The sequence below is a fragment of the Rhodococcus sp. IEGM 27 genome (assembly GCF_033142305.1).
GTDB lineage: Bacteria > Actinomycetota > Actinomycetes > Mycobacteriales > Mycobacteriaceae > Rhodococcus_F > Rhodococcus_F oxybenzonivorans.
Window position 1 is genome coordinate 372897 of the sequence record NZ_JAWLSG010000002.1, and the last position, 230686, is coordinate 603582.

Annotated in this window: 207 protein-coding genes, 6 tRNA genes and 7 pseudogenes (2 of these 220 only partly in view); 137 read left to right on the plus strand and 83 right to left on the minus strand. The window is 65.5% G+C overall.

Annotated features, from left to right (window positions below):
- The 3 genes from ptsP to R4P95_RS08160 all read left to right on the plus strand — a co-directional run.
- A protein-coding gene (gene ptsP / locus R4P95_RS08150; protein ID WP_213571748.1) for a phosphoenolpyruvate--protein phosphotransferase crosses the window boundary here: on the plus strand, window positions 1-1666 show its 3' portion. Its footprint begins 2 nt before the window's first position; only the last 1666 of its 1668 coding nucleotides appear in the window; its start codon straddles the left edge of the window (only 1 of its three bases is visible, at window position 1); its stop codon occupies window positions 1664-1666.
- Between the two features lie 69 nt (window positions 1667-1735).
- Complete coding sequence (locus R4P95_RS08155) at window positions 1736-3064, plus strand: uracil-xanthine permease family protein (RefSeq protein ID WP_317746569.1); 1329 nt, start codon at window positions 1736-1738, stop codon at window positions 3062-3064.
- Between the two features lie 110 nt (window positions 3065-3174).
- A complete protein-coding gene (locus tag R4P95_RS08160; RefSeq protein ID WP_213571749.1) occupies window positions 3175-4317 on the plus strand; it encodes an acyl-CoA dehydrogenase family protein in 1143 nt (380 codons plus the stop codon).
- Window positions 4318-4395: 78 nt separating this feature from the next.
- On the opposite strand, the gene lexA is transcribed toward R4P95_RS08160, so the two are convergent.
- A complete protein-coding gene (gene lexA / locus R4P95_RS08165) occupies window positions 4396-5151 on the minus strand; it encodes a transcriptional repressor LexA (RefSeq protein ID WP_159926339.1) in 756 nt (251 codons plus the stop codon).
- 311 nt (window positions 5152-5462) lie between these two features.
- Here lexA and R4P95_RS08170 point away from each other — a divergent pair, with 311 nt between their 5' ends.
- Both R4P95_RS08170 and nrdR read left to right on the plus strand, forming a co-directional pair.
- On the plus strand, window positions 5463-6035 hold the full coding sequence (locus tag R4P95_RS08170; protein ID WP_317746570.1) for a LysM peptidoglycan-binding domain-containing protein: 573 nt from the start codon (window positions 5463-5465) through the stop codon (window positions 6033-6035).
- Between the two features lie 179 nt (window positions 6036-6214).
- A complete protein-coding gene (gene nrdR / locus R4P95_RS08175; RefSeq protein WP_109335162.1) occupies window positions 6215-6679 on the plus strand; it encodes a transcriptional regulator NrdR in 465 nt (154 codons plus the stop codon).
- A 15-nt stretch (window positions 6680-6694) separates the two neighbouring features.
- On the opposite strand, the gene hrpA is transcribed toward nrdR, so the two are convergent.
- Entirely contained in the window at window positions 6695-10585 is a 3891-nt protein-coding gene (gene hrpA / locus R4P95_RS08180; RefSeq protein WP_317746571.1) for an ATP-dependent RNA helicase HrpA, read from the minus strand.
- Window positions 10586-10724: 139 nt separating this feature from the next.
- On the opposite strand from hrpA, the gene R4P95_RS08185 reads away from it, so the two are divergent.
- Window positions 10725-11789, plus strand: a complete 1065-nt coding sequence (locus tag R4P95_RS08185; protein WP_317746572.1) for an alpha/beta hydrolase — start codon at window positions 10725-10727, stop codon at window positions 11787-11789.
- A gap of 13 nt (window positions 11790-11802) precedes the next feature.
- Here the strand turns inward: R4P95_RS08185 and R4P95_RS08190 are convergent, their stop codons facing one another.
- The gene (locus tag R4P95_RS08190) at window positions 11803-12186 is read right to left on the minus strand and encodes a VOC family protein (RefSeq protein WP_213571753.1); all 384 of its coding nucleotides are present in this window, start codon (window positions 12184-12186) and stop codon (window positions 11803-11805) included.
- Window positions 12187-12340: 154 nt separating this feature from the next.
- Here R4P95_RS08190 and R4P95_RS08195 point away from each other — a divergent pair, with 154 nt between their 5' ends.
- Window positions 12341-13705, plus strand: coding sequence for an MFS transporter (locus R4P95_RS08195; protein ID WP_109330713.1), 1365 nt, complete (start codon window positions 12341-12343; stop codon window positions 13703-13705).
- A gap of 61 nt (window positions 13706-13766) precedes the next feature.
- Complete coding sequence (locus R4P95_RS08200; RefSeq protein ID WP_317746573.1) at window positions 13767-14999, plus strand: aspartate aminotransferase family protein; 1233 nt, start codon at window positions 13767-13769, stop codon at window positions 14997-14999.
- Here the strand turns inward: R4P95_RS08200 and R4P95_RS08205 are convergent.
- On the minus strand, window positions 14996-15265 hold the full coding sequence (locus tag R4P95_RS08205) for a hypothetical protein (protein ID WP_213571755.1): 270 nt from the start codon (window positions 15263-15265) through the stop codon (window positions 14996-14998). The genes R4P95_RS08200 and R4P95_RS08205 overlap by 4 nt on opposite strands.
- Window positions 15266-15283: 18 nt before the next feature.
- Here R4P95_RS08205 and R4P95_RS08210 point away from each other — a divergent pair, with 18 nt between their 5' ends.
- Window positions 15284-15997 (plus strand): hypothetical protein, encoded by a 714-nt coding sequence (locus R4P95_RS08210; protein WP_317746574.1) that lies wholly within the window; start codon window positions 15284-15286, stop codon window positions 15995-15997.
- Here the strand turns inward: R4P95_RS08210 and R4P95_RS08215 are convergent.
- The 3 genes from R4P95_RS08215 to R4P95_RS08225 form a co-directional block, all read right to left on the minus strand.
- Window positions 15983-16663, minus strand: a complete 681-nt coding sequence (locus R4P95_RS08215) for a PhzF family phenazine biosynthesis protein (RefSeq protein WP_317746575.1) — start codon at window positions 16661-16663, stop codon at window positions 15983-15985. The two genes, R4P95_RS08210 and R4P95_RS08215, sit on opposite strands and share 15 nt — an antisense overlap.
- Before the next feature lie 88 nt (window positions 16664-16751).
- On the minus strand, window positions 16752-17291 hold the full coding sequence (locus R4P95_RS08220) for a carboxymuconolactone decarboxylase family protein (RefSeq protein ID WP_109330704.1): 540 nt from the start codon (window positions 17289-17291) through the stop codon (window positions 16752-16754).
- A gap of 3 nt (window positions 17292-17294) precedes the next feature.
- On the minus strand, window positions 17295-17882 hold the full coding sequence (locus tag R4P95_RS08225) for a peroxiredoxin (protein ID WP_109330702.1): 588 nt from the start codon (window positions 17880-17882) through the stop codon (window positions 17295-17297).
- Between the two features lie 188 nt (window positions 17883-18070).
- Here R4P95_RS08225 and R4P95_RS08230 point away from each other — a divergent pair, with 188 nt between their 5' ends.
- The gene (locus R4P95_RS08230) at window positions 18071-18994 is read left to right on the plus strand and encodes a hydrogen peroxide-inducible genes activator (protein ID WP_317746576.1); all 924 of its coding nucleotides are present in this window, start codon (window positions 18071-18073) and stop codon (window positions 18992-18994) included.
- 79 nt (window positions 18995-19073) lie between these two features.
- On the opposite strand, the gene R4P95_RS08235 is transcribed toward R4P95_RS08230, so the two are convergent.
- Window positions 19074-19820, minus strand: a complete 747-nt coding sequence (locus R4P95_RS08235; RefSeq protein WP_317746577.1) for a LysR substrate-binding domain-containing protein — start codon at window positions 19818-19820, stop codon at window positions 19074-19076.
- Between the two features lie 58 nt (window positions 19821-19878).
- On the opposite strand from R4P95_RS08235, the gene R4P95_RS08240 reads away from it, so the two are divergent.
- Window positions 19879-20283: a DUF5997 family protein gene (locus R4P95_RS08240; protein WP_109330697.1), complete on the plus strand. Its 405-nt coding sequence runs from the start codon at window positions 19879-19881 to the stop codon at window positions 20281-20283.
- A gap of 4 nt (window positions 20284-20287) precedes the next feature.
- Here R4P95_RS08240 and R4P95_RS08245 read toward each other — a convergent pair whose 3' ends face one another.
- The 4 genes from R4P95_RS08245 to R4P95_RS08260 all read right to left on the minus strand — a co-directional run bounded on the left by R4P95_RS08245 (window position 20288) and on the right by R4P95_RS08260 (window position 25374).
- Window positions 20288-22792: a DEAD/DEAH box helicase gene (locus R4P95_RS08245; protein ID WP_213571758.1), complete on the minus strand. Its 2505-nt coding sequence runs from the start codon at window positions 22790-22792 to the stop codon at window positions 20288-20290.
- A 40-nt stretch (window positions 22793-22832) separates the two neighbouring features.
- The gene (locus R4P95_RS08250) at window positions 22833-23870 is read right to left on the minus strand and encodes an alpha/beta fold hydrolase (RefSeq protein ID WP_109330693.1); all 1038 of its coding nucleotides are present in this window, start codon (window positions 23868-23870) and stop codon (window positions 22833-22835) included.
- A 145-nt stretch (window positions 23871-24015) separates the two neighbouring features.
- Window positions 24016-24984, minus strand: coding sequence for a proteasome assembly chaperone family protein (locus tag R4P95_RS08255; RefSeq protein WP_213571760.1), 969 nt, complete (start codon window positions 24982-24984; stop codon window positions 24016-24018).
- 228 nt (window positions 24985-25212) lie between these two features.
- Window positions 25213-25374 (minus strand): hypothetical protein, encoded by a 162-nt coding sequence (locus R4P95_RS08260; RefSeq protein ID WP_159926358.1) that lies wholly within the window; start codon window positions 25372-25374, stop codon window positions 25213-25215.
- Between the two features lie 247 nt (window positions 25375-25621).
- Between R4P95_RS08260 and R4P95_RS08265 the strand changes: the two genes are divergently transcribed.
- Together R4P95_RS08265 and R4P95_RS08270 are read left to right on the plus strand one after the other, a co-directional pair.
- Window positions 25622-26284 carry a DUF5642 family protein gene (locus R4P95_RS08265; RefSeq protein ID WP_411567406.1) on the plus strand — a complete coding sequence of 221 codons (663 nt, stop codon included), beginning with the start codon at window positions 25622-25624 and terminating at the stop codon, window positions 26282-26284.
- Window positions 26285-26446: 162 nt separating this feature from the next.
- Window positions 26447-27580, plus strand: coding sequence for a DUF4192 domain-containing protein (locus R4P95_RS08270; RefSeq protein ID WP_213571763.1), 1134 nt, complete (start codon window positions 26447-26449; stop codon window positions 27578-27580).
- A gap of 8 nt (window positions 27581-27588) precedes the next feature.
- On the opposite strand, the gene galE is transcribed toward R4P95_RS08270, so the two are convergent.
- Window positions 27589-28581 (minus strand): UDP-glucose 4-epimerase GalE, encoded by a 993-nt coding sequence (gene galE / locus R4P95_RS08275; protein ID WP_317746579.1) that lies wholly within the window; start codon window positions 28579-28581, stop codon window positions 27589-27591.
- A 3-nt stretch (window positions 28582-28584) separates the two neighbouring features.
- Complete coding sequence (locus tag R4P95_RS08280; RefSeq protein WP_109335161.1) at window positions 28585-29274, minus strand: metal-dependent transcriptional regulator; 690 nt, start codon at window positions 29272-29274, stop codon at window positions 28585-28587.
- 167 nt (window positions 29275-29441) lie between these two features.
- Between R4P95_RS08280 and R4P95_RS08285 the strand changes: the two genes are divergently transcribed.
- Window positions 29442-30713: an acetoin utilization protein AcuC gene (locus R4P95_RS08285; protein ID WP_213571765.1), complete on the plus strand. Its 1272-nt coding sequence runs from the start codon at window positions 29442-29444 to the stop codon at window positions 30711-30713.
- Window positions 30706-33381, plus strand: coding sequence for a GNAT family N-acetyltransferase (locus R4P95_RS08290; RefSeq protein WP_317746580.1), 2676 nt, complete (start codon window positions 30706-30708; stop codon window positions 33379-33381). The genes R4P95_RS08285 and R4P95_RS08290 overlap by 8 nt, the downstream gene beginning before the upstream one ends.
- A gap of 79 nt (window positions 33382-33460) precedes the next feature.
- On the opposite strand, the gene R4P95_RS08295 is transcribed toward R4P95_RS08290, so the two are convergent.
- The 3 genes from R4P95_RS08295 to R4P95_RS08305 all read right to left on the minus strand — a co-directional run bounded on the left by R4P95_RS08295 (window position 33461) and on the right by R4P95_RS08305 (window position 36462).
- A complete protein-coding gene (locus tag R4P95_RS08295; protein ID WP_109330679.1) occupies window positions 33461-34432 on the minus strand; it encodes a sigma-70 family RNA polymerase sigma factor in 972 nt (323 codons plus the stop codon).
- Window positions 34433-34599: 167 nt separating this feature from the next.
- Complete coding sequence (locus R4P95_RS08300) at window positions 34600-36078, minus strand: methyltransferase (protein ID WP_317746581.1); 1479 nt, start codon at window positions 36076-36078, stop codon at window positions 34600-34602.
- A 30-nt stretch (window positions 36079-36108) separates the two neighbouring features.
- Window positions 36109-36462 carry a DUF3099 domain-containing protein gene (locus tag R4P95_RS08305; RefSeq protein WP_109330675.1) on the minus strand — a complete coding sequence of 118 codons (354 nt, stop codon included), beginning with the start codon at window positions 36460-36462 and terminating at the stop codon, window positions 36109-36111.
- 86 nt (window positions 36463-36548) lie between these two features.
- On the opposite strand from R4P95_RS08305, the gene R4P95_RS08310 reads away from it, so the two are divergent.
- Entirely contained in the window at window positions 36549-36785 is a 237-nt protein-coding gene (locus R4P95_RS08310) for a DUF3039 domain-containing protein (protein WP_213571768.1), read from the plus strand.
- On the opposite strand, the gene R4P95_RS08315 is transcribed toward R4P95_RS08310, so the two are convergent.
- Window positions 36758-37984 carry a YihY/virulence factor BrkB family protein gene (locus R4P95_RS08315; RefSeq protein WP_317746582.1) on the minus strand — a complete coding sequence of 409 codons (1227 nt, stop codon included), beginning with the start codon at window positions 37982-37984 and terminating at the stop codon, window positions 36758-36760. The genes R4P95_RS08310 and R4P95_RS08315 overlap by 28 nt on opposite strands.
- Window positions 37985-38200: 216 nt before the next feature.
- Between R4P95_RS08315 and R4P95_RS08320 the strand changes: the two genes are divergently transcribed.
- The gene (locus R4P95_RS08320) at window positions 38201-39976 is read left to right on the plus strand and encodes a DEAD/DEAH box helicase (RefSeq protein WP_397517640.1); all 1776 of its coding nucleotides are present in this window, start codon (window positions 38201-38203) and stop codon (window positions 39974-39976) included.
- Window positions 39977-40080: 104 nt separating this feature from the next.
- Here R4P95_RS08320 and R4P95_RS08325 read toward each other — a convergent pair whose 3' ends face one another.
- On the minus strand, window positions 40081-40275 hold the full coding sequence (locus R4P95_RS08325; protein ID WP_005240831.1) for a hypothetical protein: 195 nt from the start codon (window positions 40273-40275) through the stop codon (window positions 40081-40083).
- Between the two features lie 263 nt (window positions 40276-40538).
- Between R4P95_RS08325 and R4P95_RS08330 the strand changes: the two genes are divergently transcribed.
- The 3 genes from R4P95_RS08330 to R4P95_RS08340 all read left to right on the plus strand — a co-directional run bounded on the left by R4P95_RS08330 (window position 40539) and on the right by R4P95_RS08340 (window position 42640).
- Window positions 40539-40892, plus strand: coding sequence for a DUF952 domain-containing protein (locus R4P95_RS08330; protein ID WP_213571770.1), 354 nt, complete (start codon window positions 40539-40541; stop codon window positions 40890-40892).
- Between the two features lie 85 nt (window positions 40893-40977).
- Window positions 40978-41460 carry a cation:proton antiporter regulatory subunit gene (locus R4P95_RS08335; protein WP_109330669.1) on the plus strand — a complete coding sequence of 161 codons (483 nt, stop codon included), beginning with the start codon at window positions 40978-40980 and terminating at the stop codon, window positions 41458-41460.
- A 7-nt stretch (window positions 41461-41467) separates the two neighbouring features.
- Window positions 41468-42640 (plus strand): cation:proton antiporter, encoded by a 1173-nt coding sequence (locus R4P95_RS08340; RefSeq protein WP_213571771.1) that lies wholly within the window; start codon window positions 41468-41470, stop codon window positions 42638-42640.
- Between the two features lie 76 nt (window positions 42641-42716).
- Here the strand turns inward: R4P95_RS08340 and R4P95_RS08345 are convergent, their stop codons facing one another.
- Together R4P95_RS08345 and ppgK are read right to left on the minus strand one after the other, a co-directional pair.
- Entirely contained in the window at window positions 42717-44093 is a 1377-nt protein-coding gene (locus R4P95_RS08345; protein ID WP_109330665.1) for an RNA polymerase sigma factor, read from the minus strand.
- Between the two features lie 121 nt (window positions 44094-44214).
- Window positions 44215-44967, minus strand: coding sequence for a polyphosphate--glucose phosphotransferase (gene ppgK, locus R4P95_RS08350; RefSeq protein ID WP_317746583.1), 753 nt, complete (start codon window positions 44965-44967; stop codon window positions 44215-44217).
- Between the two features lie 154 nt (window positions 44968-45121).
- Between ppgK and R4P95_RS08355 the strand changes: the two genes are divergently transcribed.
- Window positions 45122-46021, plus strand: a complete 900-nt coding sequence (locus R4P95_RS08355; RefSeq protein ID WP_317746584.1) for an inositol monophosphatase family protein — start codon at window positions 45122-45124, stop codon at window positions 46019-46021.
- 11 nt (window positions 46022-46032) lie between these two features.
- On the opposite strand, the gene cei is transcribed toward R4P95_RS08355, so the two are convergent.
- Window positions 46033-46722 (minus strand): envelope integrity protein Cei, encoded by a 690-nt coding sequence (cei, locus tag R4P95_RS08360; protein ID WP_213571773.1) that lies wholly within the window; start codon window positions 46720-46722, stop codon window positions 46033-46035.
- Window positions 46723-47201: 479 nt separating this feature from the next.
- Between cei and R4P95_RS08365 the strand changes: the two genes are divergently transcribed.
- On the plus strand, window positions 47202-47504 hold the full coding sequence (locus R4P95_RS08365; protein ID WP_109330657.1) for a DUF4193 domain-containing protein: 303 nt from the start codon (window positions 47202-47204) through the stop codon (window positions 47502-47504).
- Window positions 47505-47623: 119 nt separating this feature from the next.
- Here the strand turns inward: R4P95_RS08365 and R4P95_RS08370 are convergent, their stop codons facing one another.
- Window positions 47624-48139: a DUF3093 domain-containing protein gene (locus tag R4P95_RS08370; RefSeq protein ID WP_213571774.1), complete on the minus strand. Its 516-nt coding sequence runs from the start codon at window positions 48137-48139 to the stop codon at window positions 47624-47626.
- Window positions 48140-48174: 35 nt separating this feature from the next.
- On the opposite strand from R4P95_RS08370, the gene dut reads away from it, so the two are divergent.
- Together dut and R4P95_RS08380 are read left to right on the plus strand one after the other, a co-directional pair.
- Entirely contained in the window at window positions 48175-48696 is a 522-nt protein-coding gene (gene dut, locus R4P95_RS08375; RefSeq protein WP_317746585.1) for a dUTP diphosphatase, read from the plus strand.
- Window positions 48697-48698: 2 nt separating this feature from the next.
- On the plus strand, window positions 48699-49550 hold the full coding sequence (locus R4P95_RS08380) for a DUF3710 domain-containing protein (protein WP_317746586.1): 852 nt from the start codon (window positions 48699-48701) through the stop codon (window positions 49548-49550).
- 5 nt (window positions 49551-49555) lie between these two features.
- Here the strand turns inward: R4P95_RS08380 and R4P95_RS08385 are convergent, their stop codons facing one another.
- Window positions 49556-50269: an alpha/beta hydrolase gene (locus tag R4P95_RS08385; RefSeq protein WP_317746587.1), complete on the minus strand. Its 714-nt coding sequence runs from the start codon at window positions 50267-50269 to the stop codon at window positions 49556-49558.
- A gap of 136 nt (window positions 50270-50405) precedes the next feature.
- On the opposite strand from R4P95_RS08385, the gene R4P95_RS08390 reads away from it, so the two are divergent.
- Window positions 50406-50783 carry an OB-fold nucleic acid binding domain-containing protein gene (locus R4P95_RS08390; RefSeq protein ID WP_109330649.1) on the plus strand — a complete coding sequence of 126 codons (378 nt, stop codon included), beginning with the start codon at window positions 50406-50408 and terminating at the stop codon, window positions 50781-50783.
- 28 nt (window positions 50784-50811) lie between these two features.
- Entirely contained in the window at window positions 50812-51519 is a 708-nt protein-coding gene (locus tag R4P95_RS08395) for a DUF3159 domain-containing protein (protein ID WP_213571778.1), read from the plus strand.
- Window positions 51520-51557: 38 nt separating this feature from the next.
- Here R4P95_RS08395 and R4P95_RS08400 read toward each other — a convergent pair whose 3' ends face one another.
- The gene (locus tag R4P95_RS08400; RefSeq protein WP_109330645.1) at window positions 51558-52217 is read right to left on the minus strand and encodes a potassium channel family protein; all 660 of its coding nucleotides are present in this window, start codon (window positions 52215-52217) and stop codon (window positions 51558-51560) included.
- A 47-nt stretch (window positions 52218-52264) separates the two neighbouring features.
- Window positions 52265-52930 carry a potassium channel family protein gene (locus R4P95_RS08405; RefSeq protein WP_109330643.1) on the minus strand — a complete coding sequence of 222 codons (666 nt, stop codon included), beginning with the start codon at window positions 52928-52930 and terminating at the stop codon, window positions 52265-52267.
- Window positions 52931-53093: 163 nt separating this feature from the next.
- Here R4P95_RS08405 and R4P95_RS08410 point away from each other — a divergent pair, with 163 nt between their 5' ends.
- From R4P95_RS08410 to R4P95_RS08420, 3 genes are all read left to right on the plus strand, one after another.
- On the plus strand, window positions 53094-55088 hold the full coding sequence (locus tag R4P95_RS08410; protein WP_213571779.1) for an APC family permease: 1995 nt from the start codon (window positions 53094-53096) through the stop codon (window positions 55086-55088).
- A 46-nt stretch (window positions 55089-55134) separates the two neighbouring features.
- The gene (locus tag R4P95_RS08415) at window positions 55135-56391 is read left to right on the plus strand and encodes a class I SAM-dependent RNA methyltransferase (RefSeq protein ID WP_317746628.1); all 1257 of its coding nucleotides are present in this window, start codon (window positions 55135-55137) and stop codon (window positions 56389-56391) included.
- Window positions 56392-56467: 76 nt separating this feature from the next.
- Entirely contained in the window at window positions 56468-56971 is a 504-nt protein-coding gene (locus R4P95_RS08420; RefSeq protein ID WP_208961401.1) for a MarR family winged helix-turn-helix transcriptional regulator, read from the plus strand.
- 27 nt (window positions 56972-56998) lie between these two features.
- Here R4P95_RS08420 and R4P95_RS08425 read toward each other — a convergent pair whose 3' ends face one another.
- From R4P95_RS08425 to glsA, 3 genes are all read right to left on the minus strand, one after another.
- Window positions 56999-57838: an ABC transporter permease gene (locus R4P95_RS08425; RefSeq protein WP_317746588.1), complete on the minus strand. Its 840-nt coding sequence runs from the start codon at window positions 57836-57838 to the stop codon at window positions 56999-57001.
- Window positions 57835-58797, minus strand: a complete 963-nt coding sequence (locus R4P95_RS08430) for an ATP-binding cassette domain-containing protein (RefSeq protein ID WP_317746589.1) — start codon at window positions 58795-58797, stop codon at window positions 57835-57837. The genes R4P95_RS08425 and R4P95_RS08430 overlap by 4 nt, the downstream gene beginning before the upstream one ends.
- A gap of 94 nt (window positions 58798-58891) precedes the next feature.
- Complete coding sequence (glsA, locus tag R4P95_RS08435) at window positions 58892-60712, minus strand: glutaminase A (protein WP_317746590.1); 1821 nt, start codon at window positions 60710-60712, stop codon at window positions 58892-58894.
- A gap of 250 nt (window positions 60713-60962) precedes the next feature.
- On the opposite strand from glsA, the gene dxs reads away from it, so the two are divergent.
- Window positions 60963-62918, plus strand: coding sequence for a 1-deoxy-D-xylulose-5-phosphate synthase (gene dxs / locus R4P95_RS08440; protein WP_213577929.1), 1956 nt, complete (start codon window positions 60963-60965; stop codon window positions 62916-62918).
- A 65-nt stretch (window positions 62919-62983) separates the two neighbouring features.
- On the opposite strand, the gene R4P95_RS08445 is transcribed toward dxs, so the two are convergent.
- Window positions 62984-64381, minus strand: coding sequence for a sugar porter family MFS transporter (locus R4P95_RS08445; protein ID WP_213571783.1), 1398 nt, complete (start codon window positions 64379-64381; stop codon window positions 62984-62986).
- Between the two features lie 93 nt (window positions 64382-64474).
- Window positions 64475-65482: an iron-siderophore ABC transporter substrate-binding protein gene (locus tag R4P95_RS08450; protein ID WP_317746591.1), complete on the minus strand. Its 1008-nt coding sequence runs from the start codon at window positions 65480-65482 to the stop codon at window positions 64475-64477.
- Between the two features lie 295 nt (window positions 65483-65777).
- Here R4P95_RS08450 and R4P95_RS08455 point away from each other — a divergent pair, with 295 nt between their 5' ends.
- From R4P95_RS08455 to R4P95_RS08480, 6 genes are read left to right on the plus strand one after another with little or no spacing between them, the layout of a single operon-like run.
- Window positions 65778-66587, plus strand: coding sequence for a GntR family transcriptional regulator (locus R4P95_RS08455; protein ID WP_317746592.1), 810 nt, complete (start codon window positions 65778-65780; stop codon window positions 66585-66587).
- On the plus strand, window positions 66584-66811 hold the full coding sequence (locus R4P95_RS08460; protein WP_109330625.1) for a ferredoxin family protein: 228 nt from the start codon (window positions 66584-66586) through the stop codon (window positions 66809-66811). The genes R4P95_RS08455 and R4P95_RS08460 overlap by 4 nt, the downstream gene beginning before the upstream one ends.
- An 18-nt stretch (window positions 66812-66829) precedes the next feature.
- Window positions 66830-68260 (plus strand): ABC transporter substrate-binding protein, encoded by a 1431-nt coding sequence (locus R4P95_RS08465; protein WP_317746593.1) that lies wholly within the window; start codon window positions 66830-66832, stop codon window positions 68258-68260.
- Window positions 68257-69117, plus strand: a complete 861-nt coding sequence (locus R4P95_RS08470; protein ID WP_213571787.1) for an ABC transporter permease — start codon at window positions 68257-68259, stop codon at window positions 69115-69117. The genes R4P95_RS08465 and R4P95_RS08470 overlap by 4 nt, the downstream gene beginning before the upstream one ends.
- Complete coding sequence (locus tag R4P95_RS08475) at window positions 69114-69911, plus strand: ABC transporter ATP-binding protein (protein ID WP_317746595.1); 798 nt, start codon at window positions 69114-69116, stop codon at window positions 69909-69911. The genes R4P95_RS08470 and R4P95_RS08475 overlap by 4 nt, the downstream gene beginning before the upstream one ends.
- Window positions 69908-72607 (plus strand): fumarate reductase/succinate dehydrogenase flavoprotein subunit, encoded by a 2700-nt coding sequence (locus tag R4P95_RS08480; RefSeq protein WP_317746596.1) that lies wholly within the window; start codon window positions 69908-69910, stop codon window positions 72605-72607. The genes R4P95_RS08475 and R4P95_RS08480 overlap by 4 nt, the downstream gene beginning before the upstream one ends.
- A gap of 50 nt (window positions 72608-72657) precedes the next feature.
- Here R4P95_RS08480 and R4P95_RS08485 read toward each other — a convergent pair whose 3' ends face one another.
- The 4 genes from R4P95_RS08485 to R4P95_RS08500 form a co-directional block, all read right to left on the minus strand.
- On the minus strand, window positions 72658-74766 hold the full coding sequence (locus R4P95_RS08485) for a 3-hydroxyacyl-CoA dehydrogenase NAD-binding domain-containing protein (protein WP_317746597.1): 2109 nt from the start codon (window positions 74764-74766) through the stop codon (window positions 72658-72660).
- On the minus strand, window positions 74767-75975 hold the full coding sequence (locus R4P95_RS08490) for a thiolase family protein (RefSeq protein ID WP_109330614.1): 1209 nt from the start codon (window positions 75973-75975) through the stop codon (window positions 74767-74769).
- A gap of 145 nt (window positions 75976-76120) precedes the next feature.
- Window positions 76121-77455 (minus strand): ribonuclease D, encoded by a 1335-nt coding sequence (locus tag R4P95_RS08495; RefSeq protein WP_317746598.1) that lies wholly within the window; start codon window positions 77453-77455, stop codon window positions 76121-76123.
- Window positions 77456-77504: 49 nt separating this feature from the next.
- A complete protein-coding gene (locus R4P95_RS08500; protein ID WP_213571792.1) occupies window positions 77505-78899 on the minus strand; it encodes a WS/DGAT/MGAT family O-acyltransferase in 1395 nt (464 codons plus the stop codon).
- Window positions 78900-79058: 159 nt separating this feature from the next.
- Here R4P95_RS08500 and R4P95_RS08505 point away from each other — a divergent pair, with 159 nt between their 5' ends.
- On the plus strand, window positions 79059-80306 hold the full coding sequence (locus R4P95_RS08505; protein ID WP_317746599.1) for an alpha/beta hydrolase: 1248 nt from the start codon (window positions 79059-79061) through the stop codon (window positions 80304-80306).
- Window positions 80307-80309: 3 nt separating this feature from the next.
- Here R4P95_RS08505 and R4P95_RS08510 read toward each other — a convergent pair whose 3' ends face one another.
- Window positions 80310-80903 carry a DUF3000 domain-containing protein gene (locus tag R4P95_RS08510; protein ID WP_317746600.1) on the minus strand — a complete coding sequence of 198 codons (594 nt, stop codon included), beginning with the start codon at window positions 80901-80903 and terminating at the stop codon, window positions 80310-80312.
- Window positions 80904-81064: 161 nt separating this feature from the next.
- On the opposite strand from R4P95_RS08510, the gene hemE reads away from it, so the two are divergent.
- The 4 genes from hemE to R4P95_RS08530 are packed head-to-tail and all read left to right on the plus strand — an operon-like array spanning window position 81065 to window position 86554.
- A complete protein-coding gene (gene hemE, locus R4P95_RS08515; protein ID WP_317746629.1) occupies window positions 81065-82132 on the plus strand; it encodes a uroporphyrinogen decarboxylase in 1068 nt (355 codons plus the stop codon).
- On the plus strand, window positions 82129-83490 hold the full coding sequence (locus tag R4P95_RS08520; protein ID WP_317746601.1) for a protoporphyrinogen oxidase: 1362 nt from the start codon (window positions 82129-82131) through the stop codon (window positions 83488-83490). Before hemE ends, R4P95_RS08520 begins: the two co-directional genes overlap by 4 nt.
- A gap of 4 nt (window positions 83491-83494) precedes the next feature.
- On the plus strand, window positions 83495-84190 hold the full coding sequence (hemQ, locus tag R4P95_RS08525) for a hydrogen peroxide-dependent heme synthase (protein WP_109330606.1): 696 nt from the start codon (window positions 83495-83497) through the stop codon (window positions 84188-84190).
- A 15-nt stretch (window positions 84191-84205) separates the two neighbouring features.
- The gene (locus R4P95_RS08530; protein ID WP_317746602.1) at window positions 84206-86554 is read left to right on the plus strand and encodes a molybdopterin-dependent oxidoreductase; all 2349 of its coding nucleotides are present in this window, start codon (window positions 84206-84208) and stop codon (window positions 86552-86554) included.
- On the opposite strand, the gene msrB is transcribed toward R4P95_RS08530, so the two are convergent.
- From msrB to R4P95_RS08550, 4 genes are all read right to left on the minus strand, one after another.
- Complete coding sequence (gene msrB, locus R4P95_RS08535) at window positions 86514-86951, minus strand: peptide-methionine (R)-S-oxide reductase MsrB (protein WP_109330604.1); 438 nt, start codon at window positions 86949-86951, stop codon at window positions 86514-86516. The genes R4P95_RS08530 and msrB overlap by 41 nt on opposite strands.
- Before the next feature lie 54 nt (window positions 86952-87005).
- Window positions 87006-88307: a glycosyltransferase family 87 protein gene (locus R4P95_RS08540; RefSeq protein WP_317746603.1), complete on the minus strand. Its 1302-nt coding sequence runs from the start codon at window positions 88305-88307 to the stop codon at window positions 87006-87008.
- Window positions 88308-88379: 72 nt separating this feature from the next.
- The gene (locus R4P95_RS08545; protein WP_213571796.1) at window positions 88380-89945 is read right to left on the minus strand and encodes an alpha/beta hydrolase; all 1566 of its coding nucleotides are present in this window, start codon (window positions 89943-89945) and stop codon (window positions 88380-88382) included.
- 23 nt (window positions 89946-89968) lie between these two features.
- Complete coding sequence (locus R4P95_RS08550) at window positions 89969-90757, minus strand: pyrimidine reductase family protein (protein ID WP_317746604.1); 789 nt, start codon at window positions 90755-90757, stop codon at window positions 89969-89971.
- A 34-nt stretch (window positions 90758-90791) separates the two neighbouring features.
- On the opposite strand from R4P95_RS08550, the gene zapE reads away from it, so the two are divergent.
- Window positions 90792-91808 (plus strand): cell division protein ZapE, encoded by a 1017-nt coding sequence (gene zapE, locus R4P95_RS08555; RefSeq protein ID WP_109330598.1) that lies wholly within the window; start codon window positions 90792-90794, stop codon window positions 91806-91808.
- A gap of 10 nt (window positions 91809-91818) precedes the next feature.
- Here the strand turns inward: zapE and R4P95_RS08560 are convergent, their stop codons facing one another.
- Window positions 91819-92349, minus strand: coding sequence for a GNAT family N-acetyltransferase (locus R4P95_RS08560; protein WP_109330596.1), 531 nt, complete (start codon window positions 92347-92349; stop codon window positions 91819-91821).
- 536 nt (window positions 92350-92885) lie between these two features.
- On the opposite strand from R4P95_RS08560, the gene R4P95_RS08565 reads away from it, so the two are divergent.
- Window positions 92886-93374 carry a 2-isopropylmalate synthase gene (locus R4P95_RS08565; protein ID WP_213571798.1) on the plus strand — a complete coding sequence of 163 codons (489 nt, stop codon included), beginning with the start codon at window positions 92886-92888 and terminating at the stop codon, window positions 93372-93374.
- A gap of 75 nt (window positions 93375-93449) precedes the next feature.
- On the opposite strand, the gene R4P95_RS08570 is transcribed toward R4P95_RS08565, so the two are convergent.
- From R4P95_RS08570 to R4P95_RS08590, 5 genes are all read right to left on the minus strand, one after another.
- Window positions 93450-93524 (minus strand) — tRNA-Val (locus R4P95_RS08570).
- 15 nt (window positions 93525-93539) lie between these two features.
- Window positions 93540-93615 (minus strand) — tRNA-Gly (locus R4P95_RS08575).
- Window positions 93616-93686: 71 nt separating this feature from the next.
- Window positions 93687-93758 (minus strand) — tRNA-Val (locus R4P95_RS08580).
- A gap of 1 nt (window position 93759) precedes the next feature.
- Window positions 93760-93830 (minus strand) — tRNA-Cys (locus tag R4P95_RS08585).
- A 24-nt stretch (window positions 93831-93854) separates the two neighbouring features.
- Window positions 93855-93927: transfer RNA gene (locus R4P95_RS08590), tRNA-Gly, on the minus strand.
- Window positions 93928-94154: 227 nt separating this feature from the next.
- Here R4P95_RS08590 and R4P95_RS08595 point away from each other — a divergent pair.
- The 10 genes from R4P95_RS08595 to pdxS all read left to right on the plus strand — a co-directional run bounded on the left by R4P95_RS08595 (window position 94155) and on the right by pdxS (window position 103829).
- Window positions 94155-94226, plus strand: a tRNA-Val gene (locus tag R4P95_RS08595).
- 162 nt (window positions 94227-94388) lie between these two features.
- The gene (locus tag R4P95_RS08600; protein ID WP_213571799.1) at window positions 94389-95591 is read left to right on the plus strand and encodes an RtcB family protein; all 1203 of its coding nucleotides are present in this window, start codon (window positions 94389-94391) and stop codon (window positions 95589-95591) included.
- 250 nt (window positions 95592-95841) lie between these two features.
- Window positions 95842-96252 carry a TIGR02611 family protein gene (locus tag R4P95_RS08605; protein ID WP_317745139.1) on the plus strand — a complete coding sequence of 137 codons (411 nt, stop codon included), beginning with the start codon at window positions 95842-95844 and terminating at the stop codon, window positions 96250-96252.
- A gap of 94 nt (window positions 96253-96346) precedes the next feature.
- A complete protein-coding gene (thrS, locus tag R4P95_RS08610) occupies window positions 96347-98404 on the plus strand; it encodes a threonine--tRNA ligase (protein WP_213571800.1) in 2058 nt (685 codons plus the stop codon).
- A gap of 5 nt (window positions 98405-98409) precedes the next feature.
- Window positions 98410-98985 carry an HIT family protein gene (locus R4P95_RS08615; protein WP_213571801.1) on the plus strand — a complete coding sequence of 192 codons (576 nt, stop codon included), beginning with the start codon at window positions 98410-98412 and terminating at the stop codon, window positions 98983-98985.
- Window positions 98986-99064: 79 nt separating this feature from the next.
- Window positions 99065-99730: a phosphatidylinositol phosphate synthase gene (gene pgsA / locus R4P95_RS08620; RefSeq protein ID WP_213571802.1), complete on the plus strand. Its 666-nt coding sequence runs from the start codon at window positions 99065-99067 to the stop codon at window positions 99728-99730.
- Window positions 99727-100632, plus strand: coding sequence for a phosphatidylinositol mannoside acyltransferase (locus R4P95_RS08625; protein ID WP_213571803.1), 906 nt, complete (start codon window positions 99727-99729; stop codon window positions 100630-100632). Before pgsA ends, R4P95_RS08625 begins: the two co-directional genes overlap by 4 nt.
- Complete coding sequence (locus R4P95_RS08630) at window positions 100629-101756, plus strand: glycosyltransferase family 4 protein (protein ID WP_213571804.1); 1128 nt, start codon at window positions 100629-100631, stop codon at window positions 101754-101756. Before R4P95_RS08625 ends, R4P95_RS08630 begins: the two co-directional genes overlap by 4 nt.
- The gene (locus R4P95_RS08635; RefSeq protein ID WP_213571805.1) at window positions 101753-102775 is read left to right on the plus strand and encodes an NUDIX hydrolase; all 1023 of its coding nucleotides are present in this window, start codon (window positions 101753-101755) and stop codon (window positions 102773-102775) included. Before R4P95_RS08630 ends, R4P95_RS08635 begins: the two co-directional genes overlap by 4 nt.
- 151 nt (window positions 102776-102926) lie before the next feature.
- Window positions 102927-103829, plus strand: a complete 903-nt coding sequence (gene pdxS, locus R4P95_RS08640; RefSeq protein WP_005565691.1) for a pyridoxal 5'-phosphate synthase lyase subunit PdxS — start codon at window positions 102927-102929, stop codon at window positions 103827-103829.
- A 60-nt stretch (window positions 103830-103889) separates the two neighbouring features.
- Here the strand turns inward: pdxS and R4P95_RS08645 are convergent, their stop codons facing one another.
- Complete coding sequence (locus R4P95_RS08645) at window positions 103890-104693, minus strand: UbiA family prenyltransferase (RefSeq protein WP_317745109.1); 804 nt, start codon at window positions 104691-104693, stop codon at window positions 103890-103892.
- On the opposite strand from R4P95_RS08645, the gene R4P95_RS08650 reads away from it, so the two are divergent.
- A complete protein-coding gene (locus R4P95_RS08650) occupies window positions 104692-104832 on the plus strand; it encodes a hypothetical protein (protein ID WP_317745108.1) in 141 nt (46 codons plus the stop codon). The genes R4P95_RS08645 and R4P95_RS08650 overlap by 2 nt on opposite strands.
- 70 nt (window positions 104833-104902) lie before the next feature.
- On the plus strand, window positions 104903-105724 hold the full coding sequence (locus tag R4P95_RS08655) for an acyl-CoA thioesterase (protein WP_213571808.1): 822 nt from the start codon (window positions 104903-104905) through the stop codon (window positions 105722-105724).
- A 10-nt stretch (window positions 105725-105734) separates the two neighbouring features.
- Here the strand turns inward: R4P95_RS08655 and R4P95_RS08660 are convergent, their stop codons facing one another.
- Window positions 105735-106358 carry a hypothetical protein gene (locus R4P95_RS08660; RefSeq protein WP_317745138.1) on the minus strand — a complete coding sequence of 208 codons (624 nt, stop codon included), beginning with the start codon at window positions 106356-106358 and terminating at the stop codon, window positions 105735-105737.
- 55 nt (window positions 106359-106413) lie between these two features.
- On the opposite strand from R4P95_RS08660, the gene R4P95_RS08665 reads away from it, so the two are divergent.
- Together R4P95_RS08665 and pdxT are read left to right on the plus strand one after the other, a co-directional pair.
- Window positions 106414-107268 (plus strand): acyl-CoA thioesterase, encoded by an 855-nt coding sequence (locus R4P95_RS08665; RefSeq protein WP_213571809.1) that lies wholly within the window; start codon window positions 106414-106416, stop codon window positions 107266-107268.
- On the plus strand, window positions 107265-107873 hold the full coding sequence (pdxT, locus tag R4P95_RS08670; protein WP_317745107.1) for a pyridoxal 5'-phosphate synthase glutaminase subunit PdxT: 609 nt from the start codon (window positions 107265-107267) through the stop codon (window positions 107871-107873). Before R4P95_RS08665 ends, pdxT begins: the two co-directional genes overlap by 4 nt.
- Here pdxT and R4P95_RS08675 read toward each other — a convergent pair.
- Window positions 107870-108796 carry a hypothetical protein gene (locus R4P95_RS08675; protein ID WP_317745106.1) on the minus strand — a complete coding sequence of 309 codons (927 nt, stop codon included), beginning with the start codon at window positions 108794-108796 and terminating at the stop codon, window positions 107870-107872. The two genes, pdxT and R4P95_RS08675, sit on opposite strands and share 4 nt — an antisense overlap.
- Complete coding sequence (locus R4P95_RS08680; RefSeq protein WP_159926459.1) at window positions 108793-109149, minus strand: GntR family transcriptional regulator; 357 nt, start codon at window positions 109147-109149, stop codon at window positions 108793-108795. The genes R4P95_RS08675 and R4P95_RS08680 overlap by 4 nt, the downstream gene beginning before the upstream one ends.
- Window positions 109150-109292: 143 nt before the next feature.
- On the opposite strand from R4P95_RS08680, the gene R4P95_RS08685 reads away from it, so the two are divergent.
- From R4P95_RS08685 to R4P95_RS08730, 10 genes are all read left to right on the plus strand, one after another.
- Window positions 109293-110045, plus strand: coding sequence for a YebC/PmpR family DNA-binding transcriptional regulator (locus R4P95_RS08685; protein ID WP_317745105.1), 753 nt, complete (start codon window positions 109293-109295; stop codon window positions 110043-110045).
- A 134-nt stretch (window positions 110046-110179) separates the two neighbouring features.
- Window positions 110180-110749 (plus strand): crossover junction endodeoxyribonuclease RuvC, encoded by a 570-nt coding sequence (gene ruvC / locus R4P95_RS08690; RefSeq protein WP_109330564.1) that lies wholly within the window; start codon window positions 110180-110182, stop codon window positions 110747-110749.
- Window positions 110746-111342 (plus strand): Holliday junction branch migration protein RuvA, encoded by a 597-nt coding sequence (gene ruvA / locus R4P95_RS08695; RefSeq protein ID WP_213571813.1) that lies wholly within the window; start codon window positions 110746-110748, stop codon window positions 111340-111342. Before ruvC ends, ruvA begins: the two co-directional genes overlap by 4 nt.
- Window positions 111339-112436 carry a Holliday junction branch migration DNA helicase RuvB gene (gene ruvB / locus R4P95_RS08700; protein ID WP_109330560.1) on the plus strand — a complete coding sequence of 366 codons (1098 nt, stop codon included), beginning with the start codon at window positions 111339-111341 and terminating at the stop codon, window positions 112434-112436. The genes ruvA and ruvB overlap by 4 nt, the downstream gene beginning before the upstream one ends.
- Window positions 112437-112573: 137 nt before the next feature.
- The gene (yajC, locus tag R4P95_RS08705) at window positions 112574-112918 is read left to right on the plus strand and encodes a preprotein translocase subunit YajC (RefSeq protein ID WP_213571814.1); all 345 of its coding nucleotides are present in this window, start codon (window positions 112574-112576) and stop codon (window positions 112916-112918) included.
- Window positions 112919-113059: 141 nt separating this feature from the next.
- Complete coding sequence (gene secD, locus R4P95_RS08710) at window positions 113060-114739, plus strand: protein translocase subunit SecD (protein WP_213571815.1); 1680 nt, start codon at window positions 113060-113062, stop codon at window positions 114737-114739.
- Entirely contained in the window at window positions 114736-115971 is a 1236-nt protein-coding gene (secF, locus tag R4P95_RS08715) for a protein translocase subunit SecF (protein WP_213571816.1), read from the plus strand. The genes secD and secF overlap by 4 nt, the downstream gene beginning before the upstream one ends.
- A 1-nt stretch (window position 115972) precedes the next feature.
- A complete protein-coding gene (locus R4P95_RS08720; RefSeq protein ID WP_317745104.1) occupies window positions 115973-117709 on the plus strand; it encodes an ABC transporter substrate-binding protein in 1737 nt (578 codons plus the stop codon).
- A complete protein-coding gene (locus tag R4P95_RS08725; protein WP_317745103.1) occupies window positions 117706-118239 on the plus strand; it encodes an adenine phosphoribosyltransferase in 534 nt (177 codons plus the stop codon). The genes R4P95_RS08720 and R4P95_RS08725 overlap by 4 nt, the downstream gene beginning before the upstream one ends.
- A 62-nt stretch (window positions 118240-118301) precedes the next feature.
- Window positions 118302-120677, plus strand: coding sequence for a RelA/SpoT family protein (locus tag R4P95_RS08730; protein ID WP_109330548.1), 2376 nt, complete (start codon window positions 118302-118304; stop codon window positions 120675-120677).
- Between the two features lie 111 nt (window positions 120678-120788).
- On the opposite strand, the gene R4P95_RS08735 is transcribed toward R4P95_RS08730, so the two are convergent.
- Window positions 120789-121583: a peptidylprolyl isomerase gene (locus R4P95_RS08735; protein ID WP_317745102.1), complete on the minus strand. Its 795-nt coding sequence runs from the start codon at window positions 121581-121583 to the stop codon at window positions 120789-120791.
- A gap of 25 nt (window positions 121584-121608) precedes the next feature.
- Window positions 121609-122484, minus strand: a complete 876-nt coding sequence (locus R4P95_RS08740) for a peptidylprolyl isomerase (RefSeq protein WP_317745101.1) — start codon at window positions 122482-122484, stop codon at window positions 121609-121611.
- Window positions 122485-122662: 178 nt separating this feature from the next.
- On the opposite strand from R4P95_RS08740, the gene R4P95_RS08745 reads away from it, so the two are divergent.
- Genes R4P95_RS08745 through R4P95_RS08755 form a run of 3 tightly spaced genes read left to right on the plus strand, consistent with a single transcriptional unit; the run spans window position 122663 to window position 125252 of the window.
- Window positions 122663-123343 carry an MBL fold metallo-hydrolase gene (locus tag R4P95_RS08745; RefSeq protein WP_208961434.1) on the plus strand — a complete coding sequence of 227 codons (681 nt, stop codon included), beginning with the start codon at window positions 122663-122665 and terminating at the stop codon, window positions 123341-123343.
- Between the two features lie 15 nt (window positions 123344-123358).
- On the plus strand, window positions 123359-124630 hold the full coding sequence (gene hisS / locus R4P95_RS08750; RefSeq protein WP_317745100.1) for a histidine--tRNA ligase: 1272 nt from the start codon (window positions 123359-123361) through the stop codon (window positions 124628-124630).
- A complete protein-coding gene (locus R4P95_RS08755; protein ID WP_317745099.1) occupies window positions 124593-125252 on the plus strand; it encodes a hypothetical protein in 660 nt (219 codons plus the stop codon). Before hisS ends, R4P95_RS08755 begins: the two co-directional genes overlap by 38 nt.
- A gap of 46 nt (window positions 125253-125298) precedes the next feature.
- Here R4P95_RS08755 and R4P95_RS08760 read toward each other — a convergent pair whose 3' ends face one another.
- Genes R4P95_RS08760 through R4P95_RS08770 form a run of 3 tightly spaced genes read right to left on the minus strand, consistent with a single transcriptional unit; the run spans window position 125299 to window position 127796 of the window.
- A complete protein-coding gene (locus tag R4P95_RS08760) occupies window positions 125299-126702 on the minus strand; it encodes a hypothetical protein (RefSeq protein ID WP_317745098.1) in 1404 nt (467 codons plus the stop codon).
- Entirely contained in the window at window positions 126699-127028 is a 330-nt protein-coding gene (locus tag R4P95_RS08765) for a type VII secretion target (RefSeq protein WP_317745097.1), read from the minus strand. Before R4P95_RS08765 ends, R4P95_RS08760 begins: the two co-directional genes overlap by 4 nt.
- A 39-nt stretch (window positions 127029-127067) precedes the next feature.
- Window positions 127068-127796 carry a TetR/AcrR family transcriptional regulator gene (locus R4P95_RS08770; RefSeq protein ID WP_317745096.1) on the minus strand — a complete coding sequence of 243 codons (729 nt, stop codon included), beginning with the start codon at window positions 127794-127796 and terminating at the stop codon, window positions 127068-127070.
- A 221-nt stretch (window positions 127797-128017) separates the two neighbouring features.
- On the opposite strand from R4P95_RS08770, the gene R4P95_RS08775 reads away from it, so the two are divergent.
- Genes R4P95_RS08775 through R4P95_RS08790 form a run of 4 tightly spaced genes read left to right on the plus strand, consistent with a single transcriptional unit; the run spans window position 128018 to window position 133044 of the window.
- A complete protein-coding gene (locus R4P95_RS08775) occupies window positions 128018-129565 on the plus strand; it encodes an amino acid permease (RefSeq protein WP_317745137.1) in 1548 nt (515 codons plus the stop codon).
- A 1-nt stretch (window position 129566) separates the two neighbouring features.
- Window positions 129567-130412: an urea amidolyase associated protein UAAP1 gene (locus R4P95_RS08780; protein ID WP_317745095.1), complete on the plus strand. Its 846-nt coding sequence runs from the start codon at window positions 129567-129569 to the stop codon at window positions 130410-130412.
- Window positions 130409-131065, plus strand: a complete 657-nt coding sequence (locus tag R4P95_RS08785; protein ID WP_317745094.1) for an urea amidolyase associated protein UAAP2 — start codon at window positions 130409-130411, stop codon at window positions 131063-131065. The genes R4P95_RS08780 and R4P95_RS08785 overlap by 4 nt, the downstream gene beginning before the upstream one ends.
- A complete protein-coding gene (locus R4P95_RS08790; RefSeq protein ID WP_317745093.1) occupies window positions 131062-133044 on the plus strand; it encodes a 5-oxoprolinase/urea amidolyase family protein in 1983 nt (660 codons plus the stop codon). Before R4P95_RS08785 ends, R4P95_RS08790 begins: the two co-directional genes overlap by 4 nt.
- A gap of 15 nt (window positions 133045-133059) precedes the next feature.
- On the opposite strand, the gene R4P95_RS08795 is transcribed toward R4P95_RS08790, so the two are convergent.
- The 3 genes from R4P95_RS08795 to R4P95_RS08805 all read right to left on the minus strand — a co-directional run bounded on the left by R4P95_RS08795 (window position 133060) and on the right by R4P95_RS08805 (window position 135255).
- Window positions 133060-133971 carry a DUF5995 family protein gene (locus R4P95_RS08795; protein ID WP_317745092.1) on the minus strand — a complete coding sequence of 304 codons (912 nt, stop codon included), beginning with the start codon at window positions 133969-133971 and terminating at the stop codon, window positions 133060-133062.
- A 61-nt stretch (window positions 133972-134032) separates the two neighbouring features.
- Complete coding sequence (locus R4P95_RS08800) at window positions 134033-134320, minus strand: YiaA/YiaB family inner membrane protein (RefSeq protein ID WP_213571830.1); 288 nt, start codon at window positions 134318-134320, stop codon at window positions 134033-134035.
- Between the two features lie 146 nt (window positions 134321-134466).
- Complete coding sequence (locus R4P95_RS08805) at window positions 134467-135255, minus strand: SDR family oxidoreductase (protein ID WP_213571831.1); 789 nt, start codon at window positions 135253-135255, stop codon at window positions 134467-134469.
- A 102-nt stretch (window positions 135256-135357) separates the two neighbouring features.
- Here R4P95_RS08805 and R4P95_RS08810 point away from each other — a divergent pair, with 102 nt between their 5' ends.
- The 8 genes from R4P95_RS08810 (at window position 135358) to R4P95_RS08845 (ending at window position 140158) form a co-directional block, all read left to right on the plus strand.
- Window positions 135358-135777 (plus strand): MarR family winged helix-turn-helix transcriptional regulator, encoded by a 420-nt coding sequence (locus R4P95_RS08810; protein ID WP_317745091.1) that lies wholly within the window; start codon window positions 135358-135360, stop codon window positions 135775-135777.
- Window positions 135778-135811: 34 nt separating this feature from the next.
- Entirely contained in the window at window positions 135812-136267 is a 456-nt protein-coding gene (locus tag R4P95_RS08815) for a hypothetical protein (protein WP_317745090.1), read from the plus strand.
- Window positions 136264-136530: a hypothetical protein gene (locus R4P95_RS08820; protein WP_317745089.1), complete on the plus strand. Its 267-nt coding sequence runs from the start codon at window positions 136264-136266 to the stop codon at window positions 136528-136530. The genes R4P95_RS08815 and R4P95_RS08820 overlap by 4 nt, the downstream gene beginning before the upstream one ends.
- Window positions 136527-136859: a rhodanese-like domain-containing protein gene (locus R4P95_RS08825; RefSeq protein ID WP_317745088.1), complete on the plus strand. Its 333-nt coding sequence runs from the start codon at window positions 136527-136529 to the stop codon at window positions 136857-136859. Before R4P95_RS08820 ends, R4P95_RS08825 begins: the two co-directional genes overlap by 4 nt.
- Before the next feature lie 482 nt (window positions 136860-137341).
- The gene (locus R4P95_RS08830) at window positions 137342-137482 is read left to right on the plus strand and encodes a hypothetical protein (protein ID WP_213571836.1); all 141 of its coding nucleotides are present in this window, start codon (window positions 137342-137344) and stop codon (window positions 137480-137482) included.
- A 162-nt stretch (window positions 137483-137644) separates the two neighbouring features.
- Window positions 137645-137932, plus strand: coding sequence for a hypothetical protein (locus tag R4P95_RS08835; RefSeq protein ID WP_213571837.1), 288 nt, complete (start codon window positions 137645-137647; stop codon window positions 137930-137932).
- 312 nt (window positions 137933-138244) lie between these two features.
- Entirely contained in the window at window positions 138245-139300 is a 1056-nt protein-coding gene (locus R4P95_RS08840; protein ID WP_213574193.1) for an IS110 family transposase, read from the plus strand.
- A 147-nt stretch (window positions 139301-139447) separates the two neighbouring features.
- Complete coding sequence (locus R4P95_RS08845) at window positions 139448-140158, plus strand: hypothetical protein (RefSeq protein ID WP_317745087.1); 711 nt, start codon at window positions 139448-139450, stop codon at window positions 140156-140158.
- Window positions 140159-140473: 315 nt separating this feature from the next.
- Here R4P95_RS08845 and R4P95_RS08850 read toward each other — a convergent pair whose 3' ends face one another.
- A complete protein-coding gene (locus R4P95_RS08850; protein WP_317745086.1) occupies window positions 140474-141064 on the minus strand; it encodes a hypothetical protein in 591 nt (196 codons plus the stop codon).
- A 57-nt stretch (window positions 141065-141121) separates the two neighbouring features.
- Between R4P95_RS08850 and R4P95_RS08855 the strand changes: the two genes are divergently transcribed.
- Window positions 141122-142057, plus strand: coding sequence for a DAPG hydrolase family protein (locus tag R4P95_RS08855; RefSeq protein WP_317745085.1), 936 nt, complete (start codon window positions 141122-141124; stop codon window positions 142055-142057).
- 472 nt (window positions 142058-142529) lie between these two features.
- On the opposite strand, the gene R4P95_RS08860 is transcribed toward R4P95_RS08855, so the two are convergent.
- Complete coding sequence (locus R4P95_RS08860) at window positions 142530-142673, minus strand: LuxR C-terminal-related transcriptional regulator (RefSeq protein ID WP_317745084.1); 144 nt, start codon at window positions 142671-142673, stop codon at window positions 142530-142532.
- 26 nt (window positions 142674-142699) lie between these two features.
- Window positions 142700-143105: pseudogene (locus tag R4P95_RS08865) on the minus strand (protein kinase); the annotation flags it as partial.
- A gap of 475 nt (window positions 143106-143580) precedes the next feature.
- On the opposite strand from R4P95_RS08865, the pseudogene R4P95_RS08870 reads away from it, so the two are divergent.
- Together R4P95_RS08870 and R4P95_RS08875 are read left to right on the plus strand one after the other, a co-directional pair.
- Window positions 143581-144137, plus strand: a pseudogene (locus tag R4P95_RS08870) (integrase core domain-containing protein); the annotation flags it as partial.
- Between the two features lie 87 nt (window positions 144138-144224).
- Window positions 144225-144767 (plus strand): NADPH-dependent FMN reductase, encoded by a 543-nt coding sequence (locus R4P95_RS08875; RefSeq protein ID WP_317745083.1) that lies wholly within the window; start codon window positions 144225-144227, stop codon window positions 144765-144767.
- 445 nt (window positions 144768-145212) lie between these two features.
- Here the strand turns inward: R4P95_RS08875 and R4P95_RS08880 are convergent, their stop codons facing one another.
- The gene (locus R4P95_RS08880; protein ID WP_317745082.1) at window positions 145213-146040 is read right to left on the minus strand and encodes a mycofactocin-coupled SDR family oxidoreductase; all 828 of its coding nucleotides are present in this window, start codon (window positions 146038-146040) and stop codon (window positions 145213-145215) included.
- 332 nt (window positions 146041-146372) lie between these two features.
- Between R4P95_RS08880 and R4P95_RS08885 the strand changes: the two genes are divergently transcribed.
- Window positions 146373-146780 (plus strand): hypothetical protein, encoded by a 408-nt coding sequence (locus R4P95_RS08885; protein ID WP_397517814.1) that lies wholly within the window; start codon window positions 146373-146375, stop codon window positions 146778-146780.
- A 129-nt stretch (window positions 146781-146909) separates the two neighbouring features.
- On the opposite strand, the gene R4P95_RS08890 is transcribed toward R4P95_RS08885, so the two are convergent.
- The 8 genes from R4P95_RS08890 to R4P95_RS08925 all read right to left on the minus strand — a co-directional run bounded on the left by R4P95_RS08890 (window position 146910) and on the right by R4P95_RS08925 (window position 154691).
- Window positions 146910-147737 (minus strand): SDR family oxidoreductase, encoded by an 828-nt coding sequence (locus R4P95_RS08890; RefSeq protein ID WP_317840473.1) that lies wholly within the window; start codon window positions 147735-147737, stop codon window positions 146910-146912.
- Window positions 147738-147769: 32 nt separating this feature from the next.
- Window positions 147770-148759 carry a PDR/VanB family oxidoreductase gene (locus tag R4P95_RS08895; RefSeq protein ID WP_317745080.1) on the minus strand — a complete coding sequence of 330 codons (990 nt, stop codon included), beginning with the start codon at window positions 148757-148759 and terminating at the stop codon, window positions 147770-147772.
- Window positions 148760-148797: 38 nt separating this feature from the next.
- Window positions 148798-150027 carry a cytochrome P450 gene (locus R4P95_RS08900; protein ID WP_317745079.1) on the minus strand — a complete coding sequence of 410 codons (1230 nt, stop codon included), beginning with the start codon at window positions 150025-150027 and terminating at the stop codon, window positions 148798-148800.
- Between the two features lie 511 nt (window positions 150028-150538).
- Entirely contained in the window at window positions 150539-151312 is a 774-nt protein-coding gene (locus R4P95_RS08905) for an SDR family NAD(P)-dependent oxidoreductase (protein WP_317745078.1), read from the minus strand.
- A gap of 33 nt (window positions 151313-151345) precedes the next feature.
- Complete coding sequence (locus R4P95_RS08910; protein WP_213571851.1) at window positions 151346-152584, minus strand: TetR/AcrR family transcriptional regulator; 1239 nt, start codon at window positions 152582-152584, stop codon at window positions 151346-151348.
- 24 nt (window positions 152585-152608) lie between these two features.
- A complete protein-coding gene (locus R4P95_RS08915; RefSeq protein ID WP_317745077.1) occupies window positions 152609-153055 on the minus strand; it encodes a MaoC/PaaZ C-terminal domain-containing protein in 447 nt (148 codons plus the stop codon).
- Complete coding sequence (locus R4P95_RS08920; RefSeq protein WP_317745075.1) at window positions 153052-153507, minus strand: MaoC family dehydratase N-terminal domain-containing protein; 456 nt, start codon at window positions 153505-153507, stop codon at window positions 153052-153054. The genes R4P95_RS08915 and R4P95_RS08920 overlap by 4 nt, the downstream gene beginning before the upstream one ends.
- A complete protein-coding gene (locus R4P95_RS08925) occupies window positions 153507-154691 on the minus strand; it encodes a lipid-transfer protein (RefSeq protein WP_317745074.1) in 1185 nt (394 codons plus the stop codon). The genes R4P95_RS08920 and R4P95_RS08925 overlap by 1 nt, the downstream gene beginning before the upstream one ends.
- 222 nt (window positions 154692-154913) lie before the next feature.
- Between R4P95_RS08925 and R4P95_RS08930 the strand changes: the two genes are divergently transcribed.
- The 15 genes and pseudogenes from R4P95_RS08930 to R4P95_RS09000 all read left to right on the plus strand — a co-directional run bounded on the left by R4P95_RS08930 (window position 154914) and on the right by R4P95_RS09000 (window position 171727).
- Complete coding sequence (locus tag R4P95_RS08930; RefSeq protein WP_213571855.1) at window positions 154914-155738, plus strand: SDR family NAD(P)-dependent oxidoreductase; 825 nt, start codon at window positions 154914-154916, stop codon at window positions 155736-155738.
- 5 nt (window positions 155739-155743) lie between these two features.
- On the plus strand, window positions 155744-156604 hold the full coding sequence (locus R4P95_RS08935; RefSeq protein ID WP_213571856.1) for an enoyl-CoA hydratase-related protein: 861 nt from the start codon (window positions 155744-155746) through the stop codon (window positions 156602-156604).
- Between the two features lie 29 nt (window positions 156605-156633).
- Complete coding sequence (locus tag R4P95_RS08940) at window positions 156634-157623, plus strand: hypothetical protein (protein WP_213571857.1); 990 nt, start codon at window positions 156634-156636, stop codon at window positions 157621-157623.
- A 51-nt stretch (window positions 157624-157674) separates the two neighbouring features.
- Window positions 157675-159243 (plus strand): AMP-binding protein, encoded by a 1569-nt coding sequence (locus R4P95_RS08945; RefSeq protein WP_317745073.1) that lies wholly within the window; start codon window positions 157675-157677, stop codon window positions 159241-159243.
- 51 nt (window positions 159244-159294) lie between these two features.
- Window positions 159295-160503, plus strand: a complete 1209-nt coding sequence (locus R4P95_RS08950) for an acetyl-CoA C-acetyltransferase (protein WP_317745072.1) — start codon at window positions 159295-159297, stop codon at window positions 160501-160503.
- 78 nt (window positions 160504-160581) lie between these two features.
- On the plus strand, window positions 160582-162732 hold the full coding sequence (locus R4P95_RS08955) for a 3-hydroxyacyl-CoA dehydrogenase NAD-binding domain-containing protein (protein WP_317745071.1): 2151 nt from the start codon (window positions 160582-160584) through the stop codon (window positions 162730-162732).
- A 3-nt stretch (window positions 162733-162735) separates the two neighbouring features.
- Window positions 162736-163878, plus strand: a complete 1143-nt coding sequence (locus tag R4P95_RS08960) for an acyl-CoA dehydrogenase family protein (protein ID WP_317745070.1) — start codon at window positions 162736-162738, stop codon at window positions 163876-163878.
- Window positions 163875-164681 carry an SDR family NAD(P)-dependent oxidoreductase gene (locus R4P95_RS08965; RefSeq protein ID WP_317745069.1) on the plus strand — a complete coding sequence of 269 codons (807 nt, stop codon included), beginning with the start codon at window positions 163875-163877 and terminating at the stop codon, window positions 164679-164681. Before R4P95_RS08960 ends, R4P95_RS08965 begins: the two co-directional genes overlap by 4 nt.
- Window positions 164682-164709: 28 nt before the next feature.
- Window positions 164710-165777: a phosphotransferase family protein gene (locus R4P95_RS08970; RefSeq protein WP_317745068.1), complete on the plus strand. Its 1068-nt coding sequence runs from the start codon at window positions 164710-164712 to the stop codon at window positions 165775-165777.
- Window position 165778: 1 nt separating this feature from the next.
- Complete coding sequence (locus R4P95_RS08975) at window positions 165779-166189, plus strand: hypothetical protein (protein WP_213571864.1); 411 nt, start codon at window positions 165779-165781, stop codon at window positions 166187-166189.
- Window positions 166190-166208: 19 nt separating this feature from the next.
- Window positions 166209-166445 (plus strand): annotated as a pseudogene (locus tag R4P95_RS33555) (AMP-binding protein); the annotation flags it as partial.
- A gap of 61 nt (window positions 166446-166506) precedes the next feature.
- Window positions 166507-166956, plus strand: coding sequence for an AMP-binding enzyme (locus R4P95_RS08985; RefSeq protein WP_317745067.1), 450 nt, complete (start codon window positions 166507-166509; stop codon window positions 166954-166956).
- A 45-nt stretch (window positions 166957-167001) separates the two neighbouring features.
- A complete protein-coding gene (locus tag R4P95_RS08990; RefSeq protein ID WP_317745066.1) occupies window positions 167002-169746 on the plus strand; it encodes an ABC transporter permease subunit in 2745 nt (914 codons plus the stop codon).
- Complete coding sequence (locus R4P95_RS08995; protein WP_317745065.1) at window positions 169743-170486, plus strand: ABC transporter ATP-binding protein; 744 nt, start codon at window positions 169743-169745, stop codon at window positions 170484-170486. The genes R4P95_RS08990 and R4P95_RS08995 overlap by 4 nt, the downstream gene beginning before the upstream one ends.
- Window positions 170486-171727 (plus strand): ABC transporter substrate-binding protein, encoded by a 1242-nt coding sequence (locus R4P95_RS09000; protein WP_317745063.1) that lies wholly within the window; start codon window positions 170486-170488, stop codon window positions 171725-171727. Before R4P95_RS08995 ends, R4P95_RS09000 begins: the two co-directional genes overlap by 1 nt.
- A gap of 83 nt (window positions 171728-171810) precedes the next feature.
- On the opposite strand, the gene R4P95_RS09005 is transcribed toward R4P95_RS09000, so the two are convergent.
- Complete coding sequence (locus R4P95_RS09005; protein WP_213571869.1) at window positions 171811-173745, minus strand: flavin-containing monooxygenase; 1935 nt, start codon at window positions 173743-173745, stop codon at window positions 171811-171813.
- Window positions 173746-173774: 29 nt separating this feature from the next.
- On the minus strand, window positions 173775-174815 hold the full coding sequence (locus R4P95_RS09010) for an LLM class F420-dependent oxidoreductase (RefSeq protein ID WP_317745062.1): 1041 nt from the start codon (window positions 174813-174815) through the stop codon (window positions 173775-173777).
- Window positions 174816-175351: 536 nt separating this feature from the next.
- Between R4P95_RS09010 and R4P95_RS09015 the strand changes: the two genes are divergently transcribed.
- Both R4P95_RS09015 and R4P95_RS09020 read left to right on the plus strand, forming a co-directional pair.
- Complete coding sequence (locus R4P95_RS09015) at window positions 175352-176554, plus strand: acyl-CoA dehydrogenase family protein (protein ID WP_317745061.1); 1203 nt, start codon at window positions 175352-175354, stop codon at window positions 176552-176554.
- 108 nt (window positions 176555-176662) lie between these two features.
- Window positions 176663-178525 carry an acyl-CoA dehydrogenase gene (locus R4P95_RS09020; RefSeq protein WP_317745060.1) on the plus strand — a complete coding sequence of 621 codons (1863 nt, stop codon included), beginning with the start codon at window positions 176663-176665 and terminating at the stop codon, window positions 178523-178525.
- Window positions 178526-178600: 75 nt separating this feature from the next.
- Here R4P95_RS09020 and R4P95_RS09025 read toward each other — a convergent pair whose 3' ends face one another.
- The 3 genes and pseudogenes from R4P95_RS09025 to R4P95_RS09035 form a co-directional block, all read right to left on the minus strand.
- Window positions 178601-178849 carry an AMP-binding enzyme gene (locus tag R4P95_RS09025; RefSeq protein WP_317745059.1) on the minus strand — a complete coding sequence of 83 codons (249 nt, stop codon included), beginning with the start codon at window positions 178847-178849 and terminating at the stop codon, window positions 178601-178603.
- Between the two features lie 167 nt (window positions 178850-179016).
- Window positions 179017-179199: pseudogene (locus R4P95_RS09030) on the minus strand (AMP-binding protein); the annotation flags it as partial.
- Window positions 179200-179286: 87 nt separating this feature from the next.
- Window positions 179287-181431 (minus strand): acetate--CoA ligase family protein, encoded by a 2145-nt coding sequence (locus tag R4P95_RS09035; RefSeq protein WP_317745058.1) that lies wholly within the window; start codon window positions 181429-181431, stop codon window positions 179287-179289.
- 343 nt (window positions 181432-181774) lie between these two features.
- Between R4P95_RS09035 and R4P95_RS09040 the strand changes: the two genes are divergently transcribed.
- The 8 genes from R4P95_RS09040 (at window position 181775) to R4P95_RS09075 (ending at window position 188459) form a co-directional block, all read left to right on the plus strand.
- Window positions 181775-182671, plus strand: coding sequence for an alpha/beta hydrolase fold domain-containing protein (locus R4P95_RS09040; RefSeq protein WP_213571874.1), 897 nt, complete (start codon window positions 181775-181777; stop codon window positions 182669-182671).
- A 100-nt stretch (window positions 182672-182771) separates the two neighbouring features.
- Complete coding sequence (locus R4P95_RS09045) at window positions 182772-183293, plus strand: flavin reductase family protein (protein WP_213571875.1); 522 nt, start codon at window positions 182772-182774, stop codon at window positions 183291-183293.
- On the plus strand, window positions 183290-184210 hold the full coding sequence (locus R4P95_RS09050; RefSeq protein WP_317745057.1) for an alpha/beta hydrolase: 921 nt from the start codon (window positions 183290-183292) through the stop codon (window positions 184208-184210). The genes R4P95_RS09045 and R4P95_RS09050 overlap by 4 nt, the downstream gene beginning before the upstream one ends.
- Window positions 184207-185004 carry an enoyl-CoA hydratase-related protein gene (locus R4P95_RS09055; protein WP_317745056.1) on the plus strand — a complete coding sequence of 266 codons (798 nt, stop codon included), beginning with the start codon at window positions 184207-184209 and terminating at the stop codon, window positions 185002-185004. The genes R4P95_RS09050 and R4P95_RS09055 overlap by 4 nt, the downstream gene beginning before the upstream one ends.
- Window positions 184991-185665: a 3,4-dihydroxy-2-butanone-4-phosphate synthase gene (locus R4P95_RS09060; protein WP_317745055.1), complete on the plus strand. Its 675-nt coding sequence runs from the start codon at window positions 184991-184993 to the stop codon at window positions 185663-185665. Before R4P95_RS09055 ends, R4P95_RS09060 begins: the two co-directional genes overlap by 14 nt.
- A gap of 15 nt (window positions 185666-185680) precedes the next feature.
- The gene (locus tag R4P95_RS09065; RefSeq protein WP_317745054.1) at window positions 185681-187381 is read left to right on the plus strand and encodes an FAD-dependent oxidoreductase; all 1701 of its coding nucleotides are present in this window, start codon (window positions 185681-185683) and stop codon (window positions 187379-187381) included.
- A 187-nt stretch (window positions 187382-187568) separates the two neighbouring features.
- A complete protein-coding gene (locus R4P95_RS09070) occupies window positions 187569-188186 on the plus strand; it encodes a transposase (protein WP_317745053.1) in 618 nt (205 codons plus the stop codon).
- Window positions 188187-188273: 87 nt separating this feature from the next.
- Window positions 188274-188459, plus strand: a complete 186-nt coding sequence (locus R4P95_RS09075) for a DUF6308 family protein (RefSeq protein WP_249354647.1) — start codon at window positions 188274-188276, stop codon at window positions 188457-188459.
- Window positions 188460-189456: 997 nt separating this feature from the next.
- On the opposite strand, the gene R4P95_RS09085 is transcribed toward R4P95_RS09075, so the two are convergent.
- Window positions 189457-189657, minus strand: a complete 201-nt coding sequence (locus R4P95_RS09085; protein ID WP_213571881.1) for a hypothetical protein — start codon at window positions 189655-189657, stop codon at window positions 189457-189459.
- A gap of 397 nt (window positions 189658-190054) precedes the next feature.
- A pseudogene (locus R4P95_RS09090) lies at window positions 190055-190554 on the minus strand (enoyl-CoA hydratase-related protein); the annotation flags it as partial.
- Between R4P95_RS09090 and R4P95_RS09095 the strand changes: the two are divergent.
- Window positions 190549-190701: pseudogene (locus tag R4P95_RS09095) on the plus strand (IS256 family transposase); the annotation flags it as partial. The pseudogenes R4P95_RS09090 and R4P95_RS09095 sit on opposite strands and share 6 nt — an antisense overlap.
- Here the strand turns inward: R4P95_RS09095 and R4P95_RS09100 are convergent.
- Window positions 190682-191483: pseudogene (locus tag R4P95_RS09100) on the minus strand (IS256 family transposase); the annotation flags it as partial. The pseudogenes R4P95_RS09095 and R4P95_RS09100 overlap by 20 nt on opposite strands.
- 63 nt (window positions 191484-191546) lie before the next feature.
- Window positions 191547-192071: a hypothetical protein gene (locus R4P95_RS09105; protein ID WP_317745052.1), complete on the minus strand. Its 525-nt coding sequence runs from the start codon at window positions 192069-192071 to the stop codon at window positions 191547-191549.
- Window positions 192072-192297: 226 nt separating this feature from the next.
- On the opposite strand from R4P95_RS09105, the gene R4P95_RS09110 reads away from it, so the two are divergent.
- The 8 genes from R4P95_RS09110 (at window position 192298) to R4P95_RS09145 (ending at window position 203924) form a co-directional block, all read left to right on the plus strand.
- The gene (locus R4P95_RS09110) at window positions 192298-192501 is read left to right on the plus strand and encodes a cold-shock protein (protein WP_109330492.1); all 204 of its coding nucleotides are present in this window, start codon (window positions 192298-192300) and stop codon (window positions 192499-192501) included.
- A 616-nt stretch (window positions 192502-193117) separates the two neighbouring features.
- Window positions 193118-194485 carry an MFS transporter gene (locus R4P95_RS09115; RefSeq protein WP_213571884.1) on the plus strand — a complete coding sequence of 456 codons (1368 nt, stop codon included), beginning with the start codon at window positions 193118-193120 and terminating at the stop codon, window positions 194483-194485.
- Window positions 194486-194560: 75 nt separating this feature from the next.
- The gene (locus tag R4P95_RS09120) at window positions 194561-195670 is read left to right on the plus strand and encodes a LuxR C-terminal-related transcriptional regulator (RefSeq protein WP_317745051.1); all 1110 of its coding nucleotides are present in this window, start codon (window positions 194561-194563) and stop codon (window positions 195668-195670) included.
- A 140-nt stretch (window positions 195671-195810) separates the two neighbouring features.
- A complete protein-coding gene (locus R4P95_RS09125) occupies window positions 195811-197877 on the plus strand; it encodes a hydantoinase/oxoprolinase family protein (protein WP_317745050.1) in 2067 nt (688 codons plus the stop codon).
- A gap of 10 nt (window positions 197878-197887) precedes the next feature.
- Complete coding sequence (locus tag R4P95_RS09130) at window positions 197888-199807, plus strand: hydantoinase B/oxoprolinase family protein (RefSeq protein ID WP_317745049.1); 1920 nt, start codon at window positions 197888-197890, stop codon at window positions 199805-199807.
- A 308-nt stretch (window positions 199808-200115) separates the two neighbouring features.
- The gene (locus R4P95_RS09135; protein ID WP_213571888.1) at window positions 200116-200880 is read left to right on the plus strand and encodes an SDR family NAD(P)-dependent oxidoreductase; all 765 of its coding nucleotides are present in this window, start codon (window positions 200116-200118) and stop codon (window positions 200878-200880) included.
- 104 nt (window positions 200881-200984) lie between these two features.
- Window positions 200985-202448, plus strand: a complete 1464-nt coding sequence (locus R4P95_RS09140; RefSeq protein WP_317745047.1) for an aldehyde dehydrogenase family protein — start codon at window positions 200985-200987, stop codon at window positions 202446-202448.
- Between the two features lie 48 nt (window positions 202449-202496).
- Complete coding sequence (locus tag R4P95_RS09145; RefSeq protein WP_213571890.1) at window positions 202497-203924, plus strand: MmgE/PrpD family protein; 1428 nt, start codon at window positions 202497-202499, stop codon at window positions 203922-203924.
- A 220-nt stretch (window positions 203925-204144) separates the two neighbouring features.
- Here the strand turns inward: R4P95_RS09145 and R4P95_RS09150 are convergent, their stop codons facing one another.
- On the minus strand, window positions 204145-205125 hold the full coding sequence (locus R4P95_RS09150; RefSeq protein ID WP_317745046.1) for an AraC family transcriptional regulator: 981 nt from the start codon (window positions 205123-205125) through the stop codon (window positions 204145-204147).
- A 365-nt stretch (window positions 205126-205490) separates the two neighbouring features.
- On the opposite strand from R4P95_RS09150, the gene R4P95_RS09155 reads away from it, so the two are divergent.
- The 5 genes from R4P95_RS09155 (at window position 205491) to R4P95_RS09175 (ending at window position 213868) form a co-directional block, all read left to right on the plus strand.
- Complete coding sequence (locus R4P95_RS09155; RefSeq protein WP_317745045.1) at window positions 205491-207605, plus strand: hydantoinase/oxoprolinase family protein; 2115 nt, start codon at window positions 205491-205493, stop codon at window positions 207603-207605.
- Between the two features lie 2 nt (window positions 207606-207607).
- Window positions 207608-209566 (plus strand): hydantoinase B/oxoprolinase family protein, encoded by a 1959-nt coding sequence (locus tag R4P95_RS09160; protein ID WP_317745044.1) that lies wholly within the window; start codon window positions 207608-207610, stop codon window positions 209564-209566.
- Entirely contained in the window at window positions 209566-210582 is a 1017-nt protein-coding gene (locus R4P95_RS09165) for a zinc-binding dehydrogenase (RefSeq protein WP_317745043.1), read from the plus strand. Before R4P95_RS09160 ends, R4P95_RS09165 begins: the two co-directional genes overlap by 1 nt.
- Before the next feature lie 63 nt (window positions 210583-210645).
- On the plus strand, window positions 210646-212136 hold the full coding sequence (locus R4P95_RS09170; RefSeq protein ID WP_213571894.1) for an aldehyde dehydrogenase family protein: 1491 nt from the start codon (window positions 210646-210648) through the stop codon (window positions 212134-212136).
- A gap of 304 nt (window positions 212137-212440) precedes the next feature.
- Window positions 212441-213868, plus strand: a complete 1428-nt coding sequence (locus R4P95_RS09175) for an aldehyde dehydrogenase (protein ID WP_397517639.1) — start codon at window positions 212441-212443, stop codon at window positions 213866-213868.
- Window positions 213869-213937: 69 nt separating this feature from the next.
- On the opposite strand, the gene R4P95_RS09180 is transcribed toward R4P95_RS09175, so the two are convergent.
- On the minus strand, window positions 213938-215002 hold the full coding sequence (locus tag R4P95_RS09180; protein WP_317745041.1) for a LuxR C-terminal-related transcriptional regulator: 1065 nt from the start codon (window positions 215000-215002) through the stop codon (window positions 213938-213940).
- A gap of 227 nt (window positions 215003-215229) precedes the next feature.
- Between R4P95_RS09180 and R4P95_RS09185 the strand changes: the two genes are divergently transcribed.
- The 9 genes from R4P95_RS09185 (at window position 215230) to R4P95_RS09225 (ending at window position 225284) form a co-directional block, all read left to right on the plus strand.
- On the plus strand, window positions 215230-215382 hold the full coding sequence (locus tag R4P95_RS09185) for a hypothetical protein (protein ID WP_213571897.1): 153 nt from the start codon (window positions 215230-215232) through the stop codon (window positions 215380-215382).
- A gap of 31 nt (window positions 215383-215413) precedes the next feature.
- Window positions 215414-216427, plus strand: coding sequence for an ABC transporter permease (locus tag R4P95_RS09190; RefSeq protein WP_317745040.1), 1014 nt, complete (start codon window positions 215414-215416; stop codon window positions 216425-216427).
- Window positions 216428-216477: 50 nt separating this feature from the next.
- On the plus strand, window positions 216478-217557 hold the full coding sequence (locus R4P95_RS09195; protein ID WP_317745039.1) for a sugar ABC transporter substrate-binding protein: 1080 nt from the start codon (window positions 216478-216480) through the stop codon (window positions 217555-217557).
- A 10-nt stretch (window positions 217558-217567) separates the two neighbouring features.
- Window positions 217568-219754 (plus strand): ABC transporter permease, encoded by a 2187-nt coding sequence (locus R4P95_RS09200; protein ID WP_317745037.1) that lies wholly within the window; start codon window positions 217568-217570, stop codon window positions 219752-219754.
- Window positions 219751-220857, plus strand: coding sequence for a hypothetical protein (locus R4P95_RS09205; protein ID WP_317745036.1), 1107 nt, complete (start codon window positions 219751-219753; stop codon window positions 220855-220857). Before R4P95_RS09200 ends, R4P95_RS09205 begins: the two co-directional genes overlap by 4 nt.
- Window positions 220854-222368 (plus strand): sugar ABC transporter ATP-binding protein, encoded by a 1515-nt coding sequence (locus R4P95_RS09210; RefSeq protein WP_213571902.1) that lies wholly within the window; start codon window positions 220854-220856, stop codon window positions 222366-222368. The genes R4P95_RS09205 and R4P95_RS09210 overlap by 4 nt, the downstream gene beginning before the upstream one ends.
- Before the next feature lie 64 nt (window positions 222369-222432).
- Window positions 222433-223482, plus strand: coding sequence for a zinc-binding dehydrogenase (locus tag R4P95_RS09215; protein ID WP_317756803.1), 1050 nt, complete (start codon window positions 222433-222435; stop codon window positions 223480-223482).
- Window positions 223483-223672: 190 nt separating this feature from the next.
- Window positions 223673-225001 (plus strand): MFS transporter, encoded by a 1329-nt coding sequence (locus tag R4P95_RS09220; protein ID WP_317745035.1) that lies wholly within the window; start codon window positions 223673-223675, stop codon window positions 224999-225001.
- Between the two features lie 151 nt (window positions 225002-225152).
- The gene (locus R4P95_RS09225; RefSeq protein ID WP_317745034.1) at window positions 225153-225284 is read left to right on the plus strand and encodes a hypothetical protein; all 132 of its coding nucleotides are present in this window, start codon (window positions 225153-225155) and stop codon (window positions 225282-225284) included.
- A gap of 111 nt (window positions 225285-225395) precedes the next feature.
- Here R4P95_RS09225 and R4P95_RS09230 read toward each other — a convergent pair whose 3' ends face one another.
- Complete coding sequence (locus tag R4P95_RS09230) at window positions 225396-225683, minus strand: WhiB family transcriptional regulator (protein WP_213571906.1); 288 nt, start codon at window positions 225681-225683, stop codon at window positions 225396-225398.
- A gap of 193 nt (window positions 225684-225876) precedes the next feature.
- Window positions 225877-227211, minus strand: a complete 1335-nt coding sequence (locus R4P95_RS09235) for an MFS transporter (protein WP_317745033.1) — start codon at window positions 227209-227211, stop codon at window positions 225877-225879.
- Window positions 227212-227421: 210 nt separating this feature from the next.
- Here R4P95_RS09235 and R4P95_RS09240 point away from each other — a divergent pair, with 210 nt between their 5' ends.
- The 3 genes in view from R4P95_RS09240 to R4P95_RS09250 are tightly spaced (at most 51 nt apart) and all read left to right on the plus strand, a layout consistent with a single transcriptional unit that may run on beyond the window.
- Window positions 227422-227886 carry a MaoC family dehydratase gene (locus R4P95_RS09240; RefSeq protein WP_317745032.1) on the plus strand — a complete coding sequence of 155 codons (465 nt, stop codon included), beginning with the start codon at window positions 227422-227424 and terminating at the stop codon, window positions 227884-227886.
- A 51-nt stretch (window positions 227887-227937) separates the two neighbouring features.
- Window positions 227938-229887: an AMP-binding protein gene (locus R4P95_RS09245; protein WP_317745031.1), complete on the plus strand. Its 1950-nt coding sequence runs from the start codon at window positions 227938-227940 to the stop codon at window positions 229885-229887.
- Window positions 229888-229897: 10 nt separating this feature from the next.
- A protein-coding gene (locus R4P95_RS09250; RefSeq protein ID WP_072944485.1) for an acyl-CoA dehydrogenase family protein crosses the window boundary here: on the plus strand, window positions 229898-230686 show its 5' portion. 378 nt of this gene lie beyond the right edge of the window; 789 of the gene's 1167 nt are visible here — the first part of the coding sequence; its start codon is at window positions 229898-229900; its stop codon lies off the right edge, out of view.

The window sequence follows — 230686 nt, forward strand, 5'->3', positions numbered from 1 at the left end:
GACCGAGAACCGTGAAATCGTGCGAGGTACCCCGGTGGTGCCGGGCATCGCCTATGCGCCGGTCATCTGGCCCGCCGCTCGACCTGAGGTCACCAGCGGGCTGCCGAGGGTCGACGAATCCGGGCGCGACCAGGAGAAAATCCGCTTCGAGGAAGCTGCAGCGGTGGTCGCTCAGCGCCTGCGCGATCGGGCAGCCACCGTGTCGGGAGCTGCTGCGGAAGTCCTTCAGGCCAACGCGGCCATGGCGGCAGACAGGGGGTGGCTGGGCGCAGCTCAGAAGCTGATCGCCGGCGGGGCGCCCGCCGAGGAAGCAGCCTCCGAAGCAACCGAGCAGTTCGCGGCGTTGTTCACCAAGATGGGTGGGCTGATGGCCGAACGCGTGACCGATCTGCGCGACATCCGCGATCGGGTCGTGTCGGAACTCCGGGGTCTACCCGAACCCGGCATTCCCGTTCCCGATGCGCCGTCGATCCTGTGCGCCCGGGATCTGGCTCCAGCAGACACCGCTGGTCTCGACCCCGCGTCGATCGTCGGACTCGTCACCCTGCTCGGGGGGCCGACCAGCCACACCGCGATCATCGCGCGGCAGCTCGGCATTCCGTGCGTGGTGGCAGTACACGATCTCGAGTCGGTTCCGGCCGGCACTCCCGTGCTGCTCGACGGTGCGGCTGGCGAAGTGGTGGTGGAGCCGGATCCAGCCGAAGCGCGGGCCGCGGTCGAGCACGGCCGAGCGGAGCGGGCGAGGATTTCGACGTGGTCGGGTCCGGGGCAGACCAGCGACGGCCGACCCGTATCGATCCTCGCCAACGTGCAGGACGGCGCCGGCGCCAGATCCGCACGGGAGACCGCCGCCGAAGGCGTCGGCCTCTTCCGCACCGAACTGTGCTTCCTCGACCGTGATGTCGAACCCGGTGTCGACGAGCAGGCGGACATCTACGCGGAGGTGCTCGAGGCGTTTTCCGGTCGGAAGGTAGTGATCCGCACCTTGGATGCCGGTTCGGACAAGCCGCTGCGCTTCGCCACTACGGCAGACGAGGCCAATCCGGCGCTCGGCGTCCGGGGAATCCGCATCGCAGTTCAGAACCCGGGCATTCTCGGTAGGCAACTCGACGCCATCGCTGCTGCGGCGAAACAGACTCAGTCACAGCCGTGGGTGATGGCGCCGATGATCGCCACCACCGCGGAGGCCGAGAACTTCGCTGCCGAGGTCCGCGCGCGGGGTCTGACCCCCGGCGTGATGATCGAGGTACCAGCGGCTGCGCTGCTCGCGGACCGCCTGCTCCGGCACGTCGACTTCCTGTCGATCGGTACGAATGACCTTGCGCAGTACACGATGGCTGCCGACCGCATGTCCTCCGAACTCGCGGCGCTCACCGATCCGTGGCAGCCTGCGGTCCTCGACCTCGTCGCGCGCACCGCTGCGGCGGGACTCGCGGCCGGGAAGCCCGTGGGAGTGTGCGGCGAGGCAGCAGCCGATCCTCTTCTCGCATGCGTGCTGGTGGGGCTCGGGGTGACGTCGCTGTCCTGCGCAGGTGCTGCGGTGTCCGGCGTTGGCGCCAAGATAGGCACGGTGTCCGAGGAACAGTGCCGTCGCGCCGCCGAGGAGGTACTGGCCACCAGCGATCCCATGGAAGCGCGGAACGTCGCGGCCCGGGTCTTGGGCTGACGACGCTTGCCGTGTCGTTTCGGGCCCCGCGGCGCGAAATTCGCAGATCGTCCCTACTATTGGCCAACTGTGACGAGAAGAGAAATCGACGCCTCCGACGGCCCTGTCGGAGAGGGTTCCGGCCAGGCCGCCCCCGCGAAGGCCTTCGGGTGGACCCTGCACGGTGACGGTAGGCGGATTGCCGACGGCGAGGTCGTTGCACCTGCCGAGCGTCTGACCTGGCCCCGTACGGTCGGGATCGGGATGCAACACGTCATCGCGATGTTCGGTGCCACCCTCTTGGTGCCGACGATTACCGGCTTCCCTGTCACCACCACGCTGCTGTTCTCCGGGATCGGAACGGCGCTCTTCCTGCTCCTGACCCGCGGCCGCATTCCCAGCTACCTCGGTTCCTCCTTCGCGTTCATCGCCCCGTTGACGGCATCCCAGGCATCAGGTCCTGCCGCCCAGCTCGGCGGGGTGGCGGCGGCGGGTGTGCTCCTCTTGCTGGTCGGCGTGGCCGTGAAACTGGCGGGCTCCCGGGTGATCGACGCGGTCATGCCGCCCGTCGTCACGGGCGCTGTCGTGGCGCTGATCGGGCTCAATCTCGCTCCGACAGCGGTCGATTCGTTCGAGTCACAACCCCTCATCGCGGGCGTGACCCTGCTCGCCATTCTTGTCGTCACCGTTCTCGGACCCGGATTGCTCGGCCGTCTCGGGATCCTGGTCGGCGTTGTCCTCGGCTGGATATTCGCGGCGATCACCGGGGGCCTCGCCGACGAACGCGTGACCGCCCTGCGCGATGCCGCCTGGTTCGGAATGCCCGAGTTGCGGGGGCCCACGTTCGAATGGTCGGTGATCGCGCTGACATTGCCCGTCGTCATCGTCCTCGTCGCCGAGAACGTCGGCCACGTGAAAGCGGTGTCCGCGATGACCGGCCGATCACTCGACGACGTTGCCGGCGACGCACTCGTCGCGGACGGACTCGCCACCACCCTGGCGGGATTCGGCGGTGGCTCCGGCACCACCACCTACGCCGAGAACATCGGGGTCATGGCCGCGACACGGGTCTATTCGACCGCGGCGTACTGGGTTGCTGCCGCCACGGCCGTGGTCCTCGCATTTTCCCCCAAGTTCGGCGCCCTGGTCTTCACCGTCCCGAGCGGTGTCATCGGCGGCGCGACTCTGGTGCTGTACGGGCTCATCGGCGTCCTGGGTGTCCGCATCTGGATGGAGGCGAAGGTCGATTTCACCGACCCGGTAAATCTGACCGTCGTTGCGGCGGCGCTGGTCGCCGGCATCGGTGACCTCACGCTGACGATGGGCTCGGTGGAGCTCGGCGGAATCGCCTGGGGTTCGATCGGCATCCTCGTCGCCTATCCCGTCATGCGGTCGCTCGCGAGGTTCCGCAGGTCGTGACCGAACCGGGTGGGTCATGAATCGCGATCACCTGGGTCATTCTCCGCTGCGCCCGCCACCTCTACCGTCGAACGAGACGTACCCGAACAAGTTTGATATGAGGAGACGGCGTGGAGCGCACCCTGTTCGAACCGGAGCACGAACTGTTCCGGGAGTCGTACCGAAAGTTTCTCGCCCAGCACGCCGAACCCAACCACGCCAAGTGGGAAGAACAGAACATTGTCGACCGCAGCGTGTGGGTCGAGGCCGGTAAGCAGGGCTTCCTCGGTATGGCGGTGCCGGAGGAGTTCGGCGGCGGCGGTGTCCGCGACTTCAGGTACAACGCGATCATCACCGAAGAGACCACGCGCGGAGGATACAGCGGCATCGGCTTCACACTGCACAACGACGTGGTGGCCCCCTACCTGCTCGAGCTCACCAACGAGGAGCAGAAGCAGCGCTGGTTGCCCGGGTTCGCCTCCGGTGAGCTGATCACGGCGATCGCCATGACCGAACCCGGTACCGGCAGTGATCTGCAGGGAATCAAGACCCGTGCGGTTCGTGACGGCGACGACTGGGTTCTCAACGGCTCCAAGACCTTCATTACCAACGGCATCAACGCAGACCTCGTGATCGTCGTCGCGTGTACCGATCCCGACAAGGGCGCGCAGGGATTCAGCCTCCTCGTCGTCGAACGGGGCATGGAGGGTTTCGAACGCGGCCGCAACCTGGACAAAATCGGCATGAAGGCCCAGGACACCGCGGAATTGAGCTTCACCGACGTGCGTGTTCCGGCGGCGAATCTGCTCGGTGAGGAGGGAATGGGCTTCCTCTACCTCATGAAGAATCTCCCGCAGGAGCGTCTGTCGATTGCCGTGGTGGCCGCGGCGGCCATGGAGTCGGCGCTGGAGATGACGATTCAGTACTGCCGCGACCGGAAGGCCTTCGGCAAGTCCATCGGCAGTTTCCAGAACACGCGCTTCGTACTCGCCGAGCTCGCTACGGAGACAACAGCTGTCCGCGTCCTCGTCGACAAGTTCATCGAACTGCTCAACGACGAGAAGCTCTCCGTCCAGGAAGCCGCCATGGCCAAGTGGTGGACCACCGAAGCCCAGGTCCGGCTCATCGACCGGTGCTTGCAGCTGCACGGTGGGTACGGGTACATGAAGGAGTACCCGATTGCCAAGGCCTACATGGATTCCCGTGTGCAGACGATCTACGGCGGAACCACGGAGATCATGAAAGAGATCATCGGTCGGGGTCTCAACCTCTGACCCGGTCAGCGCCATCTCGAGAACACGGAAGAGCCCGCAGCGTGTGTGCCGCGGGCTCTTCCGTGCGAGGATTGCCCTCTAGATCTTGCGCATCACGGTGACGACCTTGCCGAGGATCACGGCCTCGTTGCCGGGGATCGGCTCGAACAACGCGTTGTGGGGCATCAGCCACACCTCGTTTTTCGTGCGCTTGAAGGTTTTCACCGTGGCCTCGCCGTCGATCATCGCGGCGACGATGTCACCGTTCTCCGCCACGTTCTGCTGACGCACCACCACCCAGTCGCCGTCGCAGATCGCCGCGTCGATCATCGACTCACCGACCACCTTCAACAGGAACAACGACCCCTGGCCCACGAGTTCGCGGGGAAGCGGGAAGACGTCCTCGACAGCCTCCTCCGCGAGGATCGGGCCACCTGCGGCGATTCGGCCGAGAACCGGCACGAAGGTCGGCTCCGGTAGCGGTGCGCCCTCGACACCGGTAGGAACCGCGGCCAAAGGGGCGGTGGTGGCGCGGGCAGCATTGCCCGCATTGGCAGCGTTCGCGGCGGCGCCTGCGGCGACCTCGTCCACACCGCGCACGTCGACGGCGCGTGGACGATTGGGGTCGCGGCGGAGAAAGCCCTTGCGTTCGAGCGTGCGGAGCTGGTGGGCGACCGACGACGTCGAGGTGAGGCCCACCGCGTCGCCGATCTCCCTGATGCTCGGCGGGTAACCCCGTTCGTTCACGGACGTCCGAATCACCTCGAGGACGCGGCGCTGCCGATCGGTCAACCCGGCGGCGGTGCCGCCGCTCACCTGTGGAGCCGAACCGTCGGTCGAGCTGTCGTCCTTCATGGCGAGGGGCCTCCGTTTGTCGTGTCGATCTTCTGCCGTGCGGATGTGGATCGGGTGGTGTGGGTCGTGCGGATCCACTCGAAAATGGGTCGTATGTGACTGTTGTTTCGTTGCCTCGAATCTATCGCGGTTCCGCCGCAGTATCAAACACCTGTTCGACCGTGTCGTGCACGTGTTCGACCGCGAAGGGAAGACTTTGTCGGACCCGCATGGTAGAAATCGAACATGTGTTCTTTCGAACGCGTGATCGAACACCCGGCAGACTCCCACGCCTGGCGGGACGGAATCGGATTCGAGCAGCGGAGGTCCCGATGAGCAACGCAGTTCTCCATCGGCAGTCAGTTCTCCATCGGCAGTCGGTACTGAACGGCCGAAACCTGGATGGCCAGGCCGTCCTGGATCGGCACGCACTCGGCCCGCGCGCGGTTCGGGCAGGCGCCGGGTCACGCGTCGTCCGCTCGCGTGGGGGGCGGTCGTACCGGACACGGCCTCGCCGGCGTTTCGTCGAGGGTGACCTTCGCCGTCCCGCAGCCGGAACGGTCGCCTACGGCACCCGGTCACGCATGTCTCGCGCCGAGCACGCGCATCGGGGAAGCGACGTGGGTTGGAAGATGGTCCTCGCAAGCATCGCGATCACGGCCGCAGTTCTGTTGGGGCTCGTGGGAGTGGCGCAGCTTGCCACCATCGACGACATGGGGTCGTCGGGCGCCACCGAGGTCGTTCACGTTCGGGAGGGAGACAGTCTCGCTGCTGTGGCCGCGACTGTCTTCCCGGACCGTCCTGTGGCGCGGGTCGTCGAACAGATCATGGAACTCAATGCCATGTCGGACTCCGTCGTGCATCCGGGGCAGACGTTGATCGTTCCTGCGTCCGGCACCCGGTGATCGGGTGGCTCTGCATGCCTCCACCGATCGACAGACGAGTAGTCTCGAATGCTGTCAGTCCCACCACTTCGTGTGGTCGCGTCGAGATCGTGCATCCGCTGCGTGAATCCGTATTCGTCGGTTCGCCATCGGGGGAGGCGAAAAGCCGCGGCCACGACGGCTACGACGAAGGAATCGCCATGCACTGCCCGTTCTGCCGGCACCCCGATTCACGTGTGGTCGATTCCCGGGAAGCCGACGAAGGTCAGGCCATCCGCAGGCGACGCTCGTGTCCCGAGTGCGGCCGCCGGTTCACCACCGTGGAAACCGCGGTCCTCTCGGTCGTCAAGCGCAGCGGTGTCACCGAACCGTTCAGTCGGGAGAAGGTGGTGCGCGGCGTTCGGCGCGCCTGCCAGGGCCGCCAGGTCGACAACGACGCACTGAACCTTCTTGCCCAGCAAGTCGAAGATGCCGTGCGGGCCTCAGGTTCCGCGGAGATTCCCAGCAACGAGGTCGGGCTCGCCATCCTGGGTCCCCTCCGGGATCTGGACGAGGTCGCGTATCTGCGTTTCGCGTCCGTGTACCGCTCGTTCAGTTCGGCGGAAGACTTCGCGCGCGAAATCAAAGAACTACGCGCTCATCGCGAGTCCCGCGAAAGCGAATGACACCCGGTTCGGCCATCAGCGCACCTTCTGCATCGCGCTGAGAACCCGCTTTTCGGACACCGGTATCGGTGTCCCGATCGTCTGGGCGAACAAGCTGACTCGAAGTTCCTCGATCATCCAGTGGATCGCGTCGATGTCGGGCGAATGGTGCCGCTCCTCCGGCAGCGTTGCCAGCATGCGTTCATATGCTGCATATACGCGGTCGAGGACGTCCATTCCCTTCCGATCGCGGGGTGCACTGCCGGGGAGCGATTCGAGGCGTGCGGTGGCGGCGGAGAGATACCGAGGTAGCTCACGGAGCCGCGCGGATCCGGTCTCGGCAACGAAACCAGGAAAGAGCAGCGCCGCGCGCTGCTCCCGCACGTCGTCGGCAGCCTCGCCGGTGGCCCGTTCGAGAACCACTGCCAGTCGGTGATCAGATTCCAGAATCGGCAGGACAAGGCGCAGCAGAATTGCGACCTCGCGGGCCATCGCCGCTCGCGCCTCGGCGACGAGCGCGTCGAAGTCACGGGGAGTGCGGATCGGCGCCCCGTGGGCGGCGATCAACTGGTCAGCCGCGGCATTGCGGCAGTCGTCGATCAACGCGTCGAGGCTGCCGTCCGGATTCTGGCCGAGGGTCAGTCGCTGGGTATTGCTCAGCCCGGAGACGACCGTCTTGGCCTGGGTCGGTACGGCGGCCAGGAGGAGCCTGCGGGTTCCGGCGCGCATAGCCGCCCGTTGCTCGGACGGTGTGCTCAGGACACGGACGGCGACACCGTCGCCCTCGGGAACGAGGGCGGGATAGCCGGTGACTTTTTGCCCGCCCAGTTCTCGGGTCACCGTCGGCTCGAGGGAACCGAGCGTGTCCGGCGTCCAGGTGAGCGCAGGGGGCCGCTCGGAAGTGGAGGCCGCCTTCGCGACTTCCTTCTGCACGCGGGGAGCGAGGGACGTGCGGAGCGCCAACAGATCCTTGTCGCGGCCCAGAACGGTGCCCTTCTCGTCCACGGCCGCGAACGTCATGCGTAAGTGGTCGGGGAGTGCCACGACATCGAAGTCCTTCGGATCGATGCGGCATGCGCCGAGTCGCGACAACTCCCGAGCCATCGCGGTGACGAGCGGTTCGGAACGCGGTTTCACCGCCGCGAGGGCCGCTGCCGCGAAGTCGGGGGCCGGAACCACCTGCCGGCGTAAGGCTTTGGGGAGAGTCTTGATCAGGGCCGTCACCAACTCGACGCGCATGCCGGGGACGAGCCAATCGAAGCCCACCGGCCGGAGACCGGCGAGCAGGGCGATCGGGATGCGAGCGGTAACGCCGTCGTCCTCGTTTCCGGGCTCGAACTGGTAGGTGAGCGGGAACTGCATGTCGCCCTGACGCCAGGCGTCGGGGTAGTCGCCGCCCAGCACGGCGGCCGAATCGGCGTTGACGACCGTCGACTGGGTGAAGGTGAGGAGGTCCGGCGTGGCGCGGCGGGCCACTTTCCACCAGGAGTCGAAGTGGCGGGCTGACACTGCCTCGGCGCCCACACGCTGATCGTAGAATTCGTACAACGTGTCGTCGTCGACGAGGATGTCGCGGCGACGCGCGCGATGCTCGAGTTCCTCGACATCTTCGAGCAGTGCGCGGTTGGCGTGGAAGAATGTGTGCTGCGTTTGCCATTCGCCCTGGACGAGTGCATGGCGGATGAACAGTTCGCGGGACGTTTCGGGGTCGATGGCAGCGTAGTTCACCGCGCGCCGAGCGACGAGGGGGATTCCGTACAACGTCACGCGTTCGTACGCCATGGCGGATCCGCGCTTGGACGACCAGTGCGGTTCGGAGTAGGTGCGTTTCACGAGGTGCGGCGCGAGCTTCTCGGCCCACTCGGGTTCGATCCTCGCGGACATGCGTGCCCACAACCGAGAGGTTTCGACGAGTTCTGCGGCCATCACCCACCGCGGGGGCTTCTTGAACAGGCTCGAACCGGGGAAGATGGCGAATCGGCTTCCACGCGCACCGAGGAAGTCGCGCTTGTCGCCCTCGCGAAGTCCGATGTGCGACAACAGTCCCGCCAGCAGCGATTGGTGAATCGCCGCCTCCCCGGCGGTGGAGGTGCTGCTCACCTCCCAGCCCAGTCCGCGGGTGATCTGGCGGAGCTGACCATGGAGGTCCTGCCATTCGCGGATGCGGAGCCAGTGAAGAAATTCGTTGCGGCACATCTTCCGGAACTGGTTGGAGGACAGTTCGTTCCGTTGTTCGCCGAGATACTTCCACAGCTCGAGAAAGGCCAGGAAGTCCGAGTTCTCCACGGCGAAACGGGCATGTTTCTCGTCGGCCGCCTGCTGGAATTCGGCAGGACGTTCGCGCACGTCCTGGATCGACAGGGCGGAGACGATCACGAGGACTTCGGCGAGGCAGCCGTTGCGGTGCGCCTCGACGAGCATGCGGGCCATGCGAGGGTCCACCGGAATCTGGGCGAGTTCGCGTCCGACCGGGGTCAGGACGGGCTGCTCCTTCTGGGTGGACTGCTCGATCGCGCCCAGCTCTTCGAGCAGGCCGATGCCGTCCCGGATCGCGCGCGGATCGGGCGGTTGGACGAACGGAAACGCGGCGATGTCACCGAGACCGAGGGCGGTCATCTGCAAAATGACGGATGCGAGGTTGGTGCGAAGAATCTCCGGCTCGGTGAACGGGGGCCTGGACTCGAAGTCTTCTTCCGAGTACAGCCGAATGCAGATGCCGTCCGCGACGCGTCCACAGCGACCGGAGCGCTGGCGGGCGGAGGCCTGGGAGATCGGCTCGATCGGGAGACGCTGCACTTTTGTGCGCACCGAATACCGCGAGATGCGGGCAGTTCCCGGATCCACGACGTAACGGATGCCGGGCACGGTCAGGGACGTCTCGGCGACGTTCGTCGACAAGACGACCCGACGTCCCGTGTGGGGAGTGAACACCTTGTGCTGTTCCGCCGCGGAGAGTCGCGCATACAACGGAACGATGTCGGTACCCCGTAGTCGTCTGTCCCGCAGCGCGTCCGCGGTGTCGCGGATCTCCCGCTCGCCGGACAGGAAGACGAGGATGTCGCCGTCCCCTTCCGCCGACAGTTCTTCGACGGCTTCACACACCGCGTCGACGGGATCACGATCGAAGGTCTGATCGCCCACTTCGACGGTGAGAGGGCGGTAACGCATCTCGACAGGGAAGGTTCGCCCCGACACCTCCACGATCGGCGCGGGCACGCCGTCGACGGCGAAGTGCTCGGCGAACCGCTGAGGGTCGATCGTGGCCGAGGTGATGACGACCTTGAGGTCGGGTCGCCGGGGGAGTAGCTGGCGTAGGTACCCCAGGATGAAGTCGATGTTCAGGCTGCGCTCGTGAGCCTCGTCGATGATGAGGGTGTCGTACCGGCGGAGCATTTTGTCTCGCTGAATCTCGGCGAGGAGGATGCCGTCGGTCATCAGTTTGACGAGTGTGCCGTCCGACACCTGGTCGGTGAACCGCACCGTGTAGCCGACGGTCTCCCCGAGTTCGCTGTGTACCTCTTCGGCGATCCGTTCGGCTACCGTCCGGGCTGCGAGCCGGCGGGGCTGCGTATGCCCGATGAGCCCGCGTACCCCGCGGCCGAGTTCGAGGCAGATCTTCGGAATCTGCGTGGTCTTGCCCGACCCGGTCTCACCCGCGACGATTACCACTTGGTGCTCCGAGATGGCGTGCGCGATGTCGTCACGGCGCCGGCTGACCGGGAGCGCGTCGGGGTAGTCGATGCGGGGAACGCTCGCCCGTCGGCGCTCGAGCCGGGCGCGGGCGGTCGCGATCTCGTCCGAGACGCCGGCGAGCGCCTGGGGCGTGCGCGCTCGGTCCAGTCGCCTGCGGAGCCGGTGCTCGTCGCGCAAAGTGAGTTCGCCGAGGGAGTTCTTCAGATCTCGCCGGCTCGGTGCTGTGATGGACATGCTGAGCTACAGCCTAGCCAACGCGGTCGACGAGCCGACGGCTCGGGCGTAGCGGCGGGGGCAGGTCGTCGCCACGCGCTATTCTCCAGGACGACCAACGTCAGACGCGTACCCCGATATCGGCAACGGCTGGGAGACTATGTTCGACGAGTTCGCAGGTGAGAATTTCGACCTGCTCAGCCGCGACCGCGGCAGCGTCGTCGCGGCCGACGATGGCGTTCCGCTGGCCGTCCGCGAGGTCGGTCCCGAATATGCGCCGCTCACCGTGGTCTTCGTGCACGGTTTCTGCAACCGGATGACCGGCTGGCATTTCCAGCGCGTACACCTCGAAGAGGTATGGGGACCGACGATCCGCATGGTGTTCTTCGATCTGCGTGGGCACGGCAATTCGGGTGTGCCGCGACGTGAGACCTGCACGATTCCGCACCTCGCCCGGGACATCGACGCCGTGATCCGGGCACTCGTCCCTGAGGGGCCGATCGTGCTGGTCGGGCACTCCATGGGCGGAATGGCGGTGCTCTCCTATGTCGGCCGGTATCCCGACCTGATCGGTTCCCGGGTGGTGGGGGTCGGACTGATCGCGACCGCGGCGGGTGCACTGGGGGACGTCGGCCTCGCGCGGACCCTCAACACGCCGGTGGTCGCCGGATTCAGCACGGCGGCACGTGCCCTGCCTCGCGTAGTCCAGGGTGGCCGGGGCGCGAGCAAGCGCGTGCTGGCGCCGATTCTGCGGTCGGCGTCGTTCGGTGATCGTCGTATCAGCCCGGCCATCGTCTGGCACTCCGAACAGATGATCAACGACACACCCCTGAAGACGCTCGTCGATTTTCTGCCCTCGTTCAAGAACCACGACGAAACCGCCGCGGTGCCGCTCCTCGAACCGGTTCCCACTCTGGTGCTGTGCGGTGACAGGGACCTCCTGACGCCGTTCCGGTATTCGAAGGCGATCGCCGAGCAATTGCCGGAGGCAGAACTCGTCAGAGTGCCCGGCGCAGGACACATGGTGCACTTGGAACGGGCGTCACTGGTCTCGGAGGCGCTCGATCGTCTCGTCACGAGGTCGGTGGAATCGCTGCCCGCACCCAGTGCCTGGCGGGACGCCGTGCTGCTGGTCACCGAGCATCCGTGGATCGACACCGCTCGTCGCCGGGTAGTGGCTTGGGGGCGGGTGGTCCGGCAGCGGGTGTCGCGGTCTCACCGCTGACCGAAGGGCGTCGCTATCCGCCCGCATCGTCGCCCACCGGGTGTGGGGGAAGAACACAGAACTCGTTGCCCTCCGGATCGGCGAGCACCACCCACGGCACCCTCGAATCGTTGCTCAGCAGCCGGGCCCCGAGCGCGAGGAGTCGTTGCACCTCGGCGTCCTGCGTGCGCGACGACGGGGCGATGTCGAGGTGCAGTCGATTCTTGGCCGCTTTCTCTTCTGCGACGGGTTGGAAGAGCAGCGCTGGAAGTCCCGGTCGATTCGCCTCGAGGTAGGTGCGGCCGTACGCGTCGTTCCACTGGCGGGTCGACGGATAGTCCAGAGCCTCACACCAGAATTGGGCCAGTGATTGCGCGTCGTGGCAGTCGACGGCCACGGCGATGATGCGACTGTTCATCCCGGTCGACTACCCGTCGATGAGTCGGCGCACACTGCCGCTGGTCGAAGCTATCGGCGTCCGCGGACACGGTGGCAATCGGCAAAAGTGGCGACAACATCCGCCACTCGGGACACAATGGACTCACCTGACAGCGGCCTCGAGGGGGCGGAACATGGCATACGAGAATCCACCAGCCGACCAGGATGCCCTGCCGCCAGGAGTTCTTCGACGCGCAATCGCGGCTTCGGCAATGGGCAACGCCACCGAATGGTTCGACTACGGCGTGTATGCGTTCACGGTGTCGTATATTTCGGCGTCCTTCTTTCCCGGCGACACCGGCTCTGCCACGTTGTATGCCCTGCTGGTGTTCGCTGTCTCCTTCGTCGTGCGACCCCTCGGCGGGCTCGTCTGGGGCCCGCTCGGTGACCGTCTCGGCCGCCGACAGGTTCTGGCGCTCACCATCCTGCTGATGGCGGGAGCGACGTTCTGTGTGGGACTCGTTCCCGGATACGACGTCATCGGATTCTGGGCACCCTTGTTGCTGGTGCTTCTTCGCATGATCCAGGGTTTCTCCACCGGAGGTGAGTACGGCGGCGCGGCTACCTTCATGGCCGAGTATTCGCCCGACCGAAAGCGAGGATTCTGCGGTAGTTTCCTCGAATTCGGCACGCTCGGCGGATACGCGCTGGGCGCCATTGTGGTTCTGACGGTGGAGCTGGCGTCCACCGAACCGTTCATGGAGACCTGGGGATGGCGTATTCCCTTCCTGATCGCGGGCCCGATGGGTCTGATCGGCCTGTACCTGCGCACGAAACTCGAGGAAACACCCGTCTTCCGCGAACTCGACGAGGAAGGGGCGGTCGAGGAGGGGGCCGCGACGGAGTTCAAGGATCTGGTGACGGAGTACTGGCGGCCGATGTTGCTGCTCGCCGGTCTTGTCGTCGCTCTGAACGTCACCAACTACACCTTGCTCAGCTATATGCCGACGTATCTGGAAACCCAGATCGGTTTGTCGTCCACCGCGTCGTTGACCCTGTTCATCGTCGGGCAACTCGTGATGATGGCGGTGATCCCGTTCGCGGGCGGGTTGTCGGACCGATTCGGACGAAAACCGTTGTGGTACGTCTCGCTCGTCGGTCTCATCGTGCTGGCGGTGCCGATGTATCTGCTGATGCGCCAGGGATTCGCTTGGGCAATCTTCGCTTTCGCCGTCCTGGGATTGCTGTACGTGCTGCAGCTGTCGACGATCTCCGCAACGTTCCCGGCGATGTTTCCCACGCACGTGCGCTTCGCCGGATTCGCCATCGCCTACAACGTGTCCACCTCGCTGTTCGGGGGAACGGCGCCTGCCGTCAACGAACTGCTGATCGAGTGGACGGACAACACGCTGATGCCCGCGTTCTACATGATGATCGCGTGCGGGATCGGTCTCGTGGCGCTCTACTTCGTGGCCGAGACGGCAGGAGCCTCCATCCGAGGCCGGGGGCTGCCGGGAATCGACACGGAACCGCATCCCACCGCATACGCCGAGAAGTAGGCGGGCGAGATCCCTGCCCGGCGACATGGCATAGTCGCCTCGGAGTGGGGTTCACGAAGGGATGATCATGGCGTCGGCACTGTGGCACGGCTTCGCGGATATGGGCGCGGTGGAGGAGAACGGCGCGTTCGTCGTCTCCCGCGGCGACGGCGCGTACATCTGGGACGATCAGGGAAACCGCTACCTCGACGCCACCGCGGGTCTGTGGTTCACCAACGTCGGCCACGGGCGCTCGGAGATCGCGGACGCTGTGGCGGACCAACTTCGGACCGTCGCGCATTTCTCGAATTTCGGCGATTTCGTCCCCGCAACCACAGCAGCACTCGCCGACCGGCTGGCCGCGCTGGCTCCCGTGCCGGGCAGCAAGATCTTCTTCACCTCCGGTGGATCCGACTCCGTGGACACGGCAGCCAAACTGGCGCGCCGCTACTGGCACGAAATGGGCAGGCCCGACAAGACGATCGTGGTCGGCAGGCAGAAGGCGTACCACGGCATGCATGTCGCGGGTACCGCGCTGGCAGGCATCCCCGTCAACCGGGAGGGCTACGGCGAGTTGATGTCCGACGCCGCGACCGTGGCATGGGACGACGCCAAGAGTCTCCTCGAGCTCGTCGAGAAGGTCGGCGCCGACCGGATCGCGGCATTCTTCTGCGAGCCGATCATCGGCGCGGGCGGCGTGTATCTGCCGCCGGACGGTTACCTCACCGAGGTCCGGGACATCTGCCGTGAACACGACATCCTGTTCGTCGTCGACGAGGTGGTCACGGGCTTCGGGCGAATCGGCGGCGACTGGTTCGCGTCCACGCGGTTCGGTCTCGAACCCGACATGATGACCACGGCGAAGGGCTTGACCTCCGGCTACGTCCCCATGGGGGCGGTCTTCATCGCACCCCGGGTGGCGGAGCCCTTCTTCGCCGGCGGTGTCTGGTGGCGTCACGGATACACCTACGGTGGGCACGCCGGCGCGGCGGCCGCTGCACTTGCCAACCTCGACATCATCGAGCGGGAGAACCTTCTCGCGGACTCGAAGCGCCTCGAGGCCTCGTTACATCGGCACCTCGCACCGCTCGCCGACCACCCCCGGGTCGCGGAGATTCGCAGCGGCCTCGGCGCTGTCGCCGCCGTGCAACTCGCCGACCCCGCGGAGGCTTTGCCCTTGGTAAAGACTCTTCGCGAGCACGGAATTTCGAGTCGTGCCGCCGGTCAAGGTGCGATGCAGATTTCACCCGCGTTCGTCATGACGGACGAGCAGGTGGGCGCGCTCGCCGACGGATTCGGACGCGCACTCGGCTAGTGCGATCCGGGTAGCCGGCTGCGGAGTCGGTGCAGGGCGGCGGCCGAGCGAGCCCGCCAGGTCGGCGGTGTCAACGGAATCTCCTGCTTCCCATCGCGTGCTGCGTAGGCGCGCGTGTAGCGCTCGTGGAGCCGGGCGCGGACCTCGTCCGGCGTGTATGCCTTGCGTTGCCGGTCTGCGCGGGCCGCCACGACACCGGTCGCTGCCACGCCCACCACACCGGCGAGCCCGACGAGTTTCCACCACTGTCTGCCTCGGGGTCTCATCGCCTTAGGCTAGAGCGCATGCACGCGCCCTCGCACACCGACGCTCGATCGGCCGGTTCCCGTATCGACCTCGACACCGCGGTGAACATCACCCGCACCGGAGATATCTGGATCTTCCGCGGAGAATCGCCGGCGGACCGGGCCATTCAGACGCTGACCAACAGCCCCGTCAACCACGTGGGCATGTCGGTGGTGCTCGAAGATCTGCCGCCGCTGATGTGGCACGCGGAACTCGGGCATTCGTTGCAGGACATGTGGACCGGGCGGTTTCAACGCGGCGTGCAGTTGCACGATCTACGCGCCGCCGTCCAGGTGTGGGGTGCCCGTTACGGACAGCGGGGGTGGTTGCGGCAGCTCGCGGAGCCCGCAACGAGGGAACAGGAAGACGCGCTGATGCGGACCATTGCGCGACTCGACGGAACTCCGTTCCCCTCGACCGCGAAACTTGCTTCTCGCTGGTTCGGTGGACGGCTCCCTCTCGGCCGGCGTGCGAGGAGGCGTTCAGGGAGCCTCGAAAGTGCTTACTGTGCCGAGGTGGTCGCCACAACTTACGAAGAGATGGGCCTTCTCGCCGGGGATCACCGCACGAGTTGGTACGACCCCGGAAAGTTCTGGAGTGGCGACCGGCTTCCCCTGGTCCCCGGTGTCACGCTGGGCCGCGAGATCGAGGTCGTCCTCAGCGACGCCGATCTCGCCGCGGGGCGCGGCCGTCGCCTGTCAGAGGGTTCGTGACTTTTCGGCATGCACACGCCCGCCGACCTCGACCCAGCCGGCGGGGTCGTACGTGGTGCGCAGTTCGGAGCCGCGGCCCTGCGTGATCAGCAGGGCGTGCCGGAGGTGAGCGGTGATACGGACGGCGGCGGCTCCAGTCGCCTCGTCCTCCACGATGCCCATGTCGGGCGCAAACATTCGTGACCGAATCGAGTGCTCCACCTTGTCGGTCCAGGCCCACAGGTAGTGGTGGCCCTTGCCGAACTTCTTCGGATCGGCAGTCTCGACGTCCCTGACGCTGTTCATCAGGTACAGCGAGAATTCGGGCGCCCACTCCGGCTTTGCCCGCACCCAGGTGATCGCACCCGAGTGCCGGGTGGTCACAGCTCCGGCTGGTACGTCCAGCGTCTTCACTGCGGTACCGCGTTCACGCAGCCACCAGGACAGCCCGACGGTGGGGTGTCCTGCGAAGGGAAGCTCGGTTCCGGGTGTGAAAATTACCGCGCGGGCGGAGTCGTCGCCCGGGGCGGGGAGATCGACGAAGATCGTCTCGCTGTATCCGAGGGCAGCCGCGACTTTCTGCCGGTCGTCGGGCGGGACGGTCGACGCATCGACGATGCCGAGCGGATTGCCGTGGCGTCCGTTCTCGTCCGTGAATACCCGGACGACGTCTACGTGAAGGGGCATTGACGCACTCTATCGCTCCGAGGAGCGACGAAGGGCCCCGCATGCGCAGTACGCGAGCGGGGCCCTTCGGGAGTACCTCTGCGAGGTGTCAGACGCTCGCGGTGGCGAGGGTCTCGTTGGCCTCGACGGCCTGAGCGACACCCGCGACGATCGAACCGGCGCGGATCGCTTCGAAGATCACCTCACGGTCGACGCCTTCCTGCCGGAGGGTGTTCTCGTGGGCTTCGAGGCAGTGGTTGCAGCCGTTGATCGCGGAGACCGCGAGCGACCACAGCTCGAAATCGGCCTTGTCGACACCCGGGTTGCCGATGATGTTCATCCGCAGGCCCGCACGGAGATCGTCGTACTTACCGTCAAGGTAGCCCTTGGTGCGGTAGAAGACGTTGTTCATGCCCATGATCGACGCGGCACCCAGAGCTGCGTTGTAGGCCTCGGCCGACAGCGAGTCGGCCGCCTCTTCGGCGATCTCCTTCAAGGTGGTCGCCGACTTGGTGGCAGCTGCGGTGGCGAGGAGGGTGCCCCACAGCTGCTGCTCGTTCAGCACGGTACTGCGCGCGATGGAACTCAGATTGAGCTTGAGGTCTTTGGCGTATTCGGGGAGTGAGTTCTTCAGATTCTCGACAGTCATGACTCAGACGCTCGCAGTCAGCAGTTCGCCGGCGTCGATCGTCGGATCGCCCTTCTTCCAGTTGCAGGCGCACAGCTCGTCGGACTGCAGGGCGTCGAGGACACGAAGGACCTCGTCGACGTTGCGGCCCACGGAACCGGCGGTGACGGAGACGAACTGGACCTCGTTGTTGGGGTCGACGATGAAGGTGGCGCGGTCGGCGACACCGTCGGCGTTGAGAACGCCTGTGGCCTCGACCAGTTCACGCTTGAGGTCCGAAAGGATCGGGAAGGGAAGGGTCTTCAGGTCCTCGTGCTGGGCACGCCACTGGAAGTGGACGAACTCGTTGTCGACGGACGCACCGAGCACCTGCGCGTCGCGGTCGGCGAACTCGTCGTTCAGCTTGCCGAATGCGGCGATCTCGGTGGGGCACACGAACGTGAAGTCCTTGGGCCAGAAGAAGACGATCCGCCACTTGCCGGCGTGGTCGTCGCTGGTGATCGTGGTGAAGTAGTCGTCGGGCTGCTGGGCGTCGACCTTGGAGAGATCACCGCCGATGACGGCTTTCAGGTTGTACGCGGGGAACTGATCGCCGATGGTGAGCAGAGCCATGTTTCGTCCTCCTACTTGTCTTGTGAACACGTCGAACGCAGTGCAACCACACCCGCAGGCGCAGTTGAGGGTTTCGGTACCGGAAGCGGGTGGCACGAAGGTCGTGCACCCGCGTTTTCTGGTGTGATTCCATTCTGCACGAAACCGGCTGAAAGGTAAAGCCGATAGATGTCTCTATACTGATAGGCATGGCTGATCAGAGTTATCAACCCACACTGTCGCAGCTGCGTGCGTTCGTCGCGGTGGCCGAACACCGCCATTTCGGCACTGCGGCTACACGTTTGAGTGTGAGCCAACCCACACTCTCCCAGTCCCTCGCCGCCCTCGAAAGCGGCCTCGGCGTACAGCTGATCGAGCGGAGTACCCGCCGGGTCCTCGTGACCACAGCCGGTGAGAGACTGCTCGGCCAGGCGAAGGTCATCCTCGAAGCCACCGATGGTTTCGTCGCGACGGCGGCGGGCGTGGGGGAGCGGCTCACCGGACCGCTGCGGATCGGATTGATCCCCACTGTGGCCCCGTACGTGTTGCCCGCATTGCTGCCGGCCCTCCGGCAGGACATGCCCGCTCTGGAACCACAGGTGATCGAGGATCAGACTGCGCGCCTTCTCGAATCACTGCGCACCGGCTCGCTCGACGTCGCGGTGATGGCACTGCCCAGCGGCGCGGCCGGGCTCACCGAAATACCGCTGTACACAGAAGACTTCGTGATGGTCGTGCCCGAAGGGCATGAGCTGGCCGGACATACGGGTATCTCGCCCTCGGTGCTGGGTGCGTTGCCGCTCCTGCTCCTCGACGAAGGTCACTGTTTGCGGGACCAGACCCTCGACCTCTGCAGATCGGCGGATGTCCAGCCTATGGCGGGCGACACCCGCGCGACGTCGCTGTCGACGGTGGTCCAGTGCGTTGCAGGCGGGCTCGGGGTGACGCTGGTCCCCGAGTGTGCCGTGCGGGTAGAGATCGGGCGCGGCCCCTTGGCCACCGCACGCTTTGCCGCCCCCGCTCCGGGCCGGACGATCGGACTCGTCTTCCGCTCGTCGAGTGCGCGCGCCGAAGACTACGGGCAGCTGGCGGCCCTGCTCACGAACTCGGCCCCGGTCACTACTTCGCGCTGAGCCGCCGACGGCGGCTCACCGTTCGGGACTGAGCCGCCGACGGCGGCTCACCGTTCGGGACTGAGCCCCCGCCGCGAACTCACGACCGGCGGCGAGGTTTCCCGCGGCTGCCACCGCGCTTCCCCGAACCTCCACGGGCATTCTTGTTCCCGGCTGCCCGCTGCTGCCGCGTAGCGCCGGGTTCCGGACGTTTCTTCTTCGCCGGCTCGGCCGGTGGACGCCCTCGCGAACTGTTGACCGTACGCCCGCGCACGATTCCGATGAACTCCTCGACCAGTTCCGTTTTCCGATCCTCGGGCCACGACAGTGCAATCCGCGACTCGGGGCCGTCGGTCACCGGCCGGAACGTCAAATCCTTACGGTGATACAGCCGGGCCAGCGACTGCGGTACGACGACGAGGCCCACTCCGGCCGCCACCAGTTCGATCGCATCCGCCGTCGTGGCGGGACGCTCCTTCGCCGGTACTCCGGGGAATTCTGCCCAATCGAGAATGTCGTCGAGGGGATGCAGCACGACGTCGTCCGCAAGGTCCTCCGCGGCGATCTCGTCCACCGCTGCCACCACATGGTCTCGGGGGATGACGACGACGGGGGTCTCGGCATAGAGGGGGATGGCGCTGAGGCCTTCCCTGTCGATCGGCACCCGGACGAGCCCGGCGTCCACCTCGCCGTCTCGCAGAGCTGCGGGCGCGTCGGCCGCGGACAGCGCAATCAGGGTGAGGGGTACGCCGGGCATCCGCTCGTTCCAGATCCGGATCCACTTGGTGGGTGTCACCCCCGGGACGTACGCAAGGCGGAACGAAGGGGGCACTACCGCGTCTGTCACTCCGTCAGGCTACCGGCCGTGGTCGGAACCACTGCGCATCCTCGTTACTCTTGGCACCATGACGTCGCACAAGAGCACCCAGACGATGAAGCCGGCAACCGCGGCGAAGAAGCTGGGTGTGTACCTCGAAGCCACACCTGCCGAGTTCCAGGAGGGTGTCGTGTCCCGCGACGAGCTCACCGCGCTGCAGTCCGATCCGCCCGAGTGGTTGCTCGAACTGCGGCGCAACGGCCCGCACCCGCGTTCCGTGGTCGCGGCGAAGCTGGGGGTCTCCATCGCGGGCCTGGCGCGTGGCGGGGTCACCGAGGCCCTCACCACCGAGGAGATCGACAGCCTCATGGCGGATCGGCCGGAGTGGTTGCAACAGGAGCGCGCCACCCAGGCCGAGGTTCGGCAGGAGGCCGTGCGAATCAAGGAGAAGAAGGCGGCACGACGCGATCAGCCCCGGAAACGACGTTCGTGAACCGCTAGCCCTCGACGATGCTGAGTTCGTCGAACACCACTTCTCCGGCGGCATCGGACTCGGGGAGATCGACGACGGCGGTCAAGGCCCAGCCGTGATCGCCCTGCGGGTCCTCGAGGACCTGACGCACGCGCCAGAACTCGGGGGCCACCTCCACCTGGAAGAGCTGGGGTCCACGCGCGGAGGGTCCGGTGCCCACGGTGGAGTACTCGTCGAAGTAGGGGAGGAGCTGTTCTTCCCACTCGTACGCGTCGATGCCGTCGCCGAGCGCCTCGAGCTCGGACCACCGTCGCCGTGACGCCAGCTCGATGCGCCGGAACATCGCATTGCGCACCATCACCCGGAACGCACGTTCGTTGGCGGAAATGGGTCGTGGGACGTCGGCACCGAACGCGACCTGCTGAACGTCACCTTCCGCGCCCGGATCGGTAAGTGATTCCCACTCGTCGAGAAGGCTGGAATCCACCTGGCGGATGAGTTCACCCAGCCACTCGATGAGATCGTCGAGTTCTTCCGTCCGAGCTTCCGTCGGAACCGTCTGCCGCAAGGCGCGATAGGCGTCGGCGAGGTAGCGCAGGACCAGTCCCTCGGACCGTGCCAGTCCGTAGTGGCTGACGAGCTCGGCGAAGGTCATTGCCCGCTCGACCATGTCGCGGACCACCGACTTGGGTGACAGCGCAAACTCCGAAATCCACGGATGCCCACCGCGATACATCTCGAACGCCGGGAACAGTACATCGGACAACGGCTTCGGCCACGTGACCTCCTCGAGGAGTTCCATGCGCTCGTCGTACTCGATTCCGTCCGCCTTCATCTGCGCCACAGCCTCGCCGCGGGCGGCATGCTGCTGCGCCATGAGTACCTGCCGCGGGTCGTCGAGGGTCGACTCGATGACCGAGACAACGTCGAGCGCATAGGATTCCGACTCCGCGTCGAGTAGTTCCAGCGCCGCGAGCGCGAATGTCGACAACGGTTGGTTCAGAGCGAAGTCCCGTTGCAGTTCCATCGTGAGGCGGGCCATCCGCCCATCGGCATCCGGCTCGTCCAAGCGCTGCACGATGCCCGCGTCGATCAACCCGCGATACAGCGACAGTGCCTTCAAGATGTGCTTACGCTGCGCGGGCCGCGATTCGTGGTTGTCCTCGAGGAGATGCCGCATCGAGGCGAAACAGTTGCCGGGTCGCGCGATGACATTGAGCAGCATGGAGTTCGATACCGAGAACCGTGAGATCAGCGGCTCGGGTGAGGCTGCGACGAGGCGGTCGAACGTGGCCTCGCTCCACGAGACGAATCCGTCCGGTGCCTTCTTACGCTGGACCTTCCTACGTTTCTTCGGGTCGTCGCCGGCTTTGGCCAGTGCCCGCAGGTTCTCGACCTCGTGCTCGGGGGCCTGGACCACGACGGTGCCGAGGGTGTCGTACCCCGCGCGGCCGGCACGTCCCGCGATCTGATGGAACTCGCGCGCACGCAGGTGGCGCGTGCGGCTGCCGTCGAACTTGGTCAGGCCGGTGAGGAGCACGGTGCGGATGGGCACGTTGATGCCCACCCCCAGTGTGTCGGTGCCACAGATCACTTTGAGTAGTCCGTCCTGGGCCAGCTTCTCGATCAGCCTGCGGTACTTGGGCAGCATCCCCGCATGGTGCACACCGATACCGTGCCGCACGAGGCGGGAGAGGGTCTTGCCGAAGCCGGTGGTGAATCGGAAGCCGCCGAGTGCCTCGGCGATGGCATCCTTTTCGGCGCGGGAGCAGAAGTTCACACTGGTCAGCGCTTGGGCACGTTCGAGCGCCGCGGCCTGGGTGAAGTGCACGACGTATACCGGAGCCTGATTGGTGGTCACCAGTTCTTCGATGGTCTCGCTCACCGGGGTGGTCGCATACGAGAACATCAGCGGAACGGGTCGCTCGGTACCGGCGACGACGGTGGTAGGCCTGCCCGTGCGCCTCGTGAGGTCGGTGGAGAAGAAGTCGACCTCACCCAAGGTGGCGGACATCAAGAGAAACTGGGCGTGGGGCAGTTCGATGAGTGGCACCTGCCACGCCCAGCCACGATCCGGCTCGGAATAGAAATGGAACTCGTCCATAACGACTTGCCCGATGTCGGAGTCGGGTCCCTCACGTAGGGCGAGATTCGCGACGATTTCTGCGGTCGCGCAGATGATGGGCGCCCGGGAGTTGACGGCGGCGTCACCGGTCATCATTCCGACATTCTCTGCGCCGAACACCTCACAGAGCGCGAAGAACTTCTCGCTCACCAGGGCCTTGATGGGGGCGGTGTAGAAGGTGCGCTTCCCGGTGGCCATGGCGAAGAAGTGCGCACCGACCGCGACCATCGACTTGCCGGATCCGGTGGGCGTCGCCAGGATCACATTGGCGCCGGAGACGAGCTCCATGATCGACTCTTCTTGGGCGGGATAGAGCCGCAGACCTCGATCTTCGGTCCACGAGGTGAAGGCGTCGAAAACGGAATCAGGATCCGCGTCTTCGGGGAGAAGGTCGGGAAGAAGCACTGCTACAGGCTAGCCGTACAGCAGCGCGCCACTCTCGCGCCTATGTAGCGCTGCGTTCGTCGGAACCCATGGCGTCGAGAACAGCCATTCGGGTGGACGCACTGCCGGTGATCGTTCCCTCACCGACACCGGAAATCAACATCTGCCGCCATCTGGCCTCGTCGAATGCCAGCGGACGAGTGCCGGCGAGGAACTTCTCGATGGTGCGCAGAAAGCGCATCGGGTCGTCCCGGAACGGGAAGTGACCGGCACCGCGAAAGATCTCGAGGTGTGAACCCGGCATGGCGGCATGAGCGAGGTGGGCGTGAGCGACCGGGATGACCGCATCCTGGTCGCCCCAGATGAGTTGCACCGGGAGGTTCTCGGTCAGGTAACACCGGTCGAGCATGGTGACCACCTGACCGCGCCAGTCGACGACCGCGCGCAGCGTGCGTAGGTACGCCTCGTACGCCGTGGGGTCGTACAGCTCGGCGAGCACGCGGACGAGGTCCGGGGTGTCGTGCAGGATCGCGCCGGGGCGGAGCCTGGTTCCGTTGAGCTGGCCGATCGCATTGCCGAGCAGCCGGACCGTCGGCATTGCTCCGGGAATGCGCAGCAGTTTGAGTGCCTCGTTCAGGATCGGGACCGACGCGAGGCGGAGCAGGGGATGGACGTCCTTGGTGACGCCGCCGGCAGAGACCAGGACCAATCGGTCGACCATCTGCGGAAACTGGTAGGCGAACTGCATGGCTACTCCGCCACCGAGTGAGTGCCCGATGACGGTGACGTTGTCGATGCCGAGGGTCGAGAGCAAATCGCGCATGCCGTTGGCGTAGGCCGCCACGGAGTAGTCGGCGCGGGGCTTGTCGGAGCGTCCGTGACCGAGAAGGTCCGGTGCAATGACTGTGTAGTTGCGGGCCAGATGCGGGATGATCTCGGTCCAGGTGGACGAGTTGTCCCCGATTCCATGGATCAGGAGCAGGGCTGGGCCCTCACCGGCCATGCGGAACGCGCGACGGTATCCGTGGATGGTGCGAAACATCATGCGGGTTTCGGCGTCGGGAACAGGCCTGAGCTTACGAATGCGAGTGTCGCTCATGTCGCCTCCTGAACTAGGTGAACTTCCCGAATGTTGACCTCTCAATCATCCGCTTCGGTTCGACGCTATTGCACGGGCGTCCGGTGAACAACTGATCAGGGCGGTCGCACAGCCGCCGGGTGGCGGCCGCACAGCCGCCTTTCCGTCAGGCTCCGCCCGCTGTTCCGGACTCGCCATCGGACCGCTCTCCATGGCCGTCCTGCTGCGCTTGCTCGGCAAGGAAACGCTCGAATTCGGCCCCCAATTCGTCCCCGCTCGGAAGGTCTTCCTCGCTGGCCAGCAGGCTCGACTGCTGCTCCTGGGCCGTTACGTAGGCATCGTACTGACGCTCGAGGGCATGAACCACGGTTTGGACCTCTTCGTTACCCGCGATGTGCTCGTCGACCTGTTCCTTCACCCGTGCGGCTGCCTCCCCGAGCGCGTTGAGGGGCAGCTGAAGATCTGTGACCTCACTAACATTCTCCAGGAGGGTTTCGGCCGCCCCCGGGTAGTCGGTCTGCGCAAGGTAGTGCGGAACGTGAACGGAAAACCCGACCGATTCGTGACCGTGCTGAGCCATCCGTAGCTCGATCAACGACGACGCGCTGCCGGGTACCTGAAGTTCGCCTGCCCAGCGCTGGTGGTCCTTGATCAATTCCTTGTTGGTCGAATGAGCAGTCACTCCCAGCGGCCGAGTATGCGGAATCGCCATCGGGATCGCGTTGATGCCTACTGTGCGCCGGACACCGAGTTGTTCTGCCAGCAGGCGAACCGCAGTGGTGAAGCGTTCCCACCGCAGATCGGGCTCCATTCCGGCCAGCAGAAGGAAGGGGGTCCCCGCCGTGTCCTTCAGGGCATACAGATTCAGTTCCGGCTGGTCGTAGTCCGAGAAGTGGTCGGACTTGAAAGTCATGGTCGGGCGACGTGAGCGATAGTCGACCAGTTCGTCCACCGCGAAGGAGGCGACCAATTCGCTCTCGAGGCTCTCCCGGAGGTGCGTTGTTGCGAGTTTGACGGCGTGGCCCGCGTCGGAGAAACCTTCGAGTCCGTGGATCAGCACCGGTCCCTGCCCGTCCGCGGAGGACAGCTGCGGCGCGGGAAACTCGAGCTCGTACATCTTCGACTGTTCGTCCATCACAGACCTCATCTCCTTCGTGCGTGACCTCCAGTGTCCCCTATCGTCTCCGGCATCGATACGTCGGACATTCTTCGCGGAGGTCTGCTTCGGGGGAACGCCTCGAAGGCAACGGATAATTCCCGTGTACCCCGTTTCCGTGTTCGCCCACAGCGAGATCCCATGCCCAGCGTGGTGTGGGCAGGTCGCCGCGAACGGCATCCGCGCTCCTGGGCGGATGAGCGTCACTCAGTGCTCGACGTGCCCCAGCGAAGCGATTTCGGTGGACAACTCGTGAAGTCGGCGCTGTGCTCGTGCGAGTCGACCCTCGAGTTCGAGGATGTCGACGTTCAGTTGATCCCGCTCGGCCAATCGCCGGGCGAGCTCGTATTGAACCGATTTGGTCTTCATCTTTTCACGATACGCCCAGGACAATGGCAGCTCCTCTCGGAAAATGGCGTGGACGCGGGTAACGAGGTGTCGAATCCGCGGGCCCATCGCCCGCGCGAAGTTGAGCGCTCTGCCTCCCCGAGGGCACTGCGGGCGTCTGGCAGAGTGGCGGAAAAGGCTCGCGACGAGCCGCCAGCAGCGGTACGGGAGGTCGACGGTGAGTTCGCGGCGTACGACGTGTCGAAGCGCGGTCCTCGTTCCTGTCGCTGTGCTTGCCGCGGTAGCCGGGGCGCTCGCGTCATGCGCGTCCGAGGTCCCGGGTGTGGCTCAGCCCTCGAGCAGCATCGCGGCCGGAGTGCCCTCCGGCAAGGGTTTGTCGGCACTGTTGTTGGAGCCGTCCGACTTCCCGTCCAAATATCTGGCGATCGTGTTGCCGCCGCACGCTGTGTCGATGGCCGCACCGGATCTCGCGGGTGTTCCCCAGGACGCCGTCGTCGATCCGTCGGAGTGTGCTCCGCCGACCCAGGACTACGGGCCGACCGGAACGGTGATGGCCGTGGGCACCGACAACGCGAGCCGGTCGACGATCACGGTGGAGCTCGCCAAGACAGACACACCGCTCGACGAACTCGAGCAGCAGACTGCGAACTGCGGTGAGATGACCGTAACGGCCAGCGGTGCCGAATCGACCGTCGCCACCGACATCATGCCTGCCCCGCCGATTCGAGCGGACGACACGCTGGCCCTGCGCCGCACGGTTCGATCCGGCAGTGACGGCGACAAGGTCACGCAGTCGATGCTCACGTTGATCGCGCAGGTAGGAGATGTCCGTGTGTCGGCAACGTTCATGTCCTTCGGACACGCCACGGCAGACACCTCGGCGCTCGACGACGTGTTCACGAAAGCGGTGCAGAAGGTTCGGTCAGGCTGAGCGCGGCAGCTAGCACACGGCTCCGACACCCTGCGCGGGTCCACAGCGCATTCGTCCGGCTCGGCTGCCCGTTTGTCCACAACCTGCCGCTCATCCACAGCCCGACCCATTGTCGCTGGTCGGTGAATTCGGGGGCTCCGGTGCGCGTTCAGAGTCAAGTGCATGACGACGTCCGCGTTTCCACACAGGTCCGGTTCCGACCCCACCGGCCGACACTTCTTGCCACCCGAGCAGCTCCGCCTGTGCGATCCCGGCGACCTCCTCGCCGCGATCCCCGCGCTCCTCGGCTTCCGTCCGGAACGGTCCATTGTGGCCGTGTGTTTGACGGATGATTCGACGGTCGGGGCCGTGATGAGGCACGACCTCGTGCTCGGAGGCGGTGATACACCGACTGCACCCATGTACGCGGCCGTGGACCAATTCGCTGTGGTATGCGAGCGTGAACAGGCCACGGGCGTGCTGGTCGTCCTCGTCGACGACCGATTCGCGGATCCTACGGACACGTCACGGGCCGAAGTGGCAAGTATCGTGTCGGAATTCGAGGACCTCCTGGATCGGACGTCCACCGAACTGCTCGATGTCTTCGTGACCGCCGACATCGGCGCCGGCAACCGGTGGTTCGGACTGCTGGGTGGGGGACGATACGGTGTGCAGTCGGATCCGGCGGCCTCTCATGTCGCCGTGGCGCAGGTCGTCAGTGGCCGGGTGATCCGGTCGTCCCGTGAGGATCTGGAAGCGACCGTAGAGGCAGGTCCGGTCGGCGAGCGGGTCCGCATCGCCGAACTCCTCGACGATGTTCGCGAATCCGCCGCGCCGAGAGGCGGATTCGTGGGACGCATCGACACCCGGGGTGATCGCCGCGAACTGGAATTCGTGCTGGCCCACATCGCACGGTTGCATTCGGGACAGGGAGTGGCCGCGCACGAATATGTCGAGCTGGCCCTGGCGCTGGACAATCTGGTTGTTCGCGACAGTCTTCTCGCGCTCGCCGTCAGCGCATATGCCGACGATGCCGAACAACTGTGGATTCTGCTGGCACGTCATCTTCCCGATCCCGAACGGGCCACCGCAGCAGCCCTTCTCGGGTACAGCGCGTACGTACGCGGCGACGGACCGCTGGCCGGCGTTGCCTTCTGCGCGGCACTGGAATCCGATCCCGACCATGCACTGGCCGCGCTCCTGGACAACGCCTTGCAGTCGGGACTTCGGCCGGCGTCGGTTCGGGAACTGGCCGGTCTCGGCTACGACTCAGCGCGGAAGATCGGCGTCACCCTGCCGCCGCCGATCGACACCTGAGAACAGCATCATCGCCGCGCCGCGTGGGACCTGTCGCCGAGTTGTTGCAGATAGGCCCACGCGTCGGCGACGATCTCATCGAGATCGGTGTGTTCCGGCCGCCACCCGAGTTCCGCGATGGCGCGGTCACTGGACGCGACGAGAATCGCTGGGTCGCCGGCTCGGCGCGGTGCGTCCTCCACCGGGATGGGCAGTCCGGTGACCCGGGCACAGGCCGAGATCACCTCGCGGACACTGAATCCCGCACCGCTGCCGAGGTTGTAGATTCTGTGACGGCCGTCGATGGACGACTCGAGCGCGAGCAGATGCGCCTCGGCCAGATCCAGAACGTGAATGTAGTCGCGGACCGCGGTCCCGTCCGGCGTGGGCCAGTCGGTTCCGAACATCGAAATCTTCTCGCGTTGGCCGAGTGCGACCTGAAGCACAAGAGGGATCAAATGCGTTTCCACGACCCGGTTTTCGCCGACCGACTTGTACGCGCCCGCCACGTTGAAATAGCGCAGGCTCGTCGCGGCGAACGAATGCGCCACTGCGTAGGACGTGATGGCATGGTCGATGGCGAGTTTGGTGGCTCCGTATGGATTCGTGGGACGGGTCGGATCCGCTTCGGTGATCGGCGAATGCTCCGGCTCACCGTACGTGGCGGCCGTCGAGGAGAAGACGAGCCGCCGCGTTCCCGAATGCCGCATGGCTTCGAGGAGTTCGAGAGTGGTGACGACGTTGCCGCGCCAATACTTCTCCGGGTACTCCACGGACTCGCCGACGAGCGACTGGGCCGCGAAGTGCAGCACACCGTCGAACCGGGGAGTTCCGCTGGTCCCGAGGACATCCACGGCGACGTCGGCGACGTCACCTTCGATGAACTCGGCACCGAGCGGCACCGCGTCGGCATTGCCCGTGGACAGGTCGTCGATGATGACGACCTCGTGTCCCCGCTCGAGCAACACGGTGCTGCACACACTGCCGACATAACCGGCGCCGCCGGTGACGAGAAGTTTCATCGACTATCCCTGGACCTTCACCTGGACGGCGTGCGCCATCTCTTCGGAAAGGTCGAATCCGCTGTGACCGGGCACGGTGATCGTGACCGATCCCGGTTTGGTCTCGACCGTCACGCGGGCGTCCGGAACCACGCCTGCCTCACGCAGTTGACCGATGACATCGGGATCCGACTGAACGTGCTCGGCGAGGCGCCGCACGACCACAGCTGTCGGCTTACCGGGAGGAACGTCCGTGAGACGGATGAGTGTCTCCGGCGCGTCCACCGGGCGTTCGAGGCCGAGCAGGGCGAGTCCGGGAATCGGATTTCCGTACGGCGACGTGGTGGGGTTGTTGAGCACCTCCACGAGCCGCCGTTCGACCTCTTCACTCATGACGTGCTCCCAGCGGCACGCCTCGGCATGGACCTCTTCCCACTTCAGGCCGATGATGTCGACCAGAAGGCGCTCCGCCAGTCGGTGCTTGCGCATGACCGACACCGCAAGTTCGCGCCCCTTCTCCGTCAGTTCCAGATGGCGGTCACCGGCGACCAGGAGAAGGCCGTCGCGTTCCATCCGGGCGACGGTCTGGCTCACCGTCGGGCCGCTCTGCTCCAGTCGTTCGGCAATCCGTGCTCGAAGTGGGACGACGCCCTCTTCTTCCAAGTCGTAGATCGTCCGGAGGTACATCTCCGTGGTGTCGACCAGATCCTTCACACTCACACCCCTTCGTCCTTGCCGATTCTACCGGTCATCGGCCCTCACCGGCGCGCTCCCTCCCGGAGCGCGCTCAGCCGGGCCCCGGGAGGGGTCTGCTCGCGCGGTCCCCGGGCCGCGGGAGGGGTCTGCTCGCACGGTCTGCGGAGGACCAGTAGCGTGAGTTCATGACCGCGTCGTTCAGTTCCGGGGAGGATTCGGCTGCAGTGGTATCGAACCGTGTAGTCGTGTGGAGTCCGGACTATCTCAGCTACCGGTGGAGTGCGGACCACCCGATGAATCCCACTCGGCTCGAGCTCACCATGTCGCTCGCGCGTGCGTTGGGAACGCTCGAGGGTGTGGAGTTGGTTCGCCCCGACGCGGCCGCCGACGCAGATCTTCTGCGCATCCACACCCCCGGATACGTCGAGGCGGTCAAGCAGGCCGGGCACTCGCAAGCCTCGGGCGTGCTCGGCGCGGACGCGCCGTACGGGCTCGGTACCGAGGACAATCCGGTGTTTCCGCAGATGCACGAGGCGAGTGCCATCCTCGCCGGCGGCTCTCTCGCTGCGGCCAAGGAAATCGCATCGGGGCGCACACGCAGGGCGGTGAGCATCGGCGGGGGAATGCACCACGCGATGCCCGGCTGGGCGTCCGGCTTCTGTGTGTACAACGATGTCGCCATCGCCATTTCCTGGTTGCTGGACAACGGGTTCGACCGCATCGCCTACATCGATGTCGACGCGCACCACGGGGACGGTGTCCAGCACGCTTTTGCCGGCGATCCACGTGTACTGACCATTTCGTTGCATCAGCATCCTGCGACGTTGTGGCCCAATACCGGGTGGTCCAGCGAAGTGGGCGAGGGGGCGGGGGAGGGTACCTCGATCAACCTTCCGGTCCTTCCGGGCACGGTGGATGCACTGTGGCTCAGAGGGTTTCACGCCATCGTTCCCGGGGCGATCGCGGCGTTCCGCCCGCAGATCGTGATCAGCCAATGTGGTGTCGACAGCCACCGTGAGGATCCGCTCGCCGACCTGTCACTGACGGTCGACGGTCAGCGTGCAGCGTTTCTCGCGATGCGTGACCTTGCGGATCGGTACTCGGAGGGTCGCTGGCTGGCTGTGGGCGGCGGCGGCTACGGGCTCGTGCGGGTGGTTCCGCGGTCGTGGACACACCTCATCGCCGCGGCCCTGGACCGCGAGATCGACACCGGCACCGCAGTACCCGAGGTGTGGCGCGAGCAAGCGTCTGCGCTCGCACCCAGTGTCGACCTACCCGAGACGATGGGTGACGGTGGCGAGGTCGCCTACCTCCCCTGGGATGGACCGGGAGGCACACCGGAAACAGGAAACGCTTCGGTCGACCGCGCACTGACCCGCATCGACTCCGCAGTCATCGCCACCCGCCGGGCCTGCTTCCCGCTACTCGGCCTCGATCCGGAGGATCCTCGTGACTGAATCGACGGACGGCGCTCCCGATTCGGCGCACGACTACCCGCATCACTGGGTGGTCGATGTGCTGGCAGCGGACGGCGGCGCGGTGGCGCTGCGGCCGATCGTGCCGGAGGACGCCGAGAAGCTCGTCGCGTTTCACGCGAAGTTGTCCGAACGTACCCGCTACCTACGCTATTTCGGCCCGTACCCCACCATGTCCCAACGCGACATCGTGCACTTCACCACCGTCGACCACAAGAATCGGGTGGCATTCGTGGTGGTGCTCGGCGACGAGATCATCGCCGTCGGGCGGTACGAACGGCTCGTCGGTGAGGGTGACGGCAAGTCGGCGGAAGTGGCATTCGTCGTCGCCGACGCGCACCAGGGACGGGGACTCGGGCCGATCCTCCTCGAGCATCTCGCCGGGGCCGCAGCAGAAAACGGGCTCACCATGTTCGTCGCCGAGGTCCTCGCGGAGAACCGCAACATGGTCACGGTGTTCCGCGAAGCGGGTTATCAGGTCAGTCGCAGCTACGAGGGCGGAGTGCTCAAACTCGAGTTCGCGATCGACCCCACCGAAGCCATGGTCTCGGTGCGCAATTCCCGGGAGCGGGCGGCCGAGGCGCGCAGCATGCGGAACGTGCTCAGTCCGCGGTCGGTTGCGGTGATCGGTGCCTCCACAGACAGTGCCAAGGTCGGGCACGCCGTGCTCACCAACCTGCTGCGGGCCGGGTTCACCGGCCCCGTGTACCCGGTCAATGCCGAGCATCGTTCCGTCCAGGGTGTGCGGGCCTACCCGACCGTCCGCGACATTCCCGACGAGGTGGATCTCGGCGTGGTCGCCGTCCCTGCCGAGTCGATCAGCGCGGTTCTCGACGACTGCCTCGACAAAGGCGTCAAAGCGCTCGTCGTGGTCTCGTCCGGATTCAGCGAAACCGGGCTCGACGGAAAGCAGTCCGAGAGGCGACTCGTACACGCGGCGCGGGCGCACGGGATGCGGCTCATCGGGCCCAACGCACTCGGAGTGGCCAACAACGACACCACGGTGTCCCTCAACGCCACGCTGGCGCCCGTGCTCCCGAGCCCTGGCAACGTCGGATTCTTCTGCCAGTCCGGTGCGCTCGGAATCGCCATCCTCGACGAGGCCGCCCGTAGTCGAATCGGCTTGTCTGCGTTCGTCTCGGCCGGCAACCGGGCTGACGTCTCGGGTAACGATCTCCTGCAGTATTGGGATTCCGATCCTGCTACCGAGGTGGTCCTGCTCTACCTCGAAAGTTTCGGCAACCCACGGAAGTTTTCGCGCATCGCTCGCCGCGTCGCCCGCAACAAGCCGATCGTCGCGGTGAAAAGTGGCCGGCACGCGGTCCCCCCGGCCCTGGCGGCCACGGGTGTCGAAATGGACGATTCGATCGTGCGGGCACTGTTCGAGCAGGCCGGTGTCGTGCAGGTGGGGTCGATTTCCCAGCTGTTCGACTGCGCCCTCCTGTTCGGGTATCAACCGCTGCCTGCGGGGCCGCGGCTCGCTGTGGTCGGAAATTCCACCGCCTTGGGGGTGCTGGCCGCTGACGCGGCGCGCAGCGAAGGCCTGCACGTCGGCGACCCGGTCGACCTCGGACCGCAGGCCGGACCGGACGAATTCGCCAGTGCCGTGCGCACGGCGCTGTCCTCGGCCGACGTCGACGCGGTCATCGCGGTCTTCGTTCCGCCCGTGGCCATACCTGTCGAGCCGTTCGCCCAGGCGCTGAAGGAAGCCGTCCGCGATGCCGACAAGCCGGTTCTGACCACGTTCCTCGCAGCGGAGGGCGTCCCGGACGTCCTCGCGGTGCGGGGCGAGGACGGACATCCCACGCGTGGCTCGGTGCCGTCCTATCCGGGACCGGAACGGGCCGCGCTGGCGCTTGCGCGCGCCTGGCGGTATGCCGCGTGGAAGAGCAAACCCGCATCCAAGGTCGTGCGACCCGCCGGGATCGACCCCGAGAAGGCGAAAGCGATGGTGGACACCTGGCTGTCCACGTCGTCGGGGCGGTGGCTGTCCGATTACGAGGCGGCGCAACTACTCGCGTGTTACGGAGTCGAGGTGGTGGAGTTCCGCTCGGCCACCACCGAGGAAGAAGCTGTTGCCGCGGCCGACGAACTCGGCTACCCGGTGGCGGTGAAAGCGACCGGTGAGCAGTGGCGCCACCGCCCCGACCTCGGGGGTGTGCGGCTCGACCTCGTCGGCCCCGACTCCGTTCGGCTGGCGTACCGCGACCTGGCCGCGGCATCCGGTGAACCCCTCCTTCACGTGCAGCGAATGGCGACGAAGGGAATCGGCTGCGTGGTCGGCGTGCAGGACGACCCGTCGTTCGGCTCACTCATCTCGTTCGGGCTCGCCGGCGTGATTTCCGACCTCCTCGGGGACCGCGCGTACCGGGTGCTGCCCCTCACCGAAGACGCGGCTACCGAACTGATCGATGCGCCGAAGGCTGCACCGCTGCTGTCGGGCTACCGGAGTGCGGTGCCCGTGAACAAGTCGGCGCTCGTCGATCTGGTCCAGCGGATCTCCGCGCTCGCCGACGACCTCCCCGAGGTACGGGAACTGGCCTGCGAACCCGTACTCGCGTCCGCCGAGGGCGCGCAGGTCACCGACTCACGGGTGCGCATCGGTCCGGAACCGAGTTTCGCCGACCTGGGGCCACGCAGGCTCCGTTAGATGCGACGCTGCCGGCGCCGGTCTCGAAGACCGGCACCGGCAGCGGGTAGACACAAATCAGTCGGTGCAGAGCGAAGGATCAGCTGGCGTAGGAACGCAGCCGCTCCGCGCGATCACCCTGACGAAGCTTGCCCATCACTTCACGCTCGATCTGGCGGACCCGCTCGCGTGAGAGCCCGAAGAGCTTGCCGATCTGATCGAGGGTGCGCGGCTGACCGTCGTCGAGTCCGTACCGCAGGCGGATCACCTGCTGCTCGCGTTCGTCGAGAGTGGCCAGAACGCTGCGAACGTCGCTGTGCAGAAGACCGGCGATGACCGCGTTCTCCGCCGACGTGGCTTCCGAATCCTCGATGAAGTCGCCCAGAGGAGCCTCTTCGTCGTTGCCGACCGGCATATCCAGGCTTACCGGGTCGCGGCTGTGGTCGAGGAGATCCGCGATCTTGTGGGCCGGAATGCCCGACTCCTCCGCCAGTTCGTCGTCGGTGGCCTCACGGCCGAGTTGCTGGTGCAGCTCACGCTTGATGCGGGCGAGTTTGTTCACCTGCTCGACGAGGTGCACTGGCAGCCGGATGGTGCGGCTCTGATCGGCCATGCCCCGGGTGATCGCCTGACGGATCCACCACGTGGCATACGTCGAGAACTTGAAACCCTTGGAATAGTCGAACTTCTCCATCGCCCGGATCAAGCCCAGGTTGCCTTCCTGGATGAGGTCGAGCAAGGGCATGCCGCGGCCCGTGTAGCGCTTGGCCAACGACACGACGAGGCGAAGGTTCGCCTCCAGCAGGTGCGCCCTGGCCGACTGTCCGTCGCGGACGATCGTCGCAAGGTCTCGCTTCTTCGCGGGGGACAGTCGCTTGCCGGTCTCGAGAACATGCGCGGCGTACAGCCCAGCCTCGATTCGCTTGGACAGCTCCACCTCGTCTGCGGCAGTCAGCAGAGCGGTGCGGCCGATCCCGTTCAAGTAGACGCGGACCAGGTCGGCAGCCGGGCTCTGGGCGTCCAGATCGGCGGCGCTGGGGCGAATGCGAGTAGTGGTGCTGGGGCTTGTCATGACTTGCCTCCTCATCGGTGGTGTCTCATAGGGAACAACGCTCCGACGGGCACGGAAAGTTCCCGGACACTTTTCGGTAGGAGGGCTCTGACCTGCGACTTCGTGCGTTCGGTCCTGAGAAGTTGCTGAGAACACGTATAAGGGGGAACCGCACGGAACCCCAGCGGCTACACCGGCAGCACCAAACCGTGCCGCACGAGAGAGTGCACGAGCGGTATCGCCGACTCGGCGAGGTCGGCGGCAACCATGTCGTGGGCGGCAGCCAGGAGATCGATCAGTTCTCCCAGAACGAGACCGTCGCTCCGCATTCCCGCGACGAGGGAGGCGACCAGGTCGTCGATCTCGTGCTGCCATGCGGGACCGTTCCCGCGATGCAGTCGTGCGACCACCTGAGTCCACCCCTCCTCACCGGGGAGGAAAACCCGCTCGAGCGCTGTGCTCTCCTGCACGTGGAAGCGGGCCGTGAGCACGTCGTTCTCGCGCAACCACGCCACCCGGTCGAAGTAGGCGAGCGCCTCCGCCCCCAGCGGATCGTCGAAACCGTGCGTGAGATCCTCGGCCAGGAGGTCACTGGGCGCGTCGGTCCGACGCAGGTAGACGAACCCGAATCCGACTCCCTCGACATCGGCACTCTCGAGGTGATCGAGCCACTGCTCGGCCGTCGCAGCGGCAGAGGGATCCTTGGTGTCCAGTCCACCGTCGCGCATCCAGGTGCCCACGTAGAGGGCTGGGTCGGCCACGTCCCGCTGGACCACCCACGCGTCGATGCCGTGTGCGGGCAACCATGACGCCACCCGGCTCCGCCAGTCCTCTCCCGCGACGTGGACCCAGGACGCGAGGAGCGCGGCGGTGCCGCCGGGAGCCAGGTAGTCGGGAGACCGGGAAATCATCAGTTGGCTCGCACCGTCGAGGTCGAGGCCGGAGTCGCGATACGTGTGGCCCACTGTCGCTCTGCTGACGACGAATGGCGGATTCGCGACGACCTGGTCGAAAGTGCGGCCCTCCACCGGCTCGAACCACGACCCGGTCAGCAGTTCGACCTCCTCTACGTTGAGGGCCATCGTGACGGCTGCCAGATCCACCGCCCTGACATTCAGGTCGGTTGCGGTGACCGACTGCGCATAGGTCGTTCCGTGCAGGGCCTGGATGCCACACCCCGTTCCCACGTCGAGGAGAGACCCGACGGGCGCCGCCGGGGTGGCCTGCAACAAGGACAGAGAGGCGTGGCCCACCCCGATGACGTGATCGACCGCAGTCTCGCGGGGGCGCATCGACCCGTCGAGGTCCGAAAGCACCCACCGATTTCCGGTGCCGGTATCGATGGGCCGGAGGTCCAGTGCCGCGCGGACGACACCGGCATCGCTCTCGAGGAGACCCGCGTCGACCGCCGACTCGACGCTCAGCGGGTGGAGTGCGGCCGCGACCTCGGCGGTCGGGCAGTCGTCGCCGAGAAGGAACAACCGGATCAGTGTTCCGAGTTCACCGCAGCTCGCGCTTGCCCGCCGGACCGGGACGGGCTCGTTGCGGCCCAGTGCGGCATGGATGTCCGGGCCCAGCGTGTCGAGCAGGGTGTCGGTGTCATACCGGTTGCGAAGGAGAGCTTCTCGCAGGGGAGCGCAGATCGACAGCAGCGTTTTGCGGTTCACCGGTGCATTGTTGCAGGTCGCGCTCCGGTGTCAGCCTTCGATCGTTCGGTGCGGCGGCGCAGGCAGAGCGGTGGTGTCTCGATGGTCGTACCGACTCGGTTCGTCCTTGGTGCGCGGGGGCCGGTCGTTCGCGATGAGGACTGCGATCCACGGCAACGGGATGGACAGACCGATGATCGCCATGGAGATCCAGGCATTGCCCCAGATGCCGTAGGCCGCCGCCGAGAAAATAAGTGCAGGGAAGCGGAACGACATGATGATCAAGTACTTGCGGACACGCGCGCGGTGCTGATCCTCGATGGATCGCGCCGCTTCGGTGATGAGAACCGGGTTGTTCGGTGAGCCGGCTTCGCCTGATGCGCCGAACCCTGCACTTCGGGCCATGCCTCCACTGTTCCACTGTCGAGGAGCAAATGCACACGGCGGGTCGTGGGGGTGGGATCCTTGGGCCGTTGCGGCATTATTGAGGGGTGAGCACTCAAACAAAGGAACGGCCCGACGTCACCACTGACGAGTCGACCGATGACGACACCCCGAAGTTCTTCCATTACGTGAAGAAGAACAAGATCGCCGAGAGCGCTGTGATGGGCACGCACGTCGTCGCGCTGTGCGGTGAGGTCTTCCCGGTCACCAAGTCCGCGAAGCCGGGATCACCCGTCTGCCCCGATTGCAAGAAGATCTACGAGGGGTTGCGCAAGGGCGAATGAGGCGTCGACGGTTCACGCAGACCGGGGGACGCGGGGGTTTCGTCCCGTAGGACCCCGTCTTCCGGGCCGGTGCTCTCAGGGCTGCCCTCTCCCGGGCTGCCGTCTCGGGGACGGTCTGGTGTGGCGTCCCCGTCGGAGGCCTCATGTCTTCCGCCTTGCCGATTGCGGTCGCCGATGATGTTGATCGGTCCCGTGGCGATGCGGCGGGTGAGGTTGGTCACCGGACCCGCCGAGGGGCTATCGGCTTGGGCGGCGATCCAGTCCCGCATCTGATCGATGCGAGTCGCGCGGGCCGGCCAGAACTCCTGAATCGTTGCGTTGAACTCGGCGCCCAGAACCACGGCGAAACCGAGGAAGAACGTGAAGAGCAAGAACGCGATCGGGGCGGCGAGCGCCCCGTACGTGTATCCGGTACCGGTCGCCCAGCTCAGGTACCGCCGCAGGCCCGTGCTGGCGGCCAGGAAGAAGACTCCCGCCACGAGTGCGCCGCCGAGCAGGCGGTGCCAGGGCAGCGACTTCGGCAGCGCCACCTTGTACAAGGTTGTCAGGCCGATGATCATGAGCAATCCGACACCCGGGTAGTAGAACGTGTCCACGATTTCCGTTCCGATGGTGCGCCACGCCTCGGGCAGGACCTGGCCGACAAGGGTAGGTCCCAGCGCCACCAGCGGCAGGGTGAACACCGCGAGGACGAGAAAAGCGACGTAGAGCAACAACGCGAACACCCGCTGCCAGACGGGGTGGCGTGCCTCCTGCTGCCCGTGTGCCTCCACGATCGAGTCCACGAACGTCGAGATCGCGGACGACCCGGCCCACAGCGACAGCAGGAAACTCAGGGAGACGATCTCCGGGCGACCTTGACGCAACACGTCGCCGACAGTGGGGCGGATGATCTCCTCGACCACACTGTCGCTGAATACGGTTCCACTGAAGGTGATGATCTTGGACTGGATGATGTCGACAGTGTCCGGCCCGAACCATCCCCCCACGTAACCGAGCATCCCGAGCAGTCCCAGCAGGAGCGGGGGCAGCGAGAGGGTCTGCCAGAACGCAGCGGTCGCCGCCTTGGCGAAGATCGAGTCGTCCCACGCCTGGCTCGCTGTGTGCGTGATCACGCTCAGCGTCCGGTGTAGCGGATGCCACCGCGCTCGGTGTCGGGCGGCGCCCTTGTCCGACGCCTTCGCGCGCGTTTCGCTCATGATTCCTCCAGCATCCCTGACGACACGCCAGGTTGCCCACCGCTGCCTTCCTCGTGTCGCAAAGAATCTGCCGCTGCCGGACGCCGCGAATGCGGTTCGAGTCGGACTCGGACGCTAGGCTCCTTGACGGACAGCACCCGCGGGGCTGGACCGGAACACGTCGGACGGACACACGAGGAGTGCAGCAAACAGTGCCATGTCAGCGGAGGGTCGCCAGTGAGTGCTGAGACCGTAGGTCCCGGGGCGGCGCAGATAGTGGGCACCGAGGCATATCTCGCTCAGTCCGAACCAGCTCGACCGGCGGCGGGGTCACTGCGCGCCTGGCAGCGTCGTGCCCTGGCCAAATACCTGTCCACCGGTCCGCGCGATTTCCTCGCTGTCGCAACACCGGGTGCCGGTAAGACGACGTTCGCGCTGCGGGTGGCGTCGGAACTGCTGCGGGACCGCACGGTCGACCAGGTGACGGTGGTCGCACCCACCGAACACCTCAAACACCAGTGGGCCGAGTCGGCAACCCGTAACGGGATCGCCCTGGACTCGTACTTCTCCAACTCGACCGGGCAGACCTCGAGTGATTACCAGGGTGTGGTGGTCACCTACGCGCAGGTGGCTTCCCACCCGTTCAAGCACCGGGTGCGCACCGAGAGCCGGCGCACGCTGGTGATCCTCGACGAGATCCACCACGGCGGTGACGCGAAGAGCTGGGGAGATGCGATCCGTGAGGCGTTCGGTGATGCCACGCGCCGCCTTGCGCTGACCGGAACGCCCTTTCGAAGCGACGACAGCGCGATTCCTTTCGTCACGTACGAACCCGACCGAGAGGGGCTTCTCCGGTCGAAGGCCGATCACTCGTACGGATATTCCGATGCGCTCGCCGACGGAGTCGTCCGGCCGGTGGTGTTCCTCGCATATTCCGGTGAGGCCCGGTGGCGGAACAACGCGGGCGAGGAATTCTCGGCTCGACTGGGCGAGCCCCTCAGCGCGGAACAGACTGCGCGTGCCTGGCGGACCGCGCTCGACCCTGCCGGTGACTGGATTCCGGCTGTGCTGCACGCCGCCGACACCCGGCTCGGACAGCTACGTGCGGGTGGCATGCCCGACGCGGGCGGACTCGTCATCGCCACCGATCAGACGGTTGCCCGCGCGTATGCCCAGACCTTGACGGCCGTGACCGGCGAAGAACCGGTCGTCGTGCTCTCGGACGACCCCACGGCCTCCAAACGGATCGCGGAATTCGGCGCAAGTACCCAAAAATGGATGGTCGCCGTCCGGATGGTGTCCGAGGGTGTCGACGTTCCCCGCTTGGCCGTCGGTGTCTACGCCACCAGTGCGTCCACCCCCCTCTACTTCGCGCAGGCGATCGGACGGTTCGTGCGGTCGCGGCGCAAGGGTGAGACCGCCAGCGTCTTCCTTCCGTCGGTGCCGGTTCTCCTCGACCTTGCCAGCCAGCTCGAGGCACAGCGAGATCACGTACTGGGTAAGCCGCATCGGGAGAAGGAAGGGTTCGACGACGACCTTCTCGCCGACGCGAACAAGCAGAAGGACGAGCTCGGGGAGGACGAGAAGGCGTTCACCTCGATCGGCGCCGACGCGGAACTCGATCAGGTGATCTACGACGGCTCGTCCTTCGGGACGGCGACCTTCTCGGGTTCGGACGAGGAGGCGGATTACCTGGGATTGCCGGGGCTGCTCGACGCCGAGCAGATGCGCGCGCTACTTCGTCAACGCCAGCAGGAGCAGATCAGCAAGCCGGAGGCCCCGCCCGTCGTTGCGCCACCAGTCCCACAGGTCGCCGAGCGGGTGGCAGCAGCGGGGCAGCTCGCCCAGCTCCGGCGCGAGTTGAACAGTCTCGTCGCGATGCACCACCACAGGACAGGAAAGCCGCACGGCACCATTCACGGGGAACTGCGCCGAGTCTGTGGTGGACCGCCGACGGCCATTGCCACGGTCGAGCAGCTGACCGATCGGATCGCCACCCTGCGCCAGTGGTAGCTCGTGCACATGTGGGCGACACAGAAGAGACCGGCGAGTGCAGGCACTCGCCGGTCTCTCGGTCTGAAGAGGTGAGCCTGGGACGGGTCACCCGGGCTGACGAATCAGATTGCAGCTTCGGCTTCGGACACGATCGTGGCGTTCATCTCGCGAAGACGGTCTGCGTGCTCGTTGGCGTGGTGACCGCAGAAGAGCAACTCTCCTCCGGTCGGAAGTACCGCGCGAACGCGGGCTCCCGCACCGCACCGGTCGCACCGGTCGGCTGCGGTCAACGGGGGGCTGGTCAGTGTTCCGGGCATGACTCCTCCGTACTGGCTTTCGACTGGTGCCGAGTGCCTGGGGCCTTGGTCCGCCGCGTCGGGGTGGCGCGGTGGATCTACTCTGTCAGACGTTTGCGGTTTACGCGTTGTTCCCGTAGGCGTTTCTCAGTGTTGCATCACACACGAAACAGCTCGGAAACCTGCGCAACACCCCGTGACGAGGGCGAATATGAACAGACTTCGCGGTATGAGTTCGCTGACAGCTGATTCGCCGTCCCGCGTCGGAACGCTATTCTCGCCGAGTGAATTCGGAACAGGCGCTCGTGCACATCTGTAGCCGCGATGACTGGAATGAGGCGCTGGGAAGCGGCCGACGTATACCGGAGTCGTTCGGCGCCGACGGATTCATTCATCTGTCGACGCCGGCGCAGGTGCACCTGCCGGCCAACCGGCTCTTCGCGGGGCGCTCGGATCTGGTGATTCTGTGGCTCGATCCGACCGCTCTCGGCTCGCCGGTGCTCTGGGAGCCCGGTGTGCCGACCGACCCGTCCTCGATGCTCTTTCCCCACCTCTACGGGCCACTGCCGTTGGCTGCGGTCACCTCGATCGAGGACTACCGTCCCGGCGCCGACGGCCGGTTTCCCGCTCTGGTGTGACGGAACCGAAAGACCGCGCGGGTCGCCGAACACCCTCTCGCGCGCCCGACACCGCCGTGTCGCCCCGCGGGACTACCGTGGAGGCATGAACGTAGAAGTGACGCCTCTACCCGGAATCGGCGTACGCAAAGACTTCGTACTCGCCTCCGGTCGTCGTATCGGTGTCGTCAGCCATCGTGACGGTCGCACAGACCTGATCGTGTCGAAACAGGACGACCCCGACGCGTGCGCCGCGTCCCTGCCGTTGAGTACCGAGGAGGCGGCGGTCCTCAGCAATCTGCTGGGTGCGCCGCAACTGGTGGCCCAATTGGAAGAGGAGCACCGCGACCTCCCCGGAATCCGCACCAAGCAGCTCTACATCAAGGAAGATTCCCGGTTCGACGGGCGTCCGCTCGGGGATACGGCGATGCGTACCCGCACCGGGGTCTCGATCGTCGCGGTAATGCGGGCGGGCGAGGTGTACCCGTCGCCGAAGCCGGATTTCATGCTCACGTCAGGCGATCTTCTAGTTACCGTCGGAACCACAGAGGGACTGGACGCAGCGGCCAAGCTCCTGGCCAACGGCTGACAGTCCCGTGAACACCACCACGCTCGCGCTCATCGAACTGGGCGCGGTGTTTTTCGCGCTCGGGCTTCTCGGCCGCCTCGCCGCACGATTCGGCATGTCGCCGATCCCGTTCTACCTGCTGGGCGGGCTGTGCTTCGGGAGTGGCGGCTTCGTCCAGCTCGGAGACATCAGTGAGTTCAGCCATATCGCCAGTGAGATCGGAGTCGTACTGCTTCTGCTGCTTCTCGGCCTCGAATACACGGCCTCGGAGCTCGTCACCGGTTTACGCAGATCGTGGATGGCCGGTGTCGTCGATCTGGTTCTGAACGCCGCGCCGGGCGCGGCCGTCGCGTTATTCCTCGGCTGGGGGACCACCGGGGCGGTGGTGCTGGGCGGCGTCACCTACATCTCGTCCTCCGGCATCATCGCGAAGGTCCTCACCGATCTCGGCCGCCTCGGCAACCGGGAAACTCCGGTCGTGCTGTCCATCCTGGTGTTCGAGGACCTCGCGATGGCCGTCTACCTTCCGATCCTCACCGCGTTGCTCGCCGGGGTCAGTATTCTCGGTGGCCTCGAGGCAGTCGGCATCTCGCTGATAGTGATTTCGGTCGTCCTGGTGATCGCCCTGCGGTACGGACGCTACGTCTCCGCTGTGCTGGACAGCCCGGACAGTGAGACGTTGTTGTTGAAGTTGCTCGGCGCAGCCCTTCTGATCGCCGGGATCAGTTCGGCGATGCAGGTGTCGGCTGCGGTGGGGGCCTTCCTGCTGGGGATCGCGATTTCCGGTTCCACCGCGCACAACGCGAGCCGCGTCCTCGAACCCCTCCGCGATCTCTTCGCCGCCATGTTCTTCGTCGTGTTCGGTCTCAACACGGATCCGACGGCAATTCCCCCGGTCCTCGGCTGGGCCGTCCTTCTGGCGGTCACCACAGCGCTCACCAAGATGATCACCGGTGCGTGGGCGGCCAAGCAACAGGGTGTCGGCCGCCTGGGCCGCGCCAGGGCCGGGGTGGCGCTGATTGCGCGGGGGGAATTCTCGATCGTCATCGCCGGACTCGCCGTGGCGGCCGGTGCAGTCGAAAGCCAACTCGTCGCCCTCGCCACGGCCTACGTTCTCCTGATGGCGGTCATCGGACCCATCGCGGCGCGTGTGGTGGAACCGGTCGCCGAAGCATGGCTGCGAGTGCGCGCGAGCGCCTGAGGGCCCGACACCGGTCCCTACGACACGACGATGCCCCGGACTCGGAAGTCCGGGGCATCGAGTGGGATCTGTGCGTCTAGTCCAGGTAGTCGCGCAGCACCTGGGACCGGGACGGGTGCCGCAGCTTCGACATGGTCTTGGATTCGATCTGACGGATGCGCTCGCGCGTGACGCCGTACACCTGTCCGATCTCGTCGAGCGTGCGCGGCTGCCCGTCGGTGAGTCCGAAGCGGAGCCGGACGACACCTGCTTCGCGCTCGGACAGCGTCTCGAGTACCGACTGCAGCTGGTCCTGCAACAACGTGAACGACACGGCGTCGACGGCCACCACAGCTTCGGAGTCCTCGATGAAGTCACCGAGCTGGCTGTCGCCCTCGTCACCGATGGTCTGGTCGAGGGAGATGGGCTCACGGGCGTACTGCTGGATTTCCAGCACCTTCTCCGGCGTGATGTCCATTTCCTTCGCGAGCTCTTCGGGAGTGGGTTCGCGGCCCAGGTCCTGGAGCAGTTCACGCTGGATGCGGCCGAGCTTGTTGATGACCTCGACCATGTGCACCGGGATACGGATGGTGCGTGCCTGGTCCGCCATGGCGCGGGTGATGGCCTGACGGATCCACCACGTTGCGTAGGTCGAGAACTTGTAGCCCTTGGTGTAGTCGAACTTCTCGACTGCACGGATGAGGCCCAGGTTGCCTTCCTGGATGAGGTCGAGGAAAGCCATGCCGCGGCCTGTGTAGCGCTTGGCCAACGACACCACGAGGCGAAGGTTCGCCTCGAGCAGGTGGTTCTTGGCGCGGTTGCCGTCACGGCAGATCCAGCTCATGTCGCGACGCTGGGCGGCGGGAAGCTTCTCGCCCGCGTCGGCGAGCTCCTGCATGATCTGCGTGGCATACAAGCCCGCCTCGATCCGCTTGGCGAGCTCCACCTCCTCCTCGGCGTTCAGGAGGGCGACCTTGCCGATCTGCTTGAGGTAGGCACGGACCGAGTCGGCCGAGGCCGTCAGTTCGGCGTCCTTCCGGGCCTGCCGGAGCGCCTCCGACTCTTCCTCGTCCCACACGAAGTCGCCGGATGCCTTGTCCTTGTCGGACGGCTCTTCGGCTTCGTCCTCCTCGCCGACTGCAACGACCTCGACGACATCGGACTCAACCTCCGCGAGGTCACCCTCGGTGATGTCGATGTCCTCGATGTCCGCGACATCCTCGTCGGGGCCGTCCTCACCGTCGCCGGTCTTGCCGGACGTGGCCTTCTTGCCGCCCGCCTTCTTTGCTGCTGCCTTCTTCGCAGGAGCCTTCTTTGCCGCCGCTTTCTTGGCGGGAGCCTTCTTGGCCGGAGCCTTCTTCGCGGGAGCTTCCTCGACTGCCGAAGCAGTTCCGTCGGCGGCCTGTGCGACTGGTGCTTCCGGTCCTGACTCTGAAGTCGAATCAGCAGTCTGACGTGTATCGGTGGCTGCCACGTACGCCCTTTCGTGACGGTGTCGTGCGGCGTCACGCCAGAGTGGTCATCCGGCGGAGAGGTCTACTGGTTTTGCCGGCGCGCAGCCGGGCTCTTCCATTGTAACGACCTATCCGAAACAGTTACGGAGCGATGCCCGTTTCGACCGCCAGAGCAGCGCCGACGATGCCCGCCGAGTTCAGGAGGGCAGCAGGTACGACGGTGGTCCGGTTGGTGAGATGGGGAATCCACTTCTCGTGTTTGCGGCTGATTCCGCCCCCGGCGATGAACAGATCCGGCCACAGGAGGTCCTCGAAGCGGGTGAGCACCCGGGACACCTCCACCGCCCACTCCTTGTAGGAGAGATCCTTGTCCTCTTTGACCGAGGACGCCGCACGATGCTCGGCTTCCTTTCCGTCCACTTCCATGTGCCCGAACTCGGTGTTGGGAAGCAGGACGCCGTTGTGGAGGATCGCCGATCCGATACCCGTGCCGAAGGTGAGGAGGATGATGACGCCCTTGGCGTCCCTGCCGGCGCCGAGGGCGTCCTCGGCGATCCCGGCGGCGTCGGCGTCGTTGAGGACGGTGACGCTCCGTCCGCCGAGCGCCTCGCTGAACAGTGCACGGGCGTCCGTACCGATCCACTTCTTGTCGATGTTCGCCGCGGACCGGGCGACTCCGCCGGTGACGACGCTCGGCAAGGTGATCCCCACCGGCCCGTCCCACGACGCTTGACGAACGATTTCGGCGACGGTGTCGGCGACGGCCTCCGGCGTGGACGGTTGTGGAGTGAGAATCTTGATGCGATCCCCGACCAGCTTGCCGGTCTCGAGGTCCACCACACCGCCCTTGACGCCACTGCCTCCGACGTCGACGCCGAACCCAGTCCTGGTCATCGCGTGTACTCCTCCGTGTCGACTGTGGCGTGCTCGGAAACGCTCCTGCTGATCGTCACACTAATGGGTCGTGCCGAGTTGGGTGGATGACACGGAGGCCCCACCGTGCCTCCAGCGGTGGTGGGAGGCAGGGGAAGTGTGATCCGATGGGTCTGTGCACGCACCCCAGAGTCGAGACACTGTCCGAGGCCACACCGCCCCCGATCCCCAGCATCTCCGCGAGGTTGCCGTGGCGGTGGCGCAGGAGGCCGCAGCTCATGTCCGCGCCCGGCGGCCCGAGGTTTTCGGGATCGTCGGGAGCCGACTGGGTTCCGGCGACTCGGTAGCGTCGAAGAGTAGTCCGACCGATCCTGTGACGGTGGTCGACACCGAAGCTGAACTCGTCATCCGGGACCGCCTCGCGCAGTGGCGTCCGGACGATGCGATCCTCGGGGAAGAAGGTGGGGGAGAGGGGGATTCGCTCGACGGCGTGCGGTGGGTGGTGGATCCGATCGATGGCACGGTGAACTTCTTGTACGGCGTACCGGCCTACGCCGTGTCGGTGGCGGCGCAGATCGACGGGGTCTCGGTCGCCGGGGCGGTCGTCGACGTGGCGGCGCAGTCGACCTACTCCGCCGCGTCGGGCCGCGGTGCCACGATGACTGATGTGGACGGCCGGGTGAGCGAATTACGCTGCAACCCTGTCCGCGAGCTGTCGATGACTCTGCTCGCCACAGGATTCGGATACGGCGCAGGCAGGCGCGCCGTACAGGGCGCACTGATCGGCGACATTCTGCCGCGCGTGCGGGACATCCGACGCATCGGCTCAGCGGCGCTCGATCTGTGCATGGTCGCTGCGGGCCGGGTGGATGCCCACTTCGAACACGGGTTGAGCCCCTGGGACTGGGCCGCCGGATCGCTGATCGCCGCGGAGGCGGGCGCCCGCGTACGCGTCCCGTCACCGCACACCTCCAGCGCCGACGGGGAGATCACCGTCGCTGCCGCCCCCGGCATCGCCGACGCCCTCGACGCATTGTTCGCGGAGGTCGGGTGCGACCGGCCGATCCCGGAGTAACGGCCGCGGGATCAGCAGCGGGCGGTGCGAGCGGCCTTCAGCAGGTCGATGTCGAGTGGGGCGGGCTGCGTTCCCGGAGGAGGATCCTTCAGGGACCGCAACACCTCCTCGGCGTCGGTGTTCGGTGAGATCTTCCGGAAGTAGGTGCCGAGCGCGAGATCGACGGTGTCGTCGGTGCGTGCATCCTGGATCAGTTCCGCGCACGGCGCCACCAGCCAGACGGCGCTCGCGGCGGCGAGACCCTGAGGACCGAACCGCAGCTGCCCCTGACACTGCATGTTCTGGTCGAGGTAGATCGGGTCGTTGCCGGCTTGCACGTCGGGTGCGCTCGCGAAGCCGTAGTCGCTCAGCTGGGCGGCGACCTGGGCTGCCTGGCCGTGCTCACCGTTCGCGTTGAACACCCGCACCTTGGTGGCGGACAGGGCGGCCGGCTCGACGTCCCGGAGCGTCGACGGGTCTACCTTTTCACCGAGAGTCTGTTGCGGCGGGGCCCCCGGATCCGCCGGTTGCGACGCCGGCGCAGGAGCGTTGCAATCCACGGTGGTGGCGAGGTTTTCGTCCTCGCCCAGAATTCCCGCCCACACCACCGCGCCGAGTAGGGCGAGAACCGCGAACACCACGAGAATGGGCAACGCTCGCCGTCGCCGGAACGGACGACCGTTCTCGTCGCGCGAACTGCCTTCGGTGATCAGTGAAACCACAGTGTGCCTCGACCTCTCCTACGAACAGCGCTGGATACGTCCACCCCGTACAGCGCATCGATACAGGGCCCGGCCACACGTTGTGGCGCAGGTTCGGCACCTACCTTAGATCCCACCAGTGTCATATCTCCGTACCCGTCCCTTTTGTCGAATGTCACAACTTGCTGTGGGGTTGGTGACGATTAGCAGACAATTTGCGCGATCCGTTGATTCGGTTACGACTTTTGTACTCCCTTCGGCTACTGTCTGGCGGCCCCAGTCGTTAAATGCACGTACGACGAGGGCGGACAGAAGAGACGAAGTGAGGCGCACATCATGTCCCCGGGAGCTGGATCCGGGCACGTGGGCGGCCGCTGCGACGTTGTGCAGCCGCTGGTGTGATCTGCGCCGAGGCGGTTTTCGTGTGGACGATCGACCGACTTTCGTTCGACGGGCCCCGCGAGGCCGGGATACATGAAAGAAGATGAGGGGAAGACGACATGGCAACTGACTACGACGCACCGCGGCGAACGGAGTCCGACGAGGTTTCGGAGGATTCGCTGGAGGAGCTCAAGGCGCGACGCAACGAGGCTCAGTCGGCTGTTGTCGACGTAGACGAATCCGACACCGCGGAATCGTTCGAACTTCCGGGCGCCGACCTGTCCGGCGAGGAACTCTCGGTGCGGGTCATCCCCAAGCAGGCCGACGAGTTCACCTGTTCGAGCTGCTTCCTCGTGCACCACCGCAGCCGCCTCGCCACCGATGCAGGTGGAGTGCTCGTGTGCAGGGACTGCGCAGCCTGAGGTACGAGCGCATGCGACGGACGGTGGAATACCACCGTCCGTTTTATGTGCCGGGGGACTGATCCGGCCGTTGTGTCTGCGGAGCGAACCGTGCCGGTACCGCCGGTACAGGACCCGGTTCAGTGTCCCTCGGGGCGCACACGATCGAGAGCGGCCAGCAATTCGGCCGGCCGTCGGGTGCTGATCAACCAGTACGGAGTCGGATCCTCGGGATCGTCCAGGACGATCAGCACCATCGTCTTCACCCACACCCGGTGCTGCACGAAGGCGGCCGGGTCGAGCTGCCGTCCTAGTGCTGCGCTCTTCGCGGTGGCCGGAACCTCGGCAACCCGCGCGATGACATCGACCGGCAGGTGAGCCTGTCCGACTCGGAGGTGGACGCCGTCCGCCTCGTCGACGAGTTCGACTCTCGTTCTGCTGAGCCAGACCATTCCCCATATCGGGAGGGGAAGTAGCAGGACATAGGGCAACCAGGCACGAAGGCCGGGCGCACCCATGTGTACCTCTGCAGCCAGCAGTCCGGCGACGAAGAGGCCCGCGATCCACCACCAGACGGGTACCCAGAGGCGTTCCGAGTACAGCGTCGGCGAGGTGTGGTCGGTGGGCGCGGCTTCGGGCCTGGACGTTTCTGACACGCCACCAGGATAGTCGCTGCCTACGAGTAGGCTCGGTGCACGTGAGCGACCTACCTCCCGGCCTTCCTCTCGCAGGAACTGCAGCCCTTCCCCCCGTTGGCCTCCAGCGGTTGGATCCAGCCATTCCGGTACCGCGACGCGCGCACGACGGCGACGCCGGTGTCGACCTGTGCAGCACTTCCGATCTCACCCTCGAACCGGGTCAGCGCGCCCTCGTCGGTACCGGAATCGCGATCGCGCTGCCCTTGGGCACCGTCGGGCTGATTCACCCCCGGTCCGGTCTGGCCGCGAAGTCGGGACTGTCGGTGGTCAACACGCCCGGCACCATCGACGCCGGGTACCGCGGCGAGATCAAGGTCTGCCTGATCAACCACGATCGTGAGACACCGATCGAGATCCGCCGCGGCGACCGCATCGCCCAGCTGCTGGTGCAGCGTGTGGAGTTGGTGTCCTTCGTCGAGGTGGAGTCGCTCGACGACACCACCCGCGGCACCGACGGACACGGGTCGAGCGGAGGCCATGCCAGCCTCGTCGGCAACGCCAGAGAAGGAGCGTGATCATGTTCGGACGCCGCAAGAAGAACGAATCCGAGGAGGACCGTCCCGGCTTCTTCGACGACGCCGACGCGGCAATCCCCGCTGACGACTACGAGGATGCCGAGGGTGACTACGACGCGATCGGCGATGTGGACGGCGGCCCCTACGACGCCGACGACCTCGAATCGGACGCCGACCTCACGGTGGGCGAGGTGGGGACCCGGCTCGATCTCGGGTCGGTGCTCGTCCCGATGCCTCAGGGCGCTCAGTTGCAGGTCGAGATGGCGCCCGACGGTTCTCCGCAGGCTGTTCATCTGGTCACCCAGCTCGGACGGATCACGGTCGCGGCGTACGCCGCACCCAAGTCGCCCGGCCAGTGGCGGGAAGTGGCCGGCGACCTCGCCGAGTCCCTGAGGGGTGACAACGCCACCGTCAGCATCGAGAACGGGCCGTGGGGACGTGAGGTCTTCGCCGTGACGCCCAACGCAGACCTTCGCTTCATCGGAGTGGACGGTTACCGGTGGATGGTGCGGTGCGTCGTCGCCGGTCCCAGTGGCGGAAACACCGCCGACTCCGACCTCGTCGCCACAGCCCGGGCCATCTTGCGGGACACCGTGGTCAAGCGGGGAACCGAACCGCACCCAGTCCGGACCCCGCTCCCGGTCGTCCTGCCGCAGGCTCTCGCCCAGCAGCTCGCGGCGGCCCACCAGCAGCAGCTGGCTCAGCAGCAAGCCGCCGCCCAGCCTGCTTCTCAGCAATCCGGTGCGCAGCCCGCAACGGCTCCCGCGCAACCCCAGGACGGGCAGCCGGCACCGGCTCCGCCCCAACAACGGCGCGGCGAATCCGGCTCCGCGATGCAGCAGCTGGGCCGCTGACGCACTCAGGGCCGGCGCAGCACCGAGTCCAGCCCGCGCAGGCTCGCGTATCCGAGTACGGCCGGGTCCACGCCGATGTCGTCGAGTGACACGGTCACCAGGCCCGCGTGCGGTAGCAGAGCGGCCCACGTCCGGGCCACCTCGATCGGGTGAACGGCGTCGTCGGTGGCCGCGGCGATCCCTACCGGCACGTCGATCCGTTCCAAATCGTCCTCGGCGGGACCGTGGTACCGCGACGCCTCGTCCAGGGCAGCCGGAAGATGCGGCCACTGCGACCGCCACGACTTCGCCAGTTCGCGGCCGAGCCAGGGCGGACTGGATGCGACCATCTCGGCGGTCACCTGTTCGAGGCCGTCCGCGCGTAGTCGGGCCGCCGTGAATCGTGCGCTCGCAGCCGCTGGCGCATCCTCGGCCGTTCCGGTCCAGGCTGGGAGAGCCGCCAGCACACCTGCCGCGTGTTCGTGGTGGGTCGCGGCCCACTGCAGCGCAACCGCGGCGCCGATGGAGACTCCACCGACCAGAATCGGTTCACCGGCCGCGGCGGCGGTGTTCAGTGCGTCCACGTAGCTTCCGACGACTCTCCGGGGGTCCGGGTCGACGGCCAGTGTGCGAACTCCGCGCCGGGCAAGAGGCTCGGTGAAGGCCCGTGCGACGAAGTCCGCGTCGGATCCCGTTCCTGGCAGGACCACGGCCGTGCGTGGCCGGAATGTCGAAGGCATGAGGTGATCTTGCCTGGTCCGTCACGATGCCACTGCGGTCGTGTGGTTGCCGCGAAGCATTGGGTCTACAGTGGCGATTACACAGCCCTACGAGCGGCGCGAAGATCTCGCGCCGCACATGCTCCAGGAGCGCGCAATGGCACCCGCCACGGCAGGATATTTTCGTCGGCTCACCCGCAGGCTCACCGAAGACCTCGATCAGCTGGACGCCGAGGAAATGGCCGAGACGTCTCAGGCGTCCGGCGCGCAGCGGGCCTGCGACTGCAGCCGCGGCGAGGAAGTAACTATGCTGGGCCGGCTCCGCAGCGTCGAGGCGTGTCCCAAGTCCGGCAACGCCAGCATCGAAGCGGAGTTCTTCGACGGCACCGAACAGGTCAAGCTGGTCTGGATCGGGCGACGCCGAATTCCGGGGATCGAACCCGGCAAAACCCTGTTGGTCCGGGGTCGTGTCGGTGATCGCGACGGCCAGAAGGTGATCTTCAACCCGTATTACGAGTTGCGGGGCGAATCGTAGGTCCCGGTTCGTGTGGCACTCTCGTCGAGTGACCGAAACGAAGCAGCAGTCCGTTCTCGAGCAGCTCGGCGGGTTCAGCGGACTGATCTATTCCACCCTGCCCATTCTCGTCTTCGTGCCGGTCAACGGAGTATGGGGTCTTGGTCCGGCGATCTGGGCCGCCCTGGGTGTTGCCGCGTCGATCCTCGTCTGGCGCATCATTCGCCGCAGTCCCGTCCAACCGGCCATCTCCGGCTTCTTCGGGGTCGGAATTTCTGCCTTCATCGCCTATCGCACCGGTGATGCGAAGGGCTACTTCCTCTTCGGGATCTACACCAGCCTCGCGTACGCTGCGGTGTTTCTCGGCTCGATCCTCGTGCGCTGGCCGATCGTCGGCATCATCTGGGGGTTCCTGAACGGCCACGGGAATCTGTGGCGTCGCCACCGGGGCGCCGTGCGGGCCTATGACGTGGCGACCGGGGCGTGGGCGCTGGTCTTCGGTGCCCGGTACCTCGTGCAGTCACAGTTGTACGATTCCGACCAGACCGGTTGGCTCGCCGTCGCCCGCATAGCGATGGGGTGGCCGCTCGCCGGATTGGCGCTGCTGGTGACCATCTGGGCCGTGCGGCGCGCCGATCGGATCGTCGAGCCGCGACCCACGGAGGCGGCCGAGCCCACCGATCATCCGGAGGGCGCGGTCATGCCGACCGACGACACGGAGGCGGGTGGACCCCGCGAGGATCCACGGTCGTCGTAGGCGGTCGCCCCGACCGCCTCATCCGCTTCTCCGCGAGCCTACGAGAGGCCGACAGCGGTCCGCAGAGCGTCTTCGACGTCGACTCCGGCGACGAAGAGAAGTTCGTCGCCGCCCTCGAGCGGGTCGTCCGGCTGCGGCACGATCACTCGACCACCGCGAAGAATGGTGACCAGCGCTGCGTCACGCGGCAACTGGAGCTTGCGCACGGCTTTGCCTGCAAGTGGGGTGTTGTCGGGCAGCGTGACCTCGACCAGGTTGGCCTGCCCTTGACGGAGGGTCATGAGGCGAACCAGGTCGCCGACCGACACCGCCTCCTCGACGAGTGACGCCAGCATGCGTGGCGTCGACACCGCCACGTCGACGCCCCACGACTCGTCGAACAGCCATTCGTTGCGGGGGTCGTTGACCCGGGCGACGACGCGGCGAACCCCGAACTCGGTTTTGGCGAGGAGACTGAGGACGAGATTCGCCTTGTCGTCGCCGGTGGCAGCGATCACCACTTCGTACGTTTCCAGGGTGGCGGCCTCGAGGCTGCTCAGTTCACAGGCGTCGGCGTGAACCCAGGTGGCCTCGGGTACGGACTCCTGCTCGATGTGTTCGAGCTTGCGCTCGATCAGCATGACGTCGTGTTCGCTGCGCACCAATTCCCGCGCGATGGAGCGTCCTACGGCACCCGCGCCTGCGATTGCGACTCTCATCGGCTGCTTCCGTTCGGGTGTTCGATCGTGAAATTTCTCACTGGCACTCAGTTCTCCGAGGGTGGGGGATTGCCCGCGAGAGCGACGGCTTCGGCGACGGTTCCGGACACTGCCGCGATATACACCTGATCGTCAGCCTGGAAGATCGTCTTGCGGTCGGGGAGGATGCCCGTTCCGAAACGGATGATGAAGGCCACCCGTGACGAGGTGGCGGCCTCGAGTTCGGCGATCGGCCTGCCAATCCAGTCCTCGTGGAGCGACAACTCGGTGACGGCAACGGTTCCCGAGGGGTCACGCCATTTGGCCGTCTGGCTGTCACGAGTCAGGGTGTGCAGGAAACGATCCGTCGACCACGGGACCGTCGCCACGGTGGGGATTCCGAGCCGCTCGTAGACCGCGGCGCGCTTCGCGTCGTAGATCCGGGCGACTACGCGCTCGACTCCGAACGTCTCCCGCGCCACACGTGCCGAGATGATGTTGGAGTTGTCGCCGGAAGACACGGCCGCGAAGGCCTCGGCCCGTTCGATACCGGACTTCACCAGTACGTCGCGGTCGAAGCCCATCCCGACGACCGTGCGTCCGGGAAAGTCGGGATCGAGTCGCAGAAATGCGGCCGGATCGCGGTCGATGACCGCGACGTCATGTCCGATGCGGGTCAGCGATCCGGCGAGGGACGAGCCGACTCGGCCGCATCCCATGATGACCACATACACCTGTTACTCCGTTCATGGACTTGTGGTGTCACGTCCCGAGCACGTGCATACCGAATCGAACCGTACAGTGCCCAGGCGAAAGAGCAACCGAGACACAGATCGCAATCCGGACACTTCGGTGGGCGACGGTCCAGTTTCTTCGCCGACGGCTTACGCTTTGCCAGTGTCAAAGCTCTCGACCGCCACCAAGCGGCTACTGCTCGGCAGACCCTTCCGGAGCGACAAGCTCGGGCACACGCTGCTTCCCAAAAGAATCGCACTACCGGTCTTCGCGTCCGACGCGATGTCCTCGGTCGCGTACGCGCCTGAGGAAATCTTCCTGGTGCTGTCGGTGGCAGGCATCTCCGCGTACGCGTACACGCCGTGGATCGGACTTGCCGTGGCCGCCGTGATGGCGGTGGTGGTGGCGAGCTATCGGCAGAACGTGCACGCCTATCCGTCGGGCGGCGGCGACTACGAGGTCGCCACGGTCAATCTGGGTCCCACTGCCGGCCTCACCGTGGGCAGCGCGCTGCTGGTCGACTACGTGCTGACCGTCGCGGTGTCAATCTCATCGGCAGCGTCCAACATCGGCTCGGCCGTGCCGTTCGTGGCTCAGCACAAGGTTCTCTTCGCCGTGGCGGCCATCGTCCTGCTCACCGCGATCAACCTTCGCGGCATCCGCGAATCAGGTACCACGTTCGCGATTCCGACGTATGCGTTCATCTTCGGCATGGTGCTGATGCTGTCCTGGGGGCTGTTCCGGATCTACGTTCTCGGCGAAGACCTACAGGCGGAATCTGCGGGGTTCGAACTCGCGGCAGAGGACTCCCACCTGTACGGCGTCGCCTTCGCCTTCCTCATCGCGCGCGCGTTCTCCTCGGGGTGCGCGGCGCTCACCGGTGTGGAGGCCATCAGCAACGGTGTTCCCGCGTTCCGTAAACCGAAGTCCCGGAACGCCGCCACGACGCTGCTCCTGCTGGGCACGATCGCGATCGTCCTCCTGATGGGCATCATCATCCTGGCGCAGAAGATCGGAATCGTCTACGCACACAATCCCGCTGCACAGTTGATCGGCGCGCCGACCGGCTACGAGCAGAAGACGCTCATCGCTCAGGTGGCCGAGACGGTCTTCGGTGGATTTCCCATCGGCTTCTACTTCATTGCCATCGTCACGGCGCTCATCCTCGTGCTGGCGGCCAACACGGCATTCAACGGGTTCCCGGTCCTGGGTTCCATCCTGGCGCAGGACAGGTATCTGCCGCGGCAGCTCCACACCCGTGGTGACCGGCTCGCCTTCAGCAACGGCATCCTGTTCCTCTCCGGTGCGGCCATTGCCTTCGTCGTCCTCTTCGACGCCGAGGTGACCAAGCTGATCCAGCTCTACATCGTCGGGGTGTTCGTCTCGTTCGTCCTGAGCCAGACCGGGATGATCCGGCACTGGACCCGGCATCTCGCCTCGGAGACCGATCCGCGGCAACGCCGTCGGATGCAGCGTTCGCGGGTGATCAACTCGATCGGTCTCACCATGACCGGCGCGGTCCTGATCATCGTGTTGATCACCAAGTTCGCGGCCGGGGCATGGATCGCCATCGTCGCCATGGTGGCCATCTTCGTGGTGATGAAGATGATCCGGAAGCATTACGACAGTGTCACTGCCGAGCTCGAGGAGCAGGAATGGGACGGTGTGCTGCCAAGCAGGACCCACTCGATCGTCCTGGTGTCCAAGCTTCACATGCCGACCATGCGAGCACTCGCGTACGCCCGGGCCACTCGCCCCGACACCCTCGAGGCGATCACTGTCAACGTCGACGAACCGGATACGCGGGCGCTGGTGCGGCAGTGGGAGAAGAGCGACATCGCGGTGCCCCTGAAGGTCATCGAATCGCCCTACCGTGAAATCACCAAACCGGTCCTCGACTACGTGCGGCGGGTCCGCAAGGATGCTCCGCGTGACGTCGTCACTGTGTTCATTCCCGAGTATGTCGTCGGGCACTGGTGGGAGCAGATCCTGCACAACCAGAGCGCGCTGAGACTGAAGAGCAGGCTGTTGTTCCAACCAGGTGTGATGGTGACCAGCGTTCCCTGGCAGCTGAACTCGTCGGAGAAGGCGAAGACGCTCGGCGTCGAGTACACCGCCGGCGCCACCCGGCGCGGGTACGACCCCGAAGAGAAGTGACGAATGGCAGTGTTGGACGGATGGCAGTGTTGGACGGATGGCAGCGTTGACTGAGAACTGGACCGGCCGGCGCCTCGAGCTGACCCTCGGCAATCCTGGGCACGGTGGATTCGTCGTCGCACGGCACGAGGGGCGGGTGGTGTTCGTGCGTCATGGCCTGCCCGGGGAGCGGGTCATCGCGATCGTCACCGAAGATCGCGGCGGATCGTTTTGCCGCGCGGAGGCCGTCGACATTCTCGAGGGATCGCCCGAGCGGATTGCACCCATCTGCCCGATATCGGGACCGGGAGGCGCCGGATGCTGTGACATGTCTCATGCCCGCCTCGCCTTCCAGCGACAGATGAAGTCGCAGATCGTGGCCGAGCAGCTGCTGCGGCTCGCGCGGGTGGACCGGAACGTGGACGTGGAGGAACTGCCCGGCACCGGTGACGGAACCGGCTGGCGCACCCGTGTGCGGTTGGCTGTCGATGGCAACGGGCTGCCGGGATATCACCGGTATCGAAGTTCGGGCATCGTTACCGACCTCGAGTGCCCGCAAATCGAGAGTGCTGCGTATGACGGCATCGCCGAGCACGAGTGGACGCCGGGCAGTGAGGTGCAGATCGTTCTCGACGGTGCCGGAGAGCGCCACGTTGTCGAGATCGCGCCCCCGAAGGTGTCGAAGACGGGACGCACGAGTCCCGGTCGACGGGGTGCCGCAGCGCGACGGGCGGCTGTCGCGGCGCCGCGAATCGAGCGGCTGTTCGAGGGGTCTGGGCGCCCGCGGGAAGGGGTACACCACCGAGAATGGACGCTGGCTGCCACCGGTTTCTGGCAGGCGCATCGTGGAGCGGCGCAGACGTATTCGACCGTGGTAGCGGAGTGGGCCGGTGTGACCGCGAGTGATACGGCGTGGGACCTCTACGGAGGGGTGGGTGTGTTCGCGGCAGCACTGGCAGGCGCGGGGCTCGTGGAGTCGGTGGAGTCCTCGAAGCAGGCTGTCGCCGACGGAAGAGCAGCACTGGCGGATCTACCGCAGGTCCGTTTCCATCCGGAGCGGGTCGAACGTGCGCTGTCCGAACTCGCGAGGCCGCCCCGGGTGGTGGTGCTCGACCCGCCGCGCACCGGCGCGGGGCGAGACGTGATCGCGGCGGTGTCGTCGGCAGGTGCCGAACGCATCGTGCACGTCGGATGTGATCCGGCGTCCTTCGCCCGGGACGTCGGTCTCTACCTCGGTGAGGGCTACCGGCTCGATACCGTCCGGGCCTTCGATGCATTCCCGTTGACTCACCACGTGGAGTGCATCGCCCTGCTCACGCGGTGACCGGACTGCAGCGGCGTGCCGCACCCCGACCTCCGTATAGTTCTCCCTGCAACAGCGGGACTAGGACGGGGATCGGATGTCGGTACAGCCAGATACAGCGCGGGCACTCGCCGATGCGGTACTCGCACTGGGGCGCTCCCTGCGTGCAGTCGTCTTCACGAGCGGTGAGACGGTGATCGCGCCCGCTCTGACGAGCGTGTTGTTCGTGCTGTCCACCCGTGGTGAGTGCCGGCAGAACGAGCTCGCCGCCGACCTGTGCGTCAGTCAGTCGTCCCTGAGCCGGCAGATCGCCGAACTCGTCGATGCGGGATACGTCCTGCGCACGGCTGACCCGCACGACAAACGCGCGTCGCGTATCCAAGTGTCGCCCAAGGGATTCGACGTCCTCCGCGAGACAACCGAACGTCGCGCGGAACGGCTGCGAGCCATGTTGGACGGCTGGTCCCAGGAGCAGGCATCGGCCGCGGTGACGTCGCTGCTGCAACTCAACGAGACGTTTACCGCGTCTGTGCAACAGCGAAACGGTCGCGTGCAGAGTGCTGCGCCGCCTCAGCGCCCGGTCCGGACCGAGAAGGACTAGACACCCGCTTCCGGCCGGTGCCGGGCACTAGGACTTCCGGTTGTAGAGGCGCATCGTCAGGGGTCCGAAGATGACAATGAAACCGGCGCACCAGCCGAAGACCACGACGAGGTCAGCCGACTGCACCGATCCGGCCATCAGTCCGCGAATGGCCGTCACCAGCTTGCTGATCGGATTGACCCCCACGAACGCTTGGAGCCATCCGGGCATCGTGGCGGGATCGACGAAGATGTTGCTGGCGAATGTCAGCGGGAACAGGATGAACATCGACACCCCCATCACCGCCTGCTCGGTTCGCATGAGCATCGCGAACATCGTCCAGATCCAGGACAGGCTGAAGGAAAACAGCAACAGCAGTCCGATCGACGCCGCGACTCCGACGATCCCGCCATCCGGTCGGAAACCCAGGATCAGACCGAGGATCAGGACGATGATCGAGGCGATCGTGTAGCGCACCACGTCACCGAGCAGGGCGCCGACGAGGGGCGACGGACGCCAGATCGGAAGCGAACGGAAGCGGTCGAAGACACCCTTCTCGATGTCCTTGTTCAGCGTCAGGCCGGTGTACATGGTGATCATGACGACGGTTTGAACGAGGATGCCGGGCAGCAGGAACTGGACGTAGGCGTCGGTCGATCCGGCGAGTGCCCCACCGAATAGGTACGTGAACATCAACGTGAACATGACCGGGAACATGGTGACGTCGAAGAGTTGTTCGGGAACGTGCTTGATCTTCAGCAATGCACGCCACCCGAACGACAGGGAGGTCGACCACGCAGTGGGACGCGAAGGGCGCGGTCCGGGCATCTTCAGGACGTCGGCGACCGCCTTCGTGGTGTCGGTGGTCCGGTCGGCGGTGGAGGTCATGACGCAGGCTCCTCGGTGGGTCGGCCGGTCAGGGAAAGGAATACTTCGTCGAGGCTCGGCTGCCCCAATGCAAATGTGCTGACGGCGATTCCGGCGTCGTGGAGGGCGGGGAGTGCCTGCGCGACCCTTCGCGGATCGTCGATGCGGGCAGTCAGCGCCACGGGGTCGTTCTCCTCGGTCACTGGGACACCGAGTACGTCACGGAGCAACCTCGCTGCGGCCGGCCGGGTGTCCGCATCGCTGACGCGCACATGCAGAGCCCCGGATCCGACGGACGCCTTGAGTTCGCCGGTGGTGCCCTCCGCGATCACCTTGCCGTGATCGATCACGGCCACCCGGTCGGCCAACTGGTCTGCCTCGTCGAGGTACTGCGTGGTCAGCAGCACTGTCGTCCCGCCGGCCACGAGGGCGCGCACGATGTCCCAGACTTGGTTGCGGCTGCGGGGATCGAGTCCGGTGGTGGGTTCGTCGAGGAAGATCATCTCGGGTGTGACGATGATGCTCGCGGCGATGTCGAGCTTGCGACGCATCCCGCCCGAGTAGTTCTTCACCTGTCGATTTCCGGCCTCCTCGAGCCCGAACGCCGCGAGCAGCCGCTCGCATCGCGATCGCGCTGCCGCGCGCGAGTAACCGAAGAGGCGGCCGAGCAGCAGGAGGTTTTCGGTCCCCGTCAGATCCTCGTCGAGCGAGGCGAATTGACCCGTCAGCGATACCTTGCCGCGGACGGCGTCCGGTTCGGTGGCGACGTCGTGTCCGAGTACAGTGGCCGATCCGCCGTCGAGGGGCAGCAGCGTGGCGAGCATGCGGATCGCGGTGGTCTTGCCGGCACCGTTGGGACCCAGGACGCCGTAGACGCCGCCGAGGGGTACGCAGAGGTCGAGTCCGTCGACGGCGCGGGTGGAACCGAAAGTCTTGACGAGTCCCGTCGTCTCGATGGCCAGCTTCGTGGCTGTCAGCATTGCGCCCTGCCTTCGCGTTCGAATGTCGTCGAATCCCGAGACCCCGAGCCTGTCCGATTTTCCCGATTCCGGCAAGCGGATTTCGGTATGCCGCTCAGCTGCCGTTCCCTTGCCTCAACAGCGACCGCAGCATGAGGTCGAGCTGTTCGTAGGCGCCCGACGCCAGTCGCTCGAGCAGCGCGACTTTCAGTGCGGGTTCCTTCGACGCCATGTCGGCGTACCGCTCGGGAGTCAGCACCGCGACGGTCACCGCGGTGTCGGCCCGGACGTCGTTGAGGAAGCGGGAATCGAGCATCATCGGCATCTCACCGAAACTCATCCCGGCTGACAACGTGATGATGCGGTACGTCGACCCCGACTGATCGGTGATCGTGGTGCTCACCTTCCCCGAGAGAATGAGGAAGAGCCCGGAGGCGGAATCCCCTCGGTGAACGATGTGCTCGCCGCGGTCGAAGGTTCGGATCTCGAGGTCGCGGGTGAGCCGATCGAGCTGTTCGGGGTCGAGTGCGGACAGGACCGGATGTTCGCTGACAGCGAGGGAGGCCGGCTGGCGAGCCGACCGGCAGTGCCGATCGAGGAGAACGTCTTCACACCACTGCACGGCGGCGTCGAGGTCGGCGAATACCCGTCCGGTGTCTCCCGCGAGGTCCGAGCGGGAGTTGCCGAGCAATCCGCCGGGGTCGACGAACGCCACGGCGCACCCGCGCTGGGCGAGCGTGCCTCGCAGGGTGTCGATCATCCGGCAGGCCACCCCACTCACATCGTCGACTCGCCGGACGTCGACCACCACGACCTCGAGGTCCTCGTCGACCCCGCCGATCTCACGGACGGCGGTCTCCGCGCCGGCGAACAACAGATCGCCGTGCAGTTCGTATATGCGGCTGCGTTTGCCGACATCGTCGAGGGTGGCCCGCTCGACCGGAGTGCGCCGCATGCGCGACGGGGCATCCGACACGGAGTAGCGGGCGCGGATCGCGGCGCGTGCCGCCCGGGTGACGTGAAGGAAATGCAACTCGAGTTCGGCCGACAGCGCCCTGCATGCCTCGACTCCGCGGACGCTGTTGCCGTGGGCATCGAGCCTCGGCGAGTAGATGGCGATGCCGATCTGGCCCGGCAGAACCGCCACGATCCCGCCGCCGACGCCGCTCTTGGCGGGCAGGCCCACCTCGTAGAGCCACTTACCGGCGCCGTCGTACATGCCGCAAGTGGACATCACACTCAGCACCCGCTCGACCAGGACCGGCGCGAGCACCGTGTCGTGCGTGACGGGATTGACCCCGTTGTTGGCCATCGTCGCCGCCATCAGGCTCAGGTCCCGGCAGGTCACGTCGATCGAGCACTGCCGGAAGTAGAGGTCTACCGCCTCGTCGGGGTCGCCCGTGATGATGTCGAACGAGCGCAGCATGTGCCCGATGGCGCGGTTGCGGTGGCCCGTGTGCGACTCGGATGCGTACACCGCCTCGTTGAAGGTGAGCTCTCGCCCCGCATACCGTGAGTAGGCCTCGCGGATACGTTCGAATCGCGAGTCCACGTCGGGGCCGGCCACCAACGACGCAGCAGTGATCGCACCGGCGTTGATCATCGGATTGCGCGGCCGCTCGGTCGTCGGGTCGAGGCTGATCTCGTTGAAGGGTTCCCCCGACGGTTCGACGTCGATCTTCTCCGCGACGGCCTCCGCGCCTCGGTCGGCGAGCGCGAGGGCATAGGTGAACGGTTTCGAAATCGACTGGATGGTGAACGGCAGGCGCGTGTCGCCCACCTCGTACACGTATCCGTCGACCGTGGCGATGCAGATACCGAACGAGTCGGGGGCCACGGCCGCCAGCTCCGGAATGTAATCGGCCAGCTCGCCGCCGCGGTTGCTGGAGGTCTCGGAGAAGATCTTCCCGATCAACGCGTCGACGACGGTGCTCATGAGACGACCCTAGAGCCTGACGACGGCGAAGTCGGGGGTTCCGAGGGGTGCCCGTGTGGCCGCAGTCGTGTGAACCCGGTCACGGCCGGTCAAGCGCTGTCGAGGATGCGGGCGTGTTCGTAGGACGCCTGTGTGCACATGGTGTGTCGCCCGGTCCCGCGGCTCCGTAGACTGGGTGCACTGTGACGTGACACGAAGCCACGACGCAGAGGCACGTAATGCGGCGTGCATCACGGAGGGAGCGATCTCGTTGGGTGTTCTTGCCCGTATCCAGACGCCTGACGATCTGCGTCAGCTGAACCCCGCGGAGATGAAGCAACTCGCCGCGGAGATCCGTGAGTTCCTGGTCCAGAAGGTATCCGCGACCGGCGGCCACCTCGGACCGAACCTCGGTGTCGTCGAGCTGACGCTCGCGCTGCACCGCACGTTCGTCTCGCCCGCCGACCCGATCATCTTCGACACCGGTCACCAGGCGTACGTTCACAAGATCCTCACCGGTCGCAAGGGCGACTTCGAGTCGCTCCGCAAGCAGGGCGGACTGTCGGGGTACCCCTGCCGCGCCGAGAGTGAACACGATTGGGTCGAGTCCTCGCACGCCTCCGCATCCCTGTCCTATGCGGACGGTCTCGCGAAGGCATTCGAATTGACCGGCCAGGCCCGCCACGTGGTCGCCGTCGTCGGTGACGGCGCACTGACCGGCGGTATGTGCTGGGAAGCGCTCAACAACATCGCGGCAGGCAAGAGCCGATCGGTGATCATCGTCGTCAACGACAACGGCAGGTCGTACGCGCCGACGATCGGGGGTCTCGCCGATCACCTCGCCACCCTCCGTCTGCAGCCCGCGTATGAGCGGGTGCTCGACAACGGTCGCAGAATCGTCAAGAAGCTGCCGTGGGTGGGCCGAACCGCCTACTCCGTCCTGCACGGGATGAAAGCCGGTCTGAAGGACGCGGTCGCCCCGCAGGTCATGTTCACGGATCTGGGAATCAAGTACTTCGGTCCCGTCGACGGTCACGACGAAGCTGCCCTCGAGTCTGCGTTGCGCCGTGCCAAGGCGTTCGGGGGACCGGTGATCGTGCACGCCGTCACCCGCAAGGGAATGGGGTACGCACCCGCAGAGAATCACGTCGCCGACCAGATGCATTCGACCGGTGTGATCGACCCCCTGACCGGAAAGTCGACGGCGACGGCGTCCGCCGACTGGACCTCCGTGTTCTCGGCCGAGTTGATCGAGCAGGCCGGTCGCCGCGAGGACATCGTTGCGATCACTGCCGCGATGGCGGGTCCGACGGGTCTGGCAGCGTTCGGTGACGCCTATCCCGACCGGATGTTCGATGTCGGCATCGCCGAGCAGCACGCCGTCACCTCGGCGGCGGGGCTGGCACTCGGAGGCCTGCATCCCGTGGTCGCGGTGTATTCGACCTTCCTCAATCGTGCATTCGACCAGCTGTTGATGGATGTCGCCCTGCTGAAGTTGCCGGTCACCCTGGTGTTGGACCGCGCAGGGATTACGGGAAACGACGGGGCCAGCCACAACGGCATGTGGGACATGTCGCTGCTGGGCATCGTGCCCGGCATGAGGGTCGCGGCCCCGCGCGACGCCGCGACTCTGCGCGAAGAACTGGACGAGGCGCTGGCTGTCGATGACGGGCCCACGGCGGTGCGCTTCCCCAAGGGCACCGTCGGTGACGACGTGCCCGCTCTGAGCCGAATCGACGGTGTCGTCGACGTCCTGCGGGACTCCTCCGGCCGAAAGGATGTCCTGCTGGTGTCGATCGGGGCGTTCGCCGGACTCACTCTGGCCGCCGCCGATCGTCTCGAGCAGCAAGGCATTTCTGCGACGGTCGTCGACCCGCGTTGGGTCCTTCCGGTACCGGAATCACTGGTCAAGCTCGCCGAGGACTACAGCATGGTGGTCACGGTCGAGGACAGTGGCCTCCATGGAGGAATCGGTTCCACCGTGTCGGCGGCCCTGCGCTCTGCCGGCGTCGATGTCCCGTGCCGGGATCTGGGCGTTCCGCAACGGTTCCTCGACCACGCCTCCCGTACCCAGGTTCACGCCGAACTGGGGTTGACTGCGCAGGACGTCGCCCGCCAGATCACCGGCTGGGTGGCGAGTCTGGGGAACCAGCCCCCGTCTTCGGCCAACGGGGTGGTTGCGCACGAGAGCGCCGAACACATCGAGAACAGCGGCCGGCAGAGCTGACACACCCGTGAAGAACAGATCCTGCCGAATCGGAGCGATTCGGCCGGATCGGTAGGTAGACCACGTCAGGTCGTCATCTCCTCGAGTTCCATCCCCTTCGTCTCCCGGACCTTCGACCGGACGAAGAAGAACGACAGCAGCGCGAAGAACGCGAACAGGCCGTACAGGAACCACAGGCCCACCGAACGCGTCAGCGGCGGGAACGACAGCGTGACGGTGAAGTTGGCGATCCAGTTCGCCGCCGTGCTGATGCCGAGTGCGTAGGCGCGCATGTTGTTGGGGAACATTTCGCCGAGCATCACCCACATGACCGGGCCCCACGTGGCAGCGAAGAAGATCACGAACAGGTTGGCGCCGATCAGGGCGACCGCCCCCCACGGGCTGGGGAGCACGACGTCGTCGCCGCTGCCCGTCGCCTGGGAGAACGCGATTGCGGCCGTGAGCAGGCTCACGAACATGCCGAGCGAGCCGACCATGAGCAGGATGCGCCTGCCGATCCGGTCGACGAACAGGATGGCGACGAACGTCATGCCCACGTTGATCACCGCTGTGATGACCGAGGTGGTGAACGATTCGTTCTCGGTGAAGCCCACCGACTTCCAGAGGGTCGTCGAGTAGTAGAAGATCGCGTTGATACCCACGAACTGCTGGAAGATGGCCATGAAGATGCCGACCCAGACGATTGGCTGCAGCCCGAACTTCGGGCCGCGAATATCGTCGAACGACGCCGTCGATTCGTGGCGGAGGGTGAGCCGGATCTCGGAGACCCGCTCGTGCGGGTCCAGTTCACCCGTGATGTTCGCGAGGACGTCCGCCGCTTCCTGATCGAGGTGCTTGCCCACCAGATATCGCGGCGACTCGGGAATGAGCAGTGCGAGAAGGCCGTACACCAGCGCCGGCGCAACTCCGACGAGGAACATCCACCGCCACGCCTCGAGATTGAGCCAGAGCTCGTTCGACGCTCCACCGGCCGCGTTCTGCAACACGGCGTCCGACAGCAGCGCGGCGAAGATGCCGAGGGTGATCGCGAGCTGTTGGAGAGAGGCCAGGCCGCCCCGGTAGCGGGCCGGCGCGATCTCCGCGATGTAGGTCGGCGCAATGACGGACGCGATTCCGATTCCCAGGCCGCCGAGAATGCGCCACAGCATCAGGTCGGGGACGCTGAAAGCGAGTCCGGAGCCGATCGACGAGACGACGAACAACACCGAACCCAGCAGCATCACCTTCTTGCGGCCCCACCGGTCTGCGAGGCGGCCCGCAAACCACGCGCCCACAGCGCATCCGAGCAACGCGATTGCCACGGCGAAGCCGGTGAAGAACGAACTCAATTCGAAGTGCCCCTGGATGGAATCGACGGCTCCGTTGATGACTGAGCTGTCGAATCCGAACAGGAAACCCCCGACGGCTGCAGCGACCGTGACCCCGATGACCTTGGCGGTGTGTCTTTCGGATATCTGCGTCATCGCATACCTGCTTTCGGCGAGCGTGGCTGTGGGCCGGCTACGAAATTTCGTGTGGAATCACGCTACGCCCGCGTTGCCTGATCAGGCGGGACTTCACGCACCGGTCTTGTTCGCCGCCTCGCTCAATTGCGGCGTCAGCCTCTCGAGCGCCCAGGGAGTGGCCAGCACGCTGGTCTGGCTGAGTCCCGCGATCACCTTCGTATCCGACAATGTCACCGCGGTTCCCCGGCCGAGGGCGCCGAGATTCGCGTAGGCAGGGTTGGCCGCGACGGTGCTCTCGTCGGCGACGAACGCGACCACGACATCGGCGTCGATATCGGCGATGTTCTCCACCGAGATGTCTGCGAAGAACTTGTCCGGATTCGACTCGGCGAGCTTCGACACACCGGGTGCGACTGTGAATCCGAGCTCGGTGAGCACCTGCACGCGGGGGTCGGAGGGCATGTAGACGTTCACCGTGGCAGCGTCGGTATCGAAGTTCACCACCGACACCGTCTTTCCGGCGAACTCCGGATGTTCGGCAGCGGTCTGCGCGAGCCGGTCGTCGAGGCCGGTGACGAGAGCGTCCGCCTCCGCGGTCTTACCGAGCGCCTGACCGATCAGGGTGGTCTGGTCCTGCCAGCTGGTCTGCCACGGCTTGTCCGGGTAGGCGACGGTGGGGGCGAGTGCGGAAAGTTTTTCGTAGGTGCCCTGGTCGAATCCCTCGTAGGGTGCGAGGACGACATCGGGTGCCAGCGAGGCCACTTGCTCGACGGGAATGGTGGTGGCGGTGTCGAGGAGGGTGGTCCGGCTCGGGTCGTAGCGGTCCTGGAGCCAGGGCATCACTCCGTTCGCCTCGGCGCCGTAGGAGTACTTGGGCATGCCGACGGGGGACTCGCCGAGCGCGTAAACGACGTCCTGGGCGTTCCAGCCCAGGGTAACGATGCGCTCCGGGGCGGCGTCGATCGTGGTGGATCCGAAGGTGTTCTCGATCGTCACCGGGAAGCCGGCACCGCCGCCCTCCGCGCTCGTGCCGCCGTCGCCGGACGAGCAGGCGGCGACCAGCAGCGCGGTGCCGGCCACGGCGAGTGCGGCAGCGATCGGGCGTGGGGATGTGTACACGGCAACGACTCCTTCGACGAGCGAGTAAAAGGTAAGCCTAACCTAGATATCGGGCCGGGGCCGGGTTCTGCGCTCGACTTCGGATCACCGTGATTCGAACTCTGCTTCCGGTTCAGCGGTGGCGTAATGGGGCGCCGTATTCGCGTTTACGCAGGTGAGCGGGGCAGTCCACGGGACCCGACCGGCAGATTCGCGGCGGTCGCGCCGGGTGGTCCGCAGGCGCGACTTCCGGTGGTCGAACAGCAGTTAGCGTCTCTTGTCGTTCAGCACACTGCACAATCGACGGAGGAAACGCATGGCGCTCGCCGGGGATGATGCAGAGGCGGTGGTGGCTCCGACTGCCCTGCACGGCCAGCCCTCTGCGCGCAGATCTCGCGCCGACGAGGCTCGCCGATTCGCCGACCTCTTGCGGCAGCAGATCCACGCGGACTCTTTCGCCGACCGCGCACTGCCTCCGGAATCGGAGTTGGCGCACGAATTCGGGGTGTCTCGGAACGCGGTGCGGGACGGGCTCGCGCTCCTCAAGCAGGAGGGCCTGATCGACCGTGCGCCCCGGGTAGGCACTCACGTGACGCGGCGCAAGTACGACCACGGGCTCGACGCCCTGCTCGGACTGAGGGAGACCTTGAAGGAACACGGTGAGGTGCGCAACGACGTGCGCGTGGCCAGGGAGATCACGCCACCACCGGCCGTGGTGCGCCGATTACAGTTGGCGGCAGGGGAATCCGCGGTCTACATCGAACGTATCCGCTATCTCGGTGACCTCCCGCTCAGTCTCGACCTCACCTATCTGGTGCCCGACATCGGGCGGATCATCCTCGGCCGCGACCTCGAGTGCAACGACGTCTTCACGCTGATCGAGGAGGTCTGTGGGCAACCACTCGGTTCCGCGGATGTGGCGATCGAATCGGTGAATGCGGATGCGCACTCGGCGGCGAACCTACAGACCCCGGACGGGGCCGCGCTCCTGTTGCTCGAGCGTCTCACCCGACTCGTCGACGGACGTCCCGTCGACCTCGAGTACATCCGCATGCGCGGTGATCGAATCACCATGCGCAGCAACCTCATCCGTCGTCCCGAAATTTCGAACTGGGAGCTCACATGACACTTGTCAACGCCCGCGCCGACGTACCGGTCACCATCGACGAGTCACTGTGCATCGAGGGGTGCACGCTGTGCGTCGAAATCTGTCCTCTCGACTCGCTGGCCATCAACCCGGACAACGGCAAGGCCTTCATGCACGTCGACGAATGCTGGTACTGCGGCCCGTGCGCAGCCCGCTGTCCCACCGGCGCCGTCACCGTGAATATGCCGTACCTCCTCCGCTGAGCGAAAGACTTCGAAAACATGTTGCGTCCCTACTTCTCTCTCGTGCTGACCGCTGCGGTCGCACTGCTCGCGACCGGCTGCTCGCTGGAAGACACCACCGCCGGGAGCGACGATGCAGTGCCCGTAGTGATCGGTTACCAATCGAAGACGATCAACACGGTCACCGCCGGAACACTGTTGCGAGCCCAGGGCTACCTCGAACAGCGTCTACAAGAACTGACCGAGGAGACGGGGACGAGGTACGCCGTCGAATGGCAGGACTACGACACCGGCGCGCCGATCACCGCGCAGATGGTGGCCGAGAAGATCGACATCGGCTCGATGGGTGATTATCCCATGCTGATCAACGGCTCACGCACACAGGCGAATCCGCGATCGAAAACCGAGATCGTGTCGGTCACCGGGTACAACCCGGAGGGTGCCCTGAACATGGTGGTCGTCCCTCCGAACTCTCCCGCCACCACGCTCGCCGATCTCGCGGGCCGGAAGGTGTCTGCCAGCGTCGGTTCTGCCGGGCATGGAACCCTCGTCCGTGCGCTCGACCGCGCCGGAATCGACCCGAGCACCGGCGTCGAGGTTCTCAACCAGCAACCGCCGGTCGGATCCTCCGCCCTCGAATCCGGTCAGGTCGAGGCATTGTCACAATTCGTCGCCTGGCCCGGGCTTCTCGTGTTCCAGGACAAGGCGAAATTGCTCTACGACGGCGCCGAGCTGAACACACCCACCCTGCACGGGGTCGTCGTGCGGGAGGCCTACGCGGACGAGCACCCCGAAGTCGTCGATGCGTTCCTCCGTGCACAACTCGACGCCACGCACTTCATCCGGACCGAGCCACTCGAGGCTGCACGCATCGTCGCCGAAGACAGCGGACTGCCGCAGGAGGTGGTCTACCTGTACAACGGGCCCGGTGGCACGACGTTCGACACCACGCTCCGACCCGAACTGGTCGAAGCGCTGAAGGCAGACGTCCCGTATCTGAAATCGATCGGTGACTTCGCGGATCTCGACGTCGAGGGGTTCGTCGACGACGTGCCTCTGCGCGCGGCATTCGATGCCGAGGGGCAGAACTACGATGCCACTGTCACGACGCCCGGCAGCCCCACAGCGGTGACCGGCAACGATCCTGTGTGCGGCACACCTGCAACCGATCCGGCTCTGGCCGGGGAAGTCTGGTTCGCAGATGCGACGCAGACCCAGCCTGCGGCGAGCCCGACCTGCCTGCTCCGGGCGGTCAAACAGGCACGCGCCGAGGGTCGTGACGTCCGCAGCGCGTACGTTCCCGATGCCGAACTGGGCACCCGCTGGTTCGCGGACAAGGCGGTGTGGGTGCGCGACGGTGACACCTTCCTGCCCTTCACCACCGACGCCGCCGCCGGCCGCTACCTGCGCGCCCACCCGGCGGGAACAGTCGTCACGTACGACCGCGCTGTGGAGGAGGTTCGGCAGTGACCACCCTGCAGCCGTCGATCGTATCGATCGAATCCGAGGCCGCGGTACTGCAGCCCGATCCGGCACCGCTGCCCGCGTGGGCATCCTCGTGGCGATCCCGCCTTCTGCGCATCACGTCCGTCGTCGCCGCCATCGCAGCGTGGCAGCTGCTGACGGCCAACGACGTGCGGTTGTGGTTGCGATTCGACACCCTTCCCACCGTCACCGACGTCGTGTCCGCGTTCGGCACCCAGCTGCGCAACGACCTCTTCTACCTCGACCTGGGCCAGTCCCTGATCCGCATCCTCAGCGGGTTCGGACTCGCCACCGTGATCGGTGTGGCCGCCGGGATCGCGCTCGGCAGGTCGACGCTGTTCGCCGACGTCCTCGGACCGTTGACCGAACTGGCCCGGCCCATTCCGGCGATCGCCGTGGTTCCCGTTGCGATCCTGTTGTTTCCGAGCGACGAGGCCGGGATCGTCTTCATCACCTTCGTGGCCGCATTCTTTCCGATCATGGTCAGCACCCGGCACGCGGTCCGGGCGTTGCCCACGCTGTGGGAAGACTCGGTGCGCACCCTCGGGGGTGGGCGCTGGGATGTGCTGGCCCGGGTGGTGCTTCCGGGGATCCTGCCCGGAGTGTTCGGTGGCTTGTCGGTCGGGATCGGTGTCGCGTGGATCTGCGTCATCTCCGCGGAAATGATCTCCGGCCGCCTCGGCGTCGGCTACCGCACCTGGCAGGCCTACACGATCGTCGACTATCCCGGTGTATTCGTCGGCATGATCACCATCGGCATCCTGGGCTTCGCCACATCGGCGGCGGTGGAGTTGCTCGGCAGGCGTGTCACCCGCTGGCTGCCCCGAGGGGAGCGCGCATGACCGCCACCACGCTCGCGACCGGAATGTCACTCATACTCGACGACGTCACACTGTCGTACACCGGAGCCCCGGTCATCCGCTCGCTGTCGCTGACCGTGGTGCCGGGTGAGATCCTCGTCCTCACGGGGCCGTCCGGCTGCGGTAAATCGACAGTGCTCCGGGCTCTGGCCGGGTTGCTGCCACCCGCCGCCGGCCGGGTGGTCGCGGACGGTGAGTCGGTGGTGTCGACGTCCCGGGACAGGGCCGTGGTGTTTCAGGACAACGCTCTGCTGCCGTGGCGCAGCGTGCGCTCGAACATCGAACTTGCCCTGGCGCTTCGCGGTGAGCCGAGGAAGGGCCGCCGGGCCACTGCCGACCGCTGGATCGACGAAGTCGGTCTCACCGGGTTCGGAGACTTCCTCCCGAAGAACCTCTCCGGCGGCATGCGACAACGTGTGCAGTTGGCGCGTGGTCTCGCCGGCGCACCCCGCGCCGTGATGATGGACGAGCCGTTCGGCGCTCTCGACACGCAGACCCGCGGGGTGATGCAGCGGCTTCTCGTAGACACCTGGAGCACCCACCCCACGACGGTGGTCTTCGTGACCCACGACGTGGACGAGGCGGTCCTGCTCGGAGACCGGGTGGCGGTCCTGGGCGGAGCGGGCAGACCACTGCGGGCGCTCGTGGACATTCCCCACCCGCGCAGGCGGGAGTTCCTCGGCCACGCCGAAACCCGAGCCGCACGCGGCGAGGTACTGGCGGCGCTGGAACAGACCGATGACGCCCCGACGACGAACGATCCGGAGAACCGATGAACATCCCCGACCTTGCCGAGACCGTGCGTCTCGACTGCGATGTACTGGTCATCGGCGGTGGCACTGCCGGCACGATGGCTGCCCTGACAGCAGCCGAGAACGGCGCGAACGTCCTGCTGCTGGAAAAGGCACACGTGCGGCACTCAGGGGCCCTCGCCATGGGCATGGACGGCGTCAACAACGCGGTCATTCCCGGCAAGGCCGAACCCGAGGACTACGTCGCGGAGATCACCCGGGCCAACGACGGAATCGTCAATCAGCGCACGGTCTATCAAACCGCAACCCGCGGCTTCGCCATGGTGCAGCGCCTCGAGAAGTACGGAGTGAAGTTCGAGAAGGACGAGTACGGGGAGTACGCGGTGCGGCGCGTGCATCGCTCCGGTTCCTATGTGCTGCCGATGCCCGAGGGTAAGGACGTGAAAAAGGCTCTGTACCGGGTGCTGCGGCAGCGGAAGATGCGGGAGAAGATCCGCATCGAGAACCGGTTGATGCCCGTTCGCGTCCTCACGGAGAACGGCCGGGCCGTCGGGGCCGCTGCGCTGAACACCCGCACGGGGGAGTTCGTGGCAGTCGGCGCGAAAGCGGTGATCCTGGCGACCGGTCCCTGCGGCCGACTGGGATTACCGGCCTCCGGATACCTGTACGGCACCTACGAGAATCCGACGAACGCCGGCGACGGCTACTCGATGGCCTACCACGCCGGCGCAGAACTCAGTGGCATCGAGTGCTTCCAGATCAATCCGCTCATCAAGGACTACAACGGGCCTGCCTGCGCCTACGTCGCCAACCCGTTCGGCGGTTATCAGGTCAACGCGCACGGTGAACGGTTCGTCGATTCCGACTACTGGTCGGGGCAGATGATGAGCGAGGTCAAGAGCGAGATCGAGTCGGCCCGTGGACCCATTTATCTCAAGGTGAGCCACCTTCCCGGGGAAACGCTCGACACCCTGGAATCGATCCTCCACACCACCGAGCGTCCCACCCGCGGCACCTTCCACGCGGGCCGCGGTCACGACTACCGCAGTCACGACATCGAGATGCACATTTCCGAGATCGGACTCTGCAGCGGGCATTCCGCGTCCGGAGTGTGGGTGGACGAGCACGGCGCCACCACCGTTCCCGGGTTGTACGCCGCAGGCGACCTCGCCTGCGTTCCGCACAATTACATGATCGGCGCGTTCGTCTACGGCGACCTCGCCGGGGCACACGCGACCGGCACGCTGCCCGGAATCCCAGCGCCCACCCTGCTGCCCGAAGACCAGTTGAAGGAGGCGCACGAGCTGATCTACCGGCCGCTGCGCAACCCCGACGGGCCCCCGCAGCCGCAGGTGGAATACAAGTTGCGCCGATTCGTCAACGATTACGTCGCGCCGCCGAAGACGGCCACCAAGCTGTCCATTGCCGTGGAAACTTTCGAACGGATGGAGCGCGAGATCGCCGAGATGGGCGCCACCACCCCGCACGAGTTGATGCGCTGCGCGGAGGTCACGTTCATCCGTGACTGCGCCGAGATGGCCTCCCGCAGTTCCCTCACCAGAACCGAGAGCCGCTGGGGGCTCTACCATGAGCGCGCCGACCTACCGGAGTCGAGCGACGAGGAATGGGGGTATCACCTGAACTTGCGTCGCGGGGCGGACGGGGAGATGGAATTCTTCAAGAGGCCGGTCGCACCGTACTTCGTTTCGGTTCCGGGCCTCGATTCCCTTCCGCCGCAGGACCAGACGGTGATCGCGGTGACTCAGCCGCCGCTGGTCGGAGGACGCGCGCCGGTCGAGGAGCGTTCACGTATCGCCGCGCCGGTCCGGCAGGAACCGTCGTCGCCCGCCCTCGTCGCGCTGCTCGGCCTCGATGCACCCAGCATCGACGAGCTGGAGCCGTACCTCCGAAATAACGACCCCCAGGTCCGGGTGACCGCACTGTCCGTGCTGACCGAGGGAACGCCCGACGGCTTCACGGGAGCACTCTTCGCGGCGCTCGCCGACGAAGCCGTCACCGTTCGCCGCGCCGCCGCCGAAGGGTTGCGCGAACTGGTCGAGGTGCTCACCTCTGCCGCTGGGCTGGAGGCGCATCTGGAGTCGGGTGACGCCGTGGTCCGGGCCGCGGTGATCGACGTGCTGCGCGCACTGCACGCGGGGTCGGCGGAGCAGTTCCTGACGGCGCTGTCCGACTCCGATCACCACGTTCGGATCGAAGCGGTGCGAGGCCTGGTGTCGCTGGACAAGTGGGAGTCGGTGGCGTCGGGGGCACACGACGAGAACCGGGAAGTGCGGATCACCGTGGCGCACGGGCTCGCCACCATCGGTCTCGGTGGACTCGACGCAGTGCGAGAGTTGGCCGGTGACCGCGACCCGCTGGTGCGTGCAGCGGCACTGACGGCATTCGCCGGATTGGGGTGCCGCGACGACGATGTCGCCCTCGTCGTCACGGCACTGCGCGAATCCGCCTGGCAGATACGGCAGGGGGCAGCACGCGGACTGGCCGGAGCGGACCCGGGCATTGCCGTGCCCGCTCTCGCGGAAACATTGGAGGATCCGCACCTCGATGTGCGGAAGGCAGCCGTGCTCTCACTCGGACGGTGGGCCGGCGATCGGACTGCGGCTCAGGCTTTGACCGAGGCCCTGGGCGACACCGATGCCGACGTACGGGCCTACGCCCGGCAGGCGTTGAGCGCGGCGGACAGCGTCCCGGTCGCCTGACACAGGTAGGGGCGAAGGACGCCGTGGTGTCCTTCGCCCCCACCAGGAAATCAGACGCTTGCGACGCCCGGCGCCAGGAACCGCTTCCCGTTGACTGCCTCGGAGGTGCCGGTGCGGTCCAGGTACGGCGTGATGCCACCGTTCCAGAAACCGAACCCGCCGCCCAGGATCAGGCAGAGGTCGATGTCCTCGGCCGCGGCGACGACACCCTCGTCGAGCATGATCTGGATCTCTTCGGCGAACGCGCGACGAGTGCGCTCGAGAACCTCTTCGGACGTGGACGCCTTGTCGCCCTGCTTCCACAATTCGGCGACCTCGGGGTCGACGACCTGCTTGCCGTCGGCGCCGTAGCTCCACACCGCGGGCTTCTTGGCCTCGACCAAGGCCTCGAGCCCGGGGGAGTTGTGGAACCGCTCGGGGTACGCCTCGGCGAGCGTCTCGCCGGTGTGCAGCGCGACCGCCGGTCCGACGAGTGCGAGCAGCGTGAAGGGCGTCATCGGCATGCCCAGTTCGGCGATGGCGTTGTCGGCCACCTCGAACGGGGTGCCCTCGTCCACCGCGTTCATCACCTCACCGAGGGTGCGGATCAGAAGCCGGTTGAAGACGAAGCCGGGCAGGTCGGCGGAACCGACGGCCGACTTCTTCAGCGCCTTCGCGGTCGCGAATGCCGTTGCCAGAGTGGCGTCGTCGGTCTTCTCACCCTTGATCACCTCGAGAAGCGGGAGGATCGCAACAGGATTGAAGAAGTGGAAGCCGACGACCCGCTCGGGATGCTTCAGGTCCGCGGCCATCTTGGTGATCGACAGCGAAGACGTGTTGGTCGCCAGGATCGTCTCGGGAGCGATGTACTCCTCGAGTTCCGCGAAGATCTTCTTCTTCAGATCGAGATTTTCGAACACGGCCTCGATCACGAAGTCGGTCTTCGCGAAGGCGGACTTGTCCAGCGATCCCGATACCAGGCCCTTGAGGCGGTTCGCGGCGTCGGGAGACAGCCGCCCCTTGCCCTGGAGCTTGTCGATCTCACCGTGGACGTAGCCGACACCCTTGTCGATGCGCTCCTGGTCGATGTCGGTGAGGATCACCGGAACCTTCAGCTGCCGCACGAACAGCATGGCGAGCTGGCTGGCCATCAGGCCGGCACCGACGATGCCGACGCCGGTGACCTTGCGTGCGAGGGACTTGTCCGGCGCACCCGCGGGACGCTTCGCCCGCTTGTTCACCAGGTCGAATGCGTACAGCCCGGCGCGGAGCTCGTCCGCCAGCAGAAGGTCGGCGAGAGCTTCGTCTTCGGCGGCGAAACCCTTGTCCAGCGACGCCGGATCGGTGAGGTCGGTGTTGCGAGCCAATTCCAGCAGCTCGACGGCCTTGACCGGTCCGGGAGCGTTGTTCTTCGTCTTGCCTTCGACGATGGCCTTCGCGCGCGAGATTGCCTCGTCCCAGCCCTGACCCCGATCGATCTCGGGACGGGACGGAGTGATCTCACCCGCGAGAACCTGTGCCGCCCAGGCGAAGGACTGCTCGAGGAAGTCGGCCGAACCGAACACGGCATCGACGACACCGAGCTCGAGAGCCTTCTTCGGGTTGAGAGTTTTGTTCTGGTTCAGCGCATTCTCGACGACGACGGTCACCGCGTTCGAGGGCCCGATCAGGTTGGGCAGCAACTGCGTTCCACCCCAGCCGGGGACCAGACCGAGGAACGTCTCGGGCAGACCCAGCGCGCCGGCGCTCTCGGATGCCGTGCGGTAGTGGCTGTGCAGCGCGACCTCGAGACCGCCGCCGAGCGCGACCCCGTTGACGAAGGCGAAAGTCGGCACGGAGGACTCACGCAGGCGACGGAACACCCTGTGACCCAACCGGCCGAGCTCGAGCGCCTGCTCGCGGTCGGTAATGCTCGGGACGCCCTTGAGGTCGGCGCCGGCAGCGAAGATGAACGGCTTGCCGGTGATCGCGACCGCAACCGGGTTCGCCGCGAAGGCCTCGTCCAGGGCTGCGTCGAGGGCAGCGAGGCCGCCCGGGCCGAACGACGACGGCTTGGTGTGGTCGAAACCGTTGTCGAGCGTGATCAGGGCGACCGGACCCTCGATGCCCGGGACTGCCACGATCTTGGTGTACGCGTTCGTCACGACCTCGTCGGCGAATGCTGTGGTGATAGAAGTCATTTACTTCGCTCCGTCGAAAATCGGGTTCTCCCAGATCACCGTTCCACCCATGCCCAGACCGATGCACATCGTGGTCAGGCCGTAGCGGACGTCGGGACGCTGGGCGAACTGGCGGGAAAGCTGAGTCATCAGGCGCACGCCGGAGGACGCGAGCGGGTGACCGCAGGCGATGGCGCCACCCCACTGGTTGACCCGCGGATCGTCGTCGGCGATGCCGTAGTGCTCGAGGAATGCGAGCACCTGCACGGCAAATGCCTCGTTGATCTCGAACAGGCCGATGTCCTCGATCTTCAGACCGGTACGGGCGAGCAGCTTCTCAGTGGCAGGGACGGGGCCGATGCCCATCACGGCGGGGTCGACACCCTGAAACGCGAATCCGACCATGCGCATGCCGATCGGCAGTCCGAGCTCGTGTGCCGTGTCCTCACCCGCGAGGATCGCCGCCGTGGCGCCGTCGTTGAGACCGGCGGCGTTGCCGGCGGTGATGCGGCCCGCCGGACGGAACGGAGTCTTCAGCTTGGCGAGGTCTTCGATCGTGGTGCCTGGGCGCGGCGGCTCGTCCTCGGTGGCGAGTCCCCACCCCGCGGCGGAGCGGGTGGCCACCGGAACGAGGGTGTCGGCGATGAAGCCGGCCTTCTTGGCGGCGTCGTACTTGTTCTGGCTGGCGACGGCGTACGCGTCGGTGCGGTCCTTGGTGATGCTGGGGAACCGGTCGTGCAGGTTCTCGGCGGTGTTGCCCATCACCAGGGCACTGGGGTCGACGAGGCGGTCGGCGAGGAATCGCGGGTTCGGGTCGGCGCCCTCACCCATCGGGTGGTGACCCATGTGCTCGACGCCTCCGGCGATCACCACGTCGTACTGGCCGAAACCGATGCCGGACGCGGTGGTGGTGACCGACGTCATGGCGCCGGCGCACATTCGGTCGATCGCGAAACCGGGAACCGTTTCGGGCAGGCCGGCGAGGATGCCTGCGGTGCGGCCGATGGTCAGACCCTGATCACCGGTCTGCGTGGTCGCGGCGATGGCGACCTCGTCGATCCGCGCGGGATCGAGCTGCGGATTGCGGCGGAGTAGTTCACGAATGGTTTTGACGACGAGGTCGTCTGCCCGGGTCTCGGCGTACATGCCCTTGGGACCGGCCTTGCCGAACGGGGTCCGGATCCCGTCGACGAACACGACGTTGCGTTGCGATGTGGTGGATGGAGCCACGCGAATTCCTCCTGATGGAGCAGTCTGGTGCCGGATCACGGCCAAGCGTCCGGCCTCGGGCACAGACTACCCCTATCGTTACTCGCGGGTAACTTAATGGGTGCTTCATCAGGATTTTGCCCGTAGAACCAGGCGATCGTGCCGGTCAGGCGCTGGGCGGCTCGTCGCCGGGGGTCGCCGACAGTGCCGCGCCGAGCACCGGCACCGTCAACTCCCGCTGCCACGGACGCGCGCCACCCGCTGCGAGGATGCGGTCGACGGCTGCACCGACGTCCCCGTCCACGGGCGGCGTCCAGTCCCAGCACAGTCGGCGCACGAGATCCGGGGTCAGCAAATTCTCGACCGGAACCGACACCTCCTCACCGAGAGTGGCCAGCGCAGCACGAGCCGCCGTCAGCCGGTCGGCAGCTGCCGGGTCGTGCCGCGCCCACCGGCTCGGCGGAGGTGGTCCCGTGAAGGGCTGAGTCTTGGGTGGCAACTCGGCGTCCGGCAACGCCCGCGCCTCCTCCAGCGCCGCCAACCAGATTCGCGTGTGCCGCCGCTGACGCGGGCCGCCGAACACCGGAAGGGCGCGCAGAGTGTCGATGCTCCGCGGACTCTTCACCGACGCCTCGATGATCGCGGAGTCGGGCAGCACCCGGCTGGGGGAGACGTCACGAGTGCGGGCAAGGTCCTCCCTCGCCTGCCAGAGGGAGCGCGCCGCGGCGAGCTGGCGTTGCGTCTTCAACGTCGTGATGTGTGAGGTTCGACGCCAGCGGTCGGGCTTGGGCTTCGGCGGACCGGCCAGCCGGATGTGCTCGAACTCCTGCGCCGCCCACTCGGTCTTACCCTGCTTCTCGAGTTCCGCGGCCATGACCTCGCGCAACTCGATGAGAACCTCCACGTCGAGTGCGGCGTAATTCAGCCACGAGTTGGGAAGAGGCCGCTTCGACCAATCCGCGGCACCGTGCCCCTTTCTCAGCTCGAGGCCCAAGGTCCGCTCCACGATGGCGGCAAGTCCCACCCGCTCGAAGCCCGCGAGACGACCGGCGAGTTCGGTGTCGAACAAGGCCGCCGGTGCCAGCCCCAGCTCGGCCAGCCCCGGCAGATCCTGATCAGCGGAATGCAGAATCCACTCCAGCGGATTGATCGCCTCCGCGAGCGGTGCGAGGTCGGCCGCCGTCGGAATCGGATCGAGCAGCACCGTCCCCGCGCCTTCCCGGCGCAGCTGCACCAGATACGCCCGAGCCGAATACCGGAAACCGGAAGCACGTTCGGCGTCCACAGCCAAAGGCCCGGTGCCCTCACCCAAGGCGGCAGCCGCCTTCGCCACGCCCTCCGCCGTGGTCACCACCTGCGGCACCCCATCGCGTGGGGCAAGAAGCGGCACCACCTGCCGGGCGGTCTGCTCGTCGGCAACAGTGGACGAGGTCTCGTCGGTGACAGTGGACGAGGTCTCGTCGGTGACAGTGGACGAGGTCTCGTCGGTGACTTCGGACATGAGACCTGACTCTACGTCGCCGCCCGATTCCCGCAGCGATTCGGCGGTGTCAGGCACGGGTGGCCGCGGCCTTGGCGAGTTCGTCCAGAGCGTCGGGGAAGGCGTCGGCAAGGTCCCAGAGCTGTGGAGCGAGCTCCGGGCAACTCATCAAGCCGATGTCGAGTTGCCCGTTCAGGGACATCACCGTCACATTGAGGCCGGCCCCGTGGAAAATCGGTCCCATCGGATACATCGCCTTGATCAGGGCGCCCAGGAAGTAGAGCGGATCTGTTGGTCCCGGCACGTTCGAGATCACCAGGTTGTGCACGACGGGATGGCGTTCGGCGAGTCCGAGTGTCGAGTACAGGCGCATGGCGGCTCCGAATACCGACTGCCCGATGAACTGGGACCAGTCCTGCAGGAGGGTCGCGCCCAACGTCTCGTTGTGCTCTTTCGACGTGGAGTTGTGTTCGGCGATGGCGAGCAGTCGTTCCACCGGATCCTCGATATCGCTGCCCAGTTCGGTGAACATCCCGCTCACCTGATTGGTTCCGGGCCGGTCCGACTTGCCGCGCACCGACACCGGCACGATGGCGACGAGCGACTTGTCGGGTAGTTCCCGACGCATATCGAGGTAGGTCCGCAGTGCCCCCGAGCAGAGGGCGAGGACCACGTCGTTCACCTTGACCCCGAAGGCGTTCTTCACCTGTTTGACGAGGTCGAAATCGAGCTGGGTGAAGGCAATGGTGCGGTGGCTGGTCAGCGTGCCGTTGAGCGAAGTTCGGGGCGCGGTGAACGGCGCGGGCATTGCGTCGCCACGCCGTGCACGGTCGATCCAGCGGGGGAGCAGGCCGACGCTCCGGGGAATGATCTGCAACAGCTTCACCGGCCGTGACGCGACGGACAGCAATCCACCGACGGCGATCTCGAGTGAGCTGGCGTCGCCGGCGCCCTGGGCGGAGTCTGTGGGATCGGGCCTCGGCGAATCTGGTTCGAGGCCGCACAGCTGGGCGATCATGCTCGCGCCGGTAACTCCGTCGACTCCTGCGTGATGCATCTTGGACATGACCGCGACGGACCCGTCCTCCAAGCCCTCGATGACCCACATCTCCCACAGTGGTCGTGCGCGATCGAGCGGCTGCCCCGCGATGTTTCCGCACAATTCGGCAAGCTCCTCCCGTCCGCCGGGGGCCGGAACGGCCACCCGGTGGCAGTGCCGGTCGATGTCGAAATCGGCGTCGTCGACCCAGACGGGGTGATCCAGATTGAAGCGGGAATCCTGCAGCTTCCGCCGGAACGACGGGATGGCTTCGGTCCGGATGCCGAGTTCCTCCTTCAACCGGCCGTAGCTGTAGCCGCCGGGGACCGTCGACGTATCGAGCACGATGAGCCCGCAGACGTGGAGGAGCTGCGTCGAGGTTTCGAGGTACAGGAAGGAGGCATCGAGCCCGCTGAGTCGCTGCATCTTCAAATAGTAGAACACGTTCTAGTAATTGGTCCATGGAAAGGAGAGAATGCGAGATGGGCGGCCTCCGGGGCGTGAAGGAGGTGCGCAGTCATCTGTTCAGCTCGGTGCTCGGTCGCACCTGGCGTCGATCTATAGAACATGTTCTACGATGTCGGGATGACTCGAGGCTTCGTTCTCCGGCACGGCGTGGGGGCGGCGCTCGCCGCCAATGCGCTGCGTCCCCTGCCCGGCGCACCGACGTCGGTCTTCGCCTTCTTTTCCGGATGGCTGACAACCGAATTGGCGCCGCACCTCCTCGCGGCGACTGCTGCGGACACGGCCGTCCACGTCGCGCGACACGGAATTCGTTCCCGCACCGACCGCATCGGGGTCGCACTCGCAATCGCCTCGATGAGCGGACTGGCCGCCGCGATCGCCACCGGCCGTGGAGCAGGTGAGGAAGCCGAAAGCGCGCTGGTCGAGGCGCTCGGCGAAAACTACACCGATCGCGACGACGCCATCGAACGTTCGGGACGGCCGGTATGGCGTCAGCTGCTCAATCCGTTCCGGATGGCCAACGAAGACGTCACGCGCATCCGCAACCTCGCGTACGGCCCGGGCGGTCGTCGTGCGCAACTTGACATCTACCACCACAAGGACCGCCCGGCGAGCAGCCCGATCCTGCTGCAGATCCACGGCGGCGGGTGGGTCATCGGCAACAAGGACCAGCAGGGTCTGCCGCTGATGTTCGAGATGGCGTCGCGCGGATGGGTGTGCGTGGCGGTGAACTATCCGCTCTCGCCGCGGGCCAAGTGGCCCGAACACCTCGTCGCGATCAAGCAGGCGCTGGCCTGGATGAGGAAGAATATCGAGAACTACGGCGGCAACCCCGACTTCATCTCTGTCACGGGTGGGTCCGCAGGCGGTCACCTGGCTGCCATGGTGGGTCTCACCGCCAACGACCCGCGGTTTCAGCCCGGTTTCGAGGACGCCGACACTTCCGTACACGCGTGCGTCCCGTATTACGGCGTCTACGACATCGCCGGTGACTCGGGAATCAGGGCCGTCCTTCAGCGTGTCCATTCCGGACTGATGCCGTTGATCCTCGGCAGGCACGCCACCTTCCCAGACGACTACCGGGCCGCGTCACCCTTGGCACAGGTGCGGGCCGACGCTCCGCCGTTCTTCGTCATACACGGCGCGAGCGACTCCCTGGTGCCGGTCGCGGAGGCACGGTTCTTCGTCGACGAGTTACGCAAGGTGTCCCGCAATCCAGTCGCCTACGCCGAACTGCGGGGAGCCCAGCACGCCTTCGACGTCTTCCCGTCGATTCGCAGCATTTCGGTGACCCAGGCGGTCGGGCGATTCCTGGAATGGTCGCGCAGCGCCACCACCGACGTTCCGGCGGCTGAGGAACCGGCGTAGCGGCTAATCGCCGTTCTGGGTCTTGATCTGCGCGACACCGGCCGGTGGCAGGCCCGCGGCGTAAGCCAGCACCTCGCAGAACGCCTCGACGTGGGCCGCCAGTTCGACGGACGTCGCGGTCCACGACGCGCGGAGTTCCAATTGGTGTGCGTGTGGTGGTCCGGCGATGTCGCCATAGCGGACGGACGTGGTGGCGGTGACCGTGCCACCGAGCGCAGTGAGTGGTTCCGACCGCGACTCGAGGGCATCGACGAGCCAGCTCCACGCGACCTCGGGAAGCAGCGGGTCCGCCGCGACAGCGGCATCGAGGTCGGCCTGGATGTAGGCGACCAGCCGCATCGTGCCGTTCCAGGCCTCGTCGCCCTCCGGGTCGTAGAGGAGGATCAGCCGGCCGAACGCGTCGCCCTCGCTCTGTTCGGCAACGACACCGGTGTCCTCGTGCACGACTTCCGCGCCGACGGCGTAGCTGAACGGCGCCAGTCGCTGAGGGGGCCGGATGGGGCCCAGCTCGATGTCCGCACGAACCTGCGCGGAGTTCATCGCGTCGACGGCGGCGCGGAACTCGGCGGGTTCGGCGCGCGATCCCGAAGTCGTCACAGCTCGGGACGTTAGACCCGGACGTTCGCATCTCGTCGGAGGCGCGCCGAGCAGGGCCGATCGGCGACGGCGCGAGGACATGGCAGCATGAGAGCTGCCGAAATACGAGCCGGCAGAGAGCGTGAGGACCGATGAGCGGGTTGGAAAGCACGAATGCAGGCATGGCCGAGCGGGCCACGTTCACCTCGAGGAGGGTGCTTCCCGACGCACCGTTCCTCGCGGCCGCGAACGGTCGCACGCCGAGCCACCGTCCCGTCTGGTTCATGCGGCAGGCGGGGCGCTCGCTGCCCGAGTACCGCAAGATCAGGGCGGGCATCGGAATGCTCGAGTCGTGCTTCGACCCTGCGCTGGTCAGTGAGATCACCATGCAGCCGGTGCGCCGCCACGGTGTCGATGCCGCGATTCTCTTCTCCGACATCGTCGTGCCGCTCAAAGCGGCCGGTATCGACCTGGACATCGTGGCGGGGACGGGGCCCGTGGTAGCCAACCCGGTTCGATCGATCGGGGACGTGGCAGCTCTGCCACGGCTCGTCCCCGAGGAGGTGGGCGCGGTGGCCGAGGCAGTCCGGCTGCTCACGGTCGAACTCGGCACGACCCCGTTGATCGGCTTCGCGGGTGCCCCCTTCACTCTCGCGTCGTATCTGGTCGAGGGCGGCCCCAGCCGCAACCACGAGCGCACCAAGGCGCTCATGCACTCCGACCCGAAGACGTGGCACGCACTACTGAGCACCCTGGCCGACACCACGATCACGTTCCTGCAGGCCCAGTTGCGCGCCGGGGTGGACGCGGTCCAGCTGTTCGACTCGTGGGCGGGCGCACTGTCACTGGCGGAGTACCGCGAGTTCGTCCTGCCCCACTCGGAACGAGTGTTCGCCGCGATTCAGAGCGCCGGAGTTCCGCGAATCCACTTCGGTGTGGGTACCGGCGAACTGCTCGGTGCGATGGGGGAAGCGGGTGCCGACGTGGTAGGCGTCGACTGGCGGATTCCCCTGGACGTCGCGGCCCGTCGCGTCGGCCCGGGTAAGGCGCTGCAGGGCAACCTGGATCCTTCCGTGCTGTTCGCCGGACCGGCGGCCGTCGAGAAGCAGGTCCGCCGGATCGTGGCGGAGGCCGATGCTGCGATGGCATCCGGGACGACCGGTCACATCTTCAACCTCGGTCACGGCGTTCTGCCCGACACCGACCCGGGAGTCCTCACCGCCGTCGTCGAGTTGGTGCACTCGCTGTGACGGTGTCGTCGCCGAATGTGCTCGTGGTCGGCGGCGGCATCTCCGGCCTGGTCGCGGCGTACCGCCTGCGTCAGCAATTGGGCGACGGAGCGCGCATCACCCTCGCGGAGGGTGCCGGGCGACTCGGCGGCAAGCTGCGCACGGACTTACTGGCGGGGGAGCCCCTCGATCTGGGGGCGGAGGCCTTCATCGCACGACGCCCTGAGGTGCCTGCGCTACTGACCGAATTGGGCCTGACCGAGCAACTTGTGCATCCGGCGGGCCTGCGTCCGCTCATCTGGTCCCAGGATTCGCTGCACCCGTTGCCGCAGAACACGCTGATGGGCATCCCCGCCCGGCCCGAAGATCTCGCCGGACTGGTCGACCACGGGACACTCGCCCGGATCGGAGAGGAGTCGGAGCTGCCCCTGCGCTGGGTTCCCGGCTCCGACGTCGCGGTGGGTTCGCTGGTGGGCGAGCGGTTCGGGGAGCAGGTCGTGTGGCGCTCGGTCGATCCGCTGCTCGGAGGCGTGTATTCGGGTCTTGCGGACACGATCGGAGTGCGGGCCGCCCTGCCCACCCTTGCCGCCGCCCTCGATCGCGGAGCGGCAAGCCTGTCTGCCGCCGTGGCGGCGGCGCTTCCTCCGCCCTCCGCCGGGCCGGTCTTCGGGGCATTGCGCGACGGCTACGGCGTTCTCCTCGACGCGCTCGCAGCCGCCGCACACGCGCACGTCGTCCACGAACAGATACGGACCATCACCCGCGAGTCCGGCGGCTGGTCGGCCGATCCGGTCGGCCTCGTGGACGGCATCGTCCTCGCCGTACCCGCACCGCAACTCGCGGACCTGCTCGCCGCGATCGCGCCTGGTGCGGCTGCGGCCGCCGGGCGCATTCCCCTCGCCTCCTCTGCTGTTGTGGCGTTGGCTCTTCCCGCCGCGGCGGACCTACCGCAGAACTCGGGAATCCTCGTCGCAGCCGACGCGTCGCTCGCGGCCAAGGCCTTCACGCTGTCCAGCCGGAAATGGCCCCATCTCGCCGGTCGGGACGTGGCAGTGGTCCGCGCGTCGTTCGGCAGGTTCGGTGACGCCGGCATCGTCGATGCGCCCGACGCGGATCTCGTCGCGGCGGCGCGACGCGACCTCGGTACGGTCACCGGAGTAACGGACGAACCGGTGGCGGCGCGGGTCCAGCGGTGGTACGGCGGATTGCCGCAGTACGGCCCCGGGCACCTCGACCGGGTGGCCGAGATCGAGCGCGACATCGCAGGTCTGGACGGTGTCGAGGTGTCCGGCGCGTTGCTCCACGGGGTGGGTGTTCCCGCCTGTGTCGCCTCTGCGACGACGGCGGCTACACGCCTCGCCGAGCGAGTGGCACGATAGACCCATGGCACGCCTCGACTTCGACGCATTGAACTCTGAAATCCGCTACCTGATGTTCTCCGTGTTCCAGGTGGAACCCGGTGTCCTCGGGGACGACCGGGAAGCTGTGATCAAGGAGGCTCGGATCTTCTTCGAGGCTCAGGCGGAGAAGGGGGTCGTCGTCCGCGGACTCTACGACGTGGCCGGTCTTCGCGCCGATGCGGACTTCATGATCTGGACCCATTCGCCGAGCATCGAGGCGCTGCAGGCCACGTACTCCGACTTCCGGCGCACCACCGCGCTCGGGCGGGCGAGCGCACCCGTGTGGAGCAATGTGGCCTGCCACCGCCCTGCCGAGTTCAACAAGAGCCACATCCCCGCCTTCCTTGCGGGGGAGGACCCGGGCAACTACATCTGCGTGTACCCGTTCGTGCGGTCCTACGAGTGGTACCTCCTGCCGGACGAGGAGCGCCGCAAGATGCTCGCCGACCACGGCATGGCCGCCCGCGCCTACAAGGACGTCCGCGCCAACACCGTGCCCTCGTTCGCGTTGGGGGACTACGAGTGGATCCTCGCGTTCGAGGCGCCCGAGCTGTACCGCATCGTCGATCTCATGCGCGATCTCCGGGCCACCGAGGCACGCCTGCACGTCCGGGAGGAAGTACCGTTCTTCACCGGTCCCCGGGTGGATGTGGAGAAGCTCGTCACGGCTCTTCCGTGATCCACCGCACCATCCATGAGTGACGTCGACGAGGCGGACCGCGGGGTCCGCTACCAGCACATGTCCCATTGGGGGATGTTCGAGGCCGAGGTGTCGGACGGCGAGGTCGTCGCGGTTCACCCGTATTCGGGTGACTCGGACCCGTCGCCGGCGCTGGGCAACATCGCCGGTTCGGTTCGCAACAAGGCGCGCATCACCGGCCCTGCCGTGCGGCGCGGCTGGCTCGAGAACGGACCCGGCCCCAGCAGTGCCCGCGGCTCGGACGAGTTCGTGTCCGTCGACTGGGAAGAGCTGACGGAGCGCCTTTCCGGTGAACTGCGCCGAGTGATCGACACGTACGGCAACAGCGCGATCTTCGGCGGCTCCTACGGATGGGCCAGCGCCGGACGGTTCCACCACGCGCAAAGCCAGGTGCACCGGTTCCTCAACTCGCTCGGTGGCTACACACGGTCCGTCCACAGTTACTCACTCGGTGCGACGGGCGTGATCATGCCCCGCGTCGTCGGTACGCACTGGAAGTTGTTCGCGCGGTCGACGTCCTGGAAGGTCATCGCCGAGCACACCGAACTTCTGGTGTGCTTCGGCGGTGTCCCGCTGAAGAACACCGGAGTGAACCACGGCGGCACGAGCGACCACCCGACACGAGGCGCGCTGGACGCGCTCCGGCGTCGCGGTGGCCGCATCGTGTCCTTCAGTCCGCTGCGTGACGACCTCCACGGCGCCGCGGAACGGCACGCACCCGTCCCCGGCACCGATGTCGCCATCATGCTCGCCCTCGCCTACGTTCTGGCGACGGAAGGCCTGCGCGACACGGCGTTCCTGGCAAGCCATTGCGTCGGTTACGACCGTTTCGAGGAGTACCTACTCGGACGTTCCGACGGAGTGCCCAAATCGCCGGCGTGGGCGGAGCAGATTTCGGGAATCGCCGCAGACGAACTGGTGGTACTGGCACGACGGATGGCGGCGAGCCGGACCATGGTGACCGTCACGTGGTCGTTGCAGCGCGTGCGGCACGGGGAGCAGGCGCCGTGGATGGGCGTCACTCTTGCCGCGATGCTCGGACAGGTCGGTTTGCCCGGCGGGGGCTTCGGCCATGGTTACGGTTCGATGAACGAGCCGGGGCTCGCACCCGTGCCGTACCCCCTGCCCACCCTGCCGCAGGGACTCAACCCGGTCCCGGACTTCATCCCGGTGGCGGCGGTCTCGGACATGCTCCTGAATCCGGGAGCACCCTTCGACTACGACGGTCAGCGGCTGACCTATCCGGATATCCGAATGCTGTACTGGGCTGGGGGAAACCCGTTCCACCACCATCAGGATCTCGGCCGGCTCAGGCGGGCCCTGGCACGCCCCGAGACGATCGTGGTCCACGAGCCGTACTGGACCCCGATGGCACGGCACGCCGACATCGTGGTGCCGTCCACCACGTCGCTCGAGCGGGACGACATCAGCTGCACCCGCAACGACCCGCTGCTCGTCGCCATGCACGCCGCGGTGTGCCCGTACGCCGATGCCCAGGACGATTACGACACATTCAGCGCACTCGCCCGCAGGCTGGGCGTCGGCGAGAAGTTCACCGAAGGACGCTCGTCGCAGCAATGGCTCGAGCATCTCTACGAACAATGGCGCGGATTCGTTCGGGCGGACGGCGGCCCGGCGCCGAGCTTCGACGACTTCTGGACAAACGGGCAGGTGCGGATGCGCACCGAAGACGACCTCGTGCTGTTCGGCGATTTCCGTGCCGACCCGGCCACGTACCCACTCGCGACACCCAGCGGTCGCATCGAGATCTTCTCGGCAGACATCGACAGCTTCGGTTACGCGGACTGCGCCGGCCATCCACGCTGGTACGAGCCGGAGGAATGGCTCGGTGGCGATCGAGCACAGCAGTATCCACTGCACCTGATCGCCAATCAGCCGCGGAGTCGGCTGCACAGCCAACTCGATCACGGCGCGACCAGCCGGGAATCGAAGATCAAGGGCCGCGAACCGCTCCGGATCCACCCCGACGATGCCGCGGCTCGCGGCATCGTCGCCGGTGACGTCGTCCGGGTCTACAACGATCGCGGCTCCTGCCTCGCCGGTGTCGTGGTGGACGACGGTGTCCGGCGAGGCGTGGTGCAGTTGTCGACGGGCGCCTGGTACGACCCGCTCGACCCCACCGACCCGGAGTCGCTGTGCGTGCACGGCAACCCGAACGTGTTGACCGCGGACGTGGGCAGTTCTTCACTGTCCCGCGGCTGCACGGGCCAGCACGTGCTGGTGCAGATCGAACGCTATCTGGACGAGCTGCCGCCGATTCGCGCCTTCGACCCGCCGACGATCACTTCTCGGTCGGCTCGAGGACCAGCGAAATGGAGTTGATGCAGTAACGCTGGTCGGTCGGGGTGGGGTAGCCCTCGCCTTCGAAGACGTGACCGAGATGGCTGTGGCACGTCTTACAGATGACCTCGACGCGGCGCATACCCAGCGACGTGTCCTCGCGGAGAATGACGGCATCGGAATCGGCGGGGTCGAAGAACGACGGCCACCCGCAATGGGATTCGAATTTCTCGGTACTGCGGAACAACTCCGCGCCACATGCCCGGCAGTGGTACACACCCTCGGTTGTCGTGTCGGTGTATTCACCCACGTAGGGACGTTCGGTTCCGGCCTGCCGCAGTACCGCGTATTCCTCGGGCGTCAGCTTCTCCCGCCATTCACTGTCGGAGAGGACGACCTTCGGTGCGGACTGAGTGGGATCCTTCTGCTGCGAACTCATGGCTCCACGCTAATACGTTTCGCGTTCGCGGGTCCGCAGCGCCCGGCGAGTCGGCTACGACTTGGCGACAGCCGACTCCGTTTCCGGTTCCGGTTCCGGTTCCGGTTCGAGCTCGGGTTCCGTCGACGGGGTCTTCGGGCGAGGTTCGAGGAGGAACCCCGGATCTATGCCTTGGTCCAGCCGACCCTCACGCTTGGCGGTGACGTAACGGACTGCGAGCACCCCGAAAATGACGATCAACAGCAGACTCCACCCGAGGGTGGTCTTCATGTATTCGGCGGTGCGGCCCGCCTCGACGAACCGTCCCGACAGCCAACTGTCGTAACTGAGGAACCCGTACACCGCCAGCCACGCGGGCCAATTTCGCATCACCGAGTTCTTCAGTACCACTGACATGACGAGCGGGAACAGCATCATCGAGTAGTACATCTGGCCCAGCGAACCGAGCAGCCAGGACGCGGTCAGCAGGACACCGGACGTGGTCACCACGAAGAACAGTTCGTCATGCCGGTAATAGCGGTACAGCAGCCAGAGCGACCCCGCCACCAGTGCGGCGAAGATTCCACGGAGCGTGAAGATCATCCACGTCGGGAGACCGTAGTACCTGCCGTTGCCCACGATCGCGCTGTTGAAGTAGTCGCGCGACTCCATCAGATACGGAACGGTGTGGTGAACGAAGTCCATCGGATCCGCCGACAGCGGCCACGCTACGGCGGTGAGGACGAGGGGGATGCCGAGGGCGGTGACGAACACTTTCCACTGCCCGCGGACGAGAGGAAGTAAGAGAAGTGGCGCCAGGATCGGTTTCACCGCGAACGTCAGGCCGATGGCGACGCCGGACCACATGTCCCGTCGCTTCATGAGCAGCACCAGGAACGCAATCTCCCCGAGCAGCACCAGACCGTTGATGTTGGTGAAGACCAGCGTGTTCGTGACGGTTTCCGACGAAAACGTCGCGAAGAGGAGGATCGGGGCGGCGATCGAGTTCAGACCCAGGCCGAACAACCGCAGCAGCAGGTACAACGCGATGACGATGGCAATCGTGTTGGCCAGGATGAACAGCCACCGCGACTTCTCGGGGTCGATGATCGCGATCGGTGCCATCAGCAGCGTTCCGGACGGCGGATACAAGTAGTGCGGGTCCACCCAGTCGAAATTGGCGGTGTAGACGGGGCGGCGGTTGAGGAACGCCAGGGCGGCGTTGTAGACCGGCCGGAAGTCGTCGGTGATGTAGCCGTTGACCGCCTTGACAACCACTCGATGCAGCACGGTCATGACGGCGATCGGCCACAACGCGAAGTTGATGACCTCGTGAGGAGTCCGCCCGGTGCGCGGTTCGAGATGTCGAAGGAACACCACGGCACGGTACACCGGCTAGCCGTGACATGCGGTCACGCACCCCCTGCGGGTGTCGGGCCCGGTCACCGGCTAGGCGGGGCAGGCGCTGCCGTCGGGGGGCAGTGTTCCGTCGGCGAGATACGAGACGATGGCCTTCTGCGCGCAGTCCGAGTGGGTGGCCGGGTGACCCCGGCCGTGCCACGTCAGGGTGGCGGTGGTGGCGCCCGCGCTGCCCACTGCCCCGGTGACGGTGCCGACGCCGGCGTTACCGACGACGGGGTCGGCCGCGCCGCTGAGCACGAGCACGGGCATCGCGAGGTCACCGGGGAGCGCGGGCGGTGCGGTCGCAGGCCACGACGTGCACAACAGGAGGCCGACGGCCGCATCGGGGCCGAACAAAGGGAAGTGTTCACCCCACACGCGCTGGAGTTCGCGTACGCGATCCGGGGCAGGCCACTGCTGCCCGTCCGTGCATCGGGTGATGAACTGGCCGTCGGATTCGTAGGCCGCCTCCGCCTGCGCTGCGAGGGCCAGAAGCGGCGCGGTGTTGCCGGCGGTCGCGGCCGACACGGCGTCGGACAATATGCGTACCCGGCCCTGCTGGTCGCCTCCGGCTGTGCCCAGTACTCCCGAGATCGCCGTGAGTAGCGCGTTCGACGACACCCCGGGGATCCGACCGGCCGCGGCCGCGGCCACGGCTGCGGTGACCGCCGCTCGCGGGTCGGGGCCGAGGGAACAGTTCAGTGCGGTGCACTGCCGGGCGAAGGCGTCGAACGCCGCTTCCTGCCCGGCCACCTGCTGCTCGGTGGCGGTCGCGGCGTCCACGGTGGTCACCGCGGGGGAGTCGAGGACGAGCCGGCCGACCCGTCCCGGGTATTCGGCGGCGTAGCTCAATGCAACGGCGCTCCCGTTTCCGGTGGCCAGTATCCCGAGGGAGTCGACCTCCCACGTGCGGCGCAGCTGTTCGATGTCATCTGCGGCGTGGGTGCTGTCGAAGGCGAGTTCTTGCGGTTGCAGATAATCGGTGCAGGCGATGGTGGCATCTCGCCCGAGAGCGGCCACCTTGTCGACCTGGTCGCCGGCACCCGGATCGAATTGTGCGAGGTCGGCCAGCCTGCGCCGAAGGTCGGAGGTCGGCGGCGAAAGGCATTCGATTTTCTGTGACGACGCGATTCCGCGGCGATCGACGGCGACAACCGGACGCGTCGAGAGCAAAGTCGCCAACCCTCCCGTACTCAGCGCGGCGAGCGTCGACGTCGACGACCGGTCCGACCCGGACGTCAGGACGAGGGGGGCGGCGTTTGCCGGGGTGTCCGCGAGTCGCGCCCGCATCGCGCCCATGGTGAACGATCCGGGAAGGACTCCGCTCTCGTCGACGGCCGACTCGTACGACGCGCACTCGAAGATCAGACCCGAAGGCGCCACCACTCCGGGGCCCAGCGTCTCGAGGGTGCCCGGGGTGCAGTCCGTCCACGTGAGGTCCGTCTTCGGAACCTGCAACTGGGGCGGGGGAGCGTCGGCGTTCTCGGACTCGGTCGGGGTGGGTTCGCTGCCGCCGCCCTCGCGTTCGACGGCGACGTGCGGCCGGTTCGACGGTCCGGCTCCACACGCACTGCACACCACGAGAACCAGTGCGAGCAACCCCAATCTGCGCATGCCGGACAGCCTGCCAGGTTCCTTCACGGGCGGGGAAGCCGCACCCAGCGTGTCAGAACCGTGCCGTCGGTGTCGGCGAGGACGTGCGCAGGTGTCATCGAGACCGTGGCGACGTGGGGGGAGGTGGCGATGCGCCCGGCGGTTCCCCCCACCAGGACGGGTGCCGTGGTGAGGCAGAGTTCGTCGACGAGGTAGTCGGCCACGAGCTGTCCGAACAGGCTCGGCCCGCCCTCACAGAGAATTCTGCGCAGTCCCAGTCCCTCCACTGCGGCGATCACCTCAGGGCCTGTGATCTCTGAACCGCCCGTGCGAACGACGTGAGCACCGGCCTCGGCGAGGGCAGCCACCCGAACCGGATCGGCGGCGGCGCAGGTGATCACGATGGGCGCCACCTCGGTATCGGTGAACAGTCGGGCGTCGGCGTCGAGGTGTGCCCGTGCCGACACGACCGCAATCGGCGGGACGGCGGACAATCCCGATGCGATACGGCGTTGCCTGCCGTCCGCGTCGATTCGCACGCCACCGTAGTTTTCGGCGCGGACGGTTCCGGCTCCCACCAGGACGACGTCGGCCGCCTCCCGAAGGGTGTCGAACACCTTCTTGTCGGCGGGCGTTCCGAGTGTTCCGCTCACACCACCGACAGAGACGGCTCCGTCGATGCTGCACACGAAATTCGCCCGCACCCACGGTCGCGGCATCTCCACCGGGTACGCATACAGCTCACGCAAGGCGTCCCCGGTCAATTCACCGGCATCCGTCCCCGGCTGCGCTGAGTCCGATGTGAGGTAGGTCGCAATATGCACACGCTGCATGTTAGTGATCACAACACGTGGATACCCTGCTTGTATGCATGCACGTCTTGTCGATCGCAGCCCCGTGGTGCCGGCTGATCAGTTGGTCGCTCAAATGGTGCCCCCGGCCATGTTCGACGAGGTGAGCTTCGCGTCGTACATCCCCGACCCCGCCGAGCCCAGCCAGGCCGTGGCCGTTCAGAAGGCCGAGGAGTTCTCGAAGAAGGTCGGCAAGATCCGCAGCGGCGGCCGACGTGGCCTCTTCGGGAAGAAGACGCCGTCCACCGGTGCCGGTCTCTACCTCGACGGTGGGTTCGGCGTCGGCAAAACCCACCTGCTCGCATCGATCTACCACAGCGTCCCGTCGCCGAAGGCATTCGGCACCTTCGTCGAGCTGACCCACGTGGTCGGCGCGCTGGGGTTCAACAAGGCGGTCGAGCAGCTTTCCGACCACAGTGTCCTCTGCATCGACGAGTTCGAACTCGACGATCCGGGTGACACCATGCTCGTGTCCCGGTTGCTGTCCGAGCTGTCCGCGCGTGGTGTGTCCATCGTCGCGACGTCGAACACCCTTCCCGGCCAGCTCGGTGAGGGCCGCTTCGCAGCGCAGGACTTCCTGCGGGAGATCAAGAAACTGGGCTCGATCTTCGAGACCATCCGGGTGGATGGCCCCGACTACCGGCACCGCGACCTGCCGCCGGCGCCCGACCCGATCTCCTCGGAGGAGCTCCTCGAGCGTGCCGACGCCATCCCCGGTGCCACACTCGACGACTTCGATGCGCTGTGTGCCCACCTGAGCACCCTGCACCCGTCGCGATACAACAAGCTGGTCGAGGGCATCCCGGCAGTGTTCCTGGACGGTGTCCATCCGGCCGACGACCAGTCGGTGGCTCTGCGGCTCGTGGTTCTCGCGGACCGCCTGTACGACGCCAGCATCCCCGTGACGGTGGCGGGCGCGAAGCTCGACTCCATCTTCACGCCCGAGATGCTCGCCGGCGGGTATCGCAAGAAGTATCTCCGCGCCACCTCACGGCTCCTCGCGTTGTCGCGCTTCGAGGTAGCCGCGAACTGAGCCGGCAGGCTCAGAGGGCCCGCTGCATCACGAAATCGTGGTGTAGCTGCGACCCGACCAGGAAGGTCTTCGTCCCGACGGTCTCGAAGCCGTGCTTCTCGTAGAAACGCTGGGCGCGCAGGTTCTCCTGATTGACTCCGAGCCACAGTCCCGCACAATCCCCGGCAACGGCGCGCTCGACGATGGCGTTCATCAGCGCGGACGCGACTCCGGTGCCGTGATTGCCCGGCAGCACATACAGCTTGCTGATCTCGGTGACGGGACGCAGTGACACGCTCCGGGCCACCTCGGGATCTGCAGGTTCTCCGTCGATCAACATTGCATAGCCGACGATGGCGCCTTCGTGGGTCACCTTGAGCACGGTGCGGCGCGGGTCTGTGAGGTACTCGGAAAATCGTTCCGCCGACAGCACATCATCGATGAAGGTGGCGATGTCGTCCTGGGTGGCGCCGGGTGGGCAGGCGAGCGGAAACGTCGCCGCCGCTACGTCGGCGATCGCCTCGGAGTCCCAAATCCCCGCGGAATTTATTTCGACCGTCACCGTTCAGTCACCGCGTCTTTCCTGTTCTTCACCATTATGTGCGTACTGTCCCGTAGCTGCGTCCTCACCGCAATCTGCCACGCCCTGTGCGGCGTGTGAAACCGACCGTATGCGATGCTTCGTTGTCGACTGCGCAGAGTCCGGCGCAAGGAGAAAATGACAGCCCGAATCGGTGACCGTCCGGGAATTCTGTTCGACGGAGGTGACCCGGAACAAGACTGAGCCCCAGCCTTGGATGGGGGGTCATGGCTGGGGCTCATTGCCATCGGGGGGGTGGATGGCACGTTCGACGATACATGAGGATTTCCTCACGTTCCAGGCTCGTGGATAACAATTTCGTCACCGGGAAGATATGCGGCCGGATTCCCGATGAGGTAGCAGGTTGTCCTTCGGGACGATCCTCGCCTAGAGTGTCTTCCCATGCAGCGCATTCTCGTAGTTCTCCGCCGTAGCGGGGTCTGATACGGACCGACCCCTCGCTGCGGGTCGTTGAGCTACGCGTTGGTCCTCCCGTCACTTTCAGGAAGACCACGAGAATGATCACCTCCACTTCGTTTGCCGCAACTTGTCGCACGTCGAGCAGCGCCGCCGATCCCTTCGCGACACGTCACGGAAAGCCGCTCCCCCGCGAATTCGCGGACGAGGCAGCCGGGATGAGCTGGACCGTGTTCGAGAGCCTGTATGCGCCGATGTCCGGCCCGTTCCGTCTCGGTCGGTGGTCCGAAAAGAAAGCCGCCCCGGGCCTGTGGGTCTTCGAGGCGACCTTGGGTATCGGAGAATCGATCTGCACGATGAGCGCACTCGCGCCGGGCCCGGTGTCCGCGATGACGTCGATGCTCTACGACGCCGGATGTTCGATCGAGATCCTCGCCTTCCACCAGCATCGAATCGGGCACCGCACGGCAACCTTCCTGAGGTGCGAGGCGGGGGGAGTGCGACTGTGGACGATGGGAATCGGTGAATCCGACACCGAGTCGGCGCTGCGCGCGATGATTTCCGGCGCAAACAGGGTGCACTCGGCGTGACAGACAGCGGTTCGGCCCCGGTCGTATGACCGGGGCCGAACCGCTGGGAATGTCTTTTCGGATGAACCGAAGAGATGGTGCGCGATACTGGGATTGAACCAGTGACCTCTTCCGTGTCAGGGAAGCGCTCTCCCGCTGAGCTAATCGCGCGAGATCGAGAAGAAATGGAGCGGACGACGGGATTCGAACCCGCGACCCCAACCTTGGCAAGGTTGTGCGCTACCAGCTGCGCCACGTCCGCATGCGTGAAAACCCCCGAGTCCGGGGGAGTCCACTGTCGTGCAAGTACTACAGTCCTACGATCTATCTCGGTGCGCGATACTGGGATTGAACCAGTGACCTCTTCCGTGTCAGGGAAGCGCTCTCCCGCTGAGCTAATCGCGCGAGGTGGAGACGGGAATCGAACCCGTGTGCACGGCTTTGCAGGCCGTTGCCTCACCACTCGGCCACTCCACCGTGAAGGTTGAGTCCAACCTCTCGAGCGGACGACGGGATTCGAACCCGCGACCCCAACCTTGGCAAGGTTGTGCGCTACCAGCTGCGCCACGTCCGCATGCACCGTGTAACTCGCGGAGAATGTTCTCCGTGGTGCGGTTGAGAACATTAGCCGACCATGCCTGTTAGTTACAAATCTGCAGGTCATGAGTGCTGCTGGGCTTCGGGGCGCATCCAGGAAGCAGTGGTCTGTGCGGGTGACCGCGAATCACCACGACGTGATTTTCGTTCGGCCGGTCCGTCGTGTTAATGTTCCAACTCGTTCGAGCGCGAGCAAGTGGCCTCGGTCCCGTGGCTCAGTGGAAGAGCGTCCCGTTCACACCGGGGAGGTCGCTGGTTCGATCCCAGCCGGGACCACCGAGAACACGAAGAGGGCGTTTCCGGGAATTCGGAGACGCCCTTTTCTGCGTGCGCCCTCACGTGCCGATATTCGGTTGTCCGGGTACACGGAAACGGCGAACAATGACAGGGCAGGCCGAACCGCACCCGCGGTGGCCGCTGTCGAAGGATCGAAGTCGAATGTTTCCCGTCACCCTCGAAGGCACTGCAGCGCCGACCTTGATGTGGGCGGAAGAACGGACTATAGAGCCGGCTGCACTTGCCCAGCTCCGCACCATGGCAGACCTGCCGTGGGTCCATGGTGTCCGAGTCATGCCCGACGTCCATGTCGGTAAGGGCGCGACGGTCGGCTCCGTCATCGCGATGCGTCAGGCTGTCGCACCTGCCGCCGTGGGGGTCGACATCGGCTGCGGCATGACAGCGGTCAGGACCGATGTCACCGCCGACGACCTACCGGACAGTCTGCGGTCGCTGCGCGCGCGCATCGAGCGTGCGGTTCCGGTGGGATTCGCCATGCACGAAAAGTCCCTCGACACCGGTGCCCTCTCGGTGTCCGGCGCCGGCGTCCACAAGGGATGGACGCGATTCTGGCAGGAGTTCCGCGATCTGCACCCGGGCGTGCAGTCTCGTGAATCGAAGGCGATGAAGCAGATCGGAACGCTCGGCGGCGGGAATCACTTCATCGAGGTGTGTCTGTCCGACGCAGACGAGGTGTGGCTCATGCTTCACTCCGGATCCCGCAACATCGGGAAGGAACTGGCCGAGCGACACATCGCGGTGGCGCGGACATTGCAGCACAACCAGAGGCTGGTCGATCGTGATCTCGCGGTCTTTCTCGCAGGTACACCCGAGATGGACGCCTACCGCCACGACCTGTCGTGGGCCCAGGAATACGCGGCCCGCAACCGCGCCGTCATGCTCGCCCTGATCATGCAGGCATTCCGGGACGCTCTGCCGACTCGACCCGTCCGTTTCGACGATCCGATCTCGTGCCACCACAACTATGTGTCCGAGGAGGTCGTCGACGGGGAGACGATGCTCGTGACCCGCAAGGGTGCTATTCGCGCCGGGAAGGGAGATCTCGGTCTCATTCCCGGTTCCATGGGCACCGGTTCGTACGTGGTGCGGGGACTGGGGTCGGAACTGTCCTTCAACTCCGCGTCGCACGGTGCCGGTCGAACCATGAGCCGTACGAAGGCGAAGAAGCGTTTCACGGTCGACGACTTGAGGCGTCAAACGTCCGGCGTCGAGTCGCGTAAGGATGCAGGGGTGATCGACGAGATCCCGGCCGCGTACAAGGACATCGAGCAGGTGATCGATGCGCAGGCCGATTTGGTCGAGGTCGTGGCACATCTGCGGCAGGTCGTGTGTGTGAAGGGCTAGACCAGACCTGACGGCGCGACCGTGCGGCGGGCACTGGGTAGGGTGGATGATGGCAGTTTCACTCGCGCCTCCGTGCCTGCTTCGTCACGGATCGCCGTTCACACTGGGTCGACACACGAGGGGCAGGTAGATCGTGAGCACCGGGGAAGTCCGGCCGGACGAGGCCGACCGTGCGGACAAGGCCGACACGGAGGGTCCCGACCCTGTCGACACCGAGGGTCCCGACCCTGTCGACACCGAGGATTCCGACCTGTCGCCGTTCCAGGAGGCGGAGAGCCGCTGGAAGCGGTGGCGCGCTCGGATCGCCGCCAAGCCGAGTCTGAACCTCGGTTACCGCATCGCCGTCGGTGTGATCGGCGCCTTGGTGCTGGCCGCCGGCGTGCTGGCAATTCCGTATCCCGGTCCCGGATGGCTGATCGTATTCGCCGGACTCGGCATTCTGGCGTCCGAGTTCGAGTGGGCCCATCGACTGCTTCGCTTCGCGCGCACGAAGTACGACGCCTTCATGGACTGGTTCTCCCGGCAGTCGCTGCTCGTCAAAGGTGTCGGCGCGGTGCTGACGGGTCTGATCGTGCTGGCCACCCTGTGGTTACTGGGAACGTTCGGTCTGGTCGGGACGTGGGTCGGCCTCGACTACCCGTGGCTGGAGAGCCCCCTCTAGCGGACGCATGATTGGGTAGCACAGCTGGGCCGATAGCATGGGCTGGCACATTCTTCATGTCTGCACCGCACACCTCACCTAGGAGAACATCGCTGTGACCACGCCCGCATCCGTCGCCCCCGCCGCCCTTGTCCGGGTGCCCGCAGGGACTACGGCCGGAACCGCGGTTCGGGAAGCCGGTTACCCGAGCAAGGGTCCGGACGTCGTCGTCGTGGTCCGTGACGCCGAGGGTCAGCTGAAGGACCTGTCGTGGGTGCCGGATGTAGACACCGACGTCGAGCCGGTGGCCGCGAACACCGAGGACGGGCGCAGCGTCATCCGCCACTCCGCGGCGCACGTCCTCGCGCAAGCCGTGCAGCAGGAGTTTCCCGAGGCCAAGCTCGGCATCGGTCCGCCCATCAAGGACGGCTTCTACTACGACTTCGCGGTCGATCGTCCCTTCACTCCGGAGGATCTCGCGAACCTCGAGAAGCGGATGAAGAAGATCATCAAGGGCTCTCAGCGGTTTTCTCGTCGTGTCGTCGACTCTCTCGACGAGGCTCGCGCGGAGTTGGCGAAGGAACCGTTCAAGCTCGAACTGATCGACGACAAGTCGGGCATCGACGACCCGGAGGTCATGGAAGTCGGCGGCAACGAGCTGACCATCTACGACAACCTGGATCCGCGCACAGGGGAGAAGATCTGGGGCGACCTCTGCCGTGGCCCGCACATCCCCACCACCAAGCACATTCCCGCGTTCAAGCTCACCCGCAGTTCCGCCGCTTACTGGCGAGGTAACCAGGACAACGCCGATCTCCAGCGGATCTACGGCACCGCCTGGGAATCGGCCGAGGCCCAGGAACAGCACCTCGAGCTGCTCGCCGAAGCAGAACGGCGCGACCACCGGAAGTTGGGCGCCGAACTCGATCTCTTCAGTTTCCCCGACGAGCTCGGCTCGGGCCTGCCCGTGTTCCACCCCAAGGGCGGCATCATCCGCACCGAGATGGAGGATTACTCGCGCAAGCGGCACGTCGACGAGGGCTACGAGTTCGTCAACACCCCGCACATCACGAAGGGGCACCTCTACGAGGTGTCGGGTCACCTCGACTGGTACCGGGACGGCATGTTCCCGGCCATGCACATCGACGAGGAATTGAACGAGGACGGCACCGTGCGCAAGCCGGGGCAGGACTACTACCTCAAGCCGATGAACTGCCCGATGCACAATTTGATCTTCCGGTCCCGCGGACGGTCGTACCGGGAATTGCCGTTGCGGCTCTTCGAGTTCGGCTCCGTGTACCGGTACGAGAAGTCGGGTGTCGTACACGGGTTGACCCGCGTGCGCGGCATGACACAAGACGACGCGCACATCTACTGCACCCGCGAGCAGATGCGCGACGAATTGGCCACCACCCTGCAGTTCGTTCTCGGGCTCCTGAAGGATTACGGGCTCGACGACTTCTACCTGGAACTGTCCACCAAGAACCCGGACAAATTCGTCGGTGACGACGCGGTGTGGGAAGAGGCCACGCAGACGCTGGCCGAGGTCGCCGAGGCGTCGGGGCTGAACCTCGTGCCCGACCCCGGGGGCGCCGCTTTCTACGGTCCGAAGATTTCGGTGCAGGTGCAGGACGCCCTGGGTCGGACCTGGCAGATGTCGACCATCCAACTCGACTTCAACCTGCCCGAGCGCTTCGACCTCGAGTACACGGCGAACGACGGCACGAAGAAGCGGCCCGTGATGATCCACCGCGCGTTGTTCGGCTCGATCGAGCGATTCTTCGGTGTGCTGACCGAGCACTACGCAGGTGCGTTCCCGGCCTGGCTTGCACCCGTCCAGGTGGTGGGCATCCCGGTCGCCGAGGCGTTTGCCGATCATCTTTTCGACGTGGTGAAGCAGTTGAAGGCGGCGGGGATTCGCGCGGAGGTCGACGCGAGCGACGACCGGATGCAGAAGAAGATCTTCAACAACACCGCGCAGAAGGTTCCGTTCATGCTCCTCGCGGGTGCCCGCGACGTCGAGGCGGGTGCCGTGAGCTTCCGCTTCCGCGACGGCACTCAGGTGAACGGTGTGGCGGTCGACGATGCCGTTCGGATCGTCACCGAATGGGTCGCGCGCCGTGAGAACGCATCCCCGACCGCGGAGTTGCTCCAACCCGGTGGGAGAGGGTGACACACATGGCAGGAGGGGATGATGTGACCGCCGACGGGATTCGAGACAGTCCCGGTAGTCTCGTCGATCGTGGTCCCGGTCAGCCGGACCATCTGCAGCGGATCTGGTCGCCGCACCGCATGTCGTACATCGCCGAGGCGCCGAAGTCTCCGGACACTCCGAACGAACCGTTCACCGACATCCCGAAGATGAACGACGAGGACGGGCTGATCGTCGCGCGCGGCGAGCACGTCTACGCGGTGCTCAACCTGTATCCGTACAACCCTGGTCACCTGATGGTCGTGCCCTACCGCAAGGTCGCCGCGCTCGAGGACCTCACGGAGGAAGAAAGCGCCGAGCTGATGTCCTTCACTCAGCAGGCGCTGCGCGTCATCAAGCGGGTGTCGCGGCCGGACGGTTTCAATGTGGGTCTGAACCTGGGGGCCGCCGCCGGCGGCTCCCTCGCTGAACATCTCCATCAGCATGTGGTTCCCCGGTGGGGTGGGGACGCCAACTTCATCACGGTCCTCGCCGGCGTCAAGGTCATGCCACAGTTGTTGCGCGAGACCCGTGGTCTGCTGGCGAAGGCTTGGAATGAATGACTCGATAGATGAATGACGCGGGGGTCGCACACTCCTCCGTGCAGGGTCGGTGGCAGGACGTGATGAACGGGGTGGGCAGGTGCTGAGCTTTTTCGGACGGGCACCGGTGTCCAAGGTGACCGCGCCGTTGGGGAGGGCTCTGGTCAAGACCGGGCTGACCCCCGATTCGGTCACAGTGATAGGGACCGTCGCGACCGTGGCTGGGGCGGTCGTGCTGTTTCCCAGCGGACATCTGTTCTGGGGTGCGGTTGTCATCACCGTGTTCGTCCTGTTCGACATGCTGGACGGCGCGATGGCCCGTGCCCGTGGTGGGGGAACTCGATTCGGCGCCGTCCTCGACGCCACCTGTGACCGAGTGGCGGACGGTGCGATTTTCGCCGGTCTCGCCTGGTGGGCCGTGTACCACGAGGCGAGCAAGCCGCTCGTGATCGCGACTCTGGTGTGCCTGGTCACCTCGCAGGTGATCTCCTACGCCAAGGCCCGCGCCGAGGCGAGCGGGTTGTCCGCGGACGGCGGACTCATCGAACGGCCCGATCGATTGGTCATCGTCCTCATCGGGGCCGGTGTCACCGGGCTCGGCGTGCCGTGGGCGATCCACGTCGCCATGTGGCTCCTCGCTGCGGGCAGCGTGCTCACGGTGTTCCAGCGGGTTCTGGCGGTGCGGGGGTCGGCCGGCGCACGGGACGTCCTCTCGCTGCCGGCACCCGGCACGACGCCCGAAGACGGACAGGCGACGGCGCAATGAGCGTCGGTGATCGGGTCGCCGACCTCGGCTATGCGGCCGGCTGGCGGCTGGTCCGCGCCCTGCCCGAGCGAGTCGCTGTCACCCTGTTCGAGACGGGTGCCGACTTCGCCGCACGCAAAGGCGGGGGTCCCGAACAGTTGCGCCGCAACCTTGCTCGCGTGCTGCGAGTGACTCCGGAGGAGGTTCCGGAGTCGCTGGTGCGTGCGTCGCTGCGGTCCTATGCGCGGTACTGGCGGGAGGCGTTCCGGCTGCCGGCCATGGATTTGGAGAAGACCGGGGCGGCTCTCGACGCGCTCATCGAAGGACAGGAGCATCTGGACGCCGCGAAAGCCGCGGGCCGCGGAGCGGTACTCGCACTGCCGCACAGCGGTAACTGGGACATGGCCGGAGTGTGGTGTGTGCAGCACTGGGGCACGCTGTCCACCGTGGCCGAGCGGTTGAAGCCGGAGTCGCTGTATCAGCGTTTCGTCGACTACCGCGAAGGGCTGGGATTCGAGATCTTCCCGCTGAGCGGGGGAGAGCATCCCCCGTTCGTCGAACTGTCGGCGCGCCTGCGCGACAACGGAATCGTGTGCCTCCTCGGTGAACGCGATCTCGCGAAGAAGGGCGTTCCCGTCACATTTTTCGGGGAACCGACGCGGATGCCCGCAGGTCCGGCGAAGCTGGCGATCGACACCGGTGCTCCGCTCCTGCCCGTGCACTGCTGGTTCACCGAGGACGGGTGGGGTTTCCGAATCGATCCCCCGATCGATACGTCAGTCGGGGTGGCGGCGGCCACCCAGGCGCTGGCGGAACGGTTCGAGGCGAACATCGCCCAGCACCCGGAGGACTGGCACATGCTGCAGCCGCTCTGGCTGTCCGACCTGTCGCAGGCGAGGCTCACGCGTATGGAGAGCCCGTGAAGATCGGCATGGTGTGTCCGTACTCGTTCGATGTTCCGGGCGGGGTACAAGCCCACGTCGTAGATCTCGCCGAGGTGTTGATCGAACGCGGGCACAAGGTCAGCGTCCTGGCCCCCGCTTCGGACGACATCGAATTGCCCGACTTCGTCGTGTCGGCCGGCCGGGCGCTGGCCATTCCGTACAACGGATCGGTGGCCCGGTTGAGTTTCGGACCTACCGCGAGCGCGCGGGTGCGGCGCTGGATTTCCGACAACGACTTCGATGTCCTGCACATCCACGAACCCAATGCGCCGAGCCTGTCGATGCTCGCCATGCGGGTGGCCGAGGGACCGATCGTGGCGACTTTTCACACGTCGACGACGAAATCATTGGTGCTCAGCACCTTTCAGGGAGTCCTCCAGCCCTACCTGGAGAGGATCAGCGGACGGATCGCGGTATCGGAACTGGCGCGCCGATGGCAGGTGGAATCGCTCGGGTCGGACGCCGTCGAGATCCCCAACGGTGTCGACGTGGGGGCCTTTGCGAACGCCGAACCGTTGCCGGGCTACCCCCGCCCGGGCCGGACCATTGTGTTCCTCGGGCGATACGACGAGCCGCGCAAAGGCATGTCTGTGCTGTTGCGCGCGCTTCCCGCGCTGGTCGACAAGTACCCGGAGCTGCAGGTGCTGGTGGTCGGCCGGGGAGACGAGGACCGCCTACGTCGTGAGGCGGGCCCGCTGTTCGGGCACCTGTGCCTCCTCGGCCAGGTCGGCGATGCCGAGAAGGCGTCGGCTCTGCGTAGTGCCGACGTGTACTGCGCCCCCAATCTGGGCGGGGAGAGTTTCGGGATCGTGCTGGTGGAAGCGATGGCGGCCGGCGCCGCGGTGGTGGCAAGTGAACTCGACGCGTTCCGCCGCGTCCTCCGCGACGGGCAGGCGGGTGTGCTCGTGCCGGTGGGTGATTCCGCGGCGCTCGCCGAGGGTATCGATTCCGTGCTCGGCGACCCGGCGCGCAGTGCCGCACTGACCGAGGTCGGGAGGACGGTCGTCACCGAATACGACTGGCCGGTGGTGGCCGAACAGATTCTGCGGGTGTACGAGACGGTAACCGTCGGGCGCGACGGCGTCCACGAGGTCGGATCGTGACCTTCTCCGCGCTGACCATCTTCGTTCTGGCCCTCGTGGCAGTGGTCGTTCTGGCGATCGGGTTGTGGGCCTACGGAACGGCCAACCGACTCGACCGTTTGCACGTGCGTTCCGATCTGTCCTGGCAGGCCCTCGACTCCGCGCTGGCCCGTCGGGCGGTGGTCGTGCGGGCTGCGGCTGCGGCGATGGACCCACCCGAGGCAAGGAGGCTCACTGCCCTGGCCGCCCGCGCCGAGCGGTCGGAGCGCACCGAACGCGAAAGCGCGGAGAACGCGTTGTCCAGCGCGCTCTCGCTGCTCGATCCCGAAGATCTCAGACCTCAGCTCGTCGCGGAACTCGCGGACGCGGAGGCGAGGGTCCTGATTGCGCGCCGTTTCCACAACGATGCCGTACGGGACACCCTGGCATTACGCGCCCGCAGACCCGTTCGCTGGTTACACCTGGGCGGCACCGCACCGCTACCGACCTATTTCGAGATCACGGAACGCGCGTCGGCTGCGGCGGTGACCGACGGTTTGTCGCTCGACTCCGTCCGCACGTCCGCGCGGGTGGTGCTGCTCGACGAGCGCGGCCGTGTGCTGTTGCTGAGGGGCCACGATCCGGAGATTCCCGACACCTACTACTGGTTCACGATCGGTGGCGCGGTCGAAAAGGGGGAGAACCTGCGTGCTGCGGCGGTCCGGGAAATCGCCGAGGAGACCGGGTACACCGCTTCCGCGGAGTCGCTGCGCGGCCCGATGTGGCGCCGGGTGGCGATCTTCTCCTGGGGCGGTGAGCTGATTCGCTCCGAGGAACTGTTCTTCGCCCTGCAGACGGAGGGTTTCGAACCTCACCACGGCGGGTTCACAGAACTCGAGGAGCGCACTATCACCGGCCACCGGTGGTGTACTGCGGACTGCGTCCGGGAACTGACGGCTGCCGGTGAAGCCGTCTATCCACGCGATCTTGCCGATCTGCTCGAGGAGGCCGCAGCCGTCGCAGCCGCCGCCGACAACCCCGAAGTGCGTGCCATCACGTAAGTCGCGGAGCGTACTCGACGAGGCCAGCAATCCGAGACTGGCTACAGAGCATCGCGGGCCGTCGTCCTAGAATCGAACAAAGCAGCGTGAACGTCGTCGCTCGCGCATGCCGCCATCGAAGTTCCACCCCGCCACTACCCAGGAGTTCGCTGTGAGCACCCCCGACACCACCCCCACCACCGGCACTGCGCGCGTCAAGCGAGGCATGGCCGAGATGCTCAAGGGTGGGGTCATCATGGACGTCGTCACCCCCGATCAGGCGAAGATCGCCGAGGATGCCGGTGCGGTCGCGGTGATGGCGCTCGAGCGGGTTCCCGCGGACATCCGCGCGCAGGGTGGGGTGTCGCGGATGAGTGATCCGGACATGATCGACGGCATCATCTCCGCCGTCTCGATTCCGGTGATGGCCAAGGCCCGGATCGGGCACTTCGTCGAGGCGCAGATCCTGCAGTCCCTGGGGGTCGATTATGTCGACGAGTCCGAGGTTTTGACCCCGGCCGATTACGCGAACCACATCGACAAGTGGAAGTTCACCGTCCCGTTCGTGTGTGGTGCGACCAATCTGGGTGAGGCGTTGCGGCGGATCACCGAGGGTGCGGCGATGATCCGGTCGAAGGGTGAGGCCGGTACCGGCGATGTGTCGAACGCGACGACGCATATGCGGACCATCGGTGGGGAGATTCGCCGGTTGACGTCGCTGAGCGAGGACGAGCTGTATGTGGCGGCGAAGGAGCTGCAGGCGCCGTACGACCTGGTGGTCGAGGTGGCGAAGGCCGGGAAGTTGCCGGTCACCATGTTCACCGCCGGTGGCATCGCGACCCCGGCGGATGCGGCGATGATGATGCAGCTCGGTGCGGAGGGTGTGTTCGTCGGGTCGGGGATCTTCAAGTCGGGTAATCCGGCGGAGCGGGCCGCGGCGATCGTGAAGGCCACCACGTTCTTCGACGACCCGGACGTGCTTGCGAAGGTCTCGCGTGGACTGGGTGAGGCGATGGTCGGGATCAACGTCGACGACATCCCGGTTCCGCACCGCCTCGCCGAACGCGGCTGGTGATCTGCACGCTCGACCGGTGACTGATCCGGGCCGACGAATTTTCTGGGTCGTCGGCCCGGTTCACTCGAGCAGGAGCATCATGCCGTTGACGCCGGCGACGGCGATCGCTGCGTAGAACGGCGTTCTGTTCGGCGCCCGGACGGTCAACGCGGCAAGAACGAGAACGGCGCCCAGCAATACCCGGTGCCACACCGTGGCTGGGTTACCGGTTCCGATGAACACGGTGGCCGAGGCGGCCACCAGGGTCAGTGCCGCGATGATCCGAATGGTGCGGGCGCCCAGGCGATGTGGCAGTCCCCGCACGCCGGTGGCTGCGTCCGCGGCGAGGTCGGGCATGACATTGAGTAGGTGCGCCGCGATCCCGAACAGTGCGCCGGCCACCACCATCCACAGAGGCGGAATCTGCGCCGGGTCGAGCGCCAGTGACACGACGGCCGGTAACCCTCCGAACGCCAGTGCGTACGGGAGCCAGGACCACACCGTCGATTTGAGTTTCGCGTTGTATGCCAGGGCAGCACCGACGAGCGCCAGGTGAAGAAGCCCCGCCACCAGGCCGCAGAGCAAGGACGCGACCACGCATGTCGCGGACGCCATGCCGACAGCCCGTCGGACAGCGGTCACGGATATGCGTCCGGTGACGAGAGGTTTGTCGGTACGGCCGGCCACCTGGTCGCGGGTGCGATCGAGCAGGTCGTTGGTCCATCCGACGACGAGCTGACCACTGAGAACTGCGGTTCCGAGGACCATCACGGTGTCCGGATCCGCATCCATACCGACCGCAATCACCAGAGTGAGCACGGTGACCGCGGCGGCCGGGCCAGGGTGCGCGGTGCGCACGAGCGGCACGGCAGTGGAGAGGGCCATGGCCCAACGCTGCCACGACGAGGCCTCCGACGGCAGGATTGCCGAATCCGGCATCGTCTTGCGTGACGTCTGCGCGGGTCCGAGTGTTCTCGGCGCACGATCCCATCTCTTCGCTGCGCCGGCCGGTGAGCGGCGGTAGTACTTTCCTGCGTTGGCCTCTACTCGGGATGTGAGAGTGTCAGCGGAACAGCATCGGGAAGGGAAACTAGATGGCGACGATCGAAGAAATTCTCGAGGTGGAACGTCTCGAGAAGAACATCTTCCGCGGCATTGCCACCGAGACCACGCTTCCCCGTACCTTCGGCGGGCAGGTCGCCGGGCAGGCGCTGGTGGCGGCGGTGCGTACGGTCGACCCCCAGTTCGCGGTGCACTCGCTGCACGGCTACTTCCTGCGGCCGGGCAACACGACCATGCCGATCGTGTATCTCGTCGACAGGATTCGAGACGGGCGATCGTTCGTGACCAGGCGGGTGAGTGCGGTTCAGGACGGTCAAGCGATCTTCACGATGTCCGCGTCCTTCCAGGTCTCGGAGAGCGGCATCGAGCACCACGACGCCATGCCCGTGGTGCCGCCGCCGGACAACCTGCCTTTTGCCCGCGATTCGGACGACCCGGAGATTGCCCGGCTTGCCCGCGAATGGTCCGACTGGGACATCAGGATGGTCGGTGACGGTGAGGTCGACCGCCGACGCGGAGCGGCCGCACAGCAGCAGGTGTGGTTCCGTTCGCGGAGGACGTTGCCCGACGACCCGGTTTTCCACGTGTGTGCGCTGGCGTACATGAGCGACATGACGCTGATCGGTTCGGCCAGGACACCCCACAAGGACGTGCACATCAACGGTGCCTCTCTCGATCACGCGCTGTGGTTCCTGCGGCCCTTCCGCGCGGACGAGTGGTTGCTGTACGACCAGACGTCACCGTCCGCAGGTTTCGGCCGTGCAGTGGCCCAGGGTCGAATTTTCGATCGGGCCGGGAACCTGGTGGCCGCGGTGGTCCAGGAAGGGTTGACCCGGTTCCTGCGCGCAGAGTGAATCTGCCTCGTCATCGAAGCGTCTGCACGGCCGGCTTCGGTGGGTGGTCGTATCGCACCAGCAGGTCCGGTGGATCCAGGACGCCGGCTGCATGCCGGATGAGCGCGGGCACAGTCCAGAGCGCATCTGCAGGTGTGTGCCTGCGCAACGCTCCATCGCTCAGGTGAAGTGCCACGGTGACGTCGAAGTCGAGTCCGCGCCCGAGGAGCATCGGACCGGTGACGAGGAGTACCTGCCGCGCCGCGATGGGAACACGCGCACACCGCGCCGAGCGATCGGCCGTTTCGTCCCACAGGCGCGGCAACCAGACGCCCTCGGTGCGTGCCGACCGCAGGACCTCCCGGCCGAGCGCCTCGTAGTCGAACCACAGCGTGCGGTAACTCAGCTCGTCGTCGCGTCCGTGCTCGAAGCGCAGGGAAGCCGGTCGAACATAGTCGTGGAGCGAGACGACGTCGCAGGGGCGTCCGCGCTCGCGCAGGGCTACGCAGACTGCGTTCGCCAGCAGCTCCGGGCGAGCGCCGTCGGGTGCGTCGATCGCGACGAGAGCCGTGCCGTCGACGTCTAGGCAGCGTGTCGTGACGAGTGTGACGAGTCCTTCCGGGCTCGTCGGTGTGAACATCGTCATGACACCCATCGTGCCTCGAGCGCGAACAGGGCAGATAACCTTGACGGGCACCGTAGGAGGGCACATGGCGAGCATTGAAGACATCCTCGAACTGGAAGCGCTGGAGAAGGACATCTTTCGCGGCGCGGTGCATCCTTCGGTGCTGAAGCGGACCTTCGGTGGTCAGGTGGCCGGTCAGTCGCTGGTGTCGGCGGTCCGCACCGTCGACGAGAGGTTTCGGGTTCATTCGCTCCACGGGTATTTTCTGCGGCCGGGTAACCCCACCGAGCCGACCGTGTATCTCGTCGACCGCATTCGTGACGGCCGGTCCTTCTGCACTCGTCGCGTCACCGGTATCCAGGACGGCAAAGCGATCTTCACCATGTCCGCCTCCTTCCACGCCGAGGACGCCGGAATCGAACATCAGGACACGATGCCGTCCGTGCCAGATCCGGAGGAACTCGTCGACGCGCAGACCGTCGAGGAGTTCGCGAACACCGAGCTGTATCAGGAGTGGAAGGAATGGGACGTCCGCATCGTTCCATCCGATGCCGTCAAGCCGATTCCCGGCATCGCCGCCCAGCAACGTGTCTGGATGCGATACCGCAACAAGCTTCCGGACGATCAGGTGCTTCACATCTGTACCCTCGCGTACCTCAGTGACATCACGTTGCTCGGAGCGTCGAAGGTGCCGCATCCCGGCGTGGTGACCCAGACGGCGTCACTCGACCACGCCATGTGGTTCATGCGCCCGTTCCGCGCCGACGAGTGGCTGCTCTACGACCAGACTTCACCTTCTGCTGGTTTCGGTCGGGCTCTCACCCAGGGCCGCATGTTCGATCAGAACGGCGCGATGGTGGCCGCGGTGGTGCAGGAGGGGTTGACCCGCATCCAACGCGACCAGGACAAGCGCGATATCGAGACAGGAAATATGGCATGACCCGTCCCCTCGTCGGTGTTCTGGCGCTCCAGGGCGATGTGCGTGAACACCTTGCTGCACTGCAGGACGCAGGCGCCGACGCCGTGGGTGTTCGTCGTCCGGAAGAGCTCGACAAGGTCGACGGTCTCGTCATTCCGGGCGGCGAGTCGACCACCATGAGCAAGTTGCTGGAAATCTTCGAGCTGCTCGAGCCGCTGAAGACGCGACTACGGGACGGCCTGCCCGCCTACGGTTCCTGCGCTGGAATGATCCTCCTCGCGAGCGAGATCCTCGACACCCGGCCGGATGCGCAGCATCTCGGCGCGATCGATATGACGGTTCGCCGCAACGCCTTCGGGCGGCAGGTCGATTCGTTCGAGTCCGACCTCGACTTCGAGGGCATCATCGGCGATCCGGTACGCGCCGTCTTCATTCGCGCCCCCTGGGTCGAGCGAGTCGGGGACGCCGTCGAGGTGCTCGCTCGTGTCCCCGAGTCGGGCGGCGCCGCTGCCCGACGCATCGTCGCCGTCCGGCAGGGCCGCGTGGTGGCAACCTCCTTCCATCCCGAGGTCACCGGCGACCGGCGGGTACACGAGTTGTTCGTGGACCTCGTCCGTGAGGCTTAACTCGCTGCCCGCACTGCCAGCAGCGAATTGAGCAGGGCGGCACCCTGCTCCGCCGCAGGAACCGTGACTGCGAACTGCCTGCCGTCCCGGCAGGTGAGCAGAATTCCCTCGCCGCCCCGCACCACGACTGCGGTGCCTCGGGGGCTGAAACGGTAACCCCACCCACCCCACTCGGCGGGCCGGATGGTGGCCACCTGGGCCGATTCGATGCTGTCGAGGGGAATTCGCCGCCACCGCACATTCCAGGACGACAGCGTCAGACCCGCTCGATCGACGTGCACACCGACAGAGGCGAACACGCCGCTCGCGACGGCCAGGATCAGGAAGAGCGGGGCGAGCCACCAGACGCCCATCAGCAGGGATCCGATTGCGGTGGCCGTCATGACGAGGGTGAGCGCAGCGGCCCAGGGGCCGCGGGCGTATGCCGTCCACGAGGCCCGTTCGCTGGGCGCCAGAGGTGGGGACAGGGTCGGGGTGGGCCCGCTGAGCCGCGCCCGGGTGGCCTTGGGTGCAATCGCGAATACTGCCGCGCCCCAAGCCAGCCCGAGTAGCGGTATGACGATCCATGCGCCCATCGTGGCGGCGGCAGGGGATCCGGCGCGCACGGTGAGGGCGACGCCGAGGATCCAGGCCGAGGACACCGTCCAGGTGGTGAGTGCGGTGATCGGGAGCCACAGCGCGGCGTCACTTCTGTCGCGGGCCACCACCAGTCCGGCGACCACTGCGGCCACGCAACACACGGCCAGCGCGATCCAGAAGTACGCCGTGGTGTTCCCGAATCGGTCCGGCTGCGTCCCGGACCAGTGCTGCGGGATCACGGGAGGCGCTTCAGCGCCCCAGCCGATCCGCGCGACGACGAGGGCGAGTAGCGGGAGCACGGTGGCGGCAGCACCGGCGCCGAGGCGTATGCGAGTGGTGGTCATTTCTTCGAAATCTCCTTGATCATGTCGATCATCTGGTCTGTGTCCAGGCCGAGGCGTCGTGCTTCGGCCACGAATGCTCGGGCGGCTTCCGTGAGCCCGGCGTGGGCGGAATTCGTGTCTGCGCGGATCACTGCTCCCCGTCCGCGCCGCAGGTCGATCAGTCCTTCGTCGCGCAGCACGGCGTACGCACGCAGGACGGTGTGCAAGTTGACGTCGATGGACTCGGCCAGCGCACGGGCCGAGGGCAGGCGATCGCCGGCCGCTATCTCTCCTCTCATGAACGCTCCGCGCACATTCGCGGCGATCTGCTCGCCCAGTGGAGTGCTCGACCCGTGGTCGACTCGCATCAACATGTTTGCATTCTATGCAAACAATGGCGATAAATGCGAGTCGGTGCACCGGAACGCGCAGCAACAACAGAGGGGCGGGTAACATCGTCAGAGCTGAAACCGCGCATTCGGCGTGTCACAGGCAGCAGGAAAGGGGCTTGAATCGCATGAGCGGCCACTCCAAATGGGCCACCACCAAGCACAAGAAGGCCGTGATCGATGCCAAGCGTGGCAAAGCCTTCGCGAAGCTGATCAAGAACATCGAGGTGGCGGCCCGTACCGGCGGTGGCGATCCTGCGGGAAACCCCACCTTGTACGACGCCATCCAGAAGGCCAAGAAGACCTCGGTGCCCAACGACAACATCGAGCGCGCACGCAAGCGCGGTGCCGGTGAAGAAGCGGGCGGTGCCGACTGGCAGACCATCATGTACGAGGGCTACGGACCCAATGGCGTCGCCGTCCTCATCGAGTGCCTCACCGACAACCGCAACCGCGCCGCGGGTGAGGTGCGTACCGCGATGACCCGTAACGGCGGCAACATGGCAGACCCGGGATCGGTGTCCTACCTGTTCACCCGCAAGGGCGTCGTCACCCTGGAGAAGGGTGATCAGTCCGAAGACGACGTGTTGATGGCCGTCCTCGACGCCGGCGCCGAAGAGGTCACCGATCTCGGTGACACGTTCGAAATCGTCAGTGAGCCCACCGACCTCGTCGCCGTGCGCACCGCGCTGCAGGAGGCAGGAATCGACTACGACTCCGCCGAGGCCGACTTCCGCGCGTCCGTCGAGGTTCCGGTCGACGCAGACGGAGCACGCAAAGTCTTCAAGCTCGTCGACGCTCTCGAGGAGTCCGACGACGTGCAGAACGTCTACACCAATGTCGACCTGTCCGACGAGGTCCTCGCCGAGCTGGAGGAATGACCGCCGGCAACCGGTGAGGGGCGGGGGAGCGGTGCTCACCCGCCCCCACTCGTCCTGCGTGTTGGTGCGCCTCACCGTCCGACCCCCCGGCTAAGCTATCGAACAGCTGTTCGGCGTGGGAGAGGTGGCAGGGCGTGCGTGTGCTGGGTGTGGATCCCGGTCTGACCCGGTGCGGATTCGGTGTGGTCGACGGCGCAGGAGGACGGACGGTCATCCCGGTGGCTGTCGACGTGGTGCGTACCCCTGCGGATCTCGAGTTGTCTGCCCGGCTGCTGCGGATCTCCGAGGCGGCTGAGTCGTGGATCGACCTCCACCGACCCGAGGTCGTCGCCATCGAGCGGGTGTTTTCCCAGCACAACGTGCGCACTGCCATGGGCACCGCGCAGGCCGGTGGTGTGGTCGCGCTGGCGGCCGCCCGCCGCGGGATCCCGGTCTGCTTCCATACTCCGAGCGAGGTCAAGGCCGCGGTCACGGGCAGCGGATCGGCAGACAAAGCTCAGGTGACGGCCATGGTGACGCGCATCCTGCGACTCGCGGCCGCACCGAAGCCTGCCGACGCCGCGGATGCCCTGGCACTCGCCATCTGTCACTGTTGGCGAGCGCCGATGATCGAACGCATGGCCCGGGCCGAGGCGGCCGCGGCCGAACAGAAACGTCGATACCAGGCCCGGTTGGCCGAGGTGAAGAAGGCAGGTACACGATGATCGCGTCCGTCCGCGGCGAGGTACTCGAGATCGCGCTCGATCATGCGGTGATCGAGTCCGCAGGGGTGGGATACCGCGTCAACGCGACCCCCGCCACCCTCGGTGGGCTGCACCGCGGAAGTGAAGCCCGCCTGATCACCGCCATGATCGTGCGTGAAGACTCGATGACGCTGTACGGCTTCCCCGATTCTGAGTCGAAGGAACTGTTCGGCCTCTTGCAGACGGTGTCGGGGGTGGGACCACGGCTCGCCATGGCCACGCTGGCTGTCCTCGAACCGGACGCACTGCGCACAGCCCTGGCCGAGGGCAACGTGACCGCGCTGACCCGGGTACCGGGGATCGGCAAACGGGGAGCGGAACGAATGGTGGTCGAACTGCGCGACAAGGTGGACGCGGTTGCGTCGTCGGGGGCAGTGGCGATCGCCGCCGGGAGCGGTTCGATTCGCGATCAGGTCGTCGAAGCCCTCGTCGGCCTCGGATTCCCGGCCAAGCAGGCCGAGCAGGCCACCGACTCCGTCTTGGTGGAAGCGCCTGAATCGACGACGTCCGCAGCGTTACGCTCCGCCCTGTCCCTGCTCGGGAAGACACGATGAATCTCGAATCCCACGCGGACTTCGAAGACGAGTCACCGGTATCGCCCGACCTCGTTGCCGGCGACGGCGACATAGAAGCCAGTCTGCGCCCCAAGAACCTGCACGACTTCATCGGCCAGCCCCGTGTGCGGGAACAACTCCAACTCGTCCTGACCGGCGCGAAGATGCGCGGCGGCACCCCCGACCACATCCTGCTGTCCGGACCACCCGGCCTGGGAAAGACCAGTATGGCGATGATCATCGCCGCCGAACTCGGGTCGTCGTTACGGTTGACCTCCGGACCGGCGCTCGAGCGGGCAGGTGATCTTGCCGCCATGCTCAGCAATCTCGTCGAAGGGGACGTGCTGTTCATCGACGAGATCCATCGCATCGCCCGTCCGGCGGAGGAGATGCTGTACCTCGCAATGGAGGACTTCCGGGTCGACGTCGTCGTGGGTAAGGGGCCGGGCGCTACGTCGATACCCCTGGAAGTGGCCCCCTTCACGCTGGTCGGTGCCACCACGCGCTCGGGGGCGCTGACGGGGCCGCTGCGCGACCGGTTCGGGTTCACGGCGCACATGGATTTCTACGAACCCGCCGAACTGGAGCAAATCCTCATGCGGTCGGCAGGGATTCTCGGTGTGCAGCTCGGTGCGGAGGCCGGGGCGGAGATCGCCGGCCGGTCCCGCGGCACACCCCGCATCGCCAACAGATTGCTGCGCCGGGTGCGTGATTACGCCGAGGTTCGTGCCGACGGCGTCATCACCCGCGACATCGCCCACGCGGCGCTCGCCGTCTACGACGTCGACCAACTGGGCCTCGACCGTCTCGACCGTTCCGTTCTCAGTGCCCTCGTCCGAAGCTTCGGTGGCGGCCCTGTCGGCGTGTCCACCCTCGCTGTCGCGGTGGGTGAGGAGCCGGCGACGGTCGAAGAGGTCTGCGAGCCGTTCCTGGTCCGGGCGGGCATGATCGCCCGCACACCCCGCGGTCGAGTGGCAACGGCCGCCGCGTGGACCCAACTCGGGCTGACGCCGCCACCGGACGCCGTCGCCGGTGGAATCGAGGTGCGAGTCAACGAACCGCAGGCCTCGTTGTTCGATCCTGAAGACCCCTGATCGGCCGGGCGGAACGCGCCGCCGCATGCCGACCGAACCGATGTACGGGACGGTAATGGCACACTGGTGTACTGCATCGGTCCAACCGGGACCGGTGCGCTACGGATCGTGCGACATACCTCGAGGTTGACTTACCGATGGACTTTCTCTTCCCGCTGCTCATTCTGGCGCTGCTCGTCCCCATGTTCCTGGGGATCCGCCGGCAGAAGAAGGAGATGGCCAAGACCACCGCTCTGCAGGAATCCCTCTCGGTCGGCGACCGCATCCTGACCACAGCGGGGCTGCACGGGACGATCGTCGCGATGAACGACGACACGGTCGACCTCGAGATCGCCCCCGGTGTGATCACGACCTGGTCGCGCCTGGTCATCCGTGAGCAGATCGTCGACTCTCCGATCGAGCCCGCGGAGCCCGCGTCTGACGCTGCGCCCGATGACCACGAGAACGGCGGAGACACCACGCCGCGGTTGACCAAGGATTGATCGACGCATCCGCTGCGTACCGCGCGTAGCCGTCGCGTCCGAGGCGCGGCGGGCGTTGCACCGGGCCGAGCCCTGCAAGGGCGGCGGGGTGCCCACCGAACGTTCCACTCGAACTGCACGTACTGAGGAGACATAGAGATCGTGGCACCTTCCACAGGATCGGTGCATCCCGTCCGCTACCTCACCGTTTTTGCGGTGCTCGTAGCGGTTCTGTATGCCCTGGTGTTCTTCACTGGCGACAAGTCCGCGACACCCAAGCTGGGCATCGACTTGCAAGGCGGGACCCGAGTCACCCTCACGGCGCGCACACCCGACGGCAGTAAGCCGACGCCGGACAGCCTGCGTCAGGCGCAGGAGATCATCGAGACCCGTGTGAACGGGCTGGGAGTCTCCGGCTCGGAGGTAGTCATCGACGGTGACAACCTGGTGATCACCGTTCCTGGTGACGACAGTGCTCAGGCGCGTTCGCTCGGTCAGACCGCCCGCCTCTACGTGCGTCCTGTGCAGACGTCGCAGGCGGCGGCTGCCCCCGGCGCGCAGGCTCCCGCCGGCGAAACCCCGGCCGAGCCCACCGGGACACCGGAACCCGCCACGCCGGCACCGGCACCACAAAACCGTCCGTTCCCGGCGCAGGATCCGTCCGCACCCGCCGAACCGACCCCGTCCGACGAGGCCGCCCCGGCCGACGGCTCCGGGTCCGAAACCGCTGAGGCCGCCGACGAGATCGCAGCGGCACGCGCGAGCAGACAGAGTACGGACCCCGCAGTACAGCAGGCGGCGATGGCGACGCTCGACTGCTCGGTTCCCGACCCGCTGCGGGGAAACGACGATCCGGCGCTGCCCCTGGTGGCGTGCTCCACCGACGGTCAAGCGGTGTACCTGCTCGCGCCGTCGATCATCGACGGGCAGGAGATCGCCGACGCCACGTCCGGCTACAACTCCCAGCAGTCGCGGCACGAGGTGAGCCTGACGTTCAAGACGGAGGGCAGTAACACCTGGGCCGCGTTCACGTCGCAGAACATCGGCAAACAGGCCGCTTTCACCCTCGACTCCAAGGTGGTCAGTGCGCCGGTGGTCCAGGGCGCCACACCCGCCGGCAGCTCCACCTCGATCACCGGTTCGTTCACGGCGGCCAGTGCCAAGGAACTGGCGAACACGTTGAAATACGGCTCGCTGCCCCTCTCGTTCGCGGCATCCGAGGCGGAGACGGTGTCGGCGACGCTCGGTCTCGCCTCGCTCGAGGCGGGTCTGATCGCCGGCCTCGTGGGTCTGATCCTCGTGCTGCTCTACTGCCTGCTGTACTACCGCATGCTCGGGGTGCTCACAGCGTTGTCGCTGGTGCTGTCGGGTGTGATGGTGTACGCGATCATGGTTCTGCTCGGCCGGTACATCAACTTCACCCTCGACCTGGCCGGTATCGCCGGTCTGATCATCGGTATCGGTATGACTGCAGACTCGTTCGTGGTGTTCTTCGAGAGAATCAAGGACGAGATGAGGGAAGGCCGGAGTTTCCGGTCGGCGGTTCCCCGCGGTTGGGCTCGGGCGCGCCGAACGATTCTCTCGGGGAATGCGGTGAGCTTCATCGCCGCCGCAGTCCTCTACGTGCTCGCGGTCGGTCAGGTGCGCGGGTTCGCGTTCACGCTCGGACTGACCACGATCCTCGATGTCGTCGTTGTCTTCCTGGTGACGTGGCCGCTGGTGCACCTGGCGTCGAAGTCGCCGTTCTGGTCCAGGCCGGGCGTCAACGGGCTGGGAGCCGTGCAGCAGATCGCCAAGGAACGTAAGGCTGCCGCAGCGTCGGCGAAGGAGTCACGAGTATGAGCGAATCGACCACGTCCCGAGCCGGATCCCCGGCGGACGCCGAAGCCTCGCTGTCCGACTCGGGTGTCGACCAGGCGTCCATGCCGAAACACAGCCTGCTCTCCCGGCTCTACACCGGAACCGGCGCATTCGAGATCATCGGGCGGCGACGCTTCTACTACATCCTGACGGGTGTCATCGTGCTCATCTCCCTGCTGAGCATCCTCGTCCGCGGGTTCACCCTCGGTATCGACTTCGAGGGAGGATCGCGTATCCAGTTTCCCGCGGGCGACGGCGTCGACACCGCGCAGGTGGAACAGGTGTACAGCGAGGCGCTCGGAACGGACCCCGTCACCGTGCAAACCGTGGGGTCGGGATCGAGCGCAACGGTGCAGATTCGCTCCGAGGCGCTCAACGCCGCTCAGGTGATCACGCTCCAGGACGCGCTGTACGAGGAGTTCCAGCCCAAGGACAGCAACGGCGCGGTGAGTAAGAACACCATCAGCGTCGCGGATGTCAGCGAGACGTGGGGCGGTCAGATCACCCAGAAGGCGCTGATCGCGCTGCTCGTGTTCCTCGTCCTCGTCAGCGTGTACATCGCCGTCCGTTTCGAGCGGGACATGGCGATCGCGGCAATCGTCGCACTGTTCTTCGATATCGCCGTGACGGCGGGCGTGTATTCACTGGTCGGCTTCGAGGTCACACCCGCGACGGTGATCGGCCTGCTCACCATCCTCGGTTTCTCGCTCTACGACTCGGTGGTCGTGTTCGACAAGGTCGAGGAGAACACCCGCGGCATCCTGCACCTGACCCGCCGCACGTACGCGGAGCAAGCGAACCTGGCGGTCAACCAGACGCTGATGCGCTCGATCAATACCACGCTGATCAGCGTCCTGCCGGTCCTTGCGCTGATGGTGATCGCGGTGTGGATGCTTGGTGTGGGCACCCTCAAGGATCTAGCGTTGGTTCAGCTCGTCGGCATCGTCGTCGGTGCGTATTCGTCGATCTTCTTCGCGACGCCGTTGCTGGTGTCACTCAAGGAGCGGTGGGGTCCCGTGGCTGCACACACACGTAAGGTGCTCGCTCGCCGAGCAGCGCTCGCGGAGGGCGGGTCGGTGAAGACGGCCGCCGCAACATCCGCGACCGGAGTGAGCGCCGGGGCCACGGCGGGGGCCGCACCGCGGCGTGCCGCCGGCGGTGCGCCTCGGCCCGGAACGCGTCCCACCGGGAAGCGCCACAAGAAGAGGCACTGACATGCGCGCATCGGTCCGAGTTCGAACCCGACACCACCGCGCTGCGGCGGTGTCGGGCGCCGGCCTGCTCGCCACCGTCGTGCTCGCGGGCACGCTCGTCGGATGTTCCGACGAGGGGGAGCAGATCCCGTCCATCGGGTACGCGATCGACAGCACCGTCACCACCTACAACGCCGGGACCGTGGCCGGCTCGGTGTCGGGAGCACGGCAGGCGTTCGCCCGCGTGCTGCCCGGATTCAGCTATACCGGGCCGGAGGGTGGGCCAGTGGCCGACACTGACATCGGCACGGCCAACGCCGTGCCGGGGGACGCGCTGACGGTGCAGTACAAGCTGAACCCCAATTCGGTGTATTCCGATGGAGTTCCGATGTCCTGCGATGATCTCGTGCTCACCTGGGCCGCGAACAGCGGGCGGTTCACCCGACCCGGCGAGGCAACGGTTCCGCTGTTCGATGCGGCCAGTACCGCCGGCTACTCGGACATCGACCGTGTCGACTGCCAGACCGGGGCCAAGGAAGCCACGGTGACCTTCAAGGCGGGGCGAAACTTCACGGATTGGCGGTCGCTGTTCGGGGCGACGTCGATGATGCCCGCCCATGTGGTCGCCCGCGCCGCCGGTGTTCCCGACCTTGTTGCCGCCGTTCAGAATTCGGACAACGAGGCGCTCGCCCGGATCGCGGACTTCTGGAACGACGGATGGACGATGACGCCCGGCGAACTCGATCTCGCCCTCTTCCCCGCGTCCGGTCCTTACAAGGTCGAATCGTTTTCCGCGGACGAAGGTCTGGTGCTGGTGGAGAACGACCGCTGGTGGGGAAATCGTCCCGCCACCTCCCGAATCGTCGTGTGGCCCAAGGCGGCCGATCTGGCTGCGCGCATCGCAGACGAGTCCGTCGAGGTGGTCGACGTGGCCACGGGATCGGTCCCGGACATCGATCTCGGCGGCTTCGACGTGACAGACGTGCCCTCGCGCAGCGTCGAGCAGTTCGTGCTGGCCACGTCGGGGTTGTTCGAGACCCCGGCCGGGCGCCGCGCCTTCGCCTCCTGCCTGCCCCGCGAGGAGTTGGCCGCGGAATTCGGAACCGCCGCGGAGGACGGTGCCGCCGCGGCCTCTGTCGACACCCGGTTCACGGCACCCGACAGCCTCGTGTACGAGTCGGTCGCGGCAACCGCCGGTGGCCGGTACGAGACGCCGGATACGACCGCAGCCACTGCGGCGCTGGCCGAGACCGACAACACCGCGGCCACCGTGCGGATCGGGTACCTCGGACCAGATCCGCGCCGTGCCGCGATCGTGGCTGCCGTGGCCGCGGCGTGCGCCCCGGCCGGAATTACCGTGCAGGACGCCGGGACTGAAGAGTTCACTCCGTCGATGCTGCGAGACGGACAGGTGGACGGCCTGCTCGCAGGAACGGCGTCCGCTCCGGGCGCGGCCGGGACTGCGGCGCCGACTACCGCGATGTACGCACTTCGCGGCGGTAGCAGAAACAACTTCGGGGACTATGCCAACGGCCGGGTGGATCAGATCGTCGATCAGCTCGCGGTCGACAGCTCCACCGCAACACAGCTGGCCTTGTCCACCGAGGCCGAGAACATCCTGTGGTCGGAGGTGCCCACCGTGCCGTTGTTCAATCAGCCCCGCACCGTCGGGTTCGCGGCGGGTCTGGAGGCCGGAGCGGTCAATCCGACGCGTTCCGGCGCCGGATGGAATATGGACAGGTGGGTTCTGCGGCGGTGACCGACACTTCTTCCGCACATGACGTCGTCACCCGGCTCACCCGGTGGGCGGACGACTTTCCCGAGCCTGGGGTGCGGTTCGCGGACCTCACGCCCGTCTTCTCCGATGCCACCGGATTTCGCGTCGTGGTCGATGCTCTGGCCGCATGCGCGCCGGAAGCGGAGGTGATCGCCGCCGTCGACGCGCGAGGATTTCTTCTCGGCGGCGGGGTCGCACGGGAGCTCGGCTCCGGCGTGGTGGCGGTGCGCAAGGCGGGCAAGCTACCGCCGCCGGTGCTCGCACAGTCGTACACCCTCGAATACGGTACGGCGACGCTCGAAATCCCTGCCGACTCCCTCGGATTGGACGGCCGCTCGGTGCTCGTCGTCGACGATGTCCTGGCCACCGGTGGGACGATCGAGGCCACCGCTCGCCTCCTCGAATCGGCAGGTGCCGTCGTGATCGGTGTGGCGGTGGTTCTCGAGATCGCGGCGCTCGGTGGCCGGACGCGGCTCGGAAAGTACCCGCTCACGTCCCTCGTCACGGTCTGAGTACTAAAGTTGTGCCTGGTGGTGCCGAAAGGCCCAGCTAACCAGTGGTAGGAGGTGACGGCATGACTTCGAATCTCGATCGGTCGCAGAACGCGAAATCCCCTTCGTCTGCACAGTCCGATGCCGAGTCACCTGTAGCGGATCCCGCTTCCGGCAACAGCCGCGGAGCGCAGGGATTCGCCGTTCCGGCGTCTGCATCGCGCCGGGTACGAGCGCGACTCGCCAGGCGTATCACGGGGCAACGGAACGCGACCATCCGGCCGGTTCTCGAGCCCCTCGTCAGTCTGCATCGCGAGCTCTATCCCAAGGCCGATCTGGCCCTTCTCCAGCGCGCGTACGACGTCGCCGAGGAAAAGCACGCCAGTCAGAAGCGCAAATCCGGTGATCCGTACATCACCCATCCACTTGCCGTCGCGAGCATCCTCGCCGAGCTCGGCATGGATACGACCACTCTGGTCGCGGCGTTGCTGCACGACACCGTCGAGGACACCGGGTATTCGCTGGCTCAGCTGACCGAGGAGTTCGGCGACGAAGTGGCGCACCTCGTCGACGGCGTCACCAAACTCGACAAGGTCGTTCTGGGTAACGCGGCCGAAGGCGAAACCATCCGCAAGATGATCATCGCGATGGCGCGCGACCCCCGCGTGCTGGTGATCAAAGTGGCGGACCGCCTGCACAACATGCGGACCATGCGATTCCTGCCGCCCGAGAAGCAGGCCCGCAAGGCACGTGAGACTCTCGAGGTGATTGCCCCGCTGGCGCACCGGCTGGGAATGGCGACCGTCAAGTGGGAGCTCGAGGACCTGTCGTTCGCGATTCTGCATCCCAAGAAGTACGACGAGATTGTGCGGCTGGTCGCCGACCGGGCGCCGTCGCGGGATACGTACCTCGCCAAGGTGCGCGCGGAGATCAACGCCACCCTGACGGCGTCGCGCATCAACGCGGTGGTCGAAGGCCGACCCAAGCACTACTGGTCGATCTATCAGAAGATGATCGTCAAGGGGCGCGACTTCGACGACATCCACGACCTGGTCGGTGTGCGGATCCTCTGCGACGAGGTCCGCGACTGCTATGCGGCAGTGGGTGTGGTGCATTCGCTGTGGCAGCCCATGGCAGGCCGCTTCAAGGACTACATCGCGCAACCCCGCTACGGCGTCTACCAGTCGCTGCACACCACCGTCGTCGGGCCCGAGGGCAAGCCACTCGAAGTGCAGATCCGCACCCACGACATGCACCGGACCGCTGAATTCGGGATCGCAGCGCACTGGCGGTACAAGGAGACCAAGGGCAAGCACTCCGGTGATGTCGCCGAGGTCGACGACATGGCGTGGATGCGGCAGCTCCTCGACTGGCAGCGTGAGGCCGCCGATCCGGGCGAGTTCCTCGAGTCTCTCCGCTACGACCTCGCGGTCAAGGAGATCTTCGTGTTCACCCCCAAGGGGGACGTGGTCACGTTGCCCGCAGGGTCGACGCCCGTCGACTTCGCCTACGCAGTCCACACCGAGGTCGGGCATCGCTGTATCGGCGCCCGGGTCAACGGGAGGCTGGTTGCCCTCGAGCGCACCCTCGACAACGGAGAAGTGGTGGAGGTCTTCACCTCCAAAGCGGTCAATGCGGGTCCCAGCCGCGACTGGCAGTCGTTCGTGGTGTCCCCGCGGGCGAAGACGAAGATTCGGCAGTGGTTCGCCAAGGAGCGCCGGGAGGAGGCGCTCGAGAACGGTAAGGACGCGATCGCGAAGGAAGTGCGACGCGTCGGTCTCCCGCTGCAGCGACTGATGAACGCCGAATCGATGGCGGCCATCGCACACGAACTCCACTACACGGACGTGTCGATGCTGTACACCGCGGTCGGGGAGAGCCACGTGTCTGCGCAGCACGTGGTGCAGCGACTGGTGGCCCACCTCGGTGGTGTCGGAGACGTGGAGGAGGAGCTGGCCGAGCGGGCCACACCGTCCACCATGCCGATGCGCCCGCGCAGTACCGGCGACGCCGGTGTCCTGGTGCCGGGAGCGGAAGGAACCGTCGCGAAGCTCGCCAAATGCTGTACGCCGGTTCCGGGCGACGAGATCATGGGCTTCGTCACCCGGGGCGGCGCGGTCAGCGTGCACCGGACCGACTGCACCAACGCCGGATCTCTCCAGGAGCAGTCCGAGCGCATCATCGAGGTCCAGTGGGCGCCGTCACCGTCCTCGGTATTCCTCGTTGCCATCCAGATCGAGGCCCTCGATCGGCACCGGCTGCTCTCCGACGTCACCAAGGCACTCGCGGACGAGAAGGTGAACATCCTGTCGGCGTCGGTGACGACGTCGGGTGACCGGGTAGCCATCAGCAAGTTCACCTTCGAGATGGGCGACCCGAAGCATCTCGGCCACGTGCTGAACGTCGTCCGGAACGTGGAGGGCGTCTACGACGTCTACCGGGTGACCTCCGCCGCCTGACAGCTCCGCCCTGTCCACATGCACGAACGGGACGTTCGTTCGGTCTCACCGAACGAACGTCCCGTTCGTGCGTGACGGGGTACGGGACCGGGCGCCGGGAAGGTCGGGAGGTCAGCCGACCTTCGCGGTCTCGATTTGAACCGGGGTGTTCGGCTTGCCGCCGCCCGCGGACATGGATCCGTCGTCGCCGTCGGCCGCCACCTTCTCGACCGTTGCGAGGCCCTCCTCGGAGATCGTCCCGAACACGGTGTAGTTGGGCGGGAGCACCGAGTCGGCGTAGACGAGGAAGAACTGGCTGCCGTTGCTGCCCGGCTGTCCGCTGTTCGCCATCGCGACAGTGCCGCGCGGGTAGACCACCGGATTCGCGAGTGCCGGATCGTTCGGCGCGAACGCGGTTTCGGGATATTCGGTGGTGAATCCGTAGCCGGGACCGCCGGTGCCGACGCCGCTCGGATCACCACATTGCAGGACCTGCAACCCTTGTTCCGTCGTCAGGCGATGGCACGGGGTGTCGTCGAAGTATCCCTGCTCGGCGAGGCTTACGAAGCTGTTCACCGTGCACGGTGCCTCGGCCCGATCGAGGGTCAGACCGATGGGGCCGGCGCTGGTGGTGAGGTTCACTGCGACGGTGCCTGCGGTGGACACACCGGTGGTGGACGGGGCAGTGACGTCCTTGGCGGGTGGTCGACCCGCCGGGTACGAACAGTCGACGGTTGGCGCCGCGGGTGCCGGGACCGGCGGCAACGTGCCGAATCGGGAGAGGTCGAGCGACTGCGCCGCGGCGCTCGTGGGGGATGCCTTCGAGGAGGTGCCGGTTGCCGAACCGCCCGAGTCGGGCGAGTCCGAACAACCGGCGAGGAGGACCGCGAGGCCCACGCCTGCGACGAGAATCGAGGTGCGTTTCATCGGTCCATCCTCACATGTGGCGGCCTCAGTCCATCCGGACGGACTTGATGTCGATCGGCAGGTTCGGCTTGCCGCCGCCCGCCTGCATCGAGGCATCGTCACCGGCGGCCGCGACCTTCTCGATGGTGGCGAGGCCGGTCTCGTCGATGGTTCCGAAAGCGGTGTACTGCGGAGGCAGCTGGGAATCGGCGTAGACGAGGAAGAACTGGCTGCCGTTGCTGCCGGGTTGGCCGCTGTTGGCCATCGCGATGGTTCCGCGCGGGTACGTGACGGGAACCTGCAGGGACGGATCGTCGGCGGGGTACTGGTCGGTGGGGAATTCGTTCGTGAAGCCGTACCCGGGGCCGCCGGTGCCTGCGCCCGTGGGATCACCGCACTGCAGCACCTTCAATCCCTCGGACGTGACGAGCCGGTGGCACGGCGTGTTGTCGAAGTAGTTCTGGCTCGCGAGGCTGAGGAAGTTGTTGACCGTGCAGGGGGAGTCGGCGTTGTCCAGCGTCAGTCCGATATTGCCCTGGGTGGTCTCCACGCTGACGCTGACCTCGCTGACCGTGGTGTCGATGTCGTCGGTGCGCGGCGGGTTCACCTGCCTGGCCGGCGGCTGACCGTCCGGGGTGTACGTGCACGACACCTTCTCGGGGAGCGGCTCGGCGCGTCCTGCGGGCATGACACCGGGCGACTGGGGCGAGGCGGACACCGAGTCGGCGGAGGCTTCGGTCGTGTCGTCGTCACCGCTGGTGAGGGCGAAGACGACCGCGCCGGCCGCCACGACGAGCACTACACCGAGCACCGAACCGGCAATGGTCAGCTGCTTGCGCTTGCGTGCTCTGTTCGCGCGGCGCTCGAGTTGACGCTCGAGCTTTCGTTTCGCTGCTTCCCGGCGCTGCTCGTTGCTCGGCACTGCGGTGGTCCTCCCGTATCGGTCTTCTCTGGCAGTCGGTCGATATAGCAGTTGGTCGGTGTGATCTACCCCCGGCACACGACCTCCAGAGTCTGCCATCCGAACCTGAGAACGAGCTGGCGGGGCGGCAGCTTAGGCTGTAGCGACTGCAATGATCACTCGAACAGGAGCGTCGCGCGTGCTCGTCACAGGATTTCCGGCCGGGATGTTCCAGACCAACTGCTACATCCTCGCCCAGGACGATGCCCGCGAGTGCGTCGTCGTCGACCCCGGTCAGGATGCTGCCGGCCCGCTGATCGACTTTCTCGCCCAGTCGAATCTCACACCGACGGCGGTGCTGCTCACACACGGTCACCTCGACCATGTCTGGAACGCTCACGAGGTGTGCGACAAGTTCGGCATCCCCGCGTACATCCATCCCGAGGACCGGTACATGTTGTCCGACCCCGGACGGGGTATCGGGCCGACGATGAAACCCTTCATCGAGGGGATGGATTTCGTGGAGCCGAGCGAGGTGATCGAACTGTCGGACGGCGATCGCATCGAGCAGGCGGGCATCTCGTTCGTCGTCGATCACACTCCGGGGCACACACAGGGTTCCGTGGTTTTCCGGACCCGGGTCGAGCAGGAGACCGGTGGGGTCGAACTCGCACTCACAGGGGACACCCTCTTCCAGGGATCGATCGGGCGCAGTGACCTGCCCGGTGGCAACCACGAACAGTTGTTGCAGTCGATCGCCGACAAGCTTCTGGTCCTCGCCGACGACACGGCGGTGCTGCCCGGGCACGGCGGATCGAGTTCCATCGGGGCCGAGCGCGCATCCAACCCGTTCCTCGTTGGACTCCCGGGATCGAAGTAAGGAAAAGTAGCGACAGTGAGTAAAGCCAGCACCTTCTCGGCCCCCAAGGGCGTTCCCGACTACGTCCCGCCGCAGTCCGCCGAATTCGTCGCGGTCCGCGACGGGCTCACCCGCGCTGCGCGACTGGCCGGCTACGGCCACATCGAGCTTCCCATCTTCGAGGACACCGGACTGTTCGCGCGAGGTGTCGGTGAATCGACGGACGTCGTCAGCAAGGAGATGTACACCTTCGCGGACCGCGGTGATCGATCGGTGACCCTGCGCCCCGAGGGGACCGCGGGCGTGATGCGCGCTGTGATCGAGCACGGTCTCGACCGGGGCCAGTTGCCGGTCAAGTTGAGCTATGCCGGTCCGTTCTTCCGCTACGAGCGTCCCCAGGCGGGACGTTACCGACAGCTGCAGCAGGTCGGGGTCGAGGCCATCGGTGTCGACGACCCGGCCCTGGACGCCGAGGTCATCGCAATTGCCGACGCCGGGTTCCGGGGCCTCGGGCTCGAGGGCTTCCGGCTGGAAATTACGTCACTCGGTGACGACACCTGCCGGCCCCAGTACCGGGAACGTCTGCAGGAGTTCCTCTTCCGCCTCCCTCTCGACGAGGAGACGCGTCGCCGCGCCGAGATCAATCCACTGCGAGTTCTCGATGACAAGCGCAAGGAGGTGCGGGAGATGACCGCGGATGCGCCGCTCATGCTCGACCACCTCTCGGATACCGCGAAGGCTCATTTCGACGAGGTCCTTGCCCATCTCGACGCATTGGGCGTGCCGTATGTCATCAACCCGCGGATGGTTCGCGGCCTCGACTACTACACGAAGACCACATTTGAGTTCGTGCACGACGGTCTCGGCGCGCAGTCGGGCATCGGCGGCGGCGGACGCTACGACGGCTTGATGGCGCAACTCGGCGGTCAGCCGTTGTCCGGCATCGGTTTCGGGCTCGGCGTCGACCGCACCGTCCTGGCGCTGGCCGCGGAGGGCAAGACGGTAGGGTCGACAGCCCGTTGCGAGGTTTTCGGGGTTCCGCTGGGCGACGAGGCGAAGGCGAAGCTGGTGGTGATCGCCCAGCAGTTGCGCGCGCAGGGCATTCGGGTCGATCTCGCCTACGGCAACCGTGGCGTGAAGGGCGCGATGAAGGCCGCGGACCGTTCCGGTGCCGCACTCGCACTCGTGCTGGGTGACCGCGACATCGCCGAGGGCACCATCGGGATCAAGACTTTGGCCACCGGTGACCAGGAATCGATCTCGGCGACCGATGTCGTCGCGCACGTCGGAGCAATCCTTGGCGCCTGAGCACGATCCGCCGGTGTCACTCGACCTCGTCCCCATCGAGCTGATTGCGCCGCGCCTCAGGCGGGTCGCGATGATCGCCGTACTGATCGGCGTGGTCGTCGGTGCCGTGCTGAGCTTCTTCACTCCGTTGTGGCTGGCCGTGGTGGTGGGCGGTGTGATCGCCGTCCCTACCGCCCTGTCGGCGCTCGTCACCCTGCGCCGCAAGGTCGTGCTGGAACGCGGTGTCATTTCGTCGACCGGGGGTGTGCGAACCCGTCACGTCGATGTCACGAAGGCGGTGGCGGCGGAGGTGGTGGTGCGCTCGGCTCGGGTCAGCGAAGTGAGTGTCCGCATCACCGATTCCGACGGTGTTCTCGCGGTGCCGTTGGCGTTGTACACCACTGACGGCGGACGTGAACTGGACGTGCTGGGGCTGCGGAAGCTGGCCGACGCACTGACCACGAGCGAACTGGTGCCGGCCGCAGCGATCGCCTCGGTGCTCATCGAGCAGTTACGTGCCGAGGCGCGCGACGCCGCGCTGACCGAGCGCCCGTTGTTCCGGGCGGTGGAGTTGGTCCGTGCAGCCGGACGAGTCCCGATGACCACGCTCACCGATCACGAGGTAGCAGCGCTCGTGGAGTAGACAGACCCAGGTGGGGCGGCAGTGCCTCCGCCCCCACCTGCGGCTGTCAGTTCCTGGCGTCGATCTGGCCGTCGTCGAGTTCTTCGCCGCCGATGACGGCCGGAGCCACCATTGGGAGGTCGCCGACGAAGGCGTTGCTGTCGCCGGCGTTCACGAGGTAGCCGGGTGTGGTGCGGCCGCTGAGCTGTTCGTCGCCCCCACGACCCGCCCCCGCCATTCCTGCGCCGCCGCCCATCGCGCCCATCGGTCCGCCGGCTGTTCCCACTCCGGTCGTTGTCGACGTGCCGAGTGCTCCTGGCGTGCCCGTGGCAGCCGGAGTCGCCACACCGGCAGCGCCTGGCGGAACGGAACCGGCCACCGGTGCACGCGGCACGGAAGCGACGCTCCCGGAAGCTGTTCCGCCGCCGGCGCCGTACATGCCGATTCCGGTACCACCTGCGATGCCCACTGAGCCGGGGACACCGTGCGCTGCACCGGCCGGCGCGGGCGAGCCGGACCTGGCCGCGACGGAGTCGGCGGACACGTCACTGGGCGACACACTCGCGGCCTGCGTCGTGGCCGAGACGAGTTGACCGAGGCTGTCGGTGACTGTGGAGATCATCGGGGTACCGACGCTCTCGAGCACGGTGCTCGCGACAGCAAACGGTGACGTCGGCGCGGCGGGCGGTCCGGGCGGCGGCTGTGGTACGGGTACCGGTGCTGCGAGGCCGTTCATGGTGAGGGTCTGCTCGTTCAGCTCGGTTCGTGTCTGCGTGACCACTCCGATCGCGGCCTTGATGTGTTCGGCGGCCGACGCGAGAAGCATCGCCTGCCCGGGGGGCGTCATCACCATCGGTGCTGCAGCGACCGCAGTGGACGCGAATGATTCGGAGATGGTCATCAGATTGGCGTTGCCACGGGCCACCGACGCAGCGGCGGTCTGGGTGGTCCCGGAAATCTGCGTGCCGCGCTCGCTCAGCTCTGCACCGCTCACCTGAGCCTGCTGTCCCTGGACCTGCGCGGCCTGCGCCGCCTGGCTCTGCCAGATCTGATCGAGCGCCTTCAGTCCCGACATGCTGAGCGACATGGCCTGGTCGATCAGTCCGGAGGACATGTCGAGCACCGAGGTCGGATCGACGGAGCCGAACGTCCCGGTACCGAAGGCGCCCGCGAGGTCGGTGAGTGGCTTGAACAACTGGTCGATTCCCGGCAGTCCGGGCAGGCCTTGTCCTTGGAGGAGGGCCTCCACCGGATTGGGCGGCAACGGCGGAAGAGCAGGCAACGGTGGGAGTTCGGGCAGCGTCGGCACGCCGATCGGGGTGTCGAGTAGCGGGCCGAGCGGCGAACTCTGCAGCGCCTCGAGCGGCGTGCTCGGCAGAGGCGTGTTCACCGCCTCAGCGAACGCGGAGCCTTGCAGCAGATCCAGGATCGACGGGTGCGCGATGTCGCCGGCGGGCTCGGGAGACGTCATGCGAGGTCTCCGATGGCCCCGCCGATGTCTCCGAGGGCGCCGCCGTTGGCGTCGTCGACGGAATCGTAGGAGTCTGCGGTGGCCCCGGACGCGACGGCGGTGTGAGCGTAGTGGGATGCGAGTTCGGCGACCGACTTGGCGTGGTTGCCCTGCGCCACCGCGAAGGACGCGAGGAAGTCGGCTCCGATCGGACCGAACACCGGCGCCAGCGCGGCGAGGTCGGCAGCGAGGTCGATCGCTGCAGCACTACTGATCTGCTCCGCGGCTTGCGCCGCCGTCGCACCGTAACGCCGAATGCCGTCTGTGACGACGAAGACATCGCTCAAGATAACCCCCCAGGTAGTAAGCGTTCGCCAGACTTTATCTCACAGATCCGACGTCGGCGGCGGAAGGTCGCGGGAGGTGCCACCTGCCGTGTGGTCGAGGAGAACCCGCGACTGCGCACGGATTTCGTCGAGTGGCTGCGACCATCCGAGGGCGCGCAAGCAGGCGTCGGCGAGGAGGGCAGCGGCATCGATGTTCTCGGGTGTCGGTACCGCTCCGCTTTCGACGTCCGCCCGGGTGGCGATAGCGCTCTCGACGATGCGAAAAGGGAGATCGGTAAGGCCGGGTGATGATTCGGTGTCGCCGGCCGTGATCTCGGTGAGCGCCTGTTCGGCGCAGTGCTGATAGTGCGAGCGCAGAAGCGTGCGTTGCGCCCGGAACGGGGCGAAGCGTTCGGTGCGTAGTTCGGGCAGAAGGTAGAGGGCACCGAGATTCCAGCGCGTGCCGGTGAGCTGGGTGACGTCATAGGTGGCGAGTGCGTGCAGGCGTACGACGGCAGGCGCGTCGACCATCTCGAGGACTCGGGCGGCGGCGAGTGCGGGCGACACTGTTTCCTCGAGGAGCGCCACCAGGATCTCCTCCTTGTTGGCGAAGTGGTGATAGAGCGATGCCTGTCTGATGCCCACCATGTCGGCGATCTCGCGGGTGGACGTGGCAGCGAAGCCCTTGGTTGTGAACAACTCTCCGGCGGCGTCGAGTATCTCCTCGGGCGTCGTCCGACCCGGCCTGCGTTGACTGGTCAGTCGCGGTCGTCCCGGCCCGGTGCTCACCTATTCATGATGTCAGGTCGGTTCTCCACGCCACCGTGGACACCCGCCGTGAGCATTTCGTCATACCTCCGAAACGTTCGCAACGATCCTGTTACGGCGGCGGCCGATCTGTATACGTCCGCGTCACCCATCCGGTAGGGCGCGAGAGAAAACTATCGAGCGACAGATATTGCTCTCGCCGAAGGAGAAGGCCCTTGAGTACACCTACGAGGACTGCGCAAGTGCCGTCCGCACCGGTACTTGCACCTCCTGTTCCGACCGGGGCCGAGAGAATCGACGACTCCGGCGACCTCGGTAAATTCGGCTACGAGCAGCAACTGCACCGGAAGCTGGGAAAGTTCGCTTCGTTCGCGGCCGGCTTCTCCTTCGTGTCGATCCTCACGACGATCTTCCAATTGTTCGGTCTCGGTTTCGGATTCGCCGGACCGGCGTTCTTCTGGACGTGGCCGGTGGTATTCGTCGGTCAGTTCATGGTGGCGCTCAACTTCGCCGAATTGGCTGCCCGGTATCCCATTTCCGGTGCCATCTACCAGTGGTCGCGCCGGATGGGCGGGGAGGTGGTGGGCTGGTTCGCCGGCTGGTTCATGATCCTGGCGCAGATGGTCACGGCCTCGGCCGCGGCGATCGCACTGCAGGTGGTGCTTCCGAACGTGTGGAGCGGATTCCAGATCATCGGCGAAGACAGCACGTTGACGTCCGCCAGCGGTGCCGCCAACGCGGTCCTGCTCGGATCGGTCCTGCTGGTACTCACCACTTTCATCAACTGCATCGGTGTGAACTGGATGTCGCGCATCAACAACATCGGTGTCACGTGCGAGATCGTCGGAGTCGTCGCTGTGGTCGGCATGTTCTTCACGCACGCGCAGCGGGGACCGCAGGTCGTATTCGACACGGGTGCGGCGGGCACCGACCCCGGATACGGCTGGGCCTGGATCGTGTCCGGTCTCATGGCCGCCTACGTGATGGTCGGGTTCGGTTCGGCGGGCGAGCTCGCGGAGGAGACGCGGAACCCGCGGCGGGTGGCCCCGCGCACGATCCGGCTGGCGCTGTCCGTCTCGGCGCTCGGTGGTGGCCTGATGATCATCGGCGCGCTCATGGCGGCTCCGAGCTTGACCGACGGTCGCCTCGCCGCGGAGGGTCTGCCGTACGTGTTGTCGTCGATTCTCAGTTCGCCCTGGGGCACATTGCTTCTGGCCGATGTCGCGGTCGCCGTGTTCGTCTGCACACTCGCCATTCAGACGGCGGCGTCGAGGTTGGTGTTTTCCATGGCCCGCGACGGTCGGTTGCCCGCCTCGCAGGTGCTCTCGAAGGTGAACGCTCGCACAGGAACTCCCATCGCACCGTCCGTCCTCATCGGTGTCGTCTGCATTGCGATCCTCGCGGTGAACGTCGGAAACTCCGCAATCTTCGCCACCTTGTCGAGTGTCTGCATCATCCTGATCTACCTCGCGTATCTGATGGTCACGGTGCCCCTCCTGGTCCGCCGCCTCAAGGGCTGGCCGCACGGTGGCCCGCAGGTGGACGCGGACGGCCGGAGTCTTTTCTCGCTGGGCCGACTCGGCCTACCCGTGAACATTTTGGCTGTCGGCTACGGCGCCCTCATGGTGGTGAACCTCTCGTGGCCGCGGGCCGAGGTCTTCGACCCGAGCGGTGCCTACCCCCTTCTGCGGTGGGCCGCACCCGTCACGGTCGCCGCTGTGATCGCACTCGGAATTCTGTGCTTCCCGCGCGGCCGCAGCACCCCCAACCCCGTCACGATTGGAGCCTGACATGACCTCAGTGGATACCTCGACCACTACTGCCGCGAAAGAACACGCGCGCGCCCAGGCGGGCGCGATCACCGGATCGATGCCCGTGGTCCCGGCATCGGCGTGGCCGGCGCCCCCAGCCGATGTCGACCCGGCGGCCCTGACGTGGGCCGAGACGGTTCCAGGCGGACGATACACCAGCAAGGTTCTCGAACGCGGAACACGTGTGCGGTTGCGAGATGTGGAGGGGTTGGCCTGCGCACACCTTATGCTGTTCCGCGCAGACGCGCCGTGGGAGCGGTTGAACGTCGCCGACACGGTCAAAGTGCCGTGGCAGGCGTATATCGGTGAAGGACATCCGCTGCTGTCGGATCAAGGCAGGTTGCTCGCCACCGTCGTCGCCGACACCTCCGGACACCACGACGCGCTGTGCGGCACTACGTCGCTCGCGTCCAACGCTGCGAAATACGGGGACGGTTCGTTACATTCGCGGTCACCGGCAGGCCGCGAACTCTTCACGGTGGCCGCTGCGAAACACGGGCTCGACCGACGCGATCTGCCACCTTCACTGTCGTTGTTCCACGGAGTACGAGTCGGCGCGGACGGCTCCCTGAACAGCATCGGTTCGGCGGGACCGGGCGGCGTAGTCGAGCTGGTTCTGCATCTCCCACTCGTCGTCCTGATCGCGAATACCGCTCACCCGCTGGACCCGTCACCGACCTTCGACACGACCGCGCTCGAGGTACTCGCGTGGTCGGGCGGGCGCATCGAAGAACCCGCAGCAGCCGAACCGGAATACCGGCGCGCATTCCTCAACACCGAAGACATCTGGGCTGCCGCGCAGTCGCAGGGGCAGGAGCAGGCATGACCACCAGCATCGACACCGCCGCCCTGGTACCGGGAACGGTCGTCCTGGACGAAGAAGTCGACGCCCGCGGGCCGTGGTCCGCCGTCGTCGAGGCCGGCGACGTCCTCACCATCGTCGACCTGTACGGCAATCAGGCCGTGGACACCCTCGTCTACGCCGCAGACGACCACCGGCAGCGGTACTCGGCGGCTGCGACCGTGTCTGCACAACGCAACCTCTTCCTCACCACCGGAAGTGTCCTGAGATCCGACGACCACGACGCCTTGATGACCCTGGTGGCGGACGAAGTCGGCTCCCATGACACCGTCGGTGGAGCCTGCTCGCAAGAATCGAACACGCTGCGCTACGGCCACCACACCAAACACCAGCACGCGTGCGTGGAGAACTTTCTCGCCGAGGGTTCCAAGTGGGGGATAGCCAAGCGCGACCTCGTGTCGAACATCAACTTTTTCATGAACGTCCCCGTCGAGGCGGACGGGACACTGGGAATCGTCGACGGCCTGTCGGCGCCCGGCAAGCGGCTCGCTCTGCGCGCGGAACGAGATGTTCTGGTACTGGTGTCCAATTGCCCGCAGATCAACAATCCGTGCAACGGTTTCGATCCGACACCGGTGCGCATGATCGTGACACGCCCGACGGGGGTCCGACGATGACCGGCAAAATCACCGTGCAGCGGCCGGGCATGCTCACCACGGTGCAAGACTTTCCGGGCCGGACCGGCTACTGGCACATCGGGGTTCCGCCGTCGGGCCCCATGGACGATCTGTCCTTCCGGCTCGGCAACAGTGCGCTCGGAAACGACGAGGGCGCCGCCGGACTCGAGTGCGCCATGGCAGGTCCCGCCCTGCAGTTCGACGAGGACACGGCGGTGTGTGTGACGGGTGCACCGGCACCGGTCACCGTCGACGGCGTCCTGGCGGCGCAATGGCGCCCGATACACGTACCGGCTGGGGGAGTTCTCGACGTCGGTACCGTGTCCGGTCCCGGACTGCGGATCTACGTGCTGGTGCAGGGCGGTCTCGAGGTCGAGGACTACCTCGGGAGCGCCTCGACGTTCACCCTCGGCAAGTTCGGCGGTCACCAGGGCCGGACCCTGCGACAGGGTGACATCCTCGCAATCGGTGACGCGAACGGGTCCGTGAAGGGCGTTCCCGCCGAACATGTTCCGGCAATCTGCCGACGCTGGGAGATCGCGGTCACCGAAGGGCCACACGGCGCTCCCGAATTCTTCACCAGGTCCGACATCGACACGTTGTACCAAACCGATTACGAGGTGCATTTCAATTCGGACCGCACCGGGGTGCGGCTGATCGGTCCGAAACCCGACTGGGCCCGGACCGACGGCGGCGAGGCGGGACTGCACCCGTCCAACATTCACGACAACGCGTATTCCGTCGGCGCACTCGACTTCACCGGGGACACCCCGATCCTGTTGGGACCCGATGGACCGAGCCTCGGGGGTTTCGTCTGCCCGGTCACCGTGGTCGCGGCGGAACGATGGAAGCTGGGCCAGCTGGCCCCGGGCGACACGGTGCGATTCGTACCCATCAAAGCAAGTAGGGCGGCGTCGACCCGCGCGCTCGGTCCTGCCCGTCGCGCTGCGCACTCCTCGGTGTTCTCCACTACCGGTGACGGCGACGACGGCGTGATCGCACGCCGCGACGGTGACACCGCCGTCACCTACCGTCGATCCGGCGACGACAATGTCCTGGTCGAATACGGTGACATGACCCTGGATCTTGCTCTTCGGGCCCGGGCCCACGCACTGCATCAGCGGCTCGAGATCGAGAAGCCGGCCGGCCTTCTGGACCTCACCCCGGGGATCCGTTCGCTGCAAGTCCGGGTCGATCCGGATGTGTTGCCCATTTCCAAGCTCATGGGATTGCTCGGTGACGCGGAGGACGCATTGCCCGCGGCGAACGAGCTCGTCGTTCCGAGTCGGTCCGTTCGGATGCCGCTGTCCTGGGACGACCCCTCGACGCGGGAAGCAATCCAGCGGTACATGCACGGAGTTCGCGCCGACGCCCCCTGGTGCCCGTGGAACATCGAATTCATCCGCCGCATGAACGGTCTAGGCAGCGTCGACGACGTATTCGACACCGTGTTCGGCGCCGAATACATGGTGCTCGGTCTCGGCGATGTCTACCTCGGCGCGCCCGTGGCAACACCCCTCGACCCGCGTCATCGGCTCGTGACGACGAAGTACAACCCGGCACGCACCTGGACCCCCGAGAACGCGGTCGGGATCGGCGGGGCGTACCTGTGCATCTACGGAATGGAAGGGCCCGGGGGATACCAGTTCGTGGGCCGCACGACCCAAGTGTGGAACCACCGCCACCCCGAGAAGTCCGGTCCGTTCGAGGACGGAACTCCATGGTTGCTTCGCTTCTTCGACCGGATCTCCTGGTATCCCGTGGAACCGGAGGAACTGATGGATCTGCGGTCCGACGTCGCGGCAGGGCGCGGGGGTGGCATCGACATCACCGACGGCACATTTTCGCTCGCCGATCATGAGCGGTTTCTCAGCGCGCACGCCGATTCGATCAGCGAATTCCGCGCCGGGCAGACTGTCGCCTTCGCCGCCGAACGGCAGAGATGGTCCGCGGCGGGGGAATTCACGACAGTGGGGTGAGGAGGGCGCTACCCCTCAGAGCCCACCGAAATCGGACAGGACTCCCAGCGCGGCGTCGGTTGCCTGTGCCAGCGCCGCCATCTCCGCCTCAGCGACCGGCGCCGAGTTGGGCGACTGCAATGCGAAGCCATTGGCGAGAGTGACAGTGTTGTAACCACTGTCCGCAGCGCGCAGGAGAAGATCCGAGGGAACATCGGATCCGGCCAGGCGATCGAGACCCTCGCCGACGAAGTAGAACCGCCACAGAGGCCCGAGATCGGCACCGTAGATTTCTTGGGTACGGGAGACGATGGTGTCGCCGTCGCGAGCAATGGAATCGACGATCTCGTAGTAGTCGGGAATGTCGTCAGCGGCGGTGCCGGAAGACGCAACTGCCCGTGCCAGATCGATGGTGATGTGCGCGTTGTACCCCACCATCGCGACACGGGCGGGACTCAGCGAGCACTGCTTCGACAGCGAGAAGTACCACTCCCACTGTGGCTCGACGGCGGTGCCCGTGAACTCGGCATGCAGGTTGCGGAGATACCGGCGCAGCAGATCCGAACTGATCGCAGGTGCCCACCGGCGATCCGCGAACGCAGTGGGGTCGCGCTGCAGAGGCATCACCGCAGAGTGTTCCACCGCGTCGAGTCCGAGGGAGAACAGTCCGCGCCAATCGTGATGGCGCACAAGAACGGCGGTGATCTCCGCGTGACGGGCCACCTCGTCCTCGAGGCGTTCCAGTGACGGGGTGTCCGGGAGAGTCGACAGGTCGGAGAGTTCGATGATCCGCGCGAGCTCCGGCTTCGTCAGTGCCTCACCACATGCCGTGCTCACGGAACTTGGCGGCTGCGCCGAAACATGCGCGGGAAGGGCTCCCGCGCTGATGATCACTGCGCAGAGCGAAATGACCGAGCGTACGGCGATCGACGATCTCGCAGAGTGCATCGCCGGAGCATAGCGAGTCGCCGCCGGTGTTGTGCGGTGACTGCACGGGATCTCGGCGCGATCAGGCCACCGTCTTGAACGGGTCGTGTTCGGCAATCAACTTCTCGAGCCGCGCCTCGTCCACGCGAACGCGTACCGTCGACGCCTCCTGATGATCACGCACCACCTTGGCGAGCGTGAACGTACTCGTCACCAGGAACAACAACGTCATGCAGAGAAAGCCACGCTGCCACGGATCGATGGGCAGGTAGGCGATTCCGATGAGCGATCCCGCGAAACTGATGGCAAAGGCGATACCCGCCTGAACGAAGAAGGCGGTCGTCGTTCTGGGTGTCGGTGTCGGTGTCATGCAACACAGTTTGGCGGTTGACTCTGCGTGAGACATGAGTAGCACTACCCGACTTCCGTAGGGTAGATCCGCGTGGTCGCGCCGGATTCCGGCCGGGCAGAGGCTAACCTCCCACACGAGCGGAAGCCGGCGCCGAGCATGCGACTCTAGGTGTGGCTAAGTCTGCGGTTGACCTCACGAGTGAGCCACGCGGGGGAGAAGCGGGACCCCAGCGACAGCGCTTTCGATTGCAGGCCCACCGGGAAATGCACCTTGTGGTACGGCCGCTTCGAGGGGCGAGTCGCCTTGAAGATGCTCGCGGACACGTCGTCGGCGCTCAGTTTGATACCGAGCGAGGTGGTGGTGCCCGTGGACACGCCCTTGGTCATGGCGGTGTTGACGAACAACGGCCACATCGCCTTCACCGAGATGTCGTACTCGGCCCATTCGAGGTCGAGTGCCTCGGTGATGCCGCGCACGGCGAACTTGGTGGCACCGTAGGTGGCGAGTTCCGGTTGACCGTAGATCGCCGAGGCGGAACACAGATTGATCACCTGTGCGCCCGGCGTTGCCTTCAGGTAGGGGAAGGCGGCGTGCGTTCCGTAGACGACACCGTTGACGTTGATGTCGATCTGCCGCTTGTGTACCTCCAGCGGAATTTCCTCGAACCGGCCCGCGACCAGAATGCCGGCATTGTTGACGAGGATATCGAGACGACCACCCGCTTCGGCGTCGAACTCTCTCAGGCGCTTCTCCCACTGCTCGGGGTCGGTGACGTCCAGAACTCCTGTGACGACGCGCCCACCGGCGGACGTGATCGCCTCCTGCAGCGAGGCGAGGCCCGTCGCGTCGATGTCGTAGGCCCCGACGAGGTATCCGGCGCGGGAGAATTCGAGGGCAGTGGAACGTCCGATCCCGGCGGCAGCGCCGGTGATGAAGACCGTTGGAGTGGGCATCTCGACAGGATAGACGTTACCGCGATTATCGGTAAGACTTGGTCGGCGTTTCGGAAATCGGCGCTTGCGGAACGTGACGAGGTCGATGGGTAGCCTTCTCCCATGTCGGAGCTTCCTCCTTTCAGTCCCACGGTCGCGCTGCTGACGGTGGGCCGAGTGTGGGATGCCGCGTTCGCCGAGGGGTTGAAGCCGCTCGGGTTGACCACCCGGAGGTACGGGTTGTTGGGGCACATTCGTAGAACGCCGGGTATCTCGTTCAGCGAGCTCGCTCGGCGGTCCCGCATCACTGTGCAGAGCGCTCACACGGCGGTCGCGGCGTTCGTCGGGTCCGGGCTGGTCGACGACGGGACTGCGCACGCCGGGGCGGCATCCACTCTGCGGGTCACGGCGAAGGGGGAATCACTGCTGGCTCGGGCGGCCGAGGTGGTTGCCCGACTCGACGCGGAGTTCGCCGCGCAGCATCCCGAGCTGACCGAGGCCTTGCGGGTGCACATGCTGCGGGTGATGTCGGCCACCGACTGACCCCCGTCACCAACCTTCAGTTAGGCTGAAGGTTATGGAATCGCTGTTGCTTTCCGTCCATGTCGTGGCGGGCATCCTCTTCGTGGGTCCGGTCGCGGTGGCCACCAGTCTGTTCCCTCGATACGCACCGGTGACCGCCCCGGCAGGTGGTGCGACGCAGGTCGAGCGGAGCATTCACGCCGCCCGTGTGCTGCACCGGATCACCCGTGTCTACGGGGTCCTGGCGCTCGCGGTCCCCCTCGTCGGCCTGGTCCTCGCTTCCGTGCAAGGCCGCACGAGCGAGGTCTGGGTGGTGGTCGCGATGGTGCTCACCGCCCTTGCCGGTGGACTACTCGCCCTACAGATCGCCCCAATGCAGCAACATGCGCTCACCGCACCCGGCGACGGAGACCACCTCCGGCGCCTCGGCATGGTGACCGGCCTGTTCAACCTGCTGTGGGTGGTCGTCGTCGTGCTCATGATCGTGCGGCCCGGATCGGGTTACGCATGACCGGGGTGCTGCGCGCCCTGGCTGCGCTCTCGGCGCTCGAGACCGTCAGTGTCCTCGCGTTGCTGATCAACCTCGGCACCGTGCATGACGCCACGTTGGCTCGCGTCCTCGGTCCGATCCACGGTGCGCTCTACCTGGCCGTCGGCGTCACGGCACTGCTCGGTCGCGGTTTGACGACCCGGACCCGCGTCGGTGCGCTCGTGCCCGTGCTCAGCGGCCCCCTCGCGATGGTCAACCTGCGACAAGAGGCTCGCAGCGAATGAGTTTTCGGCACTACCTGTACCGGCCGCCGGCGGTCAGCGCCGCGGAGGCGGTTCGCCTCGTCGAAGATGGCGCGCTCGTTATCGACGTCCGACGCCAGTTCGAGTGGAATCGGGTCCACATTCCCGGCGCCGTGCACGCGCCACTGGACGAATTACTGGATCGGTGCCTGGAATTTCCTGACGACCGCCTGCTCATCACTTTCTGCACCGGCGGAATCCGCTCGGCCGGTGCTGCGAACTTGTTGGTAGAGACCGGGTTCGACGCGGTCAACATGAGCGGCGGTCTCGTCCATTGGCGCACTGCGGGCGGGCCGCTGATCGCCCGGTGAGGGTGTGATGTGGCGGCGCAGCCAAGCGCAGCCCCCGCCAGCGATGTATATCAGCGGGCGGGGGCGCTACACGGACAATCTGCACGTAGTAACGAGCAGCGCAACCATGATTTTCGAGAGCCGAAGCCCGGAAGTCCAGAGAGTGTGATCCACGCCATTGCACTATTTTCGGCGACCTCAGTAACCGACCGGTAAGTGTGATGTCGACGATTTGTGAGAACCTGTGGGAGAACGACTGGCCTCAGGTTCGAGCCCGGTCATGTGACGTATAACACAGCTGAATTAGTCGGAGAAGCCTGGCGTTCGGCAATGTTCGGTTGCCACCCTATACCGGGACCCAAACTTCCAGACCTGATTTCGGGTATGGGTGTAGGTAGTTCGGCCGATGTGCAGGTGTCGAAGACGGTCCAAGGTAGTTGGTAGGCCGTACGCCACCGTGGATGTGGCAGTCGAGATTGTTTGCACGTGAGAGAAGAGATGTCATGGCACGAATCACCGAGAACCTGGGCTCGAATCTGCTGAATACGTTGCGGGCCGGTGTGGTTGGGACCGTTCTGTACGCCGCACTCATCATGGGCGTGATCGTGGTGGCGGTGTGGAAGTTCCCGATGCCCGGCGTGTAGCCGCACGGCGCTTCATGCTCTTCCACCGATGCCTGGCGTTGCGAAGTGAGACGCGGGGCGGCGGCTGTGCAGCGATGGAGCTGACGGGGGCGGCGTGGTTGTGCCTCTGGGTGCCGCCTGGCCTGTGATCAATGCGCGGTACCTGTGACGGCGCCTGTTGGTATGAGAGGAACGGCAGTGTTCGGGACGGGCATGGGTGCGATGGTGGCTCTACTGGTGGCTGCACTGTTGATGGTGCCCGTCGCGCTCGGTGTGGCGGCGCGAGCCGACGCAAAGGTTCGCCGCCTCTCGAAGTCCCGTGCGTCCGATCCCAATCTGAGCGGCTCGGACGTATACGTGGACGAGCGGTGCGAGCGGTGGCGGCAGCTGGCGACACGGGCGTGGTTGATCTGCGGCGGCGCTTCGCTGGTTGCAGTGGCGGTCGTGGGCGTGCTGGTCTGTGTCGGGTGACGGCGGTGACATTGCCGGGAGTGAACCGTCTGTAAGTGTTTGTAGTGGCTGGCCCGGGGCTGGCTGGCAGGATCGGTGCCGTCGTCGCGATTGAGTGTGACCCCTGAACCGCATGGCCCCTTCGGGGTGCACTGTCCAGGATCTGTCCACTCGGCCGAGACGGCGACGCCGACCCGGTCCCGCTTCGGTGGCTTGATCAGAAGCCTGCCCGACCCGTGTGCGCGGGTCGTGGCCCGTTACAGGCCTGCCTCGAAGTGTTCTTCCCGGGCCGACGCCGACACGACGTCACCTCTTGGGAAGGATTCCGCCGCCATGCCTATCGTTGCAGATCAGTACGAATTCGTCATCGGGGTTGATACCCACGCCGCTACCCACTCACTGTCGGTTGTCACCGCCGCGACCGGAGCAATTGTCGACCAATCAATGTTTCCGACGAGCCCATCCGGGCTCGAGCGAGCGGTGACATGGATCCGCCGGCGCGTGGGTGAGCACGCGACTCTGGTAGTTATCGAAGGCGTCGGCTCCTACGGAGCAGGTCTCGCCGAGCGTGTCCTCGGTTCCAGATTGGCGGTCGTCGAACCCGCCGCGATGTCGGCGGCGCGCCGCCGCGGTGTGGGCAAGACCGACTCGCTTGACGCCGTCCGGATCGCCCGGTCGGTGCTCGCGGTCGACATCTCACGGCTCCGCTGGCCGCGCGCCGAGGGGCCCCGCGCCGCCCTTCGGGTCCTGGTCGTGGCCAGGGAACAAATGGCTGGTGAGCGGACCCGAGCGGTCAATGCGCTCACCGCCCTGCTCCGGATCACCGACCTTGGTGTCGATGCGCGCAAAGCGCTGACGCGCAGACAAATTGATGCGATATCTACCTGGCGTTCCCGGTCGGAGGACATCACCATGCAAACGTGCCGGCAGGAGGCGGTACGACTGGCGAGACGAATCCGTGCCCTCGATACCGAGTTGATCGACAACAGGAAGGCACTCGACTCTGCGGTGAACGCCGTCGCACCGGAACTGCCGGAGTTACCCGGTGTCGGATCGGTGGTCGCCGCTTCGGTGCTCATCGCCTGGTCTCATCCGGGCCGAGTCCGTTCCGAAGCCGCGTTCGCAGCCCTCGCCGGAACCTGCCCGATACCGGCGTCGTCGGGGAACACGATGCGTCACAGGCTCAATCGTGGCGGGGATCGACGACTGAACCGGGCGCTGACCACTATCGTCCTCGTCCGGATGCGCACCCACCCCGACACCCGCGCGTATGTCGCCCGCCGCCGCAGCGAGGGTCGCACGACCAAGGAGATCATGCGATGCCTGAAGAGGTACATCACCCGGCAATTGTTCCGAACACTGACCGCCGCGTATCCGGCCCCAGCATGACTTGACGGATATAGAAGCATCCTGGACGAGGTGGAGACTCCTGATCTAACAAGGAGAATGCTGGTATGCCGGCACTGAAGAAGTACAGTGCCGACAGCGACCGGCTGGCCATCGAACTTATCGCCACCCATTGACCAGGACTCGCGCATGATACACACCGCCACGAGCGAGTCCGGGATTGAGCAGTTCCTCACCAACTGGCACCCCGACCCTATTGTCACCCACGACGGCCTTCCACCAGGCCCTGTGAATAATCTGGCCGCAGCCCTCGATTCCGAGGAGACGTTCGCAGTCGGGGGCTGTCCGCCGTTGCCCTGGCACTGGCTGTACTTCCTCGCCTTGCCACAGTCCGGTGGCCTCGGTGCCGACGGTCACCCCCGCGACAGACACTTCCTGCCACCGATCCCGCACCGCCGCAGAATGTTCGCTGGCTCACGCATCGAAGAACGCCAATCGCTGCGGCTGGGAGTGTCGACGACCAAACACACCAGTCTCGCCCGCATCCAAACCAAACGCGGTCGCATCGGTAAACTGCTATTCGTCACCGAACGCAGCGGATACCGGCAGGACGGGGGCACCGCACTTGTCGACGAACAGAACCTGTTCTACCGCAGGCACTCTAGCTCGACCACCACATATACGCGTGCCACCGAACCTCTAACAGAGTCGACCGCCACCTGGACCGCCGAACCACATCCCGACACTGCCCGGCCATTCCGGTTCAGCGCACTTACCGCCAACACACACCGTATTCACTACGACCACCCCTACACCACGGGCATCGAGGGCTATCCCGGCCTTGTCGTCCACGGACCGCTGCTTGCGATCCATGGCAGAACTCGTCCGCCAGCGATCTAACGCTAAAGAACTGTCCTGCTTCGAATTCCGACTCCAGCGACCAATGATCCTCGGTGACACCTTCGCGTCGAAGGAACACCGGTCGACGCATCTACGAGCCGCGTGGAGCATTTTACACCGATCCACGACGCGTAACGAGGTCCAAGACCGACAACTGTTGCAGTCGAGACGCGCACAGCAAGTGATCGACTGCTAATCCAACAGTTCATCGGCGACCCGCTACGTGCAGAGAATAAGGACGTGAGAAGGTGGGGACTGTCCTGGGCGTCACTGCCGAGTCTGCCGACGGGACTGCACGTTGCGCCTGTGTCGGCGCTAGGGGGGCACCGTAATGGTTCGAAGCGCGGCGATCACTTCGTGTGGAGCGAGAGCGGATGCGGCGAAGAAAACCTGCCTGTGGGTCAGCCCGTCGATCGCGATGACGTACATCTCGGCGAGCGCGGTGGACGCTGGATGGCCCTCGGCCTCGAACCGGTCTCGAACGAAGTTGACGAAGGCGGCACGTTGCTGCCGGAACTTTTCGGCCAATGCCGAATTGTATTGTGCTTCGCCGAGCAGGTGGTGGCGAGCGACGACGAGGTGCCGATGTCCGGGCCCGCCCATGGCGTCGACGAATCCGGCTGCGGCTTCTGCTATCGCGGCAGGTGTCCAATTCTGCACACGGAGGAAGAAGCGTTCGGCGATGGCCATGTCTCGGGCAAACAGTTCATCGATGGCCAAATCCAGTAGGCGCTGCCGTGTGGGGGCGTGGTAGTTGACCGAGCCGGGGGCGAGTGCGGCCGCGGCGTCGACGGCGCGATGGGTCAGTCCGCGTAGACCGGATTCACCGAGAACCTGCAATGCGGCTTTTGCGATTTCTCCTCGCCGTTGTGCCGAGTCTTGGCGGGATTTGCGCGGTGCTGTCACCTGACCGAACTTAGTCAACTCGGGTACGGGCTCCCACCAGGGGCGTACTCTCAACGGATGTTGAGAGATGCGGGTGTAACCCGCCGTGCGGCCCTTGTTCTCGGAGTTCTCGTGGTCGGGTCTGGGGCCGCGGGCCTGAGAGCGGGCGCGGCTCGTGCGCGTCCGGTGTCCGCCGCCCGTTATCGCGGCTACTCGCCTGAGGGTTGGGCGAGGCCGTATGCGAAGTTCATGGCGGATCGGACGTTGCCCGCTACGCCTTCGGTTGCCGCGGCCTACGCCGGCCCGCCGACTCCCGCGCATGAAATCCCGGAAGTCTCGACACTGCAGACCGAACTCGCCGCGACCGGTTCTTCACCGATCGAGACCGGCTATGGCAGGGCAACTTCGGGCAAGGTGTGGGTGGCCGTGCACACCGAGATGCCGGGCGTCACGGCGGCGATGTGGGACTGGTGGTTCGGCTGGCACTCGGCAGAATCCGCCCGATACAAGCTGTGGCATCCGGACGCGCACTTATACGCCGGCCTCGCAGTGGACAACACCGCCGAGCCGATCCCTGACCGAGCCAAGTACATCGGGAACGCTTCCTACGTCGACGAGTACATCGGCCCGAAACTACAGCAGTTGAGGATCGCGTTCCAGAACCCACTCGCCCACGGCTTCGAGGTGCCCGATGACCACACGACGATCCTGGCTAGAGTCGGCAGTGCTGTCGCCCCCTTAGACGTCGGATGGCTTGCACACCAGGTCCGTCCGATTGCCGGAGGATGTGAAATGCGAAGCCGTTTCTATCTCGGCATGTGGGGCCTACGACTTCCCGACATCCGCAACGCCGTCGCCGCCGTCGAGCGGGGGCCGTCCCTCGACCCTAGGGACATCGCTACCGATATGGATTCCGCTCGGGAGCTGCTGTTGCACTGCGGCCAGGAGATGCATCACCTCGCCCAATTCCTTCCCGCCCTATATCACGAGTTCGGCGGGCAAGCGCCGCTCTAATCGACGGCAGTCGCCTACGGGGCATGTCGCCTATCGTCGGCACGGTCAGTGCAGGACGGATGGCGTCCACGATCGGGTCATCCGAATGAGCCGGACGAAGGGAGTGACGTCATTTACAGCGACGTCCGGAAAAGGGGAAGCGTTTTGACCAGTTTGCGGGCGCGGGATAGCGATCCTCGCGTTCTGGGCAGCGGCATCTATGGATTCCCGTCGTCTGTCACGGGCCTGTAGCGAGGTCGCCAACAGGCGACCTAGTGGTTGGCAATTTGAGCGGGGCGCTTCGCCGCTGAGACGCATCGCAGCATCGATGAGCAGTGACTGTCACGTGCTCGTAATGCATATATGCATTCCGGAGGAACCTGCTCGGATCTGCGTTCGTCAACACGCCGCGCTCGAACTTCTTGCCGAAGCACGGCTGGATCACCGATCAGGTGCACAGCCTTGGTCGATCCACATAGAGGGCGACCTACCCTCACCCGTGGCTGCCGTGTTCCACCACCCATGCCGCGATCTGCGCGCGGGAGGTGAAGCCGAGCTTGGCGAGTTCGTGCTCTACGTGTCCTCGAGCCGTTCGCTGGGCGATGACGCGTTGGGACGCGATTGCCTTGTTTGTCATTCCCCGAGCCACCAGTCGGGCTACCCGCAGATCCGGGCTACCGCCCCCGTGTTGTCGTCGGTCAGCCAGAAATCCGGCACCGAGGAGGTCGCTCGTTGGGTGAACAACGTCACCGCGTCGTATCCGGGAAGACCCTGCAATGAGGACGGTCGGTCCGGATCCGGCGCTGCTAGAGGGAGGAACCCGCAGCGCCGCCTCACCGCCGATACCGAGGGGTTCACGGCTCGTGGTGAGAATCTTCAGCTCGGGGCACGCCCTGAGCAGCGTCTTGGTCAGCGCGGCTACTGCATCGATCTCTTGCTCGCAGTTGTCGATCGCGAGGAGCAAGCAGACGCCTCAGGTCGAGGAAGTCCACCAGCACCTCCCGCACCGGCCGCGCCGACCTGTCTCGCACACACCCAGGGCAGCGGCAACGACGTCGGCGAGCAACGACGGCCGCCCCACCTGTCTAGGTGTTGGTCCGTGCGCGCCTGCACCGGGCGACACGCTGGTCTTCGATGTGATGGTTCCTAACGTCGAGGCCGCGGTGGTCCAGAAGGCGCTTGCGTGGCAAAGCCGTTCAGCTGCAAAGGATGTCGGCGATCTCTGCTCGTTGATGGCGATCGTGCATCAGGACAAGGCGCGCCTGGCGGGGTGGAAGCTCGGTACCGCGCAGGGCGGAACCCGCGGGGACGCTGCGCGGGAGTTCTATGTCCTGGTGACGATGATCGATCCGCAGCAGCGGATCGATGGACTGACGATGCCGACCGCGCGATTTGGAGCGCTGGTTCGTGCCCACATATGCGAGCTCATGACCGGTCGGCAACCGATCTGCTCGGACGTAGCTGTGCTGTGCGGACGGCGAACTGACACTTCCCGCCGCGACTTGAAGGCCTCGCATACTTCGAGTTGCACGGCGACGCGGGCCGAAGTCGGACGGATACCGGAAGGCGGTGGCTGGCGTGCCCACGGCAAGGGCTTTGACCAGGCGAAGGCCGTCGAACGCGCCAAGGCTGCCGGAGCCCGCGCCGGATACGTGTACCTGCACTCCGCCGTCGACGGGTTCTCCCGCCTTGCCTACACCGAGGCTTTGACTGATGAGAAAGCATCCACGGCAATCGGATTCATGCATCGAGCCCGGGTGTTCTTCGCTGCACACGGCATCGGCCACATCAATCGGGTCGTCACCGACAACGGCTCATGCTACCGCGCGAAAGACTTCGCCAAGGTCCTGCACGGCGCGCGCCACCAGCGGATCACCCCATACACCCCACGGCACAATGGCAAGGTCGAGCGCTACAACTTCGATCCTGTCCGAGGAATTCCTCTACGCCCGAACCTGGACCAGCGAGCAGCAGCGCTCACAAGCTCTCGAAGTGTGGAACGTGCACTACAACTACCATCGACCTCACACTGCCGCCGGAAACCGGCCACCCGCGAGCAAGCTCCACGCCGGTCACCAACGTTATGGCCTCATACAACTAGCTGTCGGCCCCGCCTTGATCGCGCAACCATCGACGTTGAGTAATGCTTAGTGCGCATTCATCTGCAGTCAATTGGAAGGTGTGAACTATGTCGGACATCCTGCTGGTTTCTGGGAGCCTGCGCGGCAAGTCGAGCAACTCGGCACTCCTGCGCACGGTCGAAACTCTGGTCCCTGTTAACTTCCGCGGCGTGCCGTACCTCGAGATGGGAGAACTTCCACACTTCAACCCGGACGACGACCATGATCCGTTGCCGGAGGCGGTGGTCCACCTACGGCAACAGATCGACAGTGCAGCTGCGCTGCTGATCTGCACGCCAGAATACGCAGGGGCGCTGCCCGGATCGTTCAAGAATCTGCTCGACTGGACTGTGGGTGGCATCGAGGTCGGTGACAAGCCCACCGCGTGGATCAACGTTTCCGCCAACGCGACGAACGCGGCCGGCGCCCACGCATCTCTGCGACTGGTGCTGAACTACACGGGTGCCGCGATCGTCGAGGAAGCGTGCGTCCACCTGCCGGTGACACCCACGATGATCGATGAAGATGGCATCGTAACTGATCTCGCGGTTCGTGAAGGAATCGCCGGCGCTCTGGCGGCATTAAGCCAACGGGTCCTCGTCGCGGGGTGACCGACGAATTCACCTAGCGAGACAGCCAAACGGTACGTTGCGTGGCTCGGAAACACATCGACGGATGGGACGACATGAACGCACTGGCATAGAGCCTTCCCGGAAGCAATTCTTCCTTAAGCTGCTCAAGGGAGTGCGATACGTGTGCTGGTCACCGACAAGCTGGCTAGCTGCACTGTCGCGCATCGCGACCTGCTCGACTCCGTCGAGCATCGACGATTCAAGTACCTGAACAATCGAGCCGCGAACTCGCATCAGCCCGGCCCGGTAGCACGAGCGGGCGATGAAACGCTACAAATCGATGCGGCACGCGCAGCTACATCTGTCGGCGTTCTCGTCGAATTCACCACACTCCGGCTCAGTGGGACGCGGTTCCGTTCGGTCGTACGCGCGGTCGGCGGCAGGCCACGCGCCTCTGACCGTGCTGACATACGCAGCAGTGGCGTCAGAGCAGTCCGCCAGCGTCGACGACATGTGTCGTGCCGGTGACGTAGCGGCCACTGCCAGCAACGAGGTACACGATAGCGTGTGAGATGTCTTCAACCTCCGTGACGGCGACCGGCAGTGCGTTAAGAGTGCCCGCGGCTTCCTCGAAGTCGTTTCTGGTGGGATTCGCGAGATCCGGCCGGAAGAGTCGGTAGGTGGTGTCGTTAAGAATCATTTCTGTGGCCACCGTGGTCGGATGGACCGTGTTAACACGAATCTGGCTCGGCGCAAGTTCTTTTGCGAGTACTCTCATAAATCCGATGAGTCCCGCTTTGGCTGCGGAATAGTGAGCGATGTTCTCGTTCGCCTTCAAGGCCGCCAGCGAGCTGGTGATGACCACCGAGCCGCCCTCGCCACCTGCGATGATGTGCGGAACAGCAACTTTGCACGTCTTCCACACGCCTGTGAGGTTGATGTCGATCATCGTCGACCACACTTCTTCGGACATCTCGAGTGTGGACGCAGGTGCGGAGATCCCCGCATTCGCCAGCACGATGTCGAGACGGCCGAGTTGGTCGACCCCGTCGTCGACCGCCGATTTCAGGCCCTCGAGATCCCGAACGTCGGCTTCGGCGGCGACTACCCGCCGGCCCAATGCCTTCACCTGTCGGACCGTCTCCGCGAGATCGTCCGGAGTGGCCGTGGGGTACGGAACGGTCTCGACTGGGCGACAGATGTCGACTGCGATGATATCGGCCCCCTCCTGTGCCAGCCGGACCGCGTGACTCCGTCCTTGCCCACGCGCAGCGCCGGTGATGAATGCGACCTTGTTCTCGAGTTGTCCCATGAGTCGGTACCTTTCAACAAGTGTTCCGCACATAAGTGTGCGGCGTATGGAAGCTTCGTGGGGTCTTGTGTGAACCAGGTTATGGCCTGGGGTCCAGCAGCGTCGACGCCGACGGTGTCAACACCTACAACGTCCTCGACGTAAATCTCGCACCCGGAGTGTTTCTGCTCGACACCTGAATCGAACGCAATTTTCACACCACCTCCTCGTGCGGAGTTGTGCGGAAGACGTCGCTGAACGCGATCCGGCAGCGGACCAGGCATTCACCGGCAACATTCTTGCGAGCTGGACCGCGAACCGCGACGGCAGTTTCCACACCGGCCACCGGGCATGTGCGGGTGACGGCCGCGAGGATCGCGGAAATGCCCTACCACTTTGCCGGTCGGCAACGTGTGTTCGAGACCATTGGGCCTTGCACGCGGGCTGGGTTCTTCACCCGCAACGGGGAACTACTCACGATCAAGCAGGACGTCGGACACCGCAACGCGGTCGGCAAGCTGATCCGCTGGGCCACCGAGCGGAACCGAGTCCCGCTGGGCCACCGAGCGGAACCGAGTCCCGCTGAGGGGGAGCATTCTGCTCGTCAGTTCGCGGGTGTCGTTCGAGCCGGTGTAGAAAGCGGTGATGACCAACATCCCGATCCTCCGCTGTGTCCACGCCCTCCTTGCCGACGATCGACCTCGCCGACGACACCGGGCTCTCGCTCTTCATCATCGAGTTTCTCCGCGGCACCACCCTGATCATCTACACCCATTCGGACCGCATCAGCGCGACCCTGGCGAGGTCAACGCAGGAAGAGTCGTCGGTGCACAGCCATCACCACCCAGGCACGTTTCTGTGCCGGATCGACGGAGGTAAGCACGGGGCACCTATTGTTCGGGTGCGTTTGTCATCCCCAGCATTTGCATGTCTGGGACGAACGGCTGGTGGGCGAGGAGGCCGCCGTCGACGCGTATTTCCTCCCCATTTATACCGCGCGACTCGTCCGATGCGAGGAACAGGTAGACCTTTCCTAGTTCGCTGGGGCCGTTGAGTTTTGGACTCATCGTGTGCCGAACGTAGACATCTTTGATCTCCTGTGGCAAGGCCAGGGCAGGGGGTGTGGTGGTGGTGCCTGGGCAGATCGCGTTGCAACGCACGCCTTCCTTCCCGTACTGGGTGGCGGTGTACTTTGTCAACGCGATGAGCGCAGCCTTGGTGGCGCCGTATCCAGTCAGGCTGGTGTCACCGGCGAACGCGTGAGTCGATGCGGTGTTGATAATCGTGCCGCCGCGTTTGCGAAGATGCGGAAGAGCGTGTTTGGTGAGCAGCATGGCGGCTCGGACATTGACGGCCATGACGTTGTCCCACACTTCAATGGCCATGGTGGCGACGTCACCGTCGTCGCCAGGGAAGATGCCCGCGTTGTTGACGACGATGTCGGGTGCGCCGAAGTAGTCGACGGTGCGCTGGACGAGCTTCTCGATCTGGTCTTCGTGCCGCAGGTCGATGCCGACCGCCAGTGCGGTCTTGTCACCGTGGTGATCGTTGAGGATCTTCGCGAGGCGTTCGGCTCCGTCGACGTTGATGTCGGCGAGAACGACTCGGGCGCCCTCGGAGGCCAGTTCGGTTGCGGTGGCGCCACCAATGTTGAGGCCTCCCGGCTCGACACTGGTTGCCCCGGTGACGATGGCGACCTTTCCCTCTACACGGCCCATTTGCTTACTCCTTTTCGGATTTCTTTGTGGGATCACAGATTCAGTACCAGGCGGTCGCCGTGGCACCGGGACACGCAGATCAGGATGAATTCGCCCGCGGCTCGTTCCTCGGGTGTGAGGATTTCGTCCCTGTGGTCGGGAGTTCCCTCGAGCACGGTTTGCTCGCAGCGTCCGCACATTCCTTGCTGGCAGGACGAGAGGACGTCGACGCCGTTGGCTTCCAGGGTGTGCAGGATCGTCTCGCCCGGTGGTACGACGAAAGTGCGGCCCTGTTTTGCGAGGACGACCTCGAAGGCCGTGTCGCCCGAATCCGGTTGTGATGGGGCCGGCACGAATCGTTCCATGTGCAACGACCCTTCCGGCCACGAGCTGCAGCGCTCTTCTACGGCCGCGAGCAGTCCGGAGGGACCGCAGCAGTACACGGCGGTGTCGGGTCGGGGGGAACCCAGCACGGTATCGAGATCGATCGGGCCGGTGAGGTCTTCGGGGAAAATTTCGACCCGATCGCCGTATCGGGCGAGTTCGTGACGGAAGGCCATCGAGCGGGCGTTCCGGCCGCCGTAGATGAGCCGCCAGTCGAGGTGTTGCTTCTCGGCGTGCGCGATCATCGGGAGGATAGGGGTAATTCCGATGCCGCCGGCGACGAATAGGTATCGATCCGATTCGACGAGAGGGAAGTTGTTGCGGGGTAGTCCCACTCGCAACTTCGATCCCGGGTGCAGGGCGTTGTGGATGTACTCGGACCCGCCACGGCCTCTCTCCGGTGGTTCCCGAAGGACGGCGATCCGCCACGCGTCGTGATCCGAGGTATCGCCGCACAGGGAGTACTGGCGGACCGTTCCCGACGGAAGGAGGACATCGATGTGTGATCCGGGCGTCCAGGTGGGAAGCGTCGTGCCGGTGACCGGTCGCAGCACGAACGCCTTGACCTCGGTGGCGACGGGCTCGATGCGCTCGACGACGACATCGAACTCATCATCCTCGACGACGGTGTCGAAGTCGCTGTCGTTGTGGGGCGTCACGGGGTTCCTCCTTTCCACCTGATGCGTCGTTGTGTTGTTTACGGTCGGTCCCACATGATGGGGAGTTCGTGGACGCCGAAGATTCGGGCATCGTTCTTGAGCTTGATGTCCGATGCAGGGACGGCCAGGCGCAGGGACGGGATGCGCTCGAGGAGAAGCGAGTACACGACCTGCAGCTCGAGTCGCGCCAGCGGCGCGCCCAGGCAGGTGTGGATGCCGTGTCCGAACGTCAGGTGCCGGCTTGCATCCCGATGGAAGTCGAGGTGGTTCGGCTCGTCGAACACCGACGGGTCGCGGTTGCCCGCCTCGGTCGAGAACATCAGCAATTCGCCCTTGGCGATCCGCTGGCCGTCGATTTCGAGGTCCTCGGTCGCGGTCCGGGGGAGGCTTCCGATGATGTCGAGGTGACGCAGCAGTTCTTCGACAGCCTGCGGCATGAGTTCGGGGTCCTCACGCAGCTCGGCGAGTTGGTCGGGGTGTTCGAGCAACGCGAAAAGGCCGAGGCCGATCATGTTGCCGGTCGTTTCGTGGCCGGCCATGAGCAGGAAGGTGGACATGCCCGCGACGTCGATCACGCTGAGGTCGCCCGACTCGATGTGCTTGACCAGTAGGCTGACCAGGTCGTCGCCGGGGTTTTCCTGCTTGATGGTCACCAGCTCGGCGAGGTAGGTCATGACGTCGCCGATGGCCGCGCCGACCTGTTCGGGAGTGCTGCCGGCTGCGAGAACGGCGCGGGTGCGTTCCTGGAAGAAGTCGTGCCTGTCGTAGGGGACGCCGAGCAGCTCGCAGATGACCAGCGACGGGAGCGGCAGAGCGAGCGCGTCGATGATGTCGACGGGTTCGTCGGACTTCAGGATCTCGTCGATCAAATCGTTGGCGATCCGCTCGATCGTCGGGCGCATCGCTGCCATGCGACGCGGAGTGAACTCCTTCGCCAGGATCCTGCGCAGGTCGTCGTGCTGCGGTGGGTCCATCGCGACGAAGAAGCCGGGAACTGCCTGCTCGCCGTCGTCGCCGCGCGAGGAATCGTCGATCCCGCGCACGCTCATGCGGGGATCGGCGAGAACCGTGCGCACGTTGTTGTACCCGGTGACGAGCCATCCGGGGGTGCCCTTGAAGTCCACCTTCTGCAGATTGTCGTCGCTGAACGACTGATACTTGTCGTTCGGCGCGAACGGGCATGTACGGCCGAACGGAAAGGCGGGGTGGCCCCCGGTGTCGGAGGCTGTGTCGGTGCCGAGTACGTCGTCGGCCGGTGTGGTTGTCAAGTGTGCTCCTTCGGTAGCGGCGGAAGTGCCGTGACCTTCGGTCCGGGATTCGTGCACCCGATGAACGGGTGACTGCTGTGATCGACCGAACCGGAAGGGCGACCCGTGAGAGTGTGACGGGCGGCACATTGTCTGTGAACGATCATATCGTGACATGCCGTCGACCGGTCGTCAATGGAAATCTTTGGTCGATCTCCGGTGTGAGATGAAAGTCGACGGCGCCTTCTCCTTGAGTGTGCACGAATGGGCCTGCAAAAGAACCGAATTCGGACCATTGGCCCGTCGTTTCATCTCCCGTCAGGAGGGCAGTCGTGCCAGGAAGCGGTGTCGGCCGGAGTCATTCTGACTGCGAATGTTAGTGACAATTCTGAAGGTATGTCAGTTTCGGTGAGTAATAGGCCGTCCGCGGTGCGCACGACGAATCCGCGCTCCGCTGCAATCGGCGCCGGGCGTGATCGGAGCGGAGGGCGGAACGTCGTGCACGGGTGAGATCGCGTGCCACCGGTTGGTGTCAGGCGGTGGCTCGGCGGAAATGCGTCAACAGGTCCGGGTACTTCACCAGGTGTGCCCCGCCGTTCAGATCGAGGCTCTCACCGGTGAGCCATGACGCGTGGGTCATGTAGATGGCCGCGTCGGCGATCTCCTCGGGGGTGCCTGATCTGCCGAGCGGCGTGTTGGCGAGGTAGTCGTCCTCGAGGCCGGGGACGGACATCGACGGCGAGGTCAGCGGAGTCATGACGATGCCCGGCGCGATGGCGTTGACGCGGATCCCGCGGGGGGCCAACTCGAGTGCAGCGACCTCGGTGAGCATCGCCAGCCCCGCCTTGGCCGAACAGTACGCGCTCATTCCGGTACCGGGCTGCCGCGCGTTGAGTGAGGACAGGGAGATGATCACCCCGCCGTCGTCCATCGCCCGGGCTGCGTGCTTGACCACGAGAAACGCTCCGGTGAGACAGACGTCGACGACGAGGCGAAACTTGTCGACGGGGAGATCGGTGATGGATCCGGCGACGCTGATGCCTGCACTGTTCACGGCGATATCTACTCGGCCGCGTGCTGCGCGTACCGATTCGAACAATCTGAGGATCGAGTTTTCGTCGGTGACGTCGACCTGCGCCGCGTGGTGGGTGGGACCGAGTTCGGCGGCGAGTTCTTTGGCCTGGTCGACGTTTCGGTCGGCCACAGTGACGGTTGCTCCGTCGGCGGCGAGCGCTCGAGCGATGGCAGCACCGATGCCGGAGGCACCGCCTACCACGACCGCGCTGCGCGGTTCAATTTCGGACATGAGATATGTGCCCTTCTCAGGGTTCGGGGGTGGCTATTTCGGAACGAGACTCGGCGGCAGCGCCATTGCCCGCGCGAGGACTGTCAGTTCCCCGGCGAGTCCCGGGCGTTCCCGGAGCTGGGGTGTTTGCGCCACGTCGGTCACGACACCGATCACGGCCTGAGCAAGAGCGCGTGCGTCGGAGGTGGCCAGCTCGTCGGAGAGTGCGCAGATGGCAGCGATCCATTCGGCGACGTATTCGCGCTGGGTCTCGCGGAGCGCGGATTGTTCCTCGTCGGACAGGTATAGCAGGTCGGTAGAGAGGATGTGCATGATCCGTCCGTGGATACCGAGCGCCTGACGGACGTAGGTGCGAATCAAGGCGTCGAGCACCTCGTCCGGAGTGGTAGCGAGCGCGAGCGCGTCGGCGGTCACGTAGAGAAGACCTTCCGCGCCCCGCTCCAGCACTGCGCGGAGCACCTGAGCCTTACCGGTCACGTGCTGATACAACGTCGCTACCGACATCTCCGACGCCTTGGCAATGTCGTCGATCCGCACGTCGTAGAACCCCCGCTCGTCGAACAACTTCGCCGAGGCATCGATGATCCGTTCGCGGCGCCCTGCAGGCTGCCGGGGAACGAGAAGCGGCGCCGAACCGGCGTCGGGATCAGGGGCGGGCAGGTTGCAGCCGAGGATCGACTTGGCCAGCGCCGATTGGATCTCCATCAACCGTTCCGCCGACAGACTGCCACGGATGTCGGGAGTATTCGAGTACACCGCCAGGACTGCGAAGCCGAGCAATTCGGCCTTGTGTGCGTCGATCGCGGGGTTCGCCGCCCTGATTTTGGCGGCAATTCGGTGTTGATTAGCAGCGAAGTGGCCACGGAACTGCTCGCGTTCGGCGGGTTCGAGATGCCGTTGCTCGCGCCGCCACAACGTCGCCTCGTCACCGTTTGCGGTGAGATCTGCGAGTCCTTCGAGGAACAGGTCGAGCTGTTCCTGCGCGGTCGAGCCTTTCTGGTCGGCGCGGGCGTTGAGCTCGTCCACGAGCCGAACTTGGCTCATCAGAGCATGCACGAGAATGCCGTGCTTGCCTTTGAAGTGCCGGTAGACGGCGGGGCCTGTCAGGCCGACGGCGGCGCCGATCTGATCGATACTGACATTCTGATAGCCCAACTCCTGAAAGAGGTTGGCCGCGGCCCGTGCGATCTGCTCGGTGCGCGCGCTCCCGCGTCCAGGTGACGGTGTGGCAACGTCCTCGACGTCAGTACGTGCCGCTGTCGATCGTGACATCTCAGTTCTTCCCGCTCGGCTCGGTCATGGAACCAGTGTCGCATTCCCCGGTGAATCGGGATCAGACCACGCCACTACCGCAGCGCCCGTCAGGGTTCGGGTTCCGTCGGCGAGTACCACGTTCAGGTCCAGGTGGGCACGCTGCTCACCGTCGACCGCGGCGATCTCCTTGACCGTTGCGGTCAACACGGGCTCGGCATGGACCGGCGTGATGGCGGTGAACCGTGTGGACAGTTCCAGGATGCGGCTCTGGGGAATCCAGTCAGTGAGCAGACGTCCCAGATAGGCCATCGACAACATGCCGTGGGCGAAGACGTCCTCCATCCCGGAGGCTTTCGCCGAGTCGATGTCGATGTGGATCGGGTTGTGGTCGCCGGAGGCACCGGCGAACAACGCCAGGGTCGTACGTGAGATGGCACCGGGCTTCAACTCGGCTACGACGTCGGAGGCGGTGGGTGTGGATGAGGTCATTTCTTCCCCCCGGGGTTCTTGATGACGCTGACGCTCTCGAGTTCTGCCACGACGGTGCCGTCGCGGGTCACGGTGCTGCGACGCACGAGGAAGTCGAGTGCGCCTCCGGCCTTGGTGTAGGCGTCGACATATGCGGATTCGAAGGTGACCCGGTCGCCGGCGTGGACGTCGGCGAAGTAGCGGAACCGCTGCTCGCCGTGCAGGACGTTGCCGAGATCCACTCCGTGGGCCGCGAGATCGGCGAAGACGTTCGAGTTCTCGAGTTCGAGGCCGAACAGGAAGGTGGGGGGTGCGAGTACGTCCGGGTGGCCGGCGGCGACGGCGGCATCACGATCGCGGTAGATCGGGTTCTCCTCGCCGATTGCGATGGCGAACTGCCGGATCCGGCCCCGTTCGACGTCGGTGACGATCGGCGGAACCGTGACATCGAGGATTGCGTGGTCGAGTGACATCAGTCCACCTTCTCGTACATGGTGACGACGCAGGCGCCACCGAGACCGAGGTTGTGCTGCAACGCGATTCGCGCTCCTTCGACCTGACGGTCCCCGGCTTGCCCGCGCAGGTGCCACACCAGTTCGGCGCATTGTGCCAGCCCGGTGGCGCCGAGGGGATGTCCCTTGGAGAGGAGGCCGCCGGAGGGGTTTGTCACGACCCGCCCGCCGTAGGTGTTGTCGCCGTCGAGCACGAATTTCTCCGCGGTGCCCTCGGGGGTGAGGCCGAGGCCCTCGTACGTAATCACCTCGTTGGTGCTGAAGCAGTCGTGTAGTTCCACGACGGGGATGTCCAGCGGATCGACGCCGGACTGTTCGTACACCTCGGCCGCGGCCTTGGCTGTCATGTCGTATCCGGCGACCCGCATCATGTCGGTGGTGTCGAAGGTGCCGGTCAGGTCGGTGACCATCGACTGGGCGCGGATTCGGACGCTTGCGTCCAGTCCGTGGGCGCGGGCGAACTCTTCGCTGCACACGATGGCGGCGGCCGCGCCGTTGGTCGGCGGGCAGCACATCAGGAGGGTCAGCGGTCCCCAGATCTGCTTCGACGACATCACCGTGGGCAGATCGATCGGATCACGGAACACCGCAAGGGGGTTCTGGGCCGCGTGTGCGCGCGCCTTCACCGATACACGGCCGAACAATTCGGCGGATACGCCGTAGCGCGACATGTATTCGAGTCCAGCGCCGCCGAAGAGCTTCGCGGCCATCGGGGCGTTCTCGTCGCCGCCGGGCATCGACGCGGCGACGTTCTCCCCGCGTGCGGTGGGGCTCGGACGATCACCGTAAGCGTTGACGAGAGCGCCGGGCTGCATCTGCTCGAAGCCCAGAGCGAGAACACATTCCGCCGACCCCGAGGCTACCGCCTGGCGTGCGAGCCACAGGGCGCTCGATCCCGTCGAACAGTTGTTGTTGACGTTGACGACCGGGATGCCGGTCATTCCGATCTCGTAGAGAGCATTCTGACCCGACGTCGAATCGCCGTACACGTAACCGACGAAAGCTTGCTGTACGTCGGTGTATTCGAGACCGGCGTCCTTCAGCGCCGCTGCTGCTGCCGCGGCACCCATCCGGTCGTACGTCTCGCTTCTGCCAGGTTTGGTGAACGGCATCATTCCGACGCCGCTGATGCAGACGTTTCTCATGGGGCCTGCCTTTCGAAGTGGTTTCCGTGGGTACTCCCAACGACTATACATATTCATGACTAACAATTGCCGCAAAGACCGAGTAAAAGTAGCCATTGACGCGCAACAGCGGCGAAGTTAGTATTCACCCCAGTGACTGGGGTCACAACACAATTCTCGGCGTAACGACGCCGCCGCGATCGGCGGCCGAGCGCTCGACGCAGACATCTCAGGAGGAAGCACGTGAGCGTCCACAAACTGCAGGACAAAGTGGCACTGGTCTCCGGATCGGGCCGCGGTATCGGGCGCGCGGTCGCCGTGAAGCTGGCATCCGAAGGTGCCCGGATCGTGGTCAACGATCTCGATGCAGAACCTGCCAAGGAAGTGGTCGCCGAGATCGAAGCCCTCGGCGGACAGGCCGTCGCGTGCGTCGGTAGCGTCACCGACCCTGCCTTCGCCGATCGCTTCGTCGCCGCAGCTGTGGACAACTTCGGCGGAATCGACATTATCGTCAACAACGCCGGCTATACCTGGGACAACGTGATCCAGAAGATGACCGACCAGCAGTGGGCGGACATCGTCGACGTGCATCTCACCGCCCCGTTCCGCATCCTGCGTGCGGCCCAGCCGGTCATCAGCGCCGCAGTCAAGCGCGAGCGCGAGGCCGGCCTCGTGCCGTGCCGCAAGGTCGTGAACATTTCGTCTACTTCCGGCCTGCAGGGCAATCCGGGACAGGCGAACTACTCGTCGGCGAAGGCCGGGATGGTCGGGTTGACGAAGACGATCGCCAAGGAGTGGGGACGGTACAACGTCACGTCCAACGCCGTCGCGTACGGCGTGATCAACACCCGGCTGACGTCGGTGACCACCGAGGAGAAGACCATCAAGGTCGAGGACCGCGACATCAAGGTCGGTGTCGATCCCGCCGTGATGGACGCGGCCACCAAGCAGATCGCCCTCGGACGGGCAGGCACTGTCGAAGAAGCGGCCGGCGCGGTCTACCTGCTGTGCAGCCCCGAATCGAGCTACATCACCGGCCAGGTCCTGGTCTGCGGCGGAGGGCTGTGACGGACATGTCCGTGCAAGACGAAGAGGCTGCGCTCGACTACGAGGACGTGCGCTATGAGGTGTCCGACGGCGTGGCCGTCCTAACCCTCGATGCCCCCGAGCGCCGCAACGGGATGCGCGTGGGGATGCTGGTCGACCTGCTGCGCATCCTCGATCGTGCCGACCGCGATCCCCAGGTGCGGGCCGTGATCGTCACCGGCGCCGGCGACGAGTTCTCCGTCGGTGCGGCCCTGGACGGTCCGGAAACTCTTTCCCGGGCGCTGGTCGAGGACACCGACGGGCACACTCCCACCGGTTACCGAGAACCCGCGGGACGGATCAGTGAACGGCTCTTCGCGATGCAGAAGCCTGTGATCGCGGCTCTCAACGGGCATGCGATCGGGGGTGGCGCGACGATCGCGGCGGCGATGGACATTCGGATCGCCAGTGAGGACGCCCGATTCGGATTCGTCTTCACCCGTCGGGGAGTGGTCCCCGAGGGCGCGTCGTCGTGGTTCCTGCCTCGACTCGTCGGGGTAGGGCGCGCGACCGACTGGATTCTGACCGGCCGGGTCTTCGACGCCGCCGAGGGGTACGAGGCCGGGTATCTCACCCGGGTGGTGCCCGCGGATCAGGTGATGTCGGCGGCCCGGGCGTACGCGGAGCAGTTCGTCCACGAGACGTCTCCGACCTCGGTGGCCCTGTCCAAGCGGCTCCTGGCCTCGGGTTGGCAGCACGCACATCCGGGTCCGGCGGCGGCGGACGAATCCCGTACCTACGCCGGCCGAGTCGACTCGAAAGACGCGCGGGAAGGGATCCTGTCGTTCCTCGAACGTCGACCGGCAGTCTTCCCGCCCCTGGATCCGTCACCGGCCGAAAAATTCTGACATCGAAGCTAATCGACCTGAGGAGTGCTATGACGACCGAACCGTTCACCGTGTGCAAGTACGGCGCCGATGCGGAGGGAACCCACGATTTCGCCGGCATCCCCAATTTCAACGAGAGCGTCTACTTCAACTTCGTCGACCCCATCTCGCAGCTCGGTGGACTCGTCCGGATCGGTAACCGACCGAATCTCGGGTACAGCGAGACATCGGTGCAGCTGACCCTGCCCGGCGGAGCCATCGCGTTCAGGGCGGGGCGGACCCCGTGCGAGACGAACGACGGCTTCTCCGGTCAGGGCCTGGAGATCACGATCAAGGAACCTACACGGACCGCGGAGATTACCTACCGCGATACCGTTGCACGCGTGGTACATCCGTCGTTGATGGCGGAGAACGGCCGCATCGCGCTCAAGAATGCGCCGTCGGAGGAATGCGAGATCTCGCTGTCCTACGAGGCGTCGAGCCCGATGTTCGTCATCAACAGCGACGGTGACGGCGACTGCACACCGGGAAGTTCCGTCATCGCCAGCGACCACTACGAACAGTTCGGACACCTTTCAGGCACCATCCGGGTCGGCAACCGCACCTGGGTGCTCGACAAGGTCACCTCGTTCCGCGACCACTCGTGGGGTCCGCGGGAGTGGGCGTCGTACACCGGTGAGTGGCTGGCCGGCTGGCTTGCCGACGGCACCGCGTTCAGTGCGTACGGTGAATACGAGAAGTCCGGGAACCGGGTGTCCGCCGGCGCGGTACTCACGACCGACGGCGTGGCGCACCCGATCACCGACTACACGGTGCACACCGACTACGCGGGCGAATCCACCTACAACGGACGCCATGTCGGCATCATCACCGCAGAAGGACTACCGACGATCGTCGTCGACGGGGCGATCCGGCATTTCGTACCGGTCACCCAGCGAACCGAGGACCGCGCCGTCCGGATGGCTCAGATGACCGTCGACTTGGCCGGTGGTCACGGCGGCTGGGCGGTCGCGGAGTTCCTGCGTCCCATCCACCCCTGAACACACTGCGCCACCTCGTCCCTCATACGACCGTCCGATAGGAGTCCCGTTATGTACCCCGGGCGCTATGCCACCACACATCCCGACCGACCGGCGATCATCATGGCCCCCCGCGGTGAGGTTCTGACCTACGCAGACCTCGACGCACGCGCCAATCGTCTGGCCGCGCTGTTTCGCTCCGAGGGGCTCGGTCCGGGCGATCACATCGCGTTGTTCATGGAGAACAACATGGAGATGATCGTGGCGATGTCCGCAGCAGAGCGCTCGGGGCTGTTCTACACTCCGGTCAATTCGTTCCTGTCGGCGTCCGAGGCCGCGTACATCATCGACGACTCGCAGTCCAGGCTCGTCCTCACTACGGCGGCGAAAGCGACTGTTGCCCGGGACTTTCCTGAGTTGTGCCCGAAGGTGACTCGTTGGCTCATGGCCGACGCCGATCCGGGCTCGATTGCTCTGACGGGACCGTACGAGTCCTACAGTGCCGCCGTCGCCGGTTTCGGGACGGAACCCGGCGAGCACGAGCGGCTCGGCACGCCGATGTTCTACTCGTCCGGAACGACAGGTCGCCCCAAGGCGATCAAACGCGCTGTGCCCGAAGCGCATCCTGGCGAAATCCTGGCGATCGAGGATTTCGGCCGCAAGCTGTTCCATCTGCGTGAGGGGATGCGGTTCCTCTCGCCGGCCCCGCTGTACCACTCGGGTCCGCAGTCGACGGTCGCGATCGGCCTGCGCCTGGGAGCGACAATCGTGGTGATGGAGAAGTTCGACGCCGAGCAGTACCTCGAACTCGTGGAGCAGCACCGCATCACACACTCGATGGTCGTACCGACGATGTTCTCCCGGATGCTCAAGCTGCCCGAGGACAAGCGCAACCACGACATCTCGTCGCTCGAAGTCGTGGTGCACGGAGCCGCTCCCTGCCCGGTCGCGGTGAAAGAGGCCATGCTCGACTGGTGGGGCCCGGTGATCTACGAGTACTACGGCGGCACCGAGGCCAACGGCATGTGCGGATGCACCCCCGAAGAATGGCTGGCGCACAAGGGAACCGTCGGCAGACCGTTCATGGGCGAACCGGTGATCCTCGACGACGAGGGCAACGAGTGCCCACCCGGCGTCGCCGGCAACATCTGGTTCCGCGGCGAGGGCAGCGGTTTCGAATATTTCAACGACCCCGGCAAGACGGCCGAGGCCAAGGACCCCACCGGCACGATGTCCAGGATCGGCGACATCGGCTACCTCGACAAGGACGGATTCCTCTACCTCACCGACCGCCAGGCGTTCGTCATCATCTCCGGTGGGGTCAACATCTATCCCCAGGAGATCGAAAATCTGCTCGTCACCCACCCGAAGGTCATGGACGCCGCCGTCTTCGGCGTCCCGGACGAGGACTTCGGCGAGGCCGTCAAGGCCGTGATCCAGGCCGTCGACCCGGCACAGGCCGATTCCGGCCTGGCGGCCGAGCTGAGTGAGTTCTGCCGGGCGAATCTCGCGAAGTTCAAGTGCCCCAGATCGTTCGACTTCACCGACGAAATGCCCAGGCTGCCCACCGGCAAGCTCTACAAGAAACCGCTCCGCGACGCGTACTGGACGACCGCGGACGCCGCAGCATCGCGCGCTTGACGTCCGGACCCCTTCCGGCGCGACCGCACCACCTCGAGAACAGGATTCGAAATGCCCCATGACGTGTACGTGTACGACGCCTTCCGCACCCCGCGAGGGCGTGGACGAGGCGGAGCCCTGCACGGCGTCAAGCCCATCTCTCTGGTCGTCGGTCTGCTGCAGGCGCTTCAGGACCGCAACCCGGGCCTCGACCCCAAGCGCGTGGACGATCTGATCCTCGGCGTGGTCGGACCGTTGCGCGATCAGGGAGCCGACATCGCGCGTACCGCGGCGATCGCCGCCGGCCTGCCCGACACCGTGGCCGGGGTGCAGATGAACCGATTTTGCGCATCCGGTCTCGAGGCCGTCAACACCGCGTCACAGAAGGTGGCATCGGGGTGGGAGTCGCTGGTCCTCGCCGGCGGCGTCGAAAGCATGTCCCGTGTTCCGATGGGATCGGACGGCGGTGCATGGGCCAACGACCCGGAGACCAACCTGACCACCGGGTTCGTCCCGCAGGGCATCGGCGCCGACCTCATCGCGACCCTCGAAGGCTTCACCCGCGAGGACGTCGACGCGTTCGCCGTCGAATCGCAGCGCCGCGCCGCAACCGCCTGGGACGAGGGCCGATTCGCGCGCTCGATCGTGCCGGTGCTCGACCGGAACGGACAGACCATCCTCGGCCACGACGAGCACATCCGCCGGGGCACGACCGTCGAGTCGCTCGGCCGGATCAAGCCCGCGTTCGTGGGGCTCGGTGCAGCCGGCTTCGACGCGGTCGCGCTGCAGAAGTACCACTGGGTCGAGCGGATCGAGCACGTGCACACCGGCGGTAACTCGTCGGGCATCGTCGACGGCGCCGCGCTCGTCGCACTCGGAAACGAACAGGTCGGCACCGAACTCGGCCTGACACCGCGCGCCCGCATCGTCGCGGGTGCGGTGAGCGGCTCCGACCCGACGATCATGCTGACCGGGCCGGCCCCGGCGAGCCGCAAGGCCCTCGAGGTCGCCGGACTGGGCGTCGACGACATCGACCTGTTCGAGATCAACGAGGCCTTCTCCTCGGTCGCCTTGCGTTTCATGCGAGACCTCGATCTTCCGCACGAGAAGGTCAATGTCAACGGGGGCGCGATCGCCATGGGGCATCCGCTCGGCGCGACCGGCGCGATGCTGATCTCGACGATGGTCGACGAACTCGAGCGTCGTGATCTGCACCGCGGACTGGTGACGCTGTGCGTCGGCGGCGGCATGGGTATCGCGACGATCGTCGAGCGGGTGTGAGTGCACGTGACCGACATTTTCCCCCGACAGACATCGCACCGAGACAATCGTGACCACACCATGAGCGAGGCCAGCGCCGTGACCAGCACAGACACCACCACCGAGACCATCACCTGGGAACAGACCGAATCCGGGGTCGTCGTCCTGACGTTCGACGACCCCACACAGTCGGTCAATACGATGACCGCGGCCTGGTCCGCATCCCTGTCCGCGGCCCTCGATCGGCTCGCCGCCCTCGGACCCGACCTGACCGGCGTGATCCTCACCTCCGCCAAGAAGACGTTTTTCGCCGGCGGTGATCTCGGTGACCTGCTCGCGACGACACCCGAGCAGGCGGGCGAGCTGACCGCATTCGCGGACGGCGCGAAGGCGATGCTGCGACGGCTCGAGACCCTCGGTGTCCCGGTGGTTGCCGCACTCGGCGGCAGCGCACTCGGCGGCGGTTTCGAGATCGCGCTCGCGTGCCACCATCGCATCGCGGTGGATTCGGCGGCGCTGCGGATCGGGCTTCCCGAGGTCACCCTCGGTCTGCTGCCCGGCGGCGGTGGCGTTGTGCGCACCGTGCGCCTGCTCGGCCTGGACGTCGCGCTCGACAGGGTCCTGCTGCCCGGAACCGCACACCGGGTGCAGGATGCGCTCGAACTGGGCCTGATCGATCGCGTCGTCCCCGACGCGGATTTGCTCGTACCTGCTGCGCAGGAATGGATCTCGGAGAATCCGGGGGCAACCCAGCCGTGGGACCGGAAGGCACCGATCCCCGGCGGAACGGCATACGATCCCGCCGTCGAGGCGACATTGCCGCTGCGAGCGTCGACTCTGCGCGCCCGCCACAAGGGATCGCCGATGCCGGCGCAGGCCGACATTCTCGCCGCGGCCGTCGAGAGCACCCAGGTCGACTTCGACACCGCGTCCGCGATCGAGACCCGGTACTTCGTCGACCTGGCCACAGGCCCGATCTCGAAGAACATCATCCAGGGCACCTTCTTCGACAAGCAGACCATCAAGTCCGGCGCGAGCCGCCCGGAGGGCTTCCCCGCCCACCGCGCGAACTTCGTCGCCGTACTCGGTGCCGGCATGATGGGCGCCGGTGTGGCCCTGTCGTGCGCTCTCGTCGGAATGCGGGTGGCGCTCAAGGACATCGACATCGCCGCCGCGGAACGTGGCAAGGACTATGCCCGCAAGGTGCTGGGCAAGCAGGTCGATGCCGGCAAGCGCACCCGGGAGGGCGCCGATGCGATCCTGAACCTTATCACACCGACCGCATCGGTCGCCGACCTCGCCGACGCCGACCTGGTGATCGAAGCGGTGTTCGAGGATCCGGACCTCAAGCGCACGGTCTTCGCGGAGGTACTCGACGTGGTGGCGCCGGACGCCGTGCTTGCCTCGAACACCTCCACCCTCCCCATCACCGAGCTGGCGAGCGAACTTCCGCGACCCGACGACTTCATCGGACTGCACTTCTTCTCGCCCGTCGATCGCATGGAACTGATCGAGATCATCGTCGGCGACAAGACCAGCGATGCGACCCTCGCGAAGGCCTTCGACATCGCGCTGCAGATGCGCAAGACCCCGATCGTCGTCGGAGACGGACGCGGCTTCTTCACCAGCCGGGTCATCCTGCAGCGTCTCGTGGAGGCCGCCGCGATGATCGGTGAGGGCATCGACCCCCAGTCGATCGAGCAGGCATCGCTGCAGGCCGGCTATCCCGTGGGCACCCTGGCGCTGCTCGACGAGCTCACCCTGTCGTTGCCGCTGAAGATCCGCGGGCAGTTCCGCGAGGTCGCACAGCAGCAGGGCGCCGAGCTCGCCGATCATCCCGGCGACACGGTGCTCACCGCGATGGTCGAGGAGCTGGGCCGTCCCAGCCGGGTGGCCGGTGGCGGTTTCTACGAGTACCCGGACGGCCGGCGCGGTTCGTTGTGGCCGGGCCTTGCCGAGCGCTTCCCGGTCAGCGGCGAACGTGCCGACCTGACCGACCTGCGTGATCGCCTGCTGTTCGCCGAGGTGCTCGAGACGGTGCGTTGCCACGAGGACGGGATCCTCCGCTCGACCGCCGATGCGAACGTCGGGTCGCTGCTGGGCATCGGATTCCCGACCTGGACCGGCGGCACCAGCCAGTTCATCGCCGGATACCCCGGTGGCACCGAGGCGTTCGTTCGCCGCGCGCAGGAACTCGCCGACGCGTACGGGCCGCGGTTCACCCCGCCGGCCTCGCTGAGGGAGGGCTGATTCGTGCGAAGGAGCATCTACACCCCGGAACACGAGGCGTTCCGGTCCGCGTTTCGCGCGCTGCTCGACCGGGAGGCCGTGCCGAACGTCGACAAATGGGAACAGGCCGGGACCGTCGACCGGGACTTCATCACCACGGCAGCCAAATCCGGTTACCTCGGTTTCGAATTCGATCCGGAGTTCGGTGGCCTCGGAATCTCGGACTTCCGCTACAACGCCGTGATGACCGAGGAGGTCGTGCGCTCCGGCATGGCCGGCGACACCTTCAGCATGCAGAACGACATCATCGTCCCGTATCTGCGCGACCTCACCACCGATGAACAGAAGCAACGCTGGCTCCCGAAGTTCACTAGGGGCGAATGCGTGACGGCCCTCGGCATGACCGAGCCCGGCGCCGGCTCGGACCTGGCGTCGATACGGACGAGCGCGGTGCGCGATGGCGACGATCTGATCATCAACGGCACCAAGACGTTCATCACCAGCGGCGCCACCTGCGACCTGGTGATCGTACTGGTGCGGACCGGAGAGCGGGACGGACGCGGGACGTCGTTCGTCGTGGTCGAGAACGGAACACCGGGATTCGAACGCGGCCGACCGATGCACAAGATCGGCCGCAAGGCGCAGGACACCGCCGAGCTGGTGTTCACCGACTGCCGGGTACCCGTCGCGAACATCGTCGGTGAGCCCGGTCGCGGATTCGGATCGGCGATCGCAAACCTGCCGCGCGAGCGGCTGTCGATCGCGGTGTCCGGAGTCGCGTCCGCCGCACACGCACTGGGCCTCGCGCTCGACCACGTCCGCTCCCGGGTGGCCTTCGGTGCACCTCTGGCCGATCTGCAGTCGGTGCGTATGGCGATCGCGGAGATGCACACCGACATCCAGGTCCTGCAGCACTACGTCGACGGATGCGTGGAAGCACTGGTCCGCGGCGACCTCACCGCGGACGACGCTGCGGGCATCAAGTACAAGGCCACCGAACTGCAGTGGGAGGTGGTCGATCGGTGCCTGCAGTTGTTCGGCGGCTACGGCTACATGGAGGAATATCCGATCGCGCGAATCTGGCGCGACGCGCGTATTCAGCGGATCTACGGAGGAGCAAACGAAGTGATGAAGGATCTGGTCGGGCGAGCGGTGGTGGCGCAGTGAGCAGCACACCGGGAAATGCACCGCTCGCGGGACGAACCGCGATCGTCACGGGCGGTTCACGCGGTGTCGGCCGAGCGGTGGCGCTGCGACTGGCACGCGACGGCGCCGCGGTCGCCGTGAACTACCGGCGTGACGCGTCCGCGGCCGACGAAGTCGTCGACCTGATCGCGTCCGAGGGAGGACGCGCGCGGGCGTATCAGGCTTCGATCGACGACCAATCCGCGGTCGCGGACATGGTAATGGCAATCCGATCCGATCTGGGACCGGTCGACCTGATTGTCAGTAATGCGGGCTCGGCCAGCCGCGGACAGGACGTCGCGTCCACGCCGCATGCCGACTACCTGCAACAGCTGCACGTGCACGCGCTGGGCCCGATCGGCCTGATCCAGCAGTTACTCCCCGACATGCGCAAGGCTGGGTCCGGCGCGGTGGGACGCGGCGACATCGTGATGATCTCGAGTAACACGACGATGTCTGCTCCGCCGAACTCGGCTCCGTACACGATGGCGAAGGCCGCGATGGAGACGTGTATCCGCACGATCGCCCGGGAGGAGCGGCGTTACGGCATCCACGCGAATATCGTGGCTCCCGGACTGATCGCCACCGAGATGGGCAAGCGTCTGGTGTCCGCTGCGAAGGGCGCCGACATCGGCGACCTCGACGCCGAGTCGCCATTCGGCCGGGTCTGCCGGCCCGAGGACGTAGCCGGCACCGTGGCATTCCTGGTCTCTCCGGATTCGGGGTACGTGACCGGCCAGCACCTGGTCGTCGATGGTGGCGGCCCGAATCCGACCATCTTTTGACGACCGACAACGAGTGAGGCTTTCCGTGATGACCGTGGCCGAGGCAGGCATCCCTACTACCGAGCACGACGACTTCTTCGCCGAGCTGACCGCATCACTGGATGCTGCGTTGTCCGCCGGCGGAACCCTGCGATTGACCGACATCGACCAGCGCGGCGAGGGCAATTCGTGGGAAACCTATCTGGTCACCGCGGAGTGGACCGCCACCGGCGACCCGCATACCGACACATTCGCGGTCAAGCGCCAGCCGATCAGCGGCATCACCGGCGACTACGACGTCGTGCGGGAAGTGGCGCTGCTCGAGGCGGCGGCGCGCACCGGGATGCGGGTTCCGGCGGTGATCGCACATCGCGGCGAGACACGCGGCGAGCGTGGGTTTTTCGTGATGGCGAAGGTACCGGGCATCATCCCGATGCCGAACACCGTGTCGCGGCTCATCCCCAACACCGGACAGCGCGCGGACCTCGGGCGGGAGGTCGCCCGGGAGATGGCGCGTCTACATAGCGTGGATCCGCGCACGATGGGGTTGAGTGTGCTCGGGGAGGTACCGGACGGTGCCGATACCGGCAGGATGGAGAACGACAAGTGGGCTGGGGCGTACCGCGAGGTCACCGACATCCCGATCCCGGTGCTCGATCTGGCCTGTGCGTGGCTCGACCATCGCAGCGACGCCGTGTCCGGCCGGGTAAGTCTGGTGCACAACGATTTTCGAATCGGGAACCTGGTGGTGCAGGACGGAGCGATCTCCGGGGTCCTGGATTGGGAGACCGCGCACTTCTCCGATCCCACCGCCGACATCGCCTGGTTCGCGCAGCGCACCTCGCGGGGTCGATCTCCGCTGCTGTGCAAGCTGATCGAACTCGAGCCGTTCCTCGACGAGTACGAGGCGGCGGGCGGGTGGCGGCCGAGCCCCGAGACACTCACCTGGTGGTCGGTCCAGTCCCTGGTCAAGACCGCCGTCGGATGCTTGCAGGCCGTGGATGTGTACCAGCGCGGGGACCGCGACGAACTGCGGTATTCGAACATGGCGCACAGCGTCTACTACAGCATCGGTTGGCTGACGAAGATGCTCCGCGACGGAGAATGGGGAAACTGACATGACCGTCTATTCGACAGACCTGCCCAGGCTGCTGAGCACGATCACCGACACACTCGGTCGGCGCGTCGCTCCGGCCCTCCCGGACGGACCCGCCCGGGTGGAACTCGCCGCGGTGCTCGAACAGCTCGACAACCTGGCGGAACGTCTCGCGTGGGACGAGACGCAGCTGGGACAGGCGTGCGAACGCACCGAGGAGCTCGCGGTGCGGCTCGGACTCGCACCCGACCCCGAGCCGGCCGTCGACGTCGACACGCTGCGTAGGCGTCGACGAGACATCTCCGAAACCCTCGGCGCTGCCTACCGCGACGGTCCCCCGGACAGGAGCCTCGTCGACGCCGTGCTCGAGTTCTCCGAACAAGACGTACAGGAACAGATTTCGACCACACTGCGTGCCGGTCTGCCCGGCTGATCGGAAAGGGTGGTTGGACATGCGTGTCCACGAACTGCTGGACCACTGGGCCGACCGCTTCCCGGACGAGATCTACGTCAGCGACGGCAATCGGAGTCTGACCTGGAACGAGATGCGGGAGTGGACGCATCGGGTCGGCAACTGGCTGGCCGACACACTGCAGCCCGGTGACCGGTTCTGCATGCTCGACCGGAACTCGCTGGAGATGATCTCGCTGTACTTCGGCGCCTCACGCGCCGGGGTGGTTCCGGTGCCTCTCAACTTCCGACGTCCCGGCCGGATCCGTCGGCGAGGTCCTCGTGCGAGGGCCGCAGCTGATGAGTGGGTACTGGGCTCTCGAGGACGCCACCCGCACGGCCCTCGGCGACGGCTGGCTCCGGACCGGCGACGCCGGATACCTGGATTCCGAAGGGTTCCTGTATATTTCGGATCGAGTGAAGGACATGATCATCTCGGGTGGGGAGAACATCTACCCACGGGAGATCGAAGAGGTGCTCTTCACGATGGAGGGTATTGCCGACGTCGCCGTCATCGGTGTGCCGAGCCAGCGGTGGGGTGAGAGCCCGATCGCGTTCGTGGTGCCCCGACCGGGGGCAGACCTCACCGAACACGACGTACTGGAGCACTGCCGGGCCGATCTCGCCCGGTTCAAGTGCCCGGCCGAGGTGGTGTTCGTCGACTCGCTGCCGCGCAGCGCGGTCGGAAAAGTGCTCAAGCGCGACCTGCGGGCTCCCTACTGGGAGGGGATGGCTCGCGGGATCAACTGACCTTCCGGCGGCGCGCGTCTGTGCGCCCTGGCCCAAGGAGCAAGAGTGGACATAGTTTCGTTCGTCATCATCGGGTTGGTGGCCGGTTCGATCTACGGACTGGCGGCCGTCGGCCTCGTTCTCACCTACAAGACTTCCGGAGTATTCAACCTCGGGCACGGCGCACTGGCGGCCCTCGCCGCCTACTCGTTCTACGTGCTCAATGTTCAACTCGAGCTGTCGTGGCCGATCGCAGCGTTCGTCACCGTGTGCGTAGTCGGACCCGCGGTCGGGCTGCTCCTCGAATTGCTCGCCCGGCGACTGCAAGGCGCCGCGTTGCCGCTCCAGATCGCCGGTGTCGTCGGAATTCTGCTGGTCGTCCAGGCCGGGACGCTGCTGATCTTCGGTGCCCAGGAGGTGCGCCGGGTACCGTCGTTCCTGCCGAAGGGCCGCATCGAGGTCGGTGGCACCCTCATCCAGTACGACGATGTCCTGACCTTCGTGATCGCTGTCGCGGCGACGGCGGGCCTGTGGGCGTTCCTCCGGTGGACCCGGACCGGGATCGCGATGAAGGCTGTGGTGCAGAACCCCGAACTGCTCGAGCTGGTCGGGCACAGCGCAACACGGGTGCGCCGGTGGGCCTGGATTCTCGGCACCGTGATGGCCTCCCTGTCGGGTGTCCTGCTCGCACCGATCATGCCCCTGGACCCGGTCCAGTTGACGTTGCTGGTCGTCGCAGCTTATGCCGCCGCCGCGATCGGCACCTTCAGCAACCTGCCGGGAACGTTCGCCGGCGGACTCGTCGTCGGTGTGCTGGCCGCCCTGTCGACCCGATGGCTGACGAACGGCATCCTCGCCTCGCTCCCGGCGGCACTGCCTTTCGCGATCCTGTTCGTCGTACTGCTCTTCTTCCCGAAGAAGTACCTCGTCGACAAGACCGCCGTCCGGATACATCCCCGGCCGACGTGGAAGGCTCCGGTCCGGCTCCAGGCCATGGGCGGCGCCCTGGTCGTCGCCTTCCTGGTGACCGTCCCGCTCTTTGCCGGCATCCATCTGGTCGACTGGACGGTCGCGGTGGCGATGATCCTGGTCTTCGGATCGCTGTCGTTGCTGGTGCACACCTCCGGACAGGTGTCGCTCGCCCAGATCGGGTTCATGGCGGTCGGTGCCGCGACGTTCTCACACCTGCTGCAAGGCACTGGAATGTCGTGGCCCGTGGCGCTGCTGCTCGCCGGTGCGGTCGCCGTGCCGATCGGTGCGGTGCTGGCGGTACCGGCGATCCGTCTCGGTGGGTTGTACCTTGCGATCGCGACGTTCGGGTTCGGGATCTTTCTGCAGCAGATGTTCTACACGCAGGACTTCATGTTCGGTGCCGCGTCGTCGGGTCTCGAGGTACGACGGCCCGACACCATGATCGTCGATTTCGCATCGGATGCCGGGTACTACTACCTCGTTCTGGCGATCGCGGTCGTATCGGTGGCCGTGGTGTTCACACTCGAACGTGGCCGGATGGGCAGACTACTGACCTATATCAAGCAGTCGCCACGAGCGGCGGAGGCCAACGGAGTTCCTGCGGCCATGACGCGAGTGTTGATCTTCTGCATCGCGGCCTTCCTCGCTGCGATCGGGGGAGCGCTGGCAGCCTCCGCCCAGCAGAGCATCTCGGCCGATAGTTACGCCCCGATCATCTCGCTGACCGTTTTCGTCATCATCGTCCTGAACGGTCCGGCGGTGCCGTGGAACGCGGTCCTCGCTGCGGCGGCATACACGCTCATTCCCAGCTATTTTTCGAGCGCCGAGGTGGGGACCTACCTGCAACTGCTGTTCGGGCTCAGCGCGATCGCGCTCGTCGTGCTGCCGCCGGCACAGCTCCCGGTGCGGGTGACGTCTCTCGTCGACCGGTGGTTCCGTCGCGACGATCGGACCGAACCGCCACTGCACACCGCACCGCCACTGCACACCGCACCGCCACTGCGCTCCGAACCGGTGGACGTCGAACCGATCGACCCTGCAGTACTCGAGGTTTCGAAGGTCGGTGTCGCGTTCGGAGGCGTCAAGGCGCTCGATGGTGCCGACATCGTGTGCACTCCGGGACGAGTGACAGGGCTGATCGGTCCCAACGGTGCGGGCAAATCGACGTTGTTCAACGCGGTGACCGGATTGGTCGCCATCTCCGGCGGATCGGTGTCCTTCGGGGGAGTTGACCTTCGAGGGAAGAGTGCGTCCGCCCGGGCGCGTGCGGGCATCGGCCGCACGTTCCAGACCGTCGAGCTGTTCGAGTCGATGACGGTGCGGGACAACGTGTCGGTCGGTGCCGAGGGACGAACCGTCCGGCTCGACCCGACCACCCACCTGCGGTCCTCGAAAGCCGAACGGGACAATATCCGGTCGGCGACCGAATCCGCGCTCACGGCGTGCGGCCTCGAGGACGTCGCCGACCAGCATGTGATGAATCTTCCGACCGGTACTCGACGATTGGTGGAGGTCGCCCGCTGTCTTGCCGGCGGCCACACGATCCTGCTCCTGGACGAACCCTCGGCCGGTCTGGACCACAACGAGTCGGCGCGGCTCGGCGAGCTGATCCGGCGGGTCGTCGACGAACGCGGAATCGGCGTGATCCTCGTCGAACACGATGTCTCGCTGGTACTCGGCGTCTCCGACGAGGTGTACGTTCTCGAATTCGGACGCGTCATCTTCTCCGGCTCTTCCGCCGACGCGCGTCGCTCGAGTGTCGTGCAGGCGGCATATCTCGGAACAACCGAGCCGGTCGACGACGTGCAGTCGGATCGGGAACTGGAGGAGATCAAATGACCACGCCGACCCTGCAGGTGACCGGACTGTCCGCCGGCTACGGGAAACTGACCGTGCTGCGGGACGCGAACGTGACCGTGGAGCCCGGTTCGGTCGTCGCGCTGCTCGGTCCGAACGGTGCCGGAAAGAGCACCCTACTCGCGGCGATCGGAGGTGTGCTCACACCGACTTCGGGTTCCGTTCGGCTCGGGAAAGCGGACATCACCTCGCACCGGCCGGCCACACGCGCCGCTGCAGGGATCTGCCTCATACCCGAAGGGCGGGGGATCTTTCCAGGACTGTCCGTGCGGGAGAACCTCCTCCTCGCGGTGGACGGCTCTCTGAGCGACCAGTACGCGCTGGCATTGGAAACCTTTCCCGAGATCGGCAGGCGTATGGACGCGAAAGCGGGAAGCCTGTCCGGTGGCCAGCAGCAGATGGTCGCTCTGGCACGCGCCTTCCTGCCCCGCAGTTCCGTGATCATCCTCGATGAGGTGTCGATGGGGTTGGCGCCGTTGGTGATCGACCAGATTTTCGATGCCCTCGACGTCCTCCGGGAGTCCGGGAAGTCGATCCTACTCGTCGAACAATATGTCGGTCGCGCACTGGGCAGTGCGGATGTGGTGCACCTGATCGACCGGGGTCGGGTATCAGGACCGATCGATCCGTCGTCGCTGAACGGGGACGAACTCATGAGCCGATACCTGGGAATCGAAATCGCTACCGAGTTGAAAGAATCTACAGCTGAGGAGAACGTGTGATGAGAACGATGTGGAGGCGGGCTGCGCTCGCGGCCGCGGTGGGAGCACTTGTGCTGTCCGGCTGTTCCGCCGAACAGGAGCAGTCGCCGACACCGTCGACGCCTCTGACCAAACCTGCGATTCTGGTCGGTACGGTCTGTGGGTGCTCGGGTGTGTCCGCACCTACCCACGGCCGGGTCGACGACGTCGCGCAGGCCTGGGCCGCGAGCGTCAACGATTCCGGTGGAATTAACGGCCATCCGGTGGAGGTCATCGTCAAGGACATCGGCCAGGAGCCGTCGAAGGCGCTGGCCGCGGTCAAGAGCCTCGTCGAGGAGGATGGGGTCGTTGCGATCGTCGGTCCCATCACCGGTACCACCGGGTCGTGGCGGCAGTACGTCGAGGAGAAGGGGATCCCCGTACTCGGGGGCGTGCCCTCCGACGCAACGTTCCTCGCGAGCGACAACTTCTACCTCGCGGGCTCTCCCAACCCGGTCATCACATACGGTCTGGCGAAGCTCGCCCGTGAAGAGGGCACGACCAAGCTGGGTGTCGTGTACTGCTCGGAATCACCTGTGTGCGCGGATTCGGATGCGCTGGCGGGCAAGTCGGCGGCCGATGTCGGAATCGGGTACTTCTCGGTCAAGGCCGCAGCGGCCGCTCCCAATTACACCGCGGTGTGCCAAACGATGAAGAATGAGGGCGTCGACGGCCTCTTCCTGGCTCACATCACCAGTGTGGACGTCCGGATCGCGGAGGACTGCCACAAGATCGGTTACGAGCCCCAGTTCTACAGTTCCGCCGGAGCGGTCGGTAACGAATTCATGGAGTCACCGGCCGCCGAAGGATTGCTGTTCACGCAGTCCAATGCTCCGTACTACGACCCGTCCGTTCCGGTCGTCGGTGAGGCCCGGGAGACGATCGACTCGTACTACGAGGGATTGACGGACTCGGCGCAGTTCTCGGCCGTCGCGTTCGATTCCTGGATCGCCGGCAAGCTTTTCGAGGCCGCCGCCGATCGCGCAGGGCTGACGTCGGACTCCACACCCGCCGATGTCGCTCGGGGACTGGGCGAAATCGATGGTGACACACTTGGCGGGCTGGCTCCGCCGTTGACCTTCTCGGGTACCGAGCGTTCCTACCCGACGTGCTATTACGTCGGGGAGGTCCGGGACGGGCAGTTGGAGGCTCGCGACGGCGGAAAATCGATTTGCCTCGACGAGTCCGACCTCGAGTCGGAGGTCTTCGCGACAATCCACTGAGTAGCGACGGTCGACCGAGTAGCAAAGAAATTCGCCGGGTTTCTTCGGAAACCCGGCGAATTTCTATTGCCTCGTGTCGGCTTTCAGGCCCCGCGACGTTTCGTCGCCGTGAAGTCCCCAGGTTCGGGGTTGGCGGTGCGCGCCCAGTACTCGGGTACCGGCCAAGGCGAGTTGGTGACCACTCGTCCGCTGGAGTTACGGTAGTAGCTGCTCACCCCGTCCATCGCGTACACCATGGCGGCGTTGGCCTCGTCGAGCTCGGAGTTGTAGCGCTCATACGGCTCCTGCTTGCATTCGAGGGCTGCGAGATCCTCGGTGACGAGCCGGCTGATCGACTCGACGACGTACCGCACCTGAGCTTCGGCGATGGTGATGTAACTACCGCCGGGTGGGTTCGTGTTCGGGCCGTAGAGGAAGAACAGATTCGGGAATCCCGGCGTGGTGATGCCGAGGTACGCGCGCCCGTTGTCGTCGTTCCAGATGTCGCGTAGCGACGTTCCGTCGGTCCCGCGAATGTCCATCGGGTACAGGAAGCGTTGCTGCTGGAAACCGGTGCACAGGATGAGGACGTCGATGTCGCGGTGTTCACCGTCGGCAGTGACGATTCCGTCGGGTGTGAGTCGTTCGATGCTGTCGGTGAGGAGCTCGACGTGGGGCTTGCGGAGTGTGGCGAACCAGCCGTTGTCGATGAGGAGCCGCTTGCCGAACGGGGGGTAGTCGGGCAGCGTCTTGCGTTGCAGTTCTTCCTCACCGGCCAGTTGGCGCTTCAGGTACGCGGTGAAGTGCGCCCGGTACGCGTCGTTGAGGGAGCTGACGTGCTTGCCCTTCTCCTCGCGGCGCGGGTCGACCGGCAGCGCGGCGAAGGTGCGTTCGGTGTAGAGCCAGTACAGACGGAACCGGTACCAGCCCCGGTAGAATGGGATGTTGTCGTAGAGCCAGTGCTTGGTGGCATCCGACTGCTGGAAGTAGTGCTCGTTGGGGGCGATCCACTGCGGCTGACGCTGCAGCACTGCCATGCTCTCGACCTGATCGGCGATCGCCACGACGAGCTGCATGGCGCTCGCGCCGCTGCCGACCACCGCGACCCGCTTGCCCGTCAGGTCGAGATCTTCGGGCCACTGTGCGGAATGGACGATCTCACCGCTGAACTCCGACGTGCCGGGGAAGTCGGGGACGTTGGGAGTACTGTGCAGGCCGGCGGCGGTCACCAACGAGGTAGCGCGCACTTCGTGTTGTGTGCGATCGGGTCCGGTGACCGACAGGATCCACAGTTGCTCGTCCGCGTTCCATACTGCGGTGTCGACCGAGTGACCGAGCCGGATCCGGTCGGTGATTCCGGCCTCGCGGGCGACATCGGCGAGGTAGTCGAAGATCTCATTGCGACGGGCGAAGTATTCGGACCAATTCTTGGGACGGAACGAGAACGAGTACAGGTCGCTGGGGATATCGACCCGTGCGCCGGGGTACCGGTTCTCCCACCAGGTACCGCCGATGTGGTCGTTGCGCTCGAGGACGGTGTAGGGAATGCCGGCCTTCTCCAGATTGATGGCGCAGGTTATGCCGGATATTCCGGCGCCGACAATCGCGACACCGAAGTCGGGGCGCGCCGTCCGGACGAGGTCACCGACGTTCTCGGGGGTGAAGGGTGCGAACCCGAGTTGTTCGGCAATCATCGGTGCGTAGGCGCCGGAGATCGGTTCGCCCATGACCGTGCTCATCAACCGGGTCAGCTCGCTGCCGGTCGGAGCGGGTTGTGCGATCGGCTTGCCGTTGCACCAGTCGAGCACCGCGTCGGTGACCGCGTTGTGGATCTCCGCCTGGATCGCCGGTGCGAGGCCGCCGTCGTTCAGCTCCTCGAACCCCTTGGTCGAGGCGGGAACGTACGGCGCGGATAGCCATTTCTCCTCACCGGTCAACTGATAGAGGACGGGGAGCAGACACGGAATGTTGCCTGCGGTAACCGCAGCGTGCACGGTGGCACGGTCGAGGTTCGGGTTCGGCGTGAAGACAGGGCTCACGGTTGTCCTTCCGGAGTGGGGGGTAGGGGTCACGCGATCAGGGAGCGAAGGGTTTCGATCGCCACGAGCCGCTCGGCGTGCGTGGCTGCCATCGGGACGACGTTGAGCAGGCCGACGCCCAGTTCGCCCAGCATCGCGCCGCGTTCCGCCACGTAGGAGGCCGGGCCGATGAGCGAGGTGGCGCGGACGAGTTCGTCGGGAACCGCGGCCGTGGCTTCGGCATGACGTCCGGCCAGGAACAGATCCTGGATCTTCGCCGCCTCGTCGGCGAATCCGTAACGGCACGCCAGCGTGTTGTAGAAGTTGCGCTCCCGCGACCCCATCCCGCCGATGTAGAGCGCCAGCTGCGGGCGGGCGCGGTCGAGCCAGGGCGCGGTGTCCTCGACGATCGCGAAGGGAAGGCGAACGATGATGTTCAGTTCGTCGAGAGCGGCGGCGCGTTTGGCCTTCCCGCGTTGCAGCGCCTCACCCCACACCTCGTGCATCTTCTCCGGGTGGAAGAAGATGGGTTCCCAACCTTGCGCGAGCTCGGCGGCCAGCTCGACCATCTGGTCACCGAGTGCAGCGATCGATATCGGAATATCCGAACGCACAGGATGATTGATCAACTTCAGAGGTTTGCCCAGGCCGGTTCCCCGGTCTGCCGGAAGTGGAACGTTGTAGTGGCGTCCCTCGTGGCGGAGTGGTTCGCGTCGCCATACGGTGCGGCATATCTCGATCGTTTCCCGTGTCTTGCCCACGGCATGGCCGAAGGGTGCACCGTGGAATCCTTCCACCACCTGTGGTCCGGAGGCTCCGATTCCGAGTCGGAATCGTCCCTCGGATACGTAGTCGAGGCCGGCGGCGGTCATGGCGAGCGTGGCGGGGGTTCTGGCGTCGAGGGCGAGAATGCCGGTCGCGAGTTCGATTCGCGACGTACGTGCGGCGAGGTAACCGAGTTGGCTGACCGCGTCGAACGAGTAAGCTTCGCCCAGGGTTGCGGAGTCCAGTCCGGCGGATTCGTAATCGGCTGCCTCCGAAGCTAATTCGTGGAATGGGCGGCCGTGGCCCAGGATGGTGCCGATGCGCATGTGGTTCCTGCCTTTCGCAACTCGCAGCGCCGTACTGCGATGGATGTCCTCGGATGTTCGACCGCTCGGTTCGCGTCTGGTGGTAGCCCGACGTCGCGGCGGGTGATCGGCCCGTTTGTTAATGCTAACTATGGCGCGGAGCGGCAGTCAATAGCGCGTGTGCTGCAAAGTTGACCATTCTGTTAGTCATGACTATGTACCCGATTCGTCTTGATGAGATCGGTGGACCGCCTGGGGCGGTGCGCGCTCCTCGCATATGACCGTTTGGGCATAGATCCGAGATTGTCCGAATCAAGCTACTTGCCCTGCGCGAACGAGTCGGTAAATAGCCATTGTGGAGAATCTTGGTATGAAGTGCGCCTTGACCTGCGCCATTAGCTCTTGACATTAGTCATAACTATGTTACCTTACTCACACCGGAATGCTTCTCGACCAGCTTCGGGAGCGCCGTAGAGACTACGAAAGACCGGTTGCGTGGGAGACACTCGAATGTTGGGCACGCCTCCGGATGGAACATCCCCACGAAAGGCATGAACATGACCGAGACGCTGACCCGAGACGCAGTAGCCGGCAGCGAAAGGGAGGCCGACTATCTGCAGCGCGCCCGTTCCATCGCACCGCTGATCAGGCAGGAAGCGGCCGCCATAGAGGAGGGCCGGACGATCACGAAACCGGTCGCGGACGCGCTCGTCGAACTGGGTCTGCACGGAATGCTGATCCCGGAAGAACTCGGCGGCGGCGGCCTGCTCCCCAGTGAGGGGATGCGGGTGTTCGAGGAGGTCACGAAGTCCGATGCCTCGACGGGCTGGGCGTGGATGGCCAGCGAATGGGGCACTGCCGGCGTCGTGGGTTACCTCGATCCCGCGGTGACGAAGGAACTGATGAGCCAGGACGAGCCCTTCATTGTCGCAGGTCAGCTCCTCCCGCGGTACCCCGGTGTCAAGGTTGACGGCGGCTACATCATCGACGGCAAGTACTCCTTCGCCAGCGGCTCGGACCACGCCACCTGGATCGGTGCCGGGTTCTTCGTCGCCGACGAGCAGGGAAACCCGATCCTGGGTGAGAACGGCCAGCCGCAGGCACGTATCGCCCTACTGCCCAAGGGCCAGGGTGTATTCGAGAAGAACTGGGACGTATGGGGTCTGGCGGGCACCGGCAGCAACGACTACACGATCACGAAACAGTTCGTTCCCGCCGAGTACACCACCCCGACCTTCGGCGGCACCCCCACCCGGTCGGAAACCATGTACAAGCTGACGAACGAGTTGGCCGGCGGCCTGCCTCACGCTGCGATCGCACTCGGAATCGCGACCCGGGCATTGGAACTGGTGGCGAGCGTGACCGCCGGAAAAACGCGTCCCACCTACACGGTTCCGGTGGGTGACGCCGAGATCTTCCGGATCGACTTCGCGCGCAAGGAAGCCAATCTCCAGGCCGCGCGTCTGTACTGCTACGAGGTCACCAAGGCGGCCGAAGCGGCCGTGAACTCCGGACAGGCGGTGACCCCCGAACACATCGCCCGGGTGGGCCAGATGCTGTCCTGGGTACACGAAGTCGCAGCCGATGTCGTGACTTTCGCCCACCGTTGGGGTGGCAGCCAGAGCATCGGCCGCAAGAGCACGCTGGGCCGTTTCGTTCGCGACATGAATGTCGCAACCCAGCACCTCCTCGTCGATCCGATCATGCTCGTCAATGCCGCGGGGGTTCTGCTCCCGATCTACGCAGAAGCCGAAGCCTGATCCGAAATTCCGGTCCGAACCTGAGATTCCGGTCCGGCCGCGCCTTCGGGCACGGCCGGCGTTCCGGCCTGCCCGCAGCAGGTCGACGACTGTGAGAGGTACCCGACCATGGGGCATTACAAGAGCAATCTCCGCGACGTGGAGTTCAACCTGTTCGAACTACTCGAACGCGACCGTGTACTCGGCACCGGGCTGTTCGAGGAGGTGGATCTCGATACGGCGAAAGTCGCACTGCGCGAGGTCGATCGTCTCGCCCGCGAGGAACTTGCGGAATCGTTCGAAGACTCCGATCGCAGCCCCACCGTCTTCGACCCCGCGTCGCACACGGTCACCGTTCCGCCGTCCTACGCTGCGACGTACAAGATGTGGATGGACGCCGAATGGTGGCGCCTGCGTGTGCTTCCCGAACTCGGTGGCACCAACGCGCCGAGTTCCCTCAACTGGGCTCTCGGCGAATTCGTCCTGGGTGCTAACCCCACTCTGTGGACCTATGTAGGGTTCCCGACGGCGACTCGCGTGGTGTACCGGCACGGCACCGAACGCGACAAGAAGATCGCGCAGATCGCCGCGGACAAGCAGTGGGGCGCGACGATGATGCTCACCGAACCGGACGCAGGCTCCGACGTCGGGGCCGGCCGCACCAAAGCCACCCCCAACGACGACGGCACCTGGAACATCACCGGGGTCAAGCGGTTCATCACCGCGGGCGAACACGGCCTGACGGACAACATCATCCACATGGTTCTGGCCCGGCCCGTCGGTGTCGAGGGCGCCGGCGAACCCGGCACCAAGGGCCTCAGTCTGTTTCTCGTCCCCAAGTTCCACTTCGACCTCGAGACCGGTGAGCTCACCGGCGAGCGCAACGGCGTCTATGTCACCAATGTCGAGAAGAAGATGGGCGTGAAGGTCTCCGCAACCTGCGAGATGACCCTCGGTGAGAGCGAGCCCGCCCGCGGTTGGCTTCTCGGGGAGGTCCACGACGGCATCGGTCAGATGTTCGACGTGATCGAGGACGCCCGGATGATGGTGGGTTCCAAAGCGATCGCGACCCTGTCGAGTGGGTACCTCAACGCGCTCGAGTACGCGAAGATCAGGGTGCAGGGAGCTGACCTGACGCGGTCGTCTGACAAGGCGGCGCCCAAGGTTCCCATCACCCGCCACCCCGACGTCCGCCGGTCGCTCCTCACACAGAAGTCTTTCGCCGAGGGACTGCGGTCCCTGGTGCTCTATACCGCGTCCTGGCAGGACGAGATCGCGATCGGCAACGCCGCCGGCACCGACACGACCCTCGCGGAAGGCGTCAACGATCTGCTCCTGCCGGTGGTCAAGGGATACGGCTCCGAACGTTCGTGGACGATCCTCGGAACGGAATCCCTGCAGACCTTCGGAGGGTCGGGATACCTCCAGGACTACCCGCTCGAGCAATACGTGCGCGACGCCAAGATCGACACCGTCTACGAGGGAACGACCGCCATCCAGGCGCAGGACCTGTTCTTCCGCAAGATCGTCCGGAACCGGGGAGTGGCGTTCGGGCACCTGGTACAAGAGATCTCGGGATTCGCCGGCGACCCGTCCGCGACCACCGACTTCGCGTTCGAACGAGACCTGCTCGCCGAGGCAACCGGCAGCGTCGAAGCGATCGTCGCGAAGATGACAGCCGACCTGCAGCAGTCGAATCCGACTGTCGCAGGGGGCGACGAGAAGAACGTCTACAAAGTCGGGCTCAACGCCACCCGGCTGCTCTACGTGCTCGGCGACATTCTTGTCGCATGGCTACTGTTGCGCAGTGCCGCAATCGCTCTCCGCGCGCTCGACACGGACCTTCCCGCGGCCGAAAGGTCCTTCTACGAGGGCAAGGTTGCGGCAGCGCGGTTCTTCGCTCGCAACGTCCTTCCTGTCGTGGTGGCCGAGGGCAGGATCGCCGGTGCCGTCGACGATTCCGTGATGGGCCTGGACGAGGCAGCATTCTGACGACAACAGCGTCCGAGAACGAGATGCGCGCCCGATCGAATCGATCGGGCGCGCATCTCGTGTGTGGTACCCGCGTTATGCGTGTCCGGTGGGCACCTCGGACGTGTGCGGCTCCCAGTAGTGGGTCTTCAACCGCCGCTTGAACAACTTGCCGGTGTCCTCACGCGGGACGTCCTCGAACACCACAACCTTGGGCACCTTGTACCGTGCGAGGCGACGGGCGACGTGCGCGCGGACGTCGTCGTCGGCGAGGGTCGCCCCTGGATCCGGTTCAACGTGCGCCGCCACGGCTTCACCGAAATCCAGATCGGGAATGCCGAACACTCTGATAGTCGGCCACTCCGTCGAGGCCGACTATCACCGATTCGATCTCGGCCGGATAGATGTTGACCCCGCCGGAGATGATCATGTCGTTCCGGCGTCCGCACTTCGACGATCGTGGTACCCGGCGGGAGAACCGCTTCGACCTTCGGGAGCAGGTCGGTGTGCACCAGCACCACCTTGGCCGCGCTGTCGCTGAGCACGTGACCGAGGTCGTCGGAGTTCCCGTGCCAGTTCGCAGGGACCGGAACCGCACTGATCGCGGCACCGGCGAGGGTGGCCTCGACGAAGCCGGTCTCATTGCGCATCACCAGTGCGTATCGGTCACCGTGCCCCGGACCGAGCGCGGACAACGCCGAGGCCAGGGGAGTGGCGCGCGCCCGTATCTCCGAGTGGGTACGGACGTCGTTGCCGCAACGTATGACTGCTTCCGGTCGTCGTCATCGAATTCCTTCCGTGTTGCGCACGATGCAGAGGGCGTCGACCGCGACGAGACCGTCCTCGGTGACGAGGAGCGGATTGACATCGAGTGATTCGATCCAGCCGTGGCACGCGGCGGCCAGGTGCCCGAAGCCGACGAGAAGATCGGCGAGCTGCGCGAGGTGCCAGGGATCGGATCCGCGGTAACCGTGCATGAGGCGCAGTTCTCGGAACTCGTCGATGAGAGCCACGGCGTCGGTGTGGGTCAACGGTGCCGGACGACCACCGACTCGTTCGAGTACCTCGACGAGGATGCCACCGATGCCCAGGACCACCATCGGCCCGAGCTCGCTGCGGCCTTCGATGCCGACCAGCAGTTCACCTCGCGCGGCCGTCATCGGCTGGATGGCCACGGTCTCGGGGAGTCCGTGTTGCTGCGCGATCGCGCGCATGTCGGCCACGGCGCGTTCGAGATCGTCCCGGCCGACGTTCAGCGCGACGGCTCCGAGCTCCGTCCGGTGGGGCACATCGGCGAGTTTCACCGCGTACGGTCCCGCGAAACCGGGCTCGACCTGCTCACCAGTGTCGACCGTGCAATGCGGCGCCGTGGGTATGCCGAACCGGTCGAGCAGCGCCATCGCCGGGGTGAACGGCAGAAAACTCCGGCCGTCACCGGCGTCGGGGAGCGGTCCGGTCGGGCGCCCGACGGGCGTAATCACGTCGGCCGGCGGACGTGGCGTCTCACGGTCGCGGACGAAGGTTCCCATAGTGTGCAGTCCGCGCAGGGTTCCGCGGAGTCCGTAACCGAGGGCGACACTCCCGTCGGTGCCGATGACTTCCTGTGCATAGGCGCCGACCGGCCCGGCGCCGGCCGCGATCGCGACCGGCTTACCGAACCGGCGTGCGGCTGTGGCGACGTCGTCGATGAGGCGGCGGTAAATGGGGGAGTCGTCGCCCTCGCCCCACATGTTGACGAACACGACGGCGTCGAGTTCGGGTGATCCGACGTACCGGTCGACGATGTCCGCCCAGAACGTCGCGCCGAAGCCGGTGGTGTCGAGGGGATTGGGGACGGTGATGCCCGGGATGGTCGAGCGCACCCAGTCAGCAAGGTCGTCGAGCGGCGGGAGGACCAGACCTTCCGCTTCGGCGAGGTCGTAGGCCAGGGACGCGAAGCCTCCGGTCCCGGCAACGACACCCAGGCGTTCGACCTTGTTCCACTTGGCGGGGTCGAGTTGGCCGACGAGCGACAGCCGGTCCACCAGTTCCTCGAGATCGTGGGCGAGTTGGATGCCTGCGTGACGGAACGCCACGTCGTAGGCCCAGGCGTTCCCGGCAAGAGCTCCCGTGTGCGAGGCCGCCATCTGCTGGGTCCGGCTGTTGCGTGCGAGTTTGAGCGCCACGATCGGCTTTCCTGCCGCGATGCATCGGCGGGCCGCGCGCAGGAACTCCTCGGGCCGGCGGATGCCCTCCACAATCAGTCCCACTGCGGCGGTCTCCGGATCGGAGGCCAGGAAGTCCACGTAGTCGGCCATGTCGGTGGTGACTTCGTTTCCGGCTGAGATCAATCGTGAGATACCCGTGCCGGTGCGGGCGCGGGCGGCGATGGCGATGCCGCCGATCATCGCGCCGCTGTGGGAGACGATCGACACCCCACCCGCCGGTGGCCGGTAGTCCGCCGAAGCGGTCAGGTTGAGACTGCGGGGAACACTGATGTAGCCCAGGCTGTTCGGCCCGATCACGGCCATTCCGTCGCGTTGCGCCGCGGCGGCGAGTCGACGCTGGAGATCCTCCCCATCCGCGCCTACTTCGGAGAAGCCGGCGGCGTAGATGACGAGCCCTCCGCAGTCGAGTGTCGCGCATTCCTCGGCCAGGGACACCGTCCGCTCTGCAGACATCACGGACAGGACCGCATCGATCGGCACCGGAACATCCGAGATGGAGCGATACGTCGGTACCCCGAGAACGGTCGCGGCCGTGGGATGGACGAAGAACACCGTTGCATCGCTGTCGAGGGTCGGGCGGATGAAGGACGCAACCGGGGACTTGTCACTCAATCCGACGACCGCGATGGTCGACGGGTTCAGCACGCGTTCGAGAGAGGGTGAGGGGCGAACGTCGGACTCCTGTGTGCGGCAGGAACCGTCGTCCGAGATGAGGGTCATGGTTGTGGACCTCCGGGCGAGAGTGGGGACGTCTGGACGAGTGCCCGGCCGTTGTGTCCGCGTCCGGGGATGTGTCGCGACGGAGCAGAACTCGGGCCGGGGGAAAGGACCGGGACCGCGGGTGCGGGTACCGGCGGTGACTTTGCGGCACAGGCTGGTGTGATCCGGGCCGTGCCGCTATCTGCTGAAATCTATCCTGTGAACCTCCGTTATGGCCAGATCATTGTGCATTCGGAAAAAAGTCCTGGGAAATGCCTTCCACAGTTAGTGATAACTATGTAACATTGCTCACAACCCCATCGCGAGGCGATGTCGGGATTCGAACTCGATTTTCGGAGGACCCATGGCCAGGACCGAAGCTCTCGTGCGCGCAGAGAAGATGTGGGTGGAAAGTTTCCCTGACCCGGCGACGGCGACGGTGGACGATCTGCGCGACGCATACGACCGGCTGTTTCTGCAGTTCCCCCTCCCCGAGGGCACCGAACCGGTCGAGGGTGAGGTCGGCGGCGTCCCCGTCCTGTTCGTCACGGCTGAGGGAGCGGCGCAGGACAAGGTCCTCGTCTGGTTCCATGGTGGCGGGTACATCATGGGCAGCGCGCGGGGCTTCCAGGAACTCGGACACAACCTCTCACGCGCCAGCGGCGTGACCGTCGTCCTGCCCGACTACCGGCGTGCACCCGAGAACCCGTTCCCCGATGCCGTCAACGACGGCATCGCCGTGATCTCCGCACTCGTCTCGCAGTATGGTGCGGGCAATGTCGCGGCCGGTGGCGACTCGGCCGGCGGCGGACTCGGACTCGCCGCTCTCGTTGCGGTGCGCGACAAGAATGAATCGCTTCCCGCCGCCGCGGTATTCATCTCAGCCCTCCTCGACCTCACGGCTAGCGGCGACAGCATCGACGAATTCGACGGCAAAGACGTCGCGGTCTCCCGCGGGTCGATCGGCAACGTCGGCGACGCCTACCTGCAGGGCCACGATCCGAAGGATCCGCTGGCATCTCCGCTCTTCGCCGACCTGCACGACGTGCCACCGACACTCTTCCTGGTCGGTTCCGGCGAGGTGCTCCTCGACGACTCCCGCCGAGCGGCCGCCGCGATCGTGGAGAAGGGGGGAGCGGCGAGCGTCTCGACGTACGACGACATGGTCCATGTGTGGCCGCTGTTCTCGTCGATCCTGCCGGAGGGCATTCAGGCCGCGGATGAAGCTGGAGCCTTCATCCGCAAGCACCTCGGACTCTGACGTCCTGACGAGCCGAAAGACACGCGGGTGCCGCACCGGCGGTGCGCCACCCGCGTTCCAATCCTCCATCCGGCATCACCACGTACGAAAGGCATCCGACATGCCCCAGAAACTCGACGAACTGGCGGCGCGGTTCTGCGACGCGATGGCCGCGGTATGTACCCCCGTCGCCGTCGTGACCGCGATGGACGGTGAACGTCCCCACGGCACGACCGTCAGTGCCTTCGCGTCGCTGTCGATGTCGCCACCGTCGGTACTGGTCTCCCTGGATCGGGGATCAGATCTGCTGGCACTGGCCCTCGAATCGGGACGCTTCGGGATGAACGTCCTCGGCAGCGGGCAGTCAAAGCTCGCCGCGCAGTTCGCGCGCAAGGGCCCGGACAAGTTCCAGGACGTGCCGTGGCGAGTCGACGCGGGCTTGCCACGCATCGCCGATGTCCCCCACTGGATCGCCGCGGACGTGATGGAAACCCTCGAGGTGGCCGATCACACGGTCTTGTTCGGCCGCGTGATGGACATCGCGAGCGAAACGATTCCGCCCCTGACCTACCACGGCAGGGTCTTCGGCACCCACGCGGCAATCGCACCGATGCACACGACCGCCGGCGGGACACACCGATGACAAACACAGAATCGCGGCACACCACAGTCGATGCCGACGCCGCGCTCGCGCGTGCCCGCAACTCCTTCGCCGCGGTGTTCGGCAACGGCAGGCTCCCGCTCGACCAACTCCGGCGCAACCTCGACACGATGATGCTCGAGTCCACACTCGCCGAGGATGTTTCGGTCGAAGACATCGTTGTCGGCGGAGTCCAGGCCTTGCGCGTCGCGGCCGGACTCACGATCGACGACAACGTCCTCGTGTGGTTCCACGGCGGTGGTTACGTCATGGGCAGTCCACACGGCTACCGCCACGCCGCTGCAACCCTGTCACGGGCACTGGGGTCCGTGGTCGTCCTACCTGACTACAGGCTCGCCCCGGAACATCCGTTCCCCGCGGCGCTCGAGGACGCCGCCGCCGTGGTCGACGCCCTCGTCGCCGAGTACGGACCCGAGCACACGGCCGTCGGCGGTGATTCCGCCGGCGGTGGTCTGACGGTGTCCGTCCTGGTCGACGCCCGCAACCGCGGCGCCACATTGCCCGCGGTCGCCGCGGTGGTGTCTCCGCTCGCCGATTTCACGGCATCCGGAGAAAGCGTCGCCACCAACCGGGACACCGACCCAGTCATCACGGAACGCTCGCTCGGCATGCTCGCCGCCACATACCTCCGCGGGCACGGCCATGACCATCCCCTTGCCTCTCCGGTCTTCGCCGACCTGACCGGACTGCCTCCGATCCTGCTGCTGGCCAGCGACAGCGAGATCTTGCTCGACGACGCGGTGCGAATCCACGATGCGGTGCAAGCAGGTGGTGGCACGAGCACGCTGTCCGTCTACCCGGACACCTGCCATGCGTGGACGCTCTTCACCGACTTTCTCCCTCGAGCACGCGACGGCGTCGCCGAGATCGCTGACTTCTTCCGGAAGGTTCTTCCATGACTGTGAGTATCGTCGACGACAAATCGGTGCGGCACATCCTGATCGATCGTCCCGAACGCATGAACGCCGTCGACAAGGAGACCCTGCACAGGCTGTCCGACGCCGTAGAGAGCGCCGGTGAGGATCCCATGGTGCGCGTGATCGTGTTGTCGGGGACCGGCCGGGCTTTCTGTGCCGGCGGTGATCTCGATGTCGACGATCCGCTGTCGGTCGAGAACACGGCTGATACCTCCGATGCCGCGTCCCGGTGCATCGCCGCGATTACGCGAGCACCGCGTCCGGTCGTCGCCGCGGTTCGGGGACCGGCCGTGGGGGTGGGGGTTTCGCTCGCGCTCGCCGCCGATCTCACCGCCATCCGCTCCGATGCCTACTTCTCGATGCCGTTCACCTCCATCGGTTTGATGCCCGACGGTGGCGCCACCGCGCTGGTCGCGGCGTCGGCCGGTCGGGCGATCTCGATGCGGATGTCGCTGCTCGGCGAGCGCTTGAGCGCGTCCAACGCCGAGCGCGCCGGTCTGGTGGCCGCGGCGTACGAGCCGGAGGTGTTCGAGTCGGAACTCGAGAAGTTGACAGCACGACTGAGCGGAATCTCGTTCGACTCACTCATCGAAACGAAACGCGCGATCAACGACGCGAGCCTGAGCGAACTCGACAACGCCTTCGCCCGTGAGCGCGACGGACAGATTCGGCTGACGACCACAGACAGCTTCCGTGATGCGGTCGCCGTCTTCGCGGCTAAGCGAAGCAGGGCTGGAACCGAAGTGCGAACAAGGAGCGGAAATGTCGATCGCTGAGATTCGTTACATGCCCCGGTTCGATCCGCGGAGCACCGTGCACGCTCGTGTCGATCGGACGGCGGACGATATCGCCGTCGGAAAGACGATCGTCCTCTTCGATCCCGCGTGCGGAGAAGCGAGTCTTGTTGTCGCTGCCGAGTGCGCGACCACCGAATCTGTGGCGTTCATGATTCGGCACACCTCCGGATTCGTGAAAGTAGCGGTACCGGAGGAGGATTGCGTGCGACTGCAGTTGCCCCAGATGTGGCAGCTTGTCCAATCGGCGGAAAGTTCCATCCCGTCGGTGACCGTGGATGCTGTGGAAGGTATCGGTACCGGAATTTCCGCAGCCGACCGGGCTCACACGATCAGGACCATCGCAGATCCGCGCACTGATCCATCTGCGCTGTCCAGGCCGGGGCATGTGGCACCGCTCATCGCACGAGGCGCGGGGTCGGGGATGGCCGAATCGGTGGTGCGGTTAATGCGGTCCGCCGGCGTCCGCCCGATGGGCGCCCTCTGTGAACTGGTCTCCCCGGTTGATGCGACGAGGATGGCGAACGAGGAGGAGAGCCTCGGCTTCGCGAGCGATCACGCGTTGACCTTTCTCTCGGTGTTCGACGTGGCGATGTGCATGCCTGTAGTGCCGAAGTTCGAGCCGATGGTCCGGTTGCCTTAGCTTTGAGGAGTTCTCGTGTCTTTCGTTGTCACACAGCCATGCTGCAACGACGCCACCTGTGTCGCGGTGTGTCCTGTCAACTGCATCCGCCCTACCCCGGACGATCCGGCGTTTCGCACCACCGAGATGCTGTACATCGATCCGCAGACCTGCATCGACTGCGGCGCATGCATGGAAGCGTGCCCTGTCGAGGCGATATACCCCGAAGACGAGCTCCCGGACGACCAGGCGCGGTACCGAGACATCAACGCTGAGTATTTCCGTTACCACCCGCTCGACTCCGCACTCCCCTCGCCGGACCGGCAGCATCCGGTGAAGGTGTCGAAGCCGGACGTGCCTTTGCGCGTGGCCGTAGTGGGCTCCGGTCCGGCCGGCGTATATGCGGCGGCAGAGTTGATGGGGAGAATGCCGAGTGGCAGCGTCGAAATCGAGATGTTCGACCGCCTCCCGACGCCATGGGGTCTGGTGCGTGCTGGTGTCGCTCCCGACCACCTCGCGACGAAAACGATCACCGAGGTGTTCCGCAAGATCGCAGCGAAACCCGGGTTTCGATTCCACCTCAACGTCGAGATCGGCCGACACCTCACCCACCATGAACTGCTCGATCACCACCATGCCGTCGTCTATGCCGTCGGCGCACTCGACGACCGCAAACTCGACATTCCCGGAACCGAGCTTCCGGGTAGTGCAGCAGCCCCCGAGTTCGTGGCGTGGTACAACGGCCACCCGGACTACGCACACCGGACATTCGACCTCGGTTGTGAGCGTGCGGTGATCGTTGGAAACGGGAATGTCGCACTCGATGTTGCCCGGCTGCTCGTGACGGACCCGGACGATCTCGTTCGGACCGACATGGCAGAGCATGCAGTGGACGCGCTGCGCAAGAGCAATATTCGAGAGGTCGTCGTGCTTGGCAGGAGGGGCTCAGGTCACGCCGCCTACACGACCCCCGAGCTACTCGCGCTCGGCCGGATACGGAACGTGGACGTAGTGGTCGACCGGACCGAACTCGATCTCGGTGAGACGACCGAATCGACACACTCCTTCTCGATGGATCTCAAGACCAGTGTTGCACGAGAATTTGCGAATTCCGCCCCGAATCCAGCGCACAAGCGCATCGTCCTGCGTTACCTGGCTTCACCGACCCGAATCCTTGGTGACGAACGAGTCGAAGGCGTGGAGATCGTCCGTAACGAGTTGGTGAGAAGCGACCACGGTACCTTCGAAGCCCGAGCGACCGACGACCGAGAGATCCTCGAAGCTGGGCTCGTTTTGCGGTCGATCGGCTTCCGCGGCAGGGCTGTGCCGGCCGTTCCTTTCGACAACCGATTGGGAATAATCCCCAACGTCGACGGTAGGGTCGTCGATCCGGATACCAACAGCCCGGTTTCGGGGGTCTACACCACAGGTTGGGTCAAGCGTGGACCCTCAGGGGTGATCGGCACGAACAAGCACTGCGCCCACGACACCGTGACAGCGTTGATCGACGACGTAGTCGCGGGACGGCTGCCGCAGCCGAAACTCGCCGGCGACCGAGAAGCTCTCACGGCGCTGGTCCGGGAGCGCCAACCCGAGGTCGTCGACCGGAAAGGCTGGCTGGCGATCGACGCGGAGGAACGGTCGCGGGGACGTGAACAGGGTCGCCCGCGTGTGAAGTTCACCGATATCAACGACATGCTCGATGCCGCACGCACGGCGACACAACCGGCGGTATAAGGAGCGCCCACAGGTAGCTCGACCAACCATCCGATCGTAGGTCCGCCGCCGACAGTGCGGCATTGTTTGCCGAGATCGGACCGGCCCACCGCTCTCCCGACCTTCCGGTTGAGCGGTTCTGTGTCGACGGCGATTCCGGCGACTCGAACAGCTCGGCTGGCATGTAAATCCGACCCACGTTCCGCAGGTGTTCGGCCCCTGGCAGACGATCTGGACCTGGCATCGGCGGCTTGCCGGTGACGGTACCTGGGATCGGGTGCTCGAACGGCTTCTGACCGCGGCCGACGCCTCCGGAATGATCGACTGGGCAGTATCGGTGGACTCGACCATCGCCCGCGCCCATCAGCTCGTCGACGGTCACGGATTACCGCTGGTGGTGCTGGTGGCACCGGGACAGCCGGGCGATTCACCAGCATTTCCTTATCTGCTCGCACACCTGCAGGTACCGCGTGCCGGCGGTAGGCGCCGCGCCCCCGCACCCGCCCGGATCGAGTCCGGGGCGAGAAAGGCGTACTCCTGCCGAGCCCACCGCGACCTACTGCGCCGCCTCGGGATCGGGGCGGTGATCGCGGAACCGGACGATCAGGCCGGCCATCGGCGCCGGCGGGGTTCACGTGGCGGCCGCCCACCAGCATTCGATCGTGATGACTACCGGGGTCGCAACGTCGTCGAACGCCGGTTATGCCATCTAAAGCAATGGCGAGGACTGGCCACGCGCTACGACAAACTCGCCATCGTCTACCGAGCCGCAGTGGTCCTCAACGCCGTCATCGCCTGGACCCAACATTTGTCGGACATGCCCTAGGTCCCACCGAAGTCGGCGAGGGCGATCCTGACACCCAGGCGAAGGCGCTGAACGCCCCTTCTGACGGCGGTAGACCCGGATCGGGACCTGGTCGACGAACCGAACCCGCTCGCCCCGGGATGGCCCGTCTGGGACCTGGAAACCGCCCTGTGGGCGCTGCCGGAGATCGGCCAGAAGAAGGCAACCAAGCTGATCGCCTGCACACGGCCCTGGCTGTACCCGATTTTGGACTCGGTCGTCAGCCAGGTCCTCGGTACCGCCCGCGACATCTGAATCCGGTCCGGGAGGCGCTGCGGCTGTAGCTGGAGATCCCCGTGCGTGACGGTCAGACGACTTGGTATCCCAATTCCACTGCCGCGCTGTCGATACGGCGTGCGAGTCCAACGTGGGACAGTGGCAGTGAGAGCGCTGGGTTGGTGGGGAAGGCGTCCGCGGCGTGTTGCGATCCACCATGATCGGGACGCGGGGCCAGGCACGACCGGCACGGAGCATCAGCGGGTGTGGAGACGCTGCCGTGGCCTCTGTACCTGATGCGGGAGGGTGATCCCGCTGTTCGTCGCACCCGCGCTCACAGTCCAGCCCCGCGCGAGGGCCTCGGACACCGTCAGAGACGCGCATTCGCGCGGCCTGGCCCGGCGACGGCCGAGTCGCCGAGGTTCGCTCGCCACTGCCCGACCGCGGCGCCACCCATGGTCGGACCGCGGTGGTGGCGTTTGGCGAGGTGGCGCCGTCGTCATGGTCGGCTCCCTGCTGCTGGCCGCGGCCGCGAATGCGGCGCCGGGTTGGGGATGGTGAGGGAGGTCCCGGACGCGACGCGGATGTCCTTGCCGGCGGTCCCCGTATCCGTTCCGACCGCCGGCCCTCCGACCCATGCTCGTCACATCAGAGGTTTGTCTTGGTCGGTGGGCATTGGCCGCATCGGGTGCCGTTCGGGCGTGCGGCGCGGTGCGAGGGTGGGGGTCGAGACCGGTGTGATTTGGTGGCTGGAGAGTTTGGATCCGTTCGTGGCGCGCGCCGAGCAGAAGCGGGACCGCCTGCGCCCCGGTCTGCCTCGGGTTCCGGGGCGGTAGAGGCCGTGACTGGGGGCCGGCGATGCCGACGGCTGGACCTTCTCACGAGACCCTCTACCGCAAGATCTCCCCCCATTGAGAGGCCGGTCGGTGTAGTCAGGAATTAGATTGCGCTCGAGTCGAATTCGATGCTTTCAACGTATGCGATCGCGGGCACGGATAGTCGATGTCCGACCTCATCGACTCGTCGAGGTCGACGTTCACCCGGGGTATGTCCTCTTGATCATCTCGACGGTTTTACGGTGGCTGCCGGTCAGGCCGTTGAGATTGTCGAGGCCGGCTCGGACGTTCTGTGTGTCCGTCGGCACGAGAGCACCGGTGCGCACCCAGACGTCGGACGGTGGGATAAGGCAGTTGGTGGTTGCGATCGGCACTTTGTGGCTGAGGAGGAACTCCACCACGTAGTGCAGGGTGAGGGAATGACGGGGACAGGCGGCTAAGAGATGGCGTGTAGAACGGTGCCTGCTCGCCGCGGGTGAGTCGGAGCATCCCGACGAGATGTTCGTTCTGTAGGTGAAGGGCCCGGCGGTGTCCCCGTAGTGTCCTGCCCCGAACCAACTGTAGCGTTATACTTTTCGATTTACGTGACAGTGCCCGTCGAGCACTTGCTGTCCAAACTAGGCTTCCACTCCCGGACGCAGACCGCGGCCTGGGTAGTGGAGCGAAAGGGCAAAGAATCGTTCTGACTGTGCGAGGTCTCGGGGTTTGATTGGAGCCACAGCTTCCGGCCATGTTCCCGAGTCAGCCCCGACGACCAGCGCCGTTCTCCGTCGACTGGTGCGGTGTACGTCTCGACATCTAGCCGAAGGCGGCTTGGCGCTTCTCGAGAAAGGCTGCGATTCCCTCCGTGAAATCGGCGGAGGAGAGCAGTTCGAGCTGTCTTTTCCGTTCACGCGCGAAGGCGCTGCCGAGTTGTGTGAGGGTCGCGTCGTTGACGGCGTTCTTCGTCCAGCAGTACGCCTGAGAGGGGCCGCTCGCCATACCGAGTGCGAGAGTATCGACACTATCGACGAATTCGGCGTCGGGGTACACGTCGGCGATCAACCCGGCCGCAAGGGCCTCGGGGCGGGAAGGCGTTCGGCGAGCAGAGCCATCTTCAGTGCACGCGCGCGACCGATCGACGCGGCGACGAGGGCAGTGGCACCGCCGTCGGGCATGAGGCCAACCTTGGTGAACGCGAGGAGCAAGTAGCTGGACTCGGTGGCGACGGTGAGGTCGCACGCGAGCGCGAGCGACACACCCACTCCCGCGGCAGGGCCGTTGACCGCGCCGACGACGGGACGTGGAAACGCACGGACCAATCGGCGCTCGAGTGTCTATATCTCGCGACCCGGGCACTGGACCCGACAGGGAAGGGCAGAGCACGATGGGCAGTGAGATGGAAGCCGGCACTGAACGCATTCGCGATCACGTTCGAGGGCCGGCTCACCCCGAGTGAGAACTAAACCGATGTGCCAGATCCAGCTCCACCGAATAACTGATAGTCCCTATCCCGACCACATCGGTTCGCCGACGGATCTCCTTATTGAGGCGCTCCTGTTGCTCCAGATCTGTTTCCAAATCTGCTTCGGGAATGCGGTGAACGCCAACAGGTCAGACCGTGCGGCATCGAGGTGCTCGGCTACCCTCGGTAACTTCTCCGACAGAGCGTCGATGATCCGATCATATTGTGCGTGAACGGAATCGGCGTCGGTTGGTCGTAGACCGAGTGCAACAGGGTCTTCACCCAGGGCCAGGATGACTTCGGGGTCTGGGACATCAGATTCGTCGAGTAGTGAGTTCGGCATCGCTGCCAGGCCGCCCCGGGCAGGGTGGCACCGATCGCCGACACGAGGCCGGCGTGGGCGTCGGAGGTCACCAACCGCACCCCGGACAGGCCGCGGGCCACCAGCGACCGGAAGAACGCCAGCCAGCCGGCACCATCCTCGGACGAGGTCACATCCACGCCCAGGATCTCCCGGTAGCCATCGGCGTTCACCCCGACCGCGACCAGGGTGTGCACATTCACCACCCGACCGTTCTCCCGGACCTCGAGCACCAGGGCGTCGGCGGCGACGAACGTGTACGGGCAGGCATCCAACGGGCGGCTGCGGAACGCCTCGACCTGGGTGTCGAGGTCCTTCGCCATCACCGACACCTGGGATTTCGACTGTGAGGTGATGCCGAGCGAGTCGACCAGTTTTTCCATCCGGCGGGTCGAGACTCCGAGCAGGTAGCAGGTGGCCACAGTATCGGCTTCCGGCGACGGCGGCCTCGACGACGCAGTCTGTCGGAAACCCGAATCGAGTGGTCAGCCGATTGAGTCGTCTTCGGCAACGCCGGCAGTGGGCAGGTCTATTCGCAAGGGTGTGCTGCCTTCTTCGCAGAGGACGGTGACAAACGCCGGAAACACTATTCGCCAGGAACCGGCGACGAGTGAAAGAGCGCTCGCGCTGAAGTCGGCCCATTGATTCGGCAACAAGGTCACCGGCTCGTCGTGTAGCCACTGTGGTGTCGGAATGCGGCGGTTCTGCTCCTCCGCTGGGTCTATGACGAAGCGCACGTCCGTGACCGTGCTGCCCCCGACATTCCGAAGCCGGAACCGGTCGACCGCTCCCCGGATGCGTTGGACGTGGAAGTCGACGTTCTGCGGGCGTGGGCTTTCCTGCTGCACGGCGGTCCGCCCTATTTCGGCAACTTGCTCCAATGCCGCGTCCCGCTCGGCTTCGGCGTCGAGCCTTGCCTGCTCGGCAAGATATGCCCTCCGCCACGCTGCGGCAACGGCGGCGCCGGACAGCACCCCGGTCGCCACGCTCAACCACGATGCGGCTCTCATGTGCGGAAACATACCTGAACCCGCAAGCCCCCTTCCGGCAGCCTGACGTCCACCTGATGCCGGATCTCACTGCCCGTCTCTTGGACGAGTGACCGCATTTGAACGACGTAGTGACGTCCTCGGTGGAACCGTGCCGGTGAACGGCGCTCGATGCTGGCAGGATCATGCATGAGATCGGGACTTCGCTGTGAGGTCCCGGCTCGCAGTTGCTGCAGGGAGACGAAGCATGGCACAGGGCGTTGTGAAGTGGTTCAACGGTGAAAAGGGCTTCGGATTCATCACGCCGGACGATGGCGGAGCTGATCTTTTCGTCCACTTCTCCGAGATTCAGGGCAGCGGCTACAAGTCGCTCGACGAGAACCAGCGTGTGGAGTTCGAGGTCGGCCAGGGGCAGAAGGGTCCGCAAGCCCAGAGCGTGCGGGGAGTCTGACAAACCTTCACGGGGCCGCATACACACGGATGTGGCCCCGTCCTGGGCGTGTATCTCCCAGGTCTTCACAAGATTCTCCAGTAGTGAGCTTGGTATGACCCATCGCGCCGCCCCGGAAGGACTGACGAGGGTGGCTGGTCGGTGACCGCCCCTGGGCCCGTCCGGGATGCCGAGTGCGTCCTCGCCGTGGCCGATCGCGGCAGATCCCTGACGATGTCGAGCAGGCGCGGGCCGTCGTGCACGACGTCGCCGAACTGCGGTCCGGCAGGCAGACGATTGCGGTTCTCAAACCCCTTGTTGCCGATCTGCTTCCGCGCCTCGTCAGTCAGTTTCATCGACAGTTCCCGCGGGTGCTCCTTGTTCACAGTTCGGCGGATGTCTCTGACCGCGTGGGCTGTGCGGTGCATTGATCAGTTCGGCACAGCTGGACGGAGCGAGACGGCAGCCCGATCGGAATAACGGCACGTGTGCAGAGGGCAGCCATGTTCCTTTCGCGCCGCCGGGGGAGTGGCGCACCTCTCATGCGGTTCCACGCAGTGATCCCGGTCGCTTGATTTTAAAGATTATGCATAATAGATTCACGCGACAGGTTGGCCACTGAGAGAGGACTTGACGCGTGGCGAAGAAACGCGAAATATCCGTTGGGCGGAAATCCCCGCAAAGGGTGAAGAAGGTCGGCGCGGCAGTCATCATCGGAACGTCGCTGGAGTGGTTCGACTTCTACCTCTACGCTTCGATGGCGGCGCTCGTCTTCGGGAAGGTATTTTTCCCGTCGGCGAATTCGTCGGCCAGCACCCTCGCGGCGTTTTCCACGTTCGCGGTCGGATTCCTGGCCCGGCCCTTCGGTGGCATCCTCTTCGGAATCCTCGGTGACCGCATCGGGCGCAAGGCGGTGCTGTCGATCAGCCTGCTGATCATGGGAATCGCGTCCGGGCTAATCGGGCTCGTGCCCTCGTATGCCGCGATCGGCGTGGCGGCACCGGCGCTGCTGATCATTCTGCGGATCCTGCAGGGCTTCGGCGCGAGTGCCGAGCTTGGCAGTGCGATCACGGTGGCCTACGAGCATGCCGACGAGAAGACCAGGGGCCGGTACGGCGCGTACCCGGTGATGGGCGCACAGATCGGCCTGCTCGCGGCGTCACTCGCTGTCGCCGCGGTCACCAGCCTCGACGACGAAGCGCTCTACACGTGGGGATGGCGCGTGCCGTTCATCGCGAGCTTCGCGATCGTAATCGTGGGCTATTGGATTCGCCGCGCGATGCCCGAGTCGGAGGAATTCGAGAAGGTGGCGACCGAGGCGCGGCAACGTAAGGGCTTCCAGGTTCTGCGTGACCTGGTGCGTGGTAACTGGCAGGGCCTTCTCGTGGTGGCGGCCGTGTACGGCGGGTACTCCGCGCTCTCGTACACCTTCAAGACGTTCTCGCTGTCCTACCTCACGGAGTTTCAGGGTGTGGCGAAGAATGTCGGCGCCCTCGGGGTGACGTTCGCGAGCATCGCGGCGATCATCGCGTGTCCGCTGATCGGGCGCCTGTCCGACCGTGTGGACACCCGCAAGGTCATGATCGGCGGCGCGATCGGGGTCGCACTGATGGCCTTCCCCGCCTTCTGGCTGTTCGACACCGGCCGCTCCCCGCTCATCTGGGGTGTCATGGTCGTGACCACTGGTGTCCTGGCGCCGATGATCATGGTGGCGGCGAGCCCGTACATGGCACGGCAGTTCCCTACCGAGGTGCGCGCCTCGGGCATCGGCACCGGCCGGGAGGTCAGCGGCGCCGCTGCGGGCGGCTTGGCCCCAATCCTTGCGCTGACGATGGTGACCATGTCGTCCAGCCACTCGACGTGGGGCGTATCGCTGCTGATCATCGGGTGCGCGGTGCTGGTAATCGGTGGCGGGCTGTTCGACCAATCCCGTCGGACGAGGCGTGACGCGAACGCACCGTCGGAGGCCTCCGAGGTCACAGTGCTGGAGCGACAGCGCCATTAGCCCCGGCGCCGGTCGTGACGTGGCTCACCAGGATGCCTAGCATGGTGTAGGTCAGCGAGTTCATGGGAGTGCAGTATGCGCAACACGTCGATCCGGCAAGATGCCGTGGCGCTGCACGATGCGATCGCCGACATCACCCACGACGTGAGTGTGCTGCTGGACCGCGACCTCAGCGGTCCGCAGCCGGTCGGCGCACAGTCCCACAGTCAGGCGCTGGGCTGGCTGTGGGACCTCGTGACCGCCCAGATGACGCGTGCGATCGGCCAACACGACCCGTCGTCCGATGTTCTGACGTCCCTGATGGCGATTCTCGGTCGCATACGCGAGGCGGAGGCCGCGGTGGCGCGGTTGGGGCTGGCCGATCACGCGGAGATACTGGCCAAGGTTCAGTCCGCGTTGGCACGGGTCGGCGACGCGCAGACCGTCGACGCGCTGTTGGCCCGCGCTCCCGAGGCGGTATGCAGCCTCGGCTTCGATCGTGCGCTGCTGTCGACGGTAGACGGGTCGTGGCGGCTGCATTCGATGCACGTCGTCCGCGACCCGCGCTGGGCGGAGGAGATCGTGGCTGTGGGCAGGGAGAACCCGCCGGTTCTCGACCGCATGCTCGTCGAGAACGACACCGTGGTCGGCGCTCGCGCGACGCTCGTCCACGAGGTGCAGGACAACCCACGCGTCAACCGCCCGCTCGCCGAGATCACCAGGTCCTCGTCGTACGGCATCGCGCCGCTGATGGTCGACGGTGACGTCGTCGGCCTGGTGCACGGCGACTGCTATCACCAGCAACGCAATCTCACCAGTGTCGATCAAGCGCTGTTGTCGACGTTCGCCGAAGCGATGAGCCAAAACCTGGCGAGAGTCAGTGTGCTCGAGGGGCTTTCGGTGGTGCGTACCCAGTTGGACGGACTCGGACGCTGGACCAAGGCGGCCGGCCCCGGGGTAGCGAAGTCCGTCGCGCTCGGGCGCGACGACGACTCCGTCCTCACCCGCCGTGAGGTGCAGATCGTGCGACTCATGGCGGATGGCGATTCCAACGGCAAGATCGCCCGCAGGCTGGTCATCTCCGAGGGAACCGTCAAGACCCACATCACCCGCATCCTGCGCAAACTTGGCGCAGTCAACCGGGCCGAGGCCGTGTCGATCTGGCTGCGCAATTCCGACGACACGCGCACTACGACGCAAGGCTGACGCCGGCCGAAGGTCGTACGAATCTACGACCCCGGACAGATGTTCCCGCGCCCTCCGTGCGGAAGAGTGACCTGCAACACAAGCGCATGGCGCAGATGCACTGCGCATGTCACTGCAGAACACACCACGGAGGCCGAAATATGACGCAGAGTGACAGGGTGGCCGACTGGGTAGTCGGCATCGACGTCGGCGGCACTTTTACCGACATTATCGGGCTCAACCGCAGAACGGGAGAAACCCGCGACGGCAAGGTGCTCTCCACGCTCCAACAGGAGGAAGGCGTCCTGCAGAGTATCGCGGCGATAGGCGTCGAGATCCCGGATGTCGCCGAAATTGTGCATGGCCATACGGTGGGCATCAACGCCTTGCTCAGTCGCACCGGCGAGCGCACCGGTCTGATCGCGACACGCGGTCACCGCGATCTGCTCGACATCGGTCGCATGCACCGCGAATTCGGTGACCGCTTCTACGATCCCACTTGGCTTCGGCCGCACCAGGAACGGCCCATCGTGCAGCGTGAATCGCGCTTCGGCGTTCCCGAGCGCCTGCGGTACGACGGGTCCGAGTTGTTGCCGTTGGACGAGAATGCCGTTCGCGACGCTGCACGTTCCCTCGCGAGCCAGGGCGCGAAGTCGGTGGCCGTGTGTTTGATGAACTCTTACATCAACCCCGCCCACGAGCAGCGGGCGGCCGAGATCGTCGCAGAAGAGTTGCCGGACGCTTACATTCAAACTTCGGCGCTGTACCCGGTAACCAAGGAGCACGAGCGCACCACGACCGTCGCCCTCGACGCGTACGTGGGCCCGGCCGTCGTCGGCTACCTCGACCGTCTGATGAGCCAGCTGTCCGAGCGCAATTACGCTGGGACGCTGTGGATCATGATGATGAACGGCGGGGTCGCGACGTTCGCCGACGCGGGGCGTGCCCCGGTGTTCCAGCTGGTCTCCGGCCCGGTCGGTGGCGTGAGCGGCAGCGTCAAGCTTGCGAATGAGAGCAGTTCGCCGAACCTGCTCACCATCGACGTCGGTGGCACGAGCACGGACGTGGCAGCGATTGTGCACGGCAAGACGCCGCTCACCGATCTGTGGACGCTGGAAACCGGTCTCACCCTGACCATGCCGTTGGTCGACGTGGAGAGCGTCGGCTCGGGTGCCGGTAGCCTGATCCGGCCCAGCACGCTCGGCAATGTGGCGGTCGGTCCGGCTTCGGCCGGATCCAATCCCGGTCCGGTGTGTTACCGGCGCGGTGGCGTCGAGCCCACGCTCACCGATGCGTGCGCGGCTCTCGGGGTCCTCCAGCCGGACCTGTTCGCCAACGGCTCCATTCGGCTCGACGTCGACGCGTCGCTCGAAGCCCTCCGAAAGACCGGGGAACGGTTCGGCATGTCGGCCCTCGAGCTCGCGTCGGCGGCCTACGAGGTCGCGTGTGAGGACATCGCCGCGAAGGTCCGCACGATCTCGGTCTACCGGGGACTCGACGTCCGCGAGTTCGCCCTGCAGCCCTCAGGATCGGCCGGCCCGATGCTCGCCGACCGCGTTGGGCAGATCCTGGGCCTGGACAAGGTGATCGTGCCTCGCAACCCCGGCCAGTTCTCGGCCATGGGGCTGCTCCGCAGCGACCTGATGGTCACCCGGGCGCAGTCGATCATGAGCCCGCTCGCACCGTCGAGCGCCGAATCGATCGAGGCCGCCTTCGCCGCATTGCAGGACCGCATCCGCGGTGAACTCGACAGCCAGGGCGCCGACGTGGATCGAATCCGCTTCGAGCGGGCCGTTTTCGCGATGTATCGCGGCCAGACGTGGGACAACCGCATGCCCATCCACTCCGGCGCTCTCACTGCCGAGGGTGTGACCGAACTCGTGCCACAGTTCCACGACTTCTATCGGGAGTCATACGGTTTCGCGGCCACCGAGATTCCCGTCGTGATCTCGACGGTGGAGGTGACGGCGATCATCCCGCGCGAGCAGCACAAGACCGACCTCACCCCCGAAGACGGCGAGGCATTCCTCCGCACGACGGAGCTCACCTTGCCGGGCACGACCGAGCAGGTCGAGGTGTCCATCTACGTTCGGGAGCGCCTCCAACCCTTCGAGCGGGTGCAGGGCCCCGCCCTCGTCGCCGAGAAGTTCGCGACAACCCTCGTCCTTTCCGGCCGGACGGCCTACGTGGACGGCGACCTGAATCTCATCATCGAGCCCCAGAGCTGAGGAGCAGACCATGACGATCACCACCCCTGACGCCGGCCCCGCGGTCGACGTCGAACTCGACATCCTCCGCTACGGCCTCACCGAGGTCGCCCGGGAGATGCTCGACTCGCTGATGCGCAGCGCCTTCTCCCCGGTCTGTCGCGACATCCTGGACTGCACCAGCGCCATTCACATGCGCACCGACGACGGCTGGGAAACCGTCGCGCTGTGGGAGGGCTGCATGCAGCACGCCTTCACCGCCCCGCACATTGCGAACTTCGTGATGGACGAGTGGGACATCGACAGCATGCAGCCCGGTGACGTAATCTTCGTCAACGACCCGTGGCGCGGCACCATCCACCAGTCCGACGTCAACCTGCTCCGGCCCGTCTTCGTCGATGGCCGTGTGGAGTTCCTGCTGCACTCGACGTCCCACCTCGTCGATCTCGGTGGTGCGATCCCGGGCGGCTTCTCCAACGGCACCCAGACGCACTTCGAGGAGCAGCTGAAGCTGCCGCCGACGTTGCTGTACGCGAACGACGTTCCGGTTCGTCCGCTGTTCAACTTCATCCTGGAGAACAACCGGGTGCCGCAGCTCGTGCTCGGGGACCTGCGGGCCCTGCACGGCTGCCTGGTGGTCGGCGAGCGCCAGCTGCAGGATCTGATCGCCCGCGGGGGCCTGGAGAAGGTGCGTGCGGCCGGCCGCTTCGCCATCGAGGCCACCGAGGCCAGCATGCGGCGAGGTATCGCGAGTATTCCGGACGGCGACTACACCGCCGAGGACTTCCTCGACGAGGACGGCGTCACCGACGAGCCGATTCCGGTCAACGTGACCGTGAAGGTGCGCGGAGATTCCATGGAGATCGACTTCTCCGGTTCGGGTCGTCAGCCCCTCGGTAACTGTGGCACCGCCTGGTGCGAGGCCTCACGCTGCATTGAGGCGGTCAAGCTGATGGTCGACCCGTCGACACCGGTCAACAGTGGCACGCTACGCCCGATCGAGACTCTGCTGCCGTCCGGCAGCGTGGTGCAGGTTCTGCCTCCGTCGAGTTGCTCCAACCACGCCGATATCGGCGCCCGGGGGATCAATGTCGTCACGCAGGCCCTGAGCCAGGCGATGGACGAGGCATTCGCCTGTGACACAGGCACTGCCGTCGTCGTCAGCCTCGGCGGTATCGATACCCGCCCGGGCCACGAAGGCACGCCATGGGGTGCCTTCGCGCTCGCCGGTGGCGGCTGGGGCGGCACGTGGAAGGACGACGGTGTCTCCTTCTGCGTGATTCCGATCGGCAACTGCCGGACGTCGGTGCAGGAACATGTCGAGATCGAGAGTCCCCTGGTCATCGTCCAACACGAGATGGTGATCGACACCGCCGGGGCCGGAGAATTCCGCGGCGGTCTCGGCTCGGTCTACTCGATCTTCGCCGAGTCCGACACAATGGTCACCATCACCGCCGACCGGGTCCGCTGCGGCGCTCCCGGCTCGAACGGAGGTGGCGCCGGCTCGCCGGCCTACGGCTGGTACATCGAGAACTTCGACCTTGCCGAACACGGTGATCCACTCGACCTGCGTGGAGCCGAGCCGCTGTTCGGCATGTTCGACGATCAGGGTCGGCCGGACCCGAACAACGGTGAGTTTGGGCGGGGTGCGCGCTACCAGACCGGCAAGTTCTCCGGACTCGTCCTGAAAGCCGGCGATGCGCTCCGCTTCGTCATCGGCGGTGGCGGCGGCTGGGGTGACCCCCTGACCCGCATTCCCGGGAAGGTGCTGCAGGACGTCCGTAGCGGACTTGTCAGCCCCGAGTTCGCGGCCGACGCCCACGGTGTCGTGATCGCGAACGGTGACGTCGACGAGGCCGCCACATCGGCACGACGAGCGCAGCTGGCCGCCGACCGCGACCAGGGGCGCTGGAGCGTACCGGTGGCCACCCCCCGCAACTGGAATCTCTGAGAAAGGCATCCCCATGGCAGTCGACCGGCTCCTGTTTCCCCGTCCCGAGACCGACCGGGTCTACGTCGAACGCACCACCGTCGACGGCGAATGTCCGTCGTGCGGCGCAACGAGTCTCGCTCGCTATCCCGTCGCCAATCACCTAGGGCCCCGCATGGTCGTGAAGTGCCAAGAGTGCTTTCACCATGTGTCGGTGACCCGTCCCGAGCCCGAGGACAACTGGCCAGCATGGCGTTCGCCGGCCCGCGACTGGCCGGCATCACGCGTCGGATAGGTACCAACGCATCTACTCGGAAGAAGGACGGAAAATGTCAGGACTACTCGACGGGAAAGTAGTACTCGTTACCGGTGCGGCGGGAGGCATCGGGCGCGCGGCGTCCCTGTTGGCCGCGAAGGAAGGCGCCCGGGTCGCGGCGACCGATGTGTCCGAGGAGGGCGTCGCGGCGACGGCAGACCTCGTGCGCGCGGCGGGTGGTGAGGCGATCGCGCTTCCCGCCGACCTCACGGTCGGATCGTCGGTGAATGCGATGGTCGCCGCGGCCGTCGACTACTACGGCAGCCTGGACGGCGCGTTCAACAATGCGGGAGTGAGCGGCGGGCAGATCGGTCAAGGTGGTCGATCCGTCGCGGATTGGGACGAGGAGGCATTCGACCGGGCCGTCGCAGTGAACCTCAAGGGCGTGTGGCTCTGTATGCGCGCTGAGTTGAAGCAGATGGTGACGCAGGGTGGCGGCGTCATCGTGAATACCGCATCGCTCGCAGGTCTCACCGGATTCAAAACCACAGCCGGGTATGCGGCGGCCAAACACGGCGTCGTCGGCCTGACCAAGACTGCGGCAATCGAATACGCGCCGACCATCCGGATCAACGCGGTGTGCCCGGGTTATACCGACACCGATTTGATGAAGGATGCCAAGCGCCGCAGCGGATCCACCATCATGTCCCGGATTCCGTTCGGCGCGCTCGCTCAACCCGACGATATCGCCGAGATGGCGTGCTGGCTCCTCTCTGATCGCGCCGGCTATGCGACCGGCGGCTCGTTCGTCGTCGATGGCGGATATATGGCGGGATAACGCCGCTATCATCCTAAGAACATAATATATTGAGTACGGTGGCCTGGACCGGCCGTGAGCCGGGAAGTGCGCCGTACACGATCGAGAGGTAGAGGTTCATTGTCATGACCGCACCGATTACCGAGGCCGAGTGCCACATCGACGGGCGCCCGATCGCGGGTGAGGGGGAGGCGATTCGGTCGATCAACCCGACGACCGGTCGGGAACTGGCCGTCACACCGGCGGCGAGCCCCGCGCAGGTCGCCGCAGCGGTGTCCGCTGCCAGGCGGGCGTTCGATGACGGCGAGTGGAGTCGCCTCGGGCCGGGTGAGCGTGGTGCCCTGCTACACCGGCTGGCGGATCTGCTCGAGCGGGACCGAGAGAAGATCATCGCCCTCGCCGCCACCGAGATCGGCACACCGATCAGCAGCGCCGCCGCCCTGCACGTCGATCTGCCCGTCAGGTTTTTCCGATGGTTCGCTGACGCGGCGGCACGGGGCCCCCGGGACGGATACGAGCAGCCCCTTCCGCTGCATCACGACCCGGTGGTCTCGAGCAGCATGCTGGTGCGGGACGCGGCCGGCGTGGTGGCCGCGGTCGTCGCCTACAACGTCCCGGTCATGATGTGTGCGTACAAGCTCGGCCCCGCCCTGGCGTCGGGCTGCTCGACCGTCCTGGTGACCTCGCCGAAGGCCGTGTTGCTGACGGCCGCGATCATGCGGCTGATCGAGGAGGCGGGATTCCCGCCGGGTGCGGTCAACCTGGTCTTCGGTCCGCCGAGTGTGACCGCGCAAGTGGTCAGTGCGCCCGAGGTCGACCTGGTGACGTTCACCGGTTCGGCCGCAGTCGGCAGCAGGATTCTCACCTTGGCTGCGCCGACGCTGAAGAAGGTCGTCCTCGAACTCGGCGGCAAATCACCCAACATCGTGCTGCCCGGCACCGACATCGAGAAGGCGGTACCCGCCTCCGCGCTGCGTTTCACCCGAAACAGCGGCCAAGCATGTGGGGCGACGACACGAACCCTGGTGCCTCAGGCCGAGTTCGACGAGTACGTCGAGAGGTCGGGCAAGTTTCTCGGTGGCCTCACGGTCGGCGACCCCCATCACCCCGACACCGTCCTGGGACCGCTGATCACGGGCGAGCATCGTAGAAATGTGGAGGGCTATCTGGCGCGCGCCCGGGAGGAGGGCGCCGAGGTTCCCGTCGGTGGGGGCCGCCCGCCCGGCCTCGATGACGGCTTCTTCCTCGAACCGACTCTGGTGACCGGTATCTCGAACGACGCGGAGATCGCGCAGGAGGAACTGTTCGCGCCCGTCGGGGTGGTGATGCCCTACACCGACCTGGACGAAGCGGTCCGCATGGCCAACGGTGTCAAGTATGCCCTCAATGCCAACGTGTGGGGCCCCACCCCCGACGCACTCGCGTTCGCTCGTCGTCTTCGGTCGGGCACCGTCACCATCAACGGCGGGGGCGGAATGCGCGGGGACGCCCCGTGGGGCGGACCCGGACACAGCGGCATCGGCCGCGAAGGTGGCGAAGAGGGATTCCGTGAGTTCTTCGAAGTCAAGCACATTCAGTGGCCTGTGTAACCGAACCAACGTCACGATCACCATCACAGCAACAAGAGGAAGAATCTGATGCCAACAATTGTCGAAGATCTCGCGGATTTCGCCGCCGGCGCCGAAGCACGGTCACTCCCGGGTGACGTGGTTGCCGAGTCCAAGCGGATTCTGCTGGACACCCTCGGCTGCGCGGTGGCGTCGCTCGGCGACGCGGGCGCGCGCCGGGGCATCGAGTACGGCCAGTTTCTCGGCGGGTCTGGTGGCCCGGCGTCGATTATCGGAACCGGTGTGAAGACGTCGGTACCCGGTGCGGCGTTCGCCAACGCCGAATTGGTCAACGCACTCGACCAGGACGCGGTCCTCCCGCCCGGTCACGTGACCCCCTACGTGGTGCCCGGCGCGTTGGCGACGGCAGAAGCTCTGCACTCCTCGGGCGAACGCCTGCTCACCGCGATCGCAGTGGCGCACGAGATGTCGTATCGCATCGGCAAGGCCACCGATTATCTACGCGACATCAAGGATGGTGTGGTCACCATCCCGAAGGTCATCGGCTACAGCAGCACGCTGTTCGGTGCGGCGGCCGCGATCGGCGTGGTCAAGGGGTTCGGCAACGACACGCTTGCCGATGCGCTCGGGATCATGGGCTCGACGATGCCGACCAACACCCAGCGGGCATGGATGATGCACGCGCCGTCGACGACGATCAAGTACCAGCTCGCCGGGGGGATGGCCCTGTCGGCGGTCACGGCCGCACAGCTGGCCGAACTCGGCCACACCGGTGACCGCCAGATGCTCGACGACCGCGAGTACGGCTTCCCCCGATTCATCGGGACCTCACGCTGGGAGCCGGCGCCGATCACCGCGGGTTTGGGGACGGAGTGGACCTTCACCCCGTTCCAGTCGTTCAAGCCGTATCCGCACTGCCGGGTGATGCACGCGCTGTTCGATGCCCTCACCGAGATCATCGAGGTCAACGACATCAAGCCCGACGAGATCGAGGCCATCAATGCCTGGGGTGAGAGCTTCGTGATGCAGCCGGTGTGGGTCAACGAGACCATCCGCAATCCGCGTGACGCGCAGTTCAGCATGACCCACGGCCTTGCCCTCGCCGCGCACCGGATTCCCCCCGGCAAGGACTGGCAGACCCCGGAAGCGGTCCTCGATCCGTCCGTCCTCGAGCTCACCACGAAGACGACGTTTCAGGAACACCCCGACTACACCGCGGCACTGGCGAGCAACCCGGCCGCACGCCGATCGCGCATCGAGGTCCACGCGCGCGGCACCCGGTTCACCGGCGAACGCGGCTACCCCAAGGGCAGTCCGTCCCCCGACCCGGTCACCTACATGACCGACGACGAACTGATCGCCAAATTCCGCCACAACATCGACGGAGTAGTGAGCGACGCGGTCGCGGACGCCGTCATCGAGGCCGTGTACGACCTCGAGAACGTCGACGACATCTCGACGATCCTGAACCGACTGCAACCCAACCCCACTGACTGATCGGATCGAAACACTGCGCTGCTCTTGCCGGAGAGTTCGACGGCAAGAGCAGCGCAGTGCTGTGTGGGCACTCGTTACAGTCCTTCCCGGGCTGCCTCTGCCAGCGGCTCCATTTCTCTTGCAGCGCCGAGTTCCCCGCCGAGTCAATGCTTCCCACACGCCGTCTTGGTTCGTCGAAATGGATGGTGTAGTAACAGCATCCGATGCGGCGTTCTTCGTTCTATCTCATCGAACGGTTCAGTGTCTCGGAGGGTAATTCGCCGAACTTCTCGCGGTACTGTCGGGCGAACCTACCGAGGTGGAAAAAGCCCCACCGTGCGGCAGAAGCGCTCACCGATTCCGACCGACCCGTCGCCAAATCGCTGCGGACTCGATCGAGCCGCACCGAACGTACGTACTCACTGGGCGGCATTCCGACGGCCTGCTGAAATCCGAGCTGCAAAGCCCGCGCGGTCACGCCTGCCTTGGCGGCAAGGTCGGCGGTCGTCATTGCCTCGTCGGGGTGTGCGTCGATGAACTCGATCAGGTGGCGCACCGTTGGCGACCCAGCACGCGGTGACGGCCCGACGAGTGCTTCTGTCAGCTGGTTCGGAACGGTGAGCAGCAGTTGGGTCATGAGCGAAGATTCGAAATCGTGACGTGCGAGAGGCATCGTGGCAATCCCCTCCTCACGTGCGAGTTCTCGGTAGAGGAATTTCACGGCGGCGAGGAGCGACCTACCTGCTCCAGCGGCCGTATCGAAGGTTAAGTCGAAGCGAACTTCCTGCTTCTCCGGTCGGCCGAGCAACGTACCCGCATGGGTCTCCAGAGTGTCGATGGGCAGTTTCAGATGATACTGCGTTGCGTCCGCGCTCCAGTTGATCATCACGGGTGCATCGGGTACGAAGACCACGCCGTCTTGCCTCGCATCCAGGTTCCTCCGAACTCCCCGCTGCTCGACGACACTGCTGCCCTCTATCAAGAAGTTGACGTGATAGCAGGACTGCATCGGGGGGCCGTTGAGAATGGCCGCCGCCCCGTAGGACATGCGACCGAGCGTAAGGCGTCCGGACGAAATCGTGTCGAGACGAAAGTCGACTGGCTGCCGATCGTCCAAAGCCAATTCGTGGTTCGCAAAGGTCGTGGCTACGTGTCTGTGGGCGACGTCGGGATCGCCGGTTCGAAACTTCCGGAGTCTCGACGTCGCTGCTACCTGTAGCAAGGCCCTTCCCCTCCTCTGGTGACCCGTATCACACTTGATAAATATATTATGCCTTACCGACGGAATGTGCCACCTTCGCTTCGCGGATACCGCGCCTTCGCTTCGAGGATTGTGACCCGCATCTCTCCTGCTTAGCGTTGTGAATCAGCGTTCTGGGACTAGACCGTCGCTTCCCACAGGAGGACTCAATCCATGTCAGAACCCACGCACGAAGCCCCAAGACTCGAAGTCGAGAGGCTCGCGAGAGAAGGGGCATGCCCCCGATGCGGGCAGGAGCAGCTGCGCGCGTATCCCGTCGTCGCCGAGACCGGCTGGCTCCAAGTCGTCAAGTGTCAGAACTGTCTCCATTCCGTGGAGCGTGAGCGGTGGTCGCGTCTCGGACACATCCAGCTGCTCGCCGATCTCGTTTAATCGCCAACCCTCTAGGAGTACGAAATATGATTGCAGTCGATGTAGGGGGCACCTTCACCGATGTCGTCGCATGGCGCGACGGCAAGATTCTGACCACCAAGGTGTCTACCGACTACACCGAGGTCGCGGGACCGGTGCTCGAGGGCGCACAGCTGCTCGGAGTCGAAGGCTCGGATGTCTTCAACCACGCCAGCACGCACGGCCTCAACGCGGTCATCACTCGAAAGCTGCCCAAAATCGGATTCCTGACCACCGAGGGGCATCGCGACATTCTCGACATGGGACGCGTCTGGCGACCCGCAGAAGCAATTCTCGATCCGCATTGGCGCCGCAGCTTCGGTGACGCATCGAGGCCGATCGTCGATCGCTACCTCCGCCGAGGCATCCGCGAAAGGCTCACTTCGGATGGAAGCGTGCTTTTCGAATTGGACGAGGAGCAGGCCCGTGCTGAGTTAGAAGTTCTGCGTAGGTGCGATGTGACCGGGGTGGCGATCTGCCTCATCAATGCGTACGTCAACCCCGCCCACGAAATCCGGCTACGTGAGCTGGTAAGCGAGGTGCTGGGCGACGTCCCGTGCTCCATCTCCAGTGAGGTCTCGCCCCTCGCCAAAGAGTACGCACGCGCATCGACGACCGTGATCGACACCTTGATGAAAATCATCTACACCAAGTACTCGGCAAGCTTGGGAGAAGGGTTGACCGAGCTCGGCTTCACCGGCCAACTCAACTTCGCAGACTGCGCGGCGACCCTCGTTCCCGCCTCGCGCGCAATGGACCTGCCGTTCAGGATCGTGTTCTCGGGACCGGCTGCAGGCACAGTCGCATGCGCTCATTTCGGCGACCTCATCGGTGAAAACGACCTACTGTGTGCCGACGTCGGCGGAACCTCTTGCGACATCAGCGTAGTGACGGGCGGGGCTCCGTTCGTCAACACCAGTTTCGAACTGGAGCACGATCTGGTCGTCAACGCCCTCGCCAACGACATCTCCAGCATCGGCGCCGGTGGCGGAAGCATCGTCGCGATCGGACAGTCCGGGGAAGTTCTGGTTGGTCCCGACAGCGCACGGGCACAGCCCGGCCCCGCCTGCTACGGGCGGGGCGGCACCGTACCCACGACCACAGACACGTGTCTGATGATCGGAATCATCGAGCCGGCAGGTTTCGCGGGCGGCGAACTCGATCTCGACATCGCGGCCTCCGAGCGCGCGTTCGAAGGGCTCGACACCGACTTCAGCCTCGCACAGCGAGTCCGCTATGCGTACGAGATGGCGGTCAACAACATGGCCGAGGGCGTGTTCAATGTCGCCATCAAGAACGGTGTCGACCCGCGTGACTACAGCCTCGTTGCCTTCGGTGCAGCCGGACCGATGTTGCTACCCGCCGTTCTCGACACCGTGCATTGCAAGCAGGTGATCGTGCCGCCGAATCCTGGTCTGTTCTCGGCGATCGGTTTGTTGGCCGCCGACCAGGTGTTCACGGTCAACCGGAGCGCTTACCTGCTGCTGTCGCCGGACAAGGCATCGTCGATCGACGCCGTGTTCGCCGAGATGGAAGCTCAGCTCCGCGAACAGGTGGGTGATACCACCGCGGTGACCTTCCTCCGCAGCATGGACGCGCATCTCGTCGGCCAAAGTTGGGATACACCGTTTGTGCCGGTGCCAGACGGGGTGATCGACGCAGACGCCGTAGCAACGATGGTGACCTCGTTCCACGACACGTACGAGAGTCGTTCAGGCAACCGTTTCGAAGCGATGCCGGTCGAAGGCGTGACATTTCGGATACGCGCCGTGGTCGAGACGTCGAAAATCGAGTTCCCCCGTGTCCCCGCTCGCGGAGCCGACGAGTCCCTACTGCCAGTGCGCACAACCACACTGCGTTTCCTCGGCGACATTGATGGGGGCGGCGACGGCGCGCAAGAGGCTCACGTGTATGGGCGGTCGACGTTGCGCGCGGGTGATGTGCTTTCCGGCCCGATCATCATCGACGAGGGACTGTCCACCACTCATGTGGGCACCGGCCAGCAGGCGACCGTCGGCGAGTACGGCGAACTGATCATTCGGAGGAAATAACTATGTCCACTCTGACCGTCCCGTCCGTGTCGCCGGAATCGACTCGGCGACTTCGCGACCTGAGCGACAGCGAATTCAAGGACACGTACGGGTGCGACCGCTTCAGCGCATCCGTGATCTTGAACCGGCTGCGGTACGCCGTAGAACATATGTCCACCGGCTTCATGCGAGAGGCGTTCTCGCCGATCATCCGCGATTGGTACGACTTCGCGTGCACGATCAGTGGGCCGGCGGACCGGGACTACCCGATGGCCGTTGTGAGCAACAGCCTCGTCGTCTTCCTGGGAACCATGGGTGACGCGGTTCGCAACGCCGTCGAGGAGTACGGCCCGGAAAATCTGCGCCCTGGCGATGTTCTGATCTGCAACGACCCCTACCGCGGAGGCAGGCACGTTAACGATGTCGCGTTCACGCGCCCGGTCTTCGTGGACGGAAAAATCGTGTCCTACGTCAACCTGTGCGCCCACCAGTTGGACATGGGTGGCACGGTACCGGGCGGATTTTCGGCCACCAAGTCGAACGTCTACGAGAATGGCCTCGTCATCCCACCGATGTTGTTGTGGTCGGAGGACAAGCCGGTCCGATCCACCTTCAGTCTGATCTTCGACAACACCCGATGGGGGGGAATGCTGCTCCCGGACTTCAAGAGCATCTATCAGCAATTGAAGCTTGGGGAGCGGTTGATCCTGGAAAACATCGACCGCTACGGTCTCGACTCCTACCTCGGGACACTCGACTATTCGTGCGACACGTCGGCCGAACGAATGCGCGACGCTATCGGACGCGTTCCCGACGGCGACTACGCCGGGTCTGCGCTGATCGATGCGGATGGATTGGACGACACCCTCGACTACACGGTCCGCGTGCTGGTGCGCAAACGAGGAGATGACATCGAGGTCGATCTGTCGGGGACCTCGGCTCAGGCGCGGACATGCATAAACTGCGGGGTACTCGATGCAAAGACTGCAGTGGGTGTCGCCTTGACCATCCTGCTGGATCCGAAAGTTCCGTTCACATCCGGAACCTGGCGCAACATCGACATCGCCGCTCCCGCCGGGACTATCGTCTCCTCGCTACCCCCGGACGGCGGCATCATGATGTTCTGGGAGGCATCGGGCGCGATCGCGTCGGCTATCTTCGATGCGCTCAATCCTGTTCTCGGAGTGCAGGGTGTAGGAGGAGACTACGGTTCCACCAATACCCACAATGCCTCTGGCGTGCGGCCGGACGGCACACCATGGACGAGCGCGACCCAATGCGGAGGGGAGCACGGCCCGTGGGGTGCATCGAAGGCCGGTGACGGCGACAGCTACACCGTGCTCCTGACCCTGAACAATCTCGACCCGGCTACCGAAACGATCGAACACGACTCACCGGTCGTCGTTCTGCGGAAAGAGCACGCGATCGACACGGGTGGCGCGGGTACGTTCCGAGGCGGAGCGGCGAATCTGAAAGATACTTTATGGCTGACGGCCGGTCAGCACTATTTGTCGCCCTTCCGGACGAAGAAGCCGAGCGGTGTCGGCGCCAACGGAGGCAAGGCAGGACCGAACGGCGCGATGTGGCTATTTCCACCGACGACCGATGCTCCGGTGAAAGGCCTCGTCGATACCACCGACAGCGCGTACGAACACAGCGAACCGGTCGCCGGCGTTCTCAATCCGTCGACGCATGCGCTCGACCCCGAAAACGGCGAGTACAACTATTTCGCACGCCGGCAGGTCTGGGCGACCGCACCGAAAACCATCCTGCGCTGTTTGACGAACGGAGGTGGGGGTTGGGGCGATCCCTTCGCTCGAGACCCCGAACGAGTTCTGGCCGACGTACGCAACGAGTACGTCAGCATTGATGCTGCTGCAGCACAATACGGCGTCGTCGTCGTCGGTGACCCACGCAACGACCCGGAAGGTCTGCGGATCGACGCCGCTGGTACCGATGCGCTACGTGGAAAGGCACAGTGATGAAGAGCATACTGTTCCCAGGTGATGGCACTACGGTGCTGCGGGAGATGCCGGAGCCGACACCTGGCCCTGGCGAGGTGGTCGTCAAGATCCGAGCCTCAGGGATGTGCGGATCGGATCTGCACTTCTACCACGGCAGTTTCGATTTCGACCACTCTGTAATCCAGGGACACGAACCGTGCGGAGAAATCTACGCAATCGGTGAAGGCGTCGCGCCCACCGCCGCAACGGTCGGCGACCGCGTCATGATCCACCACTACTTCGGTTGCGGTATGTGCAGGCGCTGTCGCGCGGGCTGGCCACAGATGTGTGAGACAGGTCAAGGCAAGACGATGGCCGTCAACGTCCACGGGGGACATGCACCCTTCGCAGTCGTACCGGTTTCTTCGATACTGCCGCTGCCCAGCGGAATGTCGTTCAAAGCCGGCGCGGCGATCGGGTGCGGTACTGGAACTGCATGGGGTGCGATCAAGCGACTCGGTGGAGTCAGTGACACCGTCACCGTTGTTATCGGCCAGGGTCCAGTCGGACTTTCCGCCACGATGTTTGCGGCTTCCATGGGTGCGACGGTCATTGGCGTGGACATCGATGCACGGCGGTTGGAGCGCGCGAAACACTTCGGTGCGGACGTCGTCGTCAACTCTCGCGAGGAATCGTTGCTCGACGTTGTCAGTGACTACACCGGTGGACGTTTGGCTGATGTCGTGATGGAGACGTCCGGGCGGGCGACCAAAGACGCGTTCAGCGTGCTGGGGACATTCGGCCGAGCGTGCTTTTCAGGATTGCCTGGTGAAGTGGAATTCACGACGCAAGCCGTATACAAGAAGCAGTGGACGGTCATGACCTCGTGGACCATGTCGTCCATCGAACAAGCGCGCTGCGCCGACTACGTGGTCTCCCACAATCTGCCGGTCGACGACCTTTATTCGCACCGTTGGACGATCGATCAGGCAGCCGAGGCCTACGAGTGGTTCGACAAGCAAGACGCGGGCAAGGGTGTCTTCGAGTTCGACTGATCCGTACCCGTCCGTATTCAGGCGACATCACAAGCGAACGCGGTAGAACTAGAAGGAGTCATTATGACTACACAAGAGGCGATTTCACCTCCCCGCCCCGATTTCATTGCGGGTAAGAAAAAGAATCTGATCGGCGGAAGGTGGGTCGACGCTGCATCCGGAAGAACAATAGATGTCGTCAATCCCGCTACCGGCGGGAAGATGTGCGAGATCGCAGCAAGTGACAGCACCGACATCGATCTCGCAGTATCGGCGGCGCGATCGGCGTTCGAAGGTGAGTGGAGTCAGTGGACTCCGCACCAGCGCCGCAAGTTGATGTTGAAGATTCACGATCTCGTTTTGGAGAACTTCGAGGAACTTGCTCTGATCGAAACCCTCGACATGGGTGCTCCGTTGTCGCGAACGAAGGGTCTCGCAGAGTGGACCTCGCAAGTTCTGCACTTCTTCGCTTCACAGTGTGGCGCCGGAACCGTAGCGACTCCAGAGAACTCGCTGCCAGGTGATTTCCTCACCCTTCGAAGCCTTGCCCCTGTAGGGGTGGTCGGTGGCATCATCCCCTGGAACGGGCCGTTGATCGGTCTGTGGTGGATTTTCGGTCCGGCGCTTGCCACCGGTTGTACCGCGGTCCTCAAGCCCGCCGAAGACGCATCACTCTCGGTGCTACGCGTGGCGGAGTTGATGTCGGAAGCCGGTCTACCCGACGGAGTGATCAACGTCGTGACCGGATACGGTCGAGACGCGGGACAGGCATTGGCGGAACATAAGGACATCGACCGAATCGCGTTCACGGGGTCCATCGGCACAGCCCAATCGATCGTCCGAGCCTCTGCGGGCAACCTCAAGCGTCTCCAGTTGGAACTGGGGGGCAAATCACCGGACATCGTCTTCGCCGATGCCGACCTGGACAAGGCCGTTCCTGGTGCGTCCATGGGCGTGTACACCAACAGCGGTCAGGTATGCGTCGCCGGCACACGCATACTTGTTCAGCGCTCGATACACGACGAATTCGTAGAGCGAATGACAGAATTCACGAAAACGATCAAGGTCGGAGATGGACTCGACCCGAACACTCAACTCGGCCCACTCATCTCACAACGGCAACTCGACCGCGTCATGAACTACATCGACATCGGCGGAGGTGAAGGCGCGCAGTTGGCCAGCGGCGGTAGCCGACTCGGTGGAGCCCTTGCGAACGGCTTCTTCGTGGAGCCAACCGTCTTCGCGGGTGCGTCCAACGAGATGACGATCGCGCAAGAAGAAATTTTCGGTCCTGTCGCATCGGTGATCCCATTCGATGAACCCGAAGACGCGCTTCGCATCGCCAACGACACACCCTTCGGACTGGCGGGCGGGGTGTGGACGCAAAACTTGGCTACGGCACACAAGGTCTCACGCGGAATCCATGCGGGCACGGTCTGGGTCAACTGCTACGGCGTACTGGATCCGGCCATCGGGTTCGGCGGCACAAAAATGAGCGGGTACGGCTGGAAGGGCGCCAAAGAGCATGTCGAAAGCTACCTCTACCCGAAAGCGGTCTACATCAACCTCGGTTGATGGGGTAAAGATGTAGTCCGATCAGGCTGCGGCTTCTGCCGAGGAATCAGGCCCGCCGACGCATCCGCCGTCGGCGGGTCTGATTCATCGAACCGCCGGCGCAAACTCCGCCGGAGAAGTGGAAGCTGAATGCCGAATCGCAGGGCCCAGTGTCGTCACCCGTCCCCCTTTCGGACGATGCGCAATACGAACAGCGGCAGATGCACGCAGCGCGGCAATGGGCTTCACTGTCAACAGCCCGATGATGATTTTCCCAGCTACGACCCCAGGTTCTGTTCACCGGAATGAGGTAACCATTCAAATGATGATCGAGCACCATCAGCATTTTATCGGTGGAAAGCTAGTCGAATCACACTCCGCTGGTCGCATCGAAGTGATTGACCCGGCCACGGAGCAGGTCATCGGGATGATCGCCGACGGTGACGCCCGTGACATCGCAGCAGCCGTCGGAGCGGCCGAAGCGGCCGCACCCGCTTGGGCGGCGATGAGCGCGGCCGAACGCGCGACCGTGTTGCGGGCGATTGCCGATGCCTTCGAAGCGCGGATGGATGAGATTTCAGCACTGGTCACCAGGCAGAACGGAACCCCGATCTCGATCGCCCGGGCCATGCAGTCCCAGGTGCCCGTGGTTTACCGCTACTTCGCCGATCTCGCCGACGTCTTCGAACCAGAGGAACTGGTGGAAACCGCCAGTGGTGATGCGATCGTACGGCGAGAGCCGGTCGGCGTAGTCGGCGCGATCATCCCGTGGAATGGTCCGCAGCCATTGACCGCCTGGAAGCTGGGTCCGGCCTTGGCAGCGGGCTGCACGGTGGTGATCAAGCCGGCGCAGGAGACATCGCTCGATGCGTTCTTGTTCGCCGAGATTCTCACCGAGGCGAACGTACCCGACGGCGTAGTCAATATCGTCACCGGAGGACGAGAAACGGGCGCGGCCTTGGTTGCCGATCAAGGCGTTCGAAAGATCGCATTCACCGGTTCTACCCGCGCGGGTCGGGCAATCGCCGCAGAATGCGCAGCCCAACTCAAACGCGTGACTTTGGAACTGGGCGGCAAGTCCGCCGGAATTCTTCTAGACGATGTCAACCTCGATGAATTCCGGCCGCTCGTATTGTCGGCGTGCTCGCCGAACACCGGCCAGACCTGCCGCGCACTGACCAGAGTGCTGGTGCCCTCGTCCCGTCACGATGAGATCGTCGAAATGCTCACGGAGACGCTGAGCTCGATCCCACAAGGCGATCCCAGCGATCCGGTGAACTTGTTCGGGCCGTTGGTCAATGCCCCCCAGCGTGAGCGGGTCGAGTCGTACATAGCTCTTGGCCGCGCGGAGGGCGCCACTGTGGTTCTGGGTGGTGGGCGGCCCGAAGGTCTCGAGCGGGGCTATTACGTGGAGCCGACCATCTTCACCGACGTCACCAACGACATGCGCATCGCGCGTGAGGAGATTTTCGGCCCGGTACTGGTAGTGATGTCGTACGAGACGGTCGACGAAGCTGTGGCGATCGCCAACGATTCCGAGTATGGCCTGGGCGGTGGGGTGTTCTCCTCAGATCGTGAGAAGGCCACCGAGGTGGCGCGGCGGATCGTGAGCGGAAGCGTGGGGATCAATACCGCGACACTGCCGATCGAAACCCCGTTCGGTGGGGTGAAGAATAGCGGGATGGGTCGCGAGCTCGGCCCGCAGGCACTGGACGCCTATCTCGAGTACAAGACCCTGTTCCGCGCCAAGTGACGATTCGGCGGGGGAGCGGTCGAGGTCGCCCCCACCGTCGTTGGGAAGCTTCGGGGCCGTGCAAACGCGTCAGCGGCGCAGCCAATACGCCACCGCTTCGGCGCGGTTGCCGGCATCCAGCTTGCGCAGGATGTGCGTGATGTGGGTCTTGACGGTGCCTTCGGAGATCGTCAGGCGGCGAGCGATCATGCGATTGTTGTCGCCAGCAGCCATCCGCTCGAGTACTTCGACTTCGCGGCCGGACAGGCCGTAGGAGGAATTCTGCACACTCGGAGAGACTGCGCCTCCGGTGAGGTCGGACAGTGTGGTGGTCAGCGCCGACACTCGTTCCAGCACGGTAGCCCGGGCCAGCGCGTGGCCGAGGCCTTCGCCGAAAAGGTTGAGGATTGACTGATCGGTGTTGTCGACTGGACGACGTGCATAGTGGGCGTCGGCATGGACCAAACCCATGACCCGCCCGCCCACGTTGATCGGCGCGACGCCGTAGGACGTGCACCCGGATATCGCCACGAGTGTGCGATCCACCCTGGGGTTGTCCTGTACGTCGTAGACGAGACCGGGTTCGCCACGGTCGACGACGTCCGACTCCACCAAAGTGCCGTCCAAGGCCGGCGGATGTTCTCGTCCGGCGGCCACCATTTCCTCGGCGAGGCGAGGGTCCTTCTCGATGACCATCGTGTGCAGATTCCAGCGCCCGCGTTCCACAGTGGAGATCAGGGCGCGATCGAAACCGATGGAGATCACTTCCTCAGCGGCGCTTTTGAGTAACTCGTCGACGGTCTTGGCGGACTGTAATCGTACGAGGGAGCGGTGGATCGACCGCATCACTTCGACGTTCGCCGCCACACGCGACTCGTCGATGCGGCTTTCGAGAGTGCGGACGGTGCCGAGCAGTGAAGTCAAGCAACTAATTCTGCCAGGAGGAGTCGTGGGCGGAAGCTGGGTGAGCTCGCCGAGCGTGGCCGTCCACACACGATCGAGTAATCGTTTCGCCGATCCTGTGGACATCGCCCCGTGTTCGATGAAGGAGCGGTCGAGGACCGCCTCGGCATGCGTGCCCACTGACCGGACCTCTGCGGACAGGTCAGTGGACAGTATGCCGTCGTGAACGGGGCGGATATCACTCAGTCGCATGACCACAGCCTCCACGTCGTCTCGGGAGTGTGTTTCATATCACGGATCATATACTATACGCGATTTGGAACATCGTCCGTAGGTCGTACTGAAGATCGAACCCACGGCAGATGTCGACAGGTGTGTCTGGCTTCACACTGGTTGCCACCACTTGGCGCTCCGGCCCGCCACCGCTCGCTTCCCGCCAATACCCGAACTGCGTGCCATCGCCGGATTTGGAGACGTACATGACCGACGAACAGCTGATTGCCAAGTTCCGGCACAACGTCGACGGGGCGGTATCCGATGCGGCCGCCGAACGATCGTCGAGGCCCGTCTCCGATCTGGAGAACGTCGTGGACGTCGCAGTCCTGCTTGACCTGACGAAACCCCGTCGCTGAGCCACGCCCCACCCACAGACCAGGAGATGACATGACCGCAGCCCTTACCGAGCGACCCCGGGTCTCGCTCCGGGCCAGGATCGGGTCGTTCGACCAGGCGTACCTGGTCCTGGCGATCACCTTGGTACTGGTACTTGTCGGCGGTGCCACCACCAAGAACTTCCTCACCACGGGGAACTTGAGCACTATCCTCAATCTTTCCGCTGCGTTCGGCATCATGGCGGTCGGGCAGGCGATTGTAGTGATCGGAAAGGGTCTCGACCTGTCGATCGCGGGAATCGGCCTCGGCTGCGCCCAGGCCACCCTCGCGCTGATAAACCAGGGGTGGGGACAGTGGCAGGCCGTCGGGGCGATGATTTTGCTCGCGGCGTTCATCGGATTGGCCAACGGTGTAATCATCGCCTTTGTCGAGGTTCCGGCGTTATTCGTCACGCTGGCCACCGGAATGCTGGCGATAGGGGGGATCGGAATACTGATCCTCGACCAGAACGTGTACACAGTTCCACCGGACTCTGTGCTGGCCGGGCTGAGTGGTACCGCGTTCTGGTCGGTTCCGCGGCCAGTGCTGATCGCGGCGATCATCTTCCTCGCGGCATGGCTGTTCATCACTTTTACTACACCGGGCCGGCTCATCCGGGCGATGGGCGACAACTTCGCCACTGCCCGGTCCTCCGGCGCCCCGGTGCGTCCTCTGCAGGTGCTCACCTACGTACTGTCCGCGCTGCTGGCCGCGTTGGCCGGATTCGTCACCGTCGCAATCCAGGGCAGTATCCAGACCACGTCCAGCTCGTTCGACCCGATCCTGTTCACCGCGTTGACGGTGGTGGTGATTGGCGGTGTCTCGTTGTCGGGTGGTCGCGGAACTGTCCTCGGAGTGCTGGCCGGTGCACTATTCGTCGGAATATTGAACAGCCTTCTGGTCATGCATGGACTGTCCACTGCGGTCCAGGACCTCATCCGGGGAGCGGTTCTGCTCGGTGCCATCGGCTTCGACGCCTGGCTGCATCCACGCAACGACGAGACCGACAAGTCTGGTGAGCTCTGACGCCACGCCGGCGTCGCTCCCCGAACATCATCCCAACGTAGGAGAACCACATGTCATCACACAGGAAGTGGACAGCTGTCAGTGCGGTGCTGCTCGCTGCCGGCATGATCGCCGGCTGCACAGTGAACACCGGTGCCGGGGCCGGAACCGGCGGTGAGCGAGGCGACGGGCAAGGCTTCAGCGCCAACGTCGAGTTGCTGCCGGCACGGCAGAAAGTGCAGGACATCATGCAGGGCAAACGGGTCGCATTCGTTCCGATGCTCTACAAGGGGTATCAGCTCACCGAAAACTGGGGCACGTCGCTCACACGCTCACTCGAGGCCTCCGGAGCCCAGGTCACCATTCACGATCCGAATTTCGACCCCGATCGCATGCTGGCGATCCTCAACGACATCATCGCGCGGAAACAGGCCGATGTGATGGTGCTGCAGAGTTCGGCGCAGGGCCTGTTGGACAACGTCATTGAACGTGCAGCGCAGGCGGGCATCTACACCGTGGTGTTGAACATGATGTCCACCCGGCTCAGCGACGCGTTCGTCGGCGTCGATGTATACGGTGCAGCGCAGGCGATCACCAAGCGGGCCGTGGAGGATTGTAATGCCCGCGGCACCACCAAGAAGCTGTCGATCATCGACGGCATGGGCAATGACCCGGCGTCCCTGCTGTGGAACGCCGGAATCAAGGATGTCGCCGAGCACGAGGGCTACGAGGTACAGGTCAGCCATTCACAGTTCGACAATTCCAAGGCGCAGGCAGCGGCCGAGGCGGCGATGCAGCAGAACGGCAACGATCTGTGTGGCTTCCTGGTCACCTTCGACCTGAACGCAGTGTCAGTCGGCCAGACAGTGAAGGCCGCCGAGAGCCGTAGGCAGATTCAGCCCGCCGCGATCGGGGTTTACACCCTGGATGCGAACTCGGCGACCTGCGAGGAACTCAGACGCGGCACGGTTACCGCCACAGCGGCGTACGACGTTCAGGGAATCGGGGCTGCAGGCGCGGTAGCGGTGCAGAACCTCCTGATCAACGGCGCGCCCGCGGGGAGCCGCCACGACGTGGGCTACGTCTCGTACCACGTCGTGGACGGCAAGACCGCCGACGAGACGACCATCGCCTGCTACCGGTCCAACTAGGAGTCGACGAATGACGACGACCACGCTCCGCCGCGGACCCAATCCGCTTCGCCGGGGAATTGACGCCTACCGGATGACCGGGGGCCGGGCCTCCGATCGGATCGCCCGCTACCGCACCGTTTCTGATCTGTTCGAGAAACGCTGGATGGAGGGAGCGGTGCCGTTGGTGCTGGCACTGTTGCTGTGTTTCGTAGTGATCGCCACGACGGATGTGGGCACCGCGAACGCACCGCTCGCCATCGACGACGTCGCCGAATGGGGATTGCTCGCCATCGGTCTGACGGTGGTGCTGGTCGCCGGCGGCATCGATCTTTCCATCGGGTCCATAGTCGGTCTGTGCTCGATGTTCGCATTGATCTCCGACCGGGTCTGGTACTGGCCGCCGGGATGGGTGATCCCTGCGACCGTGGTTCTCGGTGCGTTGCTCGGTTCGGTCAACGGGTATCTCATCGCCTTCCTGCGTATGCGGCCGTTCATCACCACCCTGGTAACGCTCATTGCATTCGGTGGTGCAGCAGTGGCCCTGCAGAACGCGCACACCACCCAGATTGGGATCGCACGCCCGGCGCTGGTGTGGGACGCCATCCCCTACGGCAAGATCATTGGCATCCCGACAGCGTGGTTCACGTTCCTGTGCGTGCTCGTTGTCGCGCACGTGATGCTTACTCGTTCGCGCTGGGGATGGTGGGTCACCGCCACCGGATCCGACCGCCGGTCCGCCCGCCGCAACGGCATCCCCGTGCGCGCGGTGACGTTCTGGGCCTACGTGCTTTCCGGGTCGATGGCGGGCAGCGCCGCCATTCTGACCACGGCCCGGCTGAGTCGCACCGATGCGGCGATCGGACGCGGTTGGGAACTCATCGTGCTTACCGCCGTTGTACTAGGCGGAGTCAGCCTCAAGGGAGGTCGCGGGTCGGTCCTGCGTGCCACCGTCGGCGTCATCGTCGTGGCCGTCATCCGGCAGGCAACCATCGCCGAAGGACTCGATTTCAACTACTACACGGTGATCCTCGCCGCAGCACTGCTCGCCTTCACCATTCTCGACCTGCAATGGGGAAAGTACCGTCGACGTGCGGTCGAGAAGCTCAAGATCGATCCCGCGCGCGTGCGACTCGGTCCGCTGACCGATGTTACGGCGCCAGGCACCGTCTGGACCCCGAACTGCGCGTTGACCGACGCACCGCCTGTGGGACTTGGCAGGATCCGGGGCGCCGAGGCGTGTGCCGTCGACCCCGAGGGCAACATCTACGCCGGTGACCAGCGCGGCTGGGTGTGGCGCTTCCGGGGACCGGACGACACCGAGGGCGAGATCTTCTCGCGAACCGGAGGCTTCCCTTGCGGGCACGCATGGGACCGGGAGGGACGGATGCTGGTGGCGGTCGGTGGCATGGGCGTCTATCGCATCGACGCCGACGGAGAGCCGCAGATGGTGGCGAACCGAGTCGCACGGAGCCCGCTGTCGTTGGTTGACGACTCCGGTCTGCGTGCTGTCGACGATCTGGACGTGGCACCCGACGGATCGATCTACGCCTCGGACTTTTCTATCCGCAACAATTCCACCGACTTCCTCCTGGAACTTGTGGAGTTCCGCCCGAACGGCCGGCTGATCAAAATCGCTCCGAACGGGAAGGCGGAGGTCGTGGCCTCGAACTTTGTGTTCCCGAACGGTGTATGCACCGCGCACGACGGCGAATCGATCCTCGTCTCCAGCACGGGGTTGTGCCGGGTCGATCGGCTGTGGATCTCCGGACCGAAAGAGGGCGTGCTCGAGCCGGTGCTGGAGAATCTGCCGGGCTATCCGGACAACATTCACCGCTCGTCGGACGGAAATTACTGGATGCCGCTGGTGGCGTTGCGGACTCCGATGTCGGATCTGCTCAACCGCTATCCGGAGGTGCGGCGGCGGATGACGCGCGAGGTCTCGCTGGACAACTGGATGGTGCCGCAGCTCAACGTCTCCTGCATCGTCAAATTCTCCGACAAAGGAGAGATCATTGCCGTCAAGTGGGACAACAGCCTGAAAAACTATCCGATGGTGACAGCCGCGACCGAGCGGGATGGCTACCTCTACTTCGCCGGCGTCTCGAACAACCGGTTGGGCCGACTCGAGCTCGACCCCGACGAGGTCGGCACTATCGACACCAATCTGGTGCCCGGCACCTTCGGCACCCGGACCGCCGCGGAGGTGGGCTCATGAGTTCGGTCCTGGACACCATCAAAGAGTGGATCAATCCGGACAGGGCGCGGCATCGGTCGGTGCCCCGGATGGAGACCGGCCTCCGCCCGAACCTGCGCCTGGACGAGGCCGAGGAGCTGCTTGCCGCCGGTGTGCACACTCCGGACGACATCACGGTCACCGAGGACGGCACCGTCGTACTTTCCAGCGGATGTGAGCTGCTGCGTTTGGAGCGAGACGATATCCGCTTGATCGCCCGGTGTGCCGCGCGCATCGCCGCGGTCACGACGGTCGGGAACGCGGTGGTCGCGGCCGTCGAAGGCGCCGGTCTGGTCACGGTCGACGCGAGCGGAGCGGTGACCCCGCTGTGTGCCGACCTAGCGGTCGCGCGCGGTGTCACCGCGCTGACCGTCGTACCCGGAGGAGACCTGCTGGTCACAGTCGGATCCACTACCGCCGATGTGCGCGGCGATTGGGCGCGCGCCTTGCTCGCAGGCGACGCGTCGGGACGGATCGTGCGGGTGCGGGACGGTGCCGCCTCAGTAGTCGCCGCGGGGTTGGCCTGGCCCTCCGGGATTGCCCCCAGCGGCGACGGTCAGGTGATCGTGGCAATGAGCCTGACTCACCGCCTGGAGATCCGGTCGCTGAGCGATCCGAGCGAGCCGGTCCTATCCATAGCTACCAACCTACCGGTGTACCCCGGTCGAATCGTCGCCGCGCCGGATGGCCACTGGGTGGCTGCGCCGTACCCGCGAAACCGGATCACCGAGATGCTCCTCGATGAGCGGCCACTGCTTTCGGAGATGGTCGAGACGATCAATCGGGAGGAGTGGTTCGTCCCGCAGTTGCGCAGCGGGAGTCTGTTTACCGAAGCGATGCAGATGGGGCAGCTGCGGGTGCTCGGCCAGGTCAAGAGCTGGGCGCCCGCCAGGTCCTGTGGCGTGGTGTTCCGGCTCGACGACACCGGGCGCATCGCGGAGAGCGCACATGCCCGGGTGGACAGTCCGCGGCACGGAGTCACCGGCGTGGCCGTCACTGACGGCCAGGTCGTGACCGCATTGCACGGTCACGGCTCAGTTCTGCGACTGCACACCGACGAGACTGCACAGGAGGGGCGCTCATGACCGAGCACAGCACTGACCTCGACATCACCCCCGTTATCCGACTGACCGGTGTCAGCAAGCGCTATGGCGGGACCTTCGCGGTTCAGGGCGTCGACTTCGACGTGCGCCCCGGTGAGATCCACGCGCTGCTGGGAGAGAACGGCGCTGGCAAGTCCACGATGGTGAAGATCATCTCGGGAGCTATCACCCAAGATGCGGGCACTCTCGAAGTCGAGGGTGCAGAGCGGCGCTTCGCCGCGCCGCGGGACTCCACCGAGGCCGGGGTGGCGATGGTCTACCAGGAGGGTTCGCTCGTCGAATCCATGACAGTGGCGCAAAATCTGTTCCTCGGGGACGAGCGGGCATTCAACGACTTCGGGACTCTGAATGTGGTCGCCCGCGAACTGCTCGAATCGCACAACTTCCACATCCGGCCGGATGCCGAGGCTGGTGCGCTGGGCATCGGGCAAAAACAGATGGTGGAGATCGCGCGGGCCGTGCACCGCAATGCCAAAGTGGTGATCCTGGACGAGCCCACCGCATCGGTGACCCCGGAGGAGCGCTTGCAGTTGTTCATGTCGATGCAGAGTCTTCGTCGGCGCGGCATCGGGGTCGTTTTCATCACCCACATGTTGGATGAGGCATTCGAGCAGGCGGACCGGATTACCGTCCTGCGGGACGGGGTGGTCCAGGGCACCTTGAATCGCTCAGAGTTCGGTCACGACCGGGTGGTGAAGATGATGGTCGGCCGCACCGTCGAGATGGGCCGAAAGTCGTCGAGCCGGAGGCCGGACATCTTTCCTTCCCTCCAGGTCGAGGATCTCACCCTGCTGCCGGCAGTTCGCAGCATGTCCTTCTCCGCCTACGGCGGCGAGATCCTCGGCTTGTACGGGCTGGTGGGGGCAGGGCGTTCGGAGGTCGCACAGATCATCAGCGGTGTGGTCAAGCGTCGGCACATGCGTGGCGGCACGGTGTGGCTGGGTGGCGAGCGGGTCCGTTTCCGCACCCCACGGCACGCTCGAAAAGCTGGGATCGTGTACATCACTGAGGATCGGAAGGCATCCGGCTTCTTCGGTCACCTGACCATCTCGGAAAACATCTTCCTCGGGTATCTGTGCAGCGCGCTGCGTCTGCCGCTGTGGTTCCGTCCCAGGTTGGGCCGGGCGATCGCGAAGAAATTCGTCGAGCAGTTCGAAGTCCGGACCCTGGCTCCGAACAAGGCTGTGGTGGAGGAGCTCTCCGGTGGAAACCAGCAGAAAGTCGTGCTGGCCAAGGGGCTGACGCGCAAGCCGCGGGTGGCGATCATCGACGAGCCCACCCGCGGTGTGGACCTGGGTACCATCCCCGAGATTCACGCCATGATCCGCGCCCTCGCTGACGAAGGTGTTGCCGTGATCGTGATCTCGTCATACATCCCAGAGATCCAGGCCCTCTCGGATCGTGTGCTAGTCGCCCGCGGGGGCAGCATTGCGGCGGAATTCTCCCCGGACGAGGCCGACGAGGAGAGCCTGATGTTCGCCGCCGCGCATTAGCGGTAGTCCGGCAACAAATCGGGATACAGAAACCAAATGATTGCAGAAACCAAAGGAGTACCAGATGCGTGGAGTGATCTTCAAGGGCGAGCGGGTTCTCGAGATCCAGGACTTCCCGGATCCCCACCCCGGCCCCGACGAGGTGGTGCTCGAGATGAAGGCATCCGGAATGTGCGGCAGCGACCTGCATTTCTACCGGGCGCCCGCTGGGCAGGCGCTTGCCGCGTTCGGCATGGTTGGTGACGACGCCGGATTCATCGGGGGACACGAACCGTGCGGGGTGGTCGTCGAGGTCGGTGCCGCCATCGATCCGAGCGTGATCCGTATCGGTGACCGGATGATGGTGCACCACTACGACGGGTGCGGGTTCTGTGACAATTGCCGCACCGGCTGGCCTCAACTGTGCGATCGCGGCAACGTGATCTACGGCGCGACCGCCCACGGCGGGCACGCGGACTACATCAAGGTGCCCGCTCGCACCCTGGTCCGGCTGCCTGATGAGCTGAGTTTCGCGGCTGGCGCGGCGATTTCGTGCGGCACCGGTACCGCCTTCGGGGCGCTGGTGAGGATGAACGTGAATGCGAAGGATTCGCTGGCGGTATTCGGGCAGGGGCCGGTCGGCCAGGCGGCTGTGCAACTCGCCACCGCCATGGGCGCCGAGGTGATCGCTGTGGACGTTGCAGCCGAGCGGGTGGCCCGGGCACGGGAATTTGGTGCGGTGCACACCATCAACTCGGCCGAGACCGACCCGGTCGTGGCGATCAAGGAACTCACACGCGGCAAGGGCGTGGTCAAGGCGTTGGACTGCTCGGGGGCGCCCGCCGCGCGCGCGGCGGCCGTGAAGTCCACCGCGAAATGGGGCAGCGTCGCGTTCGTCGGAGAAGGTAGCACGGTTACCCTGGACGTCAGCCCTGACATGATTCGGAAGCAGCTCACCATCATGGGCTCGTACACCTTCTCCACGGTGGGCCAGGCCGACTGTGCGAAATTCATTGCGCGACAGGGAGCCGAGGTCGACAAAGTATTCACCGACCACTGGCGGCTGGACGACGCGGTCGACGCGTACCGAAACTTCGATATGCAAACCGGCGGCAAGGCAGTAATCGAATTTTGATTACCCGTAACGACAGTTCGCAACCAAACAATATGTTTGATGTATGAATGGTATAGGCGCACGGTAAGACGCTATCGGGTCGCCGGCGTTACGGAGGCGGCCACATTTGCCGCGAATTCGAGGCGGCTCATCCGGTTACATCCATTCGAAGGAAGCCATGAACAAATCTCGGTCGCAGAAGGGCAGTTTCATGGTGCTCGTGATCTGCTTCATTACGATCCTCGCCGACGGGTTCGACCTGATCATCTTCGGCGCTACCCTGCCGTCGTTGATGCAACAGTGGGGCCTGAGTAAGGCGGCGTTGGCCAATGTTCATAGCATGACGCTGGCGGGCCTGATGGTAGGTTTCCTCGTCGCTGGTCCATTGGCTGACCGGTACGGCCGCCGCATCGTGCTGATCGCTGGCGGCTCGTGGTTCTCGGTGTTGTGCGCGCTGTGCGCCCTCGCTCCGAACTTCACCACCTTCGGAGTCGCCCGCGTGCTCGCCGGGCTCGGTCTGGGCGCGGTGGTTCCGTCGGCGGTCGCGCTGGCGAACGAGTTCGCGCCGCCGGGTCGTCGGCAGCTGTTCAACGGCATCACGCTGACCGGCTATGCGGTAGGCGGGATTCTCACCACGGTGGTCGCGCTGGCGGTCATCCCCGGCGCCGAGGCGATCAAGGCCTCGAACCCACCGGACGAGAGCTGGCGTGCCATGTACGGACTCGCGGCGACCTTCCTGCTGGTGATCCCATTCATGTGGCGGCGGCTACCCGAGTCACCGAGTTTCTTGATCGCGCGTGGTCGCGACGACGAGGCGGCCGCCGTCGCGCGCCGATTCGGAATGGATTTCGATCGGATCGTGGCCGACCAACGCGCCCATGAAGAGACGGGCGCGGGCGGCGGCTACCGGCTCCTGCTCTCGCCCAAATACGTGGTGGCGACGGTGATCTTCACGCTGATCATGTTCTGCACCCAGGTGCTGAGCTACGGCCCCAACACGTGGCTGCCCAGCATGACCAAGGAGATGGGTTTCGGCGGTATGCAGGGCATGCTGGCGCTGATGATGCTGCAAATCGGTGCGGCGGTGGGGACCATCATCGGCGCGATCCTGATCGACCGCGGCGGCGCGACGCAGACCATCGTGCCGTACTTCCTACTGGGTGCGGTGGCGCTGGGCGCGCTGGCCTACGGCACCGAGTTGGGTGTGGTCGGCATCTTCATCGCTGCGTTCTTCGCCGGGGTGGGCACTATCGGTACCAGCACACTGATGTACGGAGTGATTGCCGCGCATTACCCCGCATCTAGCCGCAGCTCGGCGATCGGATTCACATTGGGCATCGGTCGTCTGGGGGCGATTCTGGGTCCCCAGCTCGGGGCGATCTTCGCGACCCCGCGCAGCGGCCTTATTGCGTTCATGGTGCCTTCGATCGCTGGTGCCGCATTGGTGGGAGTGCTCGCGCTGGTGCAGCGAGGCCGGACGATCGACAGCTTGCCGACTGAGGCGATGGACACGTCGCCGCGCACCTCTGCATCGGCCTGAGTCGACCGCGGAACCGAGCTGAGTACGAGATGACTCCTGCGGAACGGCCCCGGAGGCCGGCCGCAGCGAGACGTTCACTGCCGCTGCGGTCCACGACGCCTTGCGAATCGACGGAGATCACCATTCGACTCCTGGAAGCCCGGTCACCTACATGACCGACGACGAACTGATCACCAAGTTCCGCCACACCATCGACGGAGCCGTGAGCGACGCGGACGCAGACGCCGTCATAGACGCCGTGTACGACCTCGCGAACGTCGACGACATCTCGACACCATCCTGAACCGATTGCAGTCCAACCCCGTCGGCTGATCGGATCGCAACACAGCGCCGCCCTTGCCGGAGACTTCGACGGCAAGGGCGGCGCAGTGGTATGCAGGCGCTCGCTACAGCCCTACCCCGGCTTCCTTTGCCAGCGGCTCCATTTTCTGGCAGCGCCGAGTTCCCTCGCGGTCAATCCTCCCCACACGCCGTGTTGTTCGCCGAAACGGATGGCGTACTGGCGGCATTCGTTGATAACCGGGCACCGTCGACAGATGTTCTTCGCGATCCTCTCGCGCTGGAGTTGCGAATTCTTTTTGTCCTCTTCGAGGTAGAAGACGGTGATATCCATACCGCGGCAACGCGCGCGCAACCGCCATTCTTCCGGGGTTACTTCCGGTGCGGCGTGCGGTGCACTCACTGGACACGCTCCGATCGCTCGACGAGAATAGAAAACATAATATATTAAAAGGCGAGGGCGGTCAACCAGCCGGTGAGTAGCTGTCGCGCTCGGGGTGCCCGGCGACAGACGTTTGTGCGCAGTACTTCTGTCGACCGACAGAAGTACTGCGCACAGTTCGGAGCCTCCCTGGGTATCGGTTACTACCGGTGTATCAGTGGGAGACGCGGAGGCGCTCGCGGTCACGCGCCGGGTCGGCGAGAATCAGCGCGAGAACCGCGACGACGGCACCCACGATGCCCAGGCACTGGAATGCCGCCTGGTATCCGTCGATCTTCGTGGCCGAGGCGTCGACGACGATCCCCATCGACCACGGCCCGATGATCCCGCCGATTGCCTGGATCGCGAAGAAGGCGCCGATGACCCCGGCTGTCTGGCGCGGCGGGCACGTCGCGATCACCGCGGCATTGAGCAGGGGGAATATTGCGACCACCAGGCCGTATGCCACCGACACCGCGCAGACCGCAAGGAGCGGAGAGCCGAGGGCAGGCAGGCTCAGCAGCAACACACCGGCGACGATGACGCCGACGCAGGGCACGACCACGCGGACCAGCCGGATCGACAAGCCGCGGCTGATCCCACGATCGCTCAGCCAGGACCCGCCGACCAGTGTCGCGAGCCCGACGAAGCTCGGCGCCGCGAACAACGTGCCCGACTCGAGCCGCGAGTATCCCAAACCCTGCTCGAAGTACGAAGGCAACCAGGTGAGCACAACGGTCATGAGCGCGTAGGCGCTCATTGCGACGAGGACGGCGGACACGAAGGTCTTCGATGTGAGCAGGCGCTTCCAGGCGACCGCGGGCTCGCTGTCGGTGATGTCTTCCATGGATGTGTGCTTGCCACCCACGGTATACGGGCCGGGACGCCAGGTCAGTAGCCACGGGATGCACCACAGCGTCGTCGCGAACGCCAGCACGATGATGGCTGCCCGCCATCCGTACTCGGCCACCACGAGCGCGAGGATCGGGACGACGGCCATCTTGGCGAGCATGCTTCCGCTGATGATGAGTGCGCTCGGTAGTCCCCGCTTCGCGGGCGCATGCCACGAGTAGGCGGCGGTGTGCAGTAACGCGGACGTCGGGCCCTCCGTGAGGCCGAGAAGCATCCGGCTCGCGAGTAGCACGGCGAACGTCGACCACACGACGAGCGGCAGCATGACGACGCCCCACAGCACGGCGATAATCGCGATGGACCACCGGAGGGCGAGGACCTTGTTGATCGGCCCCGCGAAGAAGCCGCCGAAGCTGAACGCGAGGAAGAACATGCTGCCGGTGAAGCCGATCTGTGACGCGCTGAGCCCGAGGTCCTCACTGAGCGGTTGGGCGATGAGGCCGAACACCGCCTTGTCGGACGCGTTCATCAGGTAGAGCACCACGAGCATTCCCGTGATGCCCCACGCCGTCAGCTTGCGCGGTTCGGTTGCCGGTTCGGACCGCGGGACTTTCGTGGGCACGGGGTCAGCCACGAGGTGTTCTTCAGTGTTGTTCACGTAAGGGTGTCCTTCAATCTTGTCGTCGAGATCACGCCATCAACATCCTGTGTTGTACATCATATACTATTCACCTTGTCGCCCGGTTGTGCAATGCATCAGGCACAAAACATCGGCAGTTGCATGCATAATATATTTCTTCTATTGTGAGGATACGCACTGCAGCGACCGAGGGTCGTACTCGCCGTCGCTCGAGAGAAAGGACGTCACATGCCGGGTCTGTACTTCGAGGAATTCGCACCGGGAATGGTCATCGATCACGAGGTGCGCCGCACCGTGACCGAAACCGATAACGTCATGTTCAGCACGATGACCTTGAACATGGCGCCACTGCACCTGGATGCGGAGTACAGCAAGAACTCCATCCACGGGCAGCGTCTGGTGAACAGCCTGTTCCTCCTCGGTCTCGTTGCCGGTATCTCGATGCACGACACCACATACGGGACCACCCTCGGCAACCTCGGCTTCGACTCGATCAAGTTCCCGAAGCCGGTGTTCCACGGTGACACCATCCACGTGCGTACCGAGATCGTGTCGGCCCGGGAATCGAAGAGCCGCAATGACTCCGGAATCGTCACCTTCCGCCACTACGGCATCAACCAGCGCGACGAGATCGTGTGCGACGCCACCCGCGTCGGCCTGATGCTCAAGAAGTCGGCCGACGAGCAGGTCTGATCGCACACCCCGACCGGACGACCGACAATCCCAGACGAGGAGAAGACGGAAATGGGCATCAGTAGCCGGCCCGAGGAGATGGCCTGGGTTCCCGGCCCCGCGGTGCGCGAGCGTGCGAGGTTGCTCGCGGCGATGAAGAGCTGGGGCCTCGGCGACGATGCTGCTGCCGTCGCCGAGCTGGGCCGTCGCGCCGTCGCCGATCCCGAGTGGTTCTGGCGCGAGGCGCTCGCCGACCTCGACGTCGCGTTCTCGGTGCCGTTCGACCGGGTTCTCGACGAGTCCGACGGCAAGGAATTCCCGAGATGGTTCCCGGGCGGCCGGATCAACGTGGCCGAACTGGCGGCCCTCCGGCACGCCCGCGGTGACCTCGCCGGCAAGACCGCGGTGGTCTACGAGGGCGACGGGGGAGCGCGGCGCACGCTGACCTTCGCCGAACTCGCGGCGGAGGTGAGCCGGTTCGCGGCGCACCTCGCGGGCCTGGGGGTGCGCCGCGGCGATCGGGTGGTGTTGTTCATGCCGGTCGTGCCCGAGGCGGCCGTGGCCTTCCTCGCGATCGCGATGATCGGCGCGGTCGCGGTGCCCACGTTCAGTGGATATGCGCCAGACGCCCTGGCCACGCGACTGCAGGATTCGGACGCCGTCCTTCTGGTGACCGCCGACGGCACGACGCGCCGAGGCAAGGTCGTCGAGATGAAGGCGACCGCAGACGCCGCACTCGCCCAGGCGCCGACGGTGCGCTCCGTCGTGGTGGTCCGGCACCTGGGAACCGACGTGCCGATGCAGGAAGGTCGCGACGTCTACTACGACGCACTGGCTGCCGATCCGGAGCCGGTGCCGACCGCCGAGACCGAGTCGAACGACCCGCTGGCCATCGTCTACACGTCCGGCACCACGGGCAGGCCGAAGGGCATTGTGCACTCGCACGGCGGTTTCGCGGCCAAGACTGCGGTCGACTTCGCCTATGGCTTCGACGTACACGCCGGCGACGTGGTGTCCTGGATCACCGACCTCGGTTGGCTCGTGGGCCCGATGCTCATGACCGGTCCGCTGCAGCTCGGCGCGACCATCGTGATGATCGAGGGCCTGCCGACCCACCCCACACCGAATCGGATGTGGGACATCGTGAACCGTAACGGCGTCACCGTGCAGGGCATCGCACCGACGGCGGCACGCGCACTCAAGGCGGCGGGTGACGGCAGCGCTCCGGCGATGCCGACCCTGAAGACGTTCGTCTCCACCGGGGAGGCTTGGGACGAGCCGACCTGGTGGTGGCTGTTCGATGAGGTGGGCGGGCGAGAGCGCGCGATCGTCAATTACAGCGGCGGCACCGAGGTCGGCGGCGGTATCCTCGTCGGCTACCCGTTCCTTCCCGCCGCACCGGCGGCGTTCACCGGGCCACTGCCCGGCGTCGATGCGGCCGTGCTCGACGACGACGGGAAGCCCGTCGTCGGCCAGATCGGCGAACTTGCGGTGCTCAACACGTTCCCCGGGATGACGCATGCCTTCTGGCAGGACCGGAACCGCTACCTGGACACCTACTGGAGTCGCTGGGACGGGGTCTGGGTGCACGGGGACCTCGCGAGCGTCGATGATGCCGGCATGTGGCGGATCCACGGACGCTCCGACGACACGATCAAGCTTTCCGGGCGCCGCGTGGGACCGGCCGAGATCGAGGCCGCCCTGCTGCGGGACAACCGGATCACGGAGGTTGCGGTGATCGGCGTGCCGGACGAGATGCGCGGTCAGCGGGCGGTGGCGTTCGCGGTCCTGCGCGCCGACGGTGTCGACAACGACGACCTGCAGGCGACGGCGCTTGCGAATGCGGGCAAATCCTTTGCGCCCGAGGTATATGCGGTGCCGACGCTGCCGAAGACGAAGAACGGAAAGATCATGCGCCGCGCCATCCGGTCGCGGTTCATCGGTGCCCCGATCGGCGACATGTCGTCGCTCGACCCGGCGACGCCGCTCGAGGACATTCCCGTGTACGCGGGCGAAGACTAGGAGTACTGAGATGGCAGATTTCGACACCGAAAGCAACATCGAGATCGTCCGCAAGGCGACTCGCGAGCTGGCACGAAAGTTCGACAACAACTACTGGCTCGACAAGGACAACAAGCACGAATACCCGTGGGATTTCATCAAGGCCTTCGCGGACGGGGGCTGGCTCGGCGCGATGATCCCGGAGGAGTACGGCGGGATCGGTCTGGGTCTGCAGGAGGCCGCGGTGATGATGGGCGAAATCGCATCCTCCGGCGGCGGCATGAGCGGTGGCTCGGCGATCCACTTCTACGTCTTCCCGCCGGCGCCGATCGTCCGGTACGGCTCGGAGGAGATGAAGAAGAAGTATCTCCCCAAGCTGGCCTCGGGTGAAATGCTCACCGCGTTCGGCATCACCGAGCCGACCGCCGGTGTGGACACCTCACGCATCAAGACGAAGGCGACCAAGGTCGACGGTGGCTGGGTCATCAACGGCCAGAAGGTGTTCATCACCAACGCCCAGAACGCGCACCGCATCCTGCTGCTGGCCCGCACGTCGCCGCGGCGCGACGACAAGCCGCTGCACGGGATGACGATCTTCTTCGCCGAACTCGACCCCAAACACGTTACGATCCGCGAGATCGACAAGCTCGGCCGCGCGGCTATCGACACCAACGAACTGTTCATCGACAACCTGTTCGTGGCCGACGAGGACGTGGTCGGCGAGGTTGACAAGGGCTTCTACTACATCATCGACGGACTCAACCCCGAACGCATCGTCGTCGCGATGGAGGGCATCGGCCTCGGTCGCGCGGCCCTCGAG

Bases quoted from the DNA above. Each gene is read 5' to 3' on its own strand.
- lexA (WP_159926339.1), bottom strand. From the start codon at position 5,151: ATGAAGGACGACAGCTCGACCGACGGTTCGGCTCCACAGGTGAGCGGC.
- R4P95_RS08170 (WP_317746570.1), top strand. From the start codon at position 5,463: ATGAGCAACGCAGTTCTCCATCGGCAGTCAGTTCTCCATCGGCAGTCG.
- nrdR (WP_109335162.1), top strand. From the start codon at position 6,215: ATGCACTGCCCGTTCTGCCGGCACCCCGATTCACGTGTGGTCGATTCC.
- hrpA (WP_317746571.1), bottom strand. From the start codon at position 10,585: ATGTCCATCACAGCACCGAGCCGGCGAGATCTGAAGAACTCCCTCGGC.
- R4P95_RS08185 (WP_317746572.1), top strand. From the start codon at position 10,725: ATGTTCGACGAGTTCGCAGGTGAGAATTTCGACCTGCTCAGCCGCGAC.
- R4P95_RS08190 (WP_213571753.1), bottom strand. From the start codon at position 12,186: ATGAACAGTCGCATCATCGCCGTGGCCGTCGACTGCCACGACGCGCAA.
- R4P95_RS08195 (WP_109330713.1), top strand. From the start codon at position 12,341: ATGGCATACGAGAATCCACCAGCCGACCAGGATGCCCTGCCGCCAGGA.
- R4P95_RS08200 (WP_317746573.1), top strand. From the start codon at position 13,767: ATGATCATGGCGTCGGCACTGTGGCACGGCTTCGCGGATATGGGCGCG.
- R4P95_RS08205 (WP_213571755.1), bottom strand. From the start codon at position 15,265: ATGAGACCCCGAGGCAGACAGTGGTGGAAACTCGTCGGGCTCGCCGGT.
- R4P95_RS08210 (WP_317746574.1), top strand. From the start codon at position 15,284: ATGCACGCGCCCTCGCACACCGACGCTCGATCGGCCGGTTCCCGTATC.
- R4P95_RS08215 (WP_317746575.1), bottom strand. From the start codon at position 16,663: ATGCCCCTTCACGTAGACGTCGTCCGGGTATTCACGGACGAGAACGGA.
- R4P95_RS08220 (WP_109330704.1), bottom strand. From the start codon at position 17,291: ATGACTGTCGAGAATCTGAAGAACTCACTCCCCGAATACGCCAAAGAC.
- R4P95_RS08225 (WP_109330702.1), bottom strand. From the start codon at position 17,882: ATGGCTCTGCTCACCATCGGCGATCAGTTCCCCGCGTACAACCTGAAA.
- R4P95_RS08230 (WP_317746576.1), top strand. From the start codon at position 18,071: ATGGCTGATCAGAGTTATCAACCCACACTGTCGCAGCTGCGTGCGTTC.
- R4P95_RS08240 (WP_109330697.1), top strand. From the start codon at position 19,879: ATGACGTCGCACAAGAGCACCCAGACGATGAAGCCGGCAACCGCGGCG.
- R4P95_RS08250 (WP_109330693.1), bottom strand. From the start codon at position 23,870: ATGAGCGACACTCGCATTCGTAAGCTCAGGCCTGTTCCCGACGCCGAA.
- R4P95_RS08255 (WP_213571760.1), bottom strand. From the start codon at position 24,984: ATGGACGAACAGTCGAAGATGTACGAGCTCGAGTTTCCCGCGCCGCAG.
- R4P95_RS08260 (WP_159926358.1), bottom strand. From the start codon at position 25,374: ATGAAGACCAAATCGGTTCAATACGAGCTCGCCCGGCGATTGGCCGAG.
- R4P95_RS08270 (WP_213571763.1), top strand. From the start codon at position 26,447: ATGACGACGTCCGCGTTTCCACACAGGTCCGGTTCCGACCCCACCGGC.
- galE (WP_317746579.1), bottom strand. From the start codon at position 28,581: ATGAAACTTCTCGTCACCGGCGGCGCCGGTTATGTCGGCAGTGTGTGC.
- R4P95_RS08285 (WP_213571765.1), top strand. From the start codon at position 29,442: ATGACCGCGTCGTTCAGTTCCGGGGAGGATTCGGCTGCAGTGGTATCG.
- R4P95_RS08295 (WP_109330679.1), bottom strand. From the start codon at position 34,432: ATGACAAGCCCCAGCACCACTACTCGCATTCGCCCCAGCGCCGCCGAT.
- R4P95_RS08305 (WP_109330675.1), bottom strand. From the start codon at position 36,462: ATGGCCCGAAGTGCAGGGTTCGGCGCATCAGGCGAAGCCGGCTCACCG.
- R4P95_RS08315 (WP_317746582.1), bottom strand. From the start codon at position 37,984: ATGAGCGAAACGCGCGCGAAGGCGTCGGACAAGGGCGCCGCCCGACAC.
- R4P95_RS08325 (WP_005240831.1), bottom strand. From the start codon at position 40,275: ATGCCCGGAACACTGACCAGCCCCCCGTTGACCGCAGCCGACCGGTGC.
- R4P95_RS08335 (WP_109330669.1), top strand. From the start codon at position 40,978: ATGAACGTAGAAGTGACGCCTCTACCCGGAATCGGCGTACGCAAAGAC.
- ppgK (WP_317746583.1), bottom strand. From the start codon at position 44,967: ATGACCAGGACTGGGTTCGGCGTCGACGTCGGAGGCAGTGGCGTCAAG.
- R4P95_RS08365 (WP_109330657.1), top strand. From the start codon at position 47,202: ATGGCAACTGACTACGACGCACCGCGGCGAACGGAGTCCGACGAGGTT.
- R4P95_RS08380 (WP_317746586.1), top strand. From the start codon at position 48,699: ATGTTCGGACGCCGCAAGAAGAACGAATCCGAGGAGGACCGTCCCGGC.
- R4P95_RS08385 (WP_317746587.1), bottom strand. From the start codon at position 50,269: ATGCCTTCGACATTCCGGCCACGCACGGCCGTGGTCCTGCCAGGAACG.
- R4P95_RS08390 (WP_109330649.1), top strand. From the start codon at position 50,406: ATGGCACCCGCCACGGCAGGATATTTTCGTCGGCTCACCCGCAGGCTC.
- R4P95_RS08400 (WP_109330645.1), bottom strand. From the start codon at position 52,217: ATGAGAGTCGCAATCGCAGGCGCGGGTGCCGTAGGACGCTCCATCGCG.
- R4P95_RS08420 (WP_208961401.1), top strand. From the start codon at position 56,468: ATGTCGGTACAGCCAGATACAGCGCGGGCACTCGCCGATGCGGTACTC.
- R4P95_RS08425 (WP_317746588.1), bottom strand. From the start codon at position 57,838: ATGACCTCCACCGCCGACCGGACCACCGACACCACGAAGGCGGTCGCC.
- R4P95_RS08430 (WP_317746589.1), bottom strand. From the start codon at position 58,797: ATGCTGACAGCCACGAAGCTGGCCATCGAGACGACGGGACTCGTCAAG.
- glsA (WP_317746590.1), bottom strand. From the start codon at position 60,712: ATGAGCACCGTCGTCGACGCGTTGATCGGGAAGATCTTCTCCGAGACC.
- R4P95_RS08445 (WP_213571783.1), bottom strand. From the start codon at position 64,381: ATGACGCAGATATCCGAAAGACACACCGCCAAGGTCATCGGGGTCACG.
- R4P95_RS08455 (WP_317746592.1), top strand. From the start codon at position 65,778: ATGGCGCTCGCCGGGGATGATGCAGAGGCGGTGGTGGCTCCGACTGCC.
- R4P95_RS08460 (WP_109330625.1), top strand. From the start codon at position 66,584: ATGACACTTGTCAACGCCCGCGCCGACGTACCGGTCACCATCGACGAG.
- R4P95_RS08465 (WP_317746593.1), top strand. From the start codon at position 66,830: ATGTTGCGTCCCTACTTCTCTCTCGTGCTGACCGCTGCGGTCGCACTG.
- R4P95_RS08475 (WP_317746595.1), top strand. From the start codon at position 69,114: ATGACCGCCACCACGCTCGCGACCGGAATGTCACTCATACTCGACGAC.
- R4P95_RS08480 (WP_317746596.1), top strand. From the start codon at position 69,908: ATGAACATCCCCGACCTTGCCGAGACCGTGCGTCTCGACTGCGATGTA.
- R4P95_RS08485 (WP_317746597.1), bottom strand. From the start codon at position 74,766: ATGACTTCTATCACCACAGCATTCGCCGACGAGGTCGTGACGAACGCG.
- R4P95_RS08495 (WP_317746598.1), bottom strand. From the start codon at position 77,455: ATGTCCGAAGTCACCGACGAGACCTCGTCCACTGTCACCGACGAGACC.
- R4P95_RS08500 (WP_213571792.1), bottom strand. From the start codon at position 78,899: ATGCAGCGACTCAGCGGGCTCGATGCCTCCTTCCTGTACCTCGAAACC.
- R4P95_RS08505 (WP_317746599.1), top strand. From the start codon at position 79,059: ATGACTCGAGGCTTCGTTCTCCGGCACGGCGTGGGGGCGGCGCTCGCC.
- hemE (WP_317746629.1), top strand. From the start codon at position 81,065: ATGGCCGAGCGGGCCACGTTCACCTCGAGGAGGGTGCTTCCCGACGCA.
- hemQ (WP_109330606.1), top strand. From the start codon at position 83,495: ATGGCACGCCTCGACTTCGACGCATTGAACTCTGAAATCCGCTACCTG.
- R4P95_RS08530 (WP_317746602.1), top strand. From the start codon at position 84,206: ATGAGTGACGTCGACGAGGCGGACCGCGGGGTCCGCTACCAGCACATG.
- msrB (WP_109330604.1), bottom strand. From the start codon at position 86,951: ATGAGTTCGCAGCAGAAGGATCCCACTCAGTCCGCACCGAAGGTCGTC.
- R4P95_RS08545 (WP_213571796.1), bottom strand. From the start codon at position 89,945: ATGCGCAGATTGGGGTTGCTCGCACTGGTTCTCGTGGTGTGCAGTGCG.
- R4P95_RS08550 (WP_317746604.1), bottom strand. From the start codon at position 90,757: ATGCAGCGTGTGCATATTGCGACCTACCTCACATCGGACTCAGCGCAG.
- zapE (WP_109330598.1), top strand. From the start codon at position 90,792: ATGCATGCACGTCTTGTCGATCGCAGCCCCGTGGTGCCGGCTGATCAG.
- R4P95_RS08565 (WP_213571798.1), top strand. From the start codon at position 92,886: ATGATCACCTCCACTTCGTTTGCCGCAACTTGTCGCACGTCGAGCAGC.
- R4P95_RS08600 (WP_213571799.1), top strand. From the start codon at position 94,389: ATGTTTCCCGTCACCCTCGAAGGCACTGCAGCGCCGACCTTGATGTGG.
- R4P95_RS08615 (WP_213571801.1), top strand. From the start codon at position 98,410: ATGGCAGGAGGGGATGATGTGACCGCCGACGGGATTCGAGACAGTCCC.
- R4P95_RS08625 (WP_213571803.1), top strand. From the start codon at position 99,727: ATGAGCGTCGGTGATCGGGTCGCCGACCTCGGCTATGCGGCCGGCTGG.
- R4P95_RS08650 (WP_317745108.1), top strand. From the start codon at position 104,692: ATGGCCCAACGCTGCCACGACGAGGCCTCCGACGGCAGGATTGCCGAA.
- R4P95_RS08645 (WP_317745109.1), bottom strand. From the start codon at position 104,693: ATGGCCCTCTCCACTGCCGTGCCGCTCGTGCGCACCGCGCACCCTGGC.
- R4P95_RS08655 (WP_213571808.1), top strand. From the start codon at position 104,903: ATGGCGACGATCGAAGAAATTCTCGAGGTGGAACGTCTCGAGAAGAAC.
- R4P95_RS08660 (WP_317745138.1), bottom strand. From the start codon at position 106,358: ATGGGTGTCATGACGATGTTCACACCGACGAGCCCGGAAGGACTCGTC.
- R4P95_RS08665 (WP_213571809.1), top strand. From the start codon at position 106,414: ATGGCGAGCATTGAAGACATCCTCGAACTGGAAGCGCTGGAGAAGGAC.
- pdxT (WP_317745107.1), top strand. From the start codon at position 107,265: ATGACCCGTCCCCTCGTCGGTGTTCTGGCGCTCCAGGGCGATGTGCGT.
- R4P95_RS08675 (WP_317745106.1), bottom strand. From the start codon at position 108,796: ATGACCACCACTCGCATACGCCTCGGCGCCGGTGCTGCCGCCACCGTG.
- R4P95_RS08680 (WP_159926459.1), bottom strand. From the start codon at position 109,149: ATGTTGATGCGAGTCGACCACGGGTCGAGCACTCCACTGGGCGAGCAG.
- R4P95_RS08685 (WP_317745105.1), top strand. From the start codon at position 109,293: ATGAGCGGCCACTCCAAATGGGCCACCACCAAGCACAAGAAGGCCGTG.
- ruvA (WP_213571813.1), top strand. From the start codon at position 110,746: ATGATCGCGTCCGTCCGCGGCGAGGTACTCGAGATCGCGCTCGATCAT.
- ruvB (WP_109330560.1), top strand. From the start codon at position 111,339: ATGAATCTCGAATCCCACGCGGACTTCGAAGACGAGTCACCGGTATCG.
- yajC (WP_213571814.1), top strand. From the start codon at position 112,574: ATGGACTTTCTCTTCCCGCTGCTCATTCTGGCGCTGCTCGTCCCCATG.
- secF (WP_213571816.1), top strand. From the start codon at position 114,736: ATGAGCGAATCGACCACGTCCCGAGCCGGATCCCCGGCGGACGCCGAA.
- R4P95_RS08720 (WP_317745104.1), top strand. From the start codon at position 115,973: ATGCGCGCATCGGTCCGAGTTCGAACCCGACACCACCGCGCTGCGGCG.
- R4P95_RS08730 (WP_109330548.1), top strand. From the start codon at position 118,302: ATGACTTCGAATCTCGATCGGTCGCAGAACGCGAAATCCCCTTCGTCT.
- R4P95_RS08735 (WP_317745102.1), bottom strand. From the start codon at position 121,583: ATGAAACGCACCTCGATTCTCGTCGCAGGCGTGGGCCTCGCGGTCCTC.
- R4P95_RS08755 (WP_317745099.1), top strand. From the start codon at position 124,593: ATGTCGTCGCGCACGTCGGAGCAATCCTTGGCGCCTGAGCACGATCCG.
- R4P95_RS08760 (WP_317745098.1), bottom strand. From the start codon at position 126,702: ATGACGTCTCCCGAGCCCGCCGGCGACATCGCGCACCCGTCGATCCTG.
- R4P95_RS08780 (WP_317745095.1), top strand. From the start codon at position 129,567: ATGACCTCAGTGGATACCTCGACCACTACTGCCGCGAAAGAACACGCG.
- R4P95_RS08785 (WP_317745094.1), top strand. From the start codon at position 130,409: ATGACCACCAGCATCGACACCGCCGCCCTGGTACCGGGAACGGTCGTC.
- R4P95_RS08790 (WP_317745093.1), top strand. From the start codon at position 131,062: ATGACCGGCAAAATCACCGTGCAGCGGCCGGGCATGCTCACCACGGTG.
- R4P95_RS08795 (WP_317745092.1), bottom strand. From the start codon at position 133,971: ATGCACTCTGCGAGATCGTCGATCGCCGTACGCTCGGTCATTTCGCTC.
- R4P95_RS08800 (WP_213571830.1), bottom strand. From the start codon at position 134,320: ATGACACCGACACCGACACCCAGAACGACGACCGCCTTCTTCGTTCAG.
- R4P95_RS08805 (WP_213571831.1), bottom strand. From the start codon at position 135,255: ATGCCCACTCCAACGGTCTTCATCACCGGCGCTGCCGCCGGGATCGGA.
- R4P95_RS08810 (WP_317745091.1), top strand. From the start codon at position 135,358: ATGTCGGAGCTTCCTCCTTTCAGTCCCACGGTCGCGCTGCTGACGGTG.
- R4P95_RS08815 (WP_317745090.1), top strand. From the start codon at position 135,812: ATGGAATCGCTGTTGCTTTCCGTCCATGTCGTGGCGGGCATCCTCTTC.
- R4P95_RS08820 (WP_317745089.1), top strand. From the start codon at position 136,264: ATGACCGGGGTGCTGCGCGCCCTGGCTGCGCTCTCGGCGCTCGAGACC.
- R4P95_RS08825 (WP_317745088.1), top strand. From the start codon at position 136,527: ATGAGTTTTCGGCACTACCTGTACCGGCCGCCGGCGGTCAGCGCCGCG.
- R4P95_RS08830 (WP_213571836.1), top strand. From the start codon at position 137,342: ATGGCACGAATCACCGAGAACCTGGGCTCGAATCTGCTGAATACGTTG.
- R4P95_RS08835 (WP_213571837.1), top strand. From the start codon at position 137,645: ATGAGAGGAACGGCAGTGTTCGGGACGGGCATGGGTGCGATGGTGGCT.
- R4P95_RS08840 (WP_213574193.1), top strand. From the start codon at position 138,245: ATGCCTATCGTTGCAGATCAGTACGAATTCGTCATCGGGGTTGATACC.
- R4P95_RS08845 (WP_317745087.1), top strand. From the start codon at position 139,448: ATGATACACACCGCCACGAGCGAGTCCGGGATTGAGCAGTTCCTCACC.
- R4P95_RS08855 (WP_317745085.1), top strand. From the start codon at position 141,122: ATGTTGAGAGATGCGGGTGTAACCCGCCGTGCGGCCCTTGTTCTCGGA.
- R4P95_RS08860 (WP_317745084.1), bottom strand. From the start codon at position 142,673: ATGACAAACAAGGCAATCGCGTCCCAACGCGTCATCGCCCAGCGAACG.
- R4P95_RS08875 (WP_317745083.1), top strand. From the start codon at position 144,225: ATGTCGGACATCCTGCTGGTTTCTGGGAGCCTGCGCGGCAAGTCGAGC.
- R4P95_RS08880 (WP_317745082.1), bottom strand. From the start codon at position 146,040: ATGGGACAACTCGAGAACAAGGTCGCATTCATCACCGGCGCTGCGCGT.
- R4P95_RS08890 (WP_317840473.1), bottom strand. From the start codon at position 147,737: ATGGGCCGTGTAGAGGGAAAGGTCGCCATCGTCACCGGGGCAACCAGT.
- R4P95_RS08905 (WP_317745078.1), bottom strand. From the start codon at position 151,312: ATGTCCGAAATTGAACCGCGCAGCGCGGTCGTGGTAGGCGGTGCCTCC.
- R4P95_RS08910 (WP_213571851.1), bottom strand. From the start codon at position 152,584: ATGTCACGATCGACAGCGGCACGTACTGACGTCGAGGACGTTGCCACA.
- R4P95_RS08915 (WP_317745077.1), bottom strand. From the start codon at position 153,055: ATGACCTCATCCACACCCACCGCCTCCGACGTCGTAGCCGAGTTGAAG.
- R4P95_RS08920 (WP_317745075.1), bottom strand. From the start codon at position 153,507: ATGTCACTCGACCACGCAATCCTCGATGTCACGGTTCCGCCGATCGTC.
- R4P95_RS08925 (WP_317745074.1), bottom strand. From the start codon at position 154,691: ATGAGAAACGTCTGCATCAGCGGCGTCGGAATGATGCCGTTCACCAAA.
- R4P95_RS08935 (WP_213571856.1), top strand. From the start codon at position 155,744: ATGTCCGTGCAAGACGAAGAGGCTGCGCTCGACTACGAGGACGTGCGC.
- R4P95_RS08940 (WP_213571857.1), top strand. From the start codon at position 156,634: ATGACGACCGAACCGTTCACCGTGTGCAAGTACGGCGCCGATGCGGAG.
- R4P95_RS08945 (WP_317745073.1), top strand. From the start codon at position 157,675: ATGTACCCCGGGCGCTATGCCACCACACATCCCGACCGACCGGCGATC.
- R4P95_RS08950 (WP_317745072.1), top strand. From the start codon at position 159,295: ATGCCCCATGACGTGTACGTGTACGACGCCTTCCGCACCCCGCGAGGG.
- R4P95_RS08970 (WP_317745068.1), top strand. From the start codon at position 164,710: ATGACCGTGGCCGAGGCAGGCATCCCTACTACCGAGCACGACGACTTC.
- R4P95_RS08975 (WP_213571864.1), top strand. From the start codon at position 165,779: ATGACCGTCTATTCGACAGACCTGCCCAGGCTGCTGAGCACGATCACC.
- R4P95_RS08985 (WP_317745067.1), top strand. From the start codon at position 166,507: ATGAGTGGGTACTGGGCTCTCGAGGACGCCACCCGCACGGCCCTCGGC.
- R4P95_RS08995 (WP_317745065.1), top strand. From the start codon at position 169,743: ATGACCACGCCGACCCTGCAGGTGACCGGACTGTCCGCCGGCTACGGG.
- R4P95_RS09000 (WP_317745063.1), top strand. From the start codon at position 170,486: ATGAGAACGATGTGGAGGCGGGCTGCGCTCGCGGCCGCGGTGGGAGCA.
- R4P95_RS09010 (WP_317745062.1), bottom strand. From the start codon at position 174,815: ATGCGCATCGGCACCATCCTGGGCCACGGCCGCCCATTCCACGAATTA.
- R4P95_RS09015 (WP_317745061.1), top strand. From the start codon at position 175,352: ATGACCGAGACGCTGACCCGAGACGCAGTAGCCGGCAGCGAAAGGGAG.
- R4P95_RS09020 (WP_317745060.1), top strand. From the start codon at position 176,663: ATGGGGCATTACAAGAGCAATCTCCGCGACGTGGAGTTCAACCTGTTC.
- R4P95_RS09035 (WP_317745058.1), bottom strand. From the start codon at position 181,431: ATGACCCTCATCTCGGACGACGGTTCCTGCCGCACACAGGAGTCCGAC.
- R4P95_RS09040 (WP_213571874.1), top strand. From the start codon at position 181,775: ATGGCCAGGACCGAAGCTCTCGTGCGCGCAGAGAAGATGTGGGTGGAA.
- R4P95_RS09045 (WP_213571875.1), top strand. From the start codon at position 182,772: ATGCCCCAGAAACTCGACGAACTGGCGGCGCGGTTCTGCGACGCGATG.
- R4P95_RS09050 (WP_317745057.1), top strand. From the start codon at position 183,290: ATGACAAACACAGAATCGCGGCACACCACAGTCGATGCCGACGCCGCG.
- R4P95_RS09055 (WP_317745056.1), top strand. From the start codon at position 184,207: ATGACTGTGAGTATCGTCGACGACAAATCGGTGCGGCACATCCTGATC.
- R4P95_RS09060 (WP_317745055.1), top strand. From the start codon at position 184,991: ATGTCGATCGCTGAGATTCGTTACATGCCCCGGTTCGATCCGCGGAGC.
- R4P95_RS09105 (WP_317745052.1), bottom strand. From the start codon at position 192,071: ATGAGAGCCGCATCGTGGTTGAGCGTGGCGACCGGGGTGCTGTCCGGC.
- R4P95_RS09110 (WP_109330492.1), top strand. From the start codon at position 192,298: ATGGCACAGGGCGTTGTGAAGTGGTTCAACGGTGAAAAGGGCTTCGGA.
- R4P95_RS09120 (WP_317745051.1), top strand. From the start codon at position 194,561: ATGCGCAACACGTCGATCCGGCAAGATGCCGTGGCGCTGCACGATGCG.
- R4P95_RS09125 (WP_317745050.1), top strand. From the start codon at position 195,811: ATGACGCAGAGTGACAGGGTGGCCGACTGGGTAGTCGGCATCGACGTC.
- R4P95_RS09130 (WP_317745049.1), top strand. From the start codon at position 197,888: ATGACGATCACCACCCCTGACGCCGGCCCCGCGGTCGACGTCGAACTC.
- R4P95_RS09135 (WP_213571888.1), top strand. From the start codon at position 200,116: ATGTCAGGACTACTCGACGGGAAAGTAGTACTCGTTACCGGTGCGGCG.
- R4P95_RS09140 (WP_317745047.1), top strand. From the start codon at position 200,985: ATGACCGCACCGATTACCGAGGCCGAGTGCCACATCGACGGGCGCCCG.
- R4P95_RS09145 (WP_213571890.1), top strand. From the start codon at position 202,497: ATGCCAACAATTGTCGAAGATCTCGCGGATTTCGCCGCCGGCGCCGAA.
- R4P95_RS09160 (WP_317745044.1), top strand. From the start codon at position 207,608: ATGTCCACTCTGACCGTCCCGTCCGTGTCGCCGGAATCGACTCGGCGA.
- R4P95_RS09165 (WP_317745043.1), top strand. From the start codon at position 209,566: ATGAAGAGCATACTGTTCCCAGGTGATGGCACTACGGTGCTGCGGGAG.
- R4P95_RS09170 (WP_213571894.1), top strand. From the start codon at position 210,646: ATGACTACACAAGAGGCGATTTCACCTCCCCGCCCCGATTTCATTGCG.
- R4P95_RS09175 (WP_397517639.1), top strand. From the start codon at position 212,441: ATGATCGAGCACCATCAGCATTTTATCGGTGGAAAGCTAGTCGAATCA.
- R4P95_RS09180 (WP_317745041.1), bottom strand. From the start codon at position 215,002: ATGCGACTGAGTGATATCCGCCCCGTTCACGACGGCATACTGTCCACT.
- R4P95_RS09185 (WP_213571897.1), top strand. From the start codon at position 215,230: ATGACCGACGAACAGCTGATTGCCAAGTTCCGGCACAACGTCGACGGG.
- R4P95_RS09190 (WP_317745040.1), top strand. From the start codon at position 215,414: ATGACCGCAGCCCTTACCGAGCGACCCCGGGTCTCGCTCCGGGCCAGG.
- R4P95_RS09195 (WP_317745039.1), top strand. From the start codon at position 216,478: ATGTCATCACACAGGAAGTGGACAGCTGTCAGTGCGGTGCTGCTCGCT.
- R4P95_RS09200 (WP_317745037.1), top strand. From the start codon at position 217,568: ATGACGACGACCACGCTCCGCCGCGGACCCAATCCGCTTCGCCGGGGA.
- R4P95_RS09205 (WP_317745036.1), top strand. From the start codon at position 219,751: ATGAGTTCGGTCCTGGACACCATCAAAGAGTGGATCAATCCGGACAGG.
- R4P95_RS09210 (WP_213571902.1), top strand. From the start codon at position 220,854: ATGACCGAGCACAGCACTGACCTCGACATCACCCCCGTTATCCGACTG.
- R4P95_RS09215 (WP_317756803.1), top strand. From the start codon at position 222,433: ATGCGTGGAGTGATCTTCAAGGGCGAGCGGGTTCTCGAGATCCAGGAC.
- R4P95_RS09220 (WP_317745035.1), top strand. From the start codon at position 223,673: ATGGTGCTCGTGATCTGCTTCATTACGATCCTCGCCGACGGGTTCGAC.
- R4P95_RS09225 (WP_317745034.1), top strand. From the start codon at position 225,153: ATGACCGACGACGAACTGATCACCAAGTTCCGCCACACCATCGACGGA.
- R4P95_RS09240 (WP_317745032.1), top strand. From the start codon at position 227,422: ATGCCGGGTCTGTACTTCGAGGAATTCGCACCGGGAATGGTCATCGAT.
- R4P95_RS09245 (WP_317745031.1), top strand. From the start codon at position 227,938: ATGGGCATCAGTAGCCGGCCCGAGGAGATGGCCTGGGTTCCCGGCCCC.